General features: G+C 39.0%; 183 protein-coding genes, 5 tRNA genes, 1 other RNA gene and 5 pseudogenes. 128 read left to right on the top strand and 66 right to left on the bottom strand.

Features of this window, described 5'->3' with window-relative positions; all coding sequences use genetic code 11:
- Positions 1-8 precede the first annotated feature (8 nt).
- Positions 9-6,974, top strand: a complete 6,966-nt coding sequence (locus V6260_RS06650) for an Ig-like domain-containing protein (protein ID WP_341593256.1) — start codon at positions 9-11, stop codon at positions 6,972-6,974.
- A 129-nt stretch (positions 6,975-7,103) separates the two neighbouring features.
- On the opposite strand, the gene V6260_RS06655 is transcribed toward V6260_RS06650, so the two are convergent.
- The 3 genes from V6260_RS06655 to flgA form a co-directional block, all read right to left on the bottom strand.
- Positions 7,104-7,535 carry a flagellar protein FlgN gene (locus V6260_RS06655; protein ID WP_341593257.1) on the bottom strand — a complete coding sequence of 144 codons (432 nt, stop codon included), beginning with the start codon at positions 7,533-7,535 and terminating at the stop codon, positions 7,104-7,106.
- Positions 7,528-7,845, bottom strand: a complete 318-nt coding sequence (gene flgM, locus V6260_RS06660; RefSeq protein ID WP_341593258.1) for a flagellar biosynthesis anti-sigma factor FlgM — start codon at positions 7,843-7,845, stop codon at positions 7,528-7,530. Before flgM ends, V6260_RS06655 begins: the two co-directional genes overlap by 8 nt.
- A 70-nt stretch (positions 7,846-7,915) precedes the next feature.
- A complete protein-coding gene (gene flgA / locus V6260_RS06665; protein WP_341593259.1) occupies positions 7,916-8,623 on the bottom strand; it encodes a flagellar basal body P-ring formation chaperone FlgA in 708 nt (235 codons plus the stop codon).
- Between the two features lie 148 nt (positions 8,624-8,771).
- Here flgA and V6260_RS06670 point away from each other — a divergent pair, with 148 nt between their 5' ends.
- From V6260_RS06670 to fliD, 17 genes are all read left to right on the top strand, one after another.
- Entirely contained in the window at positions 8,772-9,704 is a 933-nt protein-coding gene (locus V6260_RS06670; protein ID WP_341593260.1) for a chemotaxis protein CheV, read from the top strand.
- Between the two features lie 20 nt (positions 9,705-9,724).
- Positions 9,725-10,555 (top strand): protein-glutamate O-methyltransferase CheR, encoded by an 831-nt coding sequence (locus tag V6260_RS06675; RefSeq protein WP_341593261.1) that lies wholly within the window; start codon positions 9,725-9,727, stop codon positions 10,553-10,555.
- A gap of 145 nt (positions 10,556-10,700) precedes the next feature.
- Complete coding sequence (gene flgB / locus V6260_RS06680; RefSeq protein ID WP_341593262.1) at positions 10,701-11,111, top strand: flagellar basal body rod protein FlgB; 411 nt, start codon at positions 10,701-10,703, stop codon at positions 11,109-11,111.
- Between the two features lie 2 nt (positions 11,112-11,113).
- Entirely contained in the window at positions 11,114-11,545 is a 432-nt protein-coding gene (gene flgC, locus V6260_RS06685; RefSeq protein ID WP_341593263.1) for a flagellar basal body rod protein FlgC, read from the top strand.
- A 12-nt stretch (positions 11,546-11,557) separates the two neighbouring features.
- Positions 11,558-12,235 (top strand): flagellar hook assembly protein FlgD, encoded by a 678-nt coding sequence (locus V6260_RS06690; RefSeq protein WP_341593264.1) that lies wholly within the window; start codon positions 11,558-11,560, stop codon positions 12,233-12,235.
- Between the two features lie 58 nt (positions 12,236-12,293).
- Positions 12,294-13,616 (top strand): flagellar hook protein FlgE, encoded by a 1,323-nt coding sequence (gene flgE / locus V6260_RS06695; RefSeq protein WP_341593265.1) that lies wholly within the window; start codon positions 12,294-12,296, stop codon positions 13,614-13,616.
- A gap of 137 nt (positions 13,617-13,753) precedes the next feature.
- A complete protein-coding gene (locus V6260_RS06700; protein ID WP_341593266.1) occupies positions 13,754-14,497 on the top strand; it encodes a flagellar basal body rod protein FlgF in 744 nt (247 codons plus the stop codon).
- 21 nt (positions 14,498-14,518) lie between these two features.
- Positions 14,519-15,307 (top strand): flagellar basal-body rod protein FlgG, encoded by a 789-nt coding sequence (gene flgG / locus V6260_RS06705; RefSeq protein ID WP_341593267.1) that lies wholly within the window; start codon positions 14,519-14,521, stop codon positions 15,305-15,307.
- A 15-nt stretch (positions 15,308-15,322) separates the two neighbouring features.
- A complete protein-coding gene (flgH, locus tag V6260_RS06710; protein ID WP_341593268.1) occupies positions 15,323-16,006 on the top strand; it encodes a flagellar basal body L-ring protein FlgH in 684 nt (227 codons plus the stop codon).
- A gap of 12 nt (positions 16,007-16,018) precedes the next feature.
- Positions 16,019-17,113, top strand: a complete 1,095-nt coding sequence (locus V6260_RS06715) for a flagellar basal body P-ring protein FlgI (protein WP_341593269.1) — start codon at positions 16,019-16,021, stop codon at positions 17,111-17,113.
- A gap of 127 nt (positions 17,114-17,240) precedes the next feature.
- Positions 17,241-18,224 carry a flagellar assembly peptidoglycan hydrolase FlgJ gene (flgJ, locus tag V6260_RS06720; RefSeq protein ID WP_341593270.1) on the top strand — a complete coding sequence of 328 codons (984 nt, stop codon included), beginning with the start codon at positions 17,241-17,243 and terminating at the stop codon, positions 18,222-18,224.
- 1 nt (position 18,225) lies between these two features.
- Positions 18,226-20,229 (top strand): flagellar hook-associated protein FlgK, encoded by a 2,004-nt coding sequence (gene flgK / locus V6260_RS06725; RefSeq protein WP_341593271.1) that lies wholly within the window; start codon positions 18,226-18,228, stop codon positions 20,227-20,229.
- A gap of 2 nt (positions 20,230-20,231) precedes the next feature.
- Positions 20,232-21,485 (top strand): flagellar hook-associated protein FlgL, encoded by a 1,254-nt coding sequence (flgL, locus tag V6260_RS06730; RefSeq protein ID WP_341593272.1) that lies wholly within the window; start codon positions 20,232-20,234, stop codon positions 21,483-21,485.
- Positions 21,486-21,701: 216 nt separating this feature from the next.
- Entirely contained in the window at positions 21,702-23,162 is a 1,461-nt protein-coding gene (locus V6260_RS06735; protein ID WP_341593273.1) for a flagellin, read from the top strand.
- A 282-nt stretch (positions 23,163-23,444) separates the two neighbouring features.
- Entirely contained in the window at positions 23,445-24,908 is a 1,464-nt protein-coding gene (locus V6260_RS06740; protein WP_341593274.1) for a flagellin, read from the top strand.
- Positions 24,909-24,999: 91 nt separating this feature from the next.
- Positions 25,000-25,377 carry a flagellar protein FlaG gene (locus tag V6260_RS06745; RefSeq protein ID WP_341593275.1) on the top strand — a complete coding sequence of 126 codons (378 nt, stop codon included), beginning with the start codon at positions 25,000-25,002 and terminating at the stop codon, positions 25,375-25,377.
- 30 nt (positions 25,378-25,407) lie between these two features.
- The gene (gene fliD, locus V6260_RS06750) at positions 25,408-26,826 is read left to right on the top strand and encodes a flagellar filament capping protein FliD (RefSeq protein WP_341593276.1); all 1,419 of its coding nucleotides are present in this window, start codon (positions 25,408-25,410) and stop codon (positions 26,824-26,826) included.
- Between the two features lie 63 nt (positions 26,827-26,889).
- On the opposite strand, the gene V6260_RS06755 is transcribed toward fliD, so the two are convergent.
- Positions 26,890-27,183 carry a hypothetical protein gene (locus tag V6260_RS06755; RefSeq protein ID WP_341593277.1) on the bottom strand — a complete coding sequence of 98 codons (294 nt, stop codon included), beginning with the start codon at positions 27,181-27,183 and terminating at the stop codon, positions 26,890-26,892.
- 42 nt (positions 27,184-27,225) lie between these two features.
- The gene (gene fliS / locus V6260_RS06760) at positions 27,226-27,612 is read right to left on the bottom strand and encodes a flagellar export chaperone FliS (RefSeq protein ID WP_341593278.1); all 387 of its coding nucleotides are present in this window, start codon (positions 27,610-27,612) and stop codon (positions 27,226-27,228) included.
- Positions 27,613-28,017: 405 nt separating this feature from the next.
- Between fliS and V6260_RS06765 the strand changes: the two genes are divergently transcribed.
- Positions 28,018-29,454 carry a sigma-54-dependent Fis family transcriptional regulator gene (locus V6260_RS06765; RefSeq protein WP_341593279.1) on the top strand — a complete coding sequence of 479 codons (1,437 nt, stop codon included), beginning with the start codon at positions 28,018-28,020 and terminating at the stop codon, positions 29,452-29,454.
- 194 nt (positions 29,455-29,648) lie between these two features.
- On the opposite strand, the gene V6260_RS06770 is transcribed toward V6260_RS06765, so the two are convergent.
- On the bottom strand, positions 29,649-30,242 hold the full coding sequence (locus V6260_RS06770; RefSeq protein ID WP_341593280.1) for a DNA-3-methyladenine glycosylase I: 594 nt from the start codon (positions 30,240-30,242) through the stop codon (positions 29,649-29,651).
- A 132-nt stretch (positions 30,243-30,374) separates the two neighbouring features.
- Here V6260_RS06770 and V6260_RS06775 point away from each other — a divergent pair, with 132 nt between their 5' ends.
- The 31 genes from V6260_RS06775 (at position 30,375) to V6260_RS06925 (ending at position 60,227) form a co-directional block, all read left to right on the top strand.
- On the top strand, positions 30,375-31,487 hold the full coding sequence (locus tag V6260_RS06775; RefSeq protein ID WP_341593281.1) for a sensor histidine kinase: 1,113 nt from the start codon (positions 30,375-30,377) through the stop codon (positions 31,485-31,487).
- A complete protein-coding gene (locus V6260_RS06780) occupies positions 31,484-32,938 on the top strand; it encodes a sigma-54 dependent transcriptional regulator (RefSeq protein ID WP_341593282.1) in 1,455 nt (484 codons plus the stop codon). The genes V6260_RS06775 and V6260_RS06780 overlap by 4 nt, the downstream gene beginning before the upstream one ends.
- 151 nt (positions 32,939-33,089) lie before the next feature.
- Positions 33,090-33,425: a flagellar hook-basal body complex protein FliE gene (gene fliE / locus V6260_RS06785; protein WP_341593283.1), complete on the top strand. Its 336-nt coding sequence runs from the start codon at positions 33,090-33,092 to the stop codon at positions 33,423-33,425.
- 20 nt (positions 33,426-33,445) lie between these two features.
- Complete coding sequence (gene fliF / locus V6260_RS06790) at positions 33,446-35,161, top strand: flagellar basal-body MS-ring/collar protein FliF (protein ID WP_341593284.1); 1,716 nt, start codon at positions 33,446-33,448, stop codon at positions 35,159-35,161.
- Complete coding sequence (fliG, locus tag V6260_RS06795) at positions 35,154-36,194, top strand: flagellar motor switch protein FliG (RefSeq protein WP_341593285.1); 1,041 nt, start codon at positions 35,154-35,156, stop codon at positions 36,192-36,194. The genes fliF and fliG overlap by 8 nt, the downstream gene beginning before the upstream one ends.
- A 3-nt stretch (positions 36,195-36,197) precedes the next feature.
- Positions 36,198-37,004 carry a flagellar assembly protein FliH gene (gene fliH / locus V6260_RS06800; protein WP_341593286.1) on the top strand — a complete coding sequence of 269 codons (807 nt, stop codon included), beginning with the start codon at positions 36,198-36,200 and terminating at the stop codon, positions 37,002-37,004.
- Between the two features lie 24 nt (positions 37,005-37,028).
- Positions 37,029-38,363, top strand: coding sequence for a flagellar protein export ATPase FliI (gene fliI / locus V6260_RS06805; RefSeq protein WP_341593287.1), 1,335 nt, complete (start codon positions 37,029-37,031; stop codon positions 38,361-38,363).
- The gene (gene fliJ, locus V6260_RS06810; RefSeq protein ID WP_341593288.1) at positions 38,363-38,809 is read left to right on the top strand and encodes a flagellar export protein FliJ; all 447 of its coding nucleotides are present in this window, start codon (positions 38,363-38,365) and stop codon (positions 38,807-38,809) included. The genes fliI and fliJ overlap by 1 nt, the downstream gene beginning before the upstream one ends.
- A gap of 85 nt (positions 38,810-38,894) precedes the next feature.
- Complete coding sequence (locus V6260_RS06815; protein WP_341593289.1) at positions 38,895-40,736, top strand: flagellar hook-length control protein FliK; 1,842 nt, start codon at positions 38,895-38,897, stop codon at positions 40,734-40,736.
- Between the two features lie 56 nt (positions 40,737-40,792).
- The gene (gene fliL / locus V6260_RS06820) at positions 40,793-41,317 is read left to right on the top strand and encodes a flagellar basal body-associated protein FliL (protein ID WP_341593290.1); all 525 of its coding nucleotides are present in this window, start codon (positions 40,793-40,795) and stop codon (positions 41,315-41,317) included.
- A gap of 9 nt (positions 41,318-41,326) precedes the next feature.
- Entirely contained in the window at positions 41,327-42,415 is a 1,089-nt protein-coding gene (fliM, locus tag V6260_RS06825) for a flagellar motor switch protein FliM (protein WP_341593291.1), read from the top strand.
- Positions 42,416-42,434: 19 nt separating this feature from the next.
- Complete coding sequence (gene fliN / locus V6260_RS06830; protein ID WP_341593292.1) at positions 42,435-42,833, top strand: flagellar motor switch protein FliN; 399 nt, start codon at positions 42,435-42,437, stop codon at positions 42,831-42,833.
- Positions 42,830-43,213, top strand: a complete 384-nt coding sequence (gene fliO / locus V6260_RS06835) for a flagellar biosynthetic protein FliO (protein WP_341593293.1) — start codon at positions 42,830-42,832, stop codon at positions 43,211-43,213. Before fliN ends, fliO begins: the two co-directional genes overlap by 4 nt.
- Before the next feature lie 4 nt (positions 43,214-43,217).
- On the top strand, positions 43,218-43,958 hold the full coding sequence (fliP, locus tag V6260_RS06840; protein ID WP_341593294.1) for a flagellar type III secretion system pore protein FliP: 741 nt from the start codon (positions 43,218-43,220) through the stop codon (positions 43,956-43,958).
- Between the two features lie 30 nt (positions 43,959-43,988).
- Entirely contained in the window at positions 43,989-44,258 is a 270-nt protein-coding gene (gene fliQ, locus V6260_RS06845; RefSeq protein WP_341593295.1) for a flagellar biosynthesis protein FliQ, read from the top strand.
- A gap of 2 nt (positions 44,259-44,260) precedes the next feature.
- A complete protein-coding gene (fliR, locus tag V6260_RS06850) occupies positions 44,261-45,040 on the top strand; it encodes a flagellar biosynthetic protein FliR (protein WP_341593296.1) in 780 nt (259 codons plus the stop codon).
- A 9-nt stretch (positions 45,041-45,049) separates the two neighbouring features.
- The gene (gene flhB, locus V6260_RS06855) at positions 45,050-46,180 is read left to right on the top strand and encodes a flagellar biosynthesis protein FlhB (protein ID WP_341593297.1); all 1,131 of its coding nucleotides are present in this window, start codon (positions 45,050-45,052) and stop codon (positions 46,178-46,180) included.
- 72 nt (positions 46,181-46,252) lie between these two features.
- Positions 46,253-48,352, top strand: a complete 2,100-nt coding sequence (flhA, locus tag V6260_RS06860) for a flagellar biosynthesis protein FlhA (RefSeq protein ID WP_341593298.1) — start codon at positions 46,253-46,255, stop codon at positions 48,350-48,352.
- Positions 48,353-48,379: 27 nt separating this feature from the next.
- Positions 48,380-49,852 (top strand): flagellar biosynthesis protein FlhF, encoded by a 1,473-nt coding sequence (flhF, locus tag V6260_RS06865; protein ID WP_341593299.1) that lies wholly within the window; start codon positions 48,380-48,382, stop codon positions 49,850-49,852.
- Positions 49,845-50,705 (top strand): MinD/ParA family protein, encoded by an 861-nt coding sequence (locus tag V6260_RS06870; RefSeq protein WP_341593300.1) that lies wholly within the window; start codon positions 49,845-49,847, stop codon positions 50,703-50,705. The genes flhF and V6260_RS06870 overlap by 8 nt, the downstream gene beginning before the upstream one ends.
- A 26-nt stretch (positions 50,706-50,731) precedes the next feature.
- Complete coding sequence (locus tag V6260_RS06875; protein WP_341593301.1) at positions 50,732-51,442, top strand: RNA polymerase sigma factor FliA; 711 nt, start codon at positions 50,732-50,734, stop codon at positions 51,440-51,442.
- 36 nt (positions 51,443-51,478) lie between these two features.
- The gene (gene cheY / locus V6260_RS06880) at positions 51,479-51,862 is read left to right on the top strand and encodes a chemotaxis response regulator CheY (protein ID WP_341593302.1); all 384 of its coding nucleotides are present in this window, start codon (positions 51,479-51,481) and stop codon (positions 51,860-51,862) included.
- Positions 51,863-51,877: 15 nt separating this feature from the next.
- Complete coding sequence (locus V6260_RS06885; RefSeq protein ID WP_341593303.1) at positions 51,878-52,645, top strand: protein phosphatase CheZ; 768 nt, start codon at positions 51,878-51,880, stop codon at positions 52,643-52,645.
- Positions 52,646-52,660: 15 nt separating this feature from the next.
- The gene (locus V6260_RS06890; RefSeq protein WP_341593304.1) at positions 52,661-54,823 is read left to right on the top strand and encodes a chemotaxis protein CheA; all 2,163 of its coding nucleotides are present in this window, start codon (positions 52,661-52,663) and stop codon (positions 54,821-54,823) included.
- Between the two features lie 57 nt (positions 54,824-54,880).
- Positions 54,881-56,008 (top strand): chemotaxis response regulator protein-glutamate methylesterase, encoded by a 1,128-nt coding sequence (locus V6260_RS06895; protein WP_341593306.1) that lies wholly within the window; start codon positions 54,881-54,883, stop codon positions 56,006-56,008.
- On the top strand, positions 56,001-56,765 hold the full coding sequence (locus V6260_RS06900) for a flagellar motor protein (RefSeq protein WP_341593307.1): 765 nt from the start codon (positions 56,001-56,003) through the stop codon (positions 56,763-56,765). Before V6260_RS06895 ends, V6260_RS06900 begins: the two co-directional genes overlap by 8 nt.
- A gap of 4 nt (positions 56,766-56,769) precedes the next feature.
- Positions 56,770-57,726 carry a flagellar motor protein MotB gene (locus V6260_RS06905; protein WP_341593308.1) on the top strand — a complete coding sequence of 319 codons (957 nt, stop codon included), beginning with the start codon at positions 56,770-56,772 and terminating at the stop codon, positions 57,724-57,726.
- Positions 57,727-57,738: 12 nt separating this feature from the next.
- A complete protein-coding gene (locus V6260_RS06910; protein ID WP_341593309.1) occupies positions 57,739-58,509 on the top strand; it encodes a ParA family protein in 771 nt (256 codons plus the stop codon).
- Between the two features lie 3 nt (positions 58,510-58,512).
- Positions 58,513-59,286, top strand: a complete 774-nt coding sequence (locus tag V6260_RS06915) for a chemotaxis protein CheW (protein WP_341593310.1) — start codon at positions 58,513-58,515, stop codon at positions 59,284-59,286.
- A gap of 24 nt (positions 59,287-59,310) precedes the next feature.
- A complete protein-coding gene (locus V6260_RS06920) occupies positions 59,311-59,808 on the top strand; it encodes a chemotaxis protein CheW (RefSeq protein ID WP_341593311.1) in 498 nt (165 codons plus the stop codon).
- A gap of 17 nt (positions 59,809-59,825) precedes the next feature.
- Complete coding sequence (locus tag V6260_RS06925; RefSeq protein ID WP_341593312.1) at positions 59,826-60,227, top strand: DUF2802 domain-containing protein; 402 nt, start codon at positions 59,826-59,828, stop codon at positions 60,225-60,227.
- Between the two features lie 28 nt (positions 60,228-60,255).
- Here V6260_RS06925 and V6260_RS06930 read toward each other — a convergent pair whose 3' ends face one another.
- Positions 60,256-62,847 carry a TonB-dependent receptor gene (locus tag V6260_RS06930; RefSeq protein WP_341593314.1) on the bottom strand — a complete coding sequence of 864 codons (2,592 nt, stop codon included), beginning with the start codon at positions 62,845-62,847 and terminating at the stop codon, positions 60,256-60,258.
- 421 nt (positions 62,848-63,268) lie between these two features.
- On the bottom strand, positions 63,269-63,748 hold the full coding sequence (gene smpB / locus V6260_RS06935) for an SsrA-binding protein SmpB (protein WP_058548460.1): 480 nt from the start codon (positions 63,746-63,748) through the stop codon (positions 63,269-63,271).
- Between the two features lie 146 nt (positions 63,749-63,894).
- Between smpB and V6260_RS06940 the strand changes: the two genes are divergently transcribed.
- Entirely contained in the window at positions 63,895-64,335 is a 441-nt protein-coding gene (locus V6260_RS06940) for a type II toxin-antitoxin system RatA family toxin (RefSeq protein ID WP_058548459.1), read from the top strand.
- Positions 64,332-64,655: an RnfH family protein gene (locus V6260_RS06945; protein WP_341593318.1), complete on the top strand. Its 324-nt coding sequence runs from the start codon at positions 64,332-64,334 to the stop codon at positions 64,653-64,655. The genes V6260_RS06940 and V6260_RS06945 overlap by 4 nt, the downstream gene beginning before the upstream one ends.
- A 65-nt stretch (positions 64,656-64,720) precedes the next feature.
- Here the strand turns inward: V6260_RS06945 and V6260_RS06950 are convergent, their stop codons facing one another.
- The gene (locus tag V6260_RS06950) at positions 64,721-65,080 is read right to left on the bottom strand and encodes an outer membrane protein assembly factor BamE (protein WP_341593319.1); all 360 of its coding nucleotides are present in this window, start codon (positions 65,078-65,080) and stop codon (positions 64,721-64,723) included.
- A 107-nt stretch (positions 65,081-65,187) separates the two neighbouring features.
- Between V6260_RS06950 and V6260_RS06955 the strand changes: the two genes are divergently transcribed.
- A complete protein-coding gene (locus V6260_RS06955; RefSeq protein WP_341593320.1) occupies positions 65,188-65,532 on the top strand; it encodes a GIY-YIG nuclease family protein in 345 nt (114 codons plus the stop codon).
- Between the two features lie 147 nt (positions 65,533-65,679).
- On the opposite strand, the gene V6260_RS06960 is transcribed toward V6260_RS06955, so the two are convergent.
- Together V6260_RS06960 and ilvC are read right to left on the bottom strand one after the other, a co-directional pair.
- Positions 65,680-67,599, bottom strand: a complete 1,920-nt coding sequence (locus V6260_RS06960) for a methyl-accepting chemotaxis protein (protein WP_341593321.1) — start codon at positions 67,597-67,599, stop codon at positions 65,680-65,682.
- 133 nt (positions 67,600-67,732) lie between these two features.
- Entirely contained in the window at positions 67,733-69,205 is a 1,473-nt protein-coding gene (gene ilvC, locus V6260_RS06965) for a ketol-acid reductoisomerase (RefSeq protein WP_341593322.1), read from the bottom strand.
- Between the two features lie 138 nt (positions 69,206-69,343).
- On the opposite strand from ilvC, the gene ilvY reads away from it, so the two are divergent.
- The 6 genes from ilvY to V6260_RS06995 all read left to right on the top strand — a co-directional run bounded on the left by ilvY (position 69,344) and on the right by V6260_RS06995 (position 74,887).
- Entirely contained in the window at positions 69,344-70,249 is a 906-nt protein-coding gene (gene ilvY / locus V6260_RS06970) for an HTH-type transcriptional activator IlvY (protein ID WP_341593323.1), read from the top strand.
- Positions 70,250-70,360: 111 nt separating this feature from the next.
- Positions 70,361-71,407: a GGDEF domain-containing protein gene (locus V6260_RS06975; protein ID WP_341593325.1), complete on the top strand. Its 1,047-nt coding sequence runs from the start codon at positions 70,361-70,363 to the stop codon at positions 71,405-71,407.
- A 305-nt stretch (positions 71,408-71,712) separates the two neighbouring features.
- A complete protein-coding gene (locus V6260_RS06980) occupies positions 71,713-72,525 on the top strand; it encodes a MipA/OmpV family protein (RefSeq protein WP_341593503.1) in 813 nt (270 codons plus the stop codon).
- A 1-nt stretch (position 72,526) separates the two neighbouring features.
- Positions 72,527-72,907, top strand: a complete 381-nt coding sequence (locus V6260_RS06985) for a DUF3019 domain-containing protein (protein WP_341593327.1) — start codon at positions 72,527-72,529, stop codon at positions 72,905-72,907.
- A gap of 14 nt (positions 72,908-72,921) precedes the next feature.
- Entirely contained in the window at positions 72,922-73,614 is a 693-nt protein-coding gene (locus V6260_RS06990; RefSeq protein WP_341593328.1) for a response regulator, read from the top strand.
- A gap of 25 nt (positions 73,615-73,639) precedes the next feature.
- Positions 73,640-74,887 carry an ATP-binding protein gene (locus tag V6260_RS06995; RefSeq protein ID WP_341593330.1) on the top strand — a complete coding sequence of 416 codons (1,248 nt, stop codon included), beginning with the start codon at positions 73,640-73,642 and terminating at the stop codon, positions 74,885-74,887.
- 88 nt (positions 74,888-74,975) lie between these two features.
- Here the strand turns inward: V6260_RS06995 and V6260_RS07000 are convergent, their stop codons facing one another.
- Positions 74,976-75,200, bottom strand: coding sequence for a DUF3820 family protein (locus V6260_RS07000; RefSeq protein ID WP_341593332.1), 225 nt, complete (start codon positions 75,198-75,200; stop codon positions 74,976-74,978).
- A gap of 346 nt (positions 75,201-75,546) precedes the next feature.
- Positions 75,547-77,121, bottom strand: coding sequence for a cation:proton antiporter family protein (locus V6260_RS07005; protein WP_341593333.1), 1,575 nt, complete (start codon positions 77,119-77,121; stop codon positions 75,547-75,549).
- Between the two features lie 266 nt (positions 77,122-77,387).
- Here V6260_RS07005 and V6260_RS07010 point away from each other — a divergent pair, with 266 nt between their 5' ends.
- Together V6260_RS07010 and V6260_RS07015 are read left to right on the top strand one after the other, a co-directional pair.
- Positions 77,388-78,131 (top strand): sporulation protein, encoded by a 744-nt coding sequence (locus V6260_RS07010; protein ID WP_341593334.1) that lies wholly within the window; start codon positions 77,388-77,390, stop codon positions 78,129-78,131.
- 69 nt (positions 78,132-78,200) lie between these two features.
- A complete protein-coding gene (locus tag V6260_RS07015) occupies positions 78,201-78,650 on the top strand; it encodes a GNAT family N-acetyltransferase (RefSeq protein WP_341593336.1) in 450 nt (149 codons plus the stop codon).
- A 77-nt stretch (positions 78,651-78,727) separates the two neighbouring features.
- Here the strand turns inward: V6260_RS07015 and V6260_RS07020 are convergent, their stop codons facing one another.
- From V6260_RS07020 to V6260_RS07045, 6 genes are all read right to left on the bottom strand, one after another.
- Positions 78,728-80,083: a sodium-dependent transporter gene (locus V6260_RS07020; protein WP_341593338.1), complete on the bottom strand. Its 1,356-nt coding sequence runs from the start codon at positions 80,081-80,083 to the stop codon at positions 78,728-78,730.
- Between the two features lie 204 nt (positions 80,084-80,287).
- A complete protein-coding gene (locus V6260_RS07025) occupies positions 80,288-81,580 on the bottom strand; it encodes a sensor histidine kinase (RefSeq protein WP_341593340.1) in 1,293 nt (430 codons plus the stop codon).
- 19 nt (positions 81,581-81,599) lie between these two features.
- Complete coding sequence (locus tag V6260_RS07030) at positions 81,600-82,304, bottom strand: response regulator transcription factor (protein ID WP_341593342.1); 705 nt, start codon at positions 82,302-82,304, stop codon at positions 81,600-81,602.
- A 24-nt stretch (positions 82,305-82,328) separates the two neighbouring features.
- On the bottom strand, positions 82,329-82,712 hold the full coding sequence (locus V6260_RS07035) for a DUF3019 domain-containing protein (protein ID WP_341593343.1): 384 nt from the start codon (positions 82,710-82,712) through the stop codon (positions 82,329-82,331).
- Positions 82,702-83,484, bottom strand: a complete 783-nt coding sequence (locus V6260_RS07040) for a MipA/OmpV family protein (protein WP_341593344.1) — start codon at positions 83,482-83,484, stop codon at positions 82,702-82,704. The genes V6260_RS07035 and V6260_RS07040 overlap by 11 nt, the downstream gene beginning before the upstream one ends.
- A 166-nt stretch (positions 83,485-83,650) precedes the next feature.
- Entirely contained in the window at positions 83,651-84,454 is an 804-nt protein-coding gene (locus tag V6260_RS07045) for a hypothetical protein (RefSeq protein WP_341593346.1), read from the bottom strand.
- Between the two features lie 112 nt (positions 84,455-84,566).
- Between V6260_RS07045 and V6260_RS07050 the strand changes: the two genes are divergently transcribed.
- Together V6260_RS07050 and V6260_RS07055 are read left to right on the top strand one after the other, a co-directional pair.
- On the top strand, positions 84,567-85,721 hold the full coding sequence (locus V6260_RS07050) for a serine hydrolase domain-containing protein (RefSeq protein WP_341593347.1): 1,155 nt from the start codon (positions 84,567-84,569) through the stop codon (positions 85,719-85,721).
- Positions 85,718-86,214: pseudogene (locus tag V6260_RS07055) on the top strand (SixA phosphatase family protein). Before V6260_RS07050 ends, V6260_RS07055 begins: the two are co-directional and overlap by 4 nt.
- A gap of 114 nt (positions 86,215-86,328) precedes the next feature.
- Here V6260_RS07055 and V6260_RS07060 read toward each other — a convergent pair.
- Positions 86,329-87,600, bottom strand: coding sequence for an HlyC/CorC family transporter (locus V6260_RS07060; protein ID WP_341593349.1), 1,272 nt, complete (start codon positions 87,598-87,600; stop codon positions 86,329-86,331).
- A 61-nt stretch (positions 87,601-87,661) separates the two neighbouring features.
- Complete coding sequence (locus tag V6260_RS07065; RefSeq protein ID WP_341593350.1) at positions 87,662-88,468, bottom strand: cytochrome C assembly family protein; 807 nt, start codon at positions 88,466-88,468, stop codon at positions 87,662-87,664.
- A gap of 252 nt (positions 88,469-88,720) precedes the next feature.
- On the opposite strand from V6260_RS07065, the gene ffh reads away from it, so the two are divergent.
- From ffh to tyrA, 6 genes are all read left to right on the top strand, one after another.
- Positions 88,721-90,100, top strand: coding sequence for a signal recognition particle protein (ffh, locus tag V6260_RS07070; protein ID WP_341593351.1), 1,380 nt, complete (start codon positions 88,721-88,723; stop codon positions 90,098-90,100).
- Between the two features lie 260 nt (positions 90,101-90,360).
- The gene (gene rpsP / locus V6260_RS07075; protein ID WP_341593352.1) at positions 90,361-90,609 is read left to right on the top strand and encodes a 30S ribosomal protein S16; all 249 of its coding nucleotides are present in this window, start codon (positions 90,361-90,363) and stop codon (positions 90,607-90,609) included.
- A gap of 17 nt (positions 90,610-90,626) precedes the next feature.
- A complete protein-coding gene (rimM, locus tag V6260_RS07080) occupies positions 90,627-91,163 on the top strand; it encodes a ribosome maturation factor RimM (protein ID WP_341593353.1) in 537 nt (178 codons plus the stop codon).
- Positions 91,163-91,930, top strand: a complete 768-nt coding sequence (gene trmD, locus V6260_RS07085; protein ID WP_341593355.1) for a tRNA (guanosine(37)-N1)-methyltransferase TrmD — start codon at positions 91,163-91,165, stop codon at positions 91,928-91,930. Before rimM ends, trmD begins: the two co-directional genes overlap by 1 nt.
- Before the next feature lie 33 nt (positions 91,931-91,963).
- Positions 91,964-92,323: a 50S ribosomal protein L19 gene (gene rplS, locus V6260_RS07090; protein ID WP_341593356.1), complete on the top strand. Its 360-nt coding sequence runs from the start codon at positions 91,964-91,966 to the stop codon at positions 92,321-92,323.
- Between the two features lie 229 nt (positions 92,324-92,552).
- A complete protein-coding gene (gene tyrA / locus V6260_RS07095; RefSeq protein WP_341593357.1) occupies positions 92,553-93,686 on the top strand; it encodes a bifunctional chorismate mutase/prephenate dehydrogenase in 1,134 nt (377 codons plus the stop codon).
- Positions 93,687-93,756: 70 nt separating this feature from the next.
- On the opposite strand, the gene V6260_RS07100 is transcribed toward tyrA, so the two are convergent.
- A complete protein-coding gene (locus tag V6260_RS07100; RefSeq protein WP_341593358.1) occupies positions 93,757-94,914 on the bottom strand; it encodes a chorismate mutase in 1,158 nt (385 codons plus the stop codon).
- Positions 94,915-95,275: 361 nt separating this feature from the next.
- Here V6260_RS07100 and V6260_RS07105 point away from each other — a divergent pair, with 361 nt between their 5' ends.
- Positions 95,276-98,293, top strand: coding sequence for an EAL domain-containing protein (locus V6260_RS07105; protein WP_341593360.1), 3,018 nt, complete (start codon positions 95,276-95,278; stop codon positions 98,291-98,293).
- Positions 98,294-98,305: 12 nt separating this feature from the next.
- Here the strand turns inward: V6260_RS07105 and V6260_RS07110 are convergent, their stop codons facing one another.
- Positions 98,306-98,635: a stress response translation initiation inhibitor YciH gene (locus V6260_RS07110; RefSeq protein WP_341593362.1), complete on the bottom strand. Its 330-nt coding sequence runs from the start codon at positions 98,633-98,635 to the stop codon at positions 98,306-98,308.
- Positions 98,636-98,771: 136 nt separating this feature from the next.
- On the opposite strand from V6260_RS07110, the gene V6260_RS07115 reads away from it, so the two are divergent.
- From V6260_RS07115 to V6260_RS07130, 4 genes are all read left to right on the top strand, one after another.
- Positions 98,772-99,077: an STAS domain-containing protein gene (locus V6260_RS07115; protein ID WP_341593363.1), complete on the top strand. Its 306-nt coding sequence runs from the start codon at positions 98,772-98,774 to the stop codon at positions 99,075-99,077.
- Positions 99,077-100,726 (top strand): SpoIIE family protein phosphatase, encoded by a 1,650-nt coding sequence (locus tag V6260_RS07120; protein ID WP_341593364.1) that lies wholly within the window; start codon positions 99,077-99,079, stop codon positions 100,724-100,726. Before V6260_RS07115 ends, V6260_RS07120 begins: the two co-directional genes overlap by 1 nt.
- 56 nt (positions 100,727-100,782) lie before the next feature.
- Entirely contained in the window at positions 100,783-101,442 is a 660-nt protein-coding gene (locus tag V6260_RS07125; protein WP_341593365.1) for a GAF domain-containing protein, read from the top strand.
- 80 nt (positions 101,443-101,522) lie between these two features.
- Complete coding sequence (locus tag V6260_RS07130; RefSeq protein ID WP_341593366.1) at positions 101,523-102,713, top strand: amino acid aminotransferase; 1,191 nt, start codon at positions 101,523-101,525, stop codon at positions 102,711-102,713.
- Between the two features lie 63 nt (positions 102,714-102,776).
- Here the strand turns inward: V6260_RS07130 and folD are convergent, their stop codons facing one another.
- On the bottom strand, positions 102,777-103,631 hold the full coding sequence (folD, locus tag V6260_RS07135; RefSeq protein ID WP_341593367.1) for a bifunctional methylenetetrahydrofolate dehydrogenase/methenyltetrahydrofolate cyclohydrolase FolD: 855 nt from the start codon (positions 103,629-103,631) through the stop codon (positions 102,777-102,779).
- A gap of 348 nt (positions 103,632-103,979) precedes the next feature.
- Between folD and V6260_RS07140 the strand changes: the two genes are divergently transcribed.
- From V6260_RS07140 to V6260_RS07190, 11 genes are all read left to right on the top strand, one after another.
- Positions 103,980-104,056 (top strand) — tRNA-Pro (locus tag V6260_RS07140).
- A 42-nt stretch (positions 104,057-104,098) separates the two neighbouring features.
- Positions 104,099-104,175 (top strand) — tRNA-Arg (locus tag V6260_RS07145).
- Between the two features lie 22 nt (positions 104,176-104,197).
- Positions 104,198-104,273, top strand: a tRNA-His gene (locus tag V6260_RS07150).
- Between the two features lie 13 nt (positions 104,274-104,286).
- Positions 104,287-104,363: transfer RNA gene (locus tag V6260_RS07155), tRNA-Pro, on the top strand.
- A 53-nt stretch (positions 104,364-104,416) separates the two neighbouring features.
- A tRNA-Pro gene (locus V6260_RS07160) sits at positions 104,417-104,493 on the top strand.
- 371 nt (positions 104,494-104,864) lie between these two features.
- Entirely contained in the window at positions 104,865-106,169 is a 1,305-nt protein-coding gene (gene tig / locus V6260_RS07165; RefSeq protein ID WP_341593368.1) for a trigger factor, read from the top strand.
- Between the two features lie 164 nt (positions 106,170-106,333).
- Positions 106,334-106,951, top strand: a complete 618-nt coding sequence (gene clpP, locus V6260_RS07170) for an ATP-dependent Clp endopeptidase proteolytic subunit ClpP (protein WP_341593369.1) — start codon at positions 106,334-106,336, stop codon at positions 106,949-106,951.
- A 135-nt stretch (positions 106,952-107,086) separates the two neighbouring features.
- Positions 107,087-108,370 carry an ATP-dependent protease ATP-binding subunit ClpX gene (gene clpX / locus V6260_RS07175; protein WP_341593371.1) on the top strand — a complete coding sequence of 428 codons (1,284 nt, stop codon included), beginning with the start codon at positions 107,087-107,089 and terminating at the stop codon, positions 108,368-108,370.
- Between the two features lie 150 nt (positions 108,371-108,520).
- Positions 108,521-110,881, top strand: coding sequence for an endopeptidase La (gene lon / locus V6260_RS07180; protein WP_341593372.1), 2,361 nt, complete (start codon positions 108,521-108,523; stop codon positions 110,879-110,881).
- A 192-nt stretch (positions 110,882-111,073) separates the two neighbouring features.
- Positions 111,074-111,364, top strand: coding sequence for an HU family DNA-binding protein (locus V6260_RS07185; protein WP_341593374.1), 291 nt, complete (start codon positions 111,074-111,076; stop codon positions 111,362-111,364).
- Positions 111,365-111,535: 171 nt separating this feature from the next.
- Positions 111,536-113,437 carry a SurA N-terminal domain-containing protein gene (locus V6260_RS07190; protein WP_341593376.1) on the top strand — a complete coding sequence of 634 codons (1,902 nt, stop codon included), beginning with the start codon at positions 111,536-111,538 and terminating at the stop codon, positions 113,435-113,437.
- A gap of 66 nt (positions 113,438-113,503) precedes the next feature.
- On the opposite strand, the gene V6260_RS07195 is transcribed toward V6260_RS07190, so the two are convergent.
- From V6260_RS07195 to pspF, 7 genes are all read right to left on the bottom strand, one after another.
- Positions 113,504-113,989, bottom strand: coding sequence for a VOC family protein (locus V6260_RS07195; protein ID WP_341593377.1), 486 nt, complete (start codon positions 113,987-113,989; stop codon positions 113,504-113,506).
- An 88-nt stretch (positions 113,990-114,077) separates the two neighbouring features.
- The gene (locus tag V6260_RS07200; RefSeq protein WP_341593378.1) at positions 114,078-114,839 is read right to left on the bottom strand and encodes an ATP-binding cassette domain-containing protein; all 762 of its coding nucleotides are present in this window, start codon (positions 114,837-114,839) and stop codon (positions 114,078-114,080) included.
- Positions 114,839-115,831 (bottom strand): oligopeptide/dipeptide ABC transporter ATP-binding protein, encoded by a 993-nt coding sequence (locus V6260_RS07205; protein ID WP_341593379.1) that lies wholly within the window; start codon positions 115,829-115,831, stop codon positions 114,839-114,841. The genes V6260_RS07200 and V6260_RS07205 overlap by 1 nt, the downstream gene beginning before the upstream one ends.
- A complete protein-coding gene (locus V6260_RS07210; protein ID WP_341593381.1) occupies positions 115,832-116,725 on the bottom strand; it encodes an ABC transporter permease subunit in 894 nt (297 codons plus the stop codon).
- Positions 116,712-117,746: an ABC transporter permease gene (locus V6260_RS07215; RefSeq protein WP_341593382.1), complete on the bottom strand. Its 1,035-nt coding sequence runs from the start codon at positions 117,744-117,746 to the stop codon at positions 116,712-116,714. The genes V6260_RS07210 and V6260_RS07215 overlap by 14 nt, the downstream gene beginning before the upstream one ends.
- Complete coding sequence (locus V6260_RS07220; RefSeq protein ID WP_341593384.1) at positions 117,746-119,353, bottom strand: ABC transporter substrate-binding protein; 1,608 nt, start codon at positions 119,351-119,353, stop codon at positions 117,746-117,748. Before V6260_RS07220 ends, V6260_RS07215 begins: the two co-directional genes overlap by 1 nt.
- A 15-nt stretch (positions 119,354-119,368) precedes the next feature.
- A complete protein-coding gene (gene pspF / locus V6260_RS07225) occupies positions 119,369-120,433 on the bottom strand; it encodes a phage shock protein operon transcriptional activator (RefSeq protein ID WP_138488751.1) in 1,065 nt (354 codons plus the stop codon).
- Between the two features lie 186 nt (positions 120,434-120,619).
- On the opposite strand from pspF, the gene pspA reads away from it, so the two are divergent.
- The 8 genes from pspA to V6260_RS07265 all read left to right on the top strand — a co-directional run bounded on the left by pspA (position 120,620) and on the right by V6260_RS07265 (position 127,236).
- Positions 120,620-121,279, top strand: a complete 660-nt coding sequence (gene pspA, locus V6260_RS07230; protein WP_007376832.1) for a phage shock protein PspA — start codon at positions 120,620-120,622, stop codon at positions 121,277-121,279.
- A 72-nt stretch (positions 121,280-121,351) separates the two neighbouring features.
- Positions 121,352-121,585, top strand: a complete 234-nt coding sequence (gene pspB / locus V6260_RS07235; RefSeq protein ID WP_341593389.1) for an envelope stress response membrane protein PspB — start codon at positions 121,352-121,354, stop codon at positions 121,583-121,585.
- Positions 121,582-121,983, top strand: coding sequence for an envelope stress response membrane protein PspC (pspC, locus tag V6260_RS07240; protein ID WP_149591832.1), 402 nt, complete (start codon positions 121,582-121,584; stop codon positions 121,981-121,983). Before pspB ends, pspC begins: the two co-directional genes overlap by 4 nt.
- A 63-nt stretch (positions 121,984-122,046) precedes the next feature.
- On the top strand, positions 122,047-123,465 hold the full coding sequence (locus tag V6260_RS07245) for a YcjX family protein (protein ID WP_341593390.1): 1,419 nt from the start codon (positions 122,047-122,049) through the stop codon (positions 123,463-123,465).
- Positions 123,462-124,487: a YcjF family protein gene (locus V6260_RS07250; RefSeq protein WP_341593391.1), complete on the top strand. Its 1,026-nt coding sequence runs from the start codon at positions 123,462-123,464 to the stop codon at positions 124,485-124,487. Before V6260_RS07245 ends, V6260_RS07250 begins: the two co-directional genes overlap by 4 nt.
- A gap of 150 nt (positions 124,488-124,637) precedes the next feature.
- A complete protein-coding gene (megL, locus tag V6260_RS07255) occupies positions 124,638-125,819 on the top strand; it encodes a methionine gamma-lyase (protein WP_341593392.1) in 1,182 nt (393 codons plus the stop codon).
- A 237-nt stretch (positions 125,820-126,056) separates the two neighbouring features.
- Positions 126,057-126,854 carry a phenylalanine 4-monooxygenase gene (gene phhA / locus V6260_RS07260; protein WP_341593394.1) on the top strand — a complete coding sequence of 266 codons (798 nt, stop codon included), beginning with the start codon at positions 126,057-126,059 and terminating at the stop codon, positions 126,852-126,854.
- A 37-nt stretch (positions 126,855-126,891) separates the two neighbouring features.
- A complete protein-coding gene (locus V6260_RS07265) occupies positions 126,892-127,236 on the top strand; it encodes a 4a-hydroxytetrahydrobiopterin dehydratase (protein WP_002958326.1) in 345 nt (114 codons plus the stop codon).
- Positions 127,237-127,295: 59 nt separating this feature from the next.
- Here the strand turns inward: V6260_RS07265 and V6260_RS07270 are convergent, their stop codons facing one another.
- From V6260_RS07270 to V6260_RS07285, 4 genes are read right to left on the bottom strand one after another with little or no spacing between them, the layout of a single operon-like run.
- Positions 127,296-127,733 (bottom strand): hypothetical protein, encoded by a 438-nt coding sequence (locus V6260_RS07270; protein ID WP_341593397.1) that lies wholly within the window; start codon positions 127,731-127,733, stop codon positions 127,296-127,298.
- 8 nt (positions 127,734-127,741) lie between these two features.
- Positions 127,742-130,102 (bottom strand): hypothetical protein, encoded by a 2,361-nt coding sequence (locus V6260_RS07275; protein WP_341593398.1) that lies wholly within the window; start codon positions 130,100-130,102, stop codon positions 127,742-127,744.
- Positions 130,102-130,782 (bottom strand): ABC transporter ATP-binding protein, encoded by a 681-nt coding sequence (locus V6260_RS07280; protein WP_341593400.1) that lies wholly within the window; start codon positions 130,780-130,782, stop codon positions 130,102-130,104. Before V6260_RS07280 ends, V6260_RS07275 begins: the two co-directional genes overlap by 1 nt.
- On the bottom strand, positions 130,779-132,020 hold the full coding sequence (locus tag V6260_RS07285; protein WP_341593402.1) for an HlyD family secretion protein: 1,242 nt from the start codon (positions 132,018-132,020) through the stop codon (positions 130,779-130,781). Before V6260_RS07285 ends, V6260_RS07280 begins: the two co-directional genes overlap by 4 nt.
- 228 nt (positions 132,021-132,248) lie before the next feature.
- Here V6260_RS07285 and V6260_RS19650 point away from each other — a divergent pair.
- A pseudogene (locus V6260_RS19650) lies at positions 132,249-132,344 on the top strand (4a-hydroxytetrahydrobiopterin dehydratase); the annotation flags it as partial.
- 83 nt (positions 132,345-132,427) lie between these two features.
- On the opposite strand, the gene V6260_RS07290 reads toward V6260_RS19650, so the two are convergent.
- The 4 genes from V6260_RS07290 to map all read right to left on the bottom strand — a co-directional run bounded on the left by V6260_RS07290 (position 132,428) and on the right by map (position 139,207).
- Positions 132,428-134,458 (bottom strand): BCCT family transporter, encoded by a 2,031-nt coding sequence (locus V6260_RS07290; RefSeq protein WP_341593404.1) that lies wholly within the window; start codon positions 134,456-134,458, stop codon positions 132,428-132,430.
- A gap of 477 nt (positions 134,459-134,935) precedes the next feature.
- Positions 134,936-135,763, bottom strand: coding sequence for a 2,3,4,5-tetrahydropyridine-2,6-dicarboxylate N-succinyltransferase (gene dapD / locus V6260_RS07295; RefSeq protein WP_341593406.1), 828 nt, complete (start codon positions 135,761-135,763; stop codon positions 134,936-134,938).
- 9 nt (positions 135,764-135,772) lie between these two features.
- Entirely contained in the window at positions 135,773-138,391 is a 2,619-nt protein-coding gene (glnD, locus tag V6260_RS07300; protein ID WP_341593408.1) for a [protein-PII] uridylyltransferase, read from the bottom strand.
- A 30-nt stretch (positions 138,392-138,421) separates the two neighbouring features.
- A complete protein-coding gene (map, locus tag V6260_RS07305) occupies positions 138,422-139,207 on the bottom strand; it encodes a type I methionyl aminopeptidase (protein ID WP_341593409.1) in 786 nt (261 codons plus the stop codon).
- 272 nt (positions 139,208-139,479) lie between these two features.
- Here map and rpsB point away from each other — a divergent pair, with 272 nt between their 5' ends.
- The 14 genes from rpsB to V6260_RS07375 all read left to right on the top strand — a co-directional run bounded on the left by rpsB (position 139,480) and on the right by V6260_RS07375 (position 152,867).
- Entirely contained in the window at positions 139,480-140,208 is a 729-nt protein-coding gene (gene rpsB / locus V6260_RS07310) for a 30S ribosomal protein S2 (protein WP_341593411.1), read from the top strand.
- A 103-nt stretch (positions 140,209-140,311) separates the two neighbouring features.
- A complete protein-coding gene (tsf, locus tag V6260_RS07315) occupies positions 140,312-141,163 on the top strand; it encodes a translation elongation factor Ts (RefSeq protein WP_341593413.1) in 852 nt (283 codons plus the stop codon).
- 158 nt (positions 141,164-141,321) lie between these two features.
- Positions 141,322-142,071, top strand: a complete 750-nt coding sequence (gene pyrH, locus V6260_RS07320) for a UMP kinase (protein WP_341593414.1) — start codon at positions 141,322-141,324, stop codon at positions 142,069-142,071.
- A 49-nt stretch (positions 142,072-142,120) separates the two neighbouring features.
- On the top strand, positions 142,121-142,642 hold the full coding sequence (gene frr, locus V6260_RS07325; RefSeq protein WP_425355704.1) for a ribosome recycling factor: 522 nt from the start codon (positions 142,121-142,123) through the stop codon (positions 142,640-142,642).
- Between the two features lie 100 nt (positions 142,643-142,742).
- Positions 142,743-143,504: an isoprenyl transferase gene (locus V6260_RS07330; RefSeq protein ID WP_341593417.1), complete on the top strand. Its 762-nt coding sequence runs from the start codon at positions 142,743-142,745 to the stop codon at positions 143,502-143,504.
- 22 nt (positions 143,505-143,526) lie between these two features.
- Positions 143,527-144,393, top strand: a complete 867-nt coding sequence (locus V6260_RS07335; protein ID WP_341593419.1) for a phosphatidate cytidylyltransferase — start codon at positions 143,527-143,529, stop codon at positions 144,391-144,393.
- The gene (ispC, locus tag V6260_RS07340) at positions 144,390-145,595 is read left to right on the top strand and encodes a 1-deoxy-D-xylulose-5-phosphate reductoisomerase (protein WP_341593421.1); all 1,206 of its coding nucleotides are present in this window, start codon (positions 144,390-144,392) and stop codon (positions 145,593-145,595) included. The genes V6260_RS07335 and ispC overlap by 4 nt, the downstream gene beginning before the upstream one ends.
- A gap of 1 nt (position 145,596) precedes the next feature.
- On the top strand, positions 145,597-146,949 hold the full coding sequence (rseP, locus tag V6260_RS07345) for a sigma E protease regulator RseP (protein WP_341593423.1): 1,353 nt from the start codon (positions 145,597-145,599) through the stop codon (positions 146,947-146,949).
- A 96-nt stretch (positions 146,950-147,045) separates the two neighbouring features.
- The gene (gene bamA / locus V6260_RS07350) at positions 147,046-149,517 is read left to right on the top strand and encodes an outer membrane protein assembly factor BamA (protein WP_341593424.1); all 2,472 of its coding nucleotides are present in this window, start codon (positions 147,046-147,048) and stop codon (positions 149,515-149,517) included.
- 11 nt (positions 149,518-149,528) lie between these two features.
- The gene (locus tag V6260_RS07355) at positions 149,529-150,047 is read left to right on the top strand and encodes an OmpH family outer membrane protein (RefSeq protein ID WP_341593426.1); all 519 of its coding nucleotides are present in this window, start codon (positions 149,529-149,531) and stop codon (positions 150,045-150,047) included.
- Between the two features lie 7 nt (positions 150,048-150,054).
- Positions 150,055-151,077, top strand: coding sequence for a UDP-3-O-(3-hydroxymyristoyl)glucosamine N-acyltransferase (gene lpxD, locus V6260_RS07360; RefSeq protein WP_341593427.1), 1,023 nt, complete (start codon positions 150,055-150,057; stop codon positions 151,075-151,077).
- Positions 151,078-151,103: 26 nt separating this feature from the next.
- On the top strand, positions 151,104-151,556 hold the full coding sequence (gene fabZ / locus V6260_RS07365) for a 3-hydroxyacyl-ACP dehydratase FabZ (RefSeq protein ID WP_211000659.1): 453 nt from the start codon (positions 151,104-151,106) through the stop codon (positions 151,554-151,556).
- 2 nt (positions 151,557-151,558) lie between these two features.
- Positions 151,559-152,329: an acyl-ACP--UDP-N-acetylglucosamine O-acyltransferase gene (gene lpxA / locus V6260_RS07370; RefSeq protein WP_341593430.1), complete on the top strand. Its 771-nt coding sequence runs from the start codon at positions 151,559-151,561 to the stop codon at positions 152,327-152,329.
- Between the two features lie 145 nt (positions 152,330-152,474).
- Positions 152,475-152,867, top strand: a complete 393-nt coding sequence (locus tag V6260_RS07375; RefSeq protein ID WP_341593432.1) for a septal ring lytic transglycosylase RlpA family protein — start codon at positions 152,475-152,477, stop codon at positions 152,865-152,867.
- Here V6260_RS07375 and cydC read toward each other — a convergent pair.
- Genes cydC through V6260_RS07400 form a run of 5 tightly spaced genes read right to left on the bottom strand, consistent with a single transcriptional unit; the run spans position 152,850 to position 159,243 of the window.
- Complete coding sequence (gene cydC, locus V6260_RS07380; protein WP_341593435.1) at positions 152,850-154,592, bottom strand: thiol reductant ABC exporter subunit CydC; 1,743 nt, start codon at positions 154,590-154,592, stop codon at positions 152,850-152,852. The two genes, V6260_RS07375 and cydC, sit on opposite strands and share 18 nt — an antisense overlap.
- On the bottom strand, positions 154,585-156,357 hold the full coding sequence (cydD, locus tag V6260_RS07385) for a thiol reductant ABC exporter subunit CydD (protein ID WP_341593437.1): 1,773 nt from the start codon (positions 156,355-156,357) through the stop codon (positions 154,585-154,587). The genes cydC and cydD overlap by 8 nt, the downstream gene beginning before the upstream one ends.
- Positions 156,347-156,511 (bottom strand): cytochrome bd-I oxidase subunit CydX, encoded by a 165-nt coding sequence (gene cydX, locus V6260_RS07390; protein ID WP_058548368.1) that lies wholly within the window; start codon positions 156,509-156,511, stop codon positions 156,347-156,349. Before cydX ends, cydD begins: the two co-directional genes overlap by 11 nt.
- A gap of 12 nt (positions 156,512-156,523) precedes the next feature.
- Positions 156,524-157,663, bottom strand: coding sequence for a cytochrome d ubiquinol oxidase subunit II (gene cydB / locus V6260_RS07395; protein WP_341593440.1), 1,140 nt, complete (start codon positions 157,661-157,663; stop codon positions 156,524-156,526).
- The gene (locus V6260_RS07400; RefSeq protein WP_341593442.1) at positions 157,660-159,243 is read right to left on the bottom strand and encodes a cytochrome ubiquinol oxidase subunit I; all 1,584 of its coding nucleotides are present in this window, start codon (positions 159,241-159,243) and stop codon (positions 157,660-157,662) included. Before V6260_RS07400 ends, cydB begins: the two co-directional genes overlap by 4 nt.
- A 301-nt stretch (positions 159,244-159,544) precedes the next feature.
- Between V6260_RS07400 and lpxB the strand changes: the two genes are divergently transcribed.
- From lpxB to V6260_RS07430, 6 genes are all read left to right on the top strand, one after another.
- The gene (gene lpxB, locus V6260_RS07405) at positions 159,545-160,702 is read left to right on the top strand and encodes a lipid-A-disaccharide synthase (RefSeq protein WP_341593444.1); all 1,158 of its coding nucleotides are present in this window, start codon (positions 159,545-159,547) and stop codon (positions 160,700-160,702) included.
- Positions 160,692-161,294 carry a ribonuclease HII gene (gene rnhB, locus V6260_RS07410; RefSeq protein ID WP_341593445.1) on the top strand — a complete coding sequence of 201 codons (603 nt, stop codon included), beginning with the start codon at positions 160,692-160,694 and terminating at the stop codon, positions 161,292-161,294. Before lpxB ends, rnhB begins: the two co-directional genes overlap by 11 nt.
- A gap of 2 nt (positions 161,295-161,296) precedes the next feature.
- Positions 161,297-164,788, top strand: coding sequence for a DNA polymerase III subunit alpha (gene dnaE / locus V6260_RS07415; protein WP_341593446.1), 3,492 nt, complete (start codon positions 161,297-161,299; stop codon positions 164,786-164,788).
- A gap of 16 nt (positions 164,789-164,804) precedes the next feature.
- Positions 164,805-165,761: an acetyl-CoA carboxylase carboxyl transferase subunit alpha gene (gene accA, locus V6260_RS07420; RefSeq protein WP_341593448.1), complete on the top strand. Its 957-nt coding sequence runs from the start codon at positions 164,805-164,807 to the stop codon at positions 165,759-165,761.
- A gap of 83 nt (positions 165,762-165,844) precedes the next feature.
- The gene (gene tilS / locus V6260_RS07425) at positions 165,845-167,149 is read left to right on the top strand and encodes a tRNA lysidine(34) synthetase TilS (protein WP_341593450.1); all 1,305 of its coding nucleotides are present in this window, start codon (positions 165,845-165,847) and stop codon (positions 167,147-167,149) included.
- Positions 167,150-167,491, top strand: coding sequence for a hypothetical protein (locus tag V6260_RS07430; protein ID WP_341593452.1), 342 nt, complete (start codon positions 167,150-167,152; stop codon positions 167,489-167,491).
- Positions 167,492-167,563: 72 nt separating this feature from the next.
- On the opposite strand, the gene V6260_RS07435 is transcribed toward V6260_RS07430, so the two are convergent.
- Positions 167,564-168,460 carry a GGDEF domain-containing protein gene (locus V6260_RS07435; protein WP_341593454.1) on the bottom strand — a complete coding sequence of 299 codons (897 nt, stop codon included), beginning with the start codon at positions 168,458-168,460 and terminating at the stop codon, positions 167,564-167,566.
- Positions 168,461-168,593: 133 nt separating this feature from the next.
- Here V6260_RS07435 and V6260_RS07440 point away from each other — a divergent pair, with 133 nt between their 5' ends.
- On the top strand, positions 168,594-170,567 hold the full coding sequence (locus V6260_RS07440) for a monovalent cation:proton antiporter-2 (CPA2) family protein (RefSeq protein ID WP_341593456.1): 1,974 nt from the start codon (positions 168,594-168,596) through the stop codon (positions 170,565-170,567).
- A gap of 9 nt (positions 170,568-170,576) precedes the next feature.
- Here the strand turns inward: V6260_RS07440 and V6260_RS07445 are convergent, their stop codons facing one another.
- Positions 170,577-171,722 carry a patatin-like phospholipase family protein gene (locus tag V6260_RS07445; protein ID WP_341593459.1) on the bottom strand — a complete coding sequence of 382 codons (1,146 nt, stop codon included), beginning with the start codon at positions 171,720-171,722 and terminating at the stop codon, positions 170,577-170,579.
- A gap of 214 nt (positions 171,723-171,936) precedes the next feature.
- Between V6260_RS07445 and V6260_RS07450 the strand changes: the two genes are divergently transcribed.
- From V6260_RS07450 to V6260_RS07460, 3 genes are all read left to right on the top strand, one after another.
- The gene (locus V6260_RS07450; protein ID WP_341593460.1) at positions 171,937-172,830 is read left to right on the top strand and encodes a DUF3014 domain-containing protein; all 894 of its coding nucleotides are present in this window, start codon (positions 171,937-171,939) and stop codon (positions 172,828-172,830) included.
- Between the two features lie 139 nt (positions 172,831-172,969).
- An RNA gene (gene ffs, locus V6260_RS07455) (signal recognition particle sRNA small type) lies at positions 172,970-173,066 on the top strand.
- Positions 173,067-173,363: 297 nt separating this feature from the next.
- Positions 173,364-174,890: an acetyl-CoA hydrolase/transferase family protein gene (locus V6260_RS07460; RefSeq protein WP_341593463.1), complete on the top strand. Its 1,527-nt coding sequence runs from the start codon at positions 173,364-173,366 to the stop codon at positions 174,888-174,890.
- 127 nt (positions 174,891-175,017) lie between these two features.
- Here the strand turns inward: V6260_RS07460 and V6260_RS07465 are convergent, their stop codons facing one another.
- Positions 175,018-175,707, bottom strand: coding sequence for a DUF1826 domain-containing protein (locus V6260_RS07465; RefSeq protein ID WP_341593465.1), 690 nt, complete (start codon positions 175,705-175,707; stop codon positions 175,018-175,020).
- Positions 175,707-176,906 carry a zinc metallochaperone GTPase ZigA gene (gene zigA / locus V6260_RS07470; protein ID WP_341593468.1) on the bottom strand — a complete coding sequence of 400 codons (1,200 nt, stop codon included), beginning with the start codon at positions 176,904-176,906 and terminating at the stop codon, positions 175,707-175,709. Before zigA ends, V6260_RS07465 begins: the two co-directional genes overlap by 1 nt.
- A 233-nt stretch (positions 176,907-177,139) precedes the next feature.
- On the opposite strand from zigA, the gene V6260_RS07475 reads away from it, so the two are divergent.
- Complete coding sequence (locus V6260_RS07475) at positions 177,140-179,275, top strand: TonB-dependent siderophore receptor (protein WP_341593474.1); 2,136 nt, start codon at positions 177,140-177,142, stop codon at positions 179,273-179,275.
- Between the two features lie 34 nt (positions 179,276-179,309).
- On the opposite strand, the pseudogene V6260_RS07480 reads toward V6260_RS07475, so the two are convergent.
- The 5 genes and pseudogenes from V6260_RS07480 to V6260_RS07500 form a co-directional block, all read right to left on the bottom strand.
- Positions 179,310-179,681, bottom strand: a pseudogene (locus V6260_RS07480) (mechanosensitive ion channel family protein); the annotation flags it as partial.
- A gap of 257 nt (positions 179,682-179,938) precedes the next feature.
- The gene (locus V6260_RS07485; protein WP_341593476.1) at positions 179,939-180,670 is read right to left on the bottom strand and encodes a mechanosensitive ion channel family protein; all 732 of its coding nucleotides are present in this window, start codon (positions 180,668-180,670) and stop codon (positions 179,939-179,941) included.
- Positions 180,671-180,767: 97 nt separating this feature from the next.
- Positions 180,768-181,169, bottom strand: a complete 402-nt coding sequence (locus tag V6260_RS07490; protein ID WP_341593478.1) for a DUF6691 family protein — start codon at positions 181,167-181,169, stop codon at positions 180,768-180,770.
- 3 nt (positions 181,170-181,172) lie between these two features.
- The gene (locus V6260_RS07495) at positions 181,173-181,586 is read right to left on the bottom strand and encodes a YeeE/YedE family protein (RefSeq protein WP_341593480.1); all 414 of its coding nucleotides are present in this window, start codon (positions 181,584-181,586) and stop codon (positions 181,173-181,175) included.
- Between the two features lie 133 nt (positions 181,587-181,719).
- Positions 181,720-183,144, bottom strand: coding sequence for a sugar porter family MFS transporter (locus V6260_RS07500; protein ID WP_341593481.1), 1,425 nt, complete (start codon positions 183,142-183,144; stop codon positions 181,720-181,722).
- 441 nt (positions 183,145-183,585) lie between these two features.
- Here V6260_RS07500 and V6260_RS07505 point away from each other — a divergent pair, with 441 nt between their 5' ends.
- Positions 183,586-184,785 (top strand): DUF3644 domain-containing protein, encoded by a 1,200-nt coding sequence (locus tag V6260_RS07505; RefSeq protein ID WP_188085384.1) that lies wholly within the window; start codon positions 183,586-183,588, stop codon positions 184,783-184,785.
- Positions 184,786-185,273: 488 nt separating this feature from the next.
- Here the strand turns inward: V6260_RS07505 and V6260_RS07510 are convergent.
- Positions 185,274-185,483: pseudogene (locus tag V6260_RS07510) on the bottom strand (protein-tyrosine phosphatase family protein); the annotation flags it as partial.
- A 90-nt stretch (positions 185,484-185,573) separates the two neighbouring features.
- Between V6260_RS07510 and V6260_RS07515 the strand changes: the two are divergent.
- Positions 185,574-187,772 carry an exonuclease domain-containing protein gene (locus tag V6260_RS07515; RefSeq protein WP_341593483.1) on the top strand — a complete coding sequence of 733 codons (2,199 nt, stop codon included), beginning with the start codon at positions 185,574-185,576 and terminating at the stop codon, positions 187,770-187,772.
- A 42-nt stretch (positions 187,773-187,814) separates the two neighbouring features.
- On the opposite strand, the gene V6260_RS07520 is transcribed toward V6260_RS07515, so the two are convergent.
- The gene (locus V6260_RS07520; protein ID WP_341593485.1) at positions 187,815-188,699 is read right to left on the bottom strand and encodes a DMT family transporter; all 885 of its coding nucleotides are present in this window, start codon (positions 188,697-188,699) and stop codon (positions 187,815-187,817) included.
- A 105-nt stretch (positions 188,700-188,804) separates the two neighbouring features.
- On the opposite strand from V6260_RS07520, the gene V6260_RS07525 reads away from it, so the two are divergent.
- On the top strand, positions 188,805-189,332 hold the full coding sequence (locus V6260_RS07525) for a sel1 repeat family protein (RefSeq protein WP_341593486.1): 528 nt from the start codon (positions 188,805-188,807) through the stop codon (positions 189,330-189,332).
- A gap of 2 nt (positions 189,333-189,334) precedes the next feature.
- Here V6260_RS07525 and V6260_RS07530 read toward each other — a convergent pair whose 3' ends face one another.
- Genes V6260_RS07530 through dinG form a run of 6 tightly spaced genes read right to left on the bottom strand, consistent with a single transcriptional unit; the run spans position 189,335 to position 194,172 of the window.
- The gene (locus V6260_RS07530) at positions 189,335-189,487 is read right to left on the bottom strand and encodes a DUF2496 domain-containing protein (protein WP_341593487.1); all 153 of its coding nucleotides are present in this window, start codon (positions 189,485-189,487) and stop codon (positions 189,335-189,337) included.
- Positions 189,471-189,752 carry a late competence development ComFB family protein gene (locus V6260_RS07535; protein ID WP_341593489.1) on the bottom strand — a complete coding sequence of 94 codons (282 nt, stop codon included), beginning with the start codon at positions 189,750-189,752 and terminating at the stop codon, positions 189,471-189,473. Before V6260_RS07535 ends, V6260_RS07530 begins: the two co-directional genes overlap by 17 nt.
- A gap of 51 nt (positions 189,753-189,803) precedes the next feature.
- Entirely contained in the window at positions 189,804-190,697 is an 894-nt protein-coding gene (locus V6260_RS07540; RefSeq protein ID WP_341593490.1) for a histone deacetylase, read from the bottom strand.
- A 13-nt stretch (positions 190,698-190,710) separates the two neighbouring features.
- Complete coding sequence (locus V6260_RS07545) at positions 190,711-191,319, bottom strand: primosomal replication protein (protein ID WP_341593491.1); 609 nt, start codon at positions 191,317-191,319, stop codon at positions 190,711-190,713.
- Position 191,320: 1 nt separating this feature from the next.
- Complete coding sequence (locus V6260_RS07550) at positions 191,321-192,097, bottom strand: TSUP family transporter (protein WP_341593492.1); 777 nt, start codon at positions 192,095-192,097, stop codon at positions 191,321-191,323.
- Complete coding sequence (dinG, locus tag V6260_RS07555; RefSeq protein WP_341593493.1) at positions 192,097-194,172, bottom strand: ATP-dependent DNA helicase DinG; 2,076 nt, start codon at positions 194,170-194,172, stop codon at positions 192,097-192,099. Before dinG ends, V6260_RS07550 begins: the two co-directional genes overlap by 1 nt.
- Positions 194,173-194,366: 194 nt before the next feature.
- Between dinG and V6260_RS07560 the strand changes: the two genes are divergently transcribed.
- The 4 genes and pseudogenes from V6260_RS07560 to V6260_RS19655 form a co-directional block, all read left to right on the top strand.
- Positions 194,367-196,709, top strand: coding sequence for a DNA polymerase II (locus V6260_RS07560; RefSeq protein ID WP_341593494.1), 2,343 nt, complete (start codon positions 194,367-194,369; stop codon positions 196,707-196,709).
- 222 nt (positions 196,710-196,931) lie between these two features.
- Positions 196,932-199,775, top strand: a complete 2,844-nt coding sequence (locus tag V6260_RS07565; protein WP_341593495.1) for a TonB-dependent receptor domain-containing protein — start codon at positions 196,932-196,934, stop codon at positions 199,773-199,775.
- Between the two features lie 660 nt (positions 199,776-200,435).
- A complete protein-coding gene (locus V6260_RS07570; protein ID WP_341593497.1) occupies positions 200,436-203,252 on the top strand; it encodes a TonB-dependent receptor plug domain-containing protein in 2,817 nt (938 codons plus the stop codon).
- 134 nt (positions 203,253-203,386) lie between these two features.
- Positions 203,387-203,508: pseudogene (locus tag V6260_RS19655) on the top strand (IS3 family transposase); the annotation flags it as partial.
- A 600-nt stretch (positions 203,509-204,108) separates the two neighbouring features.
- Here the strand turns inward: V6260_RS19655 and lnt are convergent.
- Genes lnt through miaB form a run of 5 tightly spaced genes read right to left on the bottom strand, consistent with a single transcriptional unit; the run spans position 204,109 to position 209,592 of the window.
- Positions 204,109-205,680, bottom strand: coding sequence for an apolipoprotein N-acyltransferase (gene lnt, locus V6260_RS07575; protein WP_341593498.1), 1,572 nt, complete (start codon positions 205,678-205,680; stop codon positions 204,109-204,111).
- Entirely contained in the window at positions 205,661-206,545 is an 885-nt protein-coding gene (gene corC, locus V6260_RS07580; protein ID WP_341593499.1) for a CNNM family magnesium/cobalt transport protein CorC, read from the bottom strand. The genes lnt and corC overlap by 20 nt, the downstream gene beginning before the upstream one ends.
- Positions 206,546-206,567: 22 nt before the next feature.
- Complete coding sequence (gene ybeY, locus V6260_RS07585) at positions 206,568-207,026, bottom strand: rRNA maturation RNase YbeY (RefSeq protein WP_104642303.1); 459 nt, start codon at positions 207,024-207,026, stop codon at positions 206,568-206,570.
- Between the two features lie 4 nt (positions 207,027-207,030).
- Positions 207,031-208,089 (bottom strand): PhoH family protein, encoded by a 1,059-nt coding sequence (locus V6260_RS07590; RefSeq protein WP_341593500.1) that lies wholly within the window; start codon positions 208,087-208,089, stop codon positions 207,031-207,033.
- A 54-nt stretch (positions 208,090-208,143) separates the two neighbouring features.
- Positions 208,144-209,592 (bottom strand): tRNA (N6-isopentenyl adenosine(37)-C2)-methylthiotransferase MiaB, encoded by a 1,449-nt coding sequence (miaB, locus tag V6260_RS07595; RefSeq protein ID WP_341593501.1) that lies wholly within the window; start codon positions 209,590-209,592, stop codon positions 208,144-208,146.
- A gap of 244 nt (positions 209,593-209,836) precedes the next feature.
- On the opposite strand from miaB, the gene V6260_RS07600 reads away from it, so the two are divergent.
- A complete protein-coding gene (locus tag V6260_RS07600) occupies positions 209,837-211,018 on the top strand; it encodes an FAD-dependent monooxygenase (protein WP_341593504.1) in 1,182 nt (393 codons plus the stop codon).
- A 253-nt stretch (positions 211,019-211,271) separates the two neighbouring features.
- The gene (locus tag V6260_RS07605) at positions 211,272-212,765 is read left to right on the top strand and encodes a bifunctional diguanylate cyclase/phosphodiesterase (RefSeq protein ID WP_341593502.1); all 1,494 of its coding nucleotides are present in this window, start codon (positions 211,272-211,274) and stop codon (positions 212,763-212,765) included.
- The last annotated feature ends 56 nt before the right edge of the window (positions 212,766-212,821 follow it).

The following is a 212,821-nucleotide window of genomic DNA, read 5'->3' on the forward strand; positions in this document are numbered from 1 at the left end:
ACATCAGTGTGAGCGATGGCACCACAACAGAAACGTTCATCGCGACAGTACAAGCTGACGGCAGTTGGTCAGCAGATGTACCAACAGCATTAGCTGATGGAGAGCTGACCATTGAAGCCAGCGTGAGCGATAGCGCAGGCAACACTACCACATTGAGTGAAAGTGCGACGATTGATACGAATGCGCCCAGTATTAATATCAACGCATTAATGGATACAAATGATACAACGCCTAATGTAAGTGGTACTAGCAGTGCGGTTAATGGCACAACCGTAAGTTTAAGTTTTACAGACAGTGCGAATAACACAACCACCGAAACAACGACGGTTACAGACGGTGTATGGAGTATAGAAGCGCCTGTTGATTTAGCTGAAGGCAGCTATGAGGTTACAGCGAGTGTTACTGATGGAAGTGGTAATACAAGCACAGCAATAGAAAATGGCGTTATCGATACTACGATTCCTAATATAGCAGTAAGTGATCTAGATGTTTCGAATGACACCACTCCAACGATCACAGGTATCGCGAATGCACCGCAAGGTAGCACTGTGACAGTTGAAATCACCGACAGCAATAACGTTACTCATACGGTTACAACTTCGCTCGGGGCTAATGGCACCTGGAGTGTGGCCGCCTCACAAGTACTGGCTGAAGGCAGTTATACAGTAAGTGCAAGCGTAAGTGATGCAGCGGGTAACGCCGCGAACGCCACCGGCGTAGGAGAAGTAGATACCATTGCACCGACACTTGAGCTAACCAGCCCAGGTTCAAGTAACGACGTAACCCCAACCTTAAGTGGTACCAGTGATGCCGTTGAAGGCACCGTGATCACCTTTACTGTTACAGATGATTTAGGGGCCGAGCAAACGTTCACCACCACAGTGGATGCTGATGGCAACTTCTCAGTAGAAGTACCGACTGCATTGGCCGAAGGCCCTTACAGCATCGAAGCGACTATTAGCGATGCAGCGGGTAACGGCACCGATATTACTGGCAGTGGTAACATTGATACCACCGCACCAAGTGTGAGTGTGGATGCGCCAATACTCACTAACGACAGCACACCAAGAGTGACAGGCACCAGTGATGCACCAAACAGCACCATTACCGTCACCTTTACGGATGCGGACAATGCAGTTCAAACCATTGATGTACAAACGGATATCAACGGTGACTGGGGCGCGACACCAACGACTGATTTAGCTGAAGGCAACTACACTGTTAGTGCAAGCATTACTGATGCAGCGGGTAACACAGGCACAGGCACAGACAGTGGTGAAGTGGATGTAACCCCACCAGATCTGAGAATTATTCCTGCATTTGCAACAGGGAATTTAGTTTCACTTTCGGGAGAGTCGGATTTACCAGAAGGTTCAGTGATCACAATTACTCAGTATTTAGTAGGTGGCGCTGCAGGCGCCACTTACACTGCTGCGACAAATGCTGATGGCTCATGGGGTGTTGCAAATATAACAGTTCCCTTACTTGGTCTTGCTTATGTAACAGCAAGTGCAAGTGATGCCGCGGGTAACGTTGTTACTGTTAACTCGCTTGATTTTGATAACGAAGCACCAGCGCTCACAGTGTCGGTTGATGCCTTATCGAACGATGCTACGCCTGTAATTTCTGGCGTCACTGATATGGAGGAGGGGGCTGCGATACAACTTACCGTTGTTGATAGTGCTGGGCAGAGTCAAGAATTTACGGCTATTGTTCAAGCAAATGGAGGTTGGTCTGTTGAAGTACCAACAGAACTCTCACAAGGTCAGTACACTGTAACTGCAGAGGTAAGTGATGAAGTTGGTAATTTAACTAGTGAGCAAGCACAAGGTGAGATAGACAGTATTGGACCAACTCTTAGTGTTAATCCTATTGATACTACAGCAGATATAACACCTACAATTTCGGGTACGAGTGACGAAATTGGTGCTGATGTAACTATTATTATTGGCGGCCAAACACTAATAGCCAAAGTGGGTACTGATGGTAATTGGCAAGTAGATGTACCTTTTGCACTTGCTGATGGTGATTATACGGCGCAAGTAAGTATTACCGATGATGCTAATAATACCAGCAGCACGACTATTGATTTAACAATTGATACCCAAGTGCCTGTTGTTGCACTTAATAATATAACTGTATTTAACACCGATACACCCATTATAAGTGGTACTTCAACTGAACCACAGGGGACAGTGGTCGATATAGTCATCACAGATAGTAATAATGACACACACATTTTAACTGCAATAGTTGATGCTAACGGCGATTGGCAAGTTACAGCGCCAAGCTTACCGAATGGAAGTTATAATGTAGGGGTAAGTATTACTGATGACGCTGGTAATACAGGCTCCGATACAGGTTCGAGTTTTGTTGATACTCAAGCACCAAGTATTACTATAAATGCATTAGGTACAATTAATAACAGCACGCCAACTATTTCAGGTACATCCAATGAACCTGAAAACACGAGTATTACAGTAACAGTGACCGATGGAGATAGTACCGAGACTTACACAACAGCCGTTGACGCGGGAGGTGATTGGAGTGTAGATATAACCGATGCACTAACTGATGGTGAAGTTATAGTTTCTGCAACTATTGTCGATACCGCAGGTAATAGTGCTTCAGCAAATGCTACCGCAACGCTAAATACTAATGCGCCTACAATCAACATTAATACAATTGTTGATACGAACGATCAAACACCAGCAATATCAGGCACAAGTAGTGCGGCAGATAACACAGAAATTACGGTCGTTATAACTGACGTTAATAACGTTTCATATACTGTAACTACTTCGGTAGTAGGCGGGATTTGGAGTGTTGATGCGACAAGTATTCTTCCTGAAGGCGAGTTTACTGTTTCGGCAAGTGTAACTGAAGGAGGCTTAACGAGTAATGCAACGGGCGGTGGTGTTATTGATTTAACAGCACCAGCGCTTAGTATTACACCGCTTGTAACTTCAAATGACACAACTCCAACTATTTCAGGTACAACCACTGCACCACAGGGCGCATTAGTTATTATTTTAATCACTGATAGCTTAGGTGCAGAGCAAACGGTTAATGCTACTGTTGGTGCAAATGGCATATGGTCAGTCGCAGCAAGTACAGAATTGAGCGAGGGTACTTACACTGTTTCAGCTTCAACCACAGACACTGCCGGTAACCCTGTAAACACAAGTACTACAGGGGTAGTTGATATAACCGCGCCAGTTGTAACTATTAATAATATTGTTGGAATTACAGATCTAACCCCAATTATTTCGGGAAGTGTGACAGGTGCCTCGATAGGTGATGCTGTTGCAGTGGTATTCACCGATGCACAAGGTAACGAGCACACGGTGAATACAACGATAAAAGCAGGTGGTGTATGGTCTGTCGAGGCAACTAGCTCTCTATCACAAGGGGATTATTCAGTTGAAGTCTCTGTTACTGATAGCGCGGGTAATACCGGGAATACAACAAATACAGCAACTATCGATACAATTGCTCCTGAAATTAGTATTAATCAAAGTTCATTAATACTGACCCAAGATAGCACACCGCTAATTACAGGCACGTCTAACGAGGCAAATACAAACGTTATTGTTACCTTTACTGATTCTGCTGGAGTTTCTCATCAAATGACCGTTCAAACCGATGGCAATGGAGACTGGCAAGCGGCTGCTGATAATATTTTAGCTGACGGTGTTTACAGTGTTAGTGCAACTATTAGCGATACTGCGGGCAATACTTCGGTCGATAATAAAACAGGTGGCGAGGTTGATACCGTTGGACCAGAGCTAACAATTGTTCCTTCGTTTTTAGTCGGAGGGTTATTATCACTATCGGGTACATCTGATTTGGGCCCCAATGAAACTGTAACTGTAACAACTAGACTGGCAGGAAGTTTAGTTGATAGTACTTATGAAGTACTAACTGATGCTAATGGAGATTGGGAATTACTTGGCCTTACAATTAATATTATAGGCTTGTCAACAGTCACTGCATCAGCTACAGATGAAGCGGGTAATACAACAACTATAACAACAGCAGATATAGATAACACAACGCCGGTACTCGATGCAGTAGTTAACTTTGTAACTGGAGAGGGGGATTTACCAATAATAAGCGGTACGACCGACCAAGCACCAGGCACGGAAGTGTTAGTTAGAGTGGTAGATAGCGATAATGCAGTACAAGAGCTAGTTGCTATAGTGCAAGCCGATAATACGTGGGCTGTGCAGGTTCCTCAATCATTGGCTGAAGGTACATATAGCGTAACCGTAGATATAGTAAATGAGGTTGGTTTAACAACAACAATCTTATTGACCAAGGTTGTAGATACATTATCTCCTAGCTTAGGCTTAGAAGTTATTGGCACAACATCAGATTCAACGCCAATAATTCAAGGTACTAGTGATTTAATTAACGGCACTGTAAAAATTCAGCTTGATGATGGTTCAATAGTCGAGACGACAGTTAATGCTGCTGGGATATTCACACTTCAACTAGACGCACTAACTCAAGGGCAACACGTTGCGAATGTGAGTATTACCGATGATGCAGGAAACGTAGTTACCGATACTCTCGAGTTTGTAGTTGATTCATTAGTACCAGTTGTGAGTATTCTACCTTTGAGCATCAGCAACACCGATATACTAGAGCTTTCAGGTTCATCATCAGAAGCACCAGGTACAGATATTGATGTAACTGTTATTGGCAGTAATGGTGGTGAAACAGTTTTCGATGCAGTTGTTGGTAGCGATGGCAAGTGGTCTTTAGTAACAACTAGCCTATTAGATGGTGTTTATAATGTGTATGCGAGTATAACTGATGCTGCAGGTAATACTGGGCAATCACTCATTGAGCAAGTGACTATAGATACCATTCCACCTGCGTTAGAAATAGATGCGTTTGGAGTACTTAATACTTTAACACCAACAATTACAGGCTCTAGCGATGAAGAAGTAGGGAGTTTAATTACAGTAAATATCACTGACTCAACAGGTGGTGTACAAACAGTAACAACTACTGTTCTGGGAGATAGTACTTGGTCTGTCATTGCTCCTTTATTACCTGAAGGAGAAATTACAGTTGAAGCTATAAGTACTGATGACGCGGGTAATATCGCAACAATAACGCAAACAGGTACAGTGAGTACGATCTTGCCAAGCTTATTGATAAACCCAATAATTGATACAAGCGACACAACACCTTCGATTACTGGCACTACCGACGTATTAAATGGCGATGTGGAAGTTGTTATAACCGATAGTAGCGGTACAGCAACTACTTACAACACACAGGCTGTTACGGGTATATGGGTGTTAATACCTAATATTCCATTAGCAGAAGGCACTTTTACAGTGACTGCTACGGTTGAAAATTTAGGTGGTACAAGTACTACAAGCCTTGATGGCGTAATTGATTTAACACCGCCAACAATTGAAATTGATCAGTTAGCAGTTACTAATAATCCACTACCTACCATTGAAGGTACAAGTGATGCACCAGCAGGTACAACTCTAAGCGTGGTTATTACTGATGCTAATAACGATTCACAAACTATTACTGCTCAAGTTGCAAGCTATGGTACATGGTCAGTAATAGCGACCACCGCATTAAGTGAAGGTAGCTTTAGTGCAACAGCCTCAATAAGCGATACAGCGGGTAACTCTGCTAGCGATACTATGGTCTCAAGTACAGACTACACAGCGCCAACTGTAGTCATAGATCCAATTATTGTTGTAGGGCAAGATACAACACCTACTGTTACGGGGTCAGTTACTGGAAGCTTTGCAGGTGCGGCTGTGATAGTTATGTTTACTGATTCAGCAGGCGCCACTCATAATGTTGAAAAAACAGTTGGTCCTGATGGAACTTGGAGTGTGACCTCAGCAGAAGTACTCCCTGAGGGTAACTACAGCGTAGATGTAAGCATTGCTGATGGTGCAGGTAATATCGGTACGCAATCCACAAGTAGCGCAATTGACTCAGGTATTACAATTGACTCAGGGTTAGTACTAACAGCAGAGCAAACACCTCTTGTTACGGGGACTGCTGGCGCAGGTGAAACTATATTAGTCACCTTTAGCGGTCCAACAGAAGTCACTAAACAGGTAACTGCTAACTCATCCGGTGCATGGAGTGCTTCGCCAGATACAGATTTAGTTGACGGCGCGTACACTGTAACAGCTGTCGCAACTGATACATCAGGTAATACAACTTCGAGCGGTAGTTTATCTGGATTAGTTGTTGATACAACGCCAATCAACTTTACGGTAGAACCTGAGTACTTACTTAATTTATTCGGTATAGGGATATTGGTTGGTTACGAAGGTACATCTGATGGTGGTGAGGGAAGTAAAGTCTATATTTCCGACTCATTAGTTTTAGGCATTGATTTAGCATTAACTTCAGCGCCATATGCAGTTGTAGATGCTCAAGGTAATTGGGACTCTACTAATTTAGATCTGAATCTTTTAGGTTTACTGGGGACAGGTCTTGAAAATACGTATTTCTATACTGTGGACGAAGCCGGTAACTATCAAGTTAAAAATGGTAATGATGTATTTTTAGAGTCAGGCAATATTTACGATAATGGAGCAAGCGCAGCTTCTGGCGACACAATCCCTGAATCATTTAGCGAAGAGTCAGCATTGGGTGATACACAAGGTGATGGAGTGTTAAACACCGAAACCATCAATTTAGAAAATGTAGGAACAATGGTAAGCACGCCAGAGCAGGTGGTAGAAGTTGGTGAAGCAGAACCGCTAAGTATAAACGACGTAATAATTGACTCTGAAACAGAGCAGTTAGTTGCTTTAAACAGCTTACTTGATGAAGAAGGTTCTGCAATTATTTATAGCACGGCACAAAGTGGGGGAAGTATTGACGATACCACGCCAGCAGCGGATGTTCAAAACCAGTCAGAGGAAATGATTAAGCACTTAATCGAAAATGGTAATAACCAGACAGATACTTAATATCAATTAAGTCTTCTCAATTATCATTGAGAAGACTTACAGCCATCCGATAGTAAATGCTTAGTCGAGCTTATTTGCAGCTTTATGAAGGAATAAAAAACATTGAGGCTTTTTAACATTAATCTTAGTTTAAGCTTTTAAGTTATGAACAAGCTTATTCTCGGTGTTTACGGACTTACCAGCTTGATCGTAGGTCATTGATTTCGGTGTGCCAATTAATATTTCTTTCAATTGTTTAACACTCAGTTGTGCTTGGCGAGCAGCATGGGCATTTACATTATTTTGCTTTTGGCATTCTACAAGTTGCGTTTTAACTTTAGTAATTAACTCAGCAATCTCTGGATTCTGAAGTTCATTACTAGCAATTAGTTTTTTTAGGTCTTTGTCAAGAGCGCTTAGCTTAGTTAAGAAAGACATTTTTTGTTGGGCAATTTCTTTTAAACCTTCACCACGACGAGATGCTATTGCATTAAGCTCATCATTTAGTAAAGATTGCATTGACTCCAAACAATTAATTTGTTCGTTTAATTTTATGGTTATTAAAGCGTTATGATTAGCCATATACATCAAACTCAAAGTCAGCTAAATTTTTAGCAAGTTTCTCGCTATCAATTTGATATTTACCTTCAGAAATAGCCTTTTTTAATTCAGCCACTTTACTGCTATCAAAACCTGAAGATTGCTCTGCCTTATCTTGCAATGTTTTTAGTTTAATAGCTTGTGGGGTTAAGCTTACTGAGTCACTAGCAGTTTTAGGGGCTGCTGATTGAGCAGTTTGTAAATTGATATTGTCTTTTTTTAAATCAAACTGTTTATTGGTGCTAGCCAAAGCACTTGCTTGTTGATTACTTTTATTAACTTGATTGACCATAATAGAAACCTGTATATTACCCAGCATATTTTAAGTGTATCGGCATTGACAAAGAATACTTTAATATAAATTAAATATTTACTTTCACGGACTCTACACCGTCCACACGTGCATTTAAAATCTTACCTGTTTTTTTATTCTCAACTTGAATCTGTTCACCAAGAGTACCGTCCTCTAATGCTACACCTGATGTTTTAATTTTTAATCCTCGAAGACTCGCGTATATATTAACAGAATCCCCCTTACAAACCATACACACTTGGTTTAATAATACAGGCGTACCTCTTTGTAAGTTTCGTTTACTCCGGCTACCGACTAAAATTTTAGGGTCATTTAAATATTGAGCTCTAATAAAGTGTATCTTTTTCATTTCTATACTTAAATGGCTGCTTGTAATAATCTCCCCTCGAGCTAAGTTTTCATTTACAATCACAACTGGAGCCATTTCTTCAACTCTTACATGCACATACTGAGCCCAACTTTGGGTGTCGTTACACTTGATTTGCAAAGTGATTTGACGATTAAATGGAGGGGGGTTAGGAATTGATAATTCAAGATCTGTCAAGCAAGTTCTATCAGGTATGCGGCTGTCTAATGGAAGTGCGCTGAGTTGGATTTTTTTATTATCAAGGTCATTAATTTGTGTTGCCACATATGAAATAGCCATATTTTGTAGCAAATCTTTATCAAATACTTTAGCTTGTAGATTCCAAGCGAAGCAGATACTAGTAACAAAATAAAAAACACTGTATCTTTTAATTTTTTTTAACAAACTCATAATGTTTCAACTATGCTTATGGTTTCGGACAGGATATAAATTATAATTATTTAGCGTCAAAAAACAGGCGCGTTTATGATTATAATGTAGTTATATTAACTTAAAGCAAGTATCATTCCGTTATATATGTTTTCTTCAGGAGATTTTAATGGCAGGCATTTTAGACTCAGTGAACCAGCGAACTCAGTTGGTTGGGCAAAACCGTCTTGAGCTACTTTTATTTAAGCTCAGAGGTCGCCAGCGTTTTGGTATTAACGTTTTTAAAGTAAGAGAAGTACTACAGTGCCCTTCTCTTACAAGCATGCCAAAATCAAATGCTTATATCCGTGGTGTTGCACACATTAGAGGGCAAACTATTTCGGTTATTGATTTATCCATGGCTGTAGGTGGAAGACCTATTGAAAACATACAAGATAGTTTTATTATAATTGCAGAATATAATCGAACGGTTCAAGGTTTTTTGGTTGGGGGTGTAGAGCGTATTGTTAATATGAATTGGGAGAAAATAATGCCACCTCCTTCAGGAGCTGGTCGTTACTCCTATTTAACCGCAGTAACAGAAATAGAAAATGAGCTAGTCGAAATTTTAGATGTTGAGAAAATTCTGAACGAAATTTGCCCAGTTAGCACGGAAGTAAGTGTTGACGTTGCAAGTAGTGGCGATATCCAAAAGGATTTAGGCGAACGAATCGTGTTTATTGCTGACGATTCTGCGGTAGCACGAAATCAAGTTAAGCGAGCATTAGAGCCTTTAGGGGTGCAAATTGAGCTAGCTAAAAATGGTAAAGAGGCATTAGTAAGATTAAAAGAAATAGCTGAACTTGATTGTAATAATAATGTTACTGAGCGTGTTGCATTACTTATTTCTGATGTTGAGATGCCTGAAATGGATGGTTATACACTAACTGCTGAAATAAAAGCTGATCCTAAATTAGCTCCATTACACGTTATTTTACATACATCTTTAAGTGGTGTTTTCAATCAGGCAATGATAGAAAAGGTAGGCGCTGATGATTTTATTGCTAAGTTTAATCCTGATGAATTGGCAACAGCTGTAAAAAAATGGGTTAATTGTGATTAATTTTAAAAGGTGGTCTTAATTTGAATAATAAAGATCTACAGCAAGCTGAATACGATCAATTCCGTTCGTTTTTAGAGCAGCAATGTGGCATCGTATTAGGCGAGAATAAGCAGTACTTAGTCAAAAGCAGACTTTCTCCACTGATGACTCGATTTGGAGTTGGATCTTTATCTGAATTAGTTAGCAAAACGTTGGGGCTACATGAGCGGCAGCTTCGCGCCGCTGTTGTTGATGCTATGACCACAAACGAGACTCTATGGTTCAGAGATCAATATCCATTTGAGTTATTAAAAAATAAATTATTCCCCGAGTTTGGCGGTTTAAACAGGCCATTGAAAATTTGGTCGGCGGCAAGCTCGTCAGGTCAGGAACCTTATTCAATTGCGATGTCCATAGCTGAGTTCCAAAGCCAAAAGCCAGGTGGGCTTCGTATGGGGGCGCAGGTTATTGGTACTGATATCTCTAATACAATGCTAGATATGTGCAAAAATGCAGAGTATGACTCATTAGCCTTGGCCCGTGGCTTATCTGCGGAACGGCGTAAAAAGTTTTTTAAAGATAGTGGCAACGGAATGGCGCAGGTAAATGATGCAATTAAAAAGTACGTTAGTTTTAGGCATTTAAACTTACTTGATTCTTATACCCTAATGGGGAAATTTGATATTATTTTTTGTCGTAATGTATTGATTTACTTTTCACCGGAAGTTAAAGCTAAAATTATTAGCCAATTTTCTCAAGCTTTAAATCCTAGAGGTTATTTATTTTTAGGAGCATCAGAGTCGATGTCTGGGTTGAGTGATGAGTTCGATATGGTTAGATGTAACCCTGGTATTATTTATAGAAAAAAATAAAGACCTCCCATTTCTCTTCTATAAAACGACACTTCTGTGTCGTTTTTCTTTTTAATATATGAGCTTACAATAATCGTTTGTATCTCAAAGTAAGTGGCTTAATTTTTGCTTTAATCTACAGTAAGTCAATTTATTGGAGATAGTTATGGCCATCGGTTTTGATAAAGCACTCGGTGTGCATCCAAATGCCATGTTAATACGTTCACAACGTGCAGAAGTGCTCGCGACAAACATCGCAAATGCAGATACGCCAGGTTATAAAGCGAAAGATATTGATTTTGCTTCTGAGCTAAAAGCGGCAAAGTCGAACCAGTTAAGCGGCAATATGATGGTCCGAACCAATGAAAGACACATTGCTGGTGGGACTAGAATGGTTGGTGGTGGTGAATTATTTCGCGTTCCAAATCAACCGGATACGGGTGATGAGAACTCTGTTGATATACAGGTGGAACGGAACTTGTATACTCAGAATGCTATGGAGTATCAAGCCAGCTTACAGTTTTTAACTGGGCGATTTAAAGGCTTGAATAAAGCCCTCGGTAGTCAAGGAGCCTAACAATGAGTTTATATAACGTTTTTGATATATCTGGTTCGGCAATGAGCGCGCAAAATGTACGCTTAAATACCACAGCTAGTAACATATCTAATGCAAATACCATTAGTTCTTCTCAAGATAAAACGTACCGAGCGCGACAACCTGTGTTTGCTGCAGAGTTAACGAAAGCTTCTGCTTCAGCAAGTAACCCACAGGGCTCCTCTGTTGGCGTTAAAGTTTTGGGGATTGTTGAGAGTAACAAGCCACTGCAAATTGAATATAACCCTAATCATCCTAGTGCCGATGAAAATGGATATATCTATAAACCTAACGTTAATGTTGTTGAAGAGATGGCGAATATGATATCGGCATCTCGTTCTTATCAAACAAATGTTCAAATTGCTGATACAGCGAAACAGATGTTAAGCAAAACACTGTTGCTAGGGCAGCGGTAACGAGGGTAGGTTATGAGTAATGATATTAGTACGTCTTCATCTTATTTAGATTCATTGCGGTGGCAGGATAATCAAGTTGATACAGAAGAGAAAAGTGATGCATTAACTCAAGAAGATTTCTTCTCGTTATTGACGCAGCAATTATCTTTTCAGGACCCTAGTAATCCTGCAGACAATGATCAAATGATTTCACAGATGACAAGTTTTACTATGGCCGAAGGGATTTCAAATTTGAATTCAAAGTTTGATTCTCTTGCAGCTTCTATGACCTCTAATTCAGCGCTTCAGGCCTCAACTTTAGTTGGTAAGCAAGCCCTGTTGGAGTCAAATTCCTTAGAACTTAATGATACTGGTGAAGCGAAGGGGTCTATCGTTGCTGAAAGTTCTGTTGAAAGTTTAAAGCTTAGTATTACTGATGCTTCAGGGCAATTGGTTAGAAGCATCGATTTAGGAGCTCAGCCCGCTGGACCGGTTCGCTTTGCATGGGATGGTAAAAATGAAGCTGGTGAACGTTTACCTGAAGGGGAATACAGCGTAAAGGCCGAAGGGAGCACTAATGGTGAGTTCTCTAGTTTACCTATCGCTACATTTAAAAATATTGAAAGTGTTAATATAAATGGAGCAAGCGGTATTATTATTAATACAAGTGAAGGTGCAGTTAGGCTGACGGATGTCGCAGAAATTGCATAAAGAATTATAAGTTTAACTTTGCCTTATTGAAGGCTAATTGACAGGTTAAAGGTGAATTATGAGTTTTAATATTGCATTAACCGGCCTAGCTGCCGCGCAAAAAGATTTAGACGTAACAGCAAATAATATTGCAAACGTTAATACAACAGGTTTTAAAGAGTCTCGCGCTGAATTTGCTGATGTGTACGCAACATCTATATTCAGCAATAGCAAAACTAAAAGTGGTGATGGTGTACAAACAACTATGGTGGCTCAGCAGTTCCATCAAGGTTCGTTGCAATTTACAAATAACTCACTTGATTTAGCTATCACTGGTGACGGCTATTTTGCTACAACTTCAGATATCGGTTCACAAGATTTTAGTTACACGCGTGCGGGGGCATTTAAGTTAGATAAAGATAATTTTGTGGTTGACTCAAAAGGAAATTATTTACAGAGTTTTCCAGTTGATCCAGATAGTGGTGATACTACATCAGTAAGTTTAAGTACATCATCAGCGCTGCAAATCCCAGATACTTCAGGTTCACCGCGTGCAACATCTAATGTTTACACTTCTTTTAATGTTGATTCTCGTGAAGATGTGAAAACAGTGCCTTTTGATGCAACTGATAATACGACTTATAATTCATCTACATCTACGACTATATATGATTCACTTGGTGAACCGCATATTTTGCAATACTTCTTTGTTAAAACTAATGCAAATGAGTGGCAAGTGCATGGTACATTAGATAAAACTCCTTTTGATAATACAGGTGCTGCTGCAGCAACACCGACTCCACTAAGTACCTTTGGTTTTGATGCCAGTGGTATACCAGCAACCACAGACGGTGTTCCTAATGTGGGTAACACATTTAATGACGTAGACTTAACAGGAGCAAATTTAACTGGTTTGTTAAGTAATGGCGCACAATTTAGCGACGTTAAAATAAATTGGAGTGATAGCGCAGGGACAACCAATAAAACTCCAACTCAATATGCTAGTATCTTTGAGGTTAAAGCATTAGAGCAAGATGGTGCTACAGTAGGGCGATTAGCTGGAATTGAAATTGGCACAGATGGGAAGGTGGTCGCTTCATATAGTAATGGTGATGAAACCTTCCTTGGTCAAGTTGCAATGGTACGTTTTGCTAATTCTCAAGGGTTAAAGCAAGTGGGGAATACAGCTTGGAAAGAAAGTATTACCTCTGGAGAACCAATAGCTGGTGAACCAGGATCTGGGACTTTGGGTAATATAAATTCATCTGCACTAGAGCAGTCAAATACTAACCTAACAAATGAGCTTGTAGATTTAATTAGTGCCCAACGTAACTATCAAGCAAATTCACGAGCGTTGGAAGTTAACTCTACAATTCAGCAGAGCATTCTACAAATAAGATAATTTATATTTTCCATTGATATAACATTACTGGCCGCTATTAAGCGGCCTTTTTATTAGATGTTATAAAAAGTCGTCAAATTTACTTGGCATCTATTTTGCATTTGCTAATTAGATGTTTTTATATATGAGTCGATGTTATGGACAAAATGGTTTATATAGCTGCGTCAGGAGCTAAGCAAAGCCTGACAGGGTTAGCACTTAAAGCCAATAATTTGGCGAATGCGAACACTACGGGTTTTAAATCTGATTTTGCTCAAGCACGTTCTATGCAAGCGTTTGGTGAAGGCTTGCCGACTCGTGTATTTTCTATGCAAGAACGACCTGGTTCAGACATGACATCAGGTGGGATTATAGAAACAGGCCGAGACTTGGATATAGCGATGAGCGATAACGCATGGCTTAGTGTCCAGGATGCATCTGGTAATGAAGCATACACCAAGGCCGGCACTCTCAATATCACAGCTGAAGGTATTCTTCAAACAAGCCATGGCCGTCAAGTTATTGGAGAAGGTGGTCCAATAATATTACCTGTTCCAATTGAAAAAATTGAATTTAGTAAAGACGGTACGATTCAAGTTCGCCCTCAAGGCGCGCCGGCTACTTTTTTAGAGAATGTAGATCGTTTAAAGGTCGTAGAGGCAAGTAGTCGTCAGCTTGAGAAAGGTAACGATGGCTTATTTAGGCCTAAGCCAAATGAAGAAGTTGCAGTATCAGCAAATGTGCAGGTATTAGGCGGTACGCTTGAAATGTCTAATGTAAACCCTGTCCATGAAATGGTTGATATGATTAACCATCAACGCCAATTTGAACTACAAGTAAAGCTAATGAAAACAGCAGAAGAAATTGATGAACGTCAAGATCAATTGCTACGCATAGTTTAACTTTTAAATGAGGATACTATTATGAATCCAGCATTATGGATTAGTAAAACAGGGCTCGATGCTCAACAAACAGATATTTCTGTTATTTCAAATAATTTAGCTAATGCTAGTACGGTAGGTTATAAAAAAAGCCGAGCTGTATTTGAGGATTTACTCTATCAAAATGTAAATCAACCAGGTGGGCGTTCATCTCAAGATACTGAAATGCCTTCGGGGTTAATGCTTGGTGCTGGTACCAAAGTAGTGGCAAATCAAAAAAACTTTTCTCAAGGTAATATGCTAACTACCGAAAACTCCTTAGATTGGATGATTTCAGGAGAAGGTTTTTTTGAAGTTCTGCAACCTGACGGTAATATAGCATATTCAAGAAATGGGCAGTTTACCACTGATGGTGATGGGCGAATAGTTACCTCTGGAGCGGGTTTCGTTATTCAGCCTGAGATGAATGTTCCTGATGATGCAAAATCTATTACTGTTTCTCAAGATGGGGAAGTATCTGTAAGTGTGGCAGGGCAGGCAGAGAATGTTGTTATAGGCCAGCTAACAATTAGTGATTTTATTAACCCTTCTGGCTTAGAACCTATTGGCCAAAACCTTTATACTGAAACAGCTGTAAGTGGTGCCCCTGTACAGGGTAATCCTGGAGTAGAAGGGCTTGGAACTATTGTGCAAGGGTCTTTAGAAACATCAAACGTTAATGTGACAGAAGAGTTAGTAAATCTTATCGAGACTCAGCGCATTTACGAGATGAACTCAAAAGTAATTTCAGCTGTTGATGAGATGATGAGTTATATTAATCAGCAGTTATAAGGTTTGGGGAAAAATATGCGTAATATTATGTTATTTGCAGCAGGTACTTTACTTTTAAGTGGCTGTGTATCAACACAAAACAATGAGGTTGTTCAAGATGATCCTTATTATGCCCCAATGTACCCTGAGCCTAGTATAGAACCAGTAGTCGCAACCGGGTCACTATTTAATACAAATGTGTCTAATGATTTATACGCAGACAGAAAAGCTCTACGTACAGGTGACATTATTACAGTTAAATTACAGGAATCGACTCAAGCGACTAAAGCCGCAAAAACTGAAACCGATAAGCAATCTGATTCAAGCTTAGACCCTGTAATCGGTTTAGGGGGATTACCTGTTAATATTGGTGGTGATAGTATTCAATTTGGAATTAGTAGTGATTCTTCTTTTACGGGAGATTCAAAGTCGAATCAGTCAAATAGTTTAGTAGGTGATATATCCGTTAATGTGATGCGCGTTTTACCAAACGGCAACTTAGTTATACGTGGGGAAAAATGGCTAACTCTGAATACTGGTGAGGAGTTTATTCGCTTAGAAGGATTGGTTCGTCCTCAAGATGTAACTTCAGATAATACTGTAGAGTCAAATCGAATAGCCAATGCACGTATTCAGTATTCCGGAAAAGGGCAAGGCCAAGAGATGCAAAGTGCGGGTTGGCTAACGCGATTTTTTAGCAGCTCGCTTTTTCCCTTTTAGAGGACGTTATATATGAGTGGATTTAAAGTCTTTTGTTTAGTAATTTTATTAGGTTTTCACTTTTCAGTCAGTGCGGAGCGTATTAAAGATGTATCTATGGTTGAGGGCGTTCGTTCTAATCAACTTGTAGGCTATGGTTTAGTTGTGGGGCTTCCTGGTACTGGAGAGCAAAGTAAATTTACACAGCAAAGCTTTAAAGGGATGCTGAGTAACTTTGGAATTACGTTACCATCAAATTTAAGTCCCAAAATTAAAAATGTCGCTGCGGTGGCTGTGCATGCTGAGCTGCCTGCTTTTAGAAAGCCAGGACAAACTATTGACATTACTGTTTCATCGATAGGTAGTGCAGGTAGTTTACGTGGTGGAACTTTGCTTCAAACTTTCTTAAAAGGTGTTGATGGGAATATATATGCCATAGCACAAGGTAGTCTTATTGTGGGAGGTTTTGGCGCCGAAGGATTAGATGGTAGTAAAGTTGTCATGAATACACCTACTGTTGGGCGCATACCAAATGGAGCCACGGTTGAACGGACTGTTAATAGTCCATTTATGCAAGGTGATTACATAACTTTCAACTTAAATCGTCCTGACTTCACAACGGCAAAGCGTTTAGAAAAAACGATTAATGACTTGGTTGGCCCAAACAGTGCACAGGCACTTGACTCAGTATCAGTGCGTGTTTTAGCTCCTCGCGATGCTTCACAGCGTGTATCATATTTATCAACACTCGAAAATCTAGAATTTAAACCTGCGGATATGGCTGCAAAAATTATTGTTAATTCACGTACCGGTACGATTGTTATTGGTAAAAATGTGAAGCTTCAGCCTGCGGCTATTACTCATGGAGGATTAACGGTAACGATAGCAGAACAACAGAATGTAGCACAGCCAAATCCATTGAGTGAGGGGGAGACTGTAGTTACTCAACAAAGCATTATTGATGTAAATCAAGATGACTCGCGGGCATTTGTATTTAACCCTGGGGTAAGCTTAGATGATTTAGTGCGTGCAATCAATGAAGTAGGTGCAGCACCAGGTGATTTAATGGCTATTCTTGAGGCGTTGAAAGAAGCTGGAGCCATTAATGGCCAGTTAGTTGTCATATAAAGTACTAAATCAGCTCTAGCTAACTCTAGGCTAGGGCTAAGAACACACCTCTTTATACTCTCCACTCATTAAGTGGCTCAATACTTGCATAGTTATTGGTATTATTCATTTTTGTGTCAAAAAGCTGATGGAAACAAATCATCTAGATAAACAGAACTTTTTTGATTTAGGTAATTTAAATGCGCTGCGCTCTGAAGCTTTAAATAGTGGAGATGCATCGACAGATGCATCTAAAGCAGCGCTGAAAAAAGCCGCTGCACAATTTGAAGCCATCTTTACACAAATGCTACTTAAAAGTATGCGTAAAGCAAATGAAGCATTTGAGGATAAAGATAGCCCATTTAATTCCAGTAGTGTTAAATATTTTGAAGACATGCATGATCAGCAATTATCTACGGAACTTTCTTCGAATGGTTCATTAGGCTTAGCAGACTTAATTGTTCAACAACTATCTCCTGATGGCAAAAAATTCGTTCCAGCTTCTGTAATCCGTTCAAGCAATGAATTATTAAGTGACAATAGAATGAGAGGAGTCCCCTCCGCAGAGCTTAGTAAAAATGAAACCGAGACTGTGAGTGCTGAAAGTGGAAGCTCCACCGGAAATAACCCTACATTTGAAACTGCTGAAAAATTTGTTAGTTCTGTATGGGAGCATGCTAAATCTGCAGCCAAAAAAATCGGATTAAACCCTGCTGTAATGGTTGCACAAGCTGCTTTAGAGACTGGGTGGGGGAAATATATAATTAATAAAAGCGATGGAAGTAGCTCGAATAACTTATTCAACATTAAATCAGATAAAAGCTGGGAAGGTGAAAAAGCAAGTAAAGTTACACTGGAGTTTGAGCAAGGGGCTGCAATTAAAAAACAGGCTAGTTTTAGAGCTTACAATTCTGTTGAAGAAAGCGTAAATGATTTCGTTGATTTTTTGAAACAAAACCCGCGTTATCAAGATGCATTAAAAAATACAGCCAAGCCTTCCGAGTTTTTAGATTCTTTACAAAAAGCAGGTTATGCAACTGATCCAAACTATGCCAATAAAATAAAAAAATTACTTAGTAGCAGTGAGTTAAAAGATATTGCGAAAAATGTGATTCATCAAGGAGTAGACTAAAATGTCATTTAATTTATTAAATATTGCCAACTCAGGTGTAAGAGCTAGCTCCGAATTACTCCAAACGACAAGTAAGAATATTGCAAATGTAAATACTGAAGGGTATGTACGTGAGCAAACTGAGCACTCGACCATGATTGATAATCAAGTAGGTCGGGGTGAAACTTATCGATTATTAAATGAGTTTGCTCAAAAGCAGTTGAATAGAGATACTTCTAATAAAGCATTCTTTGATCAATTTACAAGTGAAGCAAACCGTATTGATTCATTATTTTCCCAAGAGTCGAACAGTCTTTCAACAAACATTAATTCTTTTTTTAATAGTTTACAAGAAGCATTAAATCAGCCGTCATCTAGTGTGGCACGCTCTCTTGCGATGACAGATGCCGAGAGCTTGATAAATCAAATGGATCGTCTATCCGGAATAGTGTCTGAGCAAAAGAGCGTAGTTAATGAGCAGTTAGATATCTTTACTAGTGAAGCTAATACACTTATCAAGAACATTAGTTCATTGAATAAAGAAATAGCGGCAGTGAATGGAACAAATAACGCAGCCGATGCGACTTCTACTTATAATGAGCGAGACAAAGCTATCCGTGAGTTATCAGAATTAATTGATATTGAAACTTTGGATGGCCCTAATGGGGAAAAGCTTGTTTTTATGGGGACTGGGGAGTCTGTAGTTATGCAAGATGGCTCTTTCAATTTGTTTTCTATAAAAGGAGACCCTGATCCAAACCTGAAAACATTTCAATTAGATGTTGATAATGGCAAAGCAATCTCATTGGAAATTGATGCCAGTAAATTAAAAGGTAAAATTGGTGGGCTACTTTCTTTTAGAGATGACATTCTAGTACCAGCCCAAAACCAGATAGGACAAATGGGTATAGTGATAGCTGATGCATTTAACCAACAAAATCATTTAGGGATGGATGCTAACGGAGAGCTTGGTGGTGATATTTTTACTATACCTGAAGTTAATGGGCTTGCTTATCAAGCTAATACGGGTGGTTCAGGTATGACAGCAACACTCGAGCCAGGAAAAGGAAGTGAGCTTCCTGCTAGTGACTTTATTATTTCATATACAAGTGCAACAACTGTTGAAATTCAACCTATTGACAATAAAGGAGAGCCCATCGGATCTCCTTCTGCAGCAGATATTATTGCTGGAGAAATTAATTCTTCGACAGTTACTTTTGGAGAAGCATTTGGCTTAAAAATAAATGTGAGTGGAACAGCGAATGTAGGAGATGAATTTCAAGTTAAGTTGAGCTCTGGTGCTGCAGGAAATATCTCGCTTAAAACCGACCGCGGAGAAGATCTTGCATTGGCTTCTCCTATTAGAACTTTATCTGATTTGGATAATATAGGCACTGGCTCACTTTCATTTAGTGAAGTAACAGACGTAACAACCGGTAGCTTTGGGTCTTCACCTTTGAGCTTAACTAATGGGCCAATTACGTTAGTTAAAACAGCTAACCCTGATGAATATACTGTTTCTGATGGTGTTAATACGAGTACATTTATAGCAACCCAACCAACAGAGAATATGCTTAATCAAGCTGGTGGAGCTTTTGCTAATTATGGTTTCGATTTTAATTTGACAGGAATTCCAACTGTTGGAGATTCATTTACAATTGAAGTAAATGAAGGTGGCTTTGATGATAACCGTAATGGTTTAAAGTTGGCTAATCTGCAAAATGAAGACCTTGTTCGGCAAAATGTAGTTGCAAGTGCAACCGCTGATAATGGCAAAACCTTTAACCAAGCTTATGCAAGTTTAGTCACTGAAATAGGGGTGGTAACGGGACAAGCTAAAACAAGTGGCGAAGCTTTTGATGCTTTAGCACAGCAATCTGAGGCTTGGTATGAGTCTTTATCTGGTGTTAATTTAGATGAAGAGGCTGCTAATTTACTACGGTTCCAACAATCTTACGCTGCATCTGCGCAAATACTTTCTGCAGCGCAAACTATATTTGACACTCTAATAAGTGCTGCGAGGTAATTATGCGTTTATCTAATAATTTAATGTATCAAGGTAATATTAATAAAATACTTGAAAATCAGCAAAATGTAGCTAATGCACAAGAGCGTGCTAATACAGGGAAAAAGTATTTAACCACCTCTGAAGGTCCTGCTGCAATATCTCAAGCTATGCTATTTACAAATAGTATTGAGAAAAATGTCCAAAATACTAAAAATATTAATCAATTAAATGGTCGTTTAGACACAGAAGAAACTGTTTTAAAAAGTATAAACCTCAATATACAAAGTGCAGAAATGCTCACTATTCAAGCTGGTAATGGTTCGTATGACGCAACAACTAAGCAAGGCATTGCTGGTGAGTTACATGAATTACAACAATCCATTTTAAGTTTGGTGAATACTAGAGCTGAGGATGGGAAATTCATTTTTTCAGGCTATCAAGATAGTTCTCAAACTTATACTTTCGATAGTACCAGTAATGAGTATGTTTATGGTGGCGATCAAGGGCAACATAAAATAACAATAACCGAAGGTGTGGATATAAAGTCTAGTGATAATGGTTTTGATATTTTTGAAAAGGTAGATGCTCGTTTAAACGTAGTTTCAAATGAAGGAACATTAACTCCAAGTTTAACAAAGGGTACAGTGTATGTTGATAAACAGTCTGAGTTTGATACCTTTCATGAAAAATACTACAACCCAGACCCCGCGGCAACAGCAACAGCAAACACTATTAATGTTGTAATAACTGCTGGTGTCGCTGGTGCGCCAGATCAATATGAAATAATGCAAGATGGCCTCCCCTTTGTACCAGCTGTAGTTGGTGAATATACTGATGGTGAAACGATCGAATTTGCTGGTATGAAGTTAAATTTGGAAGGTAGTGCCCCAGGGCAAATGGATTTTGAGTTAGAAAAGCCTAAAAAAGAGAATATTTTAAATACTTTAGAGTCATTAATTAATGGTTTAAATGATTCGTCCTTAAGTGAGGAAGACTACCAACAAGTATTAGCTACAGGTTTGATACAGCTGAAAAGTGCAAGCGAACAAGTGGTTTTTACTCAAGCTAGTTTAGGGGGGAGAATGAAAGCTATTGATCAAATCACTGATTCTAATAGTGGGTTAGATATTAACAATAAAGCGAGTCGCTCAGATTTAATTGAAATTGATACCGCGGCAGCTATAAGTGATTTGGGAAAGCAAGAAGTGGCATTACAGGTATCGCAAGCAACTTTTGGACGTTTAGCTAACTTGTCATTATTTGATTACCTCTAAGGTAAAACATTGCCAGTATTAAGCGGCAAAAAACTGGCACTAATTTAAAGTAGTGCCAGTTTTTTTTATTTAAAAGATAAAGTTTTTAATTATCAAGGTTTTATTGTTTGTTTTTTGTTGGCATGAATCATGCTTCCTAATGTTAAGTACTAAGAAGTGGTCTCAAGCTAAACGACGTATTGAACCACAACCTACTAAATATTAGGAGATGGTAAAATGGCTTTAAGTGTAAATACAAACGTTGCATCACTAAATGGGCAACGTAACTTATCCAAATCTAGCATGGCTTTAGAAACCTCAATGCAACGATTGTCGTCTGGCTTGCGTATCAACAGTGCAAAAGATGATGCTGCTGGTTTGCAAATTGCAAATCGTTTAACTTCACAAGTGAACGGTTTGACTGTGGCTCAGCGAAATGCAAATGATGGTATTTCAATGGCGCAAACAGCTGAAGGTGCAATGCAAGAGTCTGCAAATATTCTACAACGTATGCGTGATTTAGCACTGCAATCAGCTAACGGTTCTAATAGCGCAATTGATCGAGCTTCACTTCAAAAAGAAGTAAGTGCACTTCAGCAAGAGCTAACACGTATCGCAGAGACTACGAAGTTTGGTAACACTAGTCTTCTTGATGGCAGCTTCGGTACTAAACAGTTTCAGGTCGGTGCGAATGCAAATGAAACTATTAATGTAAGTTTAAGTAATACAGCAGCTGATGCAATAGGATCGAACGATATTGCGGGAGCTGGTACAGTTATTGGCGCAGGCAGTGACAATTTACTCGCTACTCATTTAGCTGGGCAGACACAAGCTGCAGCATGGAATGTTAATGGCGAAGACGTTGCTTTTGCTATCACTGATGGTGCAGCAGATATGGCAGAAAAAATAAATTCAGCCGCAACTGGTGTTACAGCAGAAGCTAAGTTAAATGTCACTATCACTAATTTATCATCTGATGATGATGATACAATGAATATCGGTAATGACAGTTACGATTTAGGTGCATATGGTGGTGACGGTGAGCGATTAACAGAAGACCTCGTTGCTGATGGTTATGATGCTATCTTCGATCAGGATACCGGAGAGATTACGCTTCGAGCCACGGATGTAAACGGAATTGAAATTGATACAGCTGCAGGTACAGGTACAGGTACCGTTCAATTGGTAAATACTAATGCAGGTTCAACATATACAGGTACTGCGGATGGTAACCAAGTTGTTTCATCTACCTTGACATTAACTTCTCCAGATAAAATTGCAGTTAGTGACTCATCTGGTGGCGTCGTAAGCGAATATTTAGGTGGTTCAATTGATGGCTCAGCGGTTTCGGCTACTGGTGCAGGAAGTGGCTTAGTAAGTGTCGAGTCTATAGATATCTCTGGCACTACAAGTTATGGTGCGCAGTCTGCAATACAAACAATTGATGCAGCTTTAGCACAGATTGATGCACAACGAGCTGATTTAGGTGCTGTGCAAAACCGTTTTGGTCACACTATTAGTAATTTAGCAAACGTTTCTGAAAATGTATCAGCTTCACGAAGCCGGATCCAAGATACTGACTATGCACTTGAAACAGCAACACTTACGAAAAATCAAATAATGCAACAAGCTGGTACTACTATTCTCTCGCAAGCAAATCAGTTACCTCAGGCTGCATTAAGTCTTTTAGGTGGTTAAACTATTATTTTTATGAGTTGATACAATATTTAGCGCACTTATTTAAGTGCGCTTTTTCGTGTGTGAAGTGAAGTTTTTATTGATATGTTATTAATTTATAGTGATATTTTATTCTAATTAGCACTGTTACAGAGGCTAATAATTTATTTTAATAAAAAAACTAAAGTTTATTTTTTAGCTGCCGTTAACTTAATCAGAACGGAGCTTGAACATATAAAAAAATGTAAAAGCTCTTGGTTAAAATCAATTAGCTACATTACAAAAGTAATCAGGAGTTATAACATGGCTTTATCAGTAAATACAAACACAGCATCTATAAACGCGCAAAGAAATTTATCAAAATCGAGTGATGCATTGGGCACATCTATGCAACGTCTTTCTTCAGGTATGCGTATCAATAGCGCGAAAGATGATGCGGCAGGTCTACAAATTGCGAGTCGATTAACGTCACAGGTTAATGGTTTAGGTGTAGCGCAGCGAAATGCGAATGATGGTATTTCGATGGCACAAACGGCAGAGGGTGCGATGCAAGAGTCGTCAAATATCTTGCAACGTATGCGTGATTTAGCACTGCAGTCAGCGAATGGTTCAAACGATGCAGATGCTCGTGCTGCACTTCAAAAAGAAGTAGGTGCACTTCAACAAGAACTTACTCGAATTGCAGATACAACCAAGTTTGGTGGCACGAGCCTATTGGATGGTTCATTTGGTACAAAGCAATTTCAGGTAGGTGCAAATGCAAACGAGACAATTAATGTTAGCCTAAGAAATATGTCAGCTGATGCAATTGGCTCAAATGATGTTACGGGTGCAGGTACAGTTTTTGGGGCAGGTGATGACGTGTTACTTAGTGCTCAAATCGGTTCTCAAACTCAAGCAGCCGAATGGAATGTCAATGGTAAAGATGTTTCTTTTGGTGCTACCGATGGTGCCGCTGATTTTGCAGATAAAATAAATACAGCTGCTACGGGAGTAACAGCAGAAGCTAAGTTAAATGTTACTATTACTAATTTATCTTCGGATGATGATGATGTTATTAACCTGGGCGAAGATAGTTACGACCTAGGTACATTTGGTGGTGATGCTGAGCGTCTAACAGATGCTTTAGTAGCTGATGGCCACGATGCCATTTATGACAAGGATACTAATAGCATTAGTTTAAAAGCGACTGGTGTAAATGGTATAGAAGTAGATACGGCAGCTGGTACAGGTACAGGTACTGTTCAGCTAGTTAATGCAAATCCTGGTGCCGCTGCTTTTACAGGTACTGCCGATGGCGATCAAGCTATAGCATCTACGCTAACACTTACTTCTTCAAGTAAAATTGCGGTGAGTGACTCAACGACAGGTGCCGATGTTCAAGAATATTTAGGAGATGATACTGCTGGATCAACTGTATCTGCTACCGGTGCAGGAAGTGCGCTTACTAGTATCGAGTCTCTTGATATTTCAGGTACTACAAGTGAAGGTGCACAATCGGCTATACAAACAATCGATGCTGCACTTGCACAAATAGATGCGCAACGTGCTGATTTAGGTGCTGTTCAAAACCGTTTTGGTCATACTATAAGTAACTTAGCAAACGTATCTGAAAATGTATCAGCTTCACGAAGCCGTATTCAGGATACAGATTATGCAGCTGAAACAGCAACGCTTACTAAGAATCAGATTATGCAGCAAGCGGGTACAACTATTTTGGCGCAATCAAATCAGTTACCACAAGCAGCATTAAGTTTATTAGGTTAAACTTAGTTAGCCTCAGTTTAGATAAAGGGATTTACTTCCCTTTATCCTTAAGACTCACAAATGAATCTCAGCTTTATTTTAGGAGCGGATCATGGAAACCCCAAACATATCACTCCAAGCAGTAACCCCAAGCAAAAATGATATTTCTAAACATGATGTAAATCGAACCCCAATACATGATGAAATTAAAAGTAATGCTATCGAACATCTTCCTTCTGAAGACGCTACAATTGGTGTAGGGCTGAACTCCCCAGACTTAGAAAAAGTGGCGCAACAATTGCAAACCTTCATGAACGACATGAATAAGGGGCTAGAGTTTCATGTTGATGAGGATTCAGGACGCAATGTGATTAAGGTCGTTGATAAAGAAAGTGGCGATTTGGTAAAACAATACCCTTCTGAGGAAGTGTTAGAGATTGTATCTAATTTAGCTAAAGCGACTGGCGCGCTTGTTGATTTTAAAGTATAAATAATTTTTTATTAGGTAAGGTGTTAGATTATGGCTCTTTCATTTACAGGCATAGGTTCCGGTTTACAGGTTAACGATATCGTAGACGCTTTAGTTAGCTCTGAAAGAGCCCCTTATGAATCACGCATTACGCAACAACAAGCAGAGCATACAACCGATATATCCGCCGTTGGTGCGCTAAAATCTTCACTTGAAGAGCTTAACACTTCATTAGAAGCTCTAGGTGACGCGGATAATTTTCAACAACGTTCCATTAGTGGAAGTGATGACTTTATATCACTAACCTCTGAAAAAGAAGCCCAGCCGAATAACTTTTCTATACAGGTAAACAGTCTGGCAGAAAACCACAAATTAGCTTCAATTGCTATTGACGCTGATATACCTGTAGGTGAGGGAAAGCTCACAATTAGCTCTGGTAGTAATGAATTTGACATAAATGTATCTGACAGTGCAACGCTTGCTGAGGTTCGTGATGCGATTAATGACTCAAACGATAATGACTCAGTCAATGCGACTATTATTACTGATAGTACAGGACAACATTTAATATTATCTAGCAAAGAGACCGGTGAAGAGAATGCTATAAAAATAGTCGTAGATGACATCAGTGATGGGAATAATACGGATACATCTGGCTTGTCACGCCTTGCTTACGACAGCAACCCCGCATCGACTACGTACGCTGAGAATTTAGACGAAATAATAAAAGCCACCGATGCATCAATAACTATAGATGGAACACTAGTGGCCTCTAGCAGCAGTAACGAGTTTAGTGATGTCATTGACGGTGTCACTATATCAGTAAAAAAAGCGCACGATGTTAATGATGACTTGAGTAAAGCCGTAATAACTGAAAACAACAATAATGTGTCATCTGGTCTGGAAACGTTCATAGAAAAGTTTAATGCATTTATAGATTTAACCGATCAGCTAGGAAGCTCTAGTGAAGAGGGGATTGGTGCATTGTCCGGAGACTCTCTGTTAAGAGGTGCGGTTAACCAAGTAAAATCGCTACTCACGTCGGAGTATGACACCGGTAATGACAGTAGTAGCTTCCTAAGTAACTACGGGGTAAGAACTGAGCTCTCTGGTAAGCTAAGTTTGGACTCAGATGCTTTGAAAGAGGCGATTGAGAATGATTCAGATGCAGTTCAAATGTTTTTCACTGGCGATGATGATAATGGGTTTGTATCGAAATTTGATTCGGTGATACAAAGCTATACAGCGAGTGATGGCGTAATAGAGGCTAGAATTGACGGGCGTGAAGCACAGATTGATAAGCTTTCTACTGATTATGAGAGCTTTAGTTTACGCATGGATGATTATGAACAACGCTTACTTAACCAATATAATGCAATGGACCTACTGGTAGCTAATTTAAATAATACGGGCAGTTATTTGACACAACAGTTAGCTAGCCTACCTGGTGTAGTTAAAAGTAGTAGCTGATTTTAAAAGCTACTACTGATGAAGTAAGGAAAATAATAATTTATATACTAGAGTTTATATAACTTAAGAGTTAGCTCTATACTTACTAACAGCTTTTTTATTACGTTGTTTTTTGATGATTTTAGCTGCAACTTGTTGTTTATCAGCTTCTATTTTTTCAGATAATTTTTTAAGAAAATCAATTAAAAATTCTAATTCTTTAGCCGAGTAGAAAGAGGGTTCTTTCGAAATAGCCTCTTTCATATAAGTATCTAATTTACTACAAGCATTGTTTAAAGCTGCGATTTCAGGCTCTTTTTCAGCGGATAAAAAATTTATCAGCTCCAAGCATAAATCACAAGTATGCGTATCGCTCACGGGGATTTCTTGGGTTGAGTTTATAAGCATATTTTGCAGAACCTATTGACGTTGTTCAGTGGGAATTGCTTCCCAACCTGATTTAATCTCTTTAATCAGAACAATTACTTCATCTAATTTATTAATATCATTTTCTAAATTTGCTGTTAACAGCGTGCGTAAACAGTAATCATATAAAGAGTCTAAGCTAGCAGAAATTTGATTTTCGTTTTCAAAATTTAAAACTTGCTGTAAAGCTCCTAATAAGGTGATGCAGTCAGAAATAGCAGTCCCTTTTTTTTCAAACTCTTTATGCTCAATTAGACCCTTAGCTGCAGATAGTTTACCTATGATGTTTGTAAAGACTAATTTCACTTGCTCATAAGGTGTCATCTCTTTAACACTACTTACAGTTACTTGACGGTATTTCTTGATAGACGCGTGTGCCATATAAATCACTCCTAGAACTTTAATTATATTATATAAATCTTAAGCAAGTTTAGTTCCAAAATGGAAGTTAACTTTTATCTATCGGCAAAAACCGCTTTTTCTTTAAGGCGAATTGGGTTATTTGCAATTTTACTCTGATTAGTACAAAACTACTAACCCAGATTGAGAGTAAGAAACTATTTCTTGATGTTCAATATTTTTAAAATATGCTTTTTAAGCTAATTCATTTATATTGGCAACAATCATTTTTCGCCTTAAATAATAGTTAAAAAGTATTGTTTTAATGGTTTTGTGTCTATTTTTTGGCGTTTATGTCAAAAAATTGCCGCTAATGCTTGCATCCAAAACATACTCGCTTACAATTTGATTTATTAAATGAATTAGTGAAATTATGGCTCGCTAACTATGATCTTGATTTTAGATAATAATAATAATCGCTCGTTAGGTTTGGGGGCATCACTTACTTTTATAGGTGAAGCTACTCAGCAATTAGAAGAAGAAAATATTGAGCAAGAATGCATCAAATATCAGCACAGAGAATGTATCGTAATCTTGGGAGCTTTGAAATCACTAGATCATGAAAGTTTGATAAAGCGTTATCCGACTATACCATTTCTATTAATTGGCGAGACTTTAAAACCGTTACTGAATATTGCTAATGTTGTCGGTCTTATTTGTGAGCCTTTTTACTATGAAGTTACAACTCAGTTACTACATGATTGCCAACAGTACCAACGTATGTTGCCAAACGAACATAAACATGGAAAATCTCATAAAGTTTTTGATGGTTTAGTTGGAGAAACGGATGCAGTAAAAAGTGTTCGCTTTTTGATCGAACAAGTGGCCAAAACTGATGCTAATGTGCTTATTTTAGGTGAGTCAGGTACTGGTAAGGAAGTTGTCGCACGTAATGTACATTTGCTTTCAAAACGAAATACTGGACCATTTGTACCAGTTAACTGTGGTGCGATACCTGGTGAGTTATTAGAAAGTGAATTATTTGGTCATGAAAAAGGAGCGTTTACAGGGGCCATATCAGCTCGTAAGGGGCGCTTTGAGTTAGCCCAAGGCGGGACATTATTTTTAGATGAAATAGGCGATATGCCACTTCAGATGCAGGTAAAATTGTTACGAGTTCTCCAAGAGCGCAGCTACGAACGAGTAGGGGGAACAAAAGCTATTCAGGCTGATGTGCGTATAATTGCTGCTACACATCGAAATCTTGAGCATATGATTGAAGATGGGAGTTTTCGCGAAGACCTTTACTATCGTCTAAATGTATTTCCTATTGAAAACCCTTCACTTAGTGAGCGTGCGGATGATATTCCGCTATTGCTTAAAGAGTTAATGCGCCGAGTTAATGAACAAAGTGGAACAATGGCTAAATTTACTGAACGGGCAGTTGAGAGCTTAAAAGAACACTCTTGGCCGGGGAATATTCGAGAGTTAGCAAACCTTGTTGAACGTATGGTAATCATGTTTCCTGAAAAAGTAGTTGATATACCTGATCTACCGAGTAAGTATCGGTATATTGAAGTTGATGCCTATGAACCTGAGTACCCTGAGGAGTTAATGGAAAAAGATGCTTTTAATGATATCTTTAGTACGGGGTTTAGTGATTACGAAAATCAATCAGATCCTGAGTTTAATCAAGTCGGAAGCGACTTATTACCAAATGACGGTATAGAGCTAAAAGAGTATTTAGCTGAGCTTGAAGTAAGTTTAATAACTCAAGCCCTTGAGCGTTTTGATTATGTTGTAGCGCGTGCTGCGGAAATATTGGGTGTACGTAGAACAACTCTGGTTGAAAAAATGAAAAAATATAATCTATCGAGAGATTAGTTATATCACACCTTTATCTCTAATGTTTTAAATTGACCATCGGGTAAGTTAGTTTGGCTTTTTTACAGAAAGATACTTAGGTTTGGTTTTTAATTCAGAGTGCAATTAAACATATAATGAGCTAAGTCTATTTTTGTAGAATTAGCTTGATAAAAGAATTTATAGCTCTCTAATATAAGAAATCCTTAGAGACTTTATTGTTTATATTTTACAATTATTTCATTTTTTCTAAAGCAGTTATTACTGTGATCGTTCACCATACCGCAAGCTTGCATATAGGCATATACTGTTGTTGGCCCTAAAAATTTAAATCCACGCTTTTTTAAATCCTTGGCAAAGGCGGTTGATGTTTCTGTAATTGAAGGGTAATCATCAATGCTGTTTAACTGACTCACAAGCGGTTTATTGCCTACAAATTGCCATTGGTAATTACTAAAACTAGTAAACTCTTTTTGTATCTCAATAAAGCACTTTGCATTATTAACCGTTGCTGCGATTTTTAAGCGGTTTCGTACAATGTCTTTATCAAGCATTAAACGTTCTATGTCTTCGAGTGTAAATAAAGCTACTTTATGTACATCAAAATTAGCAAATGCTTTTTTATATCCATCACGTTTTTTTAAAATGGTGTACCAACTTAACCCCGCCTGTGCTGACTCAAGCGTAATAAATTCAAATAATTTTTGATCGTTATAAATAGGTACTCCCCACTCTTGATCATGATAGGCCACATAGTCAATTTTGGTAGTATCTAACCATGGACATCGGCGCTTCTTTTGTTCTGTCATTAGTCATCCCTATTTATAGGCGTCATTTTTATGTCGCGCATATTTTTATGTAACACGATGAAAATTATAAAATAAAATTTGGTACAAATTGTGCATTTAGCTCTGTATATACATTCATTAAGAGATTTTATTATGGCTCTTGCTACTGTGCTAAAACCACTGTTTATTTCTGCAAATCAGTATAACCCATGTTTACTTCAAGAGGAGTATGTTGGGGAATTAAGTGAGCTGCGTAAACAGGCGAGTTGGCTTTCACATTTAGTTGATACCATGCCTGCTGGTGTAGTCGTATTAGATGGTAAGGGTATGATTGCTAAAGCTAACCAGATCGCTATGGATATGTTAGGTGAGCCGCTTGAAGGTGAGAAGTGGTTTAATGTTATCCAGCGCTCTTTTAGACCGCATCAAGATGATGGCCATGAAGTATCTTTAAGAGATGGACGACTAATTAAACTCGATATTACTGCACTAGCTCCTGAGCCGGGACAGCTTATTTTGATGACAGATTTAACAGAGACACGTCGTCTACAAAAGCGTGTTGCTCATATGCAGCGGCTAAGTGCATTGGGGAAAATGGTTGCATCGTTAGCCCATCAAGTAAGAACACCGTTATCAGCAGCCATGCTATATGCCGCCAACTTGGGGTCTAAACGTTTACCTGAAACATCCCGTGATACTTTTCAAACGAAGCTAATGTCGCGTTTAAGAGACTTAGAAACCCAAGTAAACGATATGTTGTTGTTTGCAAAAAGTGGCGATCGACATGTTGTAGAAAAAGTGTCTATGCAGCAGTTATTGAGTGAAGTTAAAGTTGGGGCGGATGCAATGATTGCTCTTAATGATAGTGAATTAAGTCTGAATTTACCTGAACCAGATATTGAGATTATGGGAAACAAAACAGCGATTGCCAGTGCAATTCAAAATCTAATCCATAATAGCATTCAGGTTATTGGAAAAAATGCAAGAATCTACTTAAGTGCGGCCACAGATAGTAAAAATCAAAACTTAGTTCGGATCAGCGTTAATGACAATGGTCCAGGAGTTGATTTAAAGAAAATAGATAAAATATTTGAACCATTCTATACAACAAAAAGTCAGGGTACTGGTTTAGGTCTAGCTGTTGTTAGCTCTGTTGTTAATGCACATCAAGGGCATGTAGAAGTGGATAATAATAGTCATGGTGGTGCATGTTTCAGTATGTTACTGCCAATTAGAGAGGCATCTAATTTAGAGGAATCATTATGAGTAACACTATTTTAGTTGTAGAAGACGACGCAGGGCTTCGTGAAGCATTAATTGACACCTTAGAAATGTCAGGTATTGAATGTGTTTCTGCTGATTGTGCCGAGGAAGCTATGTTACTACTTAAAAAAGAAATGTTTTCTTTAGTTGTAAGTGACGTACAAATGGGAGCAATGAGCGGGCTTGATTTATTACGCAGCATTAAATTAAATTACCCAGACTTACCAGTACTAATGATGACAGCGTATGCCACTATTGATGATGCAGTTGAAGCTATGCGTTTAGGAGCTATTGATTATATGGCTAAACCATTTGCGCCAGAAGTGTTATTGAATATGGTGAGTCGATATTTACCAGAAAAACCTAAAGAGACAGAAGGCCCTGTAGTGGCTGACCCAAGTAGTATTCAATTATTAGAACTTGCAAGTAAGGTAGCTCGCTCTGATGCAAGTGTTATGGTACTGGGTCCAAGTGGCTCTGGTAAAGAAGTGTTAGCTCGTTACATTCATGATAAATCCAGCAGATGTGATGAGCCTTTTGTTGCTATAAATTGCGCAGCTATACCAGAAAATATGCTCGAAGCTACATTATTTGGTTATGAGAAAGGCGCTTTTACGGGGGCTATTCAAGCATGCCCTGGTAAATTTGAACAAGCTCAAGGCGGTACAATTTTACTTGATGAAATTACTGAAATGGATTTAGCTCTTCAGGCTAAATTGTTGCGTGTATTGCAGGAGCGTGAAGTTGAACGTTTAGGAGGGCGTAAAACTATTCAACTTAATGTGAGAGTGCTTGCAACGAGTAATCGAGACTTAAAAGAAGCGGTGGCTAATAATCAGTTTAGAGAAGATCTTTACTATAGATTGAATGTTTTTCCGTTGATGTGGCGTCCGTTATGTCAGAGGCCTGGTGATATTATTGTTTTAGCAAGGCATTTAATAGAAAGGCACGTCAGTAAAAGTAAAGAGCCAATGGCTTATTTAGATAAAGTTGCAGAAAGTAAGTTATTGTCCCATAAATGGCCTGGTAATGTTCGAGAGCTTGATAATGTTATTCAACGTGCCCTTATACTCCGAACTGGAAATGTTATAGGTGAGCATGCTATTTTTATTGAAAATATAGAATCTAGTAATTTTGTGGAAGCTAGACCAGTACAGACTAAGGAAGTAGATTCAACTTCATCAATATCAGATGTTTTGAAAAGTAATCTTTCTTCGACGTATTGTGATAAAACGCCCGTAGCCGAACATGAACCTAAGCATGATTCACTTACTACTGAAAATGGTAGTTATAAAGATGAGCTTAAAGACAAAGAGCATCGTATTATTTTAGAGACATTAGCTCGCTGCCAAGGTAAGCGAAAAGATGTGGCTGAAACTTTAGGCATCAGTCCAAGAACTCTACGATATAAGCTCGCTCAAATGCGAGATTTAGGTATTTCTCTCCCCGCATAATCTTAATTTACAGTCCTAAATATTAATTAATTTAGGACTGCCAAAATTATGACCATCAACCAACCTCTAACGCATTGATAAATATTGTTTTTTTGTGGCACGATTTATGCTTTTCTAGTTGTAAGTGTTAATTACATAATTAGATAAGTTTATGAAAATTCAAAATAGTGCGGTATTTCAAGAAATGCAGTCTATGGCCATGGAAGCGGGTCGTGATAATCAAATAAATAAATTACCGTCTCAGCAGGTACAAGCTACTTCTACTTCTCAATTTGGTGATATGCTAAGTAATGCTTTAAATACTGTACATGGGTTACAGCAAGATGCAGGTCAAAAAGTAAAAGCTGTTGAAATGGGTGACAGAAGTGTTTCTTTAGCAGAAGCAATGATTGCTTCTCAGAAGTCTTCAGTTGCATTTGAAGCTACAGTACAAGTTCGTAATAAACTCGTTGAAGCTTACAAAGAAATTATGAATATGCCTGTTTAACTGGGTAACGGAGAACTATTGTGGCGCAATCAAATCAATCTACAGATCTTGCCCTCGCTGGTGGAGGTATCGATCAAGATGATACTGAAGCTCAACAAGAGCAAAAGTCAGGTTACTTAAGTGCATTAAATGGTGTAGATGTATTACGTCAAGTAACTCTCGTAATTGCCCTCGCTATTTGTTTAGCCATTGCTATTTTTATTATCATTTGGGCTCGTCAACCTGATATGCGCCCGCTAGGTAAAATGCAAACAGAGGAGCTTATTCAAACTCTTGATTTTTTAGATGCACAAAAAATAGACTATGAGCTTGATGGTGATGTTATTTCTGTTGATGAGACAGAGTATCAAAATATTAAATTACTGATGGCTCGTGAAGGTTTAGATCAAGGTCCTAGTTCTGGTAGCGATATTGTTATGCAGGATATGGGCTTTGGAGTAAGTCAGCGCTTAGAGCGTGAGAGATTGAAGCACGGACGAGAGCAGCAGCTTGCTCGTACTATTGAAGAACTTAATAATGTGACTCGTGCTAAAGTATTGTTAGCAATTCCGAAAGAAAATGTCTTTGCTCGTAGAGAGAAAAAACCATCAGCCACAGTGGTTTTAACTCTTAAGCGAGGTAGGATGCTTGATGGGGAAGAGGTTGATTCCGTTGTTGATATGATTGCTTCGGCAGTTCAAGGTTTAGAGCCTGCGCGAGTTACAGTTACAGATCAAAATGGTCGTTTATTAAATTCAGGTTCGCAAGATTCTTTGGCTGCTCGTTCTCGTAAAGAATATGATTTAGAGCGTAAACGTGAGCAAGAATATCTTGAAAAAATAGATAGTGTACTAATCCCTGTAGTCGGGTTAGGTAATTACACAGCACAAGTCGATTTAACAATGGACTTTAGTGCAGTTGAAGAGACCCAGAAACGCTATAACCCAGATTTACCAGCAGTTCGAAGTGAAACTACGTTTGAAGAAAATAATATTGGTGGTTTAGCTATAGGTATTCCTGGTGCTTTAACAAACCAACCTCCGGTTAGCTCAGATATCCCTGAAAAGATTACTGAAGGTGGGGCAGCTAAAGCAACGTCACCGAGTCGTAGCCATAAAGAAGCAACTCGTAATTATGAACTAGATACTACTATTTCACATAAACGTCAGCAAACAGGTGTTATTCGTCGAATAAGCGTATCAGTTGCAGTTGATTATATATCAAAAGTAGGTGAAAACGGCGAGAAAACAATGACTCCACGTTCTGTCGAAGCTTTATCAAATATTCGTCGTTTATTACAAGGCGGAATTGGTTTTGATATGCAAAGAGGCGATGCACTTGAAGTAGTTACTGTACCATTTGTTAGAGAGGATATAGGACTAGAATTAGAGGTTCCTCTTTGGGAGCAGGATTGGTTTATTAAGGTTGTAAGGTTAGTCTTAGGGGCTCTAGTTATTATTGTATTAATAATGGCTGTTGTGAGACCTATGCTTAAACGTCTTATTTATCCAGAAGATACTTTAGATGAATATGATGATGATGCCCTAAGCTCTGGTGTAGATATTGGAGATACGACTTTGGATATGCTCAATAAAGATTTTGATTCTTCTTCAGTAGGCTTTTCAAGTGATGGTACACTTAGATTACCTGATTTGCATGGTGATGAAGATTTACTTAAAGCTATTCGTGCTTTAGTTGCAAATGAACCTGAACTATCATCACAAGTAGTGAAAGCGTGGTTAACAGAAGATGAGTGATCAAGAACAAAAAAAACTCTCTACAGCGTTTGATATTGATAAACTCGATGGTGTAGATAAAGCTGCTATTTTATTGCTGAGCTTAACCGAAGAAGATGCTGCTCAAATATTAAAACATCTAGAGCCTAAGCAAGTACAAAAAGTAGGCATGGCTATGGCTGCTTTAGATGATTTATCACAGGCTAAAATAAGTGCAGTTCATAATCTATTTATAGAGCAGATACAAAGCTTTAGTACAATTGGCTTTCAGTCTGAGGATTTTATAAGGAAAGCTCTTACAGCAGCACTTGGTGAAGACAAAGCGGCTAGTTTGATCGATCAAATAGTGATGGGTTCAGGTGCCAAGGGACTTGATTCACTCAAATGGATGGATTCTAAACAGGTGGCAAATATTATTCGTAATGAGCATCCACAGATCCAGACTATTGTTTTGTCTTACTTAGAACCGGACCAATCGGCTGAAATATTATCTCAATTTCCAGAGAAAGTGAGATTAGACTTAGCTATGCGTATTGCAAACCTTGAAGAAGTTCAACCGGCGGCTCTCCAGGAGTTAAATGAAATCATGGAGAAACAGTTCGCAGGTCAAGCTGGGGCACAAGCCGCGAAAATGGGTGGCTTAAAAGCTGCTGCGGATATAATGAATTACTTGGATACTAGTGTCGAAGGGCAATTAATGGACTCTATTCGTGAACATGACGAAGAAATGTCACAACAAATCCAAGACTTAATGTTTGTTTTTGACAATTTAATTGATGTAGATGATCGTGGTATTCAGGCTATTTTACGTGAAGTGCAGCAGGACGTCTTGATGAGAGCAATTAAAGGTACTGATGATGCACTTAAGGAGAAAATACTCAGCAATATGTCTAAACGAGCTGCTGAGATGCTTGCCGATGACTTAGAAGCTATGGCTCCTGTACGAATTAGTGAAGTTGAAGCCGCACAAAAAGAGATTCTATCAACCGCACGTCGGTTGTCTGACTCTGGCGAAATTATGCTTGGTGGTGGTGGTGGTGAGGAGTTCTTATAAATCATGACAAAGCCAAAAGGACAAGCATTGCATGCTGACGAGGCTGATGAGCTGTTGAAGAATTGGCCTATTCCAGAACTAACGCCGGATAAAAGCAGTTTTGGAGACCGTTCAACAGCTTACGGTACACCCCTTAGCGAGCTTTATAAAAAAGAGATGGCGGAAGAGATACCATTAGAAGAGCCAGAAGAGCCTGAGCTGCCTTCACTCACTATGGTTGAGCTTGAACGAATTAGACAAGATGCTTATGAAGAAGGTTTGAAGCAAGGTCACGAGCAAGGTTATATAGACGGCTTTGAAAAAGGAGTGAATGAAGGAAAGGAGGCTGGTTATAAAGAGGGTATTGAACAAGGAAAAGTGCAAGGTCATGAAGATGTAAAACCATTAATTGAAGAGCAGTTAACTAGTCTAAAATCAGTATTTGAAGGTTTAGTATCTCCGTTAAGTAAAGTAGATGAACGAGCAGAAAAACAGTTAGTCCATCTTGCTAGTATGTTGGCAGAAGCTGTTATTTACCAAGAGGTTAAAATATCACCTGATATTATTTTACATACTTTAAAACAAGGAATTGACTCACTAAATTCCGATCAAGAAAAAGTTCGTATACATCTACACCCTGAAGACCTGACTCTTATCAAGCAAAGTTATGGTGAAGAAAGTATTACGGATAGTAATTGGTATTTAATTGCTGAGCCAACACTAGAACGAGGCGGCTGTGAAGTGAAAACAAGCCAATCTTCAATTGATATGACACTAAAAACTCGCGTCAAAGAAACGTTGGATAGTTTTTTGCATAATAGCGATATATAACAATAATTTTTATTTTGGCGCACTATGCTAGCTCAAAATGTACCCTTAAGCGAACGCTTATCCCAATATCAACAGTATATCAAATCTCCTATCCCTGCTGTTGCGGGTATATTGACCCGGGTTGTAGGACTTACGCTAGAAGCTAAGGGACTTCGGGCGCCTGTTGGTAGTCAATGTCAAATAGAAACATTAAATGGTTTCGTTGATGCTGAGATCGTAGGATTCAATGACCAAACTCTCTATTTGATGCCCAATGATCATATTTCTGGAGTATTGCCAGGGGCTCGTGTTATTCCTCAAGTAAATAATTTAGGCCTACCCGTAGGGATGAGCTTATTAGGCCGTGTAGTTGATGGACTGGGTCGCCCGCTTGATGGCTTAGGTAAGATCAACGCTGAACATCATTTAAAGTTTGCACAAAATTCAATAAATCCGCTTGCTAGAAGACCAATAAGCAAGCCTATGGATGTTGGTGTGCGTGCAATTAACTCTGTGATCACAGTCGGACAAGGCCAGCGAATGGGTTTATTTGCCGGCTCAGGTGTGGGTAAGTCAGTACTGCTTGGTATGATGACCCGAGGTAGTGAAGCTGATGTAATTGTTGTGGGATTAGTTGGTGAGCGTGGTCGTGAGGTTAAAGAATTTATAGAAGAAATTCTTGGCATTGAAGGGCGAAAGCGCTCTGTTGTGGTTGCTGCACCTGCTGACTCATCTCCATTAATGAGATTAAAAGGGTGTGAAAGTGCGGTCACTATTGCTGAGTATTTTCGCGATCAAGGGTTAAGTGTGTTGTTGTTACTCGACTCAGTAACCAGATATGCTATGGCGCAGCGAGAAATTGCATTAGCTGTAGGCGAGCCGCCAGCAACAAAAGGCTATCCACCGTCTGTGTTTGCTAAGCTACCCGCGTTGGTGGAGCGAGCAGGTAATGGAGGAGAAGGTCAGGGCTCAATTACTGCTTTTTTTACAGTATTAAGCGAAGGCGATGATATGCAAGACCCGATTGCCGATGCTGCTAGAGCAATTTTAGATGGTCATATTGTGCTTTCGAGAGATTTAGCTGATAGTGGACATTATCCGGCAATTGATATAGAAAAATCAATATCGCGAGTTATGCCCCAAGTAGTTTCTGAATCACACATGCAACAAGCTCGAGTGCTCAAGCAGGTCTATTCTATGTATCAGCAAAATAAAGATATGATTACCTTAGGGGCTTATCAAAAAGGAACGGATCAAATATTGGATCAAGCAATTAATATGATGCCCAGAGTAAATGCTTTTTTACAGCAAGGTATGCGCGATGTGATCAGTTACGATGATGGTCTAGAAGGCCTAGCACAATTATTAGGCCAAGCGTAATGATAAAAAACAAATTGCATTTATTGCTCAAGCTTGAAAATGAAAAAGAAGAGACGTTGAGAATAAATTATTTGCAAGCAAGTCAAAACTTGCAAGCCAACCAACAAAAACTGCAAGGTTTAAATGACTTTAGACTCGAATATACACAACAATTGCATGTAAGAGGCCAAGCTGGCCTATCAAGTGAAGGGTTTAATCAATACCTTGCCTTTATTGCAAAAATAGAAGAAGCAATTCGCCAGCAAGCTAGTACTGTAAATACAGCAAAAAAAGTTGTAAACCAGCGCAAAACGATATGGTTAAAGCAACAAATTAAGGCTAAAGCTGTTGCTAAATTAATTGAGAAACAGAAATTAAAAGCCGATGTGTTAATTGCCAAAAATGAACAAAAAATGCTGGACGAATTTTCATCTAATCAATTTTTTCAACGTCGTAAAATTAATTAGAACAGGCACGTTAATTGCTTTGAATGAAATGAAGCTTAATTTAGGCAATGCACGGTTGTGTTTTGCCGCATACGGTGGGTGATTTATGGCAATGAATAGTATTTCAATTTTAGCAGTATCTGAAAAAGACTCTTTTTCAGCTTTTCAAGACAAAAGCCTTCAAGTTAAAGATAACAGTTTAAACTCTGGGTTCTCAGCTCTTCTACAAGGTGCTGAGGAGCAGTCAGATGCGAATGAAAATACAGATGCTAGTGTTAAAAATGATTTGGGATCTACAATTGCCGCCCTTTTTGAGCAACAAAATAACGATGATAGTGAAGCGACAAAAATAACAATAGATAAAGCCATTGATGGTGAAGCAACTGATCCAGTAATAAATGAAGACAGTGATATTCAAAGTACTAATTTTGAAGATAATATTACAGATAAGAAGTTAACTGACGACAATGCGTCCTTATCGGGTGATTTAATGTTAGCTCAGATTAATTCAGCACAAATGGTTGATACTTCTGTAAAAAAATATAGTTCAGATTTTGTTGAAAAAGCAGATATTAGTTTGACAGGGAATGGTAAAAAACCTGTTGATGAGCTTACACCTATAGTAGCTTCTCCACAAAAATTGAGTAATGCCGAATTACAAAGTGGGCAAGCTAGTGATTTAAACAAAGTTGTTGAAGCTTCTTCTATATCGGAGACTAACTCACCGATTAAGGCGTTAGTGAAAGGTAATAAAGACTTAGAGCTAATAGTTAGTCAAGATAAATCAGTGGGTGAATTAGATAAGTCAGCTAGCAGCTTAACTCCAAGCCAACTCGATAAATTAGCGGTACAAGTTCAAGCTTTAGATAAGTCAAATAGCAACTTAGCTACATTAAAGCAAATGCTAGAGCAATATATAACGAGTAATGAACCTAACGCTTCAAAGACTGATCTTAACACAGAGATTAATAAATTAACTAAGGCTGAAAAACAGGAACTGCTTGCGCAATTAAATAGTTATATAAAAAATGCACAACCTCAAAGTGAAGAATTAGCTTCACTTAAAACAACAGCAAACGATTTAACAGTATCTATAGACTCTGAACTTGTACAACAAGTAAAAACAGCAACAGTTGCTAATGCTAATGCTCAAAGTGATAAGTCAGGTATAACTAAGCTAGTTCCAAAACAAAATGAAAACTTAAAAACGGATGAAATAGCTCAAGAGTCAGCTAAGGTTACAAATTCATTAATAAATGAAGAAAAAGCAAATCAAATAGAAGCCTCTAGCAAAGAAGGTTTACGTAACAATAACGCAGAAATATCAACAAGTCGTGTAGCACAATTGTTCACGCAAATTACAAACACATTAAGCCCTCAGCAAGCGAGCTCTTATAGTAGTTACAATCAACTTGATTACGAGCAATCAATAACAGATATACAAACTCTTCAATCACAGCATATACAGAGCACAGCACAGACCAAGCAGGTTAGTATCGACCCTAATGTAATGCAGGCTATCAATATCATTAAAAGTGATGCAGCGAAACTGCTCCAAGAACGTGTGAGTTCTATGTTGAGTATTAACAATAAAGAAGCTGAAATACGCCTTGATCCACCAGAAATGGGGAATATGCAAATACGTATCAGAAGCGATGCAGAGCAAGCTCAGATAAATTTTGTAGTACAGAACCAACAAGCAAAAGAAGCCCTTGAGCAATCTTTACCTAGATTACGCGAGATGTTAGCACAACAAGGAATAGAGCTCGGTGAAAGTAGTATCTCTTATGGCGATTCGCGAGATGGTAATGCTGAACATGATGGTTCTGAATCGGACAAAAGAGCAGTAAGAGCTGAGTTAGCTCATGAAGAGAAAAATGAGGCAAATAACAATCAAACACAAAGTTATCAACAACAAAACACATCATCAATAGATTACTATGCCTAAGTGCTGTTATTATAATAGTTAAAACAAGCTAATAGTTCAGTTCAAAAGGAAACATAATGGCTGAAGAAACGAATTTAGAAATAGAAGATTCTGGTAAAAGTAAAAAAAAGCTAATTATTATAGTAATTGTTTCTATTGTTATTTTAAGTGGTTTAGCTTACTTCTTTTTATTAGGTTCTGATGCATCGTCCGATGTATCTAATACCGAAGTGCAATCTACGGAGCAATCTGCAGAAAGTGGAAATACAGCGACTCAAGTCGGTAGTGCATTATATGTTGCTATGCCTAGGCCTTTCATATTCAATGTGCCAGGGTCAAGTAGAGATCGAATTGTGCAAATCAAAGTTCAACTATTAGTAAGAGGCGATGTGAATGAGGAGACAGCTAAGAAGCATATCCCTCTTATTGAAGGGACATTGCTTAGTGTTTTTTCTACAACAACTGCAGATGAATTAAGTACCAGTGCAGGTAAAGAAACATTACGCTTTAATGCTCTTGAAAAAGTGCAAAGTGAATTAGAAAATGTCGAAGGGAGCAAAGTAATTGAGCGGGTTTTGTTCACCGGCTTTGTGATGCAATAAGGGGTTAGCGTGAGCGATTTACTATCTCAAGAAGAAATTGATGCGCTTTTACACGGCGTTGATGAAGTTGAAGAAGATGATATTCATAACGATGGGTCTGATGGTGACACTCTTCAATATGACTTTTCTTCACAGGATAGAATCGTGCGAGGGCGTATGCCAACGCTCGAAATTGTTAATGAACGCTTTGCTCGACATATGCGAATCAGTTTGTTTAATATGATGCGTCGCACTGCTGAAGTATCTATTAATGGCGTTCAAATGATTAAATTTGGTGAGTACGTACATACCTTGTTTGTACCAACAAGCTTAAATATGGTTCGATTTAGACCATTAAAAGGTACGGGACTCATCACTATGGAAGCACGTCTCGTATTTATCCTAGTTGATAACTTTTTTGGTGGTGACGGGCGTTATCATGCAAAAATAGAAGGGCGTGAATTTACCCCCACAGAACGTAGAATTGTGCAAATGCTACTTAAAATAATTTTTGAAGATTATAAAGAAGCATGGGCTCCGGTTATGGATGTGTCGTTTGAGTATCTTGATTCAGAAGTTAACCCCGCAATGGCGAATATTGTTAGCCCTACTGAAGTTGTTGTCATAAGTTCTTTTCATATTGAATTAGATGGTGGGGGAGGTGACTTTCATATTACGCTGCCTTATTCAATGCTCGAACCTATTAGAGAATTACTTGATGCGGGTGTGCAGTCAGATACAGAGGACACCGATTTACGTTGGAGTAAGGCATTACGTGATGAAATTATGGATGTTGAAGTTGAATTATCCACCCAGTTACTTGAAGTTGACTTAGCGTTAAAACAAATCATGGAATTTAAAGCTGGAGATATAATACCTGTTGAAATGCCAGAACATATAACGGTATTTGTCGAGGAACTACCTACATTCCGAGCTAAAATGGGGCGCTCTCGGGATAATGTTGCTTTACAAATTAGTGAAAAAATTAAAAGACCTGATTCAGTTAAATCTGAGCTGCATGTATTTACCAAAGGTGGTAAAAAAATAGATTCAGATGCTGAGTTAGCTGAACTAGAGGATGACTTACATCTATCAAATGGTGTTAGTTTAGACTGGTAATAAATAAAAGGTTAAAAGTATGAGTGATGACCAAGATACTATGGATGAATGGGCTGCGGCCTTAGCGGAAGCAGAAAGTACGGATGACAATGCTGAAGCTCAAGTTGCAGAACTTGATGAGTTGAGTGATACAAAACATGAGCTTACTGGAGACGAAAAGCGAAAGCTTGATACTATCTTAGATATTCCCGTAACTATTTCAATGGAAGTAGGCCGTTCAAAAATTAATATACGCAACTTATTACAATTGAACCAAGGCTCCGTTGTTGAGTTGGATCGGGTTGCTGGAGAGCCCCTCGATGTGCTTGTTAACGGTACACTTATTGCTCATGGTGAGGTTGTCGTGGTTAATGATAAATTTGGTATTCGATTAACGGATGTTGTGAGCCAAGTCGAGCGGATTAAAAAGTTACGATGAATAGTTTAATATTATTATCTAACTCTGTTTTTACCACAACAGAAGCTACAGCACCTTCTAGTGGAGTACTGTCAATGGTGCTTTCGCTAATTGCAGTACTTATTCTTATTTTGATTTTAGCTTTTTTTGTTAAAAAATTGAATCCAAACTTAGTTAACAATGATGAATTTAAAGTAATACGTAGTTTGCCATTAGGTTCTAGAGAGCGTTTAATGGTTATCGAGATTGATAACGCTCAACATTTGTTGGGCGTAACTCCACACAATGTTAATTACTTACACAAGTTAGAGACACCTTTAACCGAAAAAGAGTTGCCGGAATTAGCAAAGCGCTTTGGTAAACTTTTAAATCCACAAATAGAAAAAAATAAAAAGAAATAATACTATGATGAAATGGTTATTCGTTATTTTTATGATTGTGTTTGTTCCAAGTACTAGTGCAGAAGGTATTGATGCCTTAACAATTACAACAAATGTTGATGGGACACAAGATTACTCGGTAACATTACAAGTATTAGCAATTATGACTGCGATGAGCTTTATACCCGCAGCCATAATAATGATGACGTCATTCACAAGAATCATTGTAGTTTTAGCTATTTTGCGCCAAGCAATAGGCTTGCAGCAAACCCCTTCTAACCAAGTATTATTAGGTATGTCTTTGTTTTTAAGTATCTTCATAATGTCACCCATTTACGAGCAGATAAATGAACGTGCTATAGAACCATACTTAAGTGAAAAGGTTACATCGGTAGAAGCATTAAGACTTGCAGAAGAACCGATGAAAAAGTTTATGCTTTCTCAAGTGCGTATAAAAGATCTTGAAACATTTGCCAAAATAGCGGGGTACGATAAGCTAGATTCTCCAGAAGAGACTCCGCTTATAGTACTCATTCCTGCGTTTGTTACTAGTGAATTACAGACTGCCTTTATCATAGGTTTTATGTTCTTCATTCCATTTTTGATTGTAGATTTGGTTGTAGCTTCCGTTTTAATGGCGATGGGGATGATGATGCTATCGCCAATGATAGTTTCATTACCTTTTAAAATAATGTTGTTTGTACTTGTTGATGGATGGAGTTTAGTCATGGGAACTCTAGCTAAAAGCTTTGGTTTAGGTACTTAGATCAAAACTTAACACTAGTAAGGAGGGGGCATGGAACCTGAAGTTTTTGTTGATATACTAAGTGATTCACTTTTTTTAGTGATAAAGCTTGTTTCAGCTATTGTAGTACCAGGTCTAATTGTTGGTCTAGTAGTCGCTATTTTCCAAGCTGCGACATCTATTAATGAGCAAACATTAAGCTTTTTGCCGAGGCTATTAATCACTATTGGCGCATTAATTGTTGGGGGGCATTGGTTAACCCAAGAGTTAATGGATTTTTTTACACGACTAGTGATGTCCATACCTGAAATTGCGGGTTAAATGTGGAATATCCATTTGAAGTTATAATCCAATGGCTTAGTGACTTTTTATTACCTTTAGTCCGTATTAGTTCGATGATTATGATCATGGCTGGGCTTGGAGCTAAAAATGTTCCTACTCGCGTAAAAATGGGTTTAGCTGTTGTTGTTACATTTGTTGCCGTTCCGGTTTTACCTCCAGCTTCGTTTACTAATTTATTTTCATTTGAAATGATTTTAGTTGTTATTCAGCAAATGCTAATTGGTATTGCTATTGGCTTTGCGTCTACTTTGCTATTGAATACATTTGTTTTAGCGGGGCAAATACTCGCAATGCAAACAGGTCTTGGGTTTGCTTCCGTAGTTGACCCCTCAAACGGTTTAAGTGTACCGGCAGTAGGGCAGTTTTATTTAATTTTAGCTACCCTATTATTTTTTGTATTTAATGGGCACTTAATGATGATTCAAATGGTGGTTCATAGCTTCAATGTTTTACCTATAAATGGCAATTGGTGGGCTGTTGATCACTATTGGGATATTGTTACTTGGGGTGGGTGGATGTTCACTACTGCACTTATATTGTCTTTAGCCCCTCTTACCGCCATGCTTGTTATTAATATATCATTTGGCATTATGACTCGTGCAGCACCGCAACTTAATATCTTCTCAATAGGCTTTCCTTTTACTCTTGTGGCAGGGCTTATAATTATTTGGGCAACATTGGGCAATTTTATTACTCAATTTGAATTTCAATGGCTTAAAATGGTTGAGTTAATGTGTTCCTTAGTCGGTTGTTCCCCATAGGAGTGAGTAATGGCTGAAGATTCTGGTCAGGAAAAAACAGAAGAACCCACATCTAAGAAAACAGATGATGCGAAAAAGAAAGGGCAAATAGCTCGTTCAAAAGAACTAGGAACTATGTTTGTTCTTATTTTTTCTGCAATTTCGCTGTTAATGTACGGACCCGAAATAGGTAAAGGGTTGTATGAAATAATGGGCCGAATGTTAAGCTTAAACCGTAATGAAAGTTACGATACAACAAAAATGTTTGCTGTATGGGGGGAGGTGGCTGATGTATTAATATTTCCGATGGGGATGTTTGTGCTAATAATCGTATTAGCAGCTTTGATTGGAAATACTTTATTAGGAGGCTTTAATTTTAGTTGGCAAGCGGCAGCTCCCAAGCCAAGTAAAATGTCTCCAATGAAAGGCTTTAAGCGTATGTTCGGTTCTCAAGCCGTGATAGAGCTTGTTAAATCACTTTTAAAGTTTGGCTTAGTCGCTGTATTTGCAATTTTTTTGATAAATACTTTTTTTGATGAAATATTACATCTCAGCCTAGAAAGTGCTCCGGGAAATGTGATTCATGCATTAGAGATTTTATCTTGGATGTTTCTAGGACTTTCTTGTACTTTGATTATCATCGCTGCAATTGATGCACCTTTTCAAAGCTATAATCACAATAAACAGCTGAAAATGACCCTTCAGGAAGTAAAGGACGAGTACAAAAATTCTGAAGGTGATCCGCAAATAAAAGCGCGCATAAGACAGACGCAAAGGCAGATGTCGCAAAAGCGAATGATGCAAGATGTGCCAGATGCTGACGTTATTGTTACGAACCCAACACACTATTCAGTTGCTTTAAAATATGATACGGAACGTGCTGGTGCCCCTATTGTTTTGGCTAAAGGTGTTGACGAAATAGCGATGCAAATTCGAAAAGTAGCCTTAGGCAATGAAGTACCTATTGTAGAGTCTCCTATGCTTACCCGTGCCCTTTATCATACCGCAGAGGTGGGCGATCAAATCCCAGATCAACTATTCACAGCAGTGGCCCAAGTTTTAGCTTATGTATTCCAATTAAAACGTTTCAATAAAGGGCGAGGAAAACGGCCTACAAAACTCAATAGTAAACTACCAATTCCTGACGCCTATAAGTATTAAAAGTATAAATACCATAAGTTGGAATAGTTATTGCTCTATCAGAATAGTGTCAATTTTTTGAAATTGTAAGTTATGGATTTTAAAGCAGTATTACAACAACTCAATAAAGATAAAAAAGAATATGCAAAAGGCGTAGGGACTCCTTTATTGGTCCTTGCTGCTTTAGGTATGGTGATCCTGCCATTGCCTCCATTTTTATTAGATATACTCTTCTCATTTAATATCGCATTGGCATTAGTGGTACTTTTAGTAACTGTTTATACAATGAAGCCAGTTGAGTTTGGTATGTTTCCTGCTGTGTTATTGATAGCAACTATTATGCGCTTAGCACTCAATGTTGCCAGTACCCGAGTGGTTTTACTTGAAGGGCATAATGGCGGAGACGCTGCTGGTAAAGTAATTGAAGCCTTTGGCTCAGTTGTTATTGGTGGTAATTATGCTGTTGGTTTAGTCGTATTTTTAATATTGATTATTATCAACTTTGTTGTAATCACAAAAGGTGCTGGACGTATTTCAGAGGTATCGGCACGCTTTACACTAGATGCGATGCCTGGTAAGCAAATGGCAATAGACGCAGATCTGAATGCAGGCTTTATTAGTGCTGAGCAAGCAAGGGATCGTCGTGAAGAAGTAACCAGAGAAGCTGACTTTTATGGCTCAATGGATGGTGCGAGTAAATTTGTAAAAGGCGATGCGATAGCCGGGATTGTTATTTTAATAATTAATATTGTCGGTGGCTTATTTGTGGGGATGATTCAACACAATATGAGCTTCGGTGATGCCATGGAAGTCTATACGTTACTCACAATTGGTGATGGCTTAGTTGCGCAATTACCTTCTTTACTTCTATCTATTGGTACTGCAATTGTTGTAACTCGTCAAAATGAATCGCTCAACATGGGTGATCAATTTAAGAAACAACTGGGGAACGAGAAATCATTATTCATAGCATCAGGCATACTGATAACTATGGGTTTAGTTCCTGGTATGCCGCACCTGGCCTTTTTAAGCCTTGGTGTGCTTTTAGGTTACATTGCCTATTATACACAGCAAAGTAAGCTTAAAGCAGCCGCTGCGGCAGTTGAGGCTGAAAATGATAATACAGCAACAGGAATTGCAAATAAGCAAGAGCAAAAAGAGCTTAGCTGGGATGATGTGCAACAGGTGGATGTTATCGGTTTAGAGGTTGGTTATCGTCTTATTCCACTAGTTGATCAATCTCAAGGAGGAGAATTACTTAATCGTATTAAAGGCGTGCGTAAGAAGTTATCTCAGGAATTAGGCTTTCTAGTACCTCCAGTACACATACGTGATAATTTAGAGTTGGACCCTAATGCCTATAGAATCACAATGATGGGGGTCTCAAGTGGTGAAGGAGAATTAAAACATGGTGATGAGCTAGCGATTAATCCAGGGCAAGTGTTTGGGCCAATTAAGGGAACGGAAACTAGAGATCCTGCATTTGGCCTTGATGCAGTGTGGATAAAGCCCGATCAAAAAGATGAGGCTCAGTCACTTGGCTACACAGTAGTTGATTCTGCAACAGTGGTTGCAACGCATATTAGTCAATTGCTGACTAATAGCGCAGCTTTATTACTTGGACATGAAGAGGTACAAAATCTACTTGATATGCTTGCTAAAAGCCATCCAAGGCTTGTTGAAGGATTAGTGCCGGATATATTACCTTTAACGACAATAGTTAAAGTACTACAAAATTTATTAAATGAAGGCGTTGCGATACGTGATATGCGTTCTATTGTTCAAACCCTTGTTGAATATGGACCTCGTAGCCAAGATCCTGATGTATTAACTGCAGCAGTGCGTATTTCTTTACGTAGATTAATAATTCAAGACGCGGTTGGAATGTCTTCAGAAATACCTGTCATAACCTTGGCGCCCGAGTTGGAACAGATGTTGCATCAGTCATTGCAAAATGCTGGCGATGAAGGTGCTGGTATCGAGCCAGGGCTTGCTGAGCGACTTCAAGTTTCTTTAACCGAAGCGCATCAGAATCAAGAAATGGCTGGAGAGCCTTCTATATTGCTAACGTCAGGTATGCTGCGGACAGTATTATCTCGTTTTGTTAAGTACACGATCCCTGGATTAAGAGTTATATCTTATCAGGAAGTACCTGACGAAAGGCAGATTAAGATAATTAGTTCAGTGGGCTAATAAAAAGATTTTAACAGGGGTTACATAATGAAGATTAAACGTTTTTTCGCTAAAGACATGCGTACAGCACTTAAAGAAGTTAAAGAAGAACTAGGCGTTGATGCGGTTATTATGTCTAATAAAAAGTTAGCTAATGGTGTTGAAATTGTAGCCGCAATTGATTATGAGAAGACAGCCCCTAAAGCTACAACTGAAGTACAAAACCCCAACGTATCAAATGCGCAATCAAATGATATTAATAACGTTATAAAATCGGGGCAACGCTCAAGACATGAATCCCAACCGAAAGTTGCGGATAGCTTACAAGCATTATTAGAGCGCCAATCGCCTCGTCCACGTTCACCTGAACTGGCATCTATGTTTTCACATTCTGGAATTGATACTACTGACAACTATCAAGAGCCAACAGCTGAAAAGCAAACGAAGGGTATTTTTTCGCGAGAAGGTAAAGCACCGATTCGTCCACAAACACAAGCTGATAGTTTAGGTTTCGATGATTTAGAACACGACTATGATGATCTCGATACCCCAATTTCCACTCGTAAAAAAACGAGAAACACAGAAAGTGAAGAAATGATGACTATGCGTGAAGAAATGAATGCTATACGTCAATTATTAGAACATCAAGTATCGGGCTTAATGCAGCAAGATATGGCGCGTAAAGACCCAACACGTGCTTGCATGATAGATCGCCTCGTCGGAATGGGAATTGACAAAGAAGTTGCACAGCAAATGGCATGCTTTGTTCCTGATGAAGTATCTCGTAAGCAAGGCTGGAAAGCTATGCTTACGATGGTTGAAGATCAAATGCAAACTACAAATAATGAGATATTACGTCAAGGTGGTGTTTACGCATTAGTTGGTCCTACGGGGGTTGGTAAAACTACAACAGTGGCTAAATTAGCAGCCTTAGGTGCACAAAAATATGGCGCTGATAAAGTAGCATTAATTACGACCGATACATACCGAATTGGGGCCTTTGAGCAGCTAGCTACATACGGACGTATTATTGGCTGCGGTGTTAAACAAGTGAAAGATGCAAATGAACTGGCTGAAGTATTGTATCATTTAAGAAATAAGCGCTTGGTATTAATAGATACAGCGGGTATGAGTCAGCGAGATTTACGTTTAACAGAGCAATTAAATACATTAATGCGTAATCAACGTGTTGATATTAGAAGCTATTTAGTGTTAAGTGCTACTGCGCAAATTAATGTGCTGCAAGAAACTGTAAGGCATTTTAAGAAAGTTCAGTTAAGTGGTTGTATTTTCACCAAGTTAGATGAATCATTAAGTTTAGGTGAGATTATTAGTATTGCGATTCAAAATCGTCTTCCAATAGGGTATCTTACTAATGGTCAACGAGTTCCTGAAGATATTCGCGTTGCAAATGCAGAGAAACTAGTGAAAAAAGCTGAGCAATTGTATTTAAAGAGAACAAAAGTACAACATTCACGACACCAAGCAGTGGCGTCGAATACAGTAGAGATGTATGATTAACACAGTATTAGATCAAGCAAGCGGCCTACGTAAAATGAGTCAAAATAATAACAATGATGTAAAAGTTATAGCTGTCACCGGTGGTAAAGGTGGAGTAGGTAAAACAAATGTGTCGCTTAATACAGCTATTGCGTTAGGTCAACAAGGCAAGAGAGTTTTAGTGCTTGATGCTGACTTAGGATTAGCAAACTGTGATGTGATGCTGGGTTTACGTGTTGAGCGTAATTTATCACATGTATTATCTGGTGAATGTGAACTTGATGAAATTTTAGTTGAAGGTCCTGCCGGGATAAAAATTGTGCCAGCTACATCTGGCTCTCAAAGTATGGTTGAGTTGAGCCCATCAGAACATGCAGGCCTTATTCGTGCATTTAGTGAGTTAAATACAGAATTTGATATTTTAATAGTGGATACAGCTGCAGGTATCTCTGATATGGTTCTAAGCTTTTCTCGAGCAGCACAAGATATTATGGTTGTTGTGTGTGATGAACCTACCTCAATTACAGATGCATACGCATTAATTAAAGTTTTAAGTCGAGAACATGGAGTATATAAATTTAAAATAGTTGCTAACATGGTTAGAACTTCACGGGAAGGGCAAGAACTATTTACAAAGCTTTCAAAAGTAACAGATAGGTTTCTAGATGTTTCAATGGAGTTAATTGCAAGCATTCCTTACGATGAGAATATGCGCAAATCGACTCGAAAACAAAAAGTAATTGTAGAATTGTTTCCAAGTTCTCCAGCAGCTATTGCATTTAATAAATTAGCAAGTAAAGCTAGTAAATGGCCGATACCTAATCAAGCTTCTGGACATTTAGAGTTTTTCATTGAAAAGTTAGTAAATGGCTAAATATGACATCATTGGTGATTAGAGCTATGGGTTATCCGTCAACACAAAATTTAAATGTACTTGTTGAAAAGCATACGTCTTTAGTAAAAAAAATTGCATGTCATTTAATTGCTCGTTTACCCCCAAGTGTTCACCTAGATGATTTAATCCAATCAGGTATGATTGGGTTAATAGAAGCTTCGAAAAACTTCGATGCGACTAAAGGGGCTAGTTTTGAAACCTTTGCTGGCATCCGAATTCGAGGCGCTATGCTTGATGAAATGCGTAGAGGGGATTGGTCACCTCGCTCTGTTCACAGAAAGAGTAGGCTCGTAGCAGAAGCAATTACAGTATTGGAAAAAAAGTTAAATCGTGAACCTAAAGATATTGAAGTTGCTGAAAACCTTGAAATATCTTTAGAAGAGTACCATCATATCCTAAATGATGTAAATTCGAGTAAGATTTTAGGTATCGAAGATTTAGGAATTGATGAGGATATAATTACCCCATCGGGATATGATACTGCACTGGATAAACCTTTTGATAACGTAAAAAATGCGCGTTTCAATGAGTCTTTATTGAGTGCAATAAAGTCGTTATCTGAAAAAGATGCTATGGTACTTTCATTATACTATAACGATGAAATGAATTTAAAAGAAATTGGACATATACTCGAGGTAAGTGAATCGCGTGTAAGTCAGATACATGGCCAGGCGATGATTAAGCTTAAAGCAAAAATCAATGACTGGATTAATTAATTAGTTACAAAGATTCAGGTTTCACTGGAGGGTGTTTTGGATAAAAACATGAAAATTCTTATTGTTGATGATTTTTCAACGATGAGACGTATTATCAAAAACTTATTGCGTGATTTAGGCTTTACCAATGTACAAGAAGCAGATGATGGTTCTACTGCTTTACCAATGCTACAAAACCAAGTTTTTGATTTTGTTGTGACGGATTGGAATATGCCCGGCATGCAAGGGATAGATCTTTTACGAGCAATTAGAGCAGATGACAAGTTAAAACATCTTCCAGTTTTAATGGTAACTGCTGAAGCTAAAAAAGAACAAATAATAGCAGCGGCTCAAGCTGGCGTTAACGGTTATATAGTTAAACCATTCACGGCTGGCACATTAAAAACAAAATTAGAAAAAGTGTTCGAACGCTTAGGTTAAAAGAGGGAGAGGCTTATGTCAGCACCCGCTGCGCCTCAAATAAGTTTAGATCAAGCTAAACAGCTCGTTGCTTACTTAGAAAATGGTGAGCAAGAGAAAGCGAATCAGTTAATTATTGAAACCGCATCTAAAGAGCAGTCAAAGTTATTTGCTGAAGTTGGTAAGTTGACTCGTCAATTACATGAGTCGCTAAAAAACTTCGAACTTGATACGCGTTTGACTAGTTTAACTACGGATGCTATTCCTGACGCAAAGAAACGTCTTAGTTATGTTATGGAGCTAACTGAGAGTGCAGCCAATAAAACTATGGACGCAGTTGAAGCTGGATTACCAATTGCTCAGGAGTTAGCTGCTGAAGTTGCTGATATTAAGCCTACCTGGAATCGTTTGATGAGTAGGGAAATACGCCTCGGTGAGTTTAAAGTTTTATGCCATAGTATAGATAAGTTCATGAGTAATTCGCACCTTAAAACAGACGAATTACAAAGTATAATGACAAACATACTAATGGCTCAAGATTATCAAGATTTAACGGGTCAAGTTATTCGTAGAGTAATAGAACTTGTTAGAGAAGTTGAAGAAAGTTTAATTCATCTATTAACAGCATTCGCTGAACAAGATGGCAGTCTAAATGACATAGTAGAACAACAAAAAGCAGAAGAATCGGTTGACGCACAGACATTAGCAGGTCCTGAAGGTCCTATTATTGATAAAGAATCGCGCAATGATGTTGTATCTGACCAAGATGAAGTTGATGATCTTTTATCAAGTTTAGGCTTCTAATAGGAGAGTAACTGCATGAGTTTTGAAGTCGATGAAGATATTTTACAAGACTTTCTTGTAGAAGCTGGAGAAATTCTTGAGCTTTTATCTGAACAGTTGGTTGAACTTGAGAATAACCCAGAAGATACAGAATTGCTGAATGCTATTTTTAGGGGCTTTCACACTGTTAAAGGTGGTGCGGGTTTCTTGGGAATGACAGAACTTGTCGATGCTTGTCATGGTGCTGAAAATGTATTTGATTTGTTGAGGCAAGGCGTTCGTACAGTTAATTCTGAATTAATGGACGTCATATTACAAGCACTTGACACTATCAATGAAATGTTTGCGACCATTCAAAATAGGGACAAGCCAGAGCCAGCTGAACCTGAGTTACTTGAAATTTTGCATAAACTGGGGCTACCTCCTGGTGAAGATGAGCTCTTGGATGAAATAGCGCCTGAAAGTGTAGTAGAAGCAAGTCAAGCTGAGGTTTCTAATTCAACTGATAATGATGATCCATTTGCATTTGATGAATTTTTTGATAATCCTCCAAGTTCGCCAGAGTCACAAATAGATGAAATAACTGAGGATGAGTTTGAAGATCTCCTAGACGAATTACACGGTAAAGGACAAAGCTCCTTAGCTGAAAAAACAAAAAGTGTTGATGATTTAAGTGGCGATATTACTGATGATGAGTTTGATAGTTTATTAGATGAGTTACATGGTGTTGGCAGTTTTGGAGTTGTATCTAAAGAGCCCGAAAAGCCTGTTAAAAATACTCAGGAGCCAAAATCAAATAATGATAGCGGTGTTGCTGATGATGAAATTAGCGATGATGAATTTGAAGCTCTTCTTGATGAACTACATGGAAAGGGAACCGCACCAAAATCTATAGAAAACATATCGACAACTGAACAATCAGAAGTTGCTAAAGTATCAGCTACTAAAAATGAACCAGCAAAAAGTCAGGAAGCTAAACCTGTTGCTGTTGCTAAAGTAGCTCCCGCTGCACCCAAAAAGGCAGTAGCACCTGCAGCAGAAACGACAGTTCGTGTAGATACTAAACGTTTAGATCAAATTATGAACATGGTCGGCGAATTGGTACTTGTACGTAACCGTTTAGTTAGTTTAGCTACAAATTCTGACAGTGAGGCGATGGGCAAGGCTATATCGAATTTAGATGTAGTTACCGCTGATATTCAAGGTGCTGTAATGCAAACTCGAATGCAGCCTATCAAAAAGGTATTTGGTCGTTTTCCACGCGTTGTCCGAGATTTAGCTCGAAGCTTAAATAAAGATATTAATTTATTACTTATTGGCGAAGAAACTGATTTAGATAAAAATTTAGTTGAAGCATTAGCCGACCCATTGGTGCATCTAGTTCGTAATTCCGTAGATCATGGTATCGAAATGCCAGCCATACGTGAAGCCGCAGGTAAACCAAGAACTGGTACAGTTACTTTATCTGCTTCACAAGAGGGGGATCATATTCTGCTTACCATCAAAGATGATGGTGCAGGAATGGATGCAGAGAAACTGAAGAAGATAGCTATTCGTAAAGGTGTACTTGATTATGATCAAGCAAGCAGGCTTTCTGATACTGAAGCATACAATTTAATTTTTGCACCAGGTTTCTCGACTAAGGAAGAAATTTCAGATATTTCAGGTCGTGGTGTTGGTATGGATGTAGTTAAAACCAAAATCACTCAGCTAAATGGGTCTGTAAATATACAATCTGAGTTAGGCGTTGGGACTGTTTTAGAAATAAAAGTACCATTAACTCTAGCTATACTACCAACACTTATGGTTGTTGTTGGTGAGCAAACGTTTGCACTACCACTTGCCGGTGTTAGTGAAATATTTCATCTAGATTTAACTAAGACAAATGTTGTTGATGGTCAATTAACAATTATAGTTCGCAAGAAAGCAATACCACTGTTCTATTTAGAGCACTGGTTAGTTAAAGGTTCAGATCGCTCTGTGCGTAAAGCTCAAGGACATGTTGTTATCGTTCAAATTGGTACTCAACAAGTTGGTTTTGTTGTGGATTCACTAATAGGCCAAGAAGAAGTTGTCATTAAGCCTTTGGATGCTTTATTACAAGGTACTCCAGGAATGGCTGGAGCGACTATTACCTCAGATGGTGGAATAGCTCTGATTTTAGATGTACCTAATATGTTAAAACATTACGCAGGCTGATAATAATGTAGGTACGTTTTAAAGCGTACCTACACTTAAATTTAATAAGAGAAATAAATGGCCGTAAAAGTATTAGTTGTTGATGATTCAAGCTTTTTTCGAAGAAGAGTTAGTGAAATTCTTGAACAAGATAATGATATAGAAGTAATTGGTTTTGCTGTTAATGGTCGTGAGGCTGTAGACAAAACAGCTCAGTTACGCCCAGATGTAATTACGATGGATGTCGAAATGCCTGTTTTAGATGGCATTAGTGCAGTTAAAGAAATTATGTCAAGCACCCCAACACCTATCTTAATGTTTTCTTCGTTAACCAGAGCGGGAGCAACGGCTACATTAGATGCTTTAGATGCTGGAGCAATGGATTTTTTACCAAAAAAGTTCGAAGATATAGCACGAAATAATGAAGACGCTATAAAACTGCTGCAAACAAAAGTTAAAGAAATTGGACGCAAGCGAGCTTTTCGTAATTATGGTGCAGTAACCCAATCCAAGCCGTCTACGAGCATAAGTGCTTCAAATTCGTTAATTAAACAGCCAGATAGGAGTTATAAACAGGTTAGTGCTCCATCGGCTTCTAGTAAGGTATTGAGCAAAGCAAGTGGTAAAAATTATCAATTGGTGGCTATAGGAACTTCAACAGGAGGACCTGTTGCATTGCAGAAAATACTAACTCAGTTACCAGCTAATTTTCCTTACCCAATTTTACTTACTCAGCATATGCCTGCCGCATTTACTCCAGCGTTTGCTACTCGTCTTAATAGTTTATGTCAAATTAAAGTAAAAGAAGCGCAACAAGGAGATCGTTTGCAAGCCGGAACTGCTTATTTAGCACCTGGTGGGCAGCAAATGATGGTTGAAGGTCGAGGAGGTAATCGTACCCTTCGTGTCTTTGAAGATCAAAGCGAGAGAATTAGTTATAAGCCAAGTGTTGATATAACTTTTGCAAGTGCCGCAAAGGCCTACCAAGGAGATGTACTCGCTATTGTTTTGACAGGAATGGGAGCCGATGGGCGTGATGGTGCAAGAATGTTAAAGAAAGCAGGTGCAACTATCTGGGCTCAAGATGAAAAGAGTTGTGTGGTTTATGGTATGCCACAAGCAATCGTCAATGCAGGTTTAGCGAATGAAATTTTATCGTTAGATGATGTAGCAGCCTATATGAAAAGAGAATTGGGTTGTGGATAAGCTCTCTGTACTTGGGCTTGCTGTCGCTTTAGGAGCTATAGCACTTGGTTACTCTTTTGAAGGTGGCGAGATATCGGCACTATTTAACGGACCAGCACTTGTTATTGTTTTGGGCGGAACCTTTGGTGCTGTGATGTTACAAACATCTGGAAGTACTTTTAAAAAGGCGCTAAAAATTAGTTTTTGGATTTTTTTACCTCCCAACTATGATATTGATGAAGCCATTGAGCAGGTTAAGCGTTGGTCTTATAAAGCTCGTCAAGAAGGTTATTTATCTCTTGAAGATGAAGCGATTATGAATCCAGATGCATATGTATCGAAAGGCTTAAGCTTACTTATCGATGGAACGTCAGAACAAAAATTACGGGACACGCTTGAAATTGATTTATTATTAGAACGCGAACGTTTATTAGAATCTTCTAGAGTTTATGAAGCTATGGGGGGGTATAGCCCTACAATAGGGATCTTAGGTGCTGTACTTGGTTTAATTCAAGCTATGTCATTTATAACTGAACCACAAAAGCTCGGTGAAGGAGTTGCAACAGCATTTATTGCAACTATTTACGGTGTCGGTTTGGCTAACTTATTATTTTTGCCGATGGCGAATAAGCTTAAACAGTGTGTTGAGCAAAAAATGCTTTACCATGAATTGCTTGCCGAAGGAATTATTGCAATTAGTTTAGGTGAAAGCCCTTCAAATATAGAGCTAAAGCTGGAAGCTTATCGCGTTGAACGTCCAAGTTTAGTGAATAAGTAACGTTATGTTGCGTCGTCGCTTACGAAGCTCCCCCCCAAAAAACCAACATACGGAACGCTGGTTAGTTTCATATGCTGATTATATGACGATAATGTTTGCTTTCTTTGTTGTAATGTATGCTATTGCAATTAATAAAGAAGAAAACTTTCAAATCCTATCTGATTCATTGGAACAAGTTTTTGATAAATCAGCTCGCCAACAATCACAAACTGGTAAAGGGATTAGTGGTGATGGAATTCTAACGGATAGAGTGACTCCTGACGTTGAAGTACTATATGGGGAAAGTATTCAAAAAGAAGAGCAGGGACCTGAGTTACTTGATGGGCAGAGCAATACAAGCAATATTAATCAAAAGTATTTAGGGCAGCCTTTGGATAGTTTATTAAAAAAACTACAATCGGCGCTGATAGACGAAATTCGTTATGGCGAAGCAAGCTTAGAACTAAATTCAGATTGGCTTGTTATTGAATTAAGCTCTGGGATGTTATTTTCTAGTGCTAGCTCAGTACCTCACGCTCGAGCAAAGCAAGTCGTTAAAATTATCAAAGATATTATTGCTTCAGTCGATAATTATATAAGGGTGCGAGGTTATACTGATAACAAAACGATTAGTAATGAAATTTTTCACTCTAATTGGGAGCTTTCAGTTGCTCGAGCAACATCTATACTCGTAGAGCTAGAAACATTGGGCATTGACCCCGCTAGAATGGCGATAGAGGGCTATGGCCAGTATTCACCATTTGCTAATAACGACACTCCACAGGGGCGTGCAGAAAATCGCAAAGTTGTTATTGCACTTTCTAAGTACGGCTTACCACCAGAGAAATTGCCTAATAGTGAGCAATCTGACATTATTAAAAAGCCTAAAGCTGAAATAGAAATACCTTCGGACGATGAGGCAATAAAAATTATTCGTTTGCCTCATGGTGGTATTCGTATAACTACTCGTAGTGAAAAGTAACCAGGATAAAATGTGAAAATTTGGACTGTTGCAAATCAAAAGGGTGGGGTTGGTAAAACAACAACGGCGGTTAGCCTTGCTGGTATATTAGCTTTACAAGGAAAACGTGTATTGCTCATAGATACGGATCCCCATGCTTCTCTTACCTATTACTTTGGAATTGATTCAGAGGATTTAGAGGTGAGTGTATACGATATTTTCGCTCGTGGTGCGGGTATGCAAGGTGAAGAAATCCTTCAGGCTTTATGTCCATCTACGCTCGAAAACCTAGATATTCTTCCTGCAACTATGGCAATAGCTACACTTGATAGAAGTATGGGCAATAAGACAGGAATGGGGTTAGTGCTAAAAAAAGCACTTGCAAAAATTAGTGAACATTATGACTATGCTATTTTAGATTGTCCCCCCGTTTTAGGTGTACTAATGGTTAATGCTTTGGCTGCAAGTGAACGGATTTTAGTTCCCGTACAAACCGAGTTTTTAGCATTGAAAGGGCTTGATAGGATGATGCGTACCATGGAGCTGATGAAAACCTCCCAGGCGAAAGATTATCTTTATACTATAATTCCTACTATGTATGATAAACGTACAAAAGCATCGTTAGAGGCATATAAAACACTGCAAAACACATATACAGATAAAGTATGGTCGGGAATAATACCCGTTGATACTAAGTTTAGGGATGCAAGTTTAGCGCAAAAAGTACCAATAGAATATTGTCCTCAGTCACGAGGAGTATTTGCATACAAAGCCCTTTTAGATTATTTAATTGAGCAAGGTTAATTAATGAGTAAGCAACTATTTGCTAATGAAAAAGTGATGAAGCAGTACTTAGGTGCGTTGCTCTGTGAAGAAGAACCTATTGAAGAGTTAGAACCTGTTGCAAAACTTCTTGAAAATATATCTAGTGACCCTGTAGAAGAGCAAGAGTATCTAAAAGTAGAAGAATTAAAACCTGAAGAGAAAGTGTTTTCTGAAGAATTAACTGCACAAGAAGGCACATTGAACGTTAGTCATGATAAAGCAGTTGTAATGAATGCTGACCCTGTAAGTGGTACTGCTTTAGATATACAAGCTGAACATGAGTTATCGACTCAAAGCCAAGAAAAGTATTTTGATAGTGAATTTCAAGCATTGTTTTTTGAAGTGGCAGGATTAACTATAGCTGTACCTTTGAAAGCACTAGGCGGAATACACCAGCTTGGAGAGGTAAATCATTTATTTGGTAAGCCAAAATGGTTTAAAGGCGTTATGCTTAACAGAGATGAAAATCTGAATGTTGTAGATACAGCTTGTTGGGTAATGCCTGAAAAGTATGATGAGAAATTAGAATCATCACTTAACTATCAATATTTAATTACTCTGGGTGATAGCCGATGGGGATTATTAGCGGAAAAATTAATAAATAACATTACATTGAGTAAAGAAGATGTAAAATGGCGAACAGATAAAAGTAAGCGTCCATGGCTTGCTGGCGTTATTAAAGAAAAAATGTGTGCTTTGATAGATGTAGATAATTTAAATATATTATTAGAAAAAGGCTTAGATAGTCGTGATTAATAATCACCATTACGAGGGAACAGCATGAACGAAGATAAATTACTTTCAGCAAATAAAAATGCAGATAGCAATGATGAAATATTGCAATGGGTTACCTTTAAACTAGAAGAGGAAACTTACGGTGTAAATGTTATGCAGGTGCAGGAAATATTGCGCTACACTGAAATAGCTCCAGTCCCTGGAGCCCCTTCTTATGTTATTGGTATTATAAACTTACGTGGCAACGTAGTGACAGTAATAGATACTCGTTCTCGATTTGGCTTAGAAGCTGCCGAGGCCACTGATAATTCAAGGATTTTGATAATTGAAGCTGAAGAGCAGGTGATTGGTATTTTAGCTGACAGCGTTTCTGAGGTTGTGTATTTGCGTAGTTCTGAAATTGATAGTGCACCAAATGTTGGTACTGAAGAGAGTGCTAAGTTTATTCAAGGTGTTTGCAATCGTGATAATGAGTTGCTCATTCTAGTTGATTTAAACAAGTTACTCAGTGACGATGAATGGGATGAGTTAAGCGATTTATAAGCTTTATCATATAAATTATGCTGTTACTTAGTATATCAATTGCTGCGTTGGCGATAGGACTTATATCGTTAGCTTTAGTTATCGCCTTGAAAGGTAAACATACGCTTGAAGTTAGATCTGTCATACAGCAACTTAAAGATACTTCAGAGCAAACACATATTTTGCGTAGTGAGGTTTCGGAGCTTAGAACAGGGTTACTTAGTATCGGCAAGCGAGTGCTTGATGTTGAACAACAAAACCAAGATTTAATACAGCAGCAAGCAGCACAAAAATATGATGATCCAGAGGCGAAAATATACTCTCGAGCTGTAAAAATGGTTGAGCTAGGCGCTGATATAAATGAAGTCATACGTGAATGTGAGTTACCTAGAGCTGAAGCAGAGTTACTTTTCTCACTACATAAACAAAAAGGCGCTTAGCGCCTTTTTGTTTTTAATTGTCCTTATTTTAAAATGAGAAGCTAACTTTAGTATAGAAGTAACGGCCTCGCGGATTATGTACACCCGATGCATAGCCGTATAAATCAGCATCGCCATCACCAATTGCAAATGGTGGCTCTTCATCAAATAAGTTATTTACACCTAGCGATACTTTAGTTGAGTCGGTAACACGGTAAGATGTTTGTAAATCTACCAGTGTTTGCGAGTCAATCATACGTGATGTATTGCTATCAAAGTCTAAATTACCGTCAAAATTAATATCAGGGGTATCCTCAAACTCACCTACATAACTGATGTTTACGTTTGTATTAAACTCGCCAATTTCCCAATTTGTAGAGAAAATCCAGCGGTGCTCTGGATACCCATACTCTCCGGTGTAATCGCGACCATCTTTTTCAAACTTATCTTGGTATGCCCATTCTAAGTTAAATTTAAGTAGACCTAAGTCATCAAGTGAGTGACTGTAGTTAGCTGAAACATCAACCCCAGATACTTCTTGCGAAGAAACGTTTTCAAATGTGCTGTAAATTTTTTGAATTGTACCTAAGCTATCGCCACCTGTAGGTGTTAAACGCACACATACGGTACTATCTTGGTTATTACACTCAGAGTTATAAATTGGACCAAACTCTTGCTCATCAATTTTGTTATCTTGAGTGATACTCCATACATCGATGCTTAAACCAAACTCAGCAGAAGGCGCCCAAATAAAACCGACATTCCATGATTCTGATTCCTCAGCTTCAAGATCAGGGTTACCAGCAAACTCTATGTTGTAATCAAGTGCATCACAATCAAGGCCGGTTGCTTCACATCGGTATGTATCTACAAAGAATTGGCTTTCTTGAGATGGACCCAAACCAACTTGTGCCAAAGAAGGCGCTCTAAAACCTTGTGCCCAGGAGCCACGCACTGTGATTTCATCAGTAGGCGCCCAGCGAAGTGCTACTTTAGGGTTTGTTGTTGTACCAAAGTCACTGTAGTCATCGTAACGACCAGCAAGTTGTAGCTCTAAATTATCAGCAAGAGGAATGGAAAACTCAATATAGGCTGCGTATTGTTCACGATCTGCAGATGCAGATACAGATTCTGTACCAAATATTAAACCGCGTTGAAATTGATCATCAGGAATGTCATTTACATCCTCTTCACGATATTCAATACCTGCCGCCATCATTACTATTTCATCGCCAAAGCTAAATGCTTCACCTGTAATGTTTGCATCAAAAGAAGTCATGTGAGACTCACCACGACGAACCAAGCTTGTTGTAATACGCTCGATTACAGCAGGGTCGTTGTAGGTGCCGCCAAATGGATTGTAGTTTCCTGCATCAATTTCTTGTTGTAAGAAATCAGTGCGCACCCAACCTTGTGTTCTATCACCTGTTTGAAGAGATTTACTGCGGCCTTTTTGTACAGCAGTTTCCCAGCTCCAGTCATTAAATTCACCCCTAAGCCCTGCAACAAAGCGAAGAGTATCTGATTCAATATCCCATTGGCGTGCGCCAGCATCAACGGTACGGTATCGACCAATTTGAATATCTTCACCAAATGGGTTGTTAGGGTGGTTAGCTGGAACGGTTAAGCCTGCATCTTCATCAAGTGGGGTTGGGGCTCCGGCTGCAACAGATGTATTGTGTTGTACTGCCATTTCTAAAAAGCCTTTAATGCCATTATCAAAGTTATATTCAAATTGAGAAATAGCGCCCACACGCTCAGACTCTGGTGCAATATAACCGTATGGGCCGTAATCAAACTTACAACTACCATCGATAGTTGCATTTTCAGCAGGACAAGCCGGATCAATTGTTTTTACACCGTCTACATAAAAATACCCCGGGAAGCCACGAGTTGAGCGAAAATCCTGACCACCGTAAGGGGATTGATCTGCTGTACCTAATCTACCCATCTCATCAGATGATAGTGAGGTGTTTTTAAAGTAATCAATGATCACAGAAGCACTACTTTTCTCGCTAGTAGTACCCCATACTAAGCTTGCTGTTGTTTCTTCATAATTTGGACCATCAGTGCCACCGTAGCCTAAATTAACTTCAACACCGTCAATGTCTTTTTTCAAGATAACGTTTACAACACCGGCTACTGCGTCTGAGCCGTAAATAGCAGATGCGCCATCTTTTAAAATATCTATACGCTCAATCGCTGATACAGGAATGCTGTTAATATCTACAAATGAATTTGTGATACCTTCGGCAAATGCACTAATAGATACACGACGACCATTGATTAGTACGAGCGTAGCATCAGCACCTAAGCCACGTAAACTAACAGCAGCAGACCCATTTGCAGTTGAATCTTGGTTGTTACCACGTGTAGAGAAAGTACCGCTACCCGCTACAGGCATTCTTTCGAGGAGTTGTTGTAGGTTATCATAACCCATGTTTTCAATATCAGCTCTTCCGATTGATTGTACCGGAGAAGGTCCTTCGATATCTGAACGTTTGATTCGCGAGCCAGTAACTTCAATACGCTCTACTTTTTTAGCCTCTTCAGCAGCGTAAGTTGTTGTTGTAAAACCTGCTGAAAGTGCGATTGTAGCACCTGCAATTAAGCTAGGTGTAAATGCAGTTGATTGCTTCATCCTTAAGTCCTTGTTGATATGTTATAAATTTAGTTGCTCAATACCAATCCTTTTAAACTGTTAAATAAATCCAATATTTAAGCGGATTGATATAACAAGCGGGAACATTAATATCATGTAACTTAAGTGTTAGCAATTAGACTCAAATGTGATTTTAGTATGGTTTTTAGTGTGTTTTTGAATGATTTTAGAGCAGATGTTGTGTGCTGAAGAAGGTTGAAATAGGCGTGTAAGCTTTATTTTAGAAATAAAAAATACAGCCTAAATGAGAGTAATAATTAAATTAATTAATTCAAAATAAAATTGTAATAAATTATTTACATCTATACTCTGGATGAATAGTAGTTCTGTTGTATATTAATAAACAAATAATAGTTGATTTTTTAATAAAAAAAACGCCTAACTTAGTTAGGCGCTGTGCTTATACTTTGTGCTTCATTAAACGTTCTTTTTCGCGAGACCAGTCTTTATTTTTTCCATCTTCCCGTTTGTCATGCATTTTTTTACCTTTAGCTAAATGAAACTCTAGTTTCACCCAGCATTTTTTCCAATACATGGCTGTGGCTACCAACGAGTAGCCGTCACGTTCGGTTGCACCGACTAATCTATCAAGCTCTCTTCGGCTTAATAGAAGTTTTCGGTATCGCATAGGATCGCAAATAACATGGGTTGATGCGCTATTTAAAGGCTGAATTTGACTGCCTAATAAAAACGCTTCGCCATTTTTAAGGTGAATGTAAGTTTCTGAGATGTTTACCTTACCTGCTCGGATACTTTTTACTTCCCAGCCTTGTAGTTCAACACCTGCTTCAAACTTGTCGTGTAAAAAATACTCATGACGCGCTTTTTTGTTTAGCGCGATGGTATTACTATTCGATTTTGATGATTTGTTCTTAGCCATAGTGCCCTATAATATACGTATTAAGAGATGTTTTACATCGATTTTTTAATTCTGCATTTAAAATAATTAGGTTAATTTAAGCGCCATGAAAATTTGGGGAAACGCGTAAAGCTTGCTAAAATTCGCCCACACAGTTGGGAGTGAGTATGCCACAAATAGAAAAAAGTGCGCTGGTTATGTACAGCACCAAAGAGATGTTTGATCTAGTTAATGATGTAGAAGCTTATCCAGAGTTTTTACCTAATTGTTCAGACTCAAAAATTGTTTCACAGCATGATAATAACATGACAGCGAGCTTAGAAATATCTAAGGCGGGTATAAAAAAGTGGTTTACTACTGAAAATACATTTATTGATGAACAAACGGTTGCTCTTCGTTTAGTTGATGGCCCATTTAAAATGCTTCAAGGGCGCTGGCACTTTCAAGCATTAGATAAAACAGCGTGTAAAGTTAACTTAGAGCTTGAGTTTGAATTTTCAAGCAAGCTAGTTGAACTTGCATTTGGCAAAATATTTAATGATGTTGCTAAAAATATGGTGAGTGCCTTTACCCAACGAGCTAAGCAGGTTTACGGATCGCGATTATGATTAATATAGAAGTTGTATTTGCATTGCCTACTACGGCGACAAGTTTATCTATAGAAGTCCCACAAGGTACTACTGCTGAGCAGGGGGTTATTCAGTCAGGTATTATTGAAAAGTGCCCTGAAATAGACCCAACAGCACTAACGTTAGGCGTGTGGAATCGAACAGTCAAAGCTAACTACGAGCTAAAAGAGGGGGACAGAATTGAAATCTATCGTCCCTTAATTGCTGACCCTAAAGATGCACGTAGAAAGCGTGCAGAAAAAGCAAAAGAAGAAGGTCGTGCAAATAAAATAACTGGCGGACGGCCACTAGAGCGCTAGCTCGTTATAAAGGGTGAGCATGCTTATCGTAATAAAATACTAAGCATGCTTATCATTATAAAAGGCTATTGTTCAAGAGGTGTATTAAAGTTTTTTGGTTGCTCGTAATCACCAGAGAGTGTAACAAGCTTTTCATTTTCAAAGTTAATTATTAACTCTTTATGCTGCTCATTTTGGCGACCTTTATTAAAGCTGTAGACATAACGCCACGTATTTTTATCGAAAGCGTCTTCGGCAATGGGTCTACCTAAAACATAAATAACTTGCTCTCGAGTCATATTTACACGAAGCTTTTCAACATCAGATTGTTCTAAAAAATTACCTTGAGGGATGTTTATGCGATATACCCAGCTAGAGCAACCCGCTGCTGAGCTAAGTGTTAGAGCAACGATAAACCAAAGAGAAAAAGTTTTTAACGACTGCATTGTTAGTTGTGATCCTTATTTTTTATAATCTGCATGATACCGATTAGTCACTAAAGGTAAAACCCTTTTAAGTAATTGTTTTATGTTAAGGGTATTAAGGTAATGTTTTGACCACTAATAATGAAAAAAGTTTACATTGTATTAAGAAAACGACTCTTTCAAAGAGTGAGGTGATATGGTTTTTATACATAGTTGAAACACGTTTTGGGCATTGGTATACAGGAATCACTACCAATGTTGAAAAGCGATTGATGATTCACCAGTCTGGTAAAGGGGCTAAAAATCTTCGAGGTAAGGGGCCTCTGGTACTTATTCATCAGCAACTCGTAGGCAATAAAAGTGAAGCAAGCAAACTTGAATATAAATTAAAAAAATTAACAAAAGTGAGAAAAGAAGCCTACGTTGCATCATTTAAAATACGATTAGACTGTATTAGCTCAGATCCTGTCTGAACTAATACACTTTATTAGCTCAGATCCTGTCTGAACTAATACACTTTAATTGTCTCTCCAAACTTAAGATGAAGCGTGTTTTTTTGAGCAAAACCACCAATTTTAGGCTTGTAGAATTTTGCTCAAAGACGATATATGTAATACTGCTTAATGATGTTTTTCAAAAGTGGCGACAAGGGCATCTAGTGTTTGTGCACTATTAGCTAAGTCACGTATTGCTTGCTCAGTATTGATTTGTTCGTTCATTGCTTTATCGCTAATTTCACTTATTTGTTCTATATTTCGTCCCACGTCAGCAACCACATTACTTTGTTGCTCTGTTGCTGTCGCAATCAGTGTAGCCATATCATTGATTTTATTTGATGTTCCACTTATTGCATCTAGTAATTCAACAGAGCTTTGCATTGCTCCAACGCTCTGTTGTGCTTTATCTTTTGATTGGCTTATATCGTTAACTACATCGTCGGATATCTTTGTAAGCTCTTCAATCATAGATTGAATTTCGGTGGTTGATTGTGATGTACGATTTGCTAGTGCTCGCACTTCATCAGCAACTACAGCAAAACCTCTACCATGCTCACCCGCTCGGGCAGATTCAATTGCAGCGTTTAAAGCCAATAAGTTGGTTTGCTCAGAAATATCTCTAATTGAGTCAACAATACTTGCTATATCAACTGTTTTTTTAGACAGTAAAGTAACTTGCTCCGTTATGCCATCTATATCACTTGCCAGAGCTGAAATTGTGGATTGGCTTTGTAATACTTGTTTGTGACTTTGTGTTGTATTTTCTCTACTACTATTGGTTAGTTTAGCTGTACTTGCTGCGCTTTGAGCTATTTCTTGGACCGTGGCACCCATTTCGTTAATCGCAGCTGCGACTGAAATTGTTTGCTCTTTTTGATTATCAATTGCTTGTGAATTTCGTTTCGCTTGCTCAAATACATGATCAGAGCTTTGACGTATATCATGGCTTTCTCTAGCAACTTGAGTAATCGCAGTTTCTATTTTATTCATGAACTGATTAAAGCCATTACTTAGATTGTCAAGTTCTGGTTGGCTTGATTCTGGTAAGCGATACGCCAAGTTTGCATCGCCAGACCCTAAGCGTGAAAATAACTCAGCCATTTTAGAAAGTGGAGATGAAAGAGAACGAGCAAGTAAGTAACTAATCAAGCTAGCAACTAACGCAGTGATTACAGTAAAAGTAAATATTTGCCATTGTAGGGTGTTTACGCTTGCAAATACTTCACTTTTTGGCACTTGAGCTACAGCATATAAATCAGTATTTTTAATTGGGGTTGCAGCTATAAGAGTAGGTTCGCCATTTAAGTTAATTTCTTCTAGAGCAAAGCCATTACTATTAAATAGTTGGCTGTGGATATTTGCAGTATATAAATCGTCAATATTTGTTTTTGCTACTTTGCTGGCATCTTTATGCAGCTGAATCAACCCACTTTTGTCTGCAATAAATACAAAACCAGTCTTTTCAATTTTAAATTGCTGCAGCAGCTTTTGCATATCTGTAATGCTTTTAGCAAGGCCAGCTAAACCAGTTCCATTCGCTTGTTGATGATTTATAAACATTTTTACATCATTAGCTGATTCTTGGTAAATGCTAATCGAATAGGGGGCCTTAGATTGTTTAAATGCAAAAAACCAACTATCAGCAGCGTCATTTTTTAGTACACGTAAAAAGCCATTCTGGTTCCAGTATTGTGCAGTATCTCTATTTGCCCACGAGGCTGTTGCTAAGTTGAATTGCTTGGCAACACGGTTCAACTCTTTTAAAAGTACAGTATCGTCTTTATTGCTAGAGTGAGCCCATTGTAAGATAAATTCATTTGATGATAGTTGCTGTGCAGCACCTAGTAGTTCATTTATTTCACCGCCTACGCGATTGCTGATTGTCTGTAGTTTACTAGGTAGCTCTGATTCAATCATACGCTGTTCGATAATATCTTCGGAGCTGTGCAAGGAAGTCAAGCCAATCAGTGCAGCTACGCATATAGCTATAGCACTGCCTAAAGCCGTGATTTTTTGAGTAATAGAAAGATTTTGTATCGTCATGATATTAATTATTTTTACAACAAAATAGGGAGCTATATTAGCACATTATTCATCTTTCGCTAATTATCGCCATACATGAAAAAGCCCACAGCATGTGCGTGTGGGCTTGGTTTCTAACAAGCGAAACTGATAATTATACTATTTTTTTCATTGCTGACATGTAGCCGCGCAATTTAGCACCTATTTTTTCAACTGGGTGTTCACGAAGGGCGGCGTTAATTTGGATTAGTGTTTGGTTATCTACTTGATTACTTTGCTCGCCAAGACCTTTACCAATAACGTCCGTATCAATGCCCTTCATAAAATCAGCGAGTAATGGCAAGCATGCATGGTTATATAGATAACAACCGTATTCAGCGGTATCAGAAATAGTACGGTTCATTTCAAAAAGCTTTTTGCGCGCAATCGTATTTGCGATAAGCGGTGTCTCGTGAAGTGACTCGTAGTAAGCTGACTCTTCTATTATGCCGGCTGCTGTCATAGTTTCAAATGCAAGTTCAACGCCTGCTTTTACCATTGCGACCATTAAAATACCGTTATCAAAAAATTCTTGTTCAGAGATTTCTACATCGCCAGCAGGGGTCTTTTCAAAGTTAGTCTCTGCTGTTTCGCTGCGCCATTTAAGTAAGTTTACGTCATCGTTATTCCAGTCTTCCATCATGGTACGAGAGAAAGTGCCGTCAATGATGTCATCTTGATGCTTATTATAAAGCGGACGCATAATTAGTTTTAGCTCTTCACTTAGTTCAAATGCTTTTACCTTTGCAGGGTTTGAAAGACGGTCAAGCATGTTAGTAACACCGCCGTACTTAAGTGCTTCGGTAATTACTTCCCAGCCGTACTGAATTAGTTTTGATGCATAACCTGCATCAACGCCTTTTTCCACCATTTTATCAAAACATAAAATAGAACCTGTTTGTAACATGCCACATAAAATGGTTTGCTCACCCATTAAGTCAGACTTAACTTCAGCAATAAATGATGATTTAAGTACACCTGCACGGTGTCCGCCAGTCCCTGCGGCATAAGCTTTCGCTTGTGCTAAACCATGACCCTGAGGGTCATTTTCAGGGTGAACAGCAATTAAAGTTGGCACACCAAAACCGCGTTTATATTCTTCACGTACTTCAGAGCCTGGGCACTTAGGCGCAACCATTATTACAGTGATATCTTCACGTACTTGCATGCCTTCTTCAACGATATTAAAACCATGAGAATAGGCAAGAGTAGAGCCTTTTTTCATAAGCGGCATAATTGCATTCACTACTGCGGTATGTTGCTTATCTGGTGTTAAGTTAAGAACTACATCAGCTGTTGGGATTAGTTCTTCATAAGTGCCTACAGTAAAGCCATTTTCAGACGCATTTAAAAATGATTGGCGACGTTCAGAAATAGCAGATGCGCGTAATGTGTATGAAACGTCTAAACCAGAATCACGTAAGTTTAAGCCTTGGTTTAAACCTTGTGCGCCACAGCCGACAATAACTAGCTTTTTACCTTTAAGTACATCTACACCATCGGCAAATTCGCCTGCGTCCATAAATTCACATTGCGCTAATTGTGCTAGTTGCTCGCGTAAAGGTAAGGTATTGAAATAATTCGCCATTGTTAGTGTCCTATAAAATCATGTTTGTTAGATGCGCAATGTTTATTGCGCTTACAAACACCATATGTAAAATCGTTGCTTGCGTAAAATGATATATTTGAATTAAAGTGTTTCACAATATGAAATGATGGGTTTAGTATGGATCATAAACATTTAAACTATTTTTTAGCACTAGCTAAAACACTTCACTTTGCCCGCGCAAGCGAGCTTTGCCATATAAGCGCACCCACTTTGAGCCGTAATATAAAGTACTTAGAGGAGGAGGTAGGTGTTGCATTATTTATACGAGACAACCGCAGTGTTAAATTAACGCGTGAAGGTGAATCGTTTATTGATTACGCAACAGCAACGCTTGCTAATTGGCAACGTTTTAAAACGAATGTAAAAGATCCACAACAGCATATTTACGGCAAGGTAAGTATTTATTGTTCAGTAACTGCATCTTATAGTTTTTTACATCAGATATTAGAACAACTTCGCGCGCAGCATCAGTACATAGAAATAACATTAAATACCGGTGACCCAGCACTTGCTATAAATCGTGTGCTAGATGGCCACGAATTAATGGCAATTGCGGCTAAGCCTAATAAATTACCGTCGCAAATTGCCTTTGTTGATATTGGTCACTCACCACTTTTATTAATTGGACCAAAAATTCAATGTCCGATCAAACAAAAGCTTACACAAAATAGTGATGACATTAATTGGTCTGATTTAGAGTTTATTGTCCCAGAACAAGGTTTTTCTCGCCAAAGGTTAGAGCACTGGTGGCGCAAAAATAATATTCACGGAAAAATCTACGCTCAAGTTGCAGGACATGAAGCAATGGTATCTATGGTGAGCTTAGGACTCGGTGTCGCAATGGTCCCTAAAATAGTGCTAGATAACAGTCCGCTGCAAGATAAAGTACAAACACTAACACCAAAAATGCAAGCACCTGAAGGGTTTGATATCGGTTTGGCTGTATTAAGAAAAGAGTTAAATGACCCTGCAATCAGTGCTTTATGGAGTATTGCACAAACTTTAGATGCAAAAGCGATTTAATACCAACTAAATCAGTTCAGTAAATAGTATTAATATAAGTTGCGTATATGTTTACTATTAATTAGCATTGAAAGCTTATAATAAAAAATAATGACGCTTGAGAATTTATTTATGAATAACGCAGTATCACTTGCTCATTCTGCTCAGAGCTTAAAAAAAGCAATTCCTTTAATGGTAAAATATCGTATACCAGTAACTCCAATAAATTATGCAATTTGGTATTGTTACATTGAAGGTAGTAATCCTTCACTAAACGCAGAGTTAGATCAAGTTATTGAACAGAATAAAACGTGTACTCAAGATAAGGCAAAGGAGATTTTTGATAAACACTTAACCAATGACGATCTTATTTTTTTTCAAAAAAAGACAGAAAAGTTTAATAAAACTGTGGAGCAAATACAGCATGATATAGATGTTACGCTAAACCACTCCAAAAGTTTTACAACAAGCTTAGTTGATTCGCAAAATGAGCTAAGTACGCTCACTAATGCAAACTCATATGATGAAATATTAAGTTGCGTTGAACGCTTAACTGATGAGTCTATTATAATGCAAGACTCCGCTCGAGAATTTCAAACAAAGCTTGCTATTGCATATAATGAAATAAAAGACTTAAAAAGAACTCTTAATATTCCAAACGAAGTGGCTGACACTGACTCTCTAACAGGCTTTTATAGTAGAGCTAAATTTGACAAAGATATTAAAAAGTTTTGTCATGAATACTCAGAGAAGGTAAATGAACACTCACAGGCAGTACTTATTATGTTTGATATAGATCATTTTAAACGCTTCAATGACGATTTTGGCTACCAAAAGGGGGACGAAGTACTTAAGTTGGTTGCTAAAAAAGTAAAAGAAAATACAACTAAGGCTGAAAATGTATATAGGTATGGTGGCGGAGAGTTTTGTATAACAGCTTATTTTGACAGTATTAATGACATATTAACATTTTCAGATTGTATACGTTTAGCGATAGCAAAATTAGCGATCCGAAAAAAGCATGATGTAACAGCTACACGTGCTATCTCAGCAAGTTTTGGTTTAGCAATTTTACGCCCATTTACCAATAGCTTAGTTTTAGTTGAGCGTGCGGATAGAGCTTTGCATATTGCCAAAACACATGGCAGAAACCGTATAGAAATAGCCCCTGACATTTAGTAAGTACTAGGGGCGAGTGAACCCAGTCTCGATTTTGCTAAGGAAGTAGCGAAGTGAAAATAAAGCAGCAGTGGTTAACTTCAAAAAAACTCGATTTGTAGCGTTGTGCTTTATAAAAAGCACCTAAAACATCAAAGTTAACATTTTTGTATGTGAATTGTTAATAATTGTAACTAGCTAGAGCTAGTTCAAAAGGACCTTGCTAGTATGGGGGACTTACTTAAATACTTTGATGTACGCTGATGCGGTATTCCTTCACCTTATTAACAGCTCTATGTTTTAGCGCTATGTTTGTTTGCCTTTCGGTGCAGGCAACACAGGCAAGCAAGCATGCTGACGATTATACAGAGCAAGATATAACAACAGATCGTCTGCATTTGAGTTTAAGCGTTGGGGCTGGAGTTATAACTAACCCTTTACATGGTGGGGATAATATTCCGCTTGTGCTTATTCCACAAATTGCGTTTTATGCAGAGCAGTGGTTTTTTGATAATGGCCGCCTTGGCTATTCATTTTCACAATCCCCGAAGCATCATTTTAATCTAGTTAGTGAACTTAACTCCGAATCTCGCTTTTTTATAGACTGGCACCCTAAAAATGTATTTACATTGCAAACTAGTGAACTTGGTAATCAGTTTGTAATGCAAAATGAAGCTTTGTCTTCTCGCTATGCTGATATTGATAATTTACATAAACGGCAAATTGCCTTGGATGCGGGTATTGCATATCACTATGTAAATGAAGACCATGTTTTTTCAGTCCAGGCTCTGCATGATATAACCGATGTTTATCGAGGTGTACGCGGTGCATTGCAGTGGCAATATCATACTGTGCTTGGAAAGCTCAAAATAAAGCCAACACTTGGAATAAACTATAAATCTGCGGAACTAAATAGTTATTTTTATGGACTTAAAGAGGGCGAAACTCAATTTGGTAAAATAGGCGTTGGTAGTAGTTGGCAGCCTTATGCTAAAATCGACGCCCGTTGGCCACTGAGTAAGGCTGACTCTCTTCGTTTTCATGTAGCATATTACGACTATTCGCCTATGGATGGCAGTCCGCTCTTTGAACGTACTTATTCAATGACTGCATTTATAGGATTCGATCGTACTTTTTAATATGAAGTATTCAATATTGGTTGTCTTTATTACCACTTTTTTTAGTGGTTTTAGTGTGGCGAAACCCCCTTTTTTTAGCGTTTCTCCAAAAGTCTGCGTCGTTTCTGAACAGCAGGATTTTTGCGATCTTGATTTACAGTTTAATTGGCAATTAAACGCGTATAGTGATGCCTGTTTGTATCAACAAGCACAACTGCTTCAATGCTGGAAGCAACAACGTTCAGGGCAATTCAATTATAAAGCGCGTGTTCAGGTGGAGACCATATACTCCTTAATCAATCCTCATACGGGTGTGTTAATAGCAAAAACACAAGTTGAAGTACAAAGCGCCCATGCTAAAAAAAATAGGCGTAGGCTTCGCTCTCCGTGGAGTTTTTTTTAATTTAGGAGCAACTCATGCCAAAAATTTTACTTGTTGAAGATGATCTCGCTTTACAACAACTAACAAAAGATTACCTTGAACATAATGGCCTTGAAGTAGAAGTGTTAGAGCGTGGTGACGAAGTGTTTAATTACCTAGAAAATAATACCCCCGATTTGATGATTTTAGACGTTATGCTGCCAGGTAAAGACGGCTTTAGCGTTTGCCGCCAAGTGAGAGATAAATTTACTCTACCAATTTTAATGTTGACTGCTAAAGGTGAGGACTTCGACCAAGTACTTGGTTTAGAGCTTGGTGCTGATGATTATGTAATTAAACCAGCAGAGCCACGTGTATTATTAGCGCGGATCAATGCATTACTCCGACGTGGGCAACCAATAGTAAAATCTAGTGAAGAACTGCAGTTTGGTGATTTAGTCATCGATAAAACAAGCCGTATTGTAAAACTAAGTAATTCAGAGATTGTATTAACTTCGCACGAGTTTGAGTTACTATGGCTATTAGCATCAAATGCGGGTGAAGTACTAAGCAGAGAGCATGTGCACCAACATATGATTGGCCGTCAATACGACGGACTTGATAGAACTGTGGATGTACGCGTATCACGAATTCGTAAAAAATTAGGCGATAATAGTGATAAGCCGTATCGTATAAAAACTGTATGGGGACAAGGTTATTTATTTGTTTCTGATGCGTGGGAACTCTAGAACTATTTAAGGTTAATCGGCTGTAATGGGAAAACTGTTTACCAGCTTATACTTATATATCATTGTTTCACTATTTGCTGTAAGTGGTGTTATTGATCAGCTGTGGCCCTATGAAGAGTCGCAGCAGCAGGTCTTCTTAGACGATGAGTTTGGGCAATCACTTTGGTTGCTTTCACAAACCCCAAATGGTCTTAAAAAGCTAAAGCATAACTTTGAAAGTAAGGTGATTGAACGACGTGATTTAATACTCCCTCAAAAACAACAATCGCAGCTAAACCAAAACCACTACTTATACTTGTATGATAAGCAACAACGTATTGTTTGGTATGTAGATCTTGGTAATGATTCATTACTTCAAGTCGGACCGGTAGGTGTATTAACGCAGGAATCATCTTCTGTTTGGCCGTATTTATTACTACTTATTATTATAGGTATACCTGTTGGGCTGTGGAGCTTTTTACTCTGGCGTGACTTTGCAAAGCTACGTAAAGCATGTGAAGCGGTAGAGGGTTTGCAAGACTTTCAACTAAACGATTCTTCTAAGTCTTTCTTTTTACCTATAACTGATACATTAAATGTAATGCAGCAACGTATTGAGTTTTTGCTTAGTGCACAGCAAGAGCTTACCTCATCGGTATCACATGAATTTAGAACGCCATTAGCACGTTTAAAATTTGCTATTGTAATGGTACAAGAGCAAATGCTTAATGAAAAAGGCGAAAAATACTTAACCAATATGCAAACAGATATTAGTGAACTTGAGTCACTTGTCTCTGAAATGCTTGAATACGCGCGATTAGACTCTCAACAACCAAGTTTACAGCCAATAAACTGCGATTTAGCTGGGCTGGTAAAAACTACTGTTGAAAAGCTAAATTTTGAGGCTAGAACAACACTCTCTATAAATCTCCAGGAGCATTTAAATTACTACTGTGATAGCCACTTTATGGCGCGAGTATTTCAAAATTTAATTGGTAATGCGCTCAAATACACTCATCAACAAGTCAAAATTTCATTGCTACAAAAGGCAACTCACATCATATTGACTGTCGAAGATGATGGTGAAGGAATTGAACTCAGTGAGCGAGAAAACGTATTTAAACCTTTTACTCGATTAGATAAAAGTAGAGGCAAGGACACTGGTGGCTTTGGTTTAGGGCTCGCTATAGTTGCTAAAATTGTGTCGTGGCATCAAGGAGAGTGTAAAGTAGAAAGCTCAAGCTTAGGTGGTGCTAAATTTATTGTATATTTACCTCTCAAATTTAAGACATAAAAAAAGCGCCTAAGGGCGCTTTTTTTGTGGTTCAAAACCAAAATCAACAAGTAGCAATATAATAGACCGCAGGTGCTTAAAAAAGTTCTCAACTATTTTTTATTTTTTCAAGTAATGGCATTAACATTTGCTCAAGGCCATTTAGTTTAACCTCATACATCATTGCTAGTTGGCTCCCTAGTTTTGAGTCAGGAAATCCCTGCTGTTTGAACCACACCAAATAAGGTTCTGGTAGCAGTAATAAAGGGCGACCAGCATATTTCCCAAAAGGCATCGTTGTATTTACAGCTATTTTTAATAGTTTTGGATCCATAAGAGTTACTTAGGTTTTAAATTTTGCGTAAGTGTAAGGGATTTTAGAAATATAAAATAGGCTGTGACGGGCAAGAAACAGCCTATTTTACGAGGGAGTAGGCCCTCTGATTTAATAATTTTTTGTTAATTAATATAAACCTAGTTGAACTTTAATTAGCTGGGATCTAATTAAGTTATTATTAGAACATGGTTTTTTATTTAACTAACATGGATAGTCTACCTGTTTTTTATGCTTGTGGTGAAGAGGCTTGTAAAGGAATGTAAATAGAATTGCTTTTCATTTATAAAATAATAAAGCCTTAATAATTTAAGGCTTTATTATTTATAGACGTTATAAAAAGTGATTATTCGTTAAATAGCTCTTGTTTAACGTGTTCTGCAAAACCACTACCGGCTTCTAGATAAAAGTTATAAGTAGAATGAACACCCATTTCTTCTAACTCTTTTTGTTGATCAGGATAGTTTGCAATAGCTGTTACTTGGCCTTTATAACCAGAGGCTTGTAGTTGCTCTAGCGCAAAAATATTTTGCATATGCTTTGGCATCGCAAGCATGACCATTTCTACTTGCGAATGATTTACTCGTTGCCAAAAGTCAGGATCTGTTGCATCAGCAATTAAGACGTTGCGACCTCTGTTAACGTGCTTATCTACCACCTCAGGTTTTATATCTATACCTGCAACAACATTTGGGTGAGTCGCGTTAATAGTTTCATAAGCACCAGTACCAATGCGCCCCATCCCAAAAATGACTATTTTAGTATTGTTTAGGTTAACGGGTAGTTCTTCAGCTAGACGAGTTTTGCTTTCAAACTTTAATAGCCAGTGCTCTATTTTTACGTATAGCTCGTTTGAGCGTTTATTTAACGGCGAGGCAATTACAAAGGTGATAGAAACAGCAATTGCCATTACGGCCAGCCACTCAGAAGTGATCATGCCTGTGCTAGCTGCTACTGCACATACAATTAACCCAAATTCACTGTAGTTAGATAAACTAAAGGCGGTAAGTAATGATGTACGCGCGCGTAGTTTGAATACATTTGTGAATACGTAATAAAGCGCTATTTTAATAGGTAAAACTAAAACAAGTATAATGGCAACGATTAATGAGCTAGTGGTTAGCTCTGCGCTCAAGCCAATACTTAAGAAAAAACCGACTAATAATATGTCTTTTAAATTAAGCAGAGATTTTGATAGTTCTCCTGCTTTTTTATGTGGTGCAAACATCATCCCAATTATGAGTGCGCCTAGATCGCCTTTTAATCCTGCAAATTCAAATGCATGATAACCAGCAACTAAAGCAAAGAAAAAACCAAATAATGGTAATAGTTCACCATGTTTAGAGCGATTTAATACGCCATACATGACAGGTCGTAATAAAGGCAGAGCAATTATTAATGCAATTGCCCATATATTTGGAATTTTACCTGTACTAATCGCTAAAAAGATAACTGCAAAGATATCTTGCATGACTAGTATACCAATGGCTACTTTACCGTGTAGGCTTGCCATTTCTCCGCGTTCTTCAAGCACTTTCACTGCAAATACAGTACTTGAAAAACTAAGCGCAAACCCAACCAGTAAGGCACTTTGCCAACTTAAATCAATGAATAGTGGAATGGCGAGAGCACCAAGCAATAACATAAAGCCACTAAAAAGCGCACTGCTAAAAATAATATGCAATGTTGCAGGCGCCCACACTTGGGGTTTAATTAAACTGTTTACCTTTAGCTTTAAACCAATACTAAAAAGAAGAAGGGTTACGCCAAGTGCAGCTATTGTATCGAGCAACTCTGTACTTTTATAACCCGATAAATTTAAAGCAAAACCTGCTAATAAAAATCCAATAAGAGGAGGCAGCTTTAACTGATAAACAGCAAAACCACACACAAACGCGGCGGCAAAATAGATTAGTTCCATAATTCTTAATATCACTTCATTTGGGGTTGCAGTGTAACGAAAAATTTATACCATTGAAAATAAAAATAGGCCTAAAAATGAACGCGTCTAATCAAATACTTGCCTATATGTGTATAAAAAACACGCATCAAACATACATTTAATCGTAAATAGTATGTAAATAACATTTTTTCACTGACATTGGCTTTTAAATATGGTTAAGATGCGATAACGAAGAAGTTTAAGCCAGAGCAAATAATAGAACCGCTCAGCTTAAGGAGAAATATATGTTTAAAAAGATTTTAGCGTCGGTAGGTATTGGTGCTGCAAAAGTAGATACTGTTTTAGAGACTGAACACCTACAACCTGGTCAGCTTTTTAACGCACAAATAGTCATTACCGGGGGTGATGTTAGCCAAGATATTGAAGGCTTAGATTTATTACTTATGACCCGTGTTAAAGTGGCAGGTGATGATGGCGATTATTTTACCAATCATGTGATTGACCAATGGCGAATTACAGATATAGGTACAATTGAGCCGGGCGAAGTTAAAAGTATCCCTTTTGAAGCACGCCTTCATTCTGAAACACCTATTACAGAGATTAATGCAGGTTACAATCAATCTCATGTGTGGCTTGAAACAGGTTTAGATATTGATTTAGCGCTTGATCCGAGCGATAAAGACCATTTACACATTTATCCTAATGAAGCAGTTAAAACATGTATGCTAGCAATGGAAAAGCTAGGTTTTAACTTAATGAAAGCGGATGTTGAAAAGGGTCATTTGCGCGCTTCTACATTTCAATCGCTATCGGGCTGTTATCAGGAGCTTGAATATAAACCAAATAACCGTAGTTTATTTGGTATTCAAGAGATTGAGTTGTCATTTGTACCAGAGGCACATAAAACACATGTGCTTATAGAGCTAGACAGAGCCTTTAGAGGCGATGGTTATGTAGACTTAACGATAGAACATGACCACGTGAATGTATCGCAATTGTGCGACCAACTAGAGCGTTTATTTGCTTGATATAAACTAACAAGTGAATAATTTTATTAAACCCGGCCTAGGCTGGGTTTATTGTTTATAGGATTTAAAATGCAATTTAAACGTGAGCAGTTTAATGCTTTAGATACGCATACTCTTTTTACTATTATGCGAGGACGTGTGGACGTATTTGTTGTAGAGCAGGCGTGTCCTTACCCTGAACTTGATGATGTAGATATAGCCTTAAATACACAGCATCTATATACATTAGACAATGGGCGGCTAGACACTTATGCGCGATGCTATGAAAAAAATGAGCAATACAGCGCTATAGGACGCGTACTGGTAAGTAAAAGCGCGCGTGGCAAAGGCAACGCCACTCTACTTGTAAGTAAAGCAATAGAATGCTGTAAAGAGCTGTGGCCTGAGCGAGATATTTATATTGGCGCACAAACCTACTTACTTGGTTTTTACCGCTCTTTTGGCTTTGAGGATTACAAAAGCGAATATCTAGAAGATGGCATACCTCATCAAGATATGATTTTAAAACTCACTCAATAAATCAAATTTAAGTAACTATAAAAAAGCCCACTAATGTGGGCTGTTTTAATTTAAAACTATTTTAAGTAAGGTATCATTTAACTCAACAGTGAGTGTAAAAACACCATACCAATAGCAAGTGGACATACAAACTTGGTATACCAAGGCCATATTTTCCAAAACAATGTATTGTGAACTTCAGGGTTACCCTCTTGAATTGCTTTTAGTAATGAGCCTCTATACCAAATCCAGCCTACAAATATACAACACATAAGGCCAAGTAAAGGCTGAGCTACTTTTGTAGTGAGAGTGATTACTAAGCCAAATAAGCTGCTAAGGTTATATACAATTGTAATGCTAACGACAGCAGTTAGCGCCCCAATTAACCACGTTGCTTGAACACGTTTCATCCCAAAGCACTCTACGGTGTACGATACTGGCGCCTCTAACATTGAAATAGATGATGTTAAAGCGGCAATACTCATTAACGCAAAAAATGAAAAACCCACAAATAGACCTACGTCGCCCATTCCATCAAATAAAGCGGGGAGTACCTGAAACACTAATGTATCTTCAGAGAGTAGCTTACCCGTTGTGGCCGAGAATATTTCAACGCCTTGAGCTTGCGCTACATACATAGCCGGAATAATCAGTAAGCCTGCAACAAAGGCTATAAATACATCAATAAGGGTTACATACGCGCCTAAAGAAACGAGGTTTTCTTTTTTACTAATGTACGAGCCGTAAATAATCATTACGCTAGTGCCAAGCGACAATGAGAAGAAAGCTTGCCCTAATGCACTTACTAATAGTTTTGCGTCAAAAATAGATGAAAAGTCTGGGACTAAATAGGCTTTTAAGCCTTCCATAGCACCATCTTGCGTCATTACATAAGCAATAAGTGCAAATAAAATTCCTAAAAGTGCAGGCATTAAACGCTTAGACCACTTCTCGATACCGTTTTCAACGCCTCTACTTATAATAGCGACAGTTAGAACGATAAAGATCATGGTGAATATAATATTTCGAGTAAGTGATTGCTCGCTTAGCCATGTAGATGCTGTGTTGGCTCCAACTAAAGTGGCTATGGGTTCGGCTGTGGCGCTGAGCATCCAACCGGCAACAATGGCGTAAAAGCTTAAAATGAAGCCTGCACATAAAATACCGCCAAAACCAACAGCAAAGGCAAAGTGTTTTTGCCATGGCTTATTAGATATTTTTTGAAGAGATGACACTGCGTTTGCTTGGCCATGACGTCCAATCATAAGTTCAGCCATTAAAGCGGGGTAGGCTAAAAAGAACGCAAGCACTAAATATGCGACTAAAAATGCAGCACCGCCATTACTTGCTGTTTGTGTAGGGAATCCCCAAATATTGCCCAAACCAACGGCAGAACCCGCGGCGGCCATAATAAAACCAAAGCGAGAGCTAAACTCGCCTCTAACTGCGCTCATATTATTGTACTTCTCTATTGTGTGACGGCGGTGACAATCTACTGGAAATGTAAATAAATAAAAAGTGCTTATTTGCTGATCTAGCACAAATTAATAAGTAAAGTGTATGTTATAACCATCGATTTTAATTGTTGTTATTAAGTCGTTTAAAGTAACGGGTTGATTTTGTTTAATAATTGTTAATTACAGTCTGTAACTATTGCTTTACGGGTTGTAATGCTGAGCAATAGTGAGAGTAAAACAAGCCCCACCTAGTTGATTGCTTTTAGTGACTTTAACACTACCGTGATGCCAATCAGCTACTTTGGCAACTATGGCTAAACCAAGACCATAACTCTTATCGGCTCTATTACGGTGATCTTCTTCTCTAAAAAATGGGGTAAATACGTTACTAAAATTTTCTCGAGCGATACCTGGGCCGTCATCTTCTACGGTAATTATAAGTTGTTGCTCGTGTAATTTTGCACTTAAGTAAATATATTGACTCGCAAAATCGGAGGCATTCGTTAATAAGTTTGTAATGGCACGAGCAAGCCAATGAAGATCGGCACTTATTAACTCGTCGCTACTGTTTAGTTGCACACTTAACACTTGCGATTCAAGCTTTGGTGCCAGCTGTACTAAAATATCTTCAAGGTATGGTTTAATATTGGTTGATGAATAGGTCAGTTTATTCGCGTTTTGCTCTAAAGTAGCAAATGCTAAATAGCTACTAAGCATTGATTCCATATGATCTAAATCGTTCTCCATACGGGTTAAGTACTGTTTTATTTTTTGCTCATCATAGCTATCTAATGCCGCATCTAAACCAAATCGTAGGCACGCGATAGGGGTGCGTATGTCGTGAGACAAGCTTGAGGCCATTAGTTTGTTTTCGGCGACAAGTTTTTCTATTTGGCTAGCCATGCGGTTAAAAGTAAGTTCTACGTCCTTTATATAGGTAAAATGCGATACCTTTATTCGGGCTTGAACATTACCAGAGGCAAACTTTTTAGCGGCTTCATTCAAGACAGTCAGCCGTTTAGCTAAGGGCGCGATAATAAACCCCATAAATACACACAAACCTGCGTAGAATAGTAGGGTTAAGATAATGTCGTTATGCTGCTCGCTATCAAAAACTTTATCTAAACGCATTGATAAGTGAAAAGGATTTAAAACGTCGCTACTATAAAGCATATAAAAGCCTTGCTGATCCTCTAAAATCAGCCCACCTGGCGTGTGCATTTGTAATAATAAAGACGGTGGTAAGGCGAGTGACTCATTTGGCTTGTAGTCAATTAAAACGTCAAACTCTCGGGCTAATTGTTTTACATAATCGCTGCGCTCAGATGTAGGTATGTTAGCTAACTGCTTATTAAAACCCATGATCATTTTACTTTGCTGACTAAATTCATCCCGTGGGGTATGCGCTTGTTGACTAAAAGCATCAATAAGCCAGCCCAGTACCACTATAGATAAAAGTGCACTGCCTAGAAGCGATATATAAAACTTTTTCATTTATTTATTCATCGCTTTATTACCACGCGGTAGAAACAAGTAAATATCCACGGCCCCAAATGGTTTTAATTTTTTCAGGGTTTTGTGGATCATCATTAAATTTTTTACGAAGTGCAGAAATAAGTACATCAACACTTCTATCAAGTCCGTCGTATTCTCTGCCTTTGGTTGCTTTAAATACGGCATCGCGTGATACAACTTGACCTGCATTGCTTGCTAGGTAGTGTAATAATAAATATTCGGCGCTTGATATATTTATATCTTGCTCGTTAAGGGTCACATTTCTAGATTCGGTATTAATACTAAGCGCACCAACTTGGATAACGCTTTGGCTAACCTGTGGCTTATTTGGCTCATTATTTTGACGCAGTGCTGCTTTTATGCGCGCTAGCAATGCACGCGGACGCACTGGTTTCATTATGTAGTCGCTTGCGCCAACTTCTAAACCAATAACTTCATCCATCTCTTCATCGCGTGCGGTGAGCATTATAATAGGCAAATTATAAAAGCTACGAAGCTCTCTACACACGCTGATACCATCTTGCCCCGGGAGCATAATATCTAGGAGTACAATATTTGGATTTAGCGTTTTGACCTGGCTAACAACCTCGTCACCACGATGACAAACATGCGTTGTATAGCCTTGCTCTGTTAAATATTCAGCCACCCATTGCGCTAGTGATGCATCGTCTTCAACAAGTAAAATAGTCCCGTAGTTATCCATAAAACATCCCTAATGTGATTGGTATTAAAATAGTCGCCAGCGGCGTTTTTTTTGCCTGTTTTGATAAACCCATTGTAGTTTTACTTCTGCGGTGCTGATTACTTTGGATGTATTGCTATCAAATAGTTCAAATGAAATACTTTGCTGTGAGTCAAAAGCATAATTAAAAGTACCACTTTGTTGTTTAAGCCAACATTGCATTATGTACTTTGAGGTGGCGTCACGTAGGCAATAATTACCAATGAGAGGTTGCTCCCACGTTAGCGTAACGTCAGCATAGCAATTTCGCCCTTCGCGCAATGCAACGCAGGTGTCGGGAACTGCTATGAGTGCCTCAGGAGGTTCCTGAGCTTTAACAGTAAAAGTACTGGAAAAGATCAGTAATACCCAGAACCATCTAAAATACATAACGTAGGCCTACCTTGGCTTTGTGTTGATATCCTTGGGAAATAATTGGACTGTCGTCAATTTCTTTTGAAAACCATGTGGTAAGCCAGCCGGATAAAAACACCCAATCTTGGCTTATTGGATACTCAGCATGGAACTCAAAAATAATACTAGTACTGGCATTGCTGCTATAAATCGGGCGAAGGCTGGTGGCTTCATCGCTATCAATGCCAAAGTAATAATTGGTAAAGTCAGCTGAGTAGGCGCTTACACCAACACCGGATCTAAACTCCCAATTTCGCCATGGTAGAATGTGACTAAAGAAGCTGTTTATAACCCATCCATTGTGTGCACCAGATACATCATGAAGGTATTCAAAAGAGAATTGAGAATTTTCAAATCGACGAGAAAGTCGAAGGCCAACGTCAAAGTCGTAATTACGCTTTTTTATACCTTGGAGTTCTTTTATAACTCCGTGGTTATAAAATCCGAGGCCTTTTTCGTCAAACCCGGCTTGAGTGTTTGTGCCAAGTATGTCTAAGCCCCAATCAAATTTATCTATAAGGCTGTAGCCTATTACAAGGCCGCCACTGAGTTGATTGTGATCGAAATCAAGGTAAAATTTATCGTAGGAAACAGCAAGGCTTAAGTCGATTTCAGTGCCTTTATCATAAGACTCAATGCCGACAAGGTAAGAATCTTCAATATAAAAGCCCGCACCAGCACTCCAATCCCACGCAAAGCCTTGGGTTGGCTCTAACGTATTGTCTGCATAATAGCGGTTACTTGCCATACTTGTGGTGCTAAAAATGAAGCAAAAAAGCAATGCTATGCTCAGTAAAGTACGGTTAAGCAAAGTGTTTCTCATCCCTAGGGAGCCTAATTATTATTTGTTATTAAGCGTAGTATATTGTTAATTCGTTCCTTTAATCTGTAAAAAAATGTAGTAAGTGCAAAATTTACTGAACTTTAATTTTATCGATTAATATACTACTTAAGTAAAACTGCATCATAGGCGTTAATGCGCTTACTTCTGTTCTGTTACATGGGCCGCTAAGTTTGGTAAGGCTAGATAATTTTGACAACATTTTGTACTGAGGAATTTGAATGTCTTTTCCAAGTCTTTCAATGCGAGCTTCATCAGTGTTTTGCTGATGGACAAAAGCGGCAACCTCAAGCTCATTAGTTATTTTTTGCTCTTCGGTGAGACTATAAATTAGTGGCTCACGATGAAAGCTTGCACTATCAATAGAAGATTTAGCAAACCAAACAACATCACCCGATGCTTTATGTGTGAGGCGCATACTTACTTGTGCAAATATTACAGCACATTCCTGGGTTGGGTATTGCTGGGCAATATCTGAATATAATGTAAAAGGGTTCTCAGGTTGCTTTATTACGTACTTAACTTCGTCAGTGAAAGTTAAATCAAGTTGCTGAATAGTTAGTGTGTAGTCGCTGTTATTTTTAGTGGTTACTTTTAGCTGTTTATCGTTAAGTGCTTGGCTAATTTGTGATAAAAGTTTATCGGTTACACTTGCTTTATCGGTAATAATTTTTACTGTTTGGTTTCTAATTACTTTATGTGCAGGAAGTTGAACGGATTTAACTTTTGGAGATGAGTGTTCTGTGGTGTACTCAAGCTGGTAGGTTTGACTTTTTAATGTTGGCTTTAATGGCATAGCCAGTGGCTCGGCCGGCTGCTTTGTAAGAGTACAACCAGTTGATAATATAATAAAAAGTGACACAACTAAAAAACGCATAAGTACTAAACACTCACTAAAAACCAAATAATCGTCGTATTGTACGTTAGTCCAAACAAAACTTCATGATATTATCTACATAGATGTAGTTAAAAAGATAAATTTTATAAAAATGAAGTATCTTAAATCTTTATTGTATAGCTTACCTGCTTTGTGTTTTTTGTTTAGCTCTGTGAGTTTTGCATCAAAAGCAGATCCTGATTGGGATGCATTTGTAAAAAAGTACGGCCGTTATGCGCAAAAAAAATTAAAAAGTAAAGGTATACCAGGCGCTGCACTTTCGATTGTAAATACAAACAACTCAGACTACATCCACACAATGGGTGTAACTAAAATCCGAAAGGGACAAAAAGTTAATAATCATACTCGGTTTAGACTTGCGTCTGTTTCTAAAACATTTGCAGGTTCGTTATCAGCTAAATTAGCTAGTGATGGTTTACTTGAATTAGACAAAGCTGTTAGCGAATACATAACTGATTTTAAAGGGACTGTTTATCAAGATGATTTAAAGGTGTTTCATCTTTTAAGCCATTCAAGCGGGTTAGTGCCTAATGCATACGATAATTTAATTGAGTCTCGTATGGATTACCCCGGAATTGTCGAAAAGTTACTTAGCGTTAAACCTATTTGTAAACCAGGTGAGTGCTATGGCTATCAAAACGTAATGTTTAGCCTCATAGGTGATGTAATATTGCAAAGCAGCAGTAAAAGTTACGGACAGTGGTTACGAGAAGCTATTTTTGAGCCTTTAAAAATGAGTGATGCCAGCTTAGGTTTTGAATCTATGGTTCAGGATGAAAATTACGCATTACCACACGTGCGCGGTACAAAACGTTGGTATAGCGCGGAGCTTAAAAAGAATTATTATAAAGTGGGACCTGCAGCGGGTGTAAACGCCAGCGCAAGTGACATGGCCATTTGGTTAAAAGCCCAGCTAGGTCAATACTCTGATGTTTTGTCATTGGATACTCTCGCAAAGCAAACACGTCCTTATACACATACAAAAAAAGAAATGCATCGCAGAGTGTGGAAAAAACACCTTAATGAGGCTTATTACGGGCTAGGTTGGCGGGTTTATAATTACGCCGATGAAACGCTTTATTATCATAGTGGCTGGGTGCAAGGATATAGAAGCGATGTGGTTGTATTTCCACACTTAGATGTTGGTTTTAGTTTAATCATTAATGCTGAAACCGGCGTAATAAATGAATTAACGACTGAATTTATCGACAGGCTATTAGAGTATAAGCGAGGTAAAAAAATATGAATAAAATAATATTAGCAGTCGCTTTTTTAGCCATGTCATTTAATTGTAGTTTGGTATTTGCCGCACCTGACGAAGTATATTTGTTTCGTCATAGCGAAAAGTTAACGGGTAAAAACCCAGCGCTCTCAGAAGAAGGGAAGGCACGTGCAAATAATTTAGTTGCTTTGTTTAAAGAGCATCAAAATATACATCTTTTTAGCAGCAACTATAAACGCACGTTGCAAACAGCCGCACCTTTGCAGCCACATTTTAATACCAAAATAAATGTGTATAACGCAGGTGGGCTAAGTGATTTAAAAATGAGTTACTCAAACTAAAGGGTGTAGTTGTTATTGGGCACAGTAATACGACGCCGTAACTGGCCGAGCTACTTTCGAATGAAAAAGAGTTAGCGATGAGTGAAATAGAGTTTTCCCACTATTATAAATTAGAAAAAACTCACAATGATCTTTTTAATATGTATAAAGTTCGAAGATTATCAATGAGATTCTAATGAAGATTAAGTTAGTCCGCGGGTAAAATTAATTCATACACATAACAGTTATATTGAATCAGTGTGATCCAATATAGAAATAAGCTCTAAATATTTGCGTACTAAAAAGTTAATTTATTGTTTTATCCGTTTATTTGGTTGTATTTTTACTTGTTTAATCATATTTTCTTTAACTTGAAGAACCTCAACGGGATAGCCTGCAATACGTAAACTAAGGTTGGCATCGGGGATATCTTCTAAATACTCCACAATTAGACCACTTAGGGTTTTAGGGCCATCAAGAGGGAAATCCCAGCCCATTTCTTTGTTTAAGTCACGTACGTTTGCGCCACCGTCAACAATGTATGAACCATCGCTTTGGGTTGTTATTTCTTCGCTTGGGGTACGGGTTTGCGTTGTTGTAAAATCGCCAACTACTTCTTCTAAGATGTCTTCTAGAGTAACAAGACCTTGAATATCACCGTATTCATCTACCACTAAGCCTATTCGTTCTTTAGATTGTTGGAATTTCAAAAGCTGTGTATTTAGCGATGTTCCTTCAGGTATAAAGTAAATCTCGCGTACAGCCCTTAGTAATGAAGGCTTATCAAATTGTTCTTTAGTAAGTAGGCGAAGGGCATCTCGTGAATGAATAAAGCCCACGGCATCGTCTATATTATCGCGATATAATAGTACTCGTGTATGTTGGGCGTGAGTAAGCTGGCGGCTAATTAGTTTCCAATCATCATTAATATCAATAGCCACAATTTCATTTCGTGGGATCATGATATCTTCAACCGTTACCTGCTCTAAATCTAAAATTGAGGTCAGCATACTTTGGTGGCGAGCTGGTAATAGAGCTCCAGATTCACTTACCACTGTTTTCAGCTCTTCTTTACTCATGCTGTGCTGATCTATCTGCGCTGCACTAATACCAAATAATCGCAATATACCATTTGTCATCCAGTTCACAATAACAACAAAAGGGAAAAGTATTTTGAGTAACCCTTTTAGTATTATTGAGCTAGGGAAAGCAACTTTTTCAGGGTAAAGAGCGGCAAGGGTCTTAGGTGTTACTTCAGCAAATATGAGCACAACTAAAGTTAATACGCCTGTAGCTATAGCAATACCAAGATCGCCATAAAGGCGAATACCTATAATAGTAGCAACCTGTGCCGCAGCTATATTAACAAGGTTATTACCGATTAAGATTAAACCAATGAGTCTATCTGGACGGCTAAGTAATTTACTAACTCGTTTAGCTGCACGATGCTCCTCTTTTGCGAGGTGGCGCAGGCGTATACGATTGATTGACATGATTCCGGTTTCTGAACCAGAAAAATAAGCAGAAAAAAGCACCAGAAAACCTAAAATGATAAATAGGGTACTTGTCGATATGTCGTCCAACGATGGATCCTTTTCTTATAAATCAATGCGTATTAAGCTAGAGTGAGTAAGCAGAGTCAAGTTAAAACTTATTTAGTATTACTTCTTGTATGAAACGGCTGCCAAAATAAGCAAGTGTGAGGACAAATGCAGCGACCATGATCGTAACAACTACGGGTTTACCACGCCAGCCTTTTTTCATGTGGCCAAGTGCTACAACAGCAAAAATAGCCCATGCAACTAACGATAAAATGGTTTTATGAATAAACTCTTTAGCAAACATACCATCAAGAAATACAAACCCAGATAGTAATGCAAATGTAAGCAAGATAGTGCCCAAATTAAGAAGTTGATAAAGCTGGCGCTCTACAACCATTAAAGGTGGAAGGTGGCTGTGTACAATTGCTAAATCTTTACGTTTAAGACGTTTATCAATAAAGTAAAATTGTACACCATATAAAGTAGCAATAATCAAAATACAGTAAGCGAGTAACGATAATGAAATATGTGTCACTAAACCAATTTCAACATTAATACTTTGCAGCATAATATGATGCGGAATAAACAAACTGGCAATTGTTAAAAGTGCACCAAAGCCATATACAACCGGTAGTAACAACGTAGCTGGGAATTTTAACGACACCGCGGTTACCGAAACAACAATCACCCAGCATGTTAATAAGGCAACATTAACAATACTTAAATCTTGTCCATCGGACCTAAACACAGAGTTAACTAGCAGTAGCATATGCGCCACTATAGCGACGGTGCTTAAAATAACCGTTACTTTTTGGCTAGGGCCTTGTTTATGAAATAGGCGTGAAAGCACGTGGGACGTTGCTAACACATAAAATAAACTAGCAATAATAGTTAAACTAATAATCAGCATTGTGCTTGGGCCACTTAATTTGAGACAAAATAATCCTTGTTGTTATTTATGCATTGTATTTTATAGCAAAGCAAATGAATAGACCTTAAAAAAAGAAACTCAATAAGCTGCACTTGAAGGCTGTATTGTCCAGCACCATTTACGGTATACTACTTTTAATTAAAATTTAATAAATCAGTCTTTGTTAATTTAAAAATTAAATTAACAGTAAATCTAAATGGATTGATATAAACGTCTTATCGGAACCGTTACATGTTTGAGAATCTCCAAGAACGATTAGGTAAAACCTTAAAAAATATCAGTGGCCGCGGCCGTCTGACTGAAGACAACATAAAAGATACTCTTCGCGAAGTACGTATGGCTTTTTTAGAAGCCGATGTGGCACTGCCTGTTGTTCGTGAGTTTGTAAAACAAGTTAAAGAACGAGCTGTGGGTGTTGAGGTTACTAAAAGCCTAAGCCCTGGCCAAGTATTTATAAAAATAGTACGTGAAGAACTTGAGAAGGCGATGGGTGAGGCTAACGAAGAGCTAAGCCTAAATGCACAACCGCCAGCAGTAGTCATGATGGCCGGCTTACAAGGTGCGGGTAAAACCACCAGTGTAGCTAAACTTGCTAAATTTTTAAAAGAGCGAAAAAAGAAATCAGTACTTGTAGTAAGTGCCGATGTTTACCGCCCTGCAGCGATTAAGCAGCTAGAAACACTTGCAACTGAGGTTGATGTAGATTTTTTCCCAAGTGACATTTCGCAAAAGCCAGTTGAGATTGCAACTGCTGCAATTTCGCATGCTAAAAAGAAATTTATTGATGTAGTGCTTGTTGATACCGCAGGTCGCTTGCATGTTGATAACGACATGATGGATGAAATTAAAGACCTTCATAAAGCGATTAACCCGATTGAAACCTTATTTGTAGTTGATGCAATGACAGGTCAAGATGCGGCTAATACAGCAAAAGCATTTGATGAAGCCCTGCCACTTACTGGTGTGATTTTAACAAAAACTGATGGTGATGCGCGTGGTGGTGCTGCCTTGTCTATTCGCCACATCACAGGTAAACCTATTAAATTCATGGGTGTAGGTGAGCGCACTGACGCACTTGAGCCTTTTCACCCGGATCGTATCGCGTCACGTATTTTAGGAATGGGTGACGTACTTTCATTGATCGAAGAAGTCGAGATGAAAGTAGATAAGGAGCAAGCAGCCAAAGTTGCTGAAAAAGTATTTAAAGGAACAGGCTTTACCCTTGATGATTTTGCTGATCAACTTAAGCAAATGAAAAATATGGGTGGCATGATGTCAATGCTGGATAAACTGCCTGGTATGTCAAACTTACCAGATGCGGTTAAAGGCCAGATGGGTGATAAAACATTTATTCAAATGGAAGCTATTATCAGTTCAATGACTAAAAAGGAGCGTGCTCGCCCTGAAATCATTAAAGGCTCACGTAAAAAACGTATTGCGGCTGGCTCTGGTACTCAGGTGCAAGAGATTAATAAGTTGCTAAAACAATTTACGCAAATGCAAAAAATGATGAAAAAAATGAAAGGTAAAGGCGGCATGCAAAAAATGATGCGCGGTATGAAAGGTATGTTACCACCTGGAATGATGGGCGGCGGTGGCCCTAAGTTTTAATTAGTGATGTCTAACTAATTTTGAATTCGTGAAAAAGTATACAATTAAGGGGTAAAGAGCTCCTTAATTGTTGAATAATTTATGCGCTTGAGAGTAAACAAACTTTAATTTCCTGCTTAGATCACACTTTAACCTACTAAACTGCTTTTTAAAGTCACTTCTTGCTTGCATTGTTGCTAAAAACTCGTACAATTCCCCAGCTCCCCATTCTGGGGGGTAAATCTTATTAATGAAAACAGTCAATCTTTATAGAGGACGGTATGGTAACTATTCGTTTGCAACGTGGTGGCGCTAAAAAACGCCCTTTCTATCAAATTGTGGTTGCGGATAGCCGTTTCTCGCGTGACGGTCGCTTCATCGAGAAAGTAGGCTTTTTTAACCCAATTGCTTCAGGTCAAGAAGAAAAACTTCGTTTAGATTTACCACGTGTTGAACACTGGGTAGGTCAAGGCGCAGGTCTTTCAGATCGTGTAGCTAAGTTAGTAAAAGACGCTCGTAAAGCGGCTTAATAGGCGTAAGTGTAACCATGAGTCAAGAGAACACCTCATCAATAATTGTCGTAGGAAAGCTCGGTGCCCCATATGGTATAAAGGGCTGGCTTAAGGTACATTCATTTACTGATGATCCCGTAGGGATCTTCGATTTCAGCCCGTGGTTGATAGGGCAGCAAGGTAAATGGCAGTCCTTAGAAGTGGTCGACTGGCGTCGCCACAACAAAGGCTTTATCGCTAAATTTGCGCAGATAAACGACCGAGACGAAGCAATGGCTTATACCCATGCTGAAATTTCAATGGACGCAGCGCAATTACCAGAACTTCCGCAAGGCGAGTTCTATTGGCGAGATCTCATTGGCATGTCTGTTGTGACTGATAAAGGTTATAATTTAGGCACGGTTGATGACCTTATGGAGACAGGATCAAATGATGTACTTGTTGTGAAAGCAAACAGTAAAGATGCATTTGGTCAGGCAGAGCGTTTAATTCCTTTTTTAACTGATACAGTTATTAAAGAAGTTAAATACGATGCAAGAGAAATTACCGTAGACTGGGATCCTGGGTTTTAATGACACAAACTAGTTCATTATGGGTAGGGGTGATAAGCCTTTTTCCTGACATGTTTGATGCTATTACAGTTCAAGGCGTGACCGGTCGCGCAGTTAAAAATGGTTTAATTGATTTTAATTGCTGGAATCCACGTGACTATGCTTTAGATAAACATAGAACCGTAGATGACCGTCCTTACGGGGGCGGTCCAGGCATGCTAATGATGGTTGAGCCATTAAAAAAAGCGATTACCGAAGCCAAACAGGCAGCTGGTGATGGCGCTAAAGTAATTTATATGTCCCCACAAGGGCGCAAACTTGATCAGCAGGGCGCTAGCGAGCTCGCTAACTCTAATAAACTGATTTTGATTGCCGGTCGCTATGAAGGTATAGATGAGAGAATAATAGAATCATATGTTGACGAAGAATGGTCAATTGGTGATTTTATTTTGAGTGGTGGTGAACTACCAGCCATGACATTAATTGACGCAGTAGCGCGATTAGTGCCAGGTGTATTAGGTCATAACCAGTCAGCAGAACAAGATTCATTTTCGGATGGCTTGTTAGATTGTCCGCACTATACACGACCAGAAACATTGGACGACAAACAGGTTCCTTCTGTATTACTCAGTGGAAACCACCAAGAGATAGCAAAATGGCGGCTTAAGCAGTCATTAGGTAGAACTTGGTTACGACGTCCTGACTTGTTGCATAACCTAGCTCTGACTGAGGAGCAAGCGGTATTACTCGCACAATTTCAGCAAGAGTACCAAAAAGCTTGTGGCTAGAAGACAGTTACACCTAGGAAAGTGAGAAACATAATGGCAAAAGTAAACCAAAATATTATTAAAGCGCTTGAAGATGAGCAGCTTAAAACAGACGTACCTGCGTTCGGCCCTGGTGATACAGTGGTTGTACAGGTAAAAGTAAAAGAAGGTGCTAAAGAGCGTCTACAGGCCTTTGAAGGTGTTGTAATCGCTAAGCGTAATCGTGGTCTTCACTCAGCATTTACTGTTCGTAAAATTTCGAGCGGTGAAGGTGTTGAGCGTGTATTCCAAACGCATAGCCCTCTTATTGATAGCGTAACAGTTAAGCGTCGCGGTGCAGTTCGTCGTGCTAAGCTTTACTATCTACGTGAGCGTTCTGGTAAATCTGCACGTATTAGAGAAAAACTTAACTAATACGCGCTGTTTATCAACGCAAAAAAACGGGTTGCATCCTTCGGGCTGCAACCCGTTTTGGTTTTTGGAATAATCTTCAGCGTTCACCTTCATTATAGACCCCCAGCCGCAGTAAAATTTTAGTATTAGCCTTTTCTCAGTTAAGTGTTCCTGTTAGTATTTATCGTATTAATTAGTTTACTTTTTTGTAAAATTAAATTTACGATATTGGCTTTAAGGTGAAATGAACGTGGCAGACATTAGCGATTTAGCACAGTTAAGAGATGGTATAGACGAGTGCGACGCACAGCTGGTTGCTTTACTAGCTAAACGTAACAGCATTACGCAAAAAATTGGCGAAGTAAAACAGCAAATTGGTGCGCCCTTACATGCCCCCGAGCGTGAATCCGCACTGCTAGCAGCAAGACGACAAGAAGCTATTAAGCAAAATGTAAGCCCAGATCTAGTTGAAGATATACTAAGACGCATGATGCGTGAGGCTTATCAAAATCAGCAAGCAAAACTTGCTTGTGCTGCACCAGAGCTTTCACCTATTGTTATTGTGGGCGGCCAAGGCGCAATGGGACAGTTATTTGCGCGGCAGTTTATTCGCTCTGGCTACGAAGTTAAAATTTTAGATAAAGATCAGCAAGACGAGGCGCTAAGTATTTTAAAAGGTGCCAAACTTGTCATGGTAAGTGTGCCTATTAATGCACTAGATTCGGTAGTCGCTAAATTGCCTAAACTTGATGAGGATTGCTTGCTTGTAGATATAACTTCAGTGAAGCAATTACCTATTAAAGCATTAAAAGCGGCGCATAGTGGGCCGGTAGTTGGCTTACATCCAATGTTTGGTCCTGATATTTCTCACTGGGTAAAACAAACAGTTGTTGTATGTGAGGGGCGAGATCACTTAGCTGCTCAAGGATTATTAAAGCAACTACAAGTATGGGGATGCCAGCTAGTTGAACTTGATGCTAAAAAGCACGATGAAGCAATGCAAATTATTCAAGTTATGCGCCATTTAACAACATTTGTTTATGGGCAGTTTTTAGCGAAGCAAAGCCATACACTAGAAGAACTACGCAGCTGCTCATCGCCTATATACCAGTTGGAGCTGATGATGGTGGGACGTTTGTTTGCGCAATCACCGGAGCTTTACTCAGATATTATGTTAGCGCAGTTTGATGATGTAGAAAGCTTGTTAGCACAGTACCAAGATACTTTCGCTGAAACGCTTGAAAAGTTAAAGGCGGGTGATAAAACTGCACTTATAGATGCATTTGCTGATGCAAAATCTTATTTTTCAGACTCTACAGCACATTTTTTAACGCAAAGCCGAAGCTTATTAAATAAAGCGAATGACGCTAAAGTACTCGACTAACGTTTATAATTTGATTGTATGAACTAAAAAAGGGCCTAATCTGGCCCTTTTTTAGTTATAAAACGAGAGGCTAAGTGTTAACGCTAACTGCTTGTAATGTCTCGCTTTGATAGCAACCTAGAACGCGTACATATTGCGTGTATTCTTTAAGTTCTTCTAACGCATCTTTTACTTGGCTATCATCTAAGTTTGCCTCTAAATCAACATAAAACACTTCTTCCCACGGATTGCCTGGAGTAGGGCGTGATTCAAGTTTTACTAAGTTAATTTGATGCTGTTTAAAAACCATTAAAGCATCGGCTAGTGAGCCCGCTTGCTGTTTTGTCGACATGATCAAGCTAGTTTTAGTTGGAATTTGGTTAGACACTTGTAGGGGCTTACGTGCAACAACAATAAAGCGACTATGGTTTTCGCTTTGATTGGCAAGGTTTGCCTTAATAACCTCAAGCCCTACGTTTTTCCCCGCTTGTGCAGAGCCAATTGCAGCACTATTTGATGTAGTCAGAGCTGATTGTAGTGCGCTTGATGTTGAGTCACATGTTTCATGTTGTAAGTCACCTAAGCCTTGTAAAAAACGGCTACATTGGGCAAATGGTTGTGGGTGGGCAAATATTTTTGTCAGTTGATTAAGTTCCGTTTCAGGAGTTGCAAGTAAGCAATGCTCTACACTGTGAGTTACCTCTCCAACAATAGACACTTGTGCGTGCTGCAATAAGTCAAACACCTCATTAATACTACCCGAGCTGGTGTTTTCAATCGGTAACAAACCAAAATCAGCTTGACCGTTTTCTACTTTTCCTGTGATCTCATCAAATGATGTACAACCGATTTCGATAAGTTTACCGGGGCGGCGGCTAAAGTACTTATGGCATGCCAACTGACTGTATGAACCTTGACCACCTAAGTAGGTTACGCGATGAGTTTCTGTTAGTGCATCAGGGTTGAGGTTTTTTTGTAGCATTGCTTGTTGATGTAAAACAGAGTCTTCTAAAATAGTCTGAAAAACATTATTTACATAGTAAGCATCTAAACCTAGTGATTTACCGTAACCAATTAGCTTCTCCAATAGGGCGAGCTCGCGGGCTTCATCGCGTATAGGCTTATTGTTAGCAATTTTGTACTCAACCACACCATGGCTGATACGGCGGCGTTTTGCTAATAACACGAGTAAATCGGAGTCTATTTCATTTATGTCGTATCTTAGGGCATTTAATACATCAGTTGTCATTTTGGTATCCTCATTCCAAAAGTAAGCTGTTATTACACAGCAAAAACAAAAAAGCCTCCCGGTTGGGAGGCTTTACTATTCGATTGATTTTATCTCACAAACAGGTAAGCCTCTTCTATATAAAGAAGCTAAAAAACGAAAAAAAAGTGCGAGAGATAAATATATACATATGGTTAATGTATGGAGAGTTGTTAGTAATGTCAACAAAGATAATATTCTAAATAATCCCTAAGTGTTATTTATGCAGGTATGAGTAATTTTTATAGAAAGTTTACAAATAATTTATAAATATGTATGAGGATCTGATATATTTCTTTAACTGGTTCAAATAATAACAATTATTAATAATTAAGGTTGACCTGTGGTTTACAGACGCCCCCCATCGCGTTTTGGATTAAATTCTTTAAGTGTAAAACTTTCATTGCTTATATCTGCTATTTGTTTAATAGCAGGAGTGTGTGCGGCTACCTTGATGCTCAAATCAGAAGAGAAGCAACTTGTTTTCGAAGAGCATGATGTTTTAAAAAGTTCTACTGATTTATTAGTGAAGCAGTTTAATGAGCGGATTAAAACTAAAATAAATATTGCTCAGCAAGCCAATAGCGTGGTGGCGGAGCAGCTTTTTTCGAAACAATCATCAATTACGATTAAAAATAAAGTCATGTTAAGCTTTAATGCTGATGGAAGCATACGAAGTGCATCTGCAGATGGTTTGTCAGCAGCATATTTACCAAAAGAAAATTATTCCCCCTTTTATAAACAGCTATTTAATGACTCAGAATCCCTGTGGAGAATTATAGCACCTACGTTAATAAATGATTTCTTTAATTTTTACCTTATTACAAAAGATAACTTCATTCGAATAGCACCACCTAATTGGGCATTAAATACTCCTGCCGGATATGAATTTAAGAGCGGTTCCAGTTTTAGTTATTCAAAAGAGGGAATGGACTTAATTCGAAAGCCAAAATGGTCAAAAGTCTATTTTGATAAAGTATGGCATAAGTGGGTAATTAGCTTACTAGTGCCTCTTTATGTAGATAATGAGCTATTGGGTGTAACTGGCAATGATATAGCCTTGAGTTCACTAATATCTCACTTACCAGTAGGAGATAAAGAAAAGCATTTATTAGTATTTAATAGTAAAGGGCAATTATTGGCTCATCCTGATATTAATAGCAACTTATTAATAAGCTATGGGAATGAAGGCAAGGCTCTTGATACAAAAAGTTTTGTTAATGATGAATTACAATCAATTATTAATGCAGCAATAAAAATGCATTTACCAGAATATTCCAATACATTTGAACAAGATGATGAAGAGCATATTATAAACATTCGAAAAATTGATGATTTAGATTGGTATATTGGTGTTTATAAGAAGCGCTCATCGACGTTATCTGCTTTAAGAGATTTAAAGCTAAAGTTTTTCGGATTGTTTGTTCTTTATGCGATATTAGTGGCTCTTTTATTACATCAAGCTCTATATCAATTAGTACTGCGCAGACTTCATACTCTAGTTTATGCAGTTACTAGCTTTGGTAAAGGTCACCTACAAATAGAATTTCCGCCAATAAACAAAGACGAAATTGGGGCATTGAATGGATCATTCAGAGATATGGCCGTGGAAATTCGAAAACTTATAAATGGTCTTAATCAACGTATTACAGAAAAAGAAATTGCAGAAAAAGCTGCAAATAGATTATCCAAAGCTGTAGCCTTCTCCGGTACGGCGGTTGTTATAACCGATGAAAACTTTGTTATTGAGTATGTAAATCCAAAAATGTTAGAAATGACAGGTTACCCGAATAGTCACTTTAATCGGGCACCTTTATTAAGCATTATAGCGTCAGAAATGGCTATTTTAATTGAAGATATAGATATAGATTTGCGAAGCCGCAATTATTGGCGCGGTGATACCCTTATTCAAGGAAATAATAAGCAGGCTATTTGGGTATCTTTAAGTGTTTCACCAATTCGTGAACTAGATGGAGAAATCACTAGCTATGTAGCCTCAGCACAAGATATTTCTTTCATAAAAGAAAGCCAACGCAAAATGGAGCAGCTTGCCTACTTCGATACTCTTACGGGCTTAGCAAATAGAACATTCTTTAGAATGCAACTACGGAAGTCTATGGCTCTTGCAGAGCGTGGACATTATGCGTTTGCACTGTTTTACTTTGATTTAGACGAATTTAAGCGCATTAATGACACCCTCGGGCATGATGCCGGCGATCAGTTGTTAATTGAAGTAGCAAACAGGCTTAAAAAGCGTCTAAGAGCTGAAGATACGATTGCGCGTTTAGGTGGTGATGAGTTTGCAGTATTATTGAGTGGTATAGAAAGTCAAGAGCACGCAAGCGATGTTGCAAATATAATCCAAAAGACACTTAATGCACCAATTAAATTAGGAAATAATGAAGTAATCGTAAGTGCAAGTATTGGCATTACAATGGCCCCTTGCGATAGTCTTGAGGAGGATCAGTTATTAAAGCATGCTGACTTAGCAATGTATGAGGCAAAGGCTAAAGGACGTAATACATTTCACTTTTACAGCCAAGAGCTAAATGCGGCTGCTAATGAACGCTTATTTATTGAGAGTGAGTTGCGTGTAGCGCTAAAAGAAAAACAGTTTGTAATTCATTATCAGCCCCAAATTAATAGTCTTAATAATCATGTGGTTGGATTTGAGGCATTATTGAGATGGTACCATCCAACTGAAGGATTAATTCCTCCAGACAAATTTATTCCTATTGCTGAGGCGACAGGACTAATCGTTGAGCTCGGTGAGTGGGTACTTCAGGAGTCCTGCGAATTTGTAGTACGATTAACAGAGCAAGGTTGTGAAAATAATATATCAATAAACTTGTCAGCTCGTCAGTTCAAAGATTCAAATTTAGTATCTACACTTAGCAAAATGATAATTAAATCGGGTATATCAGCAAAACGTCTTCATTTGGAGTTAACCGAAAGTATGTTAATGGGAAATGTAGAAGCTGCCATTATTCAACTTCATGAACTTAAGGCTTTGGGCATATCAATTTCGATAGATGATTTTGGTACAGGTTATTCATCACTGAGTTATTTGAAACGATTTCCTGTAGATATATTGAAAATTGACCGTTCGTTTGTAAAGGATATTCCAGAGGATACAAATGACATGGAAATTACAGCTGCAATCATTGCGATGGCACAAAAATTAAAGCTAGACGTTGTAGCTGAAGGTGTAGAAACGAGAGAGCAAATACAGTTTTTGCAAAACAATAATTGCTTTATTGTGCAAGGTTATTATTTTAGTCCTCCTATACCAGAACATGATTTACCAAATCTATATGAGCGATTAAACAAGTACTCTAATAGTGAAATAATAAATAGTTAATAAAACTGCGGGTTAACCACCCGCAATCTTTACTTTAAATTTAAGACTTTCTAAAATAACTTTTAGTTTTTCGCGGTCATCGCCTTGCACTTCTATTATGCTTTCTTTAACAGCTCCACCTTGGCCCATTTTACCTTTAATTGTTTTAGCCAGCTTCTTTAAATCGTGATCTTTTGGGTTGATACCAATAATTAGCATCACACCTTTCCCTTTGCGGCCTTTTGTTTGACGCTCAATACGAATAAAACCATCTTTAAAAAGTTTAGCTTCTAATTCTCTTTCTGGCTTTACTTGGTCAATCCGACCAGTACTTGTTGAATATACTAAGTGATTATCACTCATATCTTACCCTATATAGATAAAAATGAATTAAACATAGAGGTAAATGATAGCAAATTTGCTGTGGTGTGTTTTTCTTTTTGCTAAATATTTTTAACAGGTTATATTTAACACAAAGGAAATATTTTTGGAGTTTAATATGAGCTTAACGAAGACTGAATCAGCAGATGGGACGACTTTAACAATACAGATTAAAGGAAAGTTTGACTTTAATTTAGTGCAAAATTTTCGACATGCTTATGCTCAGATGGACGAAAAAACCGTAAAAGTTATCATAGATTTAAGAGAAACTGATTATATGGATAGCTCTGCGTTAGGCATGCTACTCAATATGAAAAAAACAATCGAAGGTCAAGTACAAGCAATCGAAATAAGTAACTGTCAACCACAACTTAGAAAAATTCTACAAATTTCACGTTTTGATAAAAAGTTTGATATTAGTTAATGATACATGTGTTAATCGTGGATGATCAGGCGCTCAATCGCATTTTACTAAGTAAAATGCTTGAGCAAGAGGGTTATAAAATATCATTGGCTTATAATGGGCTAGATGCGCTTAATGTGCTTAAAAGAAATCAAATAGACGTTGTTTTGCTCGATGTTTTAATGCCTGTAATGGATGGTTTTGAAACGGCTGAAAAAGTAAAGCAGTTATATAATGAAATTTATTTACCGATTATTTTTATAACCTCTTTAGAAGATCAAGCAAGCTTTGAGCGCTGCCTTACAGTAGGTGGTGATGACTTTATTCATAAACCATTTGAGAAAGTTATTCTGCAAGCAAAAATTAAAGCACATATTCGCACCAGAGAACTGAGCAAAAAATCAAATCAACAAAAAAAGCTGCTTGAATATCATCACAATCAAATTGAACGTGAACACGAAATAATTGAGCATATCTTCAATAACTCACTAGAAAACCAGGGTAAATTTAAAGAGTACTTAGATTTTAATTTATCGCCAGCATCTATGTTTAATGGAGATATGTTTTTAGTAGCGCAAAGCCCAATCGGTAATTTGTATTGCATGTTGGGTGACTTTACTGGACACGGTTTAGCCGCTGCTATTGGTGCATTACCAGTTTCTCGTGTTTTTTACACTATGGTACAAAAGGGTATGGCGATTAACGATATTGCTAGTGAGTTAAATACCTTGTTGTATAATTTATTACCTGGACATATGTTTTGCGCTGCAACCATTATAGAGCTTAGCGCATCAGGTAAAAGTATTTCTGCATGGATGGGCGGTCTACCAGATGCATACCTTATAGATAAAGACGGAAATGTAAGACGAACTTTAGAATCGCAGCATATGGCGCTTGGAATTTTAGATGAACAAGAATTTGAGTATGAAGTGATTCATTTTGAAACAAATAGTAATACACGCCTAGTATTAGCAACAGACGGTATTATAGAAACAGCAAACAAAGAAGATACTTTTTTTGGGGAAGAGCGTTTTTTACAAACCTTAAAAAGTAAATCGATGATTAGTAGTGAAGACATAGTTGCTGACGTTACTAAGTTTGCTGATGGTACTAAACAGCAAGACGATTTAAGTATTGTTTTACTAAACTGCCTGCCCTTAGTCCCAGAGGAACAAGAGCGAGAAGCATTTTCTACTTTAGCTTTTAATTTATCTTTGAGTTTAAATTCTGAACAAATAAAAAAAACAGATCCCGTCTACGACGTTGTTAATATTTTAAGTAGTGTCGAGGGGTTAAATACCCATCGTTCCAATATATTCTTACTGTTGTCTGAGGCTTATAACAATGCGCTTGATCACGGTGTATTAGGACTTAACTCAGAAATTAAAAAACAAGAAGACGGCTTTTTTCGGTATTACGAGTTGAGAGAGGCAGCCCTTGCTAAACTTACAGATGCCATGATTATTATTGATATGCGCTATTGCCCCGACACGCTCAGTTTATATTTCATTATTTGCGATTCAGGCCGAGGGTTCAGTGGTAAGCACGATGAGCTGGCAAAGGTTAATAATGAATTTGGTAGAGGGGTGTCTTTATTAGAAGAAATAGCCGAAAAAGTTACCTATAACGCCAGTGGTAACCAAGTTGAAATGTGCTACAAGTTGAGCTAGCTCTGTAAAAATATCCATGCTATTATTCCCGAAACTCTAGATGTATGGATGGCCAAATGATTTCTTCTTACTTAAAACAAGCACAACTTAGTGCTAATCCAACTTTGATTTCAACAGAGCTTGAAAAGCTTGACCTACATTTAGCAAGCACTACTTTGCCTGATGTTTGTTGGGAGTATCAAATACCTGAGCTTGGCGAGGGTGGTGCATGTAGTTTATTTGGTTACTTACAAGATGAGCCATTCAAATTAACTGACTACATTAAAAATGATGAGCAAACACAGTTCAAGCTAGCTAATTTACAAAGTATTGTGAGCTACATTGAGCAGCAAACAAGTGTTGATTGGTATGGTATTTATCAATCAACTAATACTAGTGAAGGTAAGCAACTATTAAAATTGGCTTATCATGGTGCGCCTAGTCGTCCGTTATTCCCTTTAACGCAGGCATTTGCGGCTGGTAGTAATAACGTACAGGTTGCGCTATCTCACGAGGGCCGTATTATTAATAACGTTGAAAAATACTTATCACAAGGTGGTGAATACTACACATGCGATCCTAAAGTTAAATCAGAAACCTGCTTACCTTTATTTAATACACAAAATGAATGTGTTGGTATTGTAGATGCAGAAGCCTTTAAAAATGATTTTTTTGATGAAAAGACGCTTGCCGTTTTAATTGCATGTTGTATTAAAATTCCTCACTTTCTAGTGTAAATAACGCTAGTCAACATGATGTGCTTTTATGTTAAGCTTAGCTTAACAGCTAACCCCTAAATAACGATAAGAGATAGCCAATGTTCTCAGTATTAAAACCATTACCTACAGATCCTATTCTTGGCCTTATGGCGGCCTATAAACAAGATACAAACCCTAATAAAATTGATTTAGGTGTAGGTGTCTACAAAGATGAGCAAGGCAATACACCGGTTCTTAAAGCGGTTAAAAAAGCTGAAGCGTTTCGTCTTGAAAACGAAATGAGCAAATCTTACATTGGTTTAGCGGGTAACTTAGATTACTGCCAAAAGATGGAGCAGTTATTACTAGGTGAACACCAAGCATTGTTAGCCAATCGCGTACGTACCGCACAAGCGCCAGGTGGTACGGGTGCGCTTCGTGTTGCAGCTGAATTTATTAAGCGTTGTAATGCCGATGCAACAGTATGGGTAACTAACCCAACATGGGCAAACCATATTAGCTTGTTTGAAGCTGCAGGCTTAACAGTAAAAGAATACCCGTATTACGATTACGAAAATAAAGACTTACTGTTTGATGAAATGATCAACACACTTAAGCAAGTGCCTAAAGGTGATGTGGTTTTAGTACATGCATGTTGTCATAACCCAAGCGGTATGGATTTAAACGAAACACAGTGGAACACAGTTGCCGAACTTGCAAAAGAAGTTGGCTTTACACCACTTGTTGATATTGCATACCAAGGCTTTGGCGCTTCACTTGAAGAAGATGCACGTGGCTTACGTATCTTAGCCGATGCAGTAGAAGAGCTAATTATTTGTTCTTCATGTTCTAAAAACTTTGGTTTATACCGCGAGCGTATTGGTGCCTGTTCATTAATTGCAAAAGACAGCGCAACAGCAGATATTTCAAACTCTGTAATGCTAAGCGTTGTACGTAGTATTTACTCAATGCCGCCAGCACATGGTGCCGATATTGTTAATACTATTTTAAGCAGTACAGAGCTTACACAATTATGGCACTGTGAGCTTGATGAGATGCGTAGCCGCATAAATGGCTTGCGTAGCTTAATTAAAGAAAGCTTAGCAACTAAAGATATTGCACAAGACTTCTCATTTATTGAACGTCAAAACGGTATGTTTTCTTTCTTAGGTATTAATAAAGAGCAAATTGCTCGCCTACAAAAAGAATATGGTATTTACATCGTTGGCTCTAGCCGTGTAAATGTTGCAGGTGTTAGTCAGTCAAATATTGAATACTTTTCAAATGCTGTAGCGGCAGTTTGTAAATAAACGCAGTTAACGAAGAAAAACCGCACTAGCGAGACATTGTGCGGTTTTTTGTATGATTAATAATTAACTATAGTATTTTTCACACGCTTCTAATGTATTTTCAATTAAGCTTGCAACAGTCATTGGGCCAACGCCACCAGGGACTGGTGTAATAAAGTCCGCTTTTTTCTCAGCTACACTATACTGTACGTCACCGACTAATTTCCCTGTATCTAAACGGTTAATACCAACATCGATAACGATTGCACCTTCTTTTACCCAATCCCCAGGTATAAATTCAGGTTTACCTACAGCTACCACTAATAAGTCAGCTCGGCGAACATGTGTTTCTAAGTCTTGAGTAAACTTATGGCATACTGTAGTTGTGCAGCCTGCTAATAAAAGCTCTAACGACATTGGGCGACCAACAATATTAGAAGCACCAACAACAACAGCGTGCATGCCTTTATAACGAACACCCGTTGAATCGAGTAATGTAATAATTCCTTTTGGTGTACACGGGCGAAGTGCAGGCATTCGTTGTGCAAGACGGCCAATATTATAAGGATGGAAGCCATCAACATCTTTATGAGGCGTGATGCGTTCTAAAATTTTTTCAGCGTCAAGCCCTTGTGGTAATGGTAACTGTACTAAGATGCCATCTACTTCATTATCTGTATTTAGTTTATCAATTAAATCTAAAAGTGCTTGCTCAGTCGTGTCTACAGGTAAATCAAACGATTTAGAAACGAAACCAACTTCTTCACAGGCTTTGCGTTTTGAGCCAACATAAACTTGGCTAGCAGGATCTAGTCCTACAAGCACCACAGCAAGTCCTGGCGCCCGTAAACCATTTTTAACACGTTCTGATACACGCTCTGCTACTGCATTACGTACTTGTTTTGCGATTGCTTTACCATCAATGATGTTTGCCGTCATGGGTGACCTTTAATTGGGGTTAGATTAACTTGATTTTGATACTCTAAAAAATGAATGCATAAAATAGGGGTAACAATGCAGTAAAGAAACATGTTCTTCAATATATTCATTTTTATATAATTGTTATTTTCGCAGAAAAGAACTAAAGCGCCAAGTTGCTTTTAAACTATAAAGCATTAGAACCATGAAAAGAGTTTAAATTTTAGCCCTGCGTTGTAATATTTAACCAGAATGAGCTAAAAATAAGCAGTTGATTGGTTTTATTAAAAAAACGTTTGACCTAACCCCGTCAAATTACTATTATGCACCCCGTTGTCAACGAGGTCATTCGTTAACAATAGTAAGCATCGGCGATTAGCGCAGTTTGGTAGCGCACTTGGTTTGGGTCCAAGGGGTCGCAGGTTCAAATCCTGCATCGCCGACCACTTTTTAAAGTAAGCTTATTTGTACGCTATGAAGTTTTCGATGCGCCCATAGCTCAGCTGGATAGAGCAACGCCCTTCTAAGGCGTGGGTCGAAGGTTCGAATCCTTCTGGGCGCACCATGTTGAAAATATGTATTTAGCGGTGATTGTAGCTCAGTTGGTAGAGCCCCGGATTGTGATTCCGGTTGTCGTGGGTTCGAGCCCCATCAGTCACCCCAATTACATGAATATCGGCGATTAGCGCAGTTTGGTAGCGCACTTGGTTTGGGTCCAAGGGGTCGCAGGTTCAAATCCTGCATCGCCGACCATTTTCTTATAAATGGTCTTAAATTCAAAGTTTAAGTATTCAAAAGTTATTTATCGGCGATTAGCGCAGTTTGGTAGCGCACTTGGTTTGGGTCCAAGGGGTCGCAGGTTCAAATCCTGCATCGCCGACCACTTTTCGAGTCAAATAACGAAAAGTAGAGTTATATCTTTCCTATCTTATTAAAATCCATTATATATTAAAATTATTAGCATCTATTTATCTAAGTAAATTGGTTAGTTTGTTTTTTGTTCGGTTGATTGCATTCAGGGTCAATCTAAGCTAAATAATTGCCCCCCAGACTCGACTCTCATGATTATTAGGTTATAATGCCGCGTCTATTGTTTAACATAGTGCCCGAAGGGCAAAGCAGCAATGGTGTCTCATGGTAGCGACGGATGCTTTTAAGTGTGAAAAACCGCTTAAACTTTATCAAGACTCATGCAGAACACTTTGTTTGTAAAGGAAGGCGAACAGTCGCCAAAATTGAATATTGAGGTAAATCATGCAAGTTTCTGTTGAGACGACCCAAGGCCTTGAGCGCCGTATAACTATCACCGTTCCTTCAGAGAACGTTGAGACCGAAGTAAAAAAACGCCTACAACAACTGTCAAAAACACAGCGTATAGATGGTTTCCGTGCTGGTAAAGTTCCAGTATCTGTAATTAACAAGCGTTTTGGCCCTGCAGTTCGTCAAGAAGTTGCTGGCGAAGTAATGCAACGTAATTACATTGAAGCAATCGTTTCTGAAAAAATCAACCCAGCTGGCGCGCCTACATTCGCTCCTAAATCACTTGAAGCAGGTAAAGATTTAGAATTCTCAGCAACGTTTGAAGTTTACCCTGAAGTTGAAGTTCAAGGTTTAGATAAAATTGCTGTAGAAAAACCAGCAGTTACAGTAACTGACGAAGATTTAGCAAACATGCTAGAAACACTTCGTAAACAACACGCTTCTTGGGCTGATGTTGATACAGCTGCTGGCGAAAACGACCGTGTAACTGTTGATTTCGTAGGTACTATCGACGGTGAAGTATTTGAAGGCGGTAAAGCTGAAGACTTCCCATTAGAACTTGGCCAAGGTCGTATGATCCCAGGTTTTGAAGATAACATCGTAGGTAAAAAAGCAGGCGAAGAAGTAGTTGCTGATGTAACTTTCCCTGATGACTACCACGCTGAAAACCTTAAAGGTAAAGCGGCTCAATTCACTATCACAGTGAAAAAAGTTGAAGCGCAAGAGTTACCTGAATTAAGCGAAGAGTTTGCAACTAAATTCGGTGTTACCGAAGGCGGCGTAGACGCGCTTAAAGAAGAAGTTAAAAAGAATATGACACGTGAGCTTGACCAAGCGGTTAAAGCTAACGTGAAAGACCAAGCAATTAAAGGTCTTTTAGAAAACAACGAAATTGAAGTTCCAAAAGCACTTGTTGATCAAGAAGTTGATGCACTACGTCAGCAAGCTGCTCAACGTTTTGGCGGCGATGCTAAAAACATGCCTGAGCTTCCAGCTGAATTGTTCCATGAGCAAGCCGTAACTCGCGTTAAAACAGGCCTTTTATTAGGTGAAGTGATCAAAGTTAACGACATCAAAGTTGATGATGCTAAAGTTGAAGCACTAATTGCAACAGTAGCGTCTGCATACGAAGATCCAACTGAAGTAGTAGAATACTACAAAGGTAATGATCAACTTATGCAGCAAATGCGTAATGTAGCAATGGAAGAGCAAGCTGTTGAAGCTATTTTAGCTAAAGCGAAAGTTTCTGACGTTGAAAAAGCATTTGATGACATCATGAATCCACAGCAAGGTGCTTAATAAGTCATTGACTTAAGCTCTCGCTAACGATTAAATGGCTCGTGTTACTCTGTCTATACAGCGTGCCCGGGCCATTTTAGTTTTTGGCTCTTAATTTGCGGAAAACGATAACTATGCTTCCTTATAATAAGGATAAGTATAAGCGCATAAGGAATTAAATAAGTATGAATACTGGTATTACAGATCCCCTAAATGCATTGGTCCCAATGGTTGTTGAACAAACACCAAAAGGCGAACGCTCGTATGATATTTATTCGAGATTATTAAAAGAGCGTATTATCTTTTTAACAGGTCAAGTTGAAGACAACATGGCAAATCTAATTTTAGCGCAAATGCTATTTTTAGAATCAGAGAACCCTGATAAAGATATCTTTTTATATATCAACTCACCAGGTGGTTCAGTAACTGCGGGTATGGCTATTTACGACACAATGAACTTTATCAAACCAGATGTAAGTACAATATGTGTAGGTCAAGCTGCAAGCATGGGGGCTTTTTTACTTACTGCCGGCGCTAAAGGTAAGCGTTTTTGCTTACCAAACTCACGTGTGATGATTCACCAACCATTAGGTGGTTTCCAAGGTCAAGCATCTGACTTTGAAATACACGCTAAAGAAATTCTGTCTATTAAAGATAAGCTTAACCGCTTAATGGCTGATCACACAGGCCAACCATTGGATATTATCTCTAAAGATACAGATCGTGATAACTTCATGAGTGCTTCGCAAGCTGTAGACTACGGCTTAGTAGACTCTGTGTTTACAAATCGCGACAAAAAGTAAGCGTTTGGTAAGCAGGACTGCCTGTTTACCACTTTGAGTTACTATGCGAAAACCAATAAATTTTGGTATAGTTAAAGCGTATTGAAATAGCCGCCAACAGTTTTGGTGGCCAACGTAATAAAATGAGGTAGCTGAATGTCTGACACTCCTACAGACGGCGACAAAAGTAATAAATTGTTATACTGCTCTTTTTGTGGCAAAAGCCAACATGAAGTGCGTAAATTAATTGCAGGCCCTTCAGTATACGTTTGTGATGAATGTGTAGAGTTGTGTAACGATATTATCAGGGAAGAGATCAAAGACATTGCTCCCAAGCATGATACGTCTGACAAACTACCTGTACCAAAAGAAATTCGTAACCATTTAGACGATTATGTTATTGGTCAAGATCATGCTAAAAAAGTATTGTCTGTTGCCGTTTATAACCATTATAAACGCCTACGTAACCAATCGACTAAGCAAGATATTGAATTAAGTAAAAGTAATATTTTGCTTATCGGCCCAACTGGTAGTGGTAAAACATTACTGGCAGAAACATTAGCGCGCCTACTTGACGTGCCGTTTACTATGGCCGATGCCACTACATTAACTGAAGCAGGTTATGTAGGTGAAGATGTTGAAAACATCATTCAAAAGCTTTTACAAAAGTGCGATTACGATGTTGAAAAAGCCCAGCGCGGTATTGTCTACATCGATGAAATTGATAAGATTTCTCGTAAATCAGACAATCCTTCAATTACGCGTGACGTATCAGGCGAGGGCGTTCAACAGGCGCTACTTAAACTGATTGAAGGCACTGTTGCTTCTGTTCCACCGCAAGGTGGTCGTAAACATCCACAGCAAGAGTTTTTACAAGTAGATACATCTAAAATCTTGTTTATTTGTGGTGGTGCATTTGCAGGCCTAGATAAAGTAATTGAGCAACGTAGCCATAAGAACACCGGTATTGGTTTTGGCGTTAACGTAAAAGAGTCTGCGGCGAGCCGTTCTTTAAGTGATACATTTAAAGACGTAGAGCCAGAAGATTTAGTTAAATACGGCTTAATTCCTGAGTTTATAGGCCGTTTGCCGGTTGTTGCTACGCTAACTGAACTTGATGAAGCAGCGCTTGTGCAAATATTGAGTGAACCTAAAAACGCGATTACTAAACAATTTTCAGTATTGTTTGATATGGAAGACGTTGAACTTGAGTTTCGCGATGATGCTTTAGCTGCAATTGCTCACAAAGCAATGGAGCGTAAAACAGGCGCACGTGGTCTTCGTTCAATTGTTGAAGGTGTATTACTCGATACTATGTACGAACTTCCTTCAATGGATAATGTAAGCAAAGTGGTTATTGATGAAACCGTTATTAAAGGTGAGTCAGACCCAATCTTGATTTATGAAAATAATAAACAAGATAAAGCTTCATCAGAATAGTTTTTAAGCTATTTGAATAGAAAAGGAGCCTTAGGCTCCTTTTTTTATAATTAATTTAATCGAGTTAGGGAAAATTGTTGAACTTTAATTAGGTTATCCCCATATACTTGAGTAATCTTTAAAATAAATGAAGTGCGAAGAGAAACTATAATGACGCTTGAGAGAACCGACCGAGTCGAAATCCCAGTCCTTGCACTGCGCGATGTTGTGGTATACCCGCACATGGTGATCCCGCTTTTTGTTGGCCGTGAAAAATCAATAAAATGCCTAGAAGCGGCAATGGACAAAGACAAACAAATTTTCTTAGTTGCACAAAAAGATGCAACTGTAGATGAACCAGAGCAAGATGATATTTATCGTATCGGTACTATTGCCACTGTACTTCAGTTATTAAAATTACCAGATGGTACAGTTAAAGTTTTAGTTGAAGGTACACAACGCGCACAAATTGAAGAATTTGTAGATAACGATGACTTTTTTATTGCTAATGCCCAATTTATTGAATCTGATTCGGTAGACGAGCAAGAGCAAGATATATTTATTCGCAGCGCTATTAGTCAGTTTGAAGGCTATGTAAAACTAAACAAAAAGATTCCACCAGAAGTATTAACCTCTGTTTCAGGTATTGATGAGCCAGCACGACTTGCTGACACAATGGCCGCGCATATGCCGCTTAAAGTACCTGAAAAACAAAAAGTGCTCGAAATTTCAAGTGTCACAGAACGTCTTGAATATTTAATGGCATTAATGGAAGGCGAAATAGACTTACTGCAAGTTGAGAAGAAAATTCGTACCCGTGTTAAAAAGCAGATGGAAAAATCTCAGCGCGAGTATTACCTCAATGAGCAAATGAAAGCTATTCAAAAAGAACTTGGTGAGCTTGATGATGTGCCTGATGAATTTGAAGCGCTTAAAAAACGTATTGAAGATTCTGGCATGCCTGATGAAGCTAAAGAAAAGGCAACTACAGAGCTCAATAAGCTTAAAATGATGTCGCCAATGTCTGCAGAAGCGACTGTAGTGCGTTCATACATAGATACATTAATTAATGTGCCATGGAAAAAACGCTCTAAAGTGAAAAAAGACTTAGCAGGCGCACAAAAAATTCTTGATAGCGATCACCACGGCTTAGATAAAGTAAAAGAACGTATTATAGAGTACCTCGCGGTACAACAGCGTACTAATAAGCTCAAAGGGCCTATTCTATGTTTAGTGGGTCCTCCAGGTGTTGGTAAAACATCTCTTGGGCAATCTATTGCGCGTTCTACTGGTCGTAAGTATGTTCGTATGGCACTTGGCGGCGTACGTGATGAAGCCGAGATTCGTGGCCATCGTCGTACTTACATTGGTTCTATGCCAGGCAAGCTAATTCAAAACATGTCTAAAGTGGGCGTTAAAAACCCATTATTCTTGTTAGATGAAATTGATAAGATGTCATCAGACATGCGCGGTGACCCAGCATCAGCATTATTAGAGGTGCTTGATCCGGAACAAAATAGTCATTTTGCTGATCACTATCTCGAAGTCGATTACGATTTATCTGACGTTATGTTTGTAGCTACATCAAACAGCTTTAATATTCCAGGCCCATTATTGGACCGTATGGAAGTTATTCGCTTATCGGGTTACACCGAAGATGAAAAGCTAAACATTGCAAAAGAGCACCTTATTACTAAGCAAGTTAAACGTAATGGCTTAAAAGACAACGAGGTAGTAATAGAAGATAGCGCTATTATTGGCATTATTCGTTATTACACGCGTGAAGCGGGTGTACGTAATCTAGAACGTGAAATATCTAAACTGTGCCGTAAAGCCGTTAAAAATATCTTACTTGAGAAAGACACTAAAATAGTGACTATCAATCAAGATAATCTAGAAGACTTTTTAGGTGTGCAGCGCTTTGACTATGGTAAAGCTGAAGATGGCGACCGTATTGGTCAAGTAACTGGTTTAGCATGGACAGAAGTTGGTGGCGACTTGCTAACAATTGAATGTGCGGCAGTGCCAGGTAAAGGCAAGTTAAGTTATACAGGTTCTCTTGGCGATGTAATGCAAGAGTCGATTCAGGCTGCGATGACGGTTGTGCGTAATCGAGCAGATACTTTTCGTATTAATAGCGACTTTTATGAAAAACGTGATATTCACGTACACGTACCTGAAGGCGCAACACCTAAAGATGGTCCAAGTGCCGGTGCAGCGATGGTAACAGGTTTAGTATCGAGCTTAACAGGTAACCCCGTTAAAGCTGATGTAGCAATGACAGGTGAGATTACGCTGCGTGGTGAAGTACTGCCTATTGGTGGTTTAAAAGAGAAACTACTTGCTGCACACCGCGGTGGAATTAAAACAGTCATCATTCCAAAAATTAACGAACGTGACTTAAAAGAGATCCCAGACAACGTGCTGGCAGGTCTTGATGTTCACCCTGTTACGTGGATTGATGAAGTATTAAAGTTAGCTTTAGTACACCCTGTTGAGAGTTTTTCAGTCGAAACACCGAAAAAACAATAAAAAACCCAAAAAAAGTGCTTTTTAGGGCTTTTCAAATCTAAACGGTATGATAAGTTAAGCACTGGTTTTCAAGCCTAGCCCTTATGGGGCCTAGGCTTAAGAAAAATATAATCATGTGAGCATTAATAGTTTGCTCTAAAATTTTCAAAAAAGTGATGTTAGTTTAAAAAACCATCGCTCTTGATAATAACAATGAAAGAGGATGATATTGTGAATAAATCTCAATTAATCGATCAAATCGCAGCTGACGCTGACATTTCTAAAGCGGCTGCAGGTCGTGCACTAGATTCATTCATCAGCTCTGTGTCTGGCGCGCTAAAGGATGGCGACTCAGTTGCACTTGTAGGTTTTGGTACTTTCTCAGTCCGTGAGCGTGCTGCACGTTCAGGCCGTAACCCACAAACTGGTGAAACAATTCAAATTGCTGCGGCTAATATTCCAGCTTTTAAAGCCGGTAAAGCGCTTAAAGACGCAGTAAACTAATCACTGTTTTAAACACATTAGTTATGGCGAATGTAAAGTTACTGATTCACCACAACAGATGAATTAAGTAACTTTACCGCCAGTTACTTCAAGTGAAAAAGCGTATCTGGTAAGATACGCTTTTTTTACATGTGACAAGGTAAAATACCTTGATCAAAAAGAGATAAACAAATGCTTGAGAAAATCAGAGAAGGTTCGCAAGGGCCTGTAGCCAAAATAATTTTAGGCGCGGTGATTTTATCTTTTGCCTTAGCTGGGATCGGTAGTTACTTAGGTCAAACCACAGAACAACCCGTTGCTGAAGTAAATGGAATTAAAATTAGTCAAACCGATTTTAACCGTGCTTATCAAAACGAACGTAGCCGTTTAGAGCAACAATTTGGTGAATACTTTACACAAATTGCAGCTGATCCAAATTATATGGCGCAAATACGTCAAGGTGTAGTTGACCGCTTAGTACAACAAGAATTGCAATCACAGCTAGCGGCTGATTTAGGCCTTCGCGTAAGCGACGAGAGTGTACGTAAAACAATTTTAGAACTACCGTACTTTCAAATTGGCGAAAAATTCAATAACGACCGCTATCTACAAGTAATTCGTCAAATGAACTTTCAGCCAGATGCTTTTCGTGAATACTTGCGTAAAGACATGACACGTAGTCAGTTAGTATCAGCTGTTGCTGGTACAGACTTTGCCCTTGAGAGCGAGCTGAAAAGTGCAATCGCTCTTCAGCAGCAAACTCGCAATATTGATTATGTAGTTATAAACAAAGAGACACTTGCCGCAAACGTTGCAGTAGCAGATCAAGAAGTATCTGATTACTACGATCTAAACGCATCTCAATTTTTATCACCAGAGCTTATTTCAGTAAGTTACATTGAGCTTAAAGCATCAGATATTAATATTGAATCGGTAACAGAAGATGACGTTAAGGCGTATTACGAGCAAAATAAAGCACAATATGTTGAGCCAGAAAAGCGCCGTGTATCACACATCTTAATTGATAACAGTGAAGATGATGATGCTGCAAAAGAAAAGGCCAATGCACTTCATGCGCAATTAGAGCAAGGTGCAGATTTTGCTGAATTAGCAGAATCATCATCTGACGATATCGTTAGTGGTGAAATGGGCGGCGATCTTGAGTGGATTGAACGTGATGTAATGGACCCTGCATTTGAGGACGCGGCTTTCGCACTTCAAAACAAAGGTGATATTTCTGATGTTGTTGCTTCTGAGTTTGGTTATCACATAATTAAACTTACGGACATTCAACCTGAGCAAGTTAAAGCGTATGACGATGTTAAAGCTGACTTACGTGCTGAATTAGAACAAGCTGAAAAAATAGATGCATTCTACGAAAAGCAAACTGAAATGGGCGCACTTGCATTTGAAATTTCAGACCGCTTAGACGATGCAGCAGAAGTTGCTGAAGTGGAAGTTAAATCTACACCTCTTTTAGCTCTTAATGCTTTACCAGAGCCGTTAAACAGCCCTGCCGTTATAACAGCTCTAACATCAGTTGATTTACTTGAAGATAAAGTAAACTCTGAAGTTATTGAGCTTGGTGATGAGCATGCAATAGTTGTTCGTATTAATGAACATAAACCTGCTGCTACTAAGCCGTTAGACGAAGTAAGCGAGGAAATTAAAGCGCGTTTAATTAATGAAAAATCATCTGAGCTTGCTAAGGAAAAAGCGCGTAGCTTATTTGCAGAAGTGCAAGCAGGTAAGAGCTTAAATGATGTAGCTGACGAGCAAGGTTTAGCAATTCGCCAAGAAACGCAGTTAACACGTCAAAGCTACACGGTTTCACCTGCTGTTGTGACTCAAGCATTTAAAATGGCTCACCCAACAGATTCTGCGGTAGTTGATATTGTAGATTTGAATAATGGTGATGCAGCAATCGTTGCGCTTAAGTCGGTAACAGATGCGCAAGTTGCAGCTAACATTGACCCTCAAGCAAAACAAAGCATTACTATGGCGCAAGCTAATAAAAACTATATGGTATTTATTGAAGCGCTTAAAGCCAATGCTGAGCTTAACTTACCAACGGCTACACAAACTGTTGAGTAATTAATTTTAGCTCATAAAGAAAGGCGCTTTTAGAGCGCCTTTTTATTGTCTTGCATAAAATTGGTATTAATTACTTCTGGCAATAAACTCAATCCTATTGCCGCTAGGCTCCCTTATCATCATATGTTGGGTTGGGCCTTTACCTAAGTTTTCGGGCGCAAACTCTATAATAATATTATTTTGTATTTTTAAGTGCTCATGTAGTTCGCTTAACTTTTTGATACTTTCAACGCTGAGTGCTAAATGGTGTAAACCTACATTTTCAGATCGATTAAACTCCACTCGTTTTGTATCGTCTTTCACTCGCCATAATGTAATGGTTATTTTATTGTTTGATAAAAAATAAGCGGGATAGGTAGGGTCATTTCCTAGCATTTTAAAGCCAAGTACATCAGTAAAAAATGCTTTGGATGCGTCTAAGTTTGATACGGTTAAACCTAAATGATCAACTCCACTAACCCAATTTTTAATCTTGTTTGGTGTATCAGCGATAGCTGAGGCCGATAGAAAGAGTAAGGGTGAAAGACTAAGTAATAACTTTTTTTTAAGCATGAGGTCTCTTGTTAATTAAATACAATTAACAAGAAGACCCATTTAAATGCGGTTTCCTAACAAAAAAATTAGATATTTATAATCTGGTTTAGCAGCTCAATAAACGCTGCGTTACTTTTGATTGAGGGTTTTGAAATACATCTCCAGTAGGGCCGTATTCAACCACTTCGCCTTTGTCGAGCACAACCACGAAATCACTGATGTGACGTACTAAACTTAAATGATGAGTGATCATCACATACGTAAGGCCTGTGTCGCGCTGCAGCTTAAGTAACAAATTTACTATTTGCGCCCGTATAGAAGGGTCTAAAGACGAAACAGCTTCATCGAGCACGATTACCTTAGGATCTAATATTAATGCACGTGCAAACGCTACACGCTGCAATTGCCCTACACTAAACATGTGTGGATAGTAATGCTTATGGTCGATTAGCAAACCGACTTTAGAAAGCGTTACATCTATTTTTATATCACGTTCAGTATTATTAAACTCGGTATTGTATTGCAAGCAATCATCAAGCATTTCGCCAATGGTTAAACCTGGGTTAAGTGATGCGGATGAATCTTGAAAAATCATGCGAATATGGCGACATTGATTATCACGTACGCCATTGTCTTCTATAATATTATTTTCGAGCAAAATTTGCCCGCTATCAGCACTATCAGCCCCTGAAAGTAGTTTTGCTAATGTACTTTTACCAGCCCCAGTTTCACCAATTATGGCAATACTTTCACCTTTTCCTACACAAAATGATATATTTTTAAGCACGTCAAATTTTTTCCGTGAAAAAAGTCCAGCCCGTACATTAAATGTTTTGGATAATGCTTGTACTTTTAACAGTGGTTGCATTATTTCATTTCCTTAATTAATGGGAAATGGCAAGCGTAACTATGTCCGTGGCTCTTAGTTAGAGAGGGAGTTACTACGCAAGCCTTTTGTGCTTGTGGGCAACGAGGCCCGAGGCGGCAGCCAATAGGCAAGTGTTGTAGAGTAGGGATAGTCCCTTTAAGTGCGTAAAAGGGTTCTTTGTGCGCTAAACCTTGCTCATAATCAGGTAGGCTTTTTAATAGAGCTTGAGTGTATGGGTGACGAGGTTGCTTAAATATTTGATGAGTAGGGCCTGCTTCTACCATTTGGCCGCAATATAAAACATGGATACCATGAGACCAATGGGCAATTTCTTCAAGTTCATGAGAAATCATCAAGATAGACATGTTTTTAAGTTGGTTTAAGCTTTTTAGTAATCTAAAAACTTGCGCGCGGGTGGTACTTTCAAGCGCTGTAGTTGGTTCATCAGCTATTAATAGCTTAGGCGTGCGAGCAATGGCCATAGCAATCATTACTTTTTGGCATACACCTTCAGAAAGTTCATGTGGATAACTATCAAGCACTGTTTCATGATTTTTAATGCCCACTTTATGTATAAGCGCTTTTACCCGGTCTTTTCTCTCGCGGTTACGCTTTAAAAAGAAGCCTTTGCGAACTACTTCAGGGAGAGTTTCGGCAATCTGGTCAAATATTTTGGCTGTAGGGTCAAGGCAACGACTAGGATCTTGATAGATCATCGCTATATCTTGGCTCACTATTTTACGGCGCTGTTCAGGAGTTAACCGCATTAAGTCTAGACCGCGCCAATGAATGCGATCTGCTGTTATATCCCAGCGTTCATTTAACACACCAATAATTGCCTTTGCGATCAAACTTTTACCAGAGCCAGACTCGCCCACAAGCGCATGCACTTCGCCTTCTTTTAAGCTAAAACTTACCCTGTCTACGGCTCTAATTACCGTCTCAGAAGTGCGCAGCTCGATAGTCAGATTTCGAACATCTAGTAATTGCATTTAATCAGCCTTACGTTCTTTTAATACCTGTCGCAGCCCGTCACCTACTAAGTTCGTTGATAGTACTGCTAAGAATAACAGTACGCCTGGTAACGCGACTGTCCAAGGTGCTAAATAAATTAAGCCAAGGTTTTCGGCTAAAATTGCCCCCCACTCTGTAGTAGGGGGCTGAGCGCCTAACTTTAAAAAGCCTAATGCAGATATATCTAATATAGCTGTAGAAAGCGCCATCGTGAATATAACCACAATATGTTCGTAAATATTAGGGAATATGCCGCGTGATATGATATGCCAATTAGAAGCCCCATCGAGCTTAAAGGCAGTTATATAGTCTTTATTTAATTCCGCAACAATTAGATTTCTGATTGAGTGAATAAATTGTGGAAGTAGGGCTAAAATAATTGCCCAAACTGTATTCATTAAACCTGGACCGAGTATAGCAATTATTATTATTGCTAATAATAAAGAGGGGATGGAAAGCGTTATATCAAGTAAATGATTTAAGAAGCTTGAGCGTAATCCACGGCTGATACCTGCAAAAGTACCTACTAAAACTCCAATAATAGTAGTTAACAAGGCGGCTATGACAGAAAGACCAAACGTATAAGTTGCACCGTTCATTAAACGTGAGAGTACATCGCGACCTAAGTCATCGGTGCCTAAAATAAAGCGTACATCGCCCATTTCTCGCCATGATGGTGGTATGAGTAGTGCATCACTATGCTGTTGGTTTACACCATACGGGGCTAAAAATGGCGCAGTGGTGGCTAACAACGCAAACGCCATAAATATCCATAAACCAACTAAAGCTGGGTGGTTATTTTTAAATTTTCGCCAAAATCGCGCAAGTGGCGATTTATTCGACTCTTCAGAAAATAAATTAAACTTTGCCATGAGCCTGATTCCGCGAAAGTGGATCGAATAAAGTATAAGTAAGTTCAGCTGTTATAGTTGCTACAATAACAAATAGAGATACTGCCATTAAACCACCTTGAATTGCAGGAAAGTCTCGCTGGTAAATACTATCGATTAACCATCGACCAATACCCGGCCAAGAAAAAATAACTTCGGTTATCATTGCAAGCGTTATTAGCGTACTAAATTGCAAACCTATTTGTTTAATTACCGGCAGTAATGCATTACGCAATGCATGGTGTATGATAAGTTGACGGCGGTTAAGGCCTTTTGCCCTTGCTGTTTTAATAAAGTTTTGATCCATTACTTTAAGCATAGACTCGCGAGTAAAGCGCACTAACACCGTGGTTGGGTACATGGCCAGGACAATAGTAGGGAGTGTTAAATGGCGCAGTGCATCAACAAAGGCCATTCCTTTGTATGGAAATCCAGCGAGAGCAATATCAATTAATATAAACCCAGTACTGGCGGGTATTTCGTAAAGAAGGCCCATTCTGCCCGACATGGGAAACCAGCCAAGCTTTAACGAAAAAACCATTATTAACAACAATGCGAGCCAAAACACAGGCATTGAATAACCTACCATAGTGACAGAGTTTATAAGTTTGTCGGGCCAGCGTTTATGATAGCCGGATCCTAAAATGCCAGTAGGTACACCAATAACAACCGATACAATTAATGCATATACGCTTAGCTCTAAAGTAGCCGGTAGTAAGTCAATAATGTGGCTAAACACGCTGTTACCAGAGGCAAACGAAAGCCCCCAATCGCCTTGAAATATTCTCCCTAAAAAGGCAATGTATTGCATAAAGTAATTGCTGTTGTATAAATATTTGCCTTCAAGCTCACTATGCTGTGCAAAGTTACCACTTGGTATGCCACTTAAATTACTTAATGGATCACCGGGAAATAAATACGCCAGTGAAAACGTAAATACGCTGAGCATTAGTATCATAAAAAAGAACAAGCCAAGGCGACGTAAAATATAATCAAAGATCATTATTTCTTCCTCGCATTAGCAAGCGAAATAGCTCCAAACGGGCCAAGTGTTATGCCTTCTACATCAGCGCTACTTGCTTGAAAGCGCAAGCCATGAGCAATAGGCAATAACGGCAACTCTTTAATAATTAAGCTTTGTGCGTCTTCGTAGTATTTTTTACGTTTGTTTAAATCAGTGGTGTCTAGTGCTTTAGTAAGCAATAAATCAAATTGGGGATCACACCAGTTTGCTGGGTTTTTGCCACTAAAAGTAGCAGTGCAACTCAGCAGCGGGCTAAAAAAGTTATCAGGGTCGGGTGTATCTGCGGCCCAACCAAGTAATACGCTGTCGTGCCTATGTTCGCCAATACGCTGAATAAACGTATTCCATTCATATTCTACAATACTTACATTAACGCCTACTTTGCGTAAATCACTTTGCATGAGCTCAGCCATTTTACGTGCGTTAGGGTTATAAATACGACTCACAGGCATAGCCCATATCGTCATATCAAAGCCATTAGGTAAGCCTGCTTCAATAAGTAACTTTTTAGCAAGTTCAGGATCAAACGTAGGTATATCTTCTTGTGGCTCAAATGCCCAAGAAGTTGGCGGCAAAATAGATTGTGCGCGAGTACCGTTACCGTAATAAACTGCCTGCATTATTTTATCTACATCTATTGCATGCGCAAGAGCTTGGCGTACGCGTAAGTCGTCAAATGGAGCACGCTCTGTATTAAAAGCCCAATAACCTACGTTTAAGTTCGTTTCTTTTTCGACGTTTATATCATCACGTTGCGCTAAAATGCTCAATTGCGCACTACTTGGATGAGCCGTTACATCGCACTCTTTAGTTAGCATTTTTGCTATACGCGTAGTGCCGTTAGGGGTTATATCGTAAACCAATTGTTCAAGTGCAACGTCATGCTTCCAATACAGTGGATTACGGTAAAAGCGCACAAGGTGATCTCGGCGATACTCTTTATAAATATATGGACCGGTACCGATTGGGTACTGATCAAATAAGTTTTCTTGATTGTTTTTCTTAAGTTTCATGGCGTATTCTTCTGAGAGCACCACAGCAAAGTCGGTAGCCATATTGGCCAAAAAGCTACTCTCAGGATTAAACAATTCAAAACGCACTTGGTAGTCAGACACGCGCACAATTTTACGAATGAGTTGATCAATCCCTACACTTTGAAAATACGGGTAATTGGCATCACCCACAAAGTGATATGGATTGTATACATCAAATAATCGGCTAAAGCTGAATATAACGTCGTCGGCGTTAAAGTCCCGCGATGGGGTAAAATAAGACGTTGTATGAAACTTTACATCTTTACGCAAGGTAAAGGTAACCGATTTACCATCTTTGCTAATTTTCCAATCGGTCGCCAGCTCACTTTGAAACTCTGCCGTAACAGGGTCAATGCTAATTAAGCGGTCGTATAATTGGTTAGCAATTATATCAATAGTTGAACCGGTGGTCGTGACTTGCGGATTAAACGACACAGGGTTAGCTTCAGCGCAATAAACTAAGCCTTGGTTTTTTTCTTCTATGATTTCTTCTTTGCTATCAAGGCAACCAACTAAAGTGGTGGTAAGCAAAACAAGTAATAATTTATGCACCCGCATAACCTCTGACTATTGTTGATCCAACAAGTTGTATTTTTTAAGATAACCACGTAGTTGATGATACGTTAAACCAAGTACTTCTGCAGTTTTCTTTTGATTAAATTGGCTATGTTCGAGTGCTTTATTAATCATGTTTATTTCAAAGTCGTTTGAACGCTCTTTTAAGCTGCACGGAAATTGAATATCAACGGCTGAATCATTGCTTGTTTGAGTAATCGGCGGCGCAACAACAATAGGCTCTGCATTAACAGTTTGAGCCGCTACAGGTGCTTTAATACGCGCTTTTGGTCTGAATGGGCTATCGAATGGGTCTAAAATAATCTGGTGAACGGGAATATGTTCACTACCGTGGCGATACAAACTGCGTTCAACCACATTTTTAAGTTCACGAATATTACCAGGCCAGTCATAACTAAGCAGTGTTTCTGTTGCGCTTCGGGTAAAACCGCTAAACAGTTCCCACTCTAAATCGCGCGCCATGTTCATCGCAAACTGCTCAGCAAGAAGCATAATATCGTCTTGGCGTTCGCGCAGTGGTGGCAGGGTAATTACATCAAAGGCAAGGCGATCGAGTAAATCACTTCTAAATTCACCTTGCTCGGCCAAATAAGGAAGATCTTCGTTTGTCGCACACACTAAGCGGGTATCTACTTTTACAGTTTGTTTGCCGCCAACACGTTCAAACTCACCGTATTCTATAACGCGCAGCAGTTTTTCTTGTACCATAGCTGAGGTATTAGCTAATTCATCTAAAAACAGTGTGCCGCTGTTGGCGCGTTCAAAACGACCTTCGTGGCGTTTGCTTGCCCCCGTAAAAGCACCGCTTTCGTGGCCAAATAATTCACTTTCGAGTAGGTTTTCGTTAAGCGCTGCACAGTTAAGCTTTACGTAGTTTTGATCCCAGCGTTTTGATAAAAAGTGTAAGCGTGCTGCTATTAGCTCTTTACCTGTGCCGCGTTCACCAATAATAAGTACCGGTTTATCTAAATTAGCCAGTTGCGATACCTGATCTAATACAGACAGAAAGCTATCTGATTGGCCGAGTAAATTATCCTGTTGGCGATATTGGCTCATATTTCCTAACTCTTGGTCATTTTTACTAACAGTTAGTGTATTTCATAATTAGGGATAACTAAAGAAATTTGTATATTTAGTTTAACGTAATGAAAATAAAGTGTATTTTAACTTTTAAAAAGTTGGCAAGCATATTGATACTAGTTATACCAGACTAACTAAGTTTTAATTACAGAGGTAAATGTTATGGGAATTTTTTCACGTTTTGCAGATATTGTTAATTCTAATATCAACGCCATTTTAGATAAAGCAGAAGACCCAGAAAAAATGGTTCGTCTGATTATTCAAGAAATGGAAGATACGCTTGTTGAAGTACGTTCTACATCGGCTAAAACATTGGCTGAGAAAAAAGAAATCGTACGCCGCTTAGATACACTTAAAGCACAAGTAAGTGATTGGCAAGATAAAGCCGAGCTGGCTTTAAGTAAAGACCGCGACGATTTAGCGCGTTCAGCCCTACTTGAAAAGCAAAAGTCGGCAGATGCCGTTGCTTCAGTAGCGAGTGAGCTTGAACATGTAGAGTCTCATATTGAGAAATTACAGCAAGAAGTCACGACGCTACAAGAAAAGCTAGCAGATGCTAAATCTCGTCAAAAGGCAATTATACTTCGCCAACGTTCGGCTGAGTCGCGCCTTGAAGTGAAAAAGACACTTGATAGCTCAAAAGTAGAAGAAGCACTTAATCGCTTTGAACGTTACGAAACCAAAATTGATGGACTAGAATCTCAAATTGAGTCGTACGATTTAGGTAAAAAGACGTTAGCGGACGAAATTGCTAACCTACAAAAAAATGAAAAGATAGATGATGAGCTAGCCGAACTTAAAAAGAAGTTAGCTGATAAATAATTACATATAAAAATATATGGGGCCCATGTGCCCCAGCTTAAAAACATCAAAACGGATTGTCAGGAGAGGGTTATGTTTGATTCAGAGGTAATAATTGTACCATTTGTCATGTTTATGATTTTTGTTGCGCCACTGTGGTTAATTTTACACTACCGTAGCAAAAAACAAGTAAGCCAAGGTTTAAGTGAGCACGAACATCGCCAATTATTGGAGCTTGCACAAAAGGCTGAAAAAATGGCGGATCGATTAGAAACACTTGAAGCATTACTTGATCAAGAGTCACCACAATGGAGACGTAAAGTATGAGTGCCAAACGCGAATTATTAAGAGACCCACAACGCGGTAAAATAGCCGGTGTATGTGCGGGATTAAGTGACTACTTTAATATGGAGTTATGGTTAGTTCGCATTATATTTGTTAGTGCGGTACTGCTAACGGGTGGCCCATTATTTGTGGTAGCGTATATTGCAGCTTGGTTCATTTTAGATAAAAAAGAGCCAGCAACAGCGCAAACTAATAGCTCAACTAAAACTGACGATCCGCTAGAAGTAAAATTTAAAGTATGGCAAAAAGGCGAGCCACCGCGCCGCGCATTGCAAGATTTAAAAGAGCGTTTAACGCGTGTAGATACTCGCCTTCAAGATATGGAGCGCCATGTAACTTCAAGCGAGTTTACGGTGAGCCGTGAAATTAACAAACTTTAAAGGATTTCATAGCACCTTATTTGCAGCGTGATAAATTACGGCAAATTAGGTGCAAGACACTTTATGAGCCAATCATTTGCAAAAAAGACCTTTAAAAGTATTAAAGGCAAAGCACAAAAAGCCCTTCATCGCAGTTTAGACCAACACGTAAAGCTTGCCGTAACTGGCCTAAGTGGTAGTGGTAAAACAGCCTTTATTACCGCGCTTGTTAAACACTTAACAACCCAAGCGGACGATAAAAACTTACCTTTTTTTGATGTAATGCGCGAGCACCGCCATGTGGCCACTAAAGTTGTGCCGCAAGAGGCGTTAAAAGTCCCGACGTTTAATTATACCCGCGCGCTAAATTCATTATTACCAAGCGATGGGGTGCCTACATGGCCTGCATCTACCGAGCGGATTAATACTCTGCGCTTAGCAATAAAGTATCAAAGTAATGCAGGGCTGCGCGGCCACTTTTCGCCGCAATCAACGCTTTATTTAGATATTATTGACTACCCGGGTGAATGGCTCCTTGATTTACCTATGCTTGAGCAAAGCTATGCTCAGTGGTGCGAGCAGCAATATCCGTTATTAATTCAGCCTTCGCGCGTAAACACATCAAGTGATTTTTTAATGGCCGTTGAGCAACTTGACTTAAACGCTCCCGTTGATGAAAACGCACTTGCCCATATTGCTCAGCTTTATCAAAGCATGTTAGTAGGGCTTAAAAAAGACACCAAACTTGCCATGTTACAACCTGGGCGCATGCTTATGCCTGGAGACTTACAAGGCGCGCCATTGTTATTGTTTTTTCCGGTATCGGGTGAAATAAACAGTGACGATGTCGTTGCGGGTTCTAATTTAGCGCATTTAATTAAGCGTTTTAACGCCTATATAAAAGAAGTTGTAAAACCATTTTATAATGAGCATTTTAGACACTTCGATCGCCAAATCGTACTTGTAGATGTACTTAGTGCGCTAAATGAAGGGCACGAAACACTCCAAGAGCAAAGCAGTGTAATAAACCAATTACTCGCACACTTTAACTATGGTGAGTCAGGCTTTTTTAAACGCTTATTTAAGCCCAACATAGACAAAATATTATTTGCAGCTAATAAGTCAGATCACATAAGTGCAAAACACCATAAAGATTTAGCACTGTTACTTGATTCGCTCGTGCATGAGCAAAGTAATCATTTAAAGTTTGATGGTGTAAAAATAGAAACCATGGCCATGTCGTCAATTACAGCAACGCAGCCGCGGCAAATTACCGACAAAGGCCAAACGCTTGACTGCATTTACGGTAAACCATTACACGAGCTTGATTGGCTTACGTATTTACCGCCGCAACCTCCCTCGCGGATGCTTAATAAAAATGAGTGGCCAGCACAGGGATTTGAGTTTTTATCGTTCTCTCCAATGCCGAGCCCCGATAAGCAACTAAAACATATTCGATTAGATCATGTCATGCAGTACCTGCTAGGAGACAAATTAACATGAGTGAGTCAAACCAACCATTTCAAGCAGGGCGTCGTATAGATACGCAAAGCATTGAGCAAAACGAACCCGTTTTAGCACCTGCAAAAATTATTCACCACGGACAAAGTGATTACGAAGAACTTGAAGATGAAGCACTAGAGCCAGAAATAGATCTGGAACCTGTTTATAAAAAGTCAAAGTGGCAAACGCTTAAAGGTGTTTTTGCTCTTAGTTTTATAGTACTGGTGCTTTTAGAGTTTGCATATTCGTTATTATTTGCTTTCGAGCAGTCAATTATTTTAGGCAGTGTTTATTTAACAGCAGTTGTAAGTGGCGTGCTGCTAATAGGGCGCTTATTGTGGCGAGAGTACCGAATGTTGCGTAGTTTAAAGCGTAACCAGCTGCACCGAGTTGAAGCCGACAGGCTTTTAAACAGCGAGCAAGTAGGCGGTGCATTACCTTGGCTCGAAAAGCTCAATAAACATCAGGAGCTTGATAACTTTGAAACCTTTAAAAACCAAGTAGCGATGCATCACAGCGACAAAGAAATAATGACGCTGTACGCCAATAGTTTATTAATAACCCAGGACACCAAAGCTAAAAAGCTTATAAATCGTTTTGCGACTGAATCTGCACTGCTAGTTGCCCTAAGCCCACTTGCGCTGGTGGATATGATGGCTGTGCTTTGGCGCGGCACTAAGTTAATAGAACAAATTGGTAAAATTTACGGCATTGGTTTTGGTTACGCGAGCCGCATAAAGTTATACCGTATGCTGATAAAACAAGTAATGTTTGTAGGCAGTGCAGAGCTTGTATCTGACCTTGCTGCAACTGCACTAAGTGCTGAGCTTTTAGGTAAGCTTTCGGGACGAGCTGCGCAAGGGGTCAGTGCTGGTATTTTTACAGCGCGTATTGGTTACAAAGCAATGGAGCTTAGTCGCCCATTACCAAGGCTTGAAAACAAACGCAGCTTACTAAAAGGCACTGTGCAAAGCATCGCAGGTAAAATTATGAGCCGCAAAAAGGCGGAACCAACACACTAGATTAGCAGTGGCAATATTTGTGTACAAACGTGCGCTGCATGGTTTTTACACAAATAGCCATCTGAGCATCCGGCATGCTTGCTGTTTGTAAGCGCATACGTTTTGATTGTTGAATTGCAAAAACATAATAATCAAAAAAATGAGCCTACAATGAGCAAGCATCATATAAACACCCAGTGTATTCACGGACCACAAAAAGCAAACGACCCGCACGGCGCACTCACTTCTCCTTTGTATCAAACCTCTACCTTTCATTTTGAAAATGCCGCACAAGGTGCTGCGCGTTTTGCAGGCGACGAACCTGGCTATATTTATACGCGCTTAGGAAACCCTACAACCACAGAGCTTGAGCAAAAAGTTGCTCAACTAGAGAGCTGTGAAGCAGCAGCTGCAACCGCAACAGGTATGGGGGCTGTATCTGCCTCAGTACTGAGCTTTTTATCGCAAGGAGATCATCTTGTTGCCTCAAGTGCTTTGTATGGTTGTACCTTTGCATTTTTCTCGCATATGTTGCCGCGCTGGGGAATCGAAGTCACCTTTGTTGATATGACCAATGAGGACGAACTACGCGCTGCCATCAAACTTAATTCAAAAATGATATTTGTAGAAACGCCAATCAACCCCACTATGGCGGTTATTGATTTGGCACTCATTGGCGCAGTTGCTAAAGAGCACAACTTAATTAGTGTAGTCGACAACACCTTTTTAACGCCGCTACTGCAATCACCTAAAAAATACGGCATTGACATCATAATGCACAGTGCGACCAAGTACTTAAACGGCCACGGAGACGTAGTCGCGGGTATTGTATGTGGATCGCTTGAGCACATAACACACATTAAAATGACCGTACTAAAAGACATTGGTGCAACCATAAGCCCGCACGACGCGTGGCTAATTAACCGAGGCCTAAAAACACTCGCTATTAGAATAGAGCGCCATTGTCAAAGCGCACAAACAATAGCGCAATATCTAGAAGCGCATCCACAAGTAAGCATCGTATATTACCCGGGGCTTAAATCGCACCCTGGTTATAAGTTTATTGGTAACCAAATGCAAGCCGCTGGTGGTGTTATTGCGTTTGAAATAAAAGGCACGCTACAAGATGGCGCACAATTTATTGATAGTATGAAACTTTGTACACTTGCAGTAAGCCTCGGCGATGCTGAAACACTGATTCAGCATCCAGCTTCAATGACTCACTCACCTTATACGCCAGAGGAGCGAGCCGCCGCTGGAATAAGTGATGGGCTGATCAGGCTCTCGGTTGGGCTGGAAGATGTTAACGACATTATTAGTGATTTAAACCAAGCTTTTACTAAAATTGGTTAGGTGTATTTAATTGTATACACTTAAAAATAAGCTGCAGGCCTTTATTTAAAGGTCTGTATTTTTAATGTGCCATGAGTGTAATTTTAACTTTACGATCTAAGTGATCACACTAAATACTGATGTTAGCCTATCTATTAAACTTTTCTTCACTTTTGCATAGTATGGGGTCATTCGATATTCAACAGATTTGAGTATCACACTGACACCGATTTAGGGCTCACACCCAAGAAGGTACTTATGGCTAAAGCAAGTAAATACACATCCAAAACACCAGACGAAAATGGTGTTATACACTGGAGTGATGAAGAAAATAAAATTTGGTCTGAGCTTGTAGCGCGCCAACTTGCGTGCATTGAAGGCAAAGCCTGCAACGAGTACATGCAAGGGTTAAAAAAGATTAACCTGCCGCACAATCGTATTCCGCAGTTAAGCGAACTAAACGAAGTGTTGCTAGCCACTACCGGTTGGCAAGTTGCGCCAGTACCTGCGCTTATCGACTTTGATGAGTTTTTTAGATTACTAGCAAACAAGCAGTTTCCGGTAGCTACATTTATTCGTAGCCGCGAAGAGTTTGACTACCTACAAGAGCCAGATATTTTTCATGAAATATTTGGCCACTGTGCCATGCTGACTAATCCTGACTTTGCCGAGTTTACGCATAAGTACGGGCAATTAGGTTACGCAGCGCAGAAAAAGGACCGTGTATACCTTGCGCGTGTATACTGGTTTACGGTTGAATTTGGTTTAATGCAAACCGAACACGGTCTGCGTATTTACGGCGGCGGTATTTTATCAAGCCCAGGGGAGACTCAGTACGTATACTCAAACACGCCAGAAATTAGCCCAATGAATGTGCTTGATGTACTGCGTACGCCGTACCGTATTGATATTATGCAACCACAGTACTACACCATAAATTCGATTCATGATCTGTTTGATATATCGCAAATGGATATTATGACTTTGGTTGAGCGAGCTAAAGAGCTTGGTTTGCACGACCCAAAATTTCCACCAAAAGAAAAATTAGCCAGTTAAACATTAATGCTAAAAAAGCTAAAAGTAAGGATTTAGAATGTCTTCATTAAGTGCACAAAAATGCGAAGCCTGTCATGTAGATGCGCCAAAAGTATCTGACGAAGAGTTAGCACAATTAATTACTAAAATCCCAGATTGGGTACCAGAAGTACGCGACGGCATTATGCAGCTTGAGCGTGTTTATAAATTTAAAAACTTCAAACAGGCTATCGCGTTTACTAACAAAGTAGGCGACATGGCAGAAGACGAAGGCCATCACCCAGGTTTATTAACCGAGTGGGGCAAAGTAACCGTCACATGGTGGAGCCATTCAATTAAAGGCCTACATAAAAACGACTTTATTTGCGCAGCTAAAACAGACGACGTATTTAACGCGCTGTAAACTTTTTAAAGGTTTAACCTTCGCAACAAAAAGCCCGCTAAAGTTATTTAGCGGGTTTTTTATATACCGTCGTCACTGGCATTTATAGAAATTGAATGAACCTTTAGCTGTTTATCAGAAAACTTACTTTTAAGCATGTCGATGGTTTTTTCTTGTTGCCTACAAGGCGGACAGGGGCCTACATCTTCATCTATTGAGGTGTAAAACAACGTATACTTTTGCTGGGTAAAATCGGGCAACGTTGTTAATAGCTGCTCTAAATTACTTTTAATTAAATCAGAATCAGGATGGCTTTGTTTATTTTTAAAAATGGATAAAATATTTGGTAAATATTTATCAGAGTAATGTATCAATTCGCCTTTGCTGTTAAATAAAAGCATTTGCGGTGCGGTATTATTAATGGGCGATTTAACCATTTGGTAATGAGAGAAACTGTACTGCTCAGCGTATGTATTTCCGCCATATATAAGTAGTGTAGTCAGTAGTAATTTGTACATGCTTATCCTTAAGTTAAGTTATTCCACGAGTTGTTAAGTGTTTTTTTAATCTCTATAGCAATAATACATATAACCGCTAACAAAATGACTAAATGCACTGTAAGTATCGTGTTTAGGTCAAAAACGGATTGTTGAAATAAAAAAGTTTGTAGTTTTTCATGTTGGGTGAAAAATAGCGCAATAATAACTATGTGAGTTATCACAAATGCAGTAAAAAAGAGCTTTAAAAATAAATAACATATTTGGTAGCTGCGAGCGCCCATTGCACGTCTTAATGCAAGCTCTGTGGATGATTTAGCCGTAAGCTGTTTAATACTGCTGTAGTTGTATAAAAACGCAGAGAGTAGAAGAATTGAGGAACACACCACGGTAATTATAAGTAATGCATTTCTAGGGGCTTGCTCATTTTTTACTAAAGAAGAAAGGGAGGTAAGTGATAAATCGTTAAAGTTTACACTTAATGCTCTTACTGCCGTTTGGAGTTCATTTTCAACTTGTGTGATGGGCGCATAAGTTTTAATTATAATTGTTTCAAAACCTGTCATGGCACTTATTACATTATATACAGTGGGCTGAACCGGTGTGTCGGCTCCTTCGTTATAAATATCATTAACAACGCCAACTACTTTATGTTTTACTTTTCCAGTATCAAATTGGGCTAATAAATAAGCTTGGCTTAGTCCTGTGCCTGCAAAGTATTGATCCCATAAAGCGCTGTTAACGACAATGTTTTGGTACTGTTGCCATTGCAGGCTTTGCCCAGAAATAAGCTTAGCGCCAATAGTTTTAAAGTAATGCGGGCTCACTCTATGGCTTGCGGTACTGGCGCTTTTACCCGAACTGATAGCCTGTCCGGTAACGGTGTACCATGCACTAAACCCACTGCGATCTGATAGGGGCGGGGCTGAGCTAAGTGATACTTCTTCAATAATGGGCAGTGAATTTAATTGCTGAATTAACTGTTGAGCAGAATTATTTGCATTAAAGGCCTCGCTAGGTGATTGTGGAAAACTAAAGCTGGCAATTAGAATATTATCTGCATTAAAACCCATACTTTTATTATTTAAATTAATCTGGCTGTAAATAACCAAACTACTAATGTAAACACTTGTAATAGCAAGGCTAGTAAGTAATGAAAGCAATGAGAACACTTGTACTTTTTCGCTTGTTGTTGCACTTTGGCCGCGTCCAATACTGCTGTGTATCCACCTTCGCTGAAAATAACTAAGCGCCGATAAAAAAGTAATAATAACAATGTAAAATACCGCCAGCGTAAATAATGAAAAAGAGCTGCTTAGCTTATTCAGGCTTGGTAATAAAATTGCGCTAATGCGGTCGCTCAGTGGATACAAAACGCACATTACAATAATAAGTAGTAGGCTTGTGAGTGCAATATCAATAATTTGCTGCACAAAAATGTGTGTGTTATTGGCTCCACATAGTTTGCGTATAGTTTCTTCTTGTTGCTTTTTAATTGACTCTGCACAGTAAAATGCACAAAAAGCAATGAAGCTAAATGTGAGTAAAATATAATAAAGTAACTGCAATAAATTTAGGCGCTTTATTATTTTATTAAAGTGAGTCGGATTAACGCCAATACCATCACTAAACTTAAGTTCGGTGTTATCAAATATAAACATCTCTTTTTGTAAGTGCTTATTTATAGAACTTAAAAAGAGTGTTCTATTTTTAATGTTTCCTAGAATATACGTAAATGTATCTGGGGTTAGGCTACTTTCTTGAGGCAAAATATGTTTGAGTTGCGAGTAAGGAATAACGAGTTTAGGTTCATAGGCACGTTTAAAGCTTTTAAACTCTTTTGGCATTACAGCAACAATGTTTATGCTTTTATTATTAACAACAAGCTGTTTGCCAATAATATCAGTGACACCTTTAAAATGAGTATGCCAAAACGAATAGCTAATGGCGGCACTTAGTGCGCTGCCTTGTTTTGGGTAATTTAATTGTTCAAAGCTGCCTAAAGCAGGAATGATACCTAATTGTTTATAACCCCCCGATATAAAGCTTACCTTAACAGGCTCGCTATTATGATTAATCGAAAGCTTTAATGATAAATCAATAGAGCGTTCAAAAACGCCGACTAAATTTTGGTGCAATAAGATTATTTCATCAAAAATGTATTCATCAACGGGTAAGTCATTTTGAGTGTCACTTAAGTAAACTTGTTTAATGTTGTGGATGTTATTTATTGCCGTGTAATCGGCTGATAAAAACTGACTATGAATATTACTTACATTTAAAATTAGACATAAAGGAATACTCAGCAACAAACAGCTAAGCCATAATTTAGTATTTTGCTTAGCATATTTTAGCCAGTTTAAGGTCAGAACAGTAATTAAGTTCAGCATCAAAAACCTTGCGTACTAAGCTGTCCGTCTTGAATATACAAACGCGTTTTTGCTGTTTTAGCATGGTTTTCATCATGTGTTATTAAGCAAATTGTTTTGCCTTCGTCGTTTAGCTTATTGAGTAACTGATATATTTGTTCGCTATTACTCGAATCTAAATTACCCGTTGGCTCATCGGCTAAAATAACAGAGGGCTCATTTATTAATGCTCTAGCAATAGCAACTCTTTGTTGTTGCCCGCCTGACAATTGGCTTGGCTTTCTATCAATAAATTCAAGCATATTTACTTTATTAAGCGCAGCTTTAACTTTTTTTTGATAATCCTTTCTAGGTACCGACTTGTTGTAACTGAGTGGCAAAGCCACATTATCAAATATGCTTAAATGATTTAATAAATTAAAGTTTTGAAATATAAAACCAAGTTCTCTATTTTTAATGGCTGCAATAGAGTAGGGTGTTAAGTCTGCTGTATTAGTGCCTAAAATAGTGTATTGCCCTTGGCTAGGTAAGTTTAGTAAACCTAAAATAGAAAGTAAGGTACTTTTACCACTGCCAGAAGTACCGGTTATTGCAATGTAGTCACCACTGTTTATTTTAAAACTTACAGCTTTGAGGGTATCAATTTTGGTATTAGGATATTGATAAAAAACATTTTTAAACTCTATCAGCGGATAACTCATTTAAAAGCACCTATTAAATTAAAGTTATTTTTAGTGGCGTAATCAGCAGGCAGCAATAATACATAATTACTCTGTAGCGTTTCATTAAAGCTCAAGGTGTCTTGCTCAGTCGTTTTATAATTTATATTAGTAAGAACAGCTTCACTCGATGGTGTTATTTCGTAGACCTTCCATTTGCTGTAGTTATCAAAATCATTCGGTTTTTTAATGTTTTGAGTTACTAAAGATTGCTCCAAATAAATATGAGCTTCTATTGCTTGGCTGCTTCTAAGCCATGATGGAGGGGAAGCGTCTAAAACTAAAAATACATTAATAGCGCCATTTCTTATTACCGTATCAATATAATCTACCTTAGCTGCAATTGTGCCACTGGGTGTAACTATGTCTGCTTTTTGGCCTATTTTTAACTGATTAGATGAGTACTGAGGGACTTGTATTTTAGCCAGTAAGTTGTCGGTCTCTATTAACTCAAACAGCGATTGTCCTTGAGTAACCGCTTGACCTAACTTAGCTAAGTTTTGGCTTACAGTACCGTCAAAGTTTGCTGTGAGTGTTAGTTGCTCTTGACGCCTTTGTAAATAACTAAGTTTGTTTTTTGCGATGTTTACTTTGTTATCAAGCGCAATTAATTGCTGACCAAATGCCTCTTTAAATAGACTAAGTTCACCATTTTTAGCATTAACTTCAAGTTCACTTTGTTTGTAAAGCATTTCGCTTTGTTTAAAGCGAATTGCAGAAATAATACCTTGTCCCATTAAAACTTTATTAGCATTTAATTCAAGCGCTTGCTGCTGCAATGCCATTTTAGCTTTAGATAAGTCGACTTTAATTTGCGAGAGCTTAATTGCTAAATTGCTTTTATCAATAGCCACTTGAGATTCTAAATTAAGCTGCTCGTAACTCGCATTATGTATATCTTGTTCCAATTCGTAGTTATTCAGTTTTGCTAATACTTGGCCTTTCTTTATAGCTTGCCCTTCACGAATTGTAAGTGTGTTGATATTGCCTTTTAGCGGCGCAGACAAAAGCTCTCTTTGTGTAGGCTCTATTGTACCAATCCCTTTTAATACATTAGGTGAGGATATTTTAGTAACAAGTATTGGTTTCAAATAGCGAGCAGGTATGCCATCAGAGAATAGTGCTAATTTAATTAAATAGCCAAGAGCTATTAACAACAATAAAGTCCCAATTATGAATGGAGCTTTCTTTTTTTGTTTTACGATTAAATACTCTTCCATTAGTACAACCCGCTAAGTGCTTTTATTATTTTAAAAATAGACTAAACGTTATTTAAGTTAGAGTTTTCACTTTCCTTATAAAAAGGATGTGAGGTTAATATCTAGCAGACTAACAGTCTGAATATTCATCAACTCGTTCCCAAAATACACTCAGTTATATCACTACTAAGTTAACGATGTAAATTTTATTTTAATGTAATTTAGGGCAATAGAGATTTAATTATTTTACTTCTGATGATGTGGGGTAGAGAAACTATTACGTTGCTATACAAAAACGACTTTATTTGCGCAGCTAAAACAGACGACGTATTTAAAGCACTGTAATTAAAAATTAATTGAGCAAACTAAAAAGGCACTTTTCAGTGCCTTTTTTATTGCATTAATTGTGTATTAAATACGATGCTTATTTAAGATTTATCGCTATTTAACATGTCATCGTGCTCGGCCATATCCCAAGGTAGCTCACCTGGGCTGTTACCTAAAAAGTGTAAGTAATTCTCAAATTGATCAAGAATATCTTTCACAATATCATCTTCACTGTAACCATACACATCGTAAGATTGCCCACCACGACGTAAGAAAACATCAGCCTTGTAATACATTTCGGTGTTATCAATATCGGGCTTTAGTTCTGAATAGGCAAAGCTTGGCATAGGGTGTTCGGTTAGACGAATGTCATATACAAAATCAACATGCTCATGTCGTAGCACAGTTAAATGAGCACGGCCTAAGTCGGTATCAAAATCAACCTCTGCATGCCATTGTCGAGCTTTTAATTCAGCCTGAACGGCTTGCATTGCTTGTACCACCACACTACTAATGAAGGTGTGTACTTTTTCTCTATTGGGGTAATTAATCATGGCGGCTAAACGGCGCTTCCAATGAGATAAGTTGACATTACGGCCATTGAACGCATGTGCTTGTAAGCTAGTATCGCGATGGCCTTCAATAATCAGTGCTCGCCAAAGCCCGGCGGTTGCAATAAGCATAATAATCGCAAAGGGTAAGGCACTGGCTATAGTCATAGTTTGTAGTGCACTTAACCCACCTGCTACTAATAAAACAGCAGCCACAGCACCCTCTAGGACAGCCCAAAATACGCGTTGCCATGCAGGCGTATTAATATTACCGCCAGAGGCGAGGGAATCAATAACTAATGATCCTGAGTCAGACGAGGTTACAAAAAAGGTAATAATTAAAATAACGGTGAGTAGCGAAATAATAAATGACAACGGTAGCACTTCAAATAATTGAAACAAGGCAACAGCTTGGTTGGCTTGAACGTCAGTAATTAAAGTATTGAACCCTTCATTCATTATTAGATTTAACGCGGTATCACCAAACACAGAAAACCACAAAAAGGTAAAAATAGTCGGCACTAGCATCACGCCTACAACAAATTGCCTAATGGTTCTGCCGCGGCTAATTTTAGCGATAAACATGCCAACAAAGGGAGCCCAAGCAATAGTCCAACCAAATATAAAGAGTGTCCAGTTACCAATCCAATCACTACGGCTATACGCCTGTAAATTAAAAGTACGCTCAACAATACCGCTAAGGTAGCTGCCGGTATTTTGTAAAAACGATTCAAGAATATGAATAGTAGGACCAATAAAAAATACAAAGGCCATTAATGACACTGCAAGTGTCATGTTTACAATAGATAAGCGTTTTACTCCTTTATCCATACCTGCCACTACAGAGAACGTGGCCGCTGCTGTAATAATGGCAATAGCAGTAATTTGTACAGTGGTATTAATAGGAATACTTGGCCATAAATAATGCAGCCCGGCATTAATTTGAGTAACGGAAAGTCCTAACGTTGTAGCAATACCAAATAGCGTGCCTAATATGGCAAACACATCAACAGTGTGACCAATAGGGCCATATATTTTATCCCCAATAAGTGGATACAACGCTGAGCGAATCGACAGTGGAAGGCCATGGCGAAATGCAAAATACGCAAGGACTAAACCGACAATTCCATAGATTGCCCATATGTGAAAACCCCAATGAAAAAATGCAATTTGCATAGCTTGCTTGGCGGCGTCGACGGTTTCTGCTGCGCCTGCGGGCGGAGATGCATAATGGAGCACGGGCTCTGCTACACCAAAATAAAGTAATGCAACTCCGTAACCGGCTGAAAATAGCATGGCAAACCATTCAGCGAAACTGTATTGCGGCTGCGCATGATCAGGACCCAGCTTGATATTCCCCCAGCTAGAGGTTGCAACACAAACGATGAAAACTAAGAAAATAGCGACTGATAACATATAAAACCAACCAAAGGTTTCTGTTATCCACTTTAGGGTTACACTGAATGCTTGCCCTGCCAGTTCAGGGTTGCTACTTGTACCAATTACCAAGAGCAGAATAATAAACACTGCAGGTAAAAATACCGGTAGCAAAATAGTTGAGCGTAAAGCAGTTTTTGTCATATTAATCCTTAATATTAATTGCTAACTTTCAATTATGCTTTATCACCTTATTATATCTTGAGTGTGTTGGCTAATTCAGTCTCTTGTTTTGTATATAAGTGTTTTTACAGCAAACGTTTTTATTATTTCGATTAAACACTCACTTTTACTTTATAACGCTATGTTTTAGATGACATCTTAAATTCAATAATGATTTGTGAGTGAATATTAATGGAGAGAACAATTAGGGATGAAATTTTAGATTTTACAGGTTCAACTAATATATTACTTATTAAGACAAATATAATACTGTTTGATTAAGAGCTCACTACTGTAAACAAAAAAGCTCTAAACCAAAGGTTTAAAGCTTTTAATATACAATCAAACTTTTGCTAATACACTAAACTTTAATGTGTTGTTGGGTTTCGTTTTGCTTAACCAACGTACGATTAACACCAATCTGCTTAGGGCTTACAGCTAAAAGCTTATCGCTTCTTTTTAATCATCAATTGAGCGTAGTAGGGCGTTGATACCTACTTTTTCACGTGTTTGCTTATCTACTCTTTTCACGATAATAGCAGCGTAAAGGCTGTGGGTGCCATCTTTTGACGGTAGTGCGCCTGGTACAACTACTGCGCCTGCTGGTACGCGGCCGTAGTGAATTTCGCCAGTTTCGCGGTCGTAAATACGGGTGCTCTGGCTGATGTAAACGCCCATTGAAATTACCGCGCCTTCTTCAACAATTACGCCTTCAACAATTTCAGAACGTGCGCCAATAAAGCAGTTGTCTTCAATGATAGTTGGGTTAGCTTGTAGAGGCTCTAAAACACCGCCTATGCCTACGCCACCTGATAAATGTACGTTCTTACCAATTTGTGCACACGAGCCTACAGTCGCCCATGTATCAACCATGGTGCCGTCATCAACATATGCACCAATATTTACATACGATGGCATAAGTACGACGTTTTTACCTACAAAGCTGCCTTTACGTGCAACTGCGTTTGGTACGACGCGCATACCGCCTTGCTGAAATTGCTCTGGCGTATAGTCACTAAATTTAAGTGGTACTTTGTCGTAAAATTGGTTTACGCCGTCGTTCATTGGTTGGTTTTCGCGAATACGAAACGACAGTAATACGGCTTTTTTAAGCCATTGGTGTACAACCCATTCACCTGATATTTTTTCAGCAACGCGCGCAGCGCCGCTATCAAGTAAATCAAGTGCGTCGATAATGGCTTGTTTTACGTCGCTTGATACTGTGCTTGGGCTAATGCTATCGCGGTTGTCCCATGCGTTTTCGATCATCGTTTTTAAATCTGACATGTGTGTCCTCTATTCTGTTTCGGCGTTGAATTTTTTACGTAATGCCTGATGAATTTTTGCTTGCTCTTCATCAGTCAGCGCTTGGTATTCGTTATTAGATACAACAAAGAAATCCTCGGCACGTTCACCTACCGTTGTAATTCGGGCAGCGTGAATATGTAGTAAATGCGCTTGGAAAACTTCGGCTATTTTGGTTAGTAAACCTTGTATATCGACGGCTTGAATTTCTATTAAGCTACGGTCTTTACGTGCATGTGGGCGCAACACAATTTTAGGTTTAATATTAAAATCTTTAAAGCGTTGAGAGCGGCTCTTTTTAAAACGAATTTTCTTACGTGGATCGCTAAGTGCTTGTTCTAGTCCACGTTTAATTGATTGCGCTCGACCGCTCGCTATAGGGTCGCCACTTACTTCAAGTATTACAAAATTAAATAGTACGTAACCATCTTTGGTGGTAAGTACTTGAGCATGTTGTATTTGTGCTTTTTTAGTACCGATTACACTTACTAGACGAGCAAACAATGGCCCAGAGTAGGGGCTGTATACAAAGACTTGTGTGCCACCATGCATGGCTTTATCTGATACAACTACACTTGGCTGGCTTAAATCTGTACATTTAAGTAGATGTTCGCTGTGCCACGATATTTGTTGCTCACTAAAGGCGGTAAAGTAATTTGCTTTAAAACGGCTCCAAATTAAGTCAATTTGTTCTTCAAAGTGGCCTAAATTCAGTAAGCGCTGCTTAGCTTGGTGCTTTTTATCACGTATTTGGTCGCGTTGATCCATTGGGTTTTCAAGACCTAGGCGTAACGCGCGTTGAGTATGTAAGTAGAGTTCGCGAAGTAGCGTGTTTTTCCAGTCGTTCCATAGATTGTCGTTGGTTGCGCGAATATCGGCAACGGTTAAACAATATAGGTAGTCGAGCTGGCGTTCAGTCTTTACGCGTGATGCAAAGTCTTTAATTACACCCGGGTCGTTTATATCTTTACGCTGAGCAGTTACCGACATAAGTAAGTGGTTACCAACAAGCCAAGATATTAGCTTGCCGTCTGACGATGGGAAACCATGTAATTTAGAAAAAGCAATCGCATCAACCGACCCTAGTTCTGAGTGATCTCCACCACGGCCTTTAGCAATATCATGAAATATTCCGGCTAAATAAAGCAGCTCGGGCTTATCCATTCGGGTCACTATCTCACTACAAATAGGAAATTCACTAATACCGGTTTTATCAAAAAATTGGTAAATATTTTTAATGAGCTTATGGGTGTGCTCATCTACCGTGTAGGCATGAAATAAGTCAAACTGCATTTGCCCAAATATATTACGCCATTGTGGTAAGTAAGCGGCCAACATGCCGTGTTTATGCATAAGCGTAAACGCGCGGCCCATGCCATTAGGGTGTTTTACCAAACGTAAGAATGCTTCACGACAGGCTGCGTAATCTTGTAAATCGCCTAATAGGCGCCTACGAACTTGGCGAATTGTGCGTATGGTGCTTGGATAAATATGAGTGATTTCAGGGTTGTCGGCTATGTGTTCAAATAAAACAAATAGCTGGTCGCGCCTAAAAAACACAGATGGATTTTTCACTCTAATTTGATGACCAACACGTTCAAAATTTCTATCAAGTTCTACAACTGGCGCTTCTATGGTTTCTGGAATAATGCTTTGTTCAAAGTACGACAGTAGCATTTGATTAAGCTCGCGTACGCGGCTCATTATTCTAAATAAGCGCTTCATCATGCGCTCAACCGACGATTTACCATCACTACCAAAACCTAAAATTTCAGCGGTATTGGGTTGGTGATCAAACAACAACCGGTTTTCTGAGCGACCCGCAGCTAAATGCAGCGCAAAGCGAATATTCCATAAGTTCTCTAGGCACTCTGAAAGTTCTTGAAACTCTTCATGAGTTAAATAGCCGTGGCTTATTAGTTCTTGTAGGGTTTCGGCTCTAAAGTGCTTTTTAGCAACCCAAATTATAGTTTGTAAGTCGCGCAGGCCACCTGGGTTTTCTTTTATATTTGGCTCTAGGTTATATGCTGTGCCGTGGCATTTTTTGTGGCGAAGGTTTTGCTCTTGCACTTTAGCAACAAAAAACTCACCTGAGCGCCTAACTGGGGTTTCGATAATATGCGTTTTGAGTTTTTCAAACTCAATGTGGTTACCAAAAATAAGGCGGCTTTCAAGCAAGCTGGTGGCAAATGTAACGTCTTCACGTTTTTGTTCAATAGCTTGTTCTATTGTGCGTACGCTGTGGCCAATCTCTAAATTGAGATCCCATAGCATAGTGACAAATTGGCCTATTTTTTCGCATATTTCTTCGCTTGGCGGTTTAGTTACAAGCAATAAAAAGTCGATGTCGGAATAGGGATGTAGCTCGCCACGTCCGTACCCGCCTACTGCTATCAATGCTAAATCAGGTTCGCGCGCTAAGTCGTAAACATGAAATAGTTTTATTAGCAGGCGGTCAATAAACTCAGCCCGGGCATTGATTAAATTCCCAACCGGTTGTTTAGAAAATTCGTTATGTAACCACTTATAAAAATAGCTAGAACAATCGCGATAATCACTAAGTTGCTCAGCATCGCTAAGCAACTTCTTTACTTTGTTGGGTAATGCCACGTGGGCCGGCTCCTAATTTTTTATTTATTATTAGTGTTCTATGATCCTGTCGAGAGTATCATCTGATCGTAGCGTTAAAATTTCAACACCATTTTCAGTCACTAATAAAGTATGTTCCCACTGTGCAGACAAGCTACGGTCGCGAGTTACTACAGTCCAATCATCTTTAAGGAGTTTACATTGGCGTTTACCCGCATTAACCATTGGTTCAATGGTTAAGCACATGCCCGCTTTTAAAGTTTCGCCAGTACCCGCTTTACCATAATGCATTACTTGTGGTTCTTCATGAAATCCTGCGCCAATGCCATGGCCGCAGTACTCACGCACAATTGAATAGTTAAAACCTTCAACATATTTTTGAATAGCTTCGCCAATATCACCTAAACGTACACCTGGTTTTACCATTTTAATAGCAATGTATAAGCTTTCTTGTGTTACTTCTGCAAGACGTCTGCCTTGAATGTTTGGTGTACCAACGTGGAACATTTTAGATGTATCGCCGTGGTAGCCATCTTTAATGACAGTAACATCGATATTTACGCTGTCGCCGTCTTTTAATGGTTTGTCATTTGGAATTCCGTGACAAATAACATGATTAACTGACGTACAAACAGACTTAGGGAAGCCATGATAGTTTAGCGGAGCCGGGATCGCTTTTTGCACATTAACAATATAATCATGACAAATTGTATTTAGCTCGTCAGTAGTCACACCCGGCACTACATGTGATTCGATCATTTCAAGTACGTCCGCCGCTAAACGCCCGGCTATACGCATTTTTTCAATTTCTTCAGGGGTCTTGATAATAGCGCTCATTGAGGCTCCAAGGTTGCGTTTTTTAACATTTGTCGCCGCACAAATTTTGCACGCGACGTTGAGTATTTAATTTTAATATGGTATAAAGCGCGCCGTCTTTTTACAAATAAATTCTTAAATGATTTTTTGTATTTAAGGCAAACACAATTTTATTTTAACACACACACGTATCGTCACATACACTTGGGTGCATTTGAAGTTTAAATACTTCGGTGTTGGTGCTATGGGATATGTGGAGGCCTAACCCTAAACAACTATAGAGGATCTATAAAATGGCAAACGTTTCAATGCGCGATATGCTTCAAGCTGGTGTTCACTTTGGTCACCAAGCACGTTACTGGAACCCTAAGATGAAGCCTTTCATCTTCGGCACACGTAACCGTGTACATATCATCAACCTTGAGCAAACTGTACCAATGTTCAACGATGCACTTAAGTTTTTATCAAGTGCTGCAGCAAACAAAGGTAAAGTTCTTTTCGTTGGTACTAAGCGCGCAGCAAGCGACGCAGTTAAAGAAGCTGCTTTACAAAGCGACCAGTTCTTCGTAAATCACCGTTGGTTAGGTGGTATGTTGACTAACTGGAAAACTGTTCGTCAATCAATCAAGCGTCTTAAAGACCTTGAAGCACAAAGCCAAGATGGAACTTTCGAGAAATTAACGAAGAAAGAAACGTTAATGCTTAACCGTGAAATGGAAAAGCTTGAGAAGAGCCTCGGTGGTATCAAAAACATGGGCGGTCTTCCTGACGCGATTTTTGTTATCGATGCTGACCATGAGCACATTGCTATCCGTGAAGCAAACAACCTAGGTATTCCAGTTGTAGCAATCGTTGATACTAACTCTAACCCAGACGGCGTTGATTACATCGTTCCAGGTAACGATGATGCTATCCGTGCTGTAAGCCTTTACACTAGCGCTGTTGCAGCTGCTATCACTGAAGGTCGCGAGAATAACATCGTTGCTCAAGCTGAGAAAGACGATTTCGTTGAAGCTGAGTAATTAGCTGTCATCAAGTCTTCATCTTTTTAAGGTGAAGACTTGCTATTCTTGTCGAGCGGGTAACCCGCTTATCTAACCTGATTTCAGATTTGAGGATTTACTAATGGCTGTAACTACTGCCCTAGTTAAAGAATTACGCGAGCGCACAGGCGCTGGCATGATGGATTGTAAAAAAGCGTTAACTGAAACTGATGGCGACATCGAGTTAGCGATTGAAAATATGCGTAAAAGTGGCGCGGCTAAAGCTGCTAAAAAAGCAGGTAACATTGCTGCTGAAGGTACTATCATCATCAAGCAAAATGCGGGTGTTGCAGTATTAGTAGAAGTTAACTGTCAAACAGATTTCGTAGCAAAAGATGTAAGCTTCTTAGCATTTGCTAACAAAGTTGCTGACGCTGCAATCGCAGAAACAATTTCTATCGAAGACTTACAAGCTAAGTTTGAAGAAGACCGTGTTGAGCTAGTTACTAAGATTGGCGAAAACATCAACGTACGTCGCCTGCAGTACATCGCTGGTGAAAACCTAGTTGAGTACCGTCACGGTGAGCGTATTGGTGTTGTTGTTGCCGGTGTTGCTGATGAAGAAACTCTTAAGCACGTTGCAATGCACGTTGCTGCTTCAAGCCCTGAGTACTTAACGCCTGCTGATGTTCCTGCAGACGTTGTAGAAAAAGAAAAGCAAGTACAAATCGATATCGCGATGAATGAAGGCAAGCCTGCTGAAATCGCTGAGAAGATGGTTGTTGGCCGTATGAAAAAATTCACTGGTGAGGTTTCTCTTACTGGTCAAGCTTTCATCATGGAACCTAAAAAATCTGTTGGCGAAGTTCTTAAAGAGAAAAATGCAACAGTTACTGGCTTCGTACGTGTAGAAGTTGGTGAAGGTATCGAGAAGAAAGAAGAAGATTTTGCTGCTGAAGTTGCTGCTCAAATTGCTGCAGCTAAAGGTGAGTAAGATTTGCTCGTTGTGATGCATAAGGAAATTAGATGCAATTAAAGTACTATTTGGTTTTGCTTCACAGCTAGAAATTCTTTAAAATAACCGCGCTTTTATGTTTAACATAAGCGCGGTTATTTTTTATCCATAATTCAATAAAAGTTGGCCCCAATACAATGATTATTAATCGAAAACCTATTTTTAGACGTGTTCTTCTCAAATTAAGCGGTGAAGCTTTAATGGGAGACGCAGGCTTTGGCATTGATCCAAAAGTTTTAGATCGCATGGCTCAAGAGATTAAAGAGCTGGTAGAGCTCGACGTAGAAGTGGGTTTAGTTATCGGCGGTGGTAACTTTTTACGAGGCGGATCGCTTGCAGAAGCAGGTATGAACCGCGTAGTAGGCGATCACATGGGGATGCTTGCTACAGTGATGAACGGCCTTGCAATGCGTGATGCGCTTCATCGTGCATTTGTAAATTGTCGTTTAATGTCGGCTATACCACTCAATGGTGTATGTGACGCTTATAACTGGGCTGAAGCAATTAGTTTATTAAAAACAGGCCGCGTAGTTATTTTTGCAGCGGGTACAGGTAACCCATTTTTCACTACTGATTCAGCAGCTTGCTTGCGCGGTATTGAAATTGAAGCAGATACTGTAATTAAAGCAACAAAGGTTGATGGTGTTTATAGTGATGACCCAGTTAAAAACCCAGATGCTACGCTTTATAGCCATTTAAGTTACAATGAAGTTATAGACAAAGAATTAAAAGTTATGGATTTAGCTGCGTTTACTTTGGCTCGTGATCATAAAATGCCATTAAGCGTGTTTAACATGAACAAATCAGGCGCGCTAAAACGCGTAATTATGGGTGAAGAAGAAGGAACACTTATTTCTTCACAAGCCTCAGATGAAGTAATCAAATAATTAGGATTGTACCGTGATTAACGATATTCAAAAAGATGCGCAAGCGCGTATGCAAAAAAGTGTAGCTGCATTAGGCAGCCAATTATCTAAAATTCGTACTGGTCGTGCCCACCCTGCAATTTTAGATGGTATTATGGTGTCGTACTATGGTGCAGATACACCACTTAACCAAGTAGCTAACGTGACGATTGAAGATTCACGTACACTTGCTATTGGTGTATTCGACAAATCTTTAGCGCAAGCAGTAGAAAAGGCTATTATGGCCTCTGATTTAGGTTTAAACCCTATGTCTGCAGGTACTGTTATTCGTGTTCCATTGCCTCCACTTACAGAAGAGCGTCGTAAAGATTTAATTAAAATTGTACGTGGCGAAGTAGAAGGCGGTCGTGTTGCTATTCGTAATGTTCGTCGTGATGCTAACGGTGATGTTAAGTCTTTATTAAAAGAAAAAGACATTTCTGAAGATGAAGCGCGTCAAGCTGAAGATGCAATCCAAAAGCTTACAGATAAGTATATTAAAGAAATGGATGCACAATTAGCTGCTAAAGAAACTGAATTGATGGAAATCTAATTCAATAAATAACCTACACTTTAGGTTATTAAATATATTAGTTTTGAAACGCCGTCTGGGGTATACTAGGCGGCGTTTTTTTATGGAATAGTCAATATTTATGGTTCTAGACGCTGACACAGTTTCACAGCAATGTTTACCTAAACATGTTGCCATTATTATGGATGGCAACGGGCGTTGGGCACAAGCTAGAAATAGACCGCGTGTGTATGGGCATAAAAAAGGCGTAGATGCAGTTCGTCAATCTGTTCAGTTTTGTACTAAATTAGGAATACAATCGTTAACCTTATTTGCTTTTAGTAGTGAAAACTGGCGCCGCCCTGAAGACGAAGTAAACACTTTAATGGAGCTTTTTTTATTTGTTTTAACAAAGGAAGTTAAGAAGCTTCATAAAAACAATGTAAAATTGACAATTATTGGAGATTTAACACGATTTTCAGAAGGGTTACGTAGCAAGGTAGACGCTGCACATCAGCTGACTGAAAATAACACCGGGCTGTGCTTAAATATTGCAGCTAATTACGGTGGTCGTTGGGATATGACTAATGCCGCAAAGCAGCTTGCTTTGCAAGTGGCGAAGGGTACTCTCAATGCAGAAGATATTACAGAAGAGCGCCTAGCGCAGCATATGAGCATGGCGGATCAGAGCGAACCTGATTTGCTTATTCGCACCGGTGGCGATGTCCGTATTAGTAACTTTTTACTATGGCAAGCTGCTTATGCAGAGCTTTACTTTACCGAGACACTTTGGCCTGATTTTAATGAAGCAGCATTTGCTGAGGCCATTGCATGTTACGTTGCCAGAGAGCGACGTTTTGGTTGTACGGGCGAACAAATAAAACAATTACTCGCTCAAACCTAAAAATAGAATAAGGGTCACAATTTTGTTAAAACAACGCATTTTAACTTCGCTCGTGCTAGCACCGTCTGCATTAGCGCTGGTTTTTTACACACCACTTACGTTATTTAGCTACTTTGCAGGTGCAATTGTAATGCTAGGCGCATGGGAGTGGTCTGCATTTATGGGGCTATGTGATAAGTTAAAGCGTAGTGCTTTTGTTGTGCTAATAGCGTCTCTGCTTGGGCTACTTAACTTACATTGGCCGATTGAGTCGTTATGGGTTAACGGAAAGCTAGCTGGGGATGCAAATTACATATTTACACTGTCCTTTGCGTGGTGGATTGTGGCTAGTTACTTAATATGGCGTTACCCAGCTATGGCTAAAGCGTGGAATGAAGGTTTAGTTATGCGCGGTATTGCCGGGCTACTAACGCTTGTGCCGTTATGGCTTGCGCTTAATACTCTTCGTAGTGCGCAGTATGCTGAATCGACTCACTTTGGGTCAGTACTTATTTTAGTGGTGTTAGGCATAGTATGGAGTGCTGATATAGGCGCTTATTTTTCAGGTAAAAGCTTTGGTAAGCACAAGCTAATGCCGAAAGTGAGCCCCAATAAAACGATTGAAGGGTTAGCTGGTGGTGTTGTTGCTTCAATTATTTTTGTTTTAGCTTTTTGTCACTTTACTGATGTCGATTTAGTTGTGTGGCCTATTTACGCTGTAATGACTGCATTTATTGCACTATTTTCTGCTGTTGGCGATTTACTTGAAAGTATGTTTAAGCGTGAAGCTGGTTTAAAAGATAGCGGCAGCTGCTTACCAGGTCATGGTGGTATTTTAGATAGAATTGATAGTTTAACCGCAGCAGCGCCAATGTTTGTGATGTGTTATGCATGGACCTTGAGTTTATGAGTCAAAAGCAACAACTGGTTATTTTAGGTGCTACAGGTTCAATCGGTCTAAGCACATTAGATGTAGTAGCCAGAAATAAAGAATTATTTGACGTATTTGCACTAACTGCCGGCCAAAATGCAAAAAAAATGGCCGAGCTGTGTATCGAACATGAACCGCTTTATGCTGTTATGGCTACGCAAGCGGCCGCAGAGAAGCTTAGCTCTTATTTAAATAACACGCCTTGCCAAACTCTAGTTATGCACTCAGTGCAAGCTATGAGCGATTTGTGTGCTCATCCTGATGTAGACACTGTTATGTCGGCTATTGTGGGTGCTGTTGGTTTATTACCTACGCTTAGCGCTGTAGAAGCCGGTAAAAAAGTACTACTTGCGAATAAAGAATCTTTAGTTATGTCGGGTCAGCTGTTTATTGATAAAGTTAAACAATATAAAGCTACCTTGCTGCCAATTGATAGTGAACATAATGCTATTTTTCAATGCCTTCCTTCTGCGTTACAAAATGGTAAAGGTGATAAAAATTTACAGCAACATGGTGTAAGTAATATTCTGCTTACCGGCTCAGGTGGTCCATTCTTAACACGTGATATAAATACGCTAAAAGACGTAACCGTAACTGAAGCTGTAGCACATCCTAACTGGTCAATGGGTCAAAAAATATCAGTAGATTCAGCCACTATGATGAACAAAGGGCTTGAATTTATTGAAGCGAAGTGGTTATTTAATTGCGATGCTAGCGATATTGATGTAGTTATTCACCCACAAAGTATTATTCATTCTATGGTGCAGTATCATGATGGTTCTATTTTAGCGCAAATGGGGAACCCCGATATGCGAACGCCAATTGCACACGCACTTGCGTATCCTGAACGAGTTAATGCGGGTGTTAAACCGTTAAACTTCTCTGATATTTGTGATTTTTCGTTTACTAAACCTGATTTTTCTCGCTATCCAAATTTACAGTTAGCGATTGATGCGTGTAGTGCAGGGCAGGGGGCGACAACAACGGTTAACGCAGCAAATGAAATGGCAGTAGGCGCATTTTTAAACGGTAAAATAGGCTTTACTGATATATACAAAATAAATGCACAAACACTAGAAGCCGCAATGTACACGAATGTGCAAAGTCTAGATGAAATTTTAGAGTGCGACAAATTAGCGCGTATTAGCGCCTCAGAATTTATAACAAAAGTGGCGCATTAATATGTTTGATTTTTTTTGGAATCTTGGCTCATTTATTTTAGCGCTTGGTATTTTAGTGGCCATACATGAATATGGCCATTTTTGGGTTGCACGAAAAATGGGCGTTAAAGTGCTGCGTTTTTCAATTGGTTTTGGTAAGCCACTTTTAAAATGGCACGATAAATACAAAACCGAATACGTAATTGCTGCTATACCGCTTGGTGGTTACGTAAAAATGCTCGATGAGCGAGTGGATGAAGTACCAGCAAACCAACGTCATTTGTCGTTTAACGCTAAATCTGTACAAGCACGTATTGCCATAGTTGCAGCGGGTCCAATGGCCAACTTTTTGTTTGCCATTTTTGCTCTTGCTGTAATGTATATGGTGGGTGTGCAATCGGTAAAACCTGTGGTAGGTAGTATTACTGAGGGTAGCCGGGCTGAGGAAGCGGGCATTATGCCTTCTCAACATATTATTAAAATTGGCGATGATGAAATTGCAACGTGGCAAGATGCTACATTTGCATTAATGTCGAGCTTAGGTGAGGAAAGTGTTGAGGTTACGGTTCGTGATAAAAACCTACAACCACGTATCAAAACGCTTAACTTAAATGGCTGGAAACTAGACCAGCAAGATGTACCGCCACTGAGCTCATTAGGAATTGTGCCCTTTAGGCCCAAAGCAACGCTTACTATTGCTGCAGTGACTAAAGATTCAGCTGCCGAACACGCTAATTTACAAGTTAATGACACAATTTTGGCTGTGAACGGTGAAACAATAAGCAATTGGCAGCAATTAGTTAATATTATTACGCAATCAGCTAACAAATCTTTACAATTTAGTGTAAAAAGACAAGATACTATACAAACCATTACAGTAACCCCTAAAGGGCGCATGGATAATAACGGTATTGAGCGAGGCTTTTTAGGCGTTGCTCCTGTTGTACAGCAATGGCCTGATGGTTATGTAGAGACTAGACATTACGGCCCGCTCGATAGTATCGTGCGAGGCACAAAAGAAACGTGGCGCTTAATTACACTCAGTTTTGACATGATTGGTAATTTAATTACAGGCCAGGTTTCGGTTAAGAATTTAAGTGGCCCTGTGGGCATTGCAGTAGGTGCTGGCACTAGCGTTAGCTATGGGTTAGTCGCCTTTTTAAGCTTTTTAGCCTTGATAAGCGTTAACTTGGGTGTATTTAATTTATTACCCTTACCAGTGCTTGATGGTGGACACTTAATGTATTACATAATTGAACTTTTTCGTAAAAAGCCGGTCTCTGAAAAGACACAAGAGTTTGGTTTTAAAGTGGGCGCCTTGTTGCTCATTTTTCTAACATGTTTCGCTTTGTTCAATGATGTATCGCGTTTGTAGTTACAGCGTGGCAATTACTAATTAGAACACGATTGTAAAGCACCACTAAGTTGGGTGTTATGCGGTAATACAGTTGTAAAGGATAAAGATAATAAAATGGCTATAAAAAAACATTTGGCAGTAACAAGTTTATTGGGTGCAAGCTTTGCAGCCCTAGGCCAAAACTCCTTTATTGTTGAAGACCTAAAAGTTGAAGGTTTACAGCGTGTAGCACTTGGTGCGGCGCTTACACATATTCCTATTAACGTTGGCGATAATATTGATGACTATACGATTTCAAAAACAATAAAGTCACTTTATGGTTCTGGACACTTTGATAATATAAAAGCCCTTCGTGACGGTAACAATGTTATTTTTAAAGTAACGGAACGTCCTACCATCAGCTTCATTGAGTTTGAAGGCAATAAAGACATTAAAGACGAGCAGCTTAATGAGTCTCTTGATCAGCAAGATATTCGCCAAGGTGAACCACTTGATAAAACCGTTATCGATAGTATCGAAAAGGGCTTAGTTGAGTTTTTCCACAGTATTGGTAAATACAATGCTACAGTAGACATCAGTATTACTAAGTTGCCTCGTAACCGCGTTAAACTTAAATTAGAGTTTGATGAAGGTGATGCTGCTTCTATCCGCCAAATTAACTTAGTGGGTAATGAGCTTTTTTCTAATGAAGAACTTCTCAAACTTGCTGAATCACAGCAAGATTTACCTTGGTGGCAGTTTATGGGTAGCGATCGCTACCAAAAGCAAACCATTGAAGGCGATTTAGAAAAAATCCGTAGCTATTATTTAGACCGTGGTTATCTACGTTTTAATATCGACTCAACGCAAGTGTCAGTGAGCCCCGAGCGAGAATCAGTTTACGTTACAGCTAACTTGACTGAAGGCGTAAAGTATACCGTTAAAGGCTTTGACTTTATTGGTGACTTGCTTGGCCGTGAAGACTTAATTAAAAGTGTTATCCCACTTAGAGCCGGTGAGCTATACAACGGCTCAGTAGTGACTTCATCAGAAGAATTTATTAAAAGCTATTTAGCACGTTTTGGTTACGCTAATGCTGAAGTGCGTACAATTCCAGAAATTGACGATGAAAACCAAGAAGTACAACTAACATTATCGGTTAATCCAGGTAAGCGCGTATACGTTCGACGTATTATTGTGGGTGGTAACCAGAATACTGCAGATGAAGTGCTTCGTCGTGAAATGACGCAACTTGAAGGTGCATGGTTATCTAATCAAAACCTTGAGCGTTCAAAATTACAAATACAACGTTTGCCTTATATGGAAACTGTTGATTTTAACGTAGTGCCTGTACCAGGTGTGGATGACCAAGTAGATGTAGACTTTACTGTAAAAGAGCAATCCGCGGGTAGCTTTAATGCTGGCCTTGCTTATGGCTCTTACTTAGGTCTGCAATTTAATATTGGTGTAACAGAGTCTAACTTCTTAGGAACTGGTAACCAAATTGGTTTAAACCTTAATACGTCTACAGGTTCTGAAAGCCTAAGTTTATCATACACAGATCCATACTTTACGCCTGACGGTGTATCCCAAGGCAGTAGTATTTTTTATACTAATTATGATGCAAGTAAGTTCAGTCTTGTAGAATATAAATCTAAAACTTATGGCTTAGGCACAAATATTGGTTTCCCAATTGATGCTGTAAATCGTGTTAACTTTGGTGCTCGCTGGATAAAAGAAGAGCTTTCAGATATTGCAGAGTATGAGCAAACACGAGTATTGCGTGAAACATTCTTAGATCCGGAAAACCCAGATGCTGGTTTCGATTTTAATAAATATGAGCTAAGTGTTGGTTGGTCACGAATTACTGTTAACCGCGGTTTGTTCCCGACTGCGGGTTCGCGTCAAACTCTAAACTTAACAGCAACAACGCCTAACTCGGATCTTCAATACTTTAAACTTAATTACGATTCGCGCTTTTACTGGCCTATATCAAATGATCACCGTTGGGTATTCTCAACACGTGCCGCACTTGGTTATGGTAACGGTTATGGTTCTACAAACGGGTATGAGCAAACACTTCCATTCCAAGAGTACTTTCAAATTACAGAAATGGAATTACGTGGCTTTGATCGAAATACAATATTACCACGTGCTGTATCACGTATACCGCAGTCTATTCCGGGTACACCAGGTGCAGACGGTACAACAACCGGTAGTATTGGCGGTTCATCAGAGTTTGATATTCTAATCCCGCAAGGCCGTATTGGTGGTAATGCTAAGGCTGTGGCCGGTATGGAGCTAATTGTTCCTACGCCATTCTTAGATGAAGAAAATACTAGCTCTGTACGTACCAGCTTCTTTGTAGATGCTGCAAACGTATGGGATACTGAGTTTAACGTTGACCGGTATCAAAACTTAGCACCTGATGAACGTGCTAAATTAGATGATTATTCAGACCCAATGCGCTTTAGGGTTTCAACAGGTCTTTCATTACAATGGATCTCTCCTATGGGTCCAATGCTTATAAGTTTTGCGTATCCATTGCAAAAAGAAGAAGATGACGATACGAAAACTATTAGCTTTAATATTAGTAACACTTTCTAAAGGAGTTTTTTGTGAAAAAATTATTTAAATCAACAGCAGTAGCAGTTTTAGCAACGTTAATGATGGGTACTTCAGTGAATGCATTCGCTCACAAAGTTGGTATTGTTGACATGCAAGAGATCTACAAGCAAATCCCTCAAATGGCTAAAATTGAACAGTCTTTACAAGCTGAGTTTGCAGAGCGTCGTCAAGAGCTTGAAAAATTACAAGGCGATATTCGTTTTGAAGCTGAAAAATTTAAACGCGAAAGTACAACTATGAGCCAAGCTCAAAAAGATGCACTACGCGATAAAATTCAAGGCATGCAGAAAAATCTTGCTGAACAAGGCCGTCCTCTAGAGCAAGAAATTAAAGCACGCCAAAACCAAGAACTTGCTAAAGTTCAAGGTGTGATCATCAAAACAATTGAAGAAATTGCTAAAGATGGCGACTTTGATGAAGTTAAAGTTAAAGACACAACTATCTACTTTAACCCTAAAGAAGTAACGGATCTTTCATCTAAAGTTGTAGCAGCTGTTAGCAAGAAATAATCTATCTATGCAAAATTATACGCTTTCGCAAATTGCGGAACTTCTAGGCGCCGAGCTTCAAGGTGATGGCGCTTTAGAAATAAAAAAAATAGCGACACTTGCAAATGCCCGTACTGGGCATATTGCATTTTTAGCGAACTCAAAATATCGTACGCAGCTTGAAACTACACAAGCCAGTGCTGTAATAGTTAGCCAAGCTGATGCTGAATTTTTTAAAGGCAGTAAAGTGATAGTTGCTAACCCCTATGTGAGTTACGCAAAACTAGCACAATTTATGGATACTACGCCTCGCTCGGCTTCTACAGGTATACACCCAAGTGCAACTATTCATCCTTCAGCTATTGTTAGCGACAGTGCCGCTGTAGGCGCTAATGCTGTAATTGAAGCAGAAGCTGTTATTGGTGATAACGCGCAAATTGGTCCGAACAGTTTTATCGGAGAACGTGTTAAAATAGGCTCTGGCACTAAGCTTTGGCCTAGTGTGACTATTTATCACGATGTTGAGATTGGCGCAGATTGTTTGTTTCAAGCAAATAGTGTTGTAGGAAGTGATGGGTTTGGTTATGCCAATGAGCGCGGGCAGTGGGTAAAGATACCCCAACTTGGCTCAGTGATTATAGGCGACAAGGTTGAAATAGGCGCAAGCACTACTATTGACCGTGGCGCACTAGATAACACCATTATCCATAGCAATGTAATTATTGATAACCAGTGTCAAATAGCACACAACGTTGAAGTTAACTCGGGCACAGCGATTGCTGGCTGCACCGTACTTGCAGGAAGCGTTACCATTGGCAAGAACTGTCAAATCGGCGGCATGACTGCAATTAATGGTCACATGTCTGTATGTGATGGTGTTATAATTACCGGTATGAGTATGGTGACTAAATCAATCACCGAACCGGGTATTTACTCATCAGGTATGCCCCATACAACTAACAAAGAATGGCGTAAATCAATTGCTCACTTGCGTAACCTTTCGGACATGAAATCTCGTCTTAAAGCGCTTGAAGCATTGGCTAAGTCATAACGTTGAACACTAATAAGGATGCTATTTTGGCAAACGAATTAAATAGCCTTGATATTCAAGAAATTTTAAGTTTATTACCACACCGTTATCCGATGCTTTTAATTGATCGTGTTATTGACTTTACACCTGGCGAGTCATTACATGCAATTAAAAATGTGTCTATTAACGAGCCTATTTTTACTGGCCATTTTCCAAATCAGCCAATTTTTCCTGGTGTGCTAATATTAGAAGCAATGGCGCAAGCCACTGGTTTATTAGGGTTTAAAACTGTAGAAAACCGTAGCGATAACGAGCTTTACTTATTTGCTGCTGTAGATAATGCGCGTTTTAAACAACCAGTAGTTCCTGGCGATACAATGCATCTGCATGTAGAGTTTTTAAAAGAGCGTCGCAATATATGGAAATTTGCCGCTGAAGCAAAAGTCGATGGCAAAGTAGTATGTAGTGCCGAAATTATGTGTGCGAGAAGAGAGTTTTAATAGTGATCCATTCTACAGCAATAATCGAACCTGGCGCTAAACTAGGCAACAATGTCTCAGTTGGTCCGTATAGCTATATTGGCAATGATGTTGTGATCGGTGATGACTGTATTATTGAGTCTCACGTTGTTGTTAAAGGGCCGTCTACCATTGGCTCTGGAAACCATATTTTCCAATTTGCGTCAGTAGGCGAAGCCTGCCAAGACAAAAAATACAACAACGAGCCAACCACATTAATCATGGGTGATAACAACGTTATTCGTGAGTGTGCAACTATCCACCGAGGTACTATTCAGGATCAAGGTGTAACTAAAATTGGTAGTAACAACTTATTTATGGCTTATACCCATGTTGCGCACGATGCTGTGATTGGTGATAACGTAATTTTTGCTAATAACGCAAGTGTTGCAGGCCATGTACACGTAGGCGATTGGGTTATCTTAGGTGGTAACTCGGGTGTTCATCAGTTTTGTAAAATTGGTGACCACGCATTTATTGGCATGTACTCAGGTGTTAATAAAGACGTACCTCCGTTTGTTACTACTATTGGTATGCCAGCAGGTCCTGCAGCAATCAACAAAGAAGGCATGAAACGCCGTGGCTTTGAAAGCGATGAAATAATGGCAGTACGCCGTGCTTATAAAGCATTTTATCGTAAGGGCTTAGGTGTTGATGAAGCCATAGCTTCACTAAGTGAAGACGCTGCAAAGTATCCAGCAGTGCAAACCATGATAGATTTTGTTAAAGCCTCAGAGCGCGGCATTGTAAGATAATTACAAGCTTTGCTTTGAGCATTAAAAACCACTCTAGATGTTAAATCGAAGGTGGTTTTTTATTGCCCTGAGTTCAAGGCCAATTCAGTTAATACTCAGGGTACTCAAGTTAGTATGCGCTTAATTTTTATAAAAAAGCCATTCTATGCGTTTACCTAAGTTAGTTGTCACTCTTTTTATTACTTCAGTTTTAGCCGCTTGTAGTAGCCAGCCACTCATTAAGTCATCTACAGGAGAAATAACTCAAGTAGGAAAAGCATCTTTTTATGCTGATAAATACCACGGAAGAATAACTGCTAATGGAGAGCGTTTTAGCCAGCAAGCTGCAACAGCTGCTCATTTAGAATTCGATTTTGGGACTAAGGTGGTTGTTACTAACCTTGCTAATAATAAATCAGTCATAGTAAGGATAAATGACAGAGGCCCTTATGTACGTGGCCGTATTATCGATTTATCAAAAAGCATGTTTAAAAAGATAGCCGACCCTAAAGTAGGCATTATTGACGTGTCTGTTAAGGTATTAAAACCGGGTAGTTAGTGCCACATAATCTGGATAAGCGCTACTGAGCTCTTTATGAGAGCCTTGTGCAACCACTTTACCGTCTTCTAACCATATAACATTATTCATTTGAGCAAGAAGAGCAGGGTCGTGGGTAATTGTAAGTACGCTTGCGTTACCCATTACCTGCATAATGGCGTTCATTACGGTTTGCTTAGATTGGTTATCTAGCCCTTCGGTAGGCTCATCAAGTACTAAAATAGCGGGGTTTTGTAATAAAGCCTGAGCAATCGCTATACGCCTTGATTGCCCTTGAGATACGCTTCTGCCTCCGGTACCTAAACGTGTTTTTAAACCCGCTTGTAAATCATTAAACCAAGGCTCTAGCTGCGCAAGTTTAATGGCTTCAAGCATTTCTTCTTTTGTAGCACTTGGTGCAGCATAGCTTAAATTTTCACTCAGGGTGCCATCAAAAATATGGTGTTGCTGCGCTAATATATTTATAACGTTTGCGCGGGTGTCATTGCTTAGTGAGTGTAGTTCTTGCGGGTTATTTTGATCATCTAACGTAATGCTGCCTTGCTGAAGTGGCCATAGACCAGTTAGCAAATTTACAAGCGTAGTTTTACCGCTGCCGCTTCTACCTACAATAGCTACTTTTTGCTGCGCTTTAAGCACAAAGCTAACGTTAGTTAATGCATTATGCTCATCGTATTTATAGCTAATGTTATTAAGTGTTAGTGCGGTATTATTTTTATCAAACTGAGTATCAATTAGAGCGCTGTGAATGTTGCTCTGATCAGAGACTTTATCTTGAAGTGTAAATAGTCGCTCTGCGGCTTTGAGTACATTAGGTAGCTCTATAAAAGCATTAGGGAGGAGCAATACACTTTCAAAGCTTGCCAATACAAATAGGCTTAGCATAGCAAGCTCTACATTTACCATGGCCCCGCTGTAAACCAATGGCACAATAGTAACAATGGCGCCTAGCATAGCTAATTGCACTACCAGCAAGCTTAAGCCATCACTGTTTGCCAGTGCTTTATGGCGACTATAAAGTTGCAGGTTGTACTGTTCATTCAAATCATCACATTTTGAAATTTGATTGCCACCTGCTTGATAAATACTAAGCTCTCTAAGGCCTGTTAGCGTATCTGAAAGTTCAGATCTAAGCTGAGCACTTAATTGTGTTTCTTTATGGCTATTTTTATTTAATTTAGCACTTAATAAAGCTGGTAAAACAACACCAATTAATAAAATGCCAGTAAAACAAATAAGCGCAACGTTTGCGTTATAGGCCGCCATAAACACCATAATAATAGGTATGCTTAATAGTGCTACTAGCATAGGCAGTAATATGTTTAAGTAAAATTTATCTAGGGCATCAACATCGTTCTGTAGGCGGTTTACTAAATCGGCGCTGCGGCGCATTGCTAAATCTACATTGTTTAGCTTACTTAGCGTTGCAAACATATTTACGCGAATTTCGCTAAGCAATAAAAACGTCGCGTTATGCGTTACTAAACGCTCACCATAGCGTGATGCGGTACGAACAATCGCTAAAAATCGAATAGTCCCTGCGGGTGTAAAGTAGTTCATTTGCACGCCAGCAATACCTGCAGCTGCCATTGAGGCTAAAAACCAACCGGATATAGCGAGTAAGCCCACGTTTGCAAGTACAGTTAAAGTGGCTAAAAAAGTACCCAGCAACATAGCTTTATAGTGCGGGCGGCAAAGCTTTAATAGCCTAATAAAATTAGTCATTATCAGATCCTTGCACTTGAGTGCTTAGCAGTGTTTTAAACGCACCATTTTGCTGAGCAAGGTGTGAGTATGTGCCTTGCTGTGCTACCTCACCATTTTGCATAACAATAATATTGTTGGCATTTTTTACTGTATTAAGTCTATGAGCTATAACCAGTACCAAATGTGTTTTTGCATAATCGTTTATTGCATGCTGAATAAGCTGCTCTGTTTGGCTATCAAGGTGCGCAGTTGGTTCATCGAGTACTAAAATAGGGGCTTGTTTTAAAAATGCACGGGCAAGGGCGATACGTTGTTTTTGTCCGCCAGAAAGCCCTTCACCTTGCTCGCCTATCAATGTATTAAAGCCCATGGGCAACGTGTTTATAAAATCTAATGCGCCAGCTTGGTGCGCTGCTTGCTCAAGCTCTAATTGTGAAGCGTCTGGTTTTGCTATTTTTATGTTATCGCTAATGCTTTGATAAAATAGCGTTGGGGTTTGCGGGATCCAAGCAATTTTATTTTGTAGCGTATTAATGTTAGTTGCATCTAGTGGCTTGTCATTAATACTGATTTGCCCAATCACCTGAGGGTGAAACCCTAATATGCAATCAAATAAAGTGCTTTTACCTGAGCCACTTGCCCCTACTACAGCGACTAAGCCATGATTGGGTAGGGCTAAGTTTATATTTTTTATACCTTCATTACTGTTTGGGTAGGTAAAATTTAAGTTGTTAATGCTTATTGTATTTATAGGCTCGCTAACGTGTGCATTGTCTTGCTGTGACTGTTCAGGAAGGGGCGCATTTAAAATGGTTACCATGTCGGCTGCAGCGCTAATACCTTGCAAGCGAGCATGATAGTGGCTGCCTAATTGGCGAAGTGGTAAATAAAATTCAGGGGCAAGTAGCAGCACTACAAAGCCGGTTGCAAAATCTAGCGTGCCAAAAAACAGCCTAAAGCCAATTATTACCGCAACGAGTGCCACGCTAATAGTGGCTAAAAACTCCAGCGCAAATGATGACAAAAAAGCAATTTTTAATACATCGAGTGTGGCGTGTCTAAAATCATCAGAAATTTTAGCAATATGTTTAAGTTCAGTGCGGGTGGCATTAAATAGCTTAAGTTGCGTTAAACCTTGTATGCGGTCAAAAAAGTAGTTACCTAAAACGGCAAGTTGTTTCCAACGTTTTTGATTTAAATCTTCAGCTTTAGATCCAACTAAAATCATAAAAAAGGGAATAAGCGGAGCGGTTAGTAAAAATATTAAACCCGCTTTATAGTCGGTTGGAAAAATTACCACCAAAATTGCTATAGGAATAAGGGCACTGTAAGCAACACCAGGCAAGTATTTAGCGTAGTAGTCGTGCAATGCTTCAACGCCATCGTGCAAGGTGTTAAGCGTTGCTCCTTGACCATGTTGTTCAATGTAGCTAGGCCCTAATTGAGTTAATTTGGTTAATAAGGTTTGGCGCATAGCCGATTTGATTTTAAGTGCAGCAAAGGCACTTAGCCTTTCACTTAGCGCTAAAAAAAGCGCTCGTAGTAAAATAATGCCTGCAAGTGGCCATAGTAAATGTGTTACTTGAGCAAGGCTTTCACCTTCAAACATTACATTATGAATAGTTTGGGCGAGTAAGTAAGCCCCTGCAATCATTAAAATAGCGTTAAAAGTACCCAGTGCAATGCTTAACTTTAACCACATTGCAGCGGGTTTACTTTGTAGCTTTAAAAAAGCGCGCAGAGACTGCTGCTGCGCGCGATCTAATCGAGGGTTAGTCGTCATTTTTAGCTGAGTTTTTCTCGTTTAATAAATCGTGCATAGGTTGTTCATCATCAGCTATGCTGTTTTTATTTTGGTGAAACTCGTACCACATTACGTTTATTACACCTAAGGTACAGGCTAAAAGTACACCTAAAATCCAAGCAAAATACCACATAATTTAGTCTCCTTAGTAGCTACCGTGAGTGTTGTTTTCAATTTCATCTACCGTTACTCTGCGCCACATTTTTACATAACACCACGTGGTGTAGGCCAGTATTAGCGGTATAAAAATAATTACGGCAACAAACATAATATTCAGCGTTTTATGACTAGATACCGCATCCCAAATAGTTAAGCTAATATCAGGATTATTAATTGAAGGCATAATGAATGGGAATAGTGATACGCCCGCCGTCATAATAATGCCTATTAACATGACACTTGTAGAAATAAGGCCAAGCGCAGGCTTATTAATTTTTGAGAAAAACAATGCGCTTAGTGCCATTACAAACCCTAAAATAGGGAAGGTCATTGTCCATGGTCGTTCACTGTAGTTATTAAGCCAAGCACCTTTTGCTCTAGTTACCACTTTAGCTAAAGGGTCTGCATGGCTTTGCGTATCTGGCATAGAGATAATTTGATAGCCATTGATACTAGCCACCCAAACACCAGCTCCAGCAAAAAGCACAATAAATACAATTAGTGCATAGCGGCCATACTGCCCTGAACGTTCAGCTACTGCATCAGCGGTACGAAGTTGTAACCACATACCAGCATGAGCAATTAACATAGCCACACTAATTAAACCTGCAAGCAATGCAAATGGGTTTAATAAACCAAAAAACGAACCTTGGTAACTTACACGCAGTAAGTTATCAATATTAAACGGCACGCCTAAAAATAAGTTACCAAATGCCACACCAAATACTAAAGCCGGAATTGCACTGCCTGCAAACAAGCCCCAATCCCAGTTGTTGCGCCAGCGTTTAGAATCTATTTTAGAGCGGTAATCAAAACCAAGAGGTCTAAAAAATAATGCAAATAGCACCAGCATCATAGCAAAATAAAAACCCGAAAATGCGGCTGCATACACCATAGGCCACGCTGCAAATAAAGCGCCGCCAGCGGTAATAAACCACACTTGATTACCATCCCAGTGCGCGCCAATAGTATTAATTACCGTGCGACGTTCTGAGTCTGTTTTACCTACTAGGCGTAGCAGCATAGCCACGCCCATATCCATGCCATCGGTAATAGCAAAACCAATAAGCAATACACCAATGAGCAACCACCACAGCATTTTTAATGTTTCATAATCAAAAATCATAATTGCTCTCCTGCATCTTTATCTGCTTTTTTTGGTAACTCAAAGTGGTACTTTCCAGTATGTAATGAGCTTGGCCCTTGTTTGATAAAGCGAACCATTAACCAACCTTCCACAATAGCCAAGCCAGTGTAAAAAATAATAAACCCAGTTAAGCTAATTAAAATATCGTTTACCGTCAGTGACGAGGTCGCTAAAAAGGTCGGCAGTATTTCTGATATAGCCCAAGGCTGACGGCCATACTCGGCAACAATCCAGCCAAATTCAATGGCAATCCAAGGCAGTGGAATACTCAGTACCGCAGCCCACAGTAACCAGCGTTTTTGCTCAATAATACGGTGTGCATTGTAGTAAAATGCCAATATAAACACTGCCAACATAGCTACGCCACAGGCAACCATTATTCTAAACGACCAGAACATAGGGCCAACGCGAGGGAAGGAGTCTTTCACCGCTTTTTGAATTTGCTCCTCGGTGGCATCTACTACATTTGATGTGTAGCGTTTGAGTAGTAAGCCATAACCTAAATCGGCTTTTAGAGTATCAAACTTAGCGATGTTTTCAGGTGTATCGTCACCACCTCTTAGTTTTTCAAGGTATTCGTAAGCGATCATGCCATTACGTATACGTACTTCGTGTTGCTTTTCTAAATCAGAAATACCTGTTACTTGCTCATCTAAAGAGCGTGTCGCAATTAAACCAAGTGCGTAAGGGATTTTTACCGCCGCATGGGTTACTTGCTCGTCCGAATCAGGAAAACCAATAGCTGTAAATGCAGCAGGGGCTTCTTCTGTATGCCACTCAGCTTCTATTGTTGCTAGTTTTACTTTTTGAACTTCGCCTACTTCGTAGCCCGATTCGTCACCTAATAAAATCACACACAATATTGAAGCCAAACCAAAGCCCGATGCCACCGAGAATGAGCGCTTAGCAAAGGCTAGATCACGGCCTTTTAGTATGTACCAGCTACTTATACCTAACACAAACATAGAGGCTGCTACGTAACCCGCCGATACAGTATGAATAAACTTAACTTGAGCTACTGGGTTAAATACAAGCTCTGCAAAGCTAGTCATTTCCATGCGCATAGTTTGATAGTTAAACTCAGCACCTACAGGGTTTTGCATCCAACCATTAGCAATCAAAATCCAAAGCGCTGACATATTTGTACCTAGCGCCATTAAAAATGTTGCTCCTAAGTGTTGGCGTTTAGTTAACCTATCCCAGCCTAAAAAGAACATACCCACAAAGGTCGATTCTAAAAAGAATGCCATTAAACCTTCAATAGCAAGGGGAGCACCAAAAACATCACCTACGTAATGCGAGTAATAAGACCAGTTAGTACCAAACTCAAACTCCATGGTTAGGCCCGTTGCCACACCAATTGCAAAGTTTATACCAAACAATTTTCCCCAAAACTTAGTCATATCACGATAAATTTCGCGACCGGTCATAACATAAACCGATTCCATAATAACTAAAATCCAGGTCATACCTATCGTTAACGGTACGAATAAGAAATGAAAGAGAGCGGTAACAGCAAACTGTAATCGCGATAGATCCACAAAGGTTTCATCTATCATTATTGACTCCTTGAGAGTGACGGATTAACAGGGCAACATTTAATTGGCAAAGTTAAGTTTTAATGAACTTTCAGTAATTACTGAAAGTTCATAATATTATTTACCTTTGTTCCATTTTTGTCAATATGTATATTAGTAAAACTTAATATATATTTTATATGCTACATCAGTATTAAAAACAAACAATACAATAAATTAAATTTAGTGATAAAAAACCAGTTATTTAAAGCGTTTAATCAAACAGTAAAACACGGTAAACTAATAAGCATGAACGCCTGGTTTACTTGTGAAATAAAATCAAATGAATAAAGATAAAAAACAACTACGAATTGGTATTGTGGCAGGTGAACTGTCGGGCGATATTTTAGGTGAAGGCTTAATTAAAGCCCTTAAAAAACACTTTCCGGACGCTATTTTTGAAGGAATAGCCGGACCTAAAATGCAAGCGCAGGGCTGTAAAACACTTTACGACATGGATGAGCTTTCGGTAATGGGGCTTGTTGAGGTACTTGGGCGTTTGCCGCGGTTACTTAAAATACGTAAACAACTCGTGCAGCATTTTGTAGATAACCCACCTGATGTATTTATAGGTATTGATGCACCCGATTTTAACTTACGTGTAGAAAAACCACTTAAAGATGCGGGCATTAAAACCGTACAGTATGTAAGTCCGTCTGTTTGGGCATGGCGCGAAAAGCGTATTCACACAATAAGTGCTGCTACTAACTTAGTGCTTGCATTATTGCCGTTTGAAAAAGAATTTTACGATAAACACCAAGTTCCTTGTACATTTGTAGGGCACACACTCGCTGACGATATAGCCCTTGAACACGACGACAGCCAAGCGCGTGCAGAGCTTGGCCTAAGCCTAGATGACAAAGTACTTGCGTTACTGCCGGGTAGTAGAGGCTCTGAAGTCGGTTTATTAAGCGAAACCTATATAAAAACAGCTGCAGAGCTGCAGGCGCAAAATCCAAAGCTTAAAATTGTGGTGCCATTAGTAAACGAAAAACGCAAAACGCAGTTTACAGATATTTTAAATGCCACAGCACCTAGCCTTAATATTAGTTTGCTAGATGGGCAATCAAAATTAGCGATGCAAGCGGCAGATGCCATTTTACTTGCATCGGGCACCGCAACACTTGAAGGCATGCTTTATAAAAAGCCAATGGTAGTAGGTTATAAAATAAAGCCGATGAGCTATTGGATTTTTAAAACTTTATTTACCTTTAATATTAAGTATTTTTCGCTGCCTAATTTATTAGCCGACGAAGAACTAGTGCCTGAGTTTTTACAAAGTGAGTGTAATGTGGCTAATTTAACCAATGCGCTTACCCCGATGCTTAATACCGATAACATTGAGCTAAAAGCACGCTTTTTAGCTATTCACGAAAAAATTAGATTAAATGCCAGCGAACAAGCAGCCAATGCTGTGGCGGAGTTAATAAATGCAAATTGATAGACCCAACGTAGCCTTAATTGCCGGTGTAGATGAAGTAGGGCGCGGACCACTTGTTGGTGATGTAGTTACTGCCGCTGTCATTTTAGATCCCACTAAACCAATTGCAGGTTTAGCAGATTCTAAAAAATTAACGGATAAAAAACGCCAAGCACTTGCAATTGAAATAAAAGAAAAAGCATTGTGCTACGCGTATGGACGCTGCAGTCCAACAGAGATTGATGAGTTAAATATTCTTCACGCAACGATGCTTGCAATGGTTCGCGCAGTAGAGGCATTAAGCACACAGCCTGAATTTGTCTTTATAGATGGAAATCGATTGCCAAAACTCACTATACCAGCTCAAGCTGTTGTAAAAGGTGATAGCTTAGTGGCCGAAATTTCAGCAGCGTCTATTTTAGCTAAAGTGGCACGCGATGACGAAATGCTTGAGCTTGATAAACGCCACCCACAATATGGTTTTGCAGGGCATAAAGGTTATCCAACTAAAGCGCATTTTGCAGCGCTTGAACAGTACGGTGCAATTGACGAGCATCGTAAAAGCTTTAAACCTGTGCAGCGCGTTTTGGCGAAAGCCAATGGTGAGGGCTGAGCATGGCTGCACCAGAGTTCGTACATTTAAGGGTTCACTCAGACTTTTCGATGGTTGATGGCCTTGCTAAAACAAAGCCAATAGTCGCAAAAGCGCAAGAGCTGCAAATGCCAGCCATTGCAATTACTGATCAAATGAACTTTTGCGGTTTAGTACGTTTTTATGGCGCCACACATAATGCAGGTATTAAACCTATAGTGGGTGCTGACTTTTGGGTTCGTAGCCCAGAGTTTCCTGATGAGCCAAGCCGCTTAACCATATTAGCCAAAGACAACGACGGTTATAAAAACATTACCTTGCTGATATCTAAAGCGTATCAACGTGGGCATGTATTTCATCGCCCTGTGATTGACCGAGAATGGTTAGTTGAGCTAAAAGCAGGCTTAATTATTCTCTCAGGTGCTAAAGACGGTGATTTAGGTAAAGCGTTATTAAAAAATAATCCGACTGTAATTGAATCGGTTGTCAGTTTTTATAAGCAGCATTTTAGCGATAACTACTACCTAGAGCTTGTGCGCACCAACCGACCGCTTGAAGAAGATTACCTGCACATGGCTGTAGAGCTTGCTGCTAAAGAGCAACTACCTGTTGTAGCGACCAACGAAGTGGTGTTTTTAAAGCCCGAAAACTTTGAAGCGCACGAAATTCGTGTTGCTATTTTTGACGGTTACACGTTGGATGATAAGCGCCGCCCTAAACGGTTTTCTGAAGAACAATATCTAAAAACGCCTGAGCAAATGGCTGAGCTTTTTAGCGATATTCCAGAAGCCCTACAAAATACCGTAGAAATCGCTAAGCGTTGTAATGTAACGGTGCAATTAGGTACTTACTTTTTACCTGATTACCCAACCGGCTCGCTTAAAATTGAAGACTTTTTAGTTAAAGTGTCACAAGATGGCCTTGAAGAGCGACTACAGTTTTTATTCCCTGACGAAGAAGATAGAAAAGCAAAACGTGTTGAATACGATGAGCGTCTTGACATAGAGCTTGGGGTAATCAACCAAATGGGATTCCCAGGTTACTTCTTAATCGTAATGGAGTTTATTCAGTGGAGTAAAGATAACAATATACCAGTTGGGCCTGGTCGTGGTTCAGGTGCGGGTTCGTTAGTTGCGTACGCGCTTAAAATTACCGACCTTGATCCACTTGAGTTTGACTTACTCTTTGAGCGATTCCTAAACCCTGAACGTGTATCAATGCCCGATTTCGACGTTGATTTTTGTATGGATAGACGAGACGAAGTAATTGATCACGTATCGGCTTTGTATGGTCGGGATGCGGTTTCGCAAATTATTACCTTTGGTACCATGGCTGCAAAAGCGGTAATACGCGATGTAGGGCGAGTGCTTGGGCATCCTTACGGGTTTGTTGATCGAATTTCAAAATTGATTCCGGGTGACCCCGGTATGACACTTGCCAAAGCGTTTGATGTAGAACCACGCTTGCAAGAAGCCTACGATGGCGACAATGAGGTAAAAGACTTAATCGACATGTGTCGCATCCTTGAAGGGTGTACACGTAACGCCGGAAAACATGCTGGTGGCGTAGTAATATCGCCAACCACTATTACCGACTTCGCTGCACTTTATTGCGATGACGAAGGTAAGTTTCCGGTTACCCAGTTTGATAAAAACGACGTAGAAACTGCAGGCCTTGTTAAGTTCGATTTCTTGGGTTTACGTACCTTGACCATTTTGCAATGGGCTGTGGATATGACCAACGTGCGAATGCAGCGCGAAGGTAAGGACCCTGTTGATATAAACACCATTCCACTGGATGATAAAAAAAGTATTGAGTTGTTACTTCGTGCCGAAACGACCGCTGTATTCCAGTTAGAGTCGCGTGGTATGAAAGACTTAGTACGCCGACTTAAGCCCGATTGTTTTGAAGATATGATCGCACTCGTGGCCTTGTTCCGGCCAGGTCCACTACAATCAGGCATGGTAGATAACTTTATCGATCGTAAACTCGGCCGAGAAGAAATCTCATATCCAGATGCGCAGTATCAACACGAAAGCTTAAAACCAATATTAGAGCCAACCTACGGCATTATTTTGTATCAAGAACAAGTAATGCAAATAGCGCAGGTGCTCGCAGGCTATACGCTTGGTGGCGCCGATATGTTACGCCGTGCAATGGGTAAGAAAAAACCTGAAGAAATGGCAAAGCAGCGTTCAACGTTTGAAGAAGGTGCAAGAAATAACGGCATTGACGGCGAACTCGCCATAAAAATCTTCGACTTGGTAGAGAAGTTTGCAGGTTACGGCTTTAACAAGTCTCACTCGGCAGCTTACGCACTTGTATCGTATCAAACGTTGTGGATGAAAACGCACCACCCAGCTGAATTTATGGCTGCGGTAATGTCGGCAGATATGGATAACACCGACAAAATAGTAATTTTGGTAGATGAATGTGAAAACATGAAGCTTACCTTATTACCGCCAGATGTAAATGCCGGTGAGTTTAAGTTTACGGTAAACCTGCAAGGCGAAATTGTTTACGGTATAGGTGCTATTAAAGGCGTAGGTGAAGCTCCGGTAGATGCTATTTTAGAAGCGCGTGCAAAAGGTGGTCCATTTAAGGATTTATTTGATTTTTGTGCCCGTGTTGACTTAAAACGATTAAATAAACGTGTTACCGAAAAATTAATTTACGCAGGCGCACTGGATCAATTAGGACCAGAGAAGACGCAAGCGGGGCGTGCCATTTTACTGGCAAGTTTAAAAGATGCCATGCGTGCGGCCGATCAGCATAATAAAGCTGAACAATTAGGGCAAAGCGATTTATTTGGTTTGTTAGCTACTGAACCAGATGAAGTAGAACAGGCATTTATAAAGGCTACGCCCCTCACTGATAATCAATGGCTTGAAGGCGAAAAGGATACGCTAGGCCTTTATTTAACTGGGCACCCAATAAATCAGTATCGCCGTGAGCTTAAACACTACACCAGCGGAAAAATAGTTGACTTACAGCCAACTAATCGTGACGTGTTTGCAACCGCTGCGGGTTTAGTCATCGCTTCTAGGGTATTAATTAATAAAAAAGGAAATCGTTGGGCCTTAGTAACTTTAGATGACAAGAGTGCACGCATTGATGTACGCTTGTATTCAGACGAGTTTGAAAAGTACCAAGATATGCTCCAAGTTAACAATATCTTGGTAATATCTGGACAGGTCAGCTTTGATAACTTCTCCGGTGGTATTACAATGACCGCCAGAGAAATAAACACTATTGCTCAGGCGCGTGAAAAGCGTATAAAAGCGATTAAAATGACGCTGAACATGGTGCAAATCGAGGCTGGTTTCTTCGATAAATTACAAAAAGTACTCGAACCCTACAAAATGGGAACGTGTCCGATCAAGGTTTATTACCAACGCCCCGATGCGTTGGCGCAATTAACTCTTGGGATCGAATGGTGTGTTACGCCAAGTGACGACTTAATCCATAAGTTATCATTAATGGCTGCGCAAGATGTAGAACTAGAATTTAACTGATTAGGTAGTTTAGAGCATGAGCCTCAATTATCTTGATTTTGAGCTTCCAATTGCAGAATTAGAAGCAAAAATTGAAGAATTACAAAATATAAGTCGCGCTGGCGAATTAGACCTTGAGTTAGAAGAGGAAGTCAGCAAATTAAAAGAAAAAAGTGCCAAACAAAAAGAGGAGATATTTTCTAATCTAGGCGCTTGGCAAGTATCGCAGTTAGCACGTCATCCGTTGCGTCCTTACACTCGAGATTATATCGAGCGCATTTTCACGGAATTTGATGAGTTTGCAGGTGATCGTACTTTTGCTAACGATCCCGCCATTTTAGGTGGTGTTGCACGCTTAGATGGTGAACCAGTGATGGTTATTGGCCAACAAAAAGGCCGTGATACTGCTGAAAAAATTAAACGCAACTTTGGTATGCCAAAGCCAGAAGGTTACCGTAAAGCATTGCGTTTAATGGAAATGGCAGAGCGTTTCAAAATGCCAATCATGACCTTTATTGACACACCAGGTGCATATCCAGGTGTTGGTGCTGAAGAACGTGGCCAATCTGAAGCAATCGCACGTAACTTAAAAGTAATGGCGGCGCTTAAAGTGCCGACAATATGTACGGTTATTGGTGAAGGCGGTTCAGGTGGTGCACTAGCGATTGGCGTTGGCGACAGAGTTAACATGTTGCAGTACAGCACTTATTCTGTAATTTCGCCTGAAGGTTGTGCGTCTATTCTTTGGAAAAGCGCTGACAAAGCACCGCTTGCAGCAGAAGCAATGGGTGTAACTGCGGAGCGCGTTAAAGAGCTAGACTTAATCAACAATTTAGTTGATGAGCCACTAGGTGGTGCGCATCGCAATTATGATGCTATGGCACGTAACTTAAAAGTACGCCTTAAGCGTGACTTAGCTGATCTTCAAGCGCTTACGCTTGAAGAAATGCTTGATCAACGTTACAAACGTTTAATGTCGTTTGGTTATTGCTAAACACATTAAATGTTAAAAAAAAGCCGCTTATGCGGCTTTTTTGCTTTAAAATGTTCAGAGTTTTTATATTAAAGTGCGCCCATATGCATACATCAGCAATTTATCAGCAATTAAAAAAATCATTAAATAGCTATATTGAGCAAGGCAACACCGCTTTTACAGTGGCCCTTTCTGGTGGCGTTGATTCCGTGGTGTTGCTGCACTTAATGCGTACTTTAAGATCAGATAACCCTGTAATTGATTTATCGGCTATTTATGTTCACCATGGTTTGAGCCAGCATGCTGATGACTGGCAACGCTTTTGTGAAAACGTATGTATTGAGCTTAATGTGCCTTTTGAAGCTGCGAAGGTTGTAATTGAGCAGCAGTCGCGTACAAGTCTTGAAGCCCAAGCACGCGACGCCCGTTACAAAGCACTTGATGAGTTAAGTCCAAAAGGCAGTATTATTTTACTTGGCCAACATTTAAATGACCAAGTAGAAACATTTTTGCTGCGCTTAAAGCGAGGTTCGGGTTTAAAAGGACTTGGCTCAATGTACCAAGCGCGTTTACTGCAAAGTGGCCGAGTATGCTTTAGGCCATTGTTAAATGTAGCGCGCAGCGATATTGAAGCCTTTGCAGCGCGCTTTAGTATTAACCACATAACTGATGACTCTAATACAGATGAAAGTTTTGATCGTAACTTTTTACGCTCAAAAATAGTACCGGTATTAGCTGAGCGCTTTAATGGGTTTGAACAATGCACTGCACGAAGTATTGAGCTACTACAACAACAGCAAACACTACTTGATGAATACACACAGCTTGATTTAAATAAGTGTATTAACGAGCATCAAGCACTGTGTATTAATCAAGTAAGTAAATACAGCGCAGCGCGTATTGCAAATGTAGTGCGTGCTTGGCTTGCATTATTTACACAAGTGATGCCATCGCAAAAGCAGCTTGAGCAAATTATTAATCAAGCAATAAGTGCAAAAAGCGACGCACAAATGCTAATTGATTTAACCTATGGGCAAATACGCCGCCATCAAGGTTATTTGTACTTTGTTACACCAAGTGCAGAATTAACAGATGCTGAGCTTAATTATTCAGAGTTAAAACTTGCAGACGGACGATTACTAATTAAATGCAATGGCTGCGGAGTGAGAGCTCCAAACGCTGATGAGCAAGTAACAGTGCGCTTTAATTGTAATAGCGCGCGTATAAAACCACTTAAAAAGCCCGGTAGTAATACAGTTAAGCATTGGTTGAAAGATGCAAAAATAGCACCTTGGTTACGCGCCAGTGTACCGCTTATTTTTTATAATGATGAATTAGTGCAGGTAGTTGGCTATTTCATAAGTGCTAAGCACGTTGATGAAAATGGTATTTTTTGGGAGTGTAAATAAATGAGTAAACAGCCGCATGTTGGTTTGTCGTTAGTGACTAAAGCGCCAATGGGGATGCTGATAACGGCCGTTATAGCTATTATCGCTAATGTTTTACTAGAGCTTAATATTATTACTTTAGGTTATGCAGTTGCCGGTGGTGTGATTTCGGCGGCATTACTACTTGCCTACTGGTTAGGTAAAGGCGGGCTATTTTTTATTTTAGGCGTAAGTTTACCACTGGTTTTAGTGTTATTTACACCGCTTGCTACTATTACCGCATTACTTAATTTAATTAGCGGATTCTTTTTTGGTTTTTGTGCAGCGTTGTTTATTTATAAATTAGTGAGTGTAAAACCTTAGTATTGGAGTTTTAGCAATAAAAAAGCCTAGCGGGGGAAGCTAGGCTTTTTATTTAATGCAGTTAAGTAAATACTAATATGCTTTTGCGCAGTTTCTGCCAGATGCTTTTGCTTTGTATAAGCCTTTATCGGCTCTGGCAAATATTGCGTTATCGCAGTCTTGGCTGCTAGCCAGAGTATAACCAATACTTGTTGTTACCTTATACTTAGACATTAATGGCGATTTTCTTACTAAGCACATTATACGTTCGGCGATTACTTTATTAGTCGTAAATTCTGGGTCTTCAATAAGTAAAGCGAACTCATCACCACCAAACCTAAATACCGAATCTGTGCCACGTATACTATTAGCGAGTACTTTTGAAAACTCTCGTAGCATATCATCACCTACTTTATGACCGTAATTGTCGTTAACCTGTTTAAAGTTATCTAAATCGAGTAACATTAAGCTAAATGGACGTTGATAACGACGACAGTTTTCGAGTTTTTGCGACAAAAAATCATTAAATTGACTTCTATTATTTAAACCTGTTAATGCATCCTTTGTAGCGAGTTTTAGCACGCGACTGTACATCATGGCATTGCGTAGTGGGTAAACTAGTACGGAATGTAAACCGCGCAATTTTTTCTCAATAGCCGTATTAAGTTGATACTGACTAAAGTAAATTAATTGCCCTAAGTGCTCTTTATCGATCGATAAATCAAAAATATAGGGGGTTGTATTCGTATCACTATCAGAGGTTTGAGTCGTACCTAATGTTGATTGAAATTGCAATCCAGAAAAGTTTAGTATTTGCTTTACAAATTTTGCATAGATAGCTAAAACATCTTCTATTACAAGGCTCGTTTGAAGTTTGTTGACTAAATCATGTGTTTCAGTAATTTCGTTAACACGTGCGTACTCAGCCGAAAACGGCAAAAAATCACCGCGACCAGACACACGCTGCGTCAAAATATGGACGTTTTCCATTAAATACTCCCCCGAGAGTGTTACTTTGCAATAACTAAGCGATTTTTGTGCCATATTTTAAAATTGCATGAAAAACATATGGTTGCTATATTTACTTACAGGCTACTAGTTTAATTTAAGCGCGAGGCTGCATTTGCAAAGTATTAATGCTCAAATTTTTGGCTTATTAGTAGCGGCAGTTCTTTTTGTGTGGTTTTTTAAGCGCATTGGCTTGCCGCCTATTTTAGCGTACCTTGCAACAGGGGTTTTGGCCGGTAGTCATGGTATTGGCTGGCTTGCACAATCGCACGAAATAGAGTTTGTAGCTGAATTGGGCATTGTTTTTTTGTTATTTAGTTTAGGGCTTGAATTTTCTATTTCTCGGCTAATGGCAATGCGAAACCTAGTATTTGGTTTGGGCTCATTACAAGTAGGTATAACCAGTTTACTCTTCATTATTATTCTATATTCCTTAAACTTTTCATTACTCACCAGTTTTACCATCGGTACAATTATGGCGCTTTCTTCAACTGCTGTGGTTGTTAAGCTATTAAAAGAAACGGGTGAGCTTAATCAGCGCCGTGGGCAATTGGCCGTTGGTGTTCTACTTTTTCAAGATATTGCTGTCGTCCCTCTATTAATAATACTTCCTTTATTTGCATCAAGTGACTCTCAAAGTATTGGTTGGGCTTTAGCGTTTGCCCTAAGTAAGGGCGCATTTGTATGCGTGCTTCTTTGGGCAATTGGTAAATGGGTATTGCCCATTGTGTTTAAAGAAATAGCACAAGTACGTACCGATGAACTGTTTGTATTAACTACTATTTTGGTTGCGCTGTTTGCTGGGTTATTAACTTATATGTTTGGCCTATCTATGGCCTTAGGGGCTTTTTTAGCGGGTATGATGTTAGGCGAGAGCCATTACAGGCATCAATTAGAAGCTGATATAAGGCCGTTTCGCGATATTTTAATGGGGCTGTTTTTTGTAACCGTTGGTATGCAGCTCGACATTTTATTTGTCCTCAACCACAGTTTACTCATTATTGGTGCCTTACTTGGCTTATTGATATTAAAAATTACCGTGGTGGCGCTTAGTGCACGGCTTATGCACGAGCGAAACCAAGACTCCTTAGCGTGTGGCATTATGCTGTGGCAAATGGGGGAGTTTGGCTTTGTACTTATTGCACTTGCTGGTCAGCATCAATTATTAAATTCAGAGCAAGCTTCATTTTTAATTGCCCTTGGTGTGCTTTCAATGGCATTTACCCCATTTTTGATTGATAAAACGCCAGTTATTTTAAAGCGTTTAGGCATACTTGATCGCCCAAGTTTGGCGCTCGAGAGTGGGCCACAAAGTAGTACGCTATTTAGTGACCATGTTATTATTTGTGGTTTTTCTCGGGTTGGGCAAACTATAGCGCGTTTTTTAAAGCCCGAAGCAATAGACTATGTTGCGATTGAAAGTAACCCAATACTTGTACAAGAAGGCAAAGCAGCGGGTGAGCCTGTCATATTTGGCTATGTTAAACAAAAAGATATTTTGAAGTGCGCAGGAGTAGAGCGAGCTCGACTAGTTATTATTACTTTTACAGAGCTTGATCACGCACAAGTTGTGATTGATGCCATAAAACAAATAGCACCCAATGTTAAAATACTCATTCGTACCCGTGACGATAGCCAGCTAAATTATTTAAAAGAGCTAGGTGTAACCGAAGTAGTACCCGAATCGTTAGAGGCAAGCTTGATGCTCGTGTCGCATGTGTTGTCTATGTCGGGAGTACCGATGACGCGTATTGTGCGAAGAGTAAGTAAAGAGCGTCGTAATCGTTATCCGTTAATGCAAAGCTTTTACGCAGGCTATTTTAAAGATAACGAAGATACACCAAGTGACAGGTTAGAGTACTTACATGTGGTTGCTCTGCCTGATAAAGCCTATGCAGTTAATAAAACAATCGAAAATTTAAATTTAGAAAAGCGTCGAGTACTAGTAAAAGCACTGCGCAGAGAAGGGGCCGAAATAGACACGCCATCAGCACAAACAACTTTATTGGCTAATGACGTTTTAGTGTTACAAGGCAAACCAAGGCGCGTTGAGCGGGTAGAGCATTACCTGCTCGACGGAATAGAATAGTGACTTAGATTAGTCTAGCTCTAAAAATTCACGTATTTTAGGCAACTGCGCCATACCGTCTTCATAGCCAATTTGCATTAAATGCTGGGTGTAGCGTTTTTCAAACAATAGATAGCTGGTTAAACTCGATTGTGAATGTTTTTTAACACCAATAGTACGCAGTAGTACTTTAATAGCCCAAGGCATGTCGTTGTAATATTGCGCGGCAATGGCATTAAAGTTTTGTGATGGGTTAATTACAAAGGTATCAATTTGTTTAAGCTCTTGATGTTTATCGCGAGCGGGTAGTAGCCCTAAAGTGCGATTAACACGAGCCAAACGCTCTAAATCCGATTGCATGGTGTCGGTAAAAACACTATCGAGTAAATGCCCAGCCACAGCCGAAAGCCCCGGGTAATGAGGAGAATACCCCGGAGGGTGAAGCTCTTTAGGTTGATCGACCCCAATAATAAATATTTTCTCTGCACCTAAATGAATAGATGGGCTTAAAGGCGAAAGCTGATGTATTGAGCCATCACCAAAGTAATGGTTATAAATATTCACACTAGGAAACACCATAGGAATGGCGCTTGATGCCATTAAGTGTTCTACATTAATACGCGTTGCTTGGCCTTCGCGCTTAGCACGCTGCCAAGATGTTTGCGTATTAGATTGAAAAAATGCAACAGAATCGCCGGTTGTGTAACTAGAGGCCGTAATCGACAAAGCATCTAGGTAATTACGATGTAAATTACGCTCAATGCGGTGTAAGTCTAAAATCTCATTGAGCAAACTACGCAGAGGGCGGTTGTTTAATAAGCTCGCAGGAGGGTGGTTAATATGCTCTGACTGAAAGCTCGTTAAAATATTACGCGCAATATGGCCAAATACACTTAAAAAGTCACTTTTATAGACCATAGAGGTTGAAAAGTTTTTCCAAACTGATTCAAGCTTTCGTACAGCCAAATGCGCACAGGAAGCGTAACATGCCAATGCAGCTGAGTTAATAGCGCCAGCGGAGGTGCCGTTTATTACTCTAAATGGCAATGGAGCTGTGCGAGGCATGCTATGAGCTAGCGCTTTAAGCACACCCACTTGATAAGCAGCTCGTGCGCCACCACCTGTAAGCAATAAGGCAGTTTTAGGTTTTTGTGGATCAACTTGCTTGATTTTCATATTGGTGGTTAAACAGTTCTACGTCTTTACTTTATTTATTAACTGTAAGTCTTTAAGCTAGAAGAATCAAAGGATAACTGAGTTACTATGTATAGTAAGCTTACATTTATATTTGTAAGCTAAAATAATTACAGTAATAGTTTTTACGCATAATGAATTTTTTCCATTCAGAGCACTCTGAGTGATAATGCATTTTAATTTTTATGGAGTTTGTATGTCAGATAAACCAGAAGCGTCAGATGTTCAAAAACGTCCGCCTAATAACAACTTTTTATTCGCCGTTATTATTTTAATTATTGTGGTATGCGCTGCCGCATTTGTACTTTTAAAACCAAGTGACGAGCCACAAAAGCGCACCGAAGTGGAGCAAGTACCAAAAGAGCAGCCAATGATGGAGCTTAAACCAGAAAATGCCCCTGTTATTGATGCACCATCAGTTATGCCAGAAAAACCAGAAAAACCAGAAAAACCAGAAAACCTAGAAGTGCCAGTACAGCGCCAAGTTGAGCCAGAACCTGAGGTTGAGCCACTACCAACGCTTGACGAAAGTGATGCGGTTGTGGTTGCTAAAATTGATGAGTACCTAAGCGACTCAGTAATGAGCCTAATGGTGACCGACGATGTAATTCGCCGTGGTGTTGTATTTATAGATAATCTAGCTAAAGGTAAGGTAGCTAAAAAGCACACGCCTGTTGTACAACCAGAAGAGAAATTTAGCGTTAATGAAAGCGATATCCTCACGATTAACCCTAACAGCTACGAACGTTACACACCGTATGTAAAAATATTTACAAGTATGAGTGCAGCGCAAGCCGTGCGTATGTACGAAGAGTACAAGCCACTTATTAATAATGCATACAGTGAAATTGGTTATGGCGATGATGAGTTTGATCAAACGCTAACCGATGCAATCGATATACTCCTTGATACGCCAGAGCCTCAAGGTGACTTGCCGTTACTTCGCGACTCAGTAACGTATCAGTATGCGTTTTCGGAGTGGGAACAATTACCTGCTGCTCAAAAACAACTTTTACGCATGGGTCCAGAAAACATGAGAAAAGTAAAAGCAGCACTTCGTAATATAAAAGAGCAGTTAGAGAGCAACTAATACGCACTAAAACAGCTAAATACACCGCGATTGTATATGAAGTATGCAATCGCACTTTCTTTTTTGATTATCCCTTGAATAACAGAGCAAAAGTAGAGATAATCCTTTTCGCGCCAACCAAGGCCCTCAATGGTAGTCTTATTGGTCCTCTCGCAACACTAGCAGGCGAACCTGGTCAGGCCCGGAAGGGAGCAGCCACAGTTTGTGACGTGTGTGCCGAGATGTGGCTGGTAAGACTGCCACCCAAACTCCTCATTTGGGTGTTTAAACTAATAAAGCTATTTCTTCAAAAATAATTCACCTTATTTAATAATACGATTTATTTATAGATTACTTTATAAGTTCCTTTATAGATTTTTGTGTCTTTTTTGTAGAAAGTATTACTAATAACCACATGATAATGTTAACTAAAAGTAAATTACCCTTCCTTTTAAATATGTTGCTCATTCTCGATTCGTAAATGCGACTTAAGTCTATATTGTGTAGTACGAAGTTAGGATTAGAATAATGCCAAATTTATAAAGGGGCTCAAAATGAACTTGGAACGTATTCGCAATAGTAATCTGCATAATAAAGTTATGTCTGCTGAGCAGGCAAGTCTGTTTATTAAAGATGGAATGACAGTAGGGATGAGTGGTTTCACTCGTGCTGGAGAAGCTAAAGCAGTACCCAGAGCATTAATTGAGCAAGTCAAAAAAAATCCAATCAAAATAAATTTAATGACGGGTGCATCACTAGGTAATGATCTCGACAAGCTATTAACAGAAGCGGGTATTTTAGCGCGTCGTATGCCTTTTCAGGTAGATAGTACTTTACGTAAAGCGATTAACAACGGCGAAGTTATGTTTATTGATCAACATTTATCTGAAACGGTTGAGCATTTACGTAATCATCAATTAACCAAGCCTGATGTAGCTGTTATTGAAGCGGTTGCCATTACCGAAGAAGGACATATTGTACCAACTACATCTGTTGGTAATTCAGCAAGCTTTGCTATTTTTGCAAAAGAAGTTATTGTTGAAATTAATATGTTGCATAACCCTAATCTTGAAGGTTTGCACGATATATACATTCCATCGTATCGTCCTACTCGTCAACCAATGCCGCTAGTTAAAGTAGACGACCGCATTGGTGGCATGGCTGTTCCTATCGATCCTGCAAAAATTGTTGGTATTGTTTTTACTAACCAAAGCGATTCGTTTTCGACCGTTACCGACCCAGATGAAGACACCGCATCAATTGCGCGCCATTTAGTTAACTTTTTTAAAGAAGAAGTGGCTCAAAATAAATTGCCAGCTAATTTAGGTCCGCTGCAAGCAGGCATTGGTAACATTGCTAATGCGGTGATGATGGGACTACTCGACTCTGACTTTAAAGACCTAACAATGTATTCAGAGGTACTGCAAGATTCGACGTTTGACTTAATTGATGCAGGTAAGATGAGCTTTGCATCAGGCAGTTCAATTGTTTTGTCTGAGCGTTGTAACGCACAAGTATTTAATAATTTAGAAAAATACAAAGACAAACTAGTGTTACGCCCTCAAGAAATTTCGAACCACCCTGAAATAGTGCGCCGTTTAGGTATTATTGCCATTAATACTGCGCTTGAGTTTGATATGTACGGCAATGTAAATTCAACGCATGTGTGTGGTACACGAATGATGAATGGTATTGGCGGCTCGGGTGATTTTGCACGTAATGCTCATTTAGCAATATTTGTAACTAAATCGATTGCTAAAAATGGCGACATTTCAAGTGTTGTGCCTATGGCGAGCCATGTTGATCATAACGAGCACGATGTTGATATTTTAGTAACTGAGCAAGGCTTAGCTGATTTACGTGGTTTAGCACCGCGTGAGCGTGCTGTACAAGTTATTAAGCATTGTGTGCACCCAGAATATCGCGAAGCAATGTTAGACTATTACAATCGCGCGTGTGAGCGTGGCGGGCATACGCCTCATTTACTTGAAGAAGCATTTAGTTGGCATATTCGCTTGGAGCAAGAAGGTAGTATGAAAAAAGTATCTGCAACAGATACCCAAATACCGCTATCAGCTTAAGCTTTATTTTGGCTAACAGATAGATACTTTAAACGCTCCATTTAGGAGCGTTTTTATTTAGAAATAAATAATTTTAACCCGTAATTAGGCTTAATCAATTGGGCGATTAAGCCTGATGCTAAAGCGTTTAAATAAAATCGAGCGTAAGTAATAAGCGTTGCTCGTTTGCAGCTACCGGTGGTGAGCGATGCACTAAACCTGCACCTTCGTTGTCATCCCAGTATTCTCCTTTAAGAAGGGCAACATCACCTTCTGTTAGCTGATTAATATTACTTAAGCTTTTAAATAAGCCTGACTCTTCATCTGGCTTACCTAAATTACCTGCACCTAGCTTTGAGCGGTTTACATCACTGTGATTTAACCACTGTGTTGCAACACCTTGGTAAGTGGTAACTAATCGGCACGGAATTTTGTCTACATGAAAGCGCGGGCACATGGGGTTATCTAATATTTTTAGCCTTAAACCGGCGCGTTTTAAATCAAACAGACAGCAAAACATTTCAACTAATAGTGCTATGTCTTCACACAAAGCGTTAACTTCATCGCGGTTATTATCTTCTGGTTTAAGCGCAGTTATTAACTGATCAAAAGCGTCATCGGGCGATACAGCAAGTTCTAATGGTTTTAACGCATTGGTGGCAATGAGTGTATTAACAGCTTTTGTTAGTTTTTCGGCTGTGCTTCTTTGCCAAATAACAATGTTAGTGTCTTGGTTATAAATTTGTGGAAAAACACTGGCATCACTACCTTTTGCCGCTCTTCTATGGAGTTCTTCAGCTGGTTTTATTTGCGCTGTTAACGGGGCCAAGGCGTTCATTACTCTTCCTCCCAAATAGGAAACGGGTCGTTATAGGTTCTCCAAAAGTCTTTACCCTTAAGTACGGCACCTTCTGATAATAAGCAGTCATCAAGCGCATTAATCATCGCTTGTTTATTTAATGATTGACCAATAAACACTAGCTCTTGGCGCATATCACCAAAGGGTTCTACCCATTTACTGTTTATATCAGCAAGCAGTTCGGGCTCTGTGGGCCAGTCTTTTTTAGGAATTGCTTTATAAAACATGCCTGCAAACCCGTAATGAGCTATGCCACCAGCTTGGCTCCATTGCGCGCAAAATAAAGGGCGCGTTGCGAGCCAAAAGTAACCTTTAGAGCGAATGAGTTTGCCAAATTGCTCGGTATTGTGAAGAAAGTTATAAAACTTTTCAGGATCAAACGGACGGCGCGCCGTATAGTTAAAGCTGCTAATACCATACTCTTCGGTCTCGGGAATGTGTTCACCGCGCATTTCTTTAAGCCAACCGGGGGCTTGTTGTGCACGTTCAAAGTCAAACAAACCGGTGTTTAGTACTTCATTAATATTAATACTGCCATTTGATATAGGAATAATTTTGGCTTGAGTATTAAGTGTATTTAAAATAGCGGAGAGTTTATTTAACTGCTCCTCGGTTACTAAATCGGTTTTACTAATTAAAATTACATCAGCAAATTCAACTTGGTCTACAAGTAAGTCGGTTACGCTTCGCTCGTCATCTTCACCAAGTGACTCGCCAGTGTCTTGTAAATCGTTTGCTTGTTCGTAATCGTTTAAAAAGTTAACGGCGTCAACTACGGTCACCATGGTATCAAGTGTGGCAACATCGCCAAGTGAAATACCGTTTTCATCGGCAAAGGTGAAAGTTTCGGCAACCGGTAGGGGTTCCGATATTCCTGTCGATTCAATAACTAGGTAATCAAATTGACCTTCTTTAGCTAGCTTACCAACTTCAATAAGCAAGTCCTCTCGAAGGGTGCAACAAATACAGCCGTTACTCATTTCAACTAGCTTTTCATCACTGTGACTGAGCGATACATCACTTTTAATTGTGGCTGCATCAATATTTATATCGCTCATATCGTTAACTATAACGGCTACTTTTTTGCCTTCTCTGTTGTTAAGAATATGACTAAGTACGGTGGTTTTACCGGCCCCTAAAAAACCTGATAACACTGTGACGGGCAGTTTATTTATCATTTTTAAATCTTACTAAATTGCAATTTGTCGGTATGTTATATTATATCAATTGCATATTCTAGTAACGCTCGCCGTTTATTAACTGCTAAATGGATGTGAATAAGTAACTCATTGTTTTAAAAATTATTCGTTCTAAAACTTAGAAGGTTTTTGCAGCGTACCTCCATTGATTGTGAAAATGATAAGAGTTATCATTTTGGTTGTTATCTACTTGCATTCTTCTAGGGACTTTCATGTTTAACCGAACTAATTTGGCGCTCAGTATTGCTGCGTCTCTTTCTGCTTTTTCTAATATGGCACTTGCTGAGCAAAATAACGATATTGAAAAAATAGAAGTAACTGGCCGTGCTCAGCAATTTTACCTTGAAACCGAAAGTAAAATTGGAACTAAAACTAATTTAGATCTTATTAAACTACCTCAATCTGCACAGGTATTAACAGAGCAACTTATTATTGACCAAGCAGCGCGCGATATTACCGACTTATATCGCTCAATTGCGGGAGTGAGCGAATATAGCTACTCCGGTGTAACTTTTCGTGGCTTTAGAGATGACGCAAATGTATTTTATGATGGCGTGCGCGGCGACCCATATTCTGGCTTTGGTGTACCACAACTATTTAATGTAGAGCGTGTTGAAGTATTAAAAGGGCCTGCCTCTGCTTTGTATGGCGGTGGCGAACCAGGTGGGATGATTAATTACGTAACCAAAAAGCCAAGCTACACACAAAAGCGTGAATTAAAGCTTACTCTGGCTAACTACAACACCCGAGGTGCATCACTTGATATGACCGGTGGTTTAAGCGATACAATGGCTTATAGATTAGGTGGTTTTTATGAAGAGCAAGACAGCTTTCGTAATAATGCAGATTCAAAAAATACCGAACTTACTGGCGGTTTGCTATTTGATTTAAGTGATTCAACCACCCTAACTACAAGTGTTGACTACATAAAACAAGACCTAGGCGGAAACCGCTTACGTGGTGTACCGGTTGACGACAACGGCAACTTTTTAGTTGACTCAAGTTATAACGCTAATGAAGCGGTTGATTATCAAGATATGGAAGCGTTGGTGCTTCAAGCCGAGATAAGTCATTACTTTAGTGATGACTTTTATGTAAATAGTACACTGCGCTACATGGATAACGAACGCGATCAAGGCTACCATGAGTCGCAAAGTTGGGTAGATGTAAACGGCGATGGCGTTGCCAATATTGATGACGAAACTATTAAACGCGAATACCGCAAACAATATCGCGCTAACGAAGAAACAAGCTTAACTACCGACTTTGTTTATAGTTTTGAACATGGCCAATTAACGCACCAAGTACTATTTGGCGGCGACTATCACGCAGTGGATACCGAATACGATTATCTGCGAGCGCGTTATGAAGCCGATGGCGTTACTAATTTAAACATATTTGACTTAAATTACGGCGAGACAGATCCAAGCTCTTATAACTTAACCGACCTAAACCGCGATGGAATACAAAGCGACCGTTTTGGTGTTTACCTGCAAGATGTTTTAAGTATTAACAAGCAATGGACCGTTATTGCAGGTCTGCGTTACGATCATTTTAAAGAGCTAAATAAAGAAACGGGATTTAGTTACTCAGATAGTGATATAACTCCGCGCGTTGCTGTTACTTATCAACCAGTAGAAAACACCTCGGTATATATAAATTACTCAGAAAGCTTTAACCCTACCTCCTCAGAGGATCAAGAAGATATAGACGGCGAGGGTAATTTAACGCCAGAAACCGGAAAACAAACCGAAATTGGCATGAAAAACCAATGGCTGAATGGCAAAATTATGAGCACCTTTGCTGTTTATCAAATTAATAAAGAAAACGTTGTGCTAAGTAACCCCAATGACACTGGCGCGGGTGATGGTATTGCTGCACTTATTAATATAGGTGAAGTAGAAAGCCGTGGCTTTGAAACAACGCTGGTGGGTGACTTAACAGAGTATTGGACTGTTACCGCTAATTACGCATACAACGACACTATTGTAATAGAAGGAGTAGCCGGAGACACTGTGGGAGACACCTACGGTGATGGTACTCGTTTTGCTAATGCCCCACGTCACCAGGCAGGCTTATGGACTCGCTACGCACTGGATTCAATTGACTCATCAATTGCATTTGGTGCAAATTACGTCAGTGAGCAACTTAGTACAAGCGGCCAAAAAGTTAAACCATTTACCGTATTCGATATGAGCTGGACCACCCGCTTTGACGATGTGTTATTAAGCGTAAATATTAATAACCTGTTTGATAAAGAATACGCGGTTAGTGGATTTAATGAGCGCAACGGCCACTTTCCGGGGAGCCCGCGTGAAATTGTTGGGCAAATAACCTACAAGTTTTAATACTTATTAGCGCGAGAGTCACTCGCGCTTTATTTTAAGTATCGCCTTGCACCTTTTTATCGTTACTAAATTTAGCTGCTTCTTGTGTCGTGTTAATAGCCGTAATAGGGAAGGGAATTACGATGCCTTCTTTTTTATAGCGTTTATGCAGGGCTTTTATAAACGCAGATTTAACCCAAAAACGATTAAAGTATTCTTTAGCTCTAAGCATTACCGTAAAGTTAATGCTTGATCTATCAAAGGTATGAAAAACCACAAAGGTATTATAATCATCAACGCCCCATTCGTGTGAAATAAGTATTTCGCGAGCCACTTCAAGTGTTACTTGTTCAACAAACTCTAAATCTGAATCGTAATGCACGCTTATATCAACAGGCACGCTTAGCTCTTTTTCAGGATAAAAGTAATGAGGGCGTGTTGAACTTTGCGGATTGAAATTTGTTCAATCTAGGGGCGATTATATCGCGGCGCGAGGTTTGTAACCTAGTGGGCTAAGTAAAAACCGAGCAACAAAGAGTTTATCGCCCCTAGGCAGAACCCAAAGGGCAGCGCATGTTTGGTATTTATGCTGCGTTATCGCCTATTTATGGGGAATAACCACACTTCATAGGCTCTGCCTTGCCTAAAAACCAAACACGCTGCTGCAAATTCAATCATCAAAGATCAACACGCCCTACTAATACGCGACTTAGATAATTGGCTATTAGGTATAATAATCATATTGTTGGGCAGCATTTTAACCCATGTAGATCGCCAGCCTATATGATCAACAAAGCCTTGCTCCTTAGATTCAAGCTCAATAAAATCACCCACCCTTATAGGTTTATCTATTACTAGCTGCACGCCAGAAAAAAAGTTTTCAAGGGTAGGTTGCAAAGCAAGGGCAACAGCCAGTGATGTAATACCTAACGAGGCAATAATGGGCGTAATAGAAATACCTAACGTGCCCATTAACACCAGCAGCCCTACTGACGACAATGTAACGCGTATCACGCCTTTAATTATGCTTTTTGAATTAAAAACCACGGCAGATTGTTTACCATAGTAATTAATAGTGCCAATAATAAAACGGTCTAAAAACATAATAAGTGCAAGCAGCGCTAATACAATATTAATGTTATTAAAAGGGATCTGCTGAGAAATAGAAGTACTAATAATGAAGGTGTCGTGCTCTAAAATGGTGAGCAGCACAATAATTGTGCACAGTGTAAGCGGTTTAGATATTGACTCTATTAGTAATGTATCGAATATAAACGTGGTTTTTGAAGTCCATTTTTTTAGCCAGTACATTACAAAAAAACGAATTAAAAACAGTAGTATAGCTATAAGTAAAAGAGAGGACGCTGCGCTTAACCAAGGTGTGCTGTTAGAAAATTCCAGCGCTTTATTTAGCATAACTTAAACCTGTTCAATATAGTTTTATATATATTGCAGCAAGTTATGTACCTTTATTTGGATAAAAGTAGCTGCCGAGTTTAGTCGGCAGCAAATATTATACTTTTTTGGCTAACCACATACCGCCTAGCACGGCTGCAAAAAATAATAAAAACTCCATTTTAAGAGACACCAATTGAACCAAACCAGGCCCTGGGCATATACCACTTAAACCCCAGCCTAAACCAAAAAGTACTGAGCCGATAATTAAGCGCGCATCAATATTTTTTAAATTACTTAAATTAAACGTTCCTGAAATAAGTGGCTTCTCTTTTTTTGCAACCCATAACCACGTAAGCATCATTATTAGCATGGCAACTGCCATCACTATAATTAAGCTTGGGTCCCATTGGTTCCCGTAGGTAAGAAAGTTAATCACTTTATCGGGGTTTGTCATCCCGCTAATAATAAGTCCTAAGCCAAATATAAAGCCTATAACAACCATCATAATTGCTTTCATTATTTATCCTACAAGGTTTGCTGTAATGAAGGCGACAAGCATAAATGTGCATGTTGCAACCCAAGAGCGAGTAGAAAAGCGCGACATGCCACACACGCCATGGCCACTTGTGCACCCATTAGCTAACGTTGTACCGGAGCCAACTAAAAGCCCTGCAACAACAATAAGCCAAGGCGGCAACTGTAATTCGCCTTCTAATAAAGAAGGCGCAAATATTCTTACAGCTACACCTGCTAACAACAATCCTAAAATAAAGTATAACTGCCAACGCGAGCCCGAATTTGCTTTAGCGAATACAGACTTAACAATGCCTGATATGCCCGCAATTTTTCCGTATAAAACCAGTAATAACGTACACGCTATACCTATTAATGCCCCGCCTATTGCAGCTGATACTGGGGTGAATTCTGTTACCATTTTTAAATTTCCCAAACAATAGAAACACCTAAACCGGTTTGTTTCATTTCGATTGATATTTGCTGATTAGGTGCTAAGTAGTTAGCACCCGTTACTTTTTTATTTGGCGAATAATATCACCGCTTTTTAAAAACTACATAGACTCGAGCGTTTTACCGCGTGTTTCTTTAATGTATTTAACAACAAAGAATATGCTTATAAGTGCCGATAACGCATAAAAGCCATAAGCACCGGCAAGGCCTATATTGGCAAGCATAATAGGGAAGGTCATGGCGATTGCAAAGTTAGCAATCCATTGTGCGCTAGCCGCAACAGCAAGCGCTGCGCCGCGAATACGGTTATTAAACATTTCGCCTAATAACACCCACACAACAGGGCCCCAACTTAAGCCAAAAAATACCACAAATAAGTTAGCCATAATAAGCGCAAATGTACCCATGTTATCGCTAAGGGCAAGTTTGCCTGCTTCATCAAGGCCTGCACTGCCAAATATATAAGTAAGCGCGCTTAAGCTAATAAACATACCAATACTGCCTACTAATAGCAGTGGTTTACGGCCAATTTTGTCAACTAGGGCAATGGCAATAAAGGTTGATGCAATATTCGTTGTGCCTGCGAGTACATTTATAAATAACGATTGCGATTCATCAAACCCAGCGGCTTGCCAAAGCTCAGAGCCGTAATAAAACACCACGTTAATACCCACAAATTGCTGAAATACACTCAGCGCCACACCCACCCAAACAATTGGGTGTACTTTTTTACTGCCATCAATAAATAAGTCGCGAATACTTGGCTTTGTATCGCTATGCAATGAGCGTTTTACATCGCTTATTTGCTCATCAACGTTATCGTTCGATATTTTACTAAATACCGCTTTTGCATCATCCACTTTACCTTGCGCCACTAAATAACGAGGCGACTCGGGAATAAACAACACACCGACTAAAAATAGTACAGCAGGCACAAGCTCTGCCCAAAACATCCAGCGCCAAGCGGCTATATCAAGCATTAAAATATTTTGCGCGCTGCCTGCTGCATCAGCAATTAAGTAGTTACTTAAAAAAGCAGCAAATAAACCCAATACAATAGCGAGTTGTTGTAGTGTAGCTAAACGGCCACGTAGTGCTGGTGGCGCAACTTCTGCAATATAAGCAGGCGCTAATACTGATGCAGCACCAATACCTAAACCACCAAATAAACGGTAAAAAATAAACTCCGCAGAGCTTTCGCTAATGCCCGAACCAAATGCACTAATGGCAAAAATAATAGCGGTGATGATCATAATTGCACGGCGACCAAATTTATCAGCCAGCGGCCCCGCAGCAAGCGCACCTAAAGCACAGCCAAGTAACACAGACGCTACGTTAAACCCCGTAGCCACACTGCTTGAATTAAAAGCATTACCGAGTGCCGACACCGTGCCGTTAATAACGCCCGAGTCAAAACCAAATAAAAAGCCACCAATAGCAGCCACAGCCGATATAAAAATTACGTAAATAAGAGAGGTATTTTCAGCTGTGTTGGCTGAGTGGGAAGGCGGTGTGTGCGTTGTCATTATATGCCCTGAAAGTTAATTTAAATTCAAAGGAGCATAATATCGTAAAGCGCTATGGCTGAATACATTTGTGCAGGTATAAAGGGTTCGGCGAGTATAAATTAAGTTGTTTTTAAAGGTTTTAACTTAATGGCTTTAATTTAAAGGTATTAGCTTACCGGCGTTACTTTAAAATTAAGTTACTGCCTTTTTAGATAACACAGACTGAATTTTAATAAATAATATGCTTTGTATAGGAAGTGCCTGTTGGAACAATATTACTGTTCTGTACCTTTAAGTGTGCTTTTGCAATTACATAAATTGATAGGAGGTTAGGTAATTGTTTACAAGTGATTATTTGGTGGTTAAGGTAAATGCATTGAATATAGGAACATTGTCGGTTTATAAAACGACAGATATCGTAGCTAAAGTTGTTAGTAAGTAATTGTACATGGAGTGTAAATGCCTAGAGTTGATAAAAGGGTCCTATTATTAGATTTCTTCCGAGAGAAAGAGAAAGATGGAAGATCTTTTACTTTTCAAGATGCAGCTGAAAAAACAGGTTATAGCCCTAAGAGCGTTAATAAATATATATCCGAAAAGCTAAAAGGAAAATTTATATTTAAATCTGAAAAAGGTGGCTGGGTTTCTGAGGGATGTTCTCAGCTATCAAATGACGATTTTGTCCGTTTAATGTCACAAAGTACGGCTGCAAAAGTACTAACGCCAGATGAGAAAATTTATCAAAAGCTAATAAAACGTAGCCTTGATGCATTTACACTTGCTTTAGAAGTTTATAATCGCCCAAGCTTAAGTAATCGAGTTGAAGCTTTTGCTATTATGATGGTTAATTCTTGGGAGTTATTTTTAAAAGCTGAAGTTTTAGATTCTTTAGGTCATGAGAAGGTTTTTTATTCCAATGGTAAAAGTATTAGTATCTCAGATGCTTTACCGCTGCGATTACAAAATAATGACCCCGTAAAAAAGAACATTGAAACATTAATTCAGCTAAGAGATCATGCTACTCATCTTCTTATACCTGAATTACAACCTCAACTATCACGACTTTTCCAAGCTAATGTTTTAAATTACCAAGAACGTTATAAAAATCAAATGGGCAATTCCCCACTATCAGGACAAAGTGTGGGAATGTTGAGTTTAGTCATTGATGGACCAGAACCTGAAATAGGCGTTATAAAAGAATCATATGGTGAATTAACGGCCAAAGAAGTTTTAACTTTTTTAAAACAGTTTGAAGAAACTAGTAAAGATGTTGATTCTGATAAATATACAATATCAATCGATTATAAGCTTAAGTTATCTAAAAAAACGGATGAAGCTGATCTCACTTTGAGTACAGGTGTAGACGGGCAACAGGCAGTGATAATCACTACAGCAAAAGACCTGAATGCTACTCACCCGTATACTACTAATTCTGCAATCGAGCAAATCAACCGAGATCAGTCAGAGTTAAAAGTTACGTCTTACTCGTTTCAAGCAGTACTTTTTAAGCATAAAATTAAGGCAAATAACAACTCTGAATATCACAACTACACAGATATCCATCGATATTCTGCTAAATTTGTAAACTGGTTTGTAAATAATCTAGTTAAACAAAACAACTGGTTAAAGAGTGCTGTTGATTCATATAAGAAACGGTGAAGTTGCTCGTTTCTCGCTGGAACCCCAAAACTGCGTGGCGATTTAGTTTTGGTGCTTCGCCAAACTATAACCAAATTGGCGCTAAGTTTTGGTTGCCCATAAGCGGGCTTTACGTGTTTAGGAGTGAAATTTGACTTTTATATGTATTGGTATAGTAACTTTGATTCTTACTTACTACGCTCAAATCAAAGCCGGTGATAAGTGGAACAATTTTTTAGTTTACGTATTTTCTGGTTTAACGTATTTTTGTGCTTATATTTTAATCGACATTGAGACTGATGTGTTCGACATTGTTTATAGTATTTTTTCGATATTTTTTATATTTTCAACGTTATTTGTTACTTTGCTAATAAAACCCGATAAGTCTAGATAAATATTATTGATATAACACATAACAAATAGTTAAGCGTTATCAATCGCTAATCCATAGCTAGCTTAAAAGTATTTTTAGCACTATTTATAGTGCTAAATCTTGCTCAGTTCCTGCTTCACGCTTCAGAGTTATTAAAGTACTCTTTTTGCAATTCTATAGTCAGTGCTTTAGGGCGAATGCCTTGTACTAGGTCGTATACCTCTTCTTTTGTGTAACCTGCCGAGTTTAAAATAAGCGCAGCAACCAACCCTGTGCGGCCAGTGCCGCCTTTGCAATGTATGGCAATGGTTTGTTTGTGTTGTATGGTTTGTAATATGTCGCTTTTTACATTTAGTGCTTATTGACTCTACATTATTTTTATATGGCAACTATAAGCATTACTGATTACAAGTTTAAGATTGAATAATAAGCACAAATGCTGGATACTGTTTTTATATACAGTTGTGGCGATGTTATGAAAAAAGAATTACCAGCAAAATACTATTTAGCGCATTTTAAAGAGCTTATTGAGTTTGTAACAAGTAAATGTATGCATTTACTTGAGCCCAAGCATAGTGAATTTATTAGTAAAATTAACCAGCTAGATGAGCAAAGCCAGTGCATGTTGGCGCGTGTGTACTCGCGCAAGCCTTATTTGGTGCAGGCGCAATCGCTTAATTATGAAGAAATAACCTCGCCGCATCAGGCTATTTATACGCTAAAAAAAGCCGGCATTTTATTTGAGCCAAATGAGCAGCATTACCAGCAGCTTTTGGCTCACTTAACCAAACCTGCTTTGCTGGAGTTGCTAAGTAATTACCCTGAGCAAATAAGCTTTAAAAAGAGCGCCGCTAAAGGTGTGCTGGTGGATATTGCGCGTGAGTTTTTTAAAGCATGCCCACAAGAGCTTGCGCCACTTTATAGCCAGTATGTAATTAATAACCGCAGTGATTACTACGAGTATTTTGAGTTTTTATTTGCAGGCAAACTAAGCAGTGGCGATGTGAATCATCAAAACCGTTTTGTAATGCGTGACTTAGGCTTAACCGCTACGCGCGAAGGACACAGCGAGAGTTTGTCGCGCTTTGAAACACTTGACGAAGCGCAATCAAACTATTTATTAAACCGTTACCGGTTAGCATTTAAAAATATTACAGATGAGAGCGATTACGTTGCTTTAGCGTCGCAGGTTTTAGTGCAAGCTGCACATGGTGCAATAGCCGTTGCATTAAAAAATAGATTATTAGTTAGGCTTTATAGGCAGCTAAAAACAGTTGATAGCGAACTTGCTTTTAGTTTACTTGAAGTGTGTGTGGATGATAGCGAAGCACAAGAAATTCAAATAAGAGAGCAATACAGGCTTGGCAATAAAGAGTGGGTAAAAGCACGGTTAGAAGCCATTATCGAAAATCCCCTTACGGATGATTTACTTTATTTTGCTGACGATTTTTTAATGCGTAAGTTTAATAAAAAAACACGTTCGCGTTTAAGTGCCATGCTTGCCGACACTCAGTGCGTGCTAGAAATAGATGAACTGTACCGAGGTGAAGTAGAGCAGGGCGTAAACGATTATTATACTCGCCAAGGTATGCAGGTATTTAATACCGAAAACACGCTTTGGCAAAGTTTGTTTGGTTTAGTATTTTGGCATGAGTTATTTGTGGAGTCGCCTTACCCGCCATGCAATGAGTTTGATATTTATCCGCAGGTGTTAAGGCTTGGTAATTTTTATGAAGCGCAGCAAACACAAATAAATGAGCGCTTAGCACAGTGCCAAACGACGCAAGCATTACTTAATTTGGTATGCAAAAATGCAGCGCAATACTTTGATCAGCCCAATGGCTTATTTAGATGGCGCAGCGATTTATTAGAGCCACTAGAAGCGCTTATTTTAAACAGCCCATTTGATGCATTAATTAATCATTTAACAAATATGAGTAAACATTATTTACAACTAAAAGACGGCTACCCCGACTTAATGGTTATCAATAATGGCAAAGTACATTTTGAAGAAGTAAAAGCACCGGGCGACAAACTTAGGCGCAACCAACTTACCACCATAGATAATTTAAAAAATGTGGGCTTTACAGTACATATTGCTGCAGTTAAGTGGTTTGTAGACCCAAACCGTGTTTACAGCGTAGTTGATATAGAAACCACGGGCGGCTTAAAAGGCGGCAACCGAATTACCGAAATTGGCATTGTTAAAGTGCAGCACGGTAAAGTAATTGATACTTGGACAAGCTTAGTAAACCCCGAACGCCATATACCTGGCTTTATTACGTCATTAACCGGTATTAGCGACAGTATGGTTTATAACGCGCCTGTATTTGCCGATATAGCCAAGCCGCTATTAGATAAACTCGCAGGCAGTATTTTTGTAGCCCATAACGTGAACTTTGACTACGGCTTTATTAAAAAAGAGTGTGAGGTTGCAGGGCACTTTTTTAAAATGCCAAAAATGTGCACCGTGGTTGAATCGCGCAAAGCGTTTAAAGGCTTAAAGTCGTATTCACTTGGTAACCTTAGTGCGCATTTTAATTTAAATTTAACCAGCCATCACCGCGCATTGGCCGATGCAACGGCTACTGCTGAGTTATTATTACTTATTCAGCAATCCCAAATTAGTGAATAAACAGTAAATCTTAACTTAAGAAGTAGTATAAATTAAAAGCATTTAGCTTGTTTTAGCTAAGTGCCTTTTCCGTGGTAAAAAACCAGTAACCAGCATAGTGCCTATAATTACAAATAGTGCGCCTAGTAATGTATTTGGCCCTATTTGTTCATCTAAAAATAAATGCCCCCAAAAGATGCCAAATAATGGAATTAAAAAGGTGACAGTGAGTGCTGAAGTTGGGCCTATATCGTCAATAAGTTTAAAAAATAATATATACGCAAGCGCAGTACATACTACGCCCAGTACTAATACACCTAGCATAACGTTGGTGGTTGGAATTTCACGTATTGGCATAAATAAAATAAGTGGCAATACTATAAAACTCGACGCCCACATTGAGCCATGAGCGTTATCGAATGGAGCCAATTTAGGCGCATTTTTAGTGTAATGCGATGCAATGGCATAGCAAAGTGAAGCGCTTAATGCCGCTACTACGGCTATGATTGATTGGCTATTTAGTACAAAGTGATTTTGTCCAACAAGTATTGCAACACCTATCAAGCCAAGCAATAAACCAAGCACCATACTTTTGGTTGGCTTTGTTTTTGTCCATAAAATACCAACTACTGCCCCCCAAATAGGGGTTGTTGAATTTAAAATTGATAAAGTAGAAGCGCTTATAGTTTGTGCTGCATAGGCAAAAAATAAAAACGGCAGAGCTGAGTTAAACACGGCTATAATAAAAAAGTGTTTTTTGTGTTCAGTAAATGCTAAACGGCGCTTTAAGTATAAGGCAACAATAAATAAAGTAACTGCGGCAAAGCCAACTCTAAACTCAATTAATACTGCAGGCCCCAAGCTATTAGCTGCCATTCGCATAAATAAAAATGATGCGCCCCAAATTGCGGCCAGAAAAAATAATCGCAGTAAGCTTGCTAAGGTCATGATAGTATTTTAATTATGTTGATTGGCTTTTAGAATAGCAGGGTTTATAAACACTGTAAGCCATATTCGGAACCGGCACATAAAAATAATAAATTAAGGATAAGAATGAAAAAGTTCTCAGTAGTTGCAGCTTCTATGGTATTTATCACTTTGTTGGGTGGATGTAATTCTAGCCCAATCAACCTTTATAGTGATACCACTATGAAAAAGAATGAATACAATGGTATTAAAGCGTATCGAAAAGAGCAGTTCGAGGCCGCTTTCAATTATTTAAAAAAGCCTGCTGGGCTAGGCTATAAAAGCGCACAGTACACATTGGCATTTATGTTTTTGAAAGGCCAATACTTGGAGCAATCTACTAAACTAGGGATGGGGTGGCTAGGTGTTGCAAAGGAAGCGGGGGTCGAAAATTGGTCTGCGCAATACGATGCATTTTACAGTGCAGCGACTACGCAGCAAAAACGACAAATAGACGAAACAGTAGCATTGTACATAACGCAATTTGGCGTTAAGGCACAAAATATGACCTGTCGTCGTTCAACTTCGCCTAGGCGTACATTTGGTGAAGTTAAAATTGATTGCACTAAGTACGAAGGTATCGTTACCGAGCACGAAATACAAATAATAGAATAGGGTTATAGCTTTTCTAGCTTCTTTTCAAAGTCGCTTTTAACTATTTCAAGTGCTTTTAGTACTTCTTCTGGAGCAACATTGTGTTGCTCTAGTATCATAATTAAATCTACTGCAAGTTTAATATGTGTAGGGGCTTGATCAAGTGGGCTTGTCATTTAACTCTTTCTTTTTTGATATTTGGCTAATGGCAACATTTATTGCTGTTTGTACACGTTGTTCCATATGTATGCGTTCTGATTGCGGTAAATAAAACGCCATATCTACATCGTAGCGAATATATCGTGGCGGGAGCTGATTTAGTACTGTACAACAAAAGTCAGCCATTACATCTTCATCGTATTTTTTATCAAGTTTAAGTTTGATAACTTCCTCGATCACAATTTTTTCGTAAAAATTGTGTATATCTTCGTGTAATCGCATATTCGCACCGCTTTAAAATAATCCGTTTAACTGAGTCTATACTATGGTTTGTTATAAATCGATAGCGGCTTTAAATAGTTGTTTATGGACATTAATTAGTGAACTCAAATTACGCTGATAACCGCCACCTAAAGCGCACATTAGTGGGATTTGGCGTTGCTTACAAAAGTTGAGAGTAAAAAAGTCGCGTTTATATACGCCATTGAGCGATACATCAAACAAGCCTAACTCGTCTTTTGTGTAAATATCAGCACCTGCATTATACAAAATAATATCGGGATTATGAATGCGTACGCAAAAATCGAGTGCTTGCTCTAATGTAGCAAGGTACTCAGCGTCTATTGTTTTAGCGGGCAATGAAAAATCGTAGGTAGACTCCTGCTTATTACGAGGGAAATTTTGTTCACAATGAATTGAGCAGGTAATAATTTGGTCATGATTTTGAGTGATTTGTGCTGTGCCATCGCCTTGGTGTACATCGCAATCAAAAATTAAAACAGTGTCGGCTTGCTCTGTATTTATTAAATGTGCTGCTGCAATAGTTAAATCATTAAAAATACAAAAGCCACTACCAAAATCGCTATGAGAATGATGATAACCACCGCTTAAATTAAAAGTTAGATCGTGACTAAAAGCCGCTTCAGCAGCTTGAATACTCCCGCCAATTGATAAAAGAGTACGCTCTACAAGTTGTTGCGAATAGGGAAATCCCATCTTTTTAATTGCTTTATCGCTTAACCCGCCAGCTAAAAAGTCATCTATATAACGTTGGTTATGACATAGCGAAAGTTGAGATTTGGTTGCTTTTATAGGCTCTTGAAAGTGAATAGCCGAAACACCTAGATTTTCTATTTCGGTTTTAAGTAATTTATACTTTTGAATAGGGAATCGATGACGTTCTGGGAGTATAAGGTCTGAATACAATGGGTGATAATAAAGCTGCATAGTAAAGTGCGCCTTAACGCAGCTGCTGTTTTTCTACTTGTTGAATTTTATCTTCGGTGGCAGAAATTGCTTTTCTGCAGCGCCCTAACCTGGCATGTGTGCTTAATATTTCAAGGTTAAGCTTTTGTGCTTTAGCAGGCGAGGCTTTATCCATTTGCATTTTACGTTCTTCAATCATGAGCACTAAACGGCGTTCAAACTCATGGTTTTGTTTTAATTCGTCGTAAAGCTCATGGGATGATTGCATTACTTTTTGCACAGCTTGCTTATATACTGTTTGCTTAGGGCGTGGTTTATAATGGCTTTTGTTTTCTTTAACCCAAATAGGCGTTGATTTAATGACGTTAAAAACTGCTTGCACTTGTGCGCCTATGCGTTCAAGTGCGTAAGTATAAGCATGACGACGCTCGCTTGGCGGTAATCGCGATATTTCGTCTTCTATTTCAATTACGTAATCGGCTAGGTTCATGCTTTTTGTACTAAAAACTGCGCGGTCAAACAAGCTCGGTTGCGCTTGCATGTAACGATTTTTAGAAAACAGTTTAGCTTTATCAAATTGCTCAGCTTGTTGTTTTAGCGTTGCAACTTGTTGACGTAGTTTATCTAAAGCCACTGAATGCATATTAAAAGTAAGCCTCGTAAATTAGTTTTAATGCTAAAAGTATAACCATAGTATTAAATACAGGGCGAATAAATTTGCTACCAAAACGTATTGCAGAATGTGCCCCAAGCCATGCGCCTAGCATAATAAAAAAGCCCATTGTTATGCCAAGTAAAAAGTTTACATGGCCGAGTGCTACAAAGGTGATGAGGGATATAAAATTAGACACAAAGTTCATTGAACGCGCTAAGCCACAATTGAGTAGCAAGTTCATTTTATAAAGCATGCCATTAGAAGCAGTCCAAAATGTTCCCGTACCTGGGCCTGCTAAACCGTCAAAAAAGCCTAATGCTAACCCCTGTAGCCATTGTTTTATTTTCATCGCTTTGTTTAGTTTAGGGAGCGCATCGCCTTCTGTGGTGCTTAAATTACCAAATAAGCTATAAGCTGCCACTAAAATAATAATAATAGGCAGTAGCTTGTTTAAAAAATCGATGCTTAAATGATCAACAATAACAGTGCCTATTAATGCACCTATTGCAGTAGCAATAATAGAGGCTGCCCAAAACTTTGGACTAAATAAGTTCTTTTTATAATAGGTATAGCTTGCCGTTAACGAGCCAAAACTTGCCGCTAATTTATTGGTGCCTAATGTTAAATGAGGAGGTAAGCCTGCAGTTAGCAAAGCGGGCACAGTTAGCATACCACCGCCACCGGCGATAGCGTCTATAAAACCTGCGGCAAGTGCAACAGCACATAAAACAGCCCAGGTTGTTGGATCGAGTGCGAGTTCAAACATTAATAATCTATTTGTCTTTTAAAAGGTGGTAGGGTGTCGAGCATGGCTTTACCGTATCGCTTAGTAACTAAGCGTCTATCGAGGATAGTAATACAGCCTTCATCACTCTCTTTTCGCAGCAGTCTACCACAGCTTTGCACCAATTTCTTTGCGGCGTCTGGCACGGTAATCGTTAAAAACGGGTTACCGCCTTTGCTTTGCACAAACTCTGCTTGCGCTTCTTCTATTGGTGACGTAGGTACAGCAAACGGAATTTTAGTAATTATTAAGTTCTCTAAATATTTACCAGGTAAATCAAGACCTTCCGAAAGGCTTTGTGTTCCAAATAAAATGCTGCCTTTGCCTTGGTCTACATTTTTAGTGTGTAATTTAAGCAACGCTTCTCGCGACATCTCACCTTGTACTAATAAGTTAAAACCTTTTGTTCTAAGAAGTTTTGTTACGTGGTCCATTTGCCAGTAAGAAGCGAATAGTACAAGGTTCGCTTTTTTATCATTTAGGTACTCTGGTAAAGTTTTCGCTAGGTGATCACTAAAGTCTTTATCGGTAGGTTCTACTTTAGATACCGGAATACGTAAAGAGGCTTGTTTTGGGTAATCAAAAGGAGAAGGTACTTTAATAAATTTAACGCCTTCTTCTTTGGCAAGTCCTGTTTCGTAAGCAAAGTGATCGAACGAGCCGAGTGCACTTAATGTGGCAGAGCACAAAACAGCGCCCGCGCATTCTCGCCACAATTTATCTTTTAAGTAATAACCGACCTCAATAGGGCAGTCGCTTAATAAGTGATCGTGATGGCTTTTGTATTCAAGGCGTTTTATCCACCGTGCATGCGGAGCACCTTCGCCTTTTTTTGCGTAACTAAACCATAGTTTGTTTAGTTGCTCTAACCGGTTTATGTATTGTCCGCTTTCCCCTAGTATTGGGTCGGCAATGTAAGGTTTTATGTCGCCATCGCTTACATCTTGAGTAAGGGTGTCGTGCATTTTGTTTAAACAGCGCAGCGCATCTTGCGTGGCTTCGCTTATGTCTTTAGCTTTACTGTGCAGTGATTCTGGAATTTCACCGTGCTCAAAGCGATAAGTATCGTCTTTTGAGTATTCAAAATCGGCATTATCAAGAATATCGCGAACTACTTTTAAATCTTTGTTTGCGTCGTTAATACTGTCGCAAAGTTTAAAGTTTTGCCCTATTGCTTTTTGCCCCACTAAAACTTTAGCCATTTTCCCGCTAAACTTGGTGAGCTTATCAAGCCATTCTATGGTGCCTTTAATTGTGGCAGCAGCAGATGAAAAGTCGCGTGTGATGTGCGCTAAATGATGCGCTTCATCAATTACATAAATGGTGTTGTCGGGCTCGGGCAAAATTTTACCGCCACCTAAATCTAAATCAGCAAGTAATAAAGAGTGATTAATTACCAGTACATCCATTTGCATAAGCTGGTTACGAGCAAGCTGAAATGGACACGTTTGGTGTGCTTTCATTTGGCGCTGGCATGAATGTTTGTCACAGGCTATTAAATTCCATACTCTGTCGGGGATTGTATCAGCCCAGCTGTCTCTATCGCCTTGCCATTTTTTATTTACATAAGCGTTATATAACTCATTCAAACACTTGGTTTCCATTGCACTTAGTGGTGAGGTAAGCGTTGGCATAAAATCCATTTGTGTTTGGCTATCGCTATTAACAGCATTGTGTAGTTTATGAGCGCAAATATAACGATGGCGACCTTTTACCAAGTCAAATTTAAAGTCGAGGCCTGAATGCTTTTTAAAAAATGGCAGTTCTTTTGCTATTAATTGCTCTTGCAGTGCAACCGTTGCGGTAGAAATAACGAGCTTCTTTTTTTGCGCTAAGGCAAGCGGTAATGCGCCTAAACAATAGGCAAGAGATTTACCTGTGCCTGTGCCAGCTTCAATTACGCAAATGCGCTGCTTTTTATGGTATTCGCCAGCAAGTGTTTTTGCTATTTCGGCTACAAGGTAGTTTTGACTGCTACGAGGGCGATAATCGTTTAGGTTACTAGCCACATGCTGGTGTACTTGCCTAATTGTTTTTTTTAGTGAGTCAGAAAGCATGGGATGATTTACCTAAAGTATGTATATAATTACAGTGCTATGGATTTTAGAGTTATAAGAGTGTAACTACAAGAAGTGATGAAATTAATTTAGCAAAATAAAGTCTCTGAGTGTTTATTTAGGTTTAGTTTATGGCTTTAAAGCATTTTGAATTAAGTGAAAAGTTACATATATATGTATAAGGTTTAGTAATAGTGTACTTAACAGCCGGTTTTATTGTTTCCTCTCATGCGTACGATACTGCTAAAGGCATATGCTACGAAGCGTGGTTTTGTAGTGATAAAGGGCCTATAAAAACAGTATCGGCTAACGAAAGTGCACTGTTTTTCATTAAAAGCAAAGATGCTGAAATAGCGAATGAAATATTAGTAGCTGAATCACTTAGTTTTAATATTAAAAGCCTTGAGTTAAAAAACTTTCAGCAAGAAGATATGTCTGCCTGTTACTTCAAATCACTTAAACATTTTTATTCTGCTGCTAAAGCTTTAAAGCAACGTGGCGTTGTATTATTTGAAGAAGATATTCGACCAATAGAGCGTTACTTAATGGAGCGCTTTATAAAAGGTGGAGCGTGGATAACGGGTAATGTTTTTTATCAAAAAGGTTATACATTAGTAACAGAGGCAAAATTAAAAGCAAATGATGAGTATTCCCCAGCTCTTAATAAGCTCTCGTTAGACATTGAATGTAACGAAAGTGGCGTTTTGTTTTCTGTTGGACTTGTGGGCTGCAATTTAGACTGTGTTTTAATGATTGGCGAGCCAGATAGAGAAGCTGAAAACCTAGAGTTTGATATTATTTGGTGTGTAGATGAGGCTGAGCTGCTAAGGAAGGTAGAGTATTTTATTAAGCTTAGCAATCCTGATGTCATAATTGGCTGGAATGTAATTGAGTTCGATTTTTCGGTTATTCATGAAAGAGCTGAAGCCCTAGGCATTAAGTTATTACTGGGTAGGGGAGATCAACCTTTATATGTTCGCAAAGGACACTTTACTCGTGTATCGATCCCTGGGCGATGTGTGGTTGATGGAATAGACACTTTAAAAAATGGTACATACAGCTTTGAGAGTTTTTCTTTAGCTAATGTTTCAAATCAAGTGTTGGGTGAGTCTAAATTAATCGACACGGCTAATAGTCTGCAGGAAATTATTAGGCAATTTAATGAAGATAAGCTTTCTTTAGCAAAATATAATCGACAAGATTGTATTTTGGTAAATAAAATTTTTGATAAATTAAAGCTACTCGATTTTTCTATTATAAGAACAAAGCTCACAGGATTAGAGCTTGAAAAAAAGGGCGGCTCTGTCGCTGCTTTTATTAATATGTATTTACCATTGCTGCATCGCAGCGGTTATGTTGCCCCTAATATGGGCGATCATGGACTTACATTTGAAAGCCCTGGCGGTTATGTAATGGAGTCTATTCCTGGGCTTTATAAAAATGTCATTGTTTTAGATTTTAAAAGCTTGTACCCAAGTATTATGCAAACTTTCTATATTGATCCACTCGGACTGATAGAAGGTTTAAAAAACCCTAACCAAAGTGTGCAGGGTTTTAATGAAGCCGTATTCTCGCGCGATAAACATCATTTACCTTTATTAATTAAAAGCTTAGCATCGCAAAGGCAACTCGCCAAAGACAATCAAGATCAAATGCTTTCTCAAGCAATTAAGATAATAATGAATAGCTTATATGGTGTTTTAGGCTCTAAAGGATGCAGGTTTTACGATCCCAGGTTATCAAGCTCTATTACTCTGCGTGGGCACGAAATAATGCTACAAACTAAAAAATGGATAGAAGAGCTTGGTTATAGCGTTATTTATGGCGATACCGATTCGACATTTATTAAGTTAGATGATGATTTAACCCGCGACGAATGTAATGAAATTGGCGTGTTTTTAGCTAAAAAGATAACTACAGATTGGGTTAACGAGATTAAACAAACGCACAACTTAGCAAGTCATTTAGAAATAGAATTTGAATCTCTTTATAGCCCTTTCTTTTTGCCAACCATAAGAGGAAAGCTAGTTGGTTCTAAAAAGCGCTATGTCGGTAAGTTAATTAAATCAAACGAATCAAAATTAGTATTTAAAGGGCTAGAAACAGTAAGAAGTGATTGGACTAAACTTGCTCAGCGGTTCCAATTAGACCTATTTACTAGTCTTTTTGATGGAAAACTGAGTATAGATGAACTTTTAAAAGACTATACAACAAAGCTATACCAAGGTGATTTTGATCATTTACTCATTTTCAAAAAGAGATTAGGTCAAAACTTAATCGATTATAGGAAAAATATCCCCCCTCATGTTCAAGCAGTTAGAAAACACCAGAAAAAAAATAGCGAATTTACGGTCAATAGAGGTGAATTTGTTACATTCGTTTACACAACTGCTGGAGTTGAGCTGTATCAAGGCATACACCGCTATGACTATGCAGTTTATCTAGAAAAACAGATTGTACCATTAATTGAAATGGTAGGTGTTATTTTGCACTGTGATGTTTTATTAGGGTTAAATGTTCAAGGTGACCTTTTTTAATAATACCTAAAATGGCAACTCTTTTGCTTTCCATTCTTATAAATCTCTTTTTTGTTCCTATTTATTGTATTGTTTGCACTTTTTTTTAAAATCCCATTAACTTCTATTGGCTTTTTAATGTTTTTTGTTTATTATTTGTTTCAGTTACTGTTAATTAGCTGTAACCATAAAAATAAATAAATAATGATTGCTACTAAAAGTAGTGACACCAGGGAGAATCAAATGTTAAACAATCAAGTAGCTAAAGCGGTGCGTATCGCACTTGCTTTTGGCGCAGCATCAACAGCTGCATTTTCGGCGAGCTCTTTTGCGGCTGAAGAAGGTATAGAAAAAGTAGAGCGTATTCAAGTTACTGGTTCTAGAATTAAAAGAACAGACTTGGAAACATCTAGCCCGGTAACAGTTATGACTGCTGAAGAAATTAAGCTTAGTGGTTTTACTCGTGTTGAAGATGTTCTTAATCAGTTACCACAAATTGAAGCTGCGGAGAGTTCTTTCTTAGCAAATGGCGCAACGGGTACTGCAACGGTTGATTTACGTGGTTTAGGTTCAAACAGAACGCTTGTATTAATTAATGGCCGCAGAATGCAGGCTGGTAGTATTACCTCACAAGTTGCAGATATTAACCAAATTCCAGCGTCGTTAATCAAACGTGTTGATGTGCTAACTGGTGGTGCTGCTGCAGTATACGGTGCAGATGCTGTTGCCGGTGTTGTAAACTTTGTAATGAATGATGAGTTTGATGGTGTTTCATTGAATGTCGGAACATCTGGTTACCAACATAATAATGACAACAAATATATCCAAGGCTTAATGGATGATAAAGGTTTCGATTACGAAACTGGTAACACGGGCATTGACGCTAAGTCTTACAGCATTGACTTTACAGTAGGTAGCTCATTCGATGGCAGTAAAGGTCATGCAGTTGGTTATGTAACATATAACCGTCAAACAGAGTTATTGCAGGGTACACGTGATTACTCTTCATGTGCACTGGATGGTGCTGGCCAAGTATGTGGTGGCTCAGGTACTACCCCAAACCCTTTCTTTGACATATACCCTGTTGTAGATGGTGAAGTTGATTACAAACAAAATCTATATGGCTACCTTAACCCTAATGGTGAAGATTTTATTCCAGATGATGGGTACCGTTATAACTACGCACCAGTAAATCACTTTTTAAGACCAAATGAGCGTTTTACGTTTGGTACATTTATTGATTATGAAATTAATGAACATTTTAGACCGTACTTAGAGTTCTCATTTATGCATAATAGAACGGCTGGCCAAATTGCTGAGTCTGGTACGTTTTATAACGAAGAAATCTTATTTGACTATGATAACCCTTTAATTTCTGATTCGCAAAAACAACAGCTGCAAGAGTTATTCGGTCAATCTGCGGGTGATCAATTTGTTGCTTATATTGGTAAGCGTAACGTCGAAGGTGGGCCTCGTGAGGATAACCTAGAGCACACTTCATACCGCATTTTAACAGGTATGGAAGGTGAAATTAACGATAGTTGGTCGTATGATATTAGTTATAACTATTCATCAACTTCTTCAAGTTCAGTTTACAAAAATGACTTACTAGCACCTAAAATAGCTCCTCGTGTTGGTGCTGTTGGAACTGAGTGTGATGCTGAAGCTGGATGTTTACTGTATAACGTATTTGAATATGGCGGTGTAACTGCTGAGCAAGCAGCTCAATTAGCTGGTGTTGGTACTCAAACGGGTCTAGTAACGCAAATAATCTATAGTGGTTACGTGAGTGGTGAATTTGATTGGACTTTACCAACTGCATCGTTGCCTGTTGCAGCTGTATTTGGTTTTGAACGCCGTGAACAAGATTACGAGCGTATTTCTGATACTGTATATGAAGAAGGTCAGTTACTAGGTCAAGGTGGTCCTTCGCCAAGTCTTTACGGTGCTATAGACGTAAATGAAGTTTATGGTGAGCTACAGTTACCAGTATTAGACGAACTAAATGTTTCTCTAGCTGCGCGTTGGTCAGATTATTCAACTACGGGTTCAGATACAACATACTCAGTTGGTGCTGATTATACTCTTGCTGATGCTTATAAATTTAGAGCAAGTTATGCAAAAGTAGTTCGAGCTCCTAATATCGGTGAGTTGTTCTCAGCTCAAAGTATTAGCTTATGGAGTGGTGCGGATTCTTGTTCTGGAGACTCTCCTACTTTCAACGCTAGTCAGTGTGCTAATACTGGTGTAAGTGCTGACCAGTATGGATTTATTGGTGAATCTCCTGCTGGTCAATATAATCAGTTTGCTGGTGGTAACCCAGATCTTTCACCTGAGGAAGGGGATACTTTCACAGTAGGTTTAGTTGCTAATCCATTCGATAACTTTAACTTTTCAATAGATTACTTCAAAATTGAAATAGAAAAAGTAATTGGGGTAGTTGGTGCAGAGCGAATTATTAATAACTGTGCTGAAACTGGCGATGCATTCTTTTGTGATAACGTAAATCGTAGCCCTTCAGGTAGCTTATGGTTAGGTCAAGCAGGCTTTGTAACTAACTTGAGTGATAATATCGGTGGTCGTACATGGGAAGGTGTTGACTTTACAGCTGCTTATAAAATAGATCTAGAAGAGGGTGCCTTAAACTTCGACATTAATGGTTACTACAGCATGCAGAAAGAAGTTGAACCAATATTAGGTGATTCAACTTTAGCTTATGATTGTTCAGGTAATATTAGCACAGACTGTTTTGCGTCACCTGAATGGCGTCATACTGCAAACATGAACTATATTCGTGATGATTGGAGAGTTGGTGTTAAATGGCGCTATTATGGTGAAGTTGAATATGATGGCACTGCTGATACTTCATTAATTGAAAACGGTGGTATTGACGCATATAACTTCATTGACCTTTCTGGTAGTTACTCATACAACGAGCATTTAACCTTCACTGGTGGTATGAATAATATATTTGATAAAGAGCCTCCAATGGTTGGTAATACAGTATCTTCTAATGCAAATACTGTTGCTGGCTTTTATGATACGTTAGGTCGTTTCGTACACGTGAGCTTTAATTTGAAATTCTAAAGTTTAGAATATTCAATTAAGGAGGCCCATAGTCAATGACTATGGGCCTTTTTTATGTGTATAACTATTTTATTATCTAAAAGCAGGTCGCTCAATTAAGTGAGTAGGTGCAAGTTTTGCCTTGGTATCGCGTTATTTTTACATGTAGATAACTTCATCCATTCAAGCATGTTAGATAGTCAACCAACATAATGACTAGCTTTATTGCGATTAATATTTCCTCCCTGATCTATCAATTTTTATGTCGAATTACCCAGCAGTTATAATACTTAATCAATTTAAAGGATTAAACTTGGCAATACCATGTTGAAAAATTCTTGTATAGAACAATTAAATAACGAGTTTTTTGTTATTGATGCTATTTCCTTTCCTCAAAATAGATAGCTTACTAAAGCTAAGTAGTTCTGCAAAAATCACTTGTTGAAACTTTTTTAGTTTCGTTTTGATCAAAAAAACAATAATCCTCAATTATGCAATAATGATAAAATTGCAACGTGTTTTATTTTTGTTGATTTAAAGTATTGTAAATAAAGAAGTTTATTTGGTTAGCTAAGTGTTGACCTTTTGCTTTGGTTGGGACTACTATTCAAACCAAAATATGTTCTGTGTTAATCGCAGACTATTTTTAAAATAATTAAAAAGTATTCTAGGGAGAATCTAATGTTAAACAATCAAGTTTCAAAAGCAGTGCGCTTAGCGATTGCTTTTGGTGCAGCATCTACAGCTGTTTTTTCTGCAAGTACAATAGCTGCTGATGAAGGTGTGGAAAAAGTAGAGCGTATTCAAGTTACTGGTTCACGTATAAAACGAACTGATATTGAAACAACTGTACCAATTACATCAATCGGGCGAAGCGATATTGTTCAAATGGGCGCATTGAATGTAGCCGACGTATTGAATCAGTCACCAGTTACTATTGCTGGTTCAAACCAATCAAATAGTGCATTTGGTACTACGGGTGTGGGCTTAAATACAACATCGCTACGTAATTTAGGTTCTTCAAGAACATTAGTATTAGTGAATGGTCGTCGCTTTGTATCAGGTGTCTCTCCTTCAAGCGGTTATGCGGTTGACTTAAATGCAATACCAGCATCAATGATTGAGCGAATTGATATTCTTAAAAGCGCTTCATCTGCAGTTTATGGTTCAGACGCTGTTGCAGGTGTTGTGAACATTATAACACGTAGCGATTTTGAAGGCGTTGAGGTTAATGCTCAAACAGGTATTTCAGATGAATCTGATCGTGAAAAATACTCTTTAAACCTTACGGCTGGTAATACATGGGATACAGGTAGTGTTACAATTGCTGCTGGATATGATGACGATAAAGGTCTTAAATCATCTGACCGTGATTTCTCTAAATATGACCAAGCTATATTTTTGAATGATGAAGGTGGTGAATATGTTGGTATTCAAAACTCTTCATACCCACCTCAAGGCCGTGTTGGCGTATATAATGCAGATGGTACGCCATATGTAGGTGATGAGAATTCATTCAATCGTGCTTCTTACAGACAGCTAGTGACTCCGCTTGAGCGTAAATACGCAGCAGTTAACTTTAAACAAGATATTTCAGATAGTGTTCACTCTTTCACGGAAGTAAACTGGAATTCATCTAAAACATACAACTCGACTATTGAACCTACTCCTTTTACTACAGATGATGTATATCTACCTTCACGTGGTGGCGTTGGTGGTATTAAGTTGGGAAGCCCTTTAGTTCCAGAACTTTTGCGCCAAAATTTAATGTCTGATAATCCTGATTTGACAATGGATGATAATATTCCAACGTTAGTTCGCCGTATGGTTGAGTTTGGTGCTCGCTCAACAGATTTAGAGCGTGATACTATTCGTATTGCGACAGGTATAGATTGGGAAATTAATGACAACTGGCTTTTAAACTCTTATATTTCATGGGGTAAAACTGACCAGCGCCAAGAAAATGGTGGTCAAATAAATGTTGAACGTGCTGCAAATGCATTAGATGTATTTACTAATGCAGAAGGTAACATTCAATGTTCTAATGATTTAGCAGTACTTCAAGGATGTGTGCCTTTAGATTTGTTCGGTGCAGGAACTTTGTCTGATGAAGCAGTTGCATATGTAAGGTCACCTGCAAAATCTCAAGGTCAAGTTGAGCAATTTATATTTTCAACAACCCTTTCTGGTGAATTACCTATTGAGTTAGAAGGTGGTATGGTTGGGCTAGCTGTTGGTGCAGAACATCGTCTTGAAAAAGGTTCATTCTCTCCAGGTGATTTAGCGCAAACTGGTGCTTCAAGTACAAATAAATCTGAGCCTACAAACGGTAGCTTTTATACTAACGATGTTTTTGTAGAAACTGTTTTACCAGTTCTAGAAAATGTTGAACTAGATTTAGCCGCTCGTTATTCAGACCATGAAATTGTTGGTGGACAAACAACATGGAATGCAGGTGTACAGTACTCTCCTACAGATACAGTAAAATTAAGAGCATCAGCAGCTCGAGCAATTAGAACTCCAAATATTGCTGATTTATTCGGTGGCAAAGGTGAAACATTTGCAGGTGTTGCAGATCCTTGTGATGCAATTACTGCATCATCTACAGGAAATGTAGCTGCTAATTGTCTTTCTATCGCTGAAGTGGCTAATAGAGTTGCTACTGAAGGCTCGTTCAATTTGACAACTATTGAACGTCAGAGCACAGGTGGTTATATTGGTGGTAACGAAGATGTAAAAGAAGAAACATCTGATTCATTTAGTGTTGGCGCTATTTGGCAAGTAACGGATGAGTTCTCATTAACTCTAGATTACTACGATATTGCTGTAGATAATGCAATTGCGACTACAGGTAGAACAACTGTATTGAACCGATGCTACAGTGTTGATCCATCTGATTTTGATGCAACATGTGGTGGAGCAATACGTGATACTAGAGGTGCTTTGACAGAAGTTAGCTCTGGTACAAGTAATGAAAATGATTTAAGCACAAAAGGCTTAGATATAGAGTTGAGTTATAAGCAAGAATTTGCTTACGGTCAATTATCAGCAGACTTGATATGGAATCATTTGTATGAGTATGTTGAGACATCAATTGAATCTGGTGAAGAGATTGATTACAGAGGTGAAGTATTAACTCCTACTAATCGTGCAAACTTAAATTTAGGTTATGCTGTTGATGACCTAGCTCTATCATGGCGCATGAAGTATTGGGCAAGCTCAAACGATAGTAATATCGAAGGTAACCAAAACTTTACAAATGGTGCTCCTTTAGACAAGTTTAATCGTTTCCCGACTGTTATTTATCATGATCTATCAGGTACTTATAACATCACAGATGGAACAGATGTTACTTTATCAGTTAGAAATATTTTTGATAAGCAACCTCCTGTAGCAAACCAAAGTTCAGTAAGTGGAGCATCAGGTATAAACACTGTTGGTGAAGCTTATGACGTAACTGGTCGTTATTTCCAGTTAAGCTTTACTACTAAGTTTTAATTAGCTCTAAGTCTAAAAGCCGTGATTATTATCACGGCTTTTTTATTTCAAATACTGTCTCGTCCTGAAATGTGTTTACACATTTAGGATTTATTATGATCAAGTAAAATAATACACCGATCAAACGAGCATAACGAGATTATTCATTAGGCTTTAAATTGCACGTTGTCGATGCTGTAGAAAAGGGCGATATGATTTATAAACAAGCCCAAAAATTTATGGCATACAAGGTCGTTCAATCGTGCTTACTTGGTTAATTAATTACTAAGATGATGTCCCTTGCTGATGTGTATATATACATTTAGGGCTTGCAAGTAAGTGTTTTACGCCAAACTTAGTATAAAGGTTAAGCCAATTTGATTACTCGCAATGGTATCTTTTCTTTATTTTGGTTGGGATCTGAATAATACCTATCCGCAATAATGCTTAATCAATTTTAGGGATTAGATCTGATACTAACTGTGTTAAAAATTTCTGATGTACTACTGCATGGTTCCTAGAGGAAGAGCAATGCAGAAGCAATTTCTGAGAACAGCTAAACAACTAAATTTTTGCTTTGCTATTGACATGATTTCCTTACCTTAAAATAAATCACTTCACTAAGCGAATTGGTACAAATAGGGTTCCACTATTTAGATACCTTTTCGTTGGTGTGTTAAATTGTATTTAATCATGAAATTATATATTGATTCGATCTAGTGGTAGGCGACTCCGGTGAAAGAGTGTTTCTAACAGAAACCATTTTAAAACTTCTAGATTTTTGCTTTATGTTAGGTATTTAGCATTATCGCTTCAGTTATTTCGTTGTGGAGTACAGGTACTGAGAGTAATCATACCCTTTGACGTAATATGGGGATTATTCGTCAGCAGGTAAGTTTTTTTTTCTAAGTCTCACTGTAACCCCACTAGCAGCTAGCAATAAAATAATCCCCCAAATAAACGTGTTGCCATATTGACTATATACGCTATCGCCTTTTATAAGCTTTATATCGGCTTTCATGGTCGCAGCTTTAAACTGTGGCATGGTTTGTTGTGTGTGACTTATTGGGTCGTATACGGCGCTTACTCCGTTGTTGGTAACACGTACCAGCGGGCGTTGTAGCTCTAATGCGCGCATGCGGGCTATTTGCATGTGTTGTAATGGCCCAATAGAGTCGCCGAACCATGCGTCGTTACTTACGGTAAAAAGTAGATCTGAGTCGCTTTTGTAGTTACCACGTACTAAATCGGCAAATACTATTTCATAGCAAATGGCAGGCAGCAAGTTAAACCCATTGGCACGCAAGTTATTTTGTACTTTATCACCACGGGTAAACGATGACATAGGTAAGTCAAATAGTGGTGCTATTGGGCGCAGAAAATCTTGAAATGGTACAAATTCGCCTATAGGGAGTAGCTGATGTTTGCGATAGCGGTTTTTGCCTAAGTAGCTATAGTGGCCGAGCTCGTCGTCGCGTTCTTTATTACCGACTACAATAAGAGTGTTAAATATATTTTTGGTGTCTCGTTGGTAGTCAACAATACCGGTGACAAGGGCGGTTTTATTAAACGAAGCAGCACTGTCTAAATTGCCTAGGTAGGAATCAGCAAGCGCTTCTATTTCAGGTACTGCGGCTTCAGGCCATACAATTAAATCAGCATCCCAATGTGGGCGGGTTAAGTCTTGGTACTTGCTCATGGTGGTCCAAAATTCACTTGGCTCAAAGCGCAGGTGTTGCTGAATATTTCCTTGTACGAGCAATACTGACATGTTTTTATTTGTGTAATGAATACTGCCAGTGGTGTTTGCACCTGTAAAAATTAGTGCAACAGTTGTAGTAGTAACCGCCGGGATTTTAAAATCCTTTTGGGTAAGTCTATATAGTGCAAAGCCAATAGCGACACAGCAAAGCGTTAAGCCAAACTCACCAATATAAGGGGCAAGCAGCCTTAAAGGTCCGTCAGTTTGTGTGTAACCAAAACTCAACCACGGGAAACCAGTAAGTACAGTGCCGCGTAAATATTCACTAATTGCAACGCTTACTATTAGTAATGCACCAAAGCTCTTAGGGCCACTTGCAAAGCGTGTTGCAGCCCAAAACGCAAGCGCAGGGAATAATGCTAAGTACGCGCATAAAAATGCCATTAAGGAGAGTGAGGCAATAAGTGGCATACCACCAAAGGTAGCAATGGATACATGTACCCAGCTTATACCAGCACCAAACCAGCCAAAACCAAATATAAAACCATATTTTGCGGCCTTTTTGGCGTGAGTTTTACCTGTGTTGTTTGGGTTTATGCAAAAAATAATAGCGGCAAGGCTAAAAAATACAATGGGCCAAATTTGAAAAGGGGCGTAGCCAAAAGTTAAAAGAAGGCCCGCAATAAGTGCGAGCCATGCTTTTTTATCTTTTGCTAACAGGGTGAGTTTAGTTAGCAGAGTCTTCACTGTCGTTTTCATCCACCTTAGGTACGGTGACTTGCAGTTGTAAGATACGACGATTGTCAGAGTTGGTTACTTTAAACTGGTAACCTTCAATGTCTATTGTTTCACCGCGACTTGGCATATGACCAAATGCGTGTAATACAGTGCCACCAATAGTGTCGGCTTCGTCGGTGCTGTAACCTGTTTTAAAGTACTCGTTAAAGTCATCTACAGGGGTAAGCGCTTGTACTGCGAATGCATGCTTAGCTAACTGGCGAATATCTTGTTGATCTTCTTCTTCGTCATGCTCATCTTCGATTTCGCCAACGATTATTTCAAGAATGTCTTCAATTGTTACTAAGCCCGATACACCGCCATATTCGTCAATAACAATAGCCATATGGTAGCGCTGCTGACGAAATTCGTTTAGTAGGGTATCTACGCGTTTACTCTCAGGTACTACCATAGCTGGGCGTAAATAATCACGCAGTGATGGTAGGTGCTCATCTTTATTTAAGATAAGCGGTAGCAAATCTTTAGCGAGCAATATCCCCTCTACGTGGTCTTTGTCTTCACATACTACCGGAAAGCGTGAGTGAGTTGAGTCGACCATCATAGGGATGAGTTCTTCTAGTGGGCTATCTACCTCAAGAGTGATCATTTGTGAGCGCGGGATCATTATGTCACGCACTTTAAGCTTAGATACGCCAAGCACACCTTCAATCATCTCTTTGGTTTCTGGATCTATTACGTCACGCTCTTGCGCATCGGCTATTACTTCAACCAGCTCTTCTCTATTCTGGGGTTCCCCTTGCAACATTTGGGCTATGCGGCCCATCCACGTTTTGCCAGAAGAACCCTGGCTAGATTGCGAGTTATCGTCGCTCATTGCGTCTAATTGCTCCGTTAATTTAAATATCATCTCGGTATGGGTCGGCTATGTTTAGCTCGCCAAGTAATTGCTTTTCTATACTTTCCATCTCGAGTGCGTCCTCACTCTTTATATGGTCAAATCCAAGTAAATGCAAGCATCCATGAATAACCATATGAGCAAAGTGGTCATGAAATGACTTCTCTTGCTCTATTGCTTCAGCCAAAACAATGGCTGGGCAAATAATTAAATCGCCCACAAGAGGAATGTCTATTCCTGGTGGCGCTTCAAATTCAAATGAGAGTACGTTGGTTGGTTTATTTTTACCGCGGTAATCGTTATTTAGCTGCTGCGATTGCGCTTCGTCGCTTATTACAATGCTGAGTTCAGACTCATCACGGTATTGGCTTAGGGCTTTATCGGCCCACAGTGCAAATTGCGCTTCGCTTGGGAGATTGTCAAACTCACACGCTATTTGTAAATCAAGTTCGGTGCTCACGGTATTACTCTTTAGTAGAAGGCTGCTGTTGAGCGGCCAATAAGTCTTTGGCTTTTTGCTTTTCTATACGTTTAAGTCGCTCGTTTTCGTCGTTGCGCTCGTAGGCTTCTACAATGCGGCCAACAACAGGGTGGCGTACTATGTCGTGCGATTTAAAATAGTTAAAGCTAATTTCTTCAACGCCGTCGAGTACTTCTATTGCGTGGCGAAGGCCTGAACGTGCACCACGAGGTAAATCTACTTGTGTTATATCGCCCGTAATAACCGCTTTAGAGTTAAAGCCTATACGGGTCAAAAACATTTTCATTTGCTCGGCGGTGGTGTTTTGGCTTTCATCTAAAATAATAAACGCATCATTTAGTGTACGGCCACGCATGTAAGCAAGTGGTGCAATTTCAATAATGTGTTTTTCGATTAGTTTTTCAACTTTTTCAAAACCCAGCATTTCAAATAACGCGTCGTAAAGAGGGCGCAGGTATGGGTCTACTTTTTGGCTCAAGTCGCCTGGTAAAAAGCCTAACTTTTCACCGGCTTCTACTGCTGGACGAGTAAGTAATATTCGGCGAATCTCTTGACGCTCTAGCGCATCTACAGCAGCGGCAACTGCAAGGTATGTTTTACCTGTACCAGCGGGGCCAATACCAAAGGTAATATCGTGATGTAAAATGTTAGCTACATATAAACTTTGGTTGTCGTTGCGCGGTTTAATTACGCCACGGCGGGTTTTAATGTACATTTCTTTGCCGTAAGCACTTTGTGGTACATCTTGCTCTAGGGCTTTTGATTCGGTAATGGCTAAATGTACGTTGTCGGGTTCTATTTCACCAATTTCACCACGAACAGGTTGAGTACTCACGTATAAGTCTTTTAGGATCTCTACGGCTGCAGCGCTTGAGTGCAGTTTTCCTGTTACTTTAAAAAAGTTGTCGCGGTGGATAATTTCAACACCAAGGCGGCGCTCAATTTGTTTGATGTTTTCGTCAAACGGGCCACATAAAGAAGAAAGGCGTTTGTTGTCGGCAGGTTCTAAATAAATCTCTAACGTTTTTAACTGATTACTCAAAATTACTTCCTATTCGGGTGCGCCAGTGTTAACTGGCGCAATGAATTTATGCAACTAAGGTACGAAAGTAGCTACACCAATTTCGTTTGTTGTTTCGACTTTTGGTTCAATGCTTGCGGCTTTAGTTAAAATAGCTGAAGGCGCAACTTCACGTCGTAAGTTCATTTCTGATTCTGTACGAATTAAGTCACCACGTAAAGAGTTTGGTAGTGCCTCGGTAATACGTACATCAACAAACTGTCCGATCACAGTGTGTGGACCAACAAAGTTGACTACACGGTTATTCTCAGTACGGCCACGTAATTCCATTGGGTTCTTTTTAGAAGGACCTTCAACTAAAATACGTTGCTCTGTATCAAACATTTGGCGGCTAATTTGTTGCGCCATTTGTGTAATACGGTTTTGTAGTAGGTATAAGCGCTCTTTTTTCTCTTGCTCTGTTACGTCATCTGGCAAGTCAGCCGCTGGTGTACCCGGGCGTGCACTGTAAATAAAGCTAAAGCTCATATCAAAACCAATATCGTTAATTAGGTTCATTGTGGCTTCAAAGTCTGTTTTGCTTTCACCTGGGAAACCAATAATGAAATCTGACGACATGCTTAAGTTAGGGCGAATTTTACGTAACTTACGAATAGTTGATTTGTATTCAATTGCTGTGTGGCCGCGCTTCATTAAATTAAGGATACGATCTGAACCACTTTGTACTGGTAAGTGTAAGTGATCGACAAGCTCTGGCACATCAGCGTATACGTCGATAATATCTGGCGTAAACTCTACAGGGTGCGATGTGGTGTAACGAATACGGTCAATACCATCAATGGCGGCGATCAAACGAATTAAATCTGAGAAGTAGCAAATATCGCCATCGTGAGTATCACCACGGTATGCGTTTACATTTTGACCTAGAAGGTTTACTTCACGTACGCCTTGCTCAGCAAGTTGTGCTACTTCTAGTAGTACGTCATCTACTGGGCGGCTAACCTCTTCACCACGGGTGTAAGGTACAACACAAAAAGTACAGTACTTAGAACACCCTTCCATAATAGATACAAATGCTGAAGGGCCTTCAGCTTTTGGCTCTGGTAAACGGTCAAACTTTTCAATCTCTGGGAATGAAATATCAACAACCGATGAGCCTTTATCGCCTTGCACTTGCTTAATCATTTCTGGTAAACGGTGTAGTGTTTGTGGGCCAAAAATAACATCAACAAATGGCGCACGCTGGCGAATAGAGTCACCTTCTTGTGAGGCAACACAACCACCAACACCAATAATTAAATCTGGCTTGTCGTCTTTTAATAATTTCCAACGACCTAATTGGTGAAATACTTTTTCTTGCGCTTTTTCACGAATTGAACAGGTGTTAAGTAATATTACGTCGGCATGTGTTGCATCTTCAGTTAGCTGGTAGCCGTTGGTAGCATCTAGAAGTTCAGCCATTTTCTGAGAGTCATACTCGTTCATCTGACAACCCCAGGTTTTGATATGCAGCTTTTTGCTCATTGAAATATAGCCTCGTGTTCAATTCGGTAGTGGCACAAAAATGTGCTTAAATCAGGATTAAGGAGCAAGGTTGCTCACTTAAAGGACGCGTATTTTAGCTGGATACCCGCCCAGCCTCAAGTATAGTTTTTATGTTTGTGATCTTAAATCAATACAGAGCCAGTTTAATAGCTTGATAGTTATATACTCTCGCACTAAAGCAGCGAGTTACGGTACAATAAAAATAGATTCACGTATTAACAAAATGATGAAAAACATGACTCAAAATAAAGCGATAGTTGTTGGTGGTGGCATGGTTGGAGCCGCTATGGCCATTAGGTTAGCACAGCAAGGAAAGTCGGTACGCATTATAGAAAAGCATATAATTGATGCCGATAATATTTTAGCAAGCGATACGGTAGATATTCGCGTATCAGCTATTAATCGTTTTTCAGAAAATTTACTCGATGAATTAGGTGCTATGCCTATTTTAAGGCAAAGCCGTGTAGCGCCTTATAAACAATTAGAAGCATTTGAGCGCGGCGGCGATAACCTTTTATTTGATTGCGCCGATATAAATACCTCGCATTTAGGCCATTTAATCGAAAACAACTTAATACAAGCAAGCCTTTGGCAGCAGTTTCAAAAATACAACATTGAAGTTATTGAACAATCAGAACCTGTAAGTGCTATTGAGCAAAATGCTGACTCTATTACGCTTATATACGCAGATACTCGCTATAACGCTGATTTAGTGATTGCAGCCGATGGTGGGCAATCGCAGCTACGTGCAAAAGCTAATATTGGTGTAACCGGATGGCAGTATCAACAACATTGTATGGGCGTACTTATAAAGCTTGATGCGCCGCAGCAGGTAAAAACATGGCAACAGTTTACGCCAACCGGGCCATTAGCGTTTTTACCTATGCAGGCCCCATACGCTAATTTAATTTGGTATGACGACGCTAATACATTACAAAACTTTAAAGGGTTAGCGCCTGAACAAATTAAAACGCATATTTTAAATAAATTTCCGACACTTGCAGGCGACTTTGACGTGCAAAGCCATGCGATATTTCCGCTTACCCGTCAACATGCTAATAATTACTCGCAAGGGCGGTTAGTGTTAGTTGGCGATGCAGCGCACACAATTAACCCGCTTGCAGGGCAGGGGGTTAATTTAGGCTTTCAGGACGTTGTAGCACTTGCTAAAGCGCTTGATGGCGTTGATGATATTGGTTGCCCGTTAAAACTAAAAGAGTACGAGCGCAGCCGCCGCAAAGCTAATTTATTAATGATGAGTATGATGGATGCTTGTTACTTTGGTTTTTCTAATCAAATTACACCCCTTAAATGGGCGCGAAGCCAGTTTTTAAAAATGGCCAATAATACCGGCCCTTTGAAAAATTGGGTTTTAAAATACGCTATTAGCGGTGAACTTGGTTAAACCTTTATACGCACATTACTTTAATGTGCGTTTTTCTATTGCTTAGCACCTGTCATTTTTTTAACTTCTAAAAATAACTACAAATTATTGTAAATTTATTTCGTTATTACGTTTATTTGCCATACTCAAATTATAATCAAATAAAAAATGAGTTGTTGTGGGAAATCTTTTTGTTTATCTAATTATAATAGGGGTTGTACTACTTACCCTTAGTATTATGCCTACCTTACAAATTTGTAAAAAAACAAAGAGAGTGTCGTGGGTTTTATTATTAGTTTTAATTATTGGCTTTATTGTAGGTTACTGGTGGATTTTATATTACTTTGTTAATAATCCATCGAGTGATTTTGTTGTCAGTAGTATTGCGCTTATCCTGTGTGGCGGTGGTGCGTTTGTATTTTTAATTATTAAACTCAGCTTAAAAAGTATTATTAAAATAGATGAGTATGCAGAGCGTCAGCGCTTTTTAGCAGAGCACGACCATTTAACCACACTTCCAAACCGTAAAAAATTCTTTCAAATATTAAACCGCCAAGTTAAGTATAAAGACCCTTTTACGCTGCTTTTAATAGATCTAAATAACTTTAAAAAGATTAATGATTTATATGGCAATAAGGTCGGTGATATTTTACTTACTGTATTTGGTAAAAGAATGAGTCAAAACTTAAGTGGGATAGCAAAACTTTACCGCATTGGCGGAGATGAGTTTGCCCTGATAGTTGAAACCTCACCCAATGATAATTTTGAAGCCTGTTTAAATGCCATTAATAAATCTATTAATTCCCCCTTTGTTATTTACGAGCATAATTTAAAAATAAAACTAATAATTGGGGCAAGCCTGTACTTACAGGACTCTTTGCAAGCAAATGAGCTATTTACGCAAGCTAATTTAGCAATACATGAAGCTAAAAGTATACAGCAGCCTTTTGTAGCGTATAAAAAAGAGCTTGGCAAACGCGCCAATGATTTACGAGATATGAGTAGCAAAATAAAGCGTGCCATTAACGAGAAAGAGTTTGAGCTGTACTTACAACCAATATTTGATGCCGATTCACAGGACATGCACGGCGCTGAGGTACTCATTCGCTGGCCTCAAAGCGATGGCTCTTTTATAAACCCTGAATTATTTATTGGTATTGCAGAGCAAAGTGGGCTTATTTTAGGTATTTCTAAATGGGTTGTGCTTGAAACAATAAATCATTTAAAACAACTAAAGAGTGCCGGCTTTATTGGTGCATTATATGTAAATTTATCAACGAAAGATTTAGAAAGCCCTGAGTTTTACGAGTTTATAGAAACCTTACTAGCTGATGATCCAAGTTTGAGTGATTTTATTATTTTTGAAATTACTGAGCGAGCCATGATGACTAATTTACAAGCGGCTCTAACTATGATGCAAAAATTAAACAGTAGGGGCTTTGAATTTAGTGTTGATGATTTTGGCACTGGGTTTTCTTCGTTAGTATTATTACGGGAGTTACCTATAAGCCAAATTAAGATAGATCAGTCATTTATAAAAGATATGCTGACACAAATAGCGGATTACGCCATTGTGGAGTCTACTTTGTTTTTAGCAACGCGATTAAATTGTAAGGTGGTTGCCGAAGGCATAGAAAATGAAGATGTCCAGCAGGCATTAACCGCTATGAATTGTGACTATTTGCAAGGGTATTATTACAGTAAACCAGTAAGAATTAATGAATTTATAAGCAAGTATTTGAGCGAGGATAGATACAGGATAATTTAGAAAATTGGCTGGGATACCAGGATTTGAACCTGGGAATGCCAGGATCAAAACCTGGT

It is taken from the genome of Pseudoalteromonas aliena (assembly GCF_038155085.1).
Lineage (GTDB): Bacteria > Pseudomonadota > Gammaproteobacteria > Enterobacterales > Alteromonadaceae > Pseudoalteromonas > Pseudoalteromonas aliena_A.

Excerpts from the sequence above, each read along its gene's own strand:
- V6260_RS07195 (WP_341593377.1), bottom strand. The coding sequence starts at position 113,989 with ATGCTTAAAAAAAAGTTATTACTTAGTCTTTCACCCTTACTCTTTCTA.
- V6260_RS06945 (WP_341593318.1), top strand. The coding sequence starts at position 64,332 with ATGATTAATATAGAAGTTGTATTTGCATTGCCTACTACGGCGACAAGT.
- fliE (WP_341593283.1), top strand. The coding sequence starts at position 33,090 with ATGAAAATTCAAAATAGTGCGGTATTTCAAGAAATGCAGTCTATGGCC.
- fliS (WP_341593278.1), bottom strand. The coding sequence starts at position 27,612 with ATGGCACACGCGTCTATCAAGAAATACCGTCAAGTAACTGTAAGTAGT.
- V6260_RS07270 (WP_341593397.1), bottom strand. The coding sequence starts at position 127,733 with ATGTACAAATTACTACTGACTACACTACTTATATATGGCGGAAATACA.
- flhA (WP_341593298.1), top strand. The coding sequence starts at position 46,253 with ATGGATTTTAAAGCAGTATTACAACAACTCAATAAAGATAAAAAAGAA.
- fliJ (WP_341593288.1), top strand. The coding sequence starts at position 38,363 with ATGATAAAAAACAAATTGCATTTATTGCTCAAGCTTGAAAATGAAAAA.
- V6260_RS07205 (WP_341593379.1), bottom strand. The coding sequence starts at position 115,831 with ATGCAATTACTAGATGTTCGAAATCTGACTATCGAGCTGCGCACTTCT.
- cydX (WP_058548368.1), bottom strand. The coding sequence starts at position 156,511 with ATGTGGTATTTTGCTTGGATTTTAGGTGTACTTTTAGCCTGTACCTTA.
- V6260_RS07460 (WP_341593463.1), top strand. The coding sequence starts at position 173,364 with ATGAACTTGGAACGTATTCGCAATAGTAATCTGCATAATAAAGTTATG.
- V6260_RS06780 (WP_341593282.1), top strand. The coding sequence starts at position 31,484 with ATGAGTAACACTATTTTAGTTGTAGAAGACGACGCAGGGCTTCGTGAA.
- V6260_RS06740 (WP_341593274.1), top strand. The coding sequence starts at position 23,445 with ATGGCTTTATCAGTAAATACAAACACAGCATCTATAAACGCGCAAAGA.
- V6260_RS07130 (WP_341593366.1), top strand. The coding sequence starts at position 101,523 with ATGTTCTCAGTATTAAAACCATTACCTACAGATCCTATTCTTGGCCTT.
- pspA (WP_007376832.1), top strand. The coding sequence starts at position 120,620 with ATGGGAATTTTTTCACGTTTTGCAGATATTGTTAATTCTAATATCAAC.
- V6260_RS07540 (WP_341593490.1), bottom strand. The coding sequence starts at position 190,697 with ATGCAGCTTTATTATCACCCATTGTATTCAGACCTTATACTCCCAGAA.
- zigA (WP_341593468.1), bottom strand. The coding sequence starts at position 176,906 with ATGATAAATAAACTGCCCGTCACAGTGTTATCAGGTTTTTTAGGGGCC.
- rseP (WP_341593423.1), top strand. The coding sequence starts at position 145,597 with ATGTTTGATTTTTTTTGGAATCTTGGCTCATTTATTTTAGCGCTTGGT.
- V6260_RS07400 (WP_341593442.1), bottom strand. The coding sequence starts at position 159,243 with ATGATAGATGAAACCTTTGTGGATCTATCGCGATTACAGTTTGCTGTT.
- V6260_RS06940 (WP_058548459.1), top strand. The coding sequence starts at position 63,895 with ATGCCACAAATAGAAAAAAGTGCGCTGGTTATGTACAGCACCAAAGAG.
- flgL (WP_341593272.1), top strand. The coding sequence starts at position 20,232 with ATGCGTTTATCTAATAATTTAATGTATCAAGGTAATATTAATAAAATA.
- pspF (WP_138488751.1), bottom strand. The coding sequence starts at position 120,433 with ATGAGCCAATATCGCCAACAGGATAATTTACTCGGCCAATCAGATAGC.
- pspC (WP_149591832.1), top strand. The coding sequence starts at position 121,582 with ATGAGTGCCAAACGCGAATTATTAAGAGACCCACAACGCGGTAAAATA.
- flgM (WP_341593258.1), bottom strand. The coding sequence starts at position 7,845 with ATGGTCAATCAAGTTAATAAAAGTAATCAACAAGCAAGTGCTTTGGCT.
- tilS (WP_341593450.1), top strand. The coding sequence starts at position 165,845 with ATGCATACATCAGCAATTTATCAGCAATTAAAAAAATCATTAAATAGC.
- V6260_RS07065 (WP_341593350.1), bottom strand. The coding sequence starts at position 88,468 with ATGCTGATTATTAGTTTAACTATTATTGCTAGTTTATTTTATGTGTTA.
- pspB (WP_341593389.1), top strand. The coding sequence starts at position 121,352 with ATGTTTGATTCAGAGGTAATAATTGTACCATTTGTCATGTTTATGATT.
- V6260_RS06775 (WP_341593281.1), top strand. The coding sequence starts at position 30,375 with ATGGCTCTTGCTACTGTGCTAAAACCACTGTTTATTTCTGCAAATCAG.
- V6260_RS07200 (WP_341593378.1), bottom strand. The coding sequence starts at position 114,839 with ATGCAACCACTGTTAAAAGTACAAGCATTATCCAAAACATTTAATGTA.
- V6260_RS07215 (WP_341593382.1), bottom strand. The coding sequence starts at position 117,746 with ATGATCTTTGATTATATTTTACGTCGCCTTGGCTTGTTCTTTTTTATG.
- lon (WP_341593372.1), top strand. The coding sequence starts at position 108,521 with ATGACGCTTGAGAGAACCGACCGAGTCGAAATCCCAGTCCTTGCACTG.
- V6260_RS07530 (WP_341593487.1), bottom strand. The coding sequence starts at position 189,487 with ATGACAAGCCCACTTGATCAAGCCCCTACACATATTAAACTTGCAGTA.
- V6260_RS06700 (WP_341593266.1), top strand. The coding sequence starts at position 13,754 with ATGGACAAAATGGTTTATATAGCTGCGTCAGGAGCTAAGCAAAGCCTG.
- V6260_RS07495 (WP_341593480.1), bottom strand. The coding sequence starts at position 181,586 with ATGGTAACAGAATTCACCCCAGTATCAGCTGCAATAGGCGGGGCATTA.
- V6260_RS07265 (WP_002958326.1), top strand. The coding sequence starts at position 126,892 with ATGTCTTCATTAAGTGCACAAAAATGCGAAGCCTGTCATGTAGATGCG.
- V6260_RS06920 (WP_341593311.1), top strand. The coding sequence starts at position 59,311 with ATGAACGAAGATAAATTACTTTCAGCAAATAAAAATGCAGATAGCAAT.
- V6260_RS06655 (WP_341593257.1), bottom strand. The coding sequence starts at position 7,535 with ATGGCTAATCATAACGCTTTAATAACCATAAAATTAAACGAACAAATT.
- clpP (WP_341593369.1), top strand. The coding sequence starts at position 106,334 with ATGAATACTGGTATTACAGATCCCCTAAATGCATTGGTCCCAATGGTT.
- tig (WP_341593368.1), top strand. The coding sequence starts at position 104,865 with ATGCAAGTTTCTGTTGAGACGACCCAAGGCCTTGAGCGCCGTATAACT.
- V6260_RS07375 (WP_341593432.1), top strand. The coding sequence starts at position 152,475 with ATGCGTTTACCTAAGTTAGTTGTCACTCTTTTTATTACTTCAGTTTTA.
- V6260_RS06930 (WP_341593314.1), bottom strand. The coding sequence starts at position 62,847 with ATGAAGCAATCAACTGCATTTACACCTAGCTTAATTGCAGGTGCTACA.
- megL (WP_341593392.1), top strand. The coding sequence starts at position 124,638 with ATGAGCAAGCATCATATAAACACCCAGTGTATTCACGGACCACAAAAA.
- V6260_RS07035 (WP_341593343.1), bottom strand. The coding sequence starts at position 82,712 with ATGTATTTTAGATGGTTCTGGGTATTACTGATCTTTTCCAGTACTTTT.
- cydC (WP_341593435.1), bottom strand. The coding sequence starts at position 154,592 with ATGACTAATTTTATTAGGCTATTAAAGCTTTGCCGCCCGCACTATAAA.
- rnhB (WP_341593445.1), top strand. The coding sequence starts at position 160,692 with ATGCAAATTGATAGACCCAACGTAGCCTTAATTGCCGGTGTAGATGAA.
- ilvY (WP_341593323.1), top strand. The coding sequence starts at position 69,344 with ATGGATCATAAACATTTAAACTATTTTTTAGCACTAGCTAAAACACTT.
- V6260_RS07500 (WP_341593481.1), bottom strand. The coding sequence starts at position 183,144 with ATGACAACGCACACACCGCCTTCCCACTCAGCCAACACAGCTGAAAAT.
- flgK (WP_341593271.1), top strand. The coding sequence starts at position 18,226 with ATGTCATTTAATTTATTAAATATTGCCAACTCAGGTGTAAGAGCTAGC.
- V6260_RS07185 (WP_341593374.1), top strand. The coding sequence starts at position 111,074 with ATGAAAGAGGATGATATTGTGAATAAATCTCAATTAATCGATCAAATC.
- V6260_RS07550 (WP_341593492.1), bottom strand. The coding sequence starts at position 192,097 with ATGTTTGAACTCGCACTCGATCCAACAACCTGGGCTGTTTTATGTGCT.
- tsf (WP_341593413.1), top strand. The coding sequence starts at position 140,312 with ATGGCTGTAACTACTGCCCTAGTTAAAGAATTACGCGAGCGCACAGGC.
- V6260_RS07520 (WP_341593485.1), bottom strand. The coding sequence starts at position 188,699 with ATGACCTTAGCAAGCTTACTGCGATTATTTTTTCTGGCCGCAATTTGG.
- V6260_RS07535 (WP_341593489.1), bottom strand. The coding sequence starts at position 189,752 with ATGCGATTACACGAAGATATACACAATTTTTACGAAAAAATTGTGATC.
- V6260_RS07330 (WP_341593417.1), top strand. The coding sequence starts at position 142,743 with ATGGTTCTAGACGCTGACACAGTTTCACAGCAATGTTTACCTAAACAT.
- V6260_RS06950 (WP_341593319.1), bottom strand. The coding sequence starts at position 65,080 with ATGCAGTCGTTAAAAACTTTTTCTCTTTGGTTTATCGTTGCTCTAACA.
- clpX (WP_341593371.1), top strand. The coding sequence starts at position 107,087 with ATGTCTGACACTCCTACAGACGGCGACAAAAGTAATAAATTGTTATAC.
- V6260_RS07110 (WP_341593362.1), bottom strand. The coding sequence starts at position 98,635 with ATGAGTGATAATCACTTAGTATATTCAACAAGTACTGGTCGGATTGAC.
- V6260_RS07190 (WP_341593376.1), top strand. The coding sequence starts at position 111,536 with ATGCTTGAGAAAATCAGAGAAGGTTCGCAAGGGCCTGTAGCCAAAATA.
- V6260_RS07000 (WP_341593332.1), bottom strand. The coding sequence starts at position 75,200 with ATGGATCCAAAACTATTAAAAATAGCTGTAAATACAACGATGCCTTTT.
- flgA (WP_341593259.1), bottom strand. The coding sequence starts at position 8,623 with ATGAGTTTGTTAAAAAAAATTAAAAGATACAGTGTTTTTTATTTTGTT.
- V6260_RS07120 (WP_341593364.1), top strand. The coding sequence starts at position 99,077 with ATGATACATGTGTTAATCGTGGATGATCAGGCGCTCAATCGCATTTTA.
- fliP (WP_341593294.1), top strand. The coding sequence starts at position 43,218 with ATGATGAAATGGTTATTCGTTATTTTTATGATTGTGTTTGTTCCAAGT.
- V6260_RS07600 (WP_341593504.1), top strand. The coding sequence starts at position 209,837 with ATGATGAAAAACATGACTCAAAATAAAGCGATAGTTGTTGGTGGTGGC.
- V6260_RS06690 (WP_341593264.1), top strand. The coding sequence starts at position 11,558 with ATGAGTAATGATATTAGTACGTCTTCATCTTATTTAGATTCATTGCGG.
- V6260_RS07210 (WP_341593381.1), bottom strand. The coding sequence starts at position 116,725 with ATGGCAAAGTTTAATTTATTTTCTGAAGAGTCGAATAAATCGCCACTT.
- V6260_RS07445 (WP_341593459.1), bottom strand. The coding sequence starts at position 171,722 with ATGAAAATCAAGCAAGTTGATCCACAAAAACCTAAAACTGCCTTATTG.
- V6260_RS07045 (WP_341593346.1), bottom strand. The coding sequence starts at position 84,454 with ATGCGTTTTTTAGTTGTGTCACTTTTTATTATATTATCAACTGGTTGT.
- V6260_RS07435 (WP_341593454.1), bottom strand. The coding sequence starts at position 168,460 with ATGGAAAACGTCCATATTTTGACGCAGCGTGTGTCTGGTCGCGGTGAT.
- V6260_RS06765 (WP_341593279.1), top strand. The coding sequence starts at position 28,018 with ATGATCTTGATTTTAGATAATAATAATAATCGCTCGTTAGGTTTGGGG.
- V6260_RS06915 (WP_341593310.1), top strand. The coding sequence starts at position 58,513 with ATGAGTAAGCAACTATTTGCTAATGAAAAAGTGATGAAGCAGTACTTA.
- V6260_RS07250 (WP_341593391.1), top strand. The coding sequence starts at position 123,462 with ATGAGTGAGTCAAACCAACCATTTCAAGCAGGGCGTCGTATAGATACG.
- fliL (WP_341593290.1), top strand. The coding sequence starts at position 40,793 with ATGGCTGAAGAAACGAATTTAGAAATAGAAGATTCTGGTAAAAGTAAA.
- frr (WP_425355704.1), top strand. The coding sequence starts at position 142,121 with ATGCAAAAAAGTGTAGCTGCATTAGGCAGCCAATTATCTAAAATTCGT.
- rplS (WP_341593356.1), top strand. The coding sequence starts at position 91,964 with ATGGCAAAAGTAAACCAAAATATTATTAAAGCGCTTGAAGATGAGCAG.
- corC (WP_341593499.1), bottom strand. The coding sequence starts at position 206,545 with ATGAGCGACGATAACTCGCAATCTAGCCAGGGTTCTTCTGGCAAAACG.
- flgG (WP_341593267.1), top strand. The coding sequence starts at position 14,519 with ATGAATCCAGCATTATGGATTAGTAAAACAGGGCTCGATGCTCAACAA.
- V6260_RS06890 (WP_341593304.1), top strand. The coding sequence starts at position 52,661 with ATGAGTTTTGAAGTCGATGAAGATATTTTACAAGACTTTCTTGTAGAA.
- lpxB (WP_341593444.1), top strand. The coding sequence starts at position 159,545 with ATGAATAAAGATAAAAAACAACTACGAATTGGTATTGTGGCAGGTGAA.
- pyrH (WP_341593414.1), top strand. The coding sequence starts at position 141,322 with ATGATTATTAATCGAAAACCTATTTTTAGACGTGTTCTTCTCAAATTA.
- flgB (WP_341593262.1), top strand. The coding sequence starts at position 10,701 with ATGGCCATCGGTTTTGATAAAGCACTCGGTGTGCATCCAAATGCCATG.
- V6260_RS06960 (WP_341593321.1), bottom strand. The coding sequence starts at position 67,599 with ATGACGATACAAAATCTTTCTATTACTCAAAAAATCACGGCTTTAGGC.
- V6260_RS07490 (WP_341593478.1), bottom strand. The coding sequence starts at position 181,169 with ATGAAAGCAATTATGATGGTTGTTATAGGCTTTATATTTGGCTTAGGA.
- rpsB (WP_341593411.1), top strand. The coding sequence starts at position 139,480 with ATGGCAAACGTTTCAATGCGCGATATGCTTCAAGCTGGTGTTCACTTT.
- V6260_RS07020 (WP_341593338.1), bottom strand. The coding sequence starts at position 80,083 with ATGAGCGCAGTTAGAGGCGAGTTTAGCTCTCGCTTTGGTTTTATTATG.
- V6260_RS06870 (WP_341593300.1), top strand. The coding sequence starts at position 49,845 with ATGATTAACACAGTATTAGATCAAGCAAGCGGCCTACGTAAAATGAGT.
- folD (WP_341593367.1), bottom strand. The coding sequence starts at position 103,631 with ATGACGGCAAACATCATTGATGGTAAAGCAATCGCAAAACAAGTACGT.
- V6260_RS07450 (WP_341593460.1), top strand. The coding sequence starts at position 171,937 with ATGTCAGATAAACCAGAAGCGTCAGATGTTCAAAAACGTCCGCCTAAT.
- V6260_RS06885 (WP_341593303.1), top strand. The coding sequence starts at position 51,878 with ATGTCAGCACCCGCTGCGCCTCAAATAAGTTTAGATCAAGCTAAACAG.
- V6260_RS07505 (WP_188085384.1), top strand. The coding sequence starts at position 183,586 with ATGCCTAGAGTTGATAAAAGGGTCCTATTATTAGATTTCTTCCGAGAG.
- V6260_RS07525 (WP_341593486.1), top strand. The coding sequence starts at position 188,805 with ATGAAAAAGTTCTCAGTAGTTGCAGCTTCTATGGTATTTATCACTTTG.
- fliO (WP_341593293.1), top strand. The coding sequence starts at position 42,830 with ATGAATAGTTTAATATTATTATCTAACTCTGTTTTTACCACAACAGAA.
- V6260_RS06715 (WP_341593269.1), top strand. The coding sequence starts at position 16,019 with ATGAGTGGATTTAAAGTCTTTTGTTTAGTAATTTTATTAGGTTTTCAC.
- V6260_RS07100 (WP_341593358.1), bottom strand. The coding sequence starts at position 94,914 with ATGACAACTGATGTATTAAATGCCCTAAGATACGACATAAATGAAATA.
- V6260_RS06770 (WP_341593280.1), bottom strand. The coding sequence starts at position 30,242 with ATGACAGAACAAAAGAAGCGCCGATGTCCATGGTTAGATACTACCAAA.
- V6260_RS06925 (WP_341593312.1), top strand. The coding sequence starts at position 59,826 with ATGCTGTTACTTAGTATATCAATTGCTGCGTTGGCGATAGGACTTATA.
- V6260_RS06990 (WP_341593328.1), top strand. The coding sequence starts at position 72,922 with ATGCCAAAAATTTTACTTGTTGAAGATGATCTCGCTTTACAACAACTA.
- V6260_RS07565 (WP_341593495.1), top strand. The coding sequence starts at position 196,932 with ATGTTAAACAATCAAGTAGCTAAAGCGGTGCGTATCGCACTTGCTTTT.
- fliH (WP_341593286.1), top strand. The coding sequence starts at position 36,198 with ATGACAAAGCCAAAAGGACAAGCATTGCATGCTGACGAGGCTGATGAG.
- fliN (WP_341593292.1), top strand. The coding sequence starts at position 42,435 with ATGAGTGATGACCAAGATACTATGGATGAATGGGCTGCGGCCTTAGCG.
- cydD (WP_341593437.1), bottom strand. The coding sequence starts at position 156,357 with ATGACGACTAACCCTCGATTAGATCGCGCGCAGCAGCAGTCTCTGCGC.
- bamA (WP_341593424.1), top strand. The coding sequence starts at position 147,046 with ATGGCTATAAAAAAACATTTGGCAGTAACAAGTTTATTGGGTGCAAGC.
- fliQ (WP_341593295.1), top strand. The coding sequence starts at position 43,989 with ATGGAACCTGAAGTTTTTGTTGATATACTAAGTGATTCACTTTTTTTA.
- V6260_RS07485 (WP_341593476.1), bottom strand. The coding sequence starts at position 180,670 with ATGCTAAATAAAGCGCTGGAATTTTCTAACAGCACACCTTGGTTAAGC.
- flgE (WP_341593265.1), top strand. The coding sequence starts at position 12,294 with ATGAGTTTTAATATTGCATTAACCGGCCTAGCTGCCGCGCAAAAAGAT.
- V6260_RS07030 (WP_341593342.1), bottom strand. The coding sequence starts at position 82,304 with ATGGATAACTACGGGACTATTTTACTTGTTGAAGACGATGCATCACTA.
- dapD (WP_341593406.1), bottom strand. The coding sequence starts at position 135,763 with ATGTCAGATTTAAAAACGATGATCGAAAACGCATGGGACAACCGCGAT.
- ilvC (WP_341593322.1), bottom strand. The coding sequence starts at position 69,205 with ATGGCGAATTATTTCAATACCTTACCTTTACGCGAGCAACTAGCACAA.
- V6260_RS07570 (WP_341593497.1), top strand. The coding sequence starts at position 200,436 with ATGTTAAACAATCAAGTTTCAAAAGCAGTGCGCTTAGCGATTGCTTTT.
- flhF (WP_341593299.1), top strand. The coding sequence starts at position 48,380 with ATGAAGATTAAACGTTTTTTCGCTAAAGACATGCGTACAGCACTTAAA.
- flhB (WP_341593297.1), top strand. The coding sequence starts at position 45,050 with ATGGCTGAAGATTCTGGTCAGGAAAAAACAGAAGAACCCACATCTAAG.
- phhA (WP_341593394.1), top strand. The coding sequence starts at position 126,057 with ATGGCTAAAGCAAGTAAATACACATCCAAAACACCAGACGAAAATGGT.
- V6260_RS07475 (WP_341593474.1), top strand. The coding sequence starts at position 177,140 with ATGTTTAACCGAACTAATTTGGCGCTCAGTATTGCTGCGTCTCTTTCT.
- V6260_RS07545 (WP_341593491.1), bottom strand. The coding sequence starts at position 191,319 with ATGCATTCAGTGGCTTTAGATAAACTACGTCAACAAGTTGCAACGCTA.
- V6260_RS06895 (WP_341593306.1), top strand. The coding sequence starts at position 54,881 with ATGGCCGTAAAAGTATTAGTTGTTGATGATTCAAGCTTTTTTCGAAGA.
- V6260_RS07025 (WP_341593340.1), bottom strand. The coding sequence starts at position 81,580 with ATGAAAAAGTTTTATATATCGCTTCTAGGCAGTGCACTTTTATCTATA.
- map (WP_341593409.1), bottom strand. The coding sequence starts at position 139,207 with ATGAGCGCTATTATCAAGACCCCTGAAGAAATTGAAAAAATGCGTATA.
- ffh (WP_341593351.1), top strand. The coding sequence starts at position 88,721 with ATGTTTGAGAATCTCCAAGAACGATTAGGTAAAACCTTAAAAAATATC.
- flgC (WP_341593263.1), top strand. The coding sequence starts at position 11,114 with ATGAGTTTATATAACGTTTTTGATATATCTGGTTCGGCAATGAGCGCG.
- V6260_RS07015 (WP_341593336.1), top strand. The coding sequence starts at position 78,201 with ATGCAATTTAAACGTGAGCAGTTTAATGCTTTAGATACGCATACTCTT.
- flgJ (WP_341593270.1), top strand. The coding sequence starts at position 17,241 with ATGGAAACAAATCATCTAGATAAACAGAACTTTTTTGATTTAGGTAAT.
- V6260_RS07280 (WP_341593400.1), bottom strand. The coding sequence starts at position 130,782 with ATGAGTTATCCGCTGATAGAGTTTAAAAATGTTTTTTATCAATATCCT.
- accA (WP_341593448.1), top strand. The coding sequence starts at position 164,805 with ATGAGCCTCAATTATCTTGATTTTGAGCTTCCAATTGCAGAATTAGAA.
- V6260_RS06670 (WP_341593260.1), top strand. The coding sequence starts at position 8,772 with ATGGCAGGCATTTTAGACTCAGTGAACCAGCGAACTCAGTTGGTTGGG.
- V6260_RS07275 (WP_341593398.1), bottom strand. The coding sequence starts at position 130,102 with ATGCTGAACTTAATTACTGTTCTGACCTTAAACTGGCTAAAATATGCT.
- lpxD (WP_341593427.1), top strand. The coding sequence starts at position 150,055 with ATGCAAAATTATACGCTTTCGCAAATTGCGGAACTTCTAGGCGCCGAG.
- V6260_RS07290 (WP_341593404.1), bottom strand. The coding sequence starts at position 134,458 with ATGACAAAAACTGCTTTACGCTCAACTATTTTGCTACCGGTATTTTTA.
- trmD (WP_341593355.1), top strand. The coding sequence starts at position 91,163 with ATGACACAAACTAGTTCATTATGGGTAGGGGTGATAAGCCTTTTTCCT.
- smpB (WP_058548460.1), bottom strand. The coding sequence starts at position 63,748 with ATGGCTAAGAACAAATCATCAAAATCGAATAGTAATACCATCGCGCTA.
- V6260_RS06985 (WP_341593327.1), top strand. The coding sequence starts at position 72,527 with ATGAAGTATTCAATATTGGTTGTCTTTATTACCACTTTTTTTAGTGGT.
- V6260_RS07285 (WP_341593402.1), bottom strand. The coding sequence starts at position 132,020 with ATGGAAGAGTATTTAATCGTAAAACAAAAAAAGAAAGCTCCATTCATA.
- cydB (WP_341593440.1), bottom strand. The coding sequence starts at position 157,663 with ATGATTTTTGATTATGAAACATTAAAAATGCTGTGGTGGTTGCTCATT.
- dinG (WP_341593493.1), bottom strand. The coding sequence starts at position 194,172 with ATGCTTTCTGACTCACTAAAAAAAACAATTAGGCAAGTACACCAGCAT.
- V6260_RS07245 (WP_341593390.1), top strand. The coding sequence starts at position 122,047 with ATGAGCCAATCATTTGCAAAAAAGACCTTTAAAAGTATTAAAGGCAAA.
- V6260_RS06875 (WP_341593301.1), top strand. The coding sequence starts at position 50,732 with ATGGGTTATCCGTCAACACAAAATTTAAATGTACTTGTTGAAAAGCAT.
- V6260_RS07050 (WP_341593347.1), top strand. The coding sequence starts at position 84,567 with ATGAAGTATCTTAAATCTTTATTGTATAGCTTACCTGCTTTGTGTTTT.
- fliD (WP_341593276.1), top strand. The coding sequence starts at position 25,408 with ATGGCTCTTTCATTTACAGGCATAGGTTCCGGTTTACAGGTTAACGAT.
- V6260_RS06735 (WP_341593273.1), top strand. The coding sequence starts at position 21,702 with ATGGCTTTAAGTGTAAATACAAACGTTGCATCACTAAATGGGCAACGT.
- V6260_RS07125 (WP_341593365.1), top strand. The coding sequence starts at position 100,783 with ATGATTTCTTCTTACTTAAAACAAGCACAACTTAGTGCTAATCCAACT.
- V6260_RS07010 (WP_341593334.1), top strand. The coding sequence starts at position 77,388 with ATGTTTAAAAAGATTTTAGCGTCGGTAGGTATTGGTGCTGCAAAAGTA.
- V6260_RS06975 (WP_341593325.1), top strand. The coding sequence starts at position 70,361 with ATGAATAACGCAGTATCACTTGCTCATTCTGCTCAGAGCTTAAAAAAA.
- dnaE (WP_341593446.1), top strand. The coding sequence starts at position 161,297 with ATGGCTGCACCAGAGTTCGTACATTTAAGGGTTCACTCAGACTTTTCG.
- rimM (WP_341593353.1), top strand. The coding sequence starts at position 90,627 with ATGAGTCAAGAGAACACCTCATCAATAATTGTCGTAGGAAAGCTCGGT.
- V6260_RS06815 (WP_341593289.1), top strand. The coding sequence starts at position 38,895 with ATGGCAATGAATAGTATTTCAATTTTAGCAGTATCTGAAAAAGACTCT.
- V6260_RS06745 (WP_341593275.1), top strand. The coding sequence starts at position 25,000 with ATGGAAACCCCAAACATATCACTCCAAGCAGTAACCCCAAGCAAAAAT.
- ispC (WP_341593421.1), top strand. The coding sequence starts at position 144,390 with ATGAGTCAAAAGCAACAACTGGTTATTTTAGGTGCTACAGGTTCAATC.
- V6260_RS07515 (WP_341593483.1), top strand. The coding sequence starts at position 185,574 with ATGCTGGATACTGTTTTTATATACAGTTGTGGCGATGTTATGAAAAAA.
- rpsP (WP_341593352.1), top strand. The coding sequence starts at position 90,361 with ATGGTAACTATTCGTTTGCAACGTGGTGGCGCTAAAAAACGCCCTTTC.
- fliI (WP_341593287.1), top strand. The coding sequence starts at position 37,029 with ATGCTAGCTCAAAATGTACCCTTAAGCGAACGCTTATCCCAATATCAA.
- fliG (WP_341593285.1), top strand. The coding sequence starts at position 35,154 with ATGAGTGATCAAGAACAAAAAAAACTCTCTACAGCGTTTGATATTGAT.
- V6260_RS06995 (WP_341593330.1), top strand. The coding sequence starts at position 73,640 with ATGGGAAAACTGTTTACCAGCTTATACTTATATATCATTGTTTCACTA.
- V6260_RS07115 (WP_341593363.1), top strand. The coding sequence starts at position 98,772 with ATGAGCTTAACGAAGACTGAATCAGCAGATGGGACGACTTTAACAATA.
- V6260_RS06905 (WP_341593308.1), top strand. The coding sequence starts at position 56,770 with ATGTTGCGTCGTCGCTTACGAAGCTCCCCCCCAAAAAACCAACATACG.
- flgH (WP_341593268.1), top strand. The coding sequence starts at position 15,323 with ATGCGTAATATTATGTTATTTGCAGCAGGTACTTTACTTTTAAGTGGC.
- V6260_RS07005 (WP_341593333.1), bottom strand. The coding sequence starts at position 77,121 with ATGGAACTAATCTATTTTGCCGCCGCGTTTGTGTGTGGTTTTGCTGTT.
- miaB (WP_341593501.1), bottom strand. The coding sequence starts at position 209,592 with ATGAGCAAAAAGCTGCATATCAAAACCTGGGGTTGTCAGATGAACGAG.
- V6260_RS07040 (WP_341593344.1), bottom strand. The coding sequence starts at position 83,484 with ATGGCAAGTAACCGCTATTATGCAGACAATACGTTAGAGCCAACCCAA.
- V6260_RS07465 (WP_341593465.1), bottom strand. The coding sequence starts at position 175,707 with ATGAACGCCTTGGCCCCGTTAACAGCGCAAATAAAACCAGCTGAAGAA.
- V6260_RS07430 (WP_341593452.1), top strand. The coding sequence starts at position 167,150 with ATGAGTAAACAGCCGCATGTTGGTTTGTCGTTAGTGACTAAAGCGCCA.